The following is a 226,744-nucleotide window of genomic DNA, read 5'->3' as shown; positions in this document are numbered from 1 at the left end:
ACCCGGCGGGCGGCGGCTTCGGGCTCGTTCAGGTCGGCGGCGGTGAGGGGGATGGGGGTTACGCCGTGTCTGACGAGCAACGCGGCCTGCTCGGCCGCCCCGGGCTCCGCGGTGCCGACGACTACCAGCAGAGGTGAGGCGCTGGGACGCGAAGCGGGCGCGTCGGGTGGTGGGTCAGGTGGTGGGTTCGAGGGCGGGCCAGGGAACTGGTCAGGTGGTGGGTCGTCATGTGGGCTGGGCGGCGGGTCGAGGGAGAGGGTGCGGCCGAGGGCTGCGGCCAGGCCGCCGGCGCCGATCAGGTGGGTGGACGGGTCGGCGTCGAGTGCGGCCGCCACGATCGCGTCGAGGTCGCCGTCCGTCTCCGCGTCGCACACCGCCACCCGGCCGCGTGCCTCCGTGATCGCGGTCGTCAGAATCCGGTGCCCGGCCCGGACGATGCTCAACGGCACGAGAACGGACGGCACCGCGCCGAGCGCGTCCGCCACGGTGGCAGGTCCGGTGAGGTCGGCCGCAGATGTACCCGCAGCCGTGGCAGAGGGTGGTTCTGTGACCGGGCAATCGGCCGTGCTGGGGGCGGGTTCCGCGACTGCGCCCTCGACAGTGGCGGGCGCAGACTGCGCGATTGCTCCCGTGGGCGTGATGGGGGCTGGCTGTGCGAATGTGCCCGTGGCGAGCGTAGGGGTTACGCGCCAGGTGCGTGTTTCGCGCAGCAGGACTCCCCGTACGTACGGGACCCCGCCCGTCACCGTGCGCCCGGCGGACGGGAGAGAGGGGGCGAGCACCACCGGGGCGGTGTCGAGGCAGGCCGCGACCGTGGCGGCGATGTTCCCGCGCAGCAGGGAGTCGATCTTGACGAAGACGCGGCGGCGCCCGGCGTGCCTGAGCGCCTCCCGTACCAGGTCGAAGGTCTGGGGGTGGTGCCGGCTGTCGAGGTCGGCCACCAGCACGGGTGCCTGTGCCGGATACGGCGGGCCGGACAGGGCGATGAGCGCGGAGCCGGCGTGGGACATGAGCACGGCCGCCGTCTCGGCCGCCCCCGACAGATCGTCGGCCAGGGCGAGCACGGACGCCGAGCCCACGCTCATGTCTCCCCCGGCCACCGAATTGCGCGAATCACGCGTTGAGCATTGCACAGAGTACGCAGCTATGCCACAGTTGCCGGCAAGCGGTGCCCGTTCTCGCGTGGCGTGTCCCCGGTGCGAGGTTTAGGTAGGTGGGGCTCGATAGCATGCGGGGATACAAGTCAGGCGACGTCCATCCGGCGGCGAAAGGACACGCTCGATGAATCCCGAGCCCGTGCTCGGAACCATGACCTTCGGCGACACCGTGGACGCGGACGCGGCCGGGAAGATGCTCGACCTGGCCCTCGACGCCGGGGTCACCGGGGTCGACACGGCCAACGGCTATGCGGGCGGCGCCGCCGAGGAGGTCCTCGGCAAGCTGCTGCGCGGCCGTCGCGACCAGGTCGTGCTGGCGACCAAGGCGGGCATGCCCCATCCGGACGCCGGCGGATACACGCCGCTGTCGCCACGCGGGCTGCGGAACGCGCTGACGGCCAGCCTGCGGCGGCTCCGCGTGGATCACGTCGACCTGTTCTACCTGCACCAGCCCGACCGGGCCACGCCGCTGGAGGAGACCCTGGCCACGGTCGCCGACCTGAAGCGGGAAGGCAAGATCGGCGAGCTGGGCGTGTCCAACTACGCCGCCTGGCAGATCGCCGGGATCGATCCCCCGCCCGTGGTGGCCCAGCAGCTCTACAACCTGGTGGCCAGGCGGATCGAGGACGAGTACGCCGAGTTCGCCATGACCAGCGGGCTGCGCACCATGGTCTACAACCCGCTGGGTGGCGGCCTGCTGACCGGCCGGCACCGCTTCGACCGCATGCCGGAGAGCGGCCGGTTCGGCGACTCCCGGCTGGCCGGGATGTACCGGGAGCGCTACTGGGACGCGCGGCTCTTCGAGGCGGTCGAAACGCTCGACGACATCGCCAGGCGGGCCGGGATGCCGCTCGCCGAGCTGTCCCTGCGCTGGCTGGCGGGCCGGCCCGTGGTGAACGCGGTCCTGCTCGGCGCCTCCGGCCCCGACCAGTTGCGGGCCAACCTGGAGGCGCTGGCGGCCGGGCCGCTGCCGTCCGACGTGGCCGCCGCCTGTGACGTGGTGGGCGCGTCGCTCCACGGCCCGATGCCCGCCTACAACCGTTGAGCTGTACGCACGAGGCCCGCCTGCAACCGTTCACCGGTACGCCCGGCGCGAGCGGGCAGCCGTTGAGCCGTACTCACCTCGTTCCCGTACTCGCCGTAGAGGAGATCGATTTCGTATGAGCGCAGCCGAGTTCGCCAGGAAGATCCGTAATCGGGAACAGTGCGTCGGCTACTGGGTGGTTCTCGACGCGCCCGTCGCCACCGAGCGCCTGGCCCGGCTGGGGTACGACTACGTGACGCTGGACGGCCAGCACGGGCTCATCGGCCACGCGGGGCTGCTGAGCAACCTCATGGCCATCGACGCGGGCGGGCGTTCTGTCGGCATTGTCCGGGTGGAGTCCGGAGATCCCGCCGTGATCGGCCGGGCACTCGACTACGGGGCGGGCGGCGTGATCGTGCCGCTGGTCGACACGGCCGAGGACGCCGCCGGTGCCGTCTCCGCGGCCCGCTACCCCGCCGGCGGTCGTCGCTCGTACGGGCCCATGCGCTCCTCGTTGCGCATCGGGCCCACGCCGGCGGAGGCGGATGAGACCGTGGTGGTATTGGCGATGATCGAGACGGCCGGCGGGCTGGAGAACATCGACGAGATCTGCGCCACGCCGGGCCTCGACGGCGTGTACGTCGGCCCTTCCGACCTGTGCCTCGCCGTGGGCGGGCGCTTCCCCAACGACCCGGCGGTGGCCGACGCCTTCGAGGCGGCGCTGGAGCGAATCCGTACGGCCGCCGCGGCGGCGGGCATCGCGGCCGGCATCCACAACCCAGGCGGGGAGCAGGCCGCCCGGCGGCTGGCGGAGGGCTTCACATTCGCGACTGTGGCCTCCGACCTCGTTCATCTGGAGCAGGCCGCGGCGGCACATCTGAAGGCCGCGAAGGGCGGCTGATCCTCCGGGGCTGCCAGGCCCGGCGCCCCCACCTCGCCGCCACGCTCGCAGGCCGGCATTGCGCCGGGATTGCGACTGCATGCCCCTGCCTGGGGAGGTATATCGCCTTGTGCGAACTTTGGTAGCTCTGCGTGTATATACCGTTTCAGCCCGGGTAGCGCCGATGCATTGGCTCCTCAGAGGAGGAAACTATGGACATCGACATAGGCCAAGGCATATCGGATGCCTGGCGGCAGATAGCCACGTTCGTTCCGCGGCTGATCGCGTTCCTGGTGATTCTCATCATCGGGTGGATCGTGGCCAAAGCCCTGGAGAAGCTCGTCGACAAGGTACTTGAGCGAGTCGGCTTCGACCGGGCGGTGGAGCGCAGCGGCGTGCGGCGGTGGCTGGAACGCAGCAAGTACGACGCCAGCAGCCTGCTCGCCAAGATCGTCTTCTACGCGATCCTGCTGATCACGCTGCAGATAGCCTTCAACGTGTTCGGCCCCAACCCGGTCTCGACGCTGCTGGCCGGTGTGGTGGCCTGGCTGCCGCAGGCGATCGTGGCCATCGTGATCATCGTGGTGGCCGGGGCGGTGGCCAAGGCCGTCAGGGACATCCTGTCCGGCGCGCTCGGCGGCCTGTCCTACGGCCGTTTCCTGGCGACCGTGGCCGCGGTGTTCATCTGGGCGCTCGGCATCATCGCGGCGCTCAACCAGATCGGCGTTGCCACGGCGGTCACGACCCCGGTCCTGATCACGGTGCTCGCCACCATCGGGGCGATCGCGGCGATCGGCGTCGGGGGCGGGCTCGTCCGGCCCATGCAGCAGCGCTGGGAGCGCTGGCTGAGCCGCATCGAGCAGGAGGCCCCGCAGGCCAGGGCGCACGCGGAAGCGTACCAGCGAGGGCGTGAGGACGCCCGGTCGATGACGGAGGAGACGGCGCCGATCAGGTCGGCGCAGGGCGGCGGAGCCCACCGCTCCGACATGCCTCCCGGCTGACCGCCGGCTCGAAACGGCGGCGCCGCACCGTGTCAGGCCGGGGCGGCGCCGTCCAGGAGGTCCAGTTCGCGGGTGAGCCAGCACACCGCCGTCAGCCGCAGCAACGGCGCGTCCGGCTCGCCGGTGAAGGCCCAGCCCCGGTGCCGCAGCTCGTCGAGGAAGCCGAGCAGATAGTCGCCCAGCGTCTCGCGATCGAGCGGGATCGCGTCGCGCAGCACCGCCGCGTGCTGGTCGACCGCCGCGACCATGCCGGGGTGCTCGACCATCATGGCGAGTTGCGCGTCGCCCAGGGTGTTCATGAGCCAGCGCAGGGGCGAAGCCGCCCATCCGTCCTCAAAGACCACCCCAACACTGTAAAGCATTTCCCAAGGTCAGAGGCCATCACGGCAGCCCGACGTAGTTCTCCGCCAGCGTCGTGGCCGCCGCCTCCGAGGAGGTCACGTAGTCCAGGTACGACAGCTGCAGCCGCCGCGCGTACGGGTCGTCCTCCTCGAACGTGTGCAGCAGCGTCGTCATCCACCACGAGAAGTGCTGGGCCCGCCACACCCTCTTCAGGCACGCCTGCGAGTAGCCCTGGAGCAGCTCGTCGGAGCCGCCGGAGAAGTACGCGTCCAGCGCCTCGGTGAGCACCCTGACGTCGGCCACGGCCAGGTTGAGCCCCTTCGCGCCGGTCGGCGGCACGATGTGGGCGGCGTCCCCGGCCAGGTAGAGCCGCCCGTACTGCATCGGCTCGGCCACGAACGCCCGCATCGGCGTGATGCCCCGCTCCATGATCTCGCCGGTGGTCAGCTCGAAGCCGGGCACGGTCTCCAGCCGGGCCTTGAGCTCGGCCCAGATGCGCTCGTCCGGCCACTCCCCCAGCTCGGCATCGGCGGGAACTTGCAGGTAGAAGCGGCTGACCGAGGGCGAGCGCATGCTGTGCAGGGCGAAGCCGCGCTCGTTCCTGGCGTAGATGAGCTCGTCCGACGAGGGCGCGACGCGGGCCAGGATGCCGAGCCAGGCGAACGGATATTCCCGCTCGAAGACGCTCAGAACGCCCTCGGGGATGGACGGCCTGGACACCCCGTGGAAGCCGTCGCAGCCGGCGATCACGTCACAGTCGAGCCGCTCGCCGCCGAAGGTCAGGTACGGCTCCGACTCCAGCGCGTGCACGGCCACGTCCTCGACCTCGAACCGCACGTCGCCGCCCGCCGCGAGCCTGGCCGCGATGAGGTCCTTGACCACCTCCTGCTGCCCGTACACGGTGATGGCCCGGCCCGGCACGAGCTTGTCGAACGCGATGCGGTGGCCCTGGCCCCCGTACCTGAGCTCGATGCCGTGGTGCGGCAGCCCCTCGCGCAGCATACGCTCGCCGACGCCCGCCTCCACCAGTGTGTCGACCGTGCCCTGCTCCAGCACGCCGGCGCGGACGCGGCGCTCGACGTAGTCCCGGCTGCGCTTCTCCAGCACCACGGAGGAGATGCCGCGCAGGTGGAGCAAGTGGGACAGAAGCAGACCAGCGGGGCCAGCCCCGATAATCCCAACCTGAGTTCGCATGAGGGAAGCATCCTGCCTAAGGCGGCGTATCGCCGAGAGGCTGCTTCCACTGAGTGGAAGAATAGCGCTCATGTCAGGCGGATCCCGCGAACCGGGACGGACAGTGACGTCCAAGGTGCTGGCCATTCTGGGCGCGTTCGACGCCGCGCATCCGCAGCTCACGCTCACCGAGCTGGCCGCGCGCAGCGGACTGCCGCTGAGCACGGCGCACCGGCTGGTGGGCGAGCTGGAGGTGTGGCAGGCGCTCGGCCGCACCCCCGACGGGCGGCTGCGGGTGGGGCAGCGGCTGTGGGAGCTGGGCCGGCTCGCGCCCAACCGGCTGCAGGAGCTGGCGCATCCGTGGCTGCAGGAGCTGTTCGGCTCGACGGGTGAGAACGTGCACCTCGCGGTCAGGGACGGCGTCGAGGTGCTGTTCGTGGACAAGGTGTACGGCAGGCGGGCGGTGCCGATCGTGTCGCGGATCGGGGGCCGGCTGCCGATGCATCCGACCGGGGTGGGCAAGGCGCTGCTGGCGTACGAGCCGGACTGGTTCGTCACGTCCTACCTGGCCCGCGCGCTCGAACGCCCGACACCCCGCACGATCACCGAGCCGGGTCGGCTGGCCAGGGAGCTGGCGGCGGTGCGGGCGCAGGGGTACGCGCTGACGCACGAGGAGATGACCCTGGGCTCGTGCTCGGCGGCGGCGCCGGTCCTGGTGGACGGGCGGCCGGTGGCGGCGCTGGGCATCGTGCTCTCCTCGCGGCGGGCCCGCGAGCTGCCCCGGCTGGTCGAGCCGCTGCGCGCCGCCGCCACCGGGATCGCCCGCGCCTACGGGTGATCGCGCAGGACCAGAGGCCGGGATGCGCTTCGCTGACATTTCTGGATTGTGGCGGGTAGGGGTCCCGACATGCGGATTCTGGTCACGGGAGCCACCGGCACGCTGGGCGGCGCACTGGTGCCCGCCCTGCTCAAGGCGGGTCACGAGGTGCGGGCGCTGAGCCGGGCCAAGCGGGAGGACCGCGGGAACGTCGAGTGGATGTGGGGCGACCTCATCTCCGGCAAGGGCGTCGAGGAGGCCGTACGGGACGTGGACGCGATCGCGCACCTGGCCACCAGCGGCCGCAAGGGGCGCGGCGCGGTGGACGTGCCGGGCACCAGGACCCTGCTCCTGCTGGCCAGGGAGGCCGGGCGGCCGCACGTGCTGTTGACCTCCATGGTCGGGGCCGACCGGGCCGCCCACGGCCACCTGCGTCACAAGCTGGAGGCCGAGCGCCTGGTCACGGAGTGCGGCCTGGACTGGACGATCCTCCGCCTCACCCCGTTCCACCAGTGGCTGCACCAACGGCTGCGCGGCTTCGCGTCGCTGCCCGCGCTGCCCGTGGACCGCTCGCTGCCCTGGCAGCCGGTGCACACGGGCGAGGTCGCCGCGCGCGCCGCCGCGCTGCTCAGCGCCGGGCCCGAGGGCAGGGAGATCGAGTTCGGCGGCCCCGAGGTGATCGACACCGAGACGCTGGTCAAGACCTGGCTGCGGGCGCAGGGCCTGCGCCGGCCGTGCGTGCCCGTCCGCTATCCGGGCCGCCTGTACGCGGCCCAGCGCGCGGGCCTGCTGCTCACCGACGCCCTGCCCCAAGGTGTGATCACCTGGCACGACTACCTGCTGCCGCCCGAGCCGATCCTCTCGGACGACTTCGCCTCCGAGCACACCGCCTCGCCCACCAGCCCGGCCACGCAGCCGGAGCAGGATCCTGACCTGCGCGTATACGGAGGCGACGAGGGGTATGAACGCCCGACACGAAGCTAGCCAGGCACCCGGTTTCATTACACTTCGCCGACTTGTAGGCCCCTGAGCTGTTACTAGACAATGTGTTCGGTGATGAAAGGCATCCCGCTGACCAAGGACTTCGCCAACGGCGGCGTCTCCTTCTGGTATCGGCAGATCGGCCTGCCCACGCGGCGGCCGGCGCTGCCGGGGCCGCGTGACTACGACGTCGCCATCGTGGGCGGCGGCTACACCGGCCTGTGGACCGCGTACTACCTGAAGCGGGCCGAGCCCGGCCTGCGGATCGCGATCCTGGAGAAGGAGTTCGCCGGGTTCGGGGCGTCGGGCCGCAACGGCGGGTGGCTGTCGGCCGAGTTCGCCGGGTCACGCAAGCGGCATGCCAGGGCGCGCGGGCGGCAGGCCATGATCGACCTGCAGCACGCCATGTTCCGGTCTGTCGACGAGGTCATCGAGGTGGCCCGCGCGGAGGGCATCGACGCCGACGTGCACAAGGGCGGGCTGATCCACGTCGCGACCAACCCGGCCCAGCGGCGGCGGCTGCGGGCCGGCGTCGCCGACCTGCGCGCGTGGGGATACGGCGCGGACGACGTGCGGCTGATGGAACGTGACGAGCAGCGCGAACGGCTGCAGGTGGCGGGGGCGCTGGAGGCGTCGTACTCGCCGCACTGCGCCCGCATCCAGCCGGCCAAGCTCGCCGTCGGGCTGGCCGGCGTGGTGGAGGGGCTGGGGGTGGACATCCTCGAGGACACCACGGTCACCGAGATCCTGCCCAGGGACGCCGCTCGCGGCGGGAAGGCCGCCGCGGTCACCACGCGCGGCGTCGTCACGGCCGGCTACGTCATCCGCGCGACCGAGGGCTTCACCGCGAGCCTGACCGGCCAGCACCGCCAGTGGCTGCCGATGAACAGCTCCATGATCGTCACCGAGCCGCTGCCGCCGGACGTCTGGAAGCACATCGGCTGGCACGGCAGCGAGCTGCTGGAGGACGAGGCGCACGCCTACGTCTACGCGCAGCGCACAGCCGACGACCGGATCGCGATCGGCGGGCGGGGAGTGCCGTACCGGTACGGCTCGCGTACCGACGACCGGGGGGCCACCCAGGCGCAGACGGTCGCGCTGCTCTGGCGGATGCTGGTCAAGCTCTTCCCCGCCGCCGCCGACGCGCGGATCGAGCACGCCTGGTGCGGCGTGCTCGGGGTGCCGCGCGACTGGTGCTCGACGGTGCACCTGGATCACGCGGCCGGCCTCGGCTGGGCGGGCGGGTACGTGGGCAGCGGCGTCACCACGGCGAACCTGGCCGGCCGCACGCTGCGCGACCTGGTGCTGCGCCGCGACACCGCGCTGACGGGCCTGCCCTGGGTGGGGCGTCAGGTGCGGCAGTGGGAGCCCGAGCCGCTGCGGTGGACCGGAGTGCAGCTCATCTACACCCTGTTCAGGGCCGCCGACCGGCACGAGAACGAACGCGGCACGACCACCTCCGCCTACGCCCACCTGGCCAACCTGATCTCCGGCCGCTGAACGCCCCGCTCACGCCCCGGACCGGCGTGCGTTCAGCTCGCCGGGCCGCCGCCCTGCCACGGGTCGTAGTCGACCTCCAGCGCCTCCTGCTCAGGCCGCTCCTCCTCGGGCACGTGCTGGAGGTTGACCCGGATCCGGTACCACACGCTGCTGCGCCCGCGCATCCCGTCGACCAGCACGTCGGCGGGCTCCAGCCGGGCCGCGGCCTTGGGGTGGCGGGCCTTCCACCGCTCGAACCCGGCCATCGCCTCGTCCTTGTGCTCGGCCTTGGCGATCTCGATCACCGGCATCGTCTGCTGCCTGCGCCCGCTGCCCTTGGGCGGCTTGGGCGCAGGCCCGAGCTCCTCGGCCAGGGCGAGCAGCCCGTCGAGCGAGCCGGGATGCAGGTCGAGGTCCTCCCAGGGGTCGCCGAGCTCGGCCAGCCGCTCGGGCACGGTCTCGATGGTGAACGCCTCGGGCCGGCACCCCGGCACCTCGTCCCAGGTCAGCGGGGTGGACACGCGGGCGTCAGGCACCGCGCGCACCGAGTAGGCGGAGGCCACCGTGCGGTCGTAGGCGTTCTGGTTGAAGTCGACGAACACGCCGTGGCGCTCCTCCTTCCACCAGCGGCTGGTGGCCAGGCCGGGGGCGCGCCGCTCGACCTCGCGGGCCACCGTCTCGGCGGCCTTGCGCACCTTCGTGAACGGCCAGCGCCGCTCGATCCGGGCGTAGACGTGGAACCCGCGCGATCCGGACGTCTTGGGCCAGGCGACCAGCCCGTGATCGGCCAGCACCTCGCGCGCCACCTGCGCCGTGGCCAGCACGTCGGCCCACCCGACGCCGGGCACGGGATCGAGGTCGATGCGCAGCTCGTCGGGCCTGGACAGGTCGTCGGAGCGTACCGGATGGGGGTTGAGGTCGACGCAGCCCAGGTTGACCACCCACAGGAGCTGCGCCAGGTCGGTGCAGACGACCTCTTCCGCGCTGAGCCCCGACCGATATTTGAGCTCGGCCACCTCGATCCAGTCGGGCCGCTTGGCCGGCGCCCGCTTCTGGAAGAACGCCTCCTGCTCGATGCCGTGCACGAACCGCTTGAGCACCATGGGCCGGCCGTGGACGCCGCGCAACGCCGCCTCGCCCACGCTCCGGTAGAACCGGAGCAGGTCGAGCTTGGTGTGGCCGGTTTGCGGGAAGACCACCTTGCCGGGGCTGGTGATGGGGACCTCGCGCCCGGCGACCTCGATGATGTCAGGCATACGGTCACGATACGCGCGGCCACCGACAATCTTGGGAAGCCGTACGCCGAGGTCAGGGGTTCAGGAAGGAGCCGTGCCTGCCCGCGCCCGCCGCGAAGCGGGCGGCACCCTCGGAGGCGTCGGGCAGCGACACCAGCCCGTGCCGCAGCTCGTTCCGCATCGCCTCCGCCTCCGCCATCCCGTCCTGCTCCAGCGCCGACATGCGGTCGCCGCGCAGGCACGCCTGCGGGAACGCGGCGATCCGCGCGGCCAGCTCCTCGGCGTGGGCGCGGGCGGTGCCGGTAGGCACGAGCCGGTTGGCCAGCCCCCACGCGTAGGCTTCCGGCCCCTCGACGGGCCGTCCCGTGAGGATCATGTCCATGGCGCGGGAGGAGCCGATGAGCTGCGGCAGCCGTACGGTGCCGCCGTCGATCAGCGGCACTCCCCACCTGCGGCAGAACACCCCGAACACGGCATCTTCCTCGGCCACCCGCAGGTCGCACCACAGGGCCAGCTCCAGCCCGCCGGCCACGGCGTGCCCGGCGACGGCGGCGATGACCGGCTTGCTCAGCCGCATCCTGGTCGGGCCCATCGGCCCGTCGCCCTCCTCGCCGACGTGGTTGTCGAGCGCCTTGAGGTCGGCGCCGGCGCAGAACGTGCCGCCCTCGCCCCACAGCACCGCCACGTCGGCGTCGGAGTCCTCGAAGTCCCTGAACGCCCCGGTCAGGGCGTCGGCGGTCTTGCGATCGACGGCGTTGCGCGCCTCCGGCCTGCTGAGCACCACCGTGGTGACGGGGCCGCGGCGTTCCACGCGTACGGTCATGAGATCCTCCTCGGGGAACCTGCCGAGCGTACGCTTTCACCTTGTCCACGGCCAGTGACGCCGCCTCAGAGGCTGACCGCACCTCCCAGCAGCTCGTCGAACGGGTCCTCCGCCGGGCGGTCGATCCCGCGCAGCGGGCCCTGGTCGGCCAGGTGGGCCTCGGCGTACAGGCGGGCCACCAAAGACTTGCGCCCGTCGTCGAGCCCCCACGTGGCCTGGTCCTCCAGCAGCGCGGCGGCGTAGACGTCGGCCATGAACTGCGCCAGCGGATAGAGCCGCTCCTCCGCCACCGCGTGCTCCAGCGCGGACCACGCCTCGATCGCCTTGGTCAGGTCGTCCACGCGCCCGCGCACCAGGTCGGAGGTGGCCAGCGCGCGCAGGTGGTCGAGGAAGGGCAGGTGGGCGCGTTCCTTGAGCATGGCGCGGCGCACGTCGAGGCAGAGGATGTTGTCGCCACCCTCCCAGATCGGGTTGACCTGGGCGTCGCGCAGCAGCCGGGCCACCGGCCACTGCTCGATGTAGCCGTTGCCCCCGTGCACCTCGATCGCGTCGCTGGCCGCGGTCACGCCGAGCCGGGCGGTGCGCAGCTTGATCAAGGCGGGGGCCAGGCGCAGCCGGGGCCCGACGTGGCCGTCGAACACCAGCGCCTGCGCCGCCTCGACCTCGACGATCAGCTCACCCAGGCGGCGGCGCATGAGCGGCTGTTCGATCAGCGGCCTGCCGAACGCCTCGCGTGAGCGGGCGTAGCAGATCGCCTCGACCAGCGCGCGCCTGGCCACGCCGACGCCCATCATGGCCACGCCGAGCCGGGAGGCGTTGGTGAGCTTCATCATGGTGCCGAGGCCCGAGCCCTCGCCGGAGCCGGTTCCTGCCAGCAGGAACGCCTCCGCCCGCTCGAACTCCACCTCAGCGGAGGCGACCGATCTGGTGCCGAGCTTGTCCTTCAGCCGGCGGATGCGCACGCCGTTGCGGCTGCCGTCGCGCCGCTCCCACAGGACGAGGAACGGCGCCACGGCCCCGCCCGGCATCCTGGCCAGCACCACGAACGCCGAGCCGTTGGCGTTGGAGGCGAACCACTTGAACCCGGACAACAGCCACGCGTCGCCCGCGGGCACCGCCTCGGTCTCCAGCGCGGCCAGGTCGGACCCGCCGCTGCGCTCGGTGAACATCTGAGCGGCCTCGCCGGAGTAGTAGCCGTTGGCGAAGATCTCCCGTACCCGATCGCGTACGTCCTCGGGCGCGTGCTTCTCGGCGAGGGAGACCACCATGTCCCCGCCCGTGCCGAGCGCGCAGCCCATGCCGATGTCGGCCTGATCGAGCAGGTACGTCCACGCGGCGCCGAGCGCGGCCGGATCGGCCCCGTGTGTCCTGGCCTCTTCGGCGAAGGAGGGCGAAGTGAAGTTCGCGCCCATCAGGGCCTGCCGGGCGGTGTGGAACGACGGCGGCATGACGACCTGACTGACGTCTCTGCCCCACTTGTCGTACTTCTCCAGCCGCGGCGGGTTCCTGTCGGTCTCCTCGGCGCACTCGGCGACGAGCCCGCCCGTCAGCTCGCCCAGCGCGTCGAGGTGCGGCTCGGCCCAGGCGAGCCCGTCGCCCAGGTGGCGGCGCATGAGCAGGCGCAGGGTGGGGTCGCAGCGCCACCAGTTGCGACCGGCCGCGCCCTGGTAACGCTCGGTGGCGTAGCGGTCGCTGCGCTCGCCGCGGTCGAAAGCTTCGATGAGATACCGGCCCATACCGCGAGTGTTACATATACTCGACACGCGATGGAAGAGCGTAATACCACACTGAGCGCGCGTTCCGCGGTGCTGAGCGCGCTGCTCGGCAGTCACCCGCCCCGGCTGCCGGCCCGCCACCTGGTGCGCATCGGCGCGCTGTTCGGCATCGCCGAGGGCACGGTCAGGGTGGCGTTGTCACGCATGCTGGCCGCGGGCGACCTGCTCCAGTCCGACGGCCAGTACACGCTGTCGCAGCGGCTGGTCGAGCGTCAGGCCAGGCAGGACGAGAGCCGCGACCCGCATCCGAAGCCGTGGGACGGCACGTGGGAGGTGGCCGTGGTCACCGCGGAGCGGCGGGCTCCGGCCGAGCGGGCCGCGTTCCGGCACGCGATGCTCGCGCTACGCCTGGCCGAGCTGCGCGAGGGAACCTGGATGCGCCCGGCGAACCTGGCGCGGGCCTGGCCGGAGATCGTCACGGCGCAGTGCACGCTGATCGACGGCCGCCCGCACGACGACCCCACGCCCCTGCTGTGGGACCTGGACGGCTGGGCGAGCGAGGCGCGCCGGCTGGAACGCGCACTCGGCCGGGCCGAGGGGCTGGCCGTGGGGTTCCTCGTCTCGGCCGCGGTGCTGCGTCACCTGCTGGCCGACCCGCTCCTGCCGCGCGAACTGCTGCCGGACGGCTGGCCCGGGGCCGAGCTGCGGGCGGTCTACGACGACTTCGACCGCCGTTACCGCGAGGTCCTGCGCCACCACCTCGACGGCTGAGAGCCTTCAGAGGCTGACGCCGAAGATCGTGCGCTTGTTCCTGAACTCGGTGACGCTCCACAACTTGCCCTCCTGCACGGCCAGGTCTTCCGGACCGATCGGGAACGGCCTGGTGCGCAGGGTCTGGCCCTCGTAGACGAGCAGTTTGCCGTTGGTGGTGGCGTTGGCCGCCTGGCTCAGGTACCACTTTCCGCCCCGCGACGTGGCTCCCTGGATCTTGGGATGTCCCATGACGAAGGCGTCGACCGGCGCGCCGCCCGCCAGGTCGAGGTCCCAGCGCCCCACCCAGCCGCCGGGGTCGTTCTCCCGGTATTCGCCGCTGATGAGGCGCGGGGTGGCGCCGCTGCGGTCGATGGAGACGAACGAGAAGCGCGGCCCGGCCTGCGCGACCTTCCAGAAGTCGGTCTGGGATATGACGTAGCGGTAGCCGAAGGCGTGCAGCTTGCCTCCGTGCCTGCCGACGCGCTGGGGGTCGCCCAGGTCGTTCTGGACGGTACGCAGGTCGAGCACGTTGTTCAGGTCGAAGACGCGCAGGCCGCGTACGGTGTCGGCGACGTAGAGCAGGTCGCCGTGGCAGGCGATGCCGCCCGCGTGGATGTCGATCGGCCCGTACGCCCCGTCCGGCTTGGCCTGCACCAGCAGCGCGTGCCGGTACTTGAGCGTGCGCGGGCTGACGAACGACAGCCTGATGCCGCGTTCGCCGGCCTCCGGCTTGAAGTACCAGCTCACCAGGAACGACGGCACCCCCATCCCGCCGGAGTCGTCGCTGCCGGTCAGGCCCTGGGGGTACCAGTCGGCGGTCTGCTGGTCGCCGTCGTCGAAGGAGTACCACTCGGCCGGCCTGGGGTTCATCGAACCCATCGTCGCGCTCGCGCCCTTGCGTCTCATCGCCCGGTTGGCCGCCGCGAGCACCGCTTCGACGGAGGTGCTCCCGATGTCGCTCGCCAGCTTGGCCGCCCCATCCGCCAGGTCGCCTGTCGCCCGATTCAGCACAAAAGCTGACTTATCGGTAGGAACCATGCCCGATGCCGCCATATCTTCCTCACCTTTTTCCGTCTCTTGACCAGTCTGACGGAAAAAGGGCGACCAAGGTTTACGATCACTTCCACAAATGCACAGGAGTACCTGTCAGAGCCAGCTCCCGATAGCGCCGCACGAGCCGCCCGCGGTCGCCGCCGAACCGTTCCAGCGTCTCCCGCTGCCAGACCGACCCGGTCCGCCGCGTCCGGGTGCGCTGCGCGATCACGCCCAGCGCCCGGTCCGCGTCGCCCGGCGTCACCCCGGCTCCGAGCAGCCCTTCCCGCGCCTCGGGCAGCAGCGACAGCACCAGCTCCCCCGCGTCGAACTCGCCCTCCCTGCCGGGCCAGGCCAGCTTGGCGTCCAGTCCGTGCATGGCCGCGCGATAGAAGTTCTGGTACGCCTGCGCGAACTGGTAGCCGGTCAGGTCCCGCTCCGCCTGCGACAACGTCAGCCCCAGCAGGAAGGCCGTGTTCGCCGCCATGTCCGCGCACGAGGGCCCCGCGGGCAGCGCCCGCATCTCGATCCGCAGGTGGCCGCTGTCGGCGGGGTCGTAGACGGGGCGGTTCCACTGCCAGATCGTGCCCTGGTGCAGCCGGAGCTCCGGCACCTCGTGCGGCAGCGCGTCCTCGGTGAGGTCGGGCAGGATCGGGTCGTAGTCCTTCACATAGCGTTCGAACAACTCGTGGGCGCCCTCGTACACCCAGTCGGAGCCGAACGTCACCCGCCCGTCCCTGCGCTCGCGCCGCTGCACGTCACGGTCGTCGGCGGCCTCCTCCATCAGCGCGATCCGCGTCTCCTCCCACAACGTCCTGCCCAGGAAGAACGGCGAGTTGCCGCACGCCGCCAGCACCGGCCCGATGGCCAGCTGCGCGGCGTTGAACATCCGGGCGAAACGCTCAGGAGGCGTGCGTACGTGCACCTGCCACGAGGTGTTGGCGCTTTCGAGGATCACGTCCTCGACCGACAGCTCCAGATCCTCGATCTTGACCAGGAACGGCTCCAGCCGCAGCCGCCTGACACCCCTGCTCATGGCCCGGTAGCGGTTCTGGTCGCTCATCGCGCCCCGCGTGAAGTCCTCGGTGTCGAGCGTGGGCAGGATGCCGATGGGCACCGCTCCCCCGCCCGCCACCGCCGCGTCCACCTTGGCGATCGTCTCCTGCACCTCGCCGCTCAGCGTCTCGAAGGGCCTGCCCGCCAGGGGTATGGGAGTCAGGTTCACCTCGATGTTGAAGCGGCCCAGCTCCAGCACGACGCGGGGGTCACCGAGGGCCTCGCGCACCTGGCTGTTGCGCGGCAGGGGCCGGCCCTCCTCGTCGACCAGGAACAGTTCGAGCTCGGCGCCGATCGTGGTCGGCCCCTGGCCGAAACCCGGGGTGTCGAGCAGTTCGCGCAGCACCCCGAGCTGCTCGTGGATGCGGTCCGCGAAGCGGGCGTACTCCGCCTCGGTAAAACGCTCCTTATCCAGATCTCTTCCCATCACCCCCCTCTGTCCTTTTTCCCGTTCATGACACATCACCAGGCGATCACGCCGTCCTCGTACATGTAGGTCCCGGTGGGTCCGTCCGTGTCGAGGGTCGCGAACCGTACGACGACCTCCGCGCCCTGCTCCGGCGTGAGCACGCCCGTGTTCTCGTTCAGGTCGGTGGCGCAGAAGCCGGGGGACACGGCGTTCACCTTGATCGGGGTGTCCTCCAGCTCCTTGGCGTAGCAGACGGTGATCATGTTGAGCGCGGTCTTCGAGGAGTTGTAGGGCAGATGGTTGAACGAACGGAAGGGGGTGGCCGGGTCCACCGCGACGGCCAGCGAGCCGAGCTCGCTCGACAGGTTCACGATCCGGCCGGACGCGGACCGGCGCAGCAGCGGCAGCATGGCGTTGGTCACGGTGACGACGCCGAACACGTTCGTCTCGTAGACCTCCTTGACCTGCGCGGTCGTGAGGGCGCTGGGCTGGAGCGCGGTCATCCCGCCGGTGATGCCGGCGTTGTTGACCAGGATGTCGAGCCGGCCGTACTCGGCCTCGACCCACTTCGCGGCGGCGGTCACGCTCGCCTCGTCGGTCACGTCGAGCTGGACGAACGGCAGCCCGAGCCGCCCGGCCGCGGCCCGTCCACGTTCCTCGTCGCGCGCCGCCACGACGGCGGTGACGCCCTGCCCGGCCAGCAGCCGCGCGGTCTCGTATCCGATTCCCTTGTTGGCACCCGTGATGAGGGCGATTTTCGTCATGTCTCCACGTTCGCCCAGGTCAGGGCAGTATGAGGAGAGACCTGGGGAGGCTGGTATCAACGGTGCCACCCTCGCCGCCGTCCCATCGCGGAGGATGGAGCCATGAACCGCGACGAACTGGCCGAATTCCTGCGCGCCCGGCGTGCCCGCGTCACTCCCACCGACGTGGGGCTGCCGTGCGGGGACCGCCGCCGCACGCCCGGCCTGCGCCGGCAGGAGGTCGCGCAGCTCGCGGGCATGTCGATCGACTACTACATCCGCCTGGAGCAGGCCAGGGGCCCGCACCCCTCGCGGCAGGTGCTCGGCGCGCTGGCCAGGGCGCTGCTGCTGAGCCAGGACGAGCGCACGCACCTGTTCCACCTGGCGGGCCAGCCGCTCGAGCCCGCGCGCATCAGGGACGACGTGCCGGCGAGCGTGCTGCACCTGATCACGTTCCTGGAGGAGGTGCCCGCGTACGTCGTGAACGCCCGCGGCGACATCCGCGCCTGGAACCCCGTGGCCGGCGCCCTCATGGGCGGACTGAACGCCCTGCCGCCCGAGCAGCTCAACGTGATCCGCTGGGTCTTCCTGTCCCCCCAGATCGCCGAGCACCTCAGCGACGAGGAGAAGGGCCGCTTCGCCCGCGCCTCGGTCGCCGACCTGCGCGTCTCCGCCGGCCGCTACCCCGGCGACCGCGAGCTCCAGGCGCTCGTGGCCGAGATGCACGCGCTCAGCCCTGAGTTCGCCGAGCTGTGGGCCCAGCACGACGTGGAGATCCGCCGCGAACAGCGCAAGCAGATCATCCATCCGGCGGTCGGCGTCATCGACACGATCTGCCAGGTCATGCTCGTGCCCGACCGCGACGACCTGCGTCTCATCCTCTACACCACCGAACCCGGCTCGCCGTCGCACCGGGCCTTGCGCGAGCTGCGGCAATTGACTCTAAGCTCATGAGATGCGAGCGGTTGCCTTTGACATCTTCGGTGGAGAGCTCGACGTGCGCGAGCTGCCCGATCCTTCCCCGTCCCCGCACGGGGCGGTGATCAGGGTCGAGGCGACCGGCCTGTGCCGGTCCGACTGGCACGGCTGGCAGGGCCACGACTCCGACATCAAGGTCCTGCCGCACGTTCCCGGGCACGAGCTGGCCGGTGTGGTCGAGGCGGTCGGCTCCGACGTGCGCGGCTGGCTGCCGGGGGCGCGCGTGACCGTACCGTTCATCTGCGCCTGCGGCACCTGCCCCTCCTGCGCCACCGGCGAGCAGCAGGTCTGCGAGCGGCAGACGCAGCCCGGCTTCACCCACTGGGGCTCCTTCGCCGACTACGTCGCCATCGACCACGCCGACGTCAACCTGATCGCCGTCCCCGAGGACATGGCGTACGCCACCGCCGCCGGGCTCGGCTGCCGCTTCGCCACCGCCTTCCGCGCCGTGGCGCAGGTGGGCGAGGTGCGTCCCGGCGAATGGGTGGCCGTGCACGGGTGCGGCGGCGTGGGCCTGTCGGCCGTCATGATCGCCACGGCGGCAGGCGCGCGGGTGGTCGCGGTCGACATCAGCACCGACGCGCTGCACCTGGCCGAGCTGGCCGGCGCCACCCACTTCGTCAACGGCTCGGCCGGAGACGCCGCCGCCCAGGTCAGAGAGCTGACCAGGGGTGGGGCCCACGTGTCGATCGACGCGCTGGGCAGTCCGCAGACCTGCGCGGCCTCCGTCGAGAGCCTGCGCCGCCGGGGGCGTCACGTCCAGGTCGGGCTGCTGCCGGGCGGTGCGACGCCGGTGCCGATGGAACGGGTGATCGGCCACGAGCTGCGGCTGCTGGGCAGCCATGGCATGGCCGCGCACGCGTACCCGCCCATGCTGGAGATGATCAGGGCCGGGATCCTCCACCCCGACCAGCTCATCACCCGCACGATCGGGCTCGCCGACGCCGGCAAGGCGCTCGCCTCGATCGGCTCGGTGCCGGGCGTCACGATGATCACTCCTCGGAGCGCACCCGGAGCGTCCTGACCACCAGCGCCAGCGCGGTGTGATGGGCCACGAGCAGCACCAGCTCGATCCGGCCCGCCTCGTCGTAGCGGTCGCACAGCGCCGCCCACGTCGCGTCGGTCAGGTCGCCGGCGTAGTGCAGGTCGTCGGCCACCTGGAGGACGAGCTGGTCCTCGACCGACCACAGGGCGTCGGGCCTGCGTACCAGCTCGATCTCCAGGGCCGACAGGCCCTTTTCCCTGGCCCGCCGGGAGTGGCGGTTCCACTCGTACTCGCTGCCGGAGTGGTGAGCCGTGCGCAGGGTGGCCAGCTCGCGGTCGCGGTCGGGCAGCGTGCCGTCCTGGAGCGCGGCGTCGAAACGCCGCCAGGGTTCGTACAGGAGCGGGTGCCTGGCCAGGGTGGCGAACACGTTGTACGGGCTGGACTTCGTGAAGTCGTCCCGTTCCCCGGGGGGAAGGGGCCGTACGCGAGGCTTCATGGTCGCCAGCATCTCCCGAGCGGACGCCCCCGGCCAGCCGCCGGATTCATCCTCATAAAGTGTGCACCATGGACTACACGCGACTTGGTGACACAGGTTTGAAGGTCTCGCGGATCTGCCTCGGCATGATGAGCTACGGCGACCCCGCGAAACAGGACTGGGCGCTGCCTCGGCAGGACGCCGAGCCCCTCGTCCGCAGGGCGGCCGAGGCCGGCGTGACGTTCTTCGACACCGCCGACGTCTACAGCGCGGGCGCGAGCGAGGTCGTGACCGGCGAGATGCTGCGCGAGGTCTTCCCGCGCCGCGAGGACTACGTGCTGGCCACCAAGGTGTACTTCCCGATGGGCCGCGGCGCCAACGACCGCGGGCTGTCGCGCAAGCACATCCACGCCGCCATCGACGCCTCGCTCAAGCGGCTCGGCACCGACTACGTGGACCTCTACCAGATCCACCGCTGGGACGACGAGACGCCCATCGAGGAGACCATGGAAGCGCTGCACGACGTGGTCAGGGCCGGCAAGGCCCGCTACCTGGGCGCTTCGAGCATGTGGGGCTGGCAGTTCGCCAAGGCGCAGCACGTGGCGCAGGTCAACGGCTGGACCAGGTTCGTCTCGATGCAGCCGCACTACAACCTGCTCTACCGCGAGGAGGAGCGCGAGATGCTGCCGCTCTGCGCCGACCAGGGCGTGGGCGTGATCCCGTGGAGCCCGCTGGCGCGCGGCGTGCTGGCCAGGGCGGGCTCCCCCGCCGCGACGACCAGGACGGGGTCCGACGGGCGCATCGACTACCTGTACGACCCGGAGAACGATCAGCAGATCGTCGACCGCGTCGCCAAGGTGGCCGCAGACCGGGCGCTGCCCGCCGCACAGATCGCGCTGGCCTGGGTGCTGCACCGGCCCGGCATCACGGCGCCGATCGTGGGGGCGACGAAGGAACGGCACGTGGACGACGCGGTGGCGGCCGTTTCGGTGTCGCTGTCGCAGGAGGAGATCTCCTTCCTGGAGGCGCCGTACCGGGCGCGCGAGGTGCGCTTCTGACCCGGGCCCGTCAGGGACTATTTGTCGGACCGGGCCCCTAAGGTATGGGTCATGCGGGCAAATGAGGAGGCGGCGGCGGCGCTGCAGGAATACGCGGAGCTGTTCGCGCTCTGCGGCGGCGACGCCTTCCGGGTGCGGAGCTATCAGAAGGCGGCCAAGGCGATCGCCGGGTTCCCCGACGACATCTCGGTCGTCGACGTGCGCGGCGTGCCCGGCGTGGGCGAGGCGATCGCCAAGAAGATGGAGGAGTTCCTGCAGCGCGGGAGCTTCCGCCAGCTCGACGACCTGCGCGGCCGCGTGCCCGACGGCGTGCGGCGGCTGACCAGGGTGCCCTCGCTCGGCCCCAAGACGGCGATCATGCTGTTCGAGGACTACGGCATCGACTCGACCGCGGCGCTGAGCGAGGCGATCACCTCCGGCCGCCTCGACGGGGTCAAGGGCCTCGGCCCGAAGACCCTGGCCAACCTGCTCAAGGGCATCGAGCAGCTGGAGCAGTCGGGCCGCCGGGTCCACATCGGCGTCGCCATGTCCCTGGCCGAGCAGGTGATGGGGTCGCTGAAGGCCGAGCGCATCGCCTACGCGGGCTCGCTGCGGCGGATGAAGGACACGATCGGCGACATCGACATCCTCGCCGTGGCGCCCGAGTCCATCATGGACGACTTCCGCGCCCAGCCCTACGTCGCCGAGGTCATCGCCTCCGGCGACAAGAAGACCTCGATCCGCACCACGTCCGGCATGCAGGTCGACCTGCGCGTGGTGCCCGCCGGTTCGTGGGGCGCGGCGATGCAGTACTTCACCGGCTCCAAGGAGCACAACGTCGCCATCAGGGAGATGGCGGTCAAGAAGGGCTGGAAGCTGTCCGAGTACGGGCTCTTCGAGGGCGACCGGGTGATCGCCGCCGAGTCCGAGGAGGACATCTACGAGGCGCTCGGCATGCGGTTCGTGCCGCCGCCGATGCGCGAGGACGGCGGCGAGGTCAAGGCGGCGCTGGCCGGCGAGCTGCCCGTGCTGGTCGAGCTGGGCGACCTCAAGGGCGACCTGCACACCCACACCGACCTGACCGACGGCATCGCCTCGCTGGAGGACATGGTCTCGGCCGGCGCCGCCCGCGGCTACTCCTACTACGCGGTCACCGACCACGCTCCCGACCTGGCCATGCAGCGGATGACCCTGGACAAGGCGCTGGAGCAGCGGGCCAGGGTGGCCGAGCTGCAGGCCCGCTATCCCGGCATGCGGCTGCTGCACGGCAGCGAGCTCAACATCGCCCCCGACGGCTCGGTCGACTGGCCGGGCGAGATCCTGCGGGAGTTCGACGTCTGCGTGGCCTCGGTCCACTCCCACTTCGGCATGCCGCGCGACGAGATGACCCGCCGCTTCATCGCCGCCTGCGAGAATCCGTACGTCGACATCATCGGCCACCCCACGACCCGCAAGATCGGCAAGCGCGAGCCGGTGGACGCCGACTGGGAGGCCGTCTTCCGCGCCGCCGCCAGGACCGGCACCGCCATGGAGATCGACTCCTACCCCGACCGCTCCGACCTGCCCGCCGACCTGGTGCGGCTGGCCAAGCACCATGGGGTGAAGTTCTCGATCGACAGCGACTCGCACGCGATCCCGCACCTGGCCAACCAGCGCTTCGGGGTGGGGATCGCGCAGCGGGCCTGGCTGACCACGGACGATGTGATCAACACCTGGCCGCTGGAGCGGTTGCTGGCCTTCCTCGGCCGCTGACGTACCGGCCTCTCCACCGCCGGCCGAACATCGCCGTCCGAAGGCGCTGCGGCGCCGCACGTCGCCCTTGCCCGGCCGCCATGTCTTCACGCGGCCGTTGACGTTGCGCCCCAAATACCGTTAATCTCCATAACGTTATGAAATTTAACGATAAGGCGTTCGGCGGAGACAGGGGCGAGGGTCCTCCTGAGGAGCTGGCGCGCTCGACCGGTTTCCTGCTGTCGTGGGTCGCCGCCAGAGCCGGTGAACAGTACGAGGAGGTGCTGGCCGAGATAGGGCTCAAGGCGCTTCACCTCGGTGTGCTGACGCAGCTCCAGAGCGGCCCGCTGGTCCAGTCGCGACTCAGTGAGCGGCTGAGTGTGTTCAAACCCGTGATGGTGACGCTGGTCAACGAACTGGAGGCCATGGGCCTGGCAGAGCGGCGTCCCCACCCGCGCGATCGGCGTGCCGTGGAGGTACACCTTCTGCCGGCGGGCGTGCGGAAGATCCGCGACGCCGAACAGGTCAGCGAACGCATCTCGGGCGAATTCTTCGGCCCGCTGACGCCTGAGGAACGGCAGACCCTGCACGCCCTGCTCGCCAAGCTGGCCGGTGGCGCGGCCACCGACAGCCGGAAGGAACCCTGATGAACGCTTCGACCGACGCCCGCACCCACGAGCCAGGCGCGGATCGCACGCGTTTCTGGCCGGTCGGGCTGCTCTTCGTCCTCGTTCCCGTGCTCATCGGGCAGATCCCCGGCGCACTCGCCTTCACGCTCAACCCCGAGGTCGCCACCGATCTCGGGATGACCCAGGTCCCCGTGCCCGCGTGGGTCTTCATAGTGGTCTGGCTCGTGATCAAAGCCGGCATGGGGATCGCGGCCTGGCAGCTCTGGCGCCGGGCACCACGCGGAAGCGACGTCACCGTACCCCTGACCGTGCTGATCGCCGGCTATCTGCAGACCAACCTCTTCTGGCTGGCCGACAGCCTGCGCTCCATCGCCGTCACCGACGCGACCGGCCTCCTGCTCGCCGCAGCCACCGTGGTGGTGTTCTTCCGCTACTCGGCCTCTGCGGCTCGCTGGCTGCTGCCCTGGCTGATCTGGATGCCGATCACGCTGGCCATCAAGATAGCGGCAATCGCCGGCCTCTTCTCCGCATAACGGGCCCCGGAGTCCTTGTTCGCCGAAGCCGTGGCGGCGCTGCAGGCACCGTGCTCGCCGGGGGCGATGGAGGCGAGGGCGAGGGCGGCTCCGACGGCGACGTGCCGTGCGGCCGACGCCGTCACGGGAGGCGGCGTTTGTGCAGGCCCGTGAGTCGCACCAAGACCGCGAGCCCGTCCGCACTCCCCGGCCAATGGCGCTCCACCACCGCCGGCCCCGCCTTCCGTACGACCGACCGCAGCACGGCGGCGACCACGATGGCGTCGTCGGCGTACCCGAGGACGGGGATGAAGTCGGGGATCAGGTCAATCGGAAAGGCGAGGTAGGCCAGCAGCAGCCACAGCCGGACCCGTACACCCCGAGGAAGGGACCGGTCTGCGGCCAGCCGCCGGACGAGTCGCAACATGTCGGGCAGAAGCCGCAGCGACTCCCGCAACAGACCGCCACGGGGCCGCACGACGACGAGCGCGACCACCAGCACCGCCCATGTCGCGAGCACCGCGACCGCCGCACCGATCACCAGGTCCCACCACCACGTCCCGGTCACGTTCCTCCTCGTCCGGCACACCCATCCGCCACCCATCCGGCCTGGTCCGACACATCATCCGCCCTCGCCCGGCAACCCCGCGTCCTGGTCCCCCGTCCAACCTCGTCCGGCAACCTGCGTCCCAACCTCGCAGAGACGGCCCTCGTCCGACAGCCCCGCCCGATGGGCCCGCCCGACGGGCACGTCCGACGGGCACGTCCGACGGGCACGTCCCACAGCCCCGACCGACGGGCACGTCCGACCGGCACGTCCGACGGCGGCCTGACGTCGCGCAGGACCCCGTCGAGCAGGACCCTGTCGAGCAGAGCCCTGGAAGCAGGACCCCAGAAGCAGGCACAGCCGCCCTCTCAACCGTCAGCATGACAACCCGTGGGCTGATGCGCCCGGCCTCACCATACGAAAAAGTGTTCCCACCACCCACCCTCACCCAAGGAGATCCCGAGCAAGATGCACCGGCCCCTACGGATGAAGTCGCGCAAGCTGTGGGCGCGGCTGCTCGCGATTCTGGCAGCGCTGCTCGTGGCCGCCGTCGCCGGGGTGGCCCTGGCCTTCCCGTCCCTGGCTTCGACGTTCTGCCCCGGCTGCTACGGCCTGACGGAGCTGAAGGAGTCCGTCTACACCGAAGACGGCCTGTCCGGCGCGCAGCAGGCGCAGGTGAGACAGACGGTCCAGCAGGCCCGCCGCCTCGTCGCCGACTTCTACGGCACCCGGCGCAGCTCCCCCACCGTGCTCGCCTGCCTGACCGAGAGCTGCTACAAGCGCATCGGCGGCGGCGGGGAGCGCGGCATAGCGGTGCTCAACCGATCGGTACTGCTCTCCCCCAAAGGCATCGACCCGGTGATCGCCGCGCACGAGATGTCCCACGTCGAGCTGCACACCCGTCTAACGTCCGGAGCCGAAGTCCCGCAGTGGTTCGACGAGGGCCTCGCGGTGGTGGTCGCCGACGACCCCCGCTACCTCGCCCCGAAGCCAGCCTCAGAAACGGCCCTGAAGACAGCCCCGGAGACGGCTCCGCAGACGGCTCCGCAGACGACCTCCGACCGCTGCTTGGTGTCACCGTCGGCTCCGCTCCCTCAAACACTCGACGAGTGGCTGAACGCCGCGTCCAAGGACGTGATGACGTATGCGAAATCCGCCTGCCAGGTGAGCCGCTGGCTAGCAGCCAACAACGGCCGCACCGGCCTCCTCACACTGATCGACGACCTCAACGCCGGCCACCCGTTCCCGTTATCCGCCAACCCGGCCTGACTCGGGTGACCGTGACCGGGTGAGTTCGAACCCGCAGCGCCGCGTTGACTCGGGCCCGCAGCACCGGGTTGCCTCACACCGGGAACCACCGGGTTAGCTCCCGGAGCCACGGGGATGCCTCAGCCCCGGAGCCACCGGGTTGCCTCGGGCCCAGAGCCGCCGGATTTGGCTCGGGGCCAGGAGCCACCGCATTGCCTCAGACCAGGAGTCGCTGGGTTGGCCCGGGCCCGGAGCCGGGTAGAGGCTGCGGGACGGCTCGGACGGCTACTGGAACGTTCCCGTACAGCTGAGACAGGTTTCGGCAATGGGGTCGCCAGCACACAGGGTGAGGAGATTAAATGGTTTCCAGGTAGGAAATAGGTATAACGAGGTGATGCTCTCATGAAGCAAGCCACGGCGGCGATCATCAAACCGCTGCCCGACCACCTGTTCAGGGTCCACGGCAACAGCGCGGAGATGCGCTGGGAGTCGATGGCGGGGCTGGGGTACCACACCCCGAACGACCGGTTCTTCGTGCGCAATCACACCTTCACCCCGCTCATCGACGCCACCACCTGGCGGCTGAACATCCACGGGGCCGGCGTGCGCCGTCCGCGCGCGTTCAGCTACGAAGAACTGCGGGCGTTGCCGTCCCGTACGTACGACGTGGCGATCGAGTGTGCGGGCAACGGGCGGCGCTTCTACCGGACCCAGCAGCACGACGGAGCACCCGGCACCCAGTGGGGGCTCGGCGCGATCGGGGTCGCCCGGTGGCGGGGCGTCCCGCTGCGCCACCTCCTCGACGAGGTGGGCGTGCTGCCCGGCGCGGTCGACGTGCTGCCCACCGGGCTCGACGCGCCGTTCGAGGACCACGGCCACGTACGCAGGCCGCTCCCCCTCGACAAGGCCATGGACGACGTGCTCGTCGCCTATGAGATGAACGGCGAACCGCTGCCGCCCGATCATGGATTTCCGGTGCGACTGGTGGTGCCGGGATGGGTGGGAATAGCGTCGATAAAATGGCTCGGCGACATAGAAGTTTCAACAACAGAGCTCTTCACGCCATGGAACACGGTCTTTTACCCGGACGTCACCACCCAGCCGGCGAAGAGCGCATTCGAGCTCGAATGGAATGCGCGCCTGCCCATCGGGAGCCCACGCGTCCTGCGCGGCCGCTCCTGGTCGGGACGCGGCCGGATCGTACGCGTGGAGGTCAGCCTCGACGGCGGACTGACCTGGCGTCAGGCGGAGCACCACGGACAACACCTGGTCAGCGCATGGCTCCCGTGGCACGTCGAATGGGCTCCGCAGCGTACGGGCACGCGACTGCTCATGGCGCGCGCCACCGACGAGACCGGCGCCACCCAGCCCCTCACCATCCCGCGCCATCCGTTCGGCTACCACTTCGACGCCGTCGTCCAACATCCCATTCATGTCGTCAATGGATAGAAAATTGTCACCCATCCGGGCTGAGCTGGCGATTCACGAAAGGCCGGTTCGGCGCACCTGAATTCATCTGAAAGACTCGCGCAGAAACCTTCCGGAAATCCCCTTGTGTGAGGCTGCCCACATCAAGGGAAAAGGAGAGCCGATGCGCCAGCTGACCGCACTCGACGCCCAGTTCCTCAATGTCGAGACGACCACGACCGCCGCGCACGTGGCCGGTCTCGCGCTGCTCGACTCGGCTGACGGCTCGGTCAACAGAGCCGCCCTGGCGGAGCTGCTGCTGGACCGCCTCCACCTCTCCCCCGCGCTCAGCCTGCGCCTGGTGGAGGTGCCCCTGGGGCTCGACCACCCGTACTGGGCGGCCGATCCCGACTTCGACCTCGCCAACCACCTGTTCGAAACCAGGCTGCCCGAGCCCGGAGACGACTGGCAGCTCGCCGAGACCGTGGCCGAACTCCACGCCCGCCGGCTCGATCGTGCGCATCCGCTGTGGGAGATGCACCTGATCACCGGCCTGACGGACGGCAAGGTAGCCGTCTACACGAAGGTGCACCACGCCGCCATCGACGGCGTCTCCGGCGCCGAGACCCTCGCCACTCTCCTCGACCTGACCCCCGACGGCCACCTCACCCGCCGACATCTCCCCACGACGACAACGACCCCACGGCCCCAGCACCCCGCCCATCCTCGGACTCAACACCCCGCCAACTCTCAAACCCTGCCCTCCCCGCAGCCCCCCAGCGACCTCTCTCCCGCGGACCGGCGCACCGACACCCACCCCTCAGGCCACTCCGCTCCACCCGCCGGCGCCCGTCCCACCAGCTCCGAGTCGCCGGCCGGCGCGGAGCCCGCAGTCCTCGCGGGCCCATCCTCCGAGGTGGGCACTACGGGCGGCGGGTCGATGGGTGGTTCTCCGTCACCCGAGGACGGCCCGCCGGGGATGATCAGAATGCTGGCCGGAGCCGCCGTCCGTGGCGTGACCCATCCCGTACGCGCCCTCCAGTCGGCTGTCAGGGCGGCGGAAGATCTGGACGCCATCCCTGTGGCCGCGGGTCTCCCCGGCGCGAAGCTGATCGCCAAGGCCGCGCGGGTGGTCGCCGGTGACGGGCATCACCGTCCCGGCCTGCCCAGCCTCGCGGTCCCGCGGACCCCGTTCAACGGCCCCATCAGCGCCCGCCGCCGCCTCTCCTTCGGCTCGCTGTCGCTCAAGGACGTCAAGAACGTCGCCAAGGCCAACGGCGTGAGCGTCAACGACGTCGTCATGGCTCTGTGCACGTCGGCCCTGCGCTCGTGGTTGCGCGAGCGGGACGCGCTGCCCGAGACGCCGCTGATCGTGGCCGTGCCGGTGGCGGTACGGAGGGCCGAGGCGAAAGACCTGGTCGGCAACCAGATCTCCACCATGGTGACGCCCCTGCCCACGAACGTCGCCGACGCCAAAGAGCGGCTGCAGGCCGTCGGAAACACCATGGGCCAGGCCAAGCGACGGTTCGCACGGGCCCCGGCCACCTGGCTGAGCGAGCTGTGCTCGGTGCTGCCCGCCCCGGTCACCAGCCTGGCCACGCCGGCGATCTTCCGGCTGGCGGGGATGGCCTTCCCGCCGATCAACCTCATCATCAGCAACGTCCCCGGCCCGCAGTTCCCGCTCTATCTGTGCGGGGGCAGAGTTCTGTCCTACTACCCGCTGTCGGTGCTCACCGACATGAGCGGCGGCCTCAACATCACCTGCTTCTCGTACGACGGCATGCTCGACTTCGGCATCGTGGCCTGCCCCGAGCGCGTGAACGACGTGTGGAGCCTGCTGACGCACCTGCGTACGGCGCTCGATGAGCTGCTGGACGAGCGGGTGAACGATGAGTTCCGCGACGGCGCCGAGGTCGCGCTGGTGACCGGTCAGCCGGCCTAGGTTTCCCGCGGGTGAAGGCAGTATGGCGGCGAACCCGGCGTCTCGGATCACGGGTGACCACCCCGGCCACCCCCACCACCGCCGTCACCTCCCACCTGACAGCCTTGCCATGGAGCCTCCCCGCTGACGCCTCCTGCTCACAGCGACCGTCTCGCTCGGGTTCGCGCTCCCAAGCTGAACGACCCCGCCCTGTTCCGGCCAGAGCCCGTCCTGGGCAATGAGGCCGAGGCCGGGATGTCACCAGGAGCGGGATCTCGGGCGAAGGGAGAATGTCAGGCGGAGTTCCAAGCCAGGCCGAGTTCCCGGGCCTCGACGGGCTTCCACGCCTCGCCGAACTCCCGGGCCGAGGTGCCGGCCTGAGAGGGTCAGTGTTCTGGGCCGGCTACCTGGTCGGCTACGCGGCCGATGCGGGCGAGGCGGGCCAGGGCGGGGCGGGAGAGAACCTCGCCGATGTCGTGCAGGGCGATGATCAGCTCCTCGACCCCGTCAAGCGGCATGTCCGGCTCTCTGCTCAGCAGGATCCCCCGGTAGTCCTCGCGGGAGACGGAGCCGCCGGGCAGTTCGATCCCGACGTCCTCGGCGCGGAACAGCACCTGGACCGAGGTGTCGAGGACCAGGGCGAGGGCGGTCAGCTCGGCCGCCGTGAAGGCGCGCTGGCCGCGCTCGGCCTGGTGCACGGCCTGGCGGCTCCACGGCCTGTCCAGGTAGCGGCCCAGCGCCTCGCCCAGCTCGGTCAGCGACATCCGGCGTTCCGCCCGCAGCCGCGCGAGCTGCCGCCCGATCGCCTCTTCTACCCGCATCCCCTCGTCCCCTCGTCCCCTCGCGCCTGCCTGTCATTCTGCACGATGACACCGACAGCCAGTCATTGACGGAAGGGTGCTCGCGACAGTACTGTAAATCTACAGAGTTCCCCGTCAATGTAGTCAATGACGCGACTGATGGTGAGGCGAGACATGCAGGACATCGTCATCGAGGTGGTCGGACCGGTCGGCGACTGCGCCGTGCTCAAGATCGCCGGCGAGGTCGACGTGTTCACCGCTCCCAAGCTGCGCGAGCAGGTGGTGGACCTGGCGGCCAAGGGCGTCGTGCATCTCGTCGCCGATCTCAGCGCGGTGGAGTTCCTCGACTCGACCGGCCTCGGGGTCCTCGTCGGCGGTCTCAAGCGGCTGCGTACGCACGAGGGGTCGCTGGCGCTCGTCATGACCACGGACCGCATCTCGCGCATCTTCAAGATCACCGGGCTCACGGCGGTGTTCGCCTCCCACGGCTCCGTGCAGGAGGCGATCGCGGCCGACGCGCACTGGACGCGGGTCACCGAGCGCGAGGCGGGCAGCGTCGACGAGTGGTGCCGTCAGCACGACCTCGTCGCCGCCTGACCTCCACGTCCGGCGGCCCGGCTTGTCAGTCGACGCTGGTGCCGTCGCCGCAACGTGCCCTCAATGGCGGGCGATGGATGACGGGCTGCCGGGCACGGCGAGTTGCCCGGCAGGGCGCGCTGCTGGGCAGGGCGGGTGGCGGGTCAGGGGCGGGAGGCCTCGTCCAGGAGGGTGAGTTCTTCTTCGCTCAGCGTCAGCTCCGCCGCCGCCAGCAAAGGCCGCAGCTGCTCCACGTTGCGCGCGCTCGCGATCGGTGCCGTGATCGTCGGCTGGGCGGCGAGCCAGGCCAGGGCCACCGAGGCCGGTGCGTCCCCGCGTTCCCCTGCGAGCCGGACGAGAGCCTCCAGCGCCCTGGGCCCGTGCGAGGTCTCCAGGTGGCGGGCCGCCGCATCCGCCCGTGGGCTGTCCACGTTCGCCCCGGGCGTGTACTTGCCGGTCAGGAAGCCGCGGGCCAGCCCCGAGTACGGTGTGCTGGCCAGACCCTCCGTGACCACGACCTCGCGCAGCTCGCCCTCGTAGGCGCGGTCGACCAGGTTGTACGGCTGCTGCAACGCCACATACCGGGCCAGCCCCTCCTCGCCGGAGATCTTGAGGGCTTCGGCCAGGCGCGGCGCGTCGTAGTTGGAGGCGCCCACCTGGCGCACCTTGCCCTCGCGGATCAGCGTGTCGAACGTGGACAGCGTCTCCACCAGCGGCGTGTCCCGGTCGTCCACGTGTGCCCAGTAGAGGTCGATGTAGTCGGTACGCAGCCGCCGCAGCGAGCCCTCGACCGCCGTCCTGATCGTGGCCGGCGCCAGCCCCTTGTGCCCCTCCAGCATGCCGACCTTGGTGGCCAGCACGATGGAGTCGCGGTTACGACGCTCGGCCAGCCACTCGCCGATGATCGTCTCCGAGGTGGACTCCCCCGTCGCCCAGTACGGGTAGGCGTCCGCCGTGTCGAGGAAGTTGCCGCCACCTTCGACGTAGGCGTCGAGGACGGCGAACGAGGTCTCCTTGTCGGCGGTCCAGCCGAAGACATTGGTGCCGAGCGATATCGGGAAAACGGACAGGCCGGTAGTGCCCAGTGATCTCATCCCGCTATTATCCGCGCACCCTGGTTGGGAGGCTCGATGCGGCCCCGCTTACGTGGATGCCTGGTCGGCGCGGTGGTCGCGGGCGGGCTGTTCCTGGTCGTGACCGGCGGTCTGTTCCTGGCGGGCGTGGTGACGATCCTGCCGGGGGTTCACGAGGAACCCCGCCCGTCCGCGAACGAGACCGGGACCGGTGCAGAGGGCCCGGCGGAGAGGTCCGCGGAGAGCCCGGCGGAGGTCGTGGCGGAGCGGCGGCTCGACGAGCGCAGGATGGAGCTGACGATCAGGTCGGACGCCCTCGGCGCCACCACGGGCGTACGCCTGCTGCTCCCGCGCGGCTGGGAGTCGCGTACCGGCTGGCCGGTGCTGTGGCTGCTGCACGGCGGGCTGGACGACCACACGTCCTGGACCGAGCGGACCGACGTCGAGGCGCTGACCCGCGACACGGGCGTGCTCGTCGTGATGCCGGACGGCGGCCGGTGCGGCAGCTACTCCGACTGGTGGAACGGCGGTGCGGGCGGCCCGCCGCGCTGGAGGTCGTACCACCTCGACGAGCTGCTGCCGCTGCTGGAGTCCCGCTACCGGGCGGGCGGCCGGCGCGCCGTCGCGGGCTATTCGATGGGCGGTCAGGGCGCCATGCTGTACGCGGCCGAGGGCCGGTTCGAGGCGGCGGCCTCGTTCAGCGGCGCGCTGCACATCCTGGCGCCGGGCGTCCCGCAGGCCGTGATGGCGGGAACCACGATCGGCTGCTTCGGCACGGACTGGAAGCGCGTCTGGGGCGACCCGAAGGCGCAGCGGGACGTCTGGCGCGCGCACAACCCCTACGACCTGGCCGGGCGGTTGAAGGGCGTCGAGTTGTACGTGTCCGCCGGGCAGGGCGACATAGTCGAGGACCTGGCGAACCGGGCGGCCAGGTTGTTCGCCGGGCGGCTGGAGGAGCTGGACATCCCGGTACACACCCACTTCTACCAGGGCGGGCACCGGCACGTGTACTGGCAGCGGGAGCTGCACCGGGTCTATCCGCGGCTCATGAACGCGATCGGGGCAAAACCTGCATGACTCGACCGTCATGACTCGACCGGCAGGACTCGACCGGGGTCAGCCGGCCCGATGGACCGATGTCGGCCGATCCGGCGGACCGACGTCAGTTGACGCGACGGACCCGCGCGTCAGTTGACCCGGTGGACCAGGGAGTCGCACAGGGCGCGGAGCTCGCCGGCGTCCGGCAGGTGTTCGTCGATGACGCCGAGCGCGCTGTCCACGTACCGATCGGCCAGCGCCTGGGCCTTCTCCCGGCCGCCGGCCTCCTCCACGAGGTGGGCGGCGTGCCGTACGGACTCCTCGTCCGTCGCCCCGGCCGCCAGCAGGGCGGACAGTTCGCGGGCGGCGGAACCCCCGTCGGCCAGCGCCGCCAGCACGGGAAGCGTCTTCTTGTCGCGCTGCAGATCGCTGTAGATGGGTTTGCCCGTCACGCGCGGATCGCCCCAGATGCCGAGCATGTCGTCCACGATCTGGAAGGCCACCCCGAGGTCGCGGCCCATCGCCCACATGGCGTCGGCCAGTTCCGGCGCCCCGCCCAGAGCCACGCCGGCCGCCGCGGCGGCGCCCAGGAGACCGCCGGTCTTGCCCGCGGCCATCTCGGCGTACTCGTCGATGCCGACCTCGCCCGGCCCCTTCCACGGGCGGCTCTCGAAGGCCATGTCGGCGCTCTGCCCCTGGACCAGCTCGATCAGGGCGGCCGACAGGTACGGCATCGCCTCCGGCCGCCCGGCCAGCTGGCTGACCGCCAGCGCCAGCAGCGCGTCACCGGTCAGCAGCGCGGGGCCCACGCCGTACGCCTTCCACAGAGCGGCGCGGTGCCTGCGCAGCTCGTCGCGGTCGATGATGTCGTCGTGAGCCAGGGAGAACGCGTGCACCAGCTCCACCGCCACCGCGCCGGGCAGCGCGGACTCGGCGGGCGCCCCGACGGCCTCGGCGCTCAGCAGGGCGATGGCGGGCCGCACACCCTTGCCGCCGTCGCCACCGCTCCCTCCGGATTCATCGACCCCGCCGCGCGGGCCGCCGTCGGTGTCGGACCGGCCCAGAGCGAACGCGGCCATGCGCTCCCCCCAGGGGTCGAGCACCGATACGGCGTCCCTGAGGGCGGGGTCGAGGAGGCCGCGACAGCGGGCCATCGTGGCCCCGCGCAACGGATGGCTGAGATTCAACTGGCGCTCCTACCCCGGGTACGATCTTGAATCTACATGCACAAGCATGTGATACTCCACCAGACGGTTGACTTTTGTCAGGAGATGTCCGTGATGTGAGACGGGCACCGTAAGCGATGGAGGGATCACAAGTGGCGTTCGGGGCTCGTGCGACCAGAGTGCCCGCGAAGGCGCCCGCTGAGCCGGCCACAGCCACTCGAGCCGCACCGCGACCCGCCCTTCCCCCCATCTAGTTCAGACGCCGCCTCTCACCCATCAGACACGCAGGCATCACGGACGCCGACGCCCGCCGGCTCTCGTGTGCCATCGCATCCGGATCGGGGATCGCTGTCATGCCGCACGCCAAGGCAACCCGCACCAACACACCTCACATCGTTCCCTCCCACCACGCCATTCCCAGGCTCGTGAGCGACCCGGTCACCGAGCTGGCCAGGATGGGCACCGACGCCGCTGGGCGGGTCGTCCGGCTTCACCTCGGGCCGTTCCGCCCGTACCTCATCTCGCACCCCGACCATGTCCAGCAGGTGCTCAAGACGGACTGGACCAACTTCGTCCGCGCGGGCGTCTTCTGGCGGCCGCTGCAGCGCCTGATCGGGCACAGCATCCTCGGCGAGGGCGAGAGCTGGGCGTCGGCGCGGAAGATCCTCCAGCCGCTGTTCACCGCCCGCTACACCGCCTCGCTGGCCGAGGACATGGCCGACACCATCGCCGCGCGCATCTCCGAGCTCGACGACTACTCGCGGGCGGGCCGGCCGATCGACCTTGAGCACCAGATGACCTCGATCGTCAACGACACCGTGATCAAGGTGCTGTTCGGCGGCCGGATCTCCCGTGACACCGCCGAACGGCTGGCGCCCGAGTTCGCCACCTGCGCGACCTCGATCGGCTTCCGCATGCTGCTCCCCTTCGCCCCGTACTCGATCAGGGTGCCCGGCGACCGCGCCTTCCTGCGGTCGGCGAAGAAGATCGACGAGATCGTCTACCCCCTCATCGAGCAGGCGCGGCACGAGAAAACCAGGAGCAAGGAGGTCGTCTCGGCGCTGCTCGCGGCCCGGCTGGAGAAGGAGGGCGAGGCCGACCTGCGGCAGGTGCGCGACGACCTGGTGAACATCTACGGCGCCGCCTCCGAGACCACGGCCATGTCGCTCATCTGGCTGTGGCAGGTGCTGCACGACCATCCCGGCGTGCGGGAGCGGCTGCAGGAGGAGGTCGACCGGGTGGTGGGCGACGATCCGGTACGTCCTTCGCACATCACCTCGATGCCCTACCTGCGCATGGTCCTCCAGGAGCTGCTGCGGGTCTATCCGAACGCCTGGGTCGTCCCCCGCCAGACGGTGGCGGACACGGAGATCGGCGGCGTGCCGATCAAGGCGGGGTCCCAGGTGCTGATCAGCCCGTACACGACCCACCGGCTGGAGGAGTTCTGGCCCCGGCCGCTGGAGTTCGACCCCGAGCGCTGGGCCGACGAGAAGACCGCGCTCTCGCACCGGTACGCGTTCGTCCCCTTCGGGGTGGGCCCGCACGTCTGCCTCGGCCAGCACCTGTTCTACATCGAGGCCTCCCTGGTGATCGCCAACGTGATGAGCAGGTTCCGGCCGGTCGTGGCCAATCCGCAGCAGCTGAAGCCCGTACCAGGGGGAGCCACTTTGAGACCCAAGCAGAAGCTGTTCCTCCAGCTGCACCCGGCCGAGCGGACGCGTGCGGCGTGAGCGTCGGCGAGGCGGCGGACATCACCGCGGGTACGGACATCGCCGCGGAAGCGGGCGAACTGGTCACGAGCCTCATGCTGCGGCCGTGGGGGCAGGTCTCGACCTCCGTGTACGAGACCGGCCGGCTCGTGTCGCTGGCCCCCTGGCTGACCGGGCATCGGGAACGCACCGACTACCTGATCCGCACGCAGCGCCAGGACGGCGCCTGGGGCGCGCCCGACGGGTACGGCGTGGTGCCGACCCTGAGCGCCACCGAGGGCCTCCTGGCGGCACTGACGCGCGCGGACCCGGACACCGATCGCGCGAGCCTGGCCGGCGCGGTGGAGCGCGGCCTGCGCGTGCTCACCACCTGGCTGAGCGGCCCGCTCGACCTGCCCGACATGCCGGCGATCGAGCACATCGTCCCCTCCCTGATCGCCCGCATCAACCAGCGCGTCGAGGACTTACCCGGTCAGGCGCCGATCCCGCTGCCCGCGGCCATGAGCTACGACGCGCTCCACGTCGTCAGGTCGCGGGTCAGGTCCGGCAAGGAGGTGCCGGAGAAGCTGCTGCACGCCCTGGAGATCGCCTCCGACGCCGCCGCGGGGGCGCCCGGCATCCGGCCCACCCCGATCGGCAGCGTCGGCGCCTCACCCGCGGCGACCGCCGCCTGGCTCGGAGAGCACGGGGAGCGCGACGCGCACGACCCGGCCCGCGGGCACCTGGAGGCGGTGGTCCGGCTGTACGGGGGCCCCGTGCCCGTGGGGCTGCCCATCACCGTGTTCGAGCGCGGCTGGGTACTGAGCTGGCTGCTGCGGGCGGGGGTGGAGATCGAGGTGCCGCCGGAGATGGTGGCCGACATCAGGACCGCGATCGGCCCGGCCGGCACGCCCGCGGGCCCTGGACTGCCCGCCGACGCCGACACGACGTCCGTGGCGCTGTACGCGCTGGCGCTGCTGGACGCGCCGTACGAACCGGACAGCCTGTGGGGGTTCCGGGCCGGCATCCACTTCTCCACCTGGCCCGGCGAGCAGGGCGTCTCGGTCAGTGTGAACGCGCACATCCTGGACGCCTTCGGCGAGTACGTCCGCCGCGTGCCCGCCGCCGCGCCGCGCTACGAGGCGGCCATCGGCGAGCTGGCCGGGTGGATCCGCGAGCGCCAGCAGCCGGACGGGAGCTGGACGGACCGGTGGCACGCGTCCCCGTACTACGCGACCGTGAGCTGCGCGCTGGCGCTCGACGCCTTCGGCGGGGAGTCCGCGCGGGACGCGGTGCGCGCGGCGGCCGAGTGGACGCTGCGGACCCAGCGGCAGGACGGCTCGTGGGGCCGATGGGAGGGCACCGCGGAGGAGACCGCGTACGCGATCCAGATCCTGCTGCTGACCAGCGGGCACGCCGACCCGCGGCGGCTGGAGGCGGCGGACCGCGGTCACGCGCACCTGTCGGGCCGGGCCGGCGAGCACCCGCCGCTCTGGCACGACAAGGACCTGTACGTGCCCACCGCCGTGGCCCGCGCCGCCGTGATCGCGTCGTCGCACCTCGTCCGGCGGGCACGGGCACAGGCGGTTCAGCCGCGATGAGCGTCCGCGTCGGCGGCGAGGTCCTGGACGGTGTACGCGTGCGTGTCCCTGGCCATGTACCAGCCGCCGCTGAAGAACACGCACCTGCGCTGCCCGTCGGCGACCCACGCCAGATCGGCGGGCAGGCCGGCCAGCGCCCGCGTGAAGTCCGCGTTGAGCTCGCGGATGTGCGCCGACACCTGCTCGACGGCCGCCTCGGTACGCAGGCCCGCGCGTTCGAGGATGAGGACCGCGTTCGGCTTGCCCTCGCTCCGCTCGCGCTCGAACGTCCTGACGTCGTTGGCCAGCCGCAGGCAGGCGGCCCCGAGCTCGGTGACCTGCCCGACGGTCTCCCAGGCGGCGGCGTCGGCGGGGCCCGGGCCGCAGATCCCGAGCGCCGCCAGCCACCACGTGTGGTAGAGGAACGTGACGGTGGCGTTGGGCAGGTAGTCCGCGTAGGCGGGCCACGGCTCGCCGCCCGTCGCCCAGACGCTCTCCTGCGCCATGGCGGCGCCGGTGAGCTCCAGCTGCTCCGCCAGGAGCGGCGCGTACGCGGCGGCGGCGCCGTACCCGTGGAAGCGGTCGCACCACGTCTGCCAGGCGTGCAGGGCCTGCTCCATGGGCGTGGTGCCCGGCCCCGTCTCGATCCGCTCGCCGACCAGGACGGAGGACAGCCGCCGGAACAGCGCCACGACGTCCTGGTCAGTCCACCTGCCCATGACGCTGCCCATGACGCTGCCCGTGACGTTGTCGGTGATGTCGTCGACGCCGAACAGGATCGTGCTCAGGGCCCCGAGGTCGGCGATCTGCTCGCGCCGCGCCCCCGGGAACGTGGCCGCGGCCGACAGGCAGCTGAAGGCCAGCCGGCTTCCGGCGCTGTCTCCGTCGGCGAAAAGGGCGGTATAGGGACTCAGCAGACGGGCCACATCAGGGGCGGAGTCGAGTGCGGCTCGCAGGATGCCGCCGCGGTCCTCCGGTGGCACGCCCGCCAGTTGATGTGACTGTTGAAGGAGCTGGTCAGCGAGGTCATTGTGGATGCGGAAATAAACGGAGGCAGGCTCGGTCACTTGCCGAGAATATCGTTTCTGACCCATTTTGGGGTGAATTTGACTAAATTGTGTCAATAGCCCGGCAAGTGTGATTACCGTTGCTTGAGAGACGCTTTGCCGGTGCGCTAGAGTCCCTTGATCGATATGATGTCCAGCGTCCCCGCACGTCAGGTGGCTGGCGTTCAACATGTGACTTTCACCGGGTGGATATAATGCGCTTCCGCAAGACGCGGCTGCGGACCAAGATCACGGCCATGCTGCTCTCCCTGGCAGCCTTGTGGGTCTTCGCCGCGTGGGTCACCCTCCGTGAGGGCGTCAACCTCCTCTGGGTCTCCCAACTCGACAGCGCTGTGTCGGCCCCGAGCGACCCTTTGCTGTTCGCGCTGCAAAAAGAGCGTCGTATTTCGATGGTGAGACTGAGCGAGAAGACCGCCCAATCTCGCAAAGAACTGGAAACGCAGCGTAAGCAGACCGACCGCTTCCACGCGGCTTTCCGTGAGTCGGCGAGCTCCGGCGTGGTGGATCTGGCTCTCGACGACCAGGGCGACGAGCGGCTCGCCGAGATGCTGACGCGGCTGGAGTCCCTCAAGGAGGTCCGCAAGGGCATCGACGCGGGCCGGTTCGACCAGACGCGCACGTCGGACGCGTACGCCGACGTCATCGACCCCATCTACGGCCTCTACGGCTCGCTGGCGACGCTCGACGACAAGGAGCTCGCCGGAGACGTCCGCTCGCTGCTCGCCCTGAGCCGCGCCAGAGAGCTCCTCACCAGAGAAGACGCGCTGCTGGCCGGCGCGCTCGCCGACGGGCGGCTGACCCCCGACACCCTGGCCGGCTTCTCCCAGATGGTGGGCTCCTGGCGGATCACCGCCGAACAGGCCGCGACCGACCTGCCCGACTTCGACCGGGCCGCCTACGACAAGCTGATCAAGGGGCAGTCGGCCGTCCGGCTGCAGACCCTGGAGAACAGGGTCATGGCCTACGACCAGAGCTCCCTGAGCCTGCCGTTCACCGCCGCGGAGTGGAAGTCGGCCACCGAGCGCTTCCTGACCGACTTCAACACCATGGTCCTCGACGCCGGTGACCGCGTGGTCGAGCGGACGGTGCCGGTCGCCGTCAACGTGATCGTCCGGCTGGTCCTGGCCGGCGGCCTCGGCCTCCTCGCGGTCATCGCCTCGATCATGCTGTCCATCACCACGGCCCGGTCCCTGTTCGCCCAGCTGCAGAAGCTGCGCGACGCCGCCCACGAGCTTTCCGACGACCGCCTGCCCGGCATCGTCGAGCGCATCGGCCAGGGCGAGGAGGTCGACGTCGCCAAGGAGGCGCCCGCGCTCGACTTCGGTGACGACGAGATCGGCCAGGTGGGCCAGGCGTTCAACACCGTCCAGCGCACCGCCATCGGCGTCGCCGCCGAGCAGGCCGAGCTGCGCCGCAGCATCCGCGACATCCTGCTCAGCCTGGCCCGCAGGACGCAGGGCCTGGTGCACCGCCAGCTGACCGTCCTCGACGTGATGGAGCGCCGCGAGACCGACCCCGAGGAGCTCAAGGAGCTCTTCCGGCTCGACCACCTCGCCATCCGGATGCGGCGCAACGCGGAAAACCTCATCGTCCTGTCCGGCTCCGCGCCCGCCCGGACATGGCGGCGCTCGGTCCCCATGGTCGACGTGGTCCGCGGCGCGCTGGCCGAGGTCGAGGACTACACGCGGGTCTCGCTCATGCCGATGGGCGACGTGGTGCTCGTCGGCCGGGCCGTCGGTGACGTGATCCACCTGCTCGCCGAGCTGATCGAGAACGCCGTGTCGTTCTCGCCCCCTTACACGAACGTGCAGGTCAGCGGGCAGCTCGTGGCCAACGGGTACGTGATCGAGATCGAGGACCGCGGCCTCGGCATGAAGCCCGAGGACCTGGAGGCGGCCAACGAGCGCATCGCGGACCCGCCGGAGTTCCGCATCACCGGCACCGCCCGGCTCGGCCTCTACGTGGTCAGCCAGCTCGCCAGGCGGCACGAGATCCAGGTCGTGCTGAAGGCGTCCCCGTACGGTGGCACGACGGTCGTCGTCCTGCTGCCGCAGGAGCTCGTCCAGCTCGACCCCACGCCCGAGCCGCACGACGGCGAAGGACGTGACCGGCTGCCGCGCAGGCAGCCGGCGGTGGCGGCGGCGACCCGGCCGGCCTCGGCCGAGAACGTGCGCACGCTCAAGCCCGGCCGCCCCACGGCCGTCCCGCGTCCCTCGGCCACTCCTGAGAACGGACCGGGGAGCAGGCCCGCGACCAGGCCGGAGCCCCGGCCGGTGTCGCGTCCCACCCCCGTGGCCGACCCGAAGCCGGCCGCTGAGCCGGCCCCAGAGCCCAAGAGCGCCCCGGCGCCCACCCCAGAAACAGCGACAGAGAAGCCGGCCGACCCGGAGCAGCAACCTGTGGCCGAGTTCACCCCATCGGGGCTACCGTTGCGCGTGCCCCAGGCCAACCTGGCGCCAGCGCTGCGTGACGACACGCCCACGCAGCCCGACCTCGAGGAGGACGATGACGAGCGCTCGCCGGAGGAGATCCGCGCGATGATGGGATCTCTGCAGTCAGGCACCCGTCTGGGCCGCACCCGCGCGGCCGAGATGATGGACGAGCAGCCCGGAGGTGAAGCATGACCCCGTCTACGGGAACCGACCTCAACTGGCTGCTCGACGACCTGGTCGGCCGGATCAAGGAGACCGAGCACGCCATCGTGCTGTCGTCGGACGGACTGCTCATGGCCTCCTCCGCGGGCCTGCAACGGACCGACGGCGAGCACCTGTCCGCCGTGGCCTCAGGGCTGCAGAGCCTGGCCAAGGGAGTCTCCGAGCACATCTCCGGCGGCGAGGTGCGGCAGACGGTCGTCGAGTGGAAGAACCAGTTCCTCATCGTGACCACAGCGGGCGAGCGGGCCTGCCTGGCCGTGCTGTGCGCGCAGAACGCCGACATCGGGCTGGTCGCGTACGAGATGGCGATGCTGGTGGCCCGCGTGGGCCAATACCTGACCTCGGGGGCCCGCAACGCCGAGGCCATCGCCAGGAGCGACCGGTGAGAGGCGCCGGCGAGCCCACGGACGAGCACTGGGTGGATCCAGAGATCATCCGGCCCTATGTCGTCACGCGCGGCCGTACCCAGCCTGCCCACGGCAGGTTCGACCTGATCTCCATGGCGCTGGCGGTGGGCCCTCCACCCGGGCCGGACGCGGGGCTCGATCCCGAGCACCTGCGGATCATCCAGCTCTGCCGCGAGCCCAAGTCCGTCGCCGAGATAGCCGCCTACCTGGACCTGCCGGCGGGCACGATCCGGGTGCTGCTCGGCGACCTGTTCGACCGTGAACTCGTCTCCGCGCAGGAACCACGATCCGAGGTGGACATGCACGACATGAAGATGTACAGGGCGGTGCTCGATGGTCTTCGCTCGCTCTGAGCGTCCGCGCCTGCCGACGGCGATCAAGATCCTGGTCGCGGGTGGGTTCGGCGCGGGCAAGACGACCATGGTGGGCGCCGTCTCCGAGACCCGGCCGCTGCGCACCGAGGAGGTGCTGACCGACCGCGGCATCGGCGTGGACGACCTCACGTCCGTCGAGGCCAAGCGGACCACCACCGTGGCGATGGACTTCGGCCGCATCACGCTGGGCAGCGACTACGTCCTGTACCTGTTCGGCACGCCAGGGCAGGAGCGGTTCTGGTTCGTGTGGGACGAGCTGGCCGAGGGCTCCCTGGGCGCGGTCATCCTGGCCGACACCCGGCGGCTGGCCGACTGCTTCCCGTCGGTCGACTACTTCGAGCGGCGCGGGACGCCGTTCGTGGTGGCGGTCAACTGCTTCGAGGGGGCGCCGACGTTCGAGCTGGACGAGGTACGCCTGGCGCTGCAGCTCAGCCCGTCCGTTCCGATCATCATGTGTGACGCGAGGAAGCGTGAGTCGAGTCGTGAGGTGCTGATCGCGCTGGTCAAGCACTCGGCCCGGCTGCGCGCCGAGCCGGTTGGCAGCTGATCTCCCGGGCCTGGGAGCGCTCGGAAGAGCGTTCCCAGGCTTTTTCGTTCGACCGGGGTGTCGGCCTGTAGGCCCGGGGTCGGGCTCAGGCGACGACGGCGAGCAGGGTCGTCATCGCGGCCGTGAGCTCGGGGTCGCCGCTCGACGTGGAACGCTCGCGCGCCTCCCCCACGGTGATGCCCCTGCTCGCCAGCCGCCAGAACACGTCCTGGTCCATCGAGACCCGCGCGGCCGGCTCGCCCGCGTCCTCCGCCATGCGCCAGCGGCCGTCGCGCCGTACCGTGCTCCACCGTCCACCGGCCGGCCCCAGCACCTCCAGCTCGGCCGCCGTCCCCTCGGGCCGCTCGATCGTGCGCAGGGTGTGCGGCAGGGCGCGGGCGAAGAGGTACGGCACCGGAGCCATGAGCTCCGGCTGGGTGGCTCCCGGCATGGACACGGCGTCGCGGATCTGCTGCTGGTGCACCCAGAACTCGGTGTACTCGCGCCCGATGTCGAGCCACGTGGGGCTGTCGACGTCGGTGGCGGCCCAGGACACGTTCAGGCCGGCCGGTGACTCCAGGTCGTGCGCCGCCCAGACGGCGTCGAGCTGGGGCCCGAGATGCTCCAGCAGCTCGATCAGCAGTCTCGGGCTGAGCTGGCGGGTGGCCGCGACGAACTCCCCGTTCGTCCGCGCGAGGTAGGCGGGCAGCGTCTCGTCGTCGGCGAAGACGGCGCCCGCGTAGCCGTCGCGGCTGCCCGACAGGCGCCGCAGGTAGTCGTTGAGCACGTGTCCGGCGATGTCGTGCACGTCCCAGCCCGGACAGATCGTCTCCTTCGACCAGTCCCCCGGGCCGAGGGCGCGCAGCAGGCCGAGCAGGGCCTGCCGTTCGCGCGGGAACAAGGGGCGGACGTCGATGACGGGACCGAAGATCGTCATTTTCGTGGTTCTCCCGGGTGGCGGTGCTCAGTAGCGCACGGTGATGCGGCCGGCTGCGGGGGCGACGGTGACGGTGCCGCCGTACGGGACGACCAGTTGCGGGTCCGTGTGCCCGACGTCCACGTTGAAGACCAGTGGAATGTCCGGGTTGTACTCGGTGAACGCCCTCAGCACGGCTTCCCGCTGGGCGGCGATGTACTCGGCCTTGCCCTCCGGCGTCAGCCGCTTGTCCATCGACCACGCCTTGGGCCGGCCGACGACGGCGGCGCCGAAGTGCTGGAGCAGGCCGCGCTCGCCCATGGCCATGACCACGCGGTAGACGTAATTCGCGTCGGGCAGCTCCTCCGAGGTCTCCAGGAACAGCACGCAGCCGTCGTACGTGGCGGGCGGCCTGATGTGGGTGCCGACGCGCAGGTTCCAGTCGACGATCTCCAGGCAGCCACCCCAGGAAGGGCCGGTCACCTCACGTTCCGGGCCGTGCCACTGCCAGCCGTCGCCGGGGAACAGCTCGGGCTCGCTCAGCAGCGTCTCCAGGTCGCCCCAGTCGCGGTCGACGTCGCTGTGGCCCGTCGCGGGACGCAGCTCGTACTCGTCGTGCGTGAACAGCGCGGCCCGCAGGGCCTCTTCGGTCTGCGCGTGCATCGCGCCGCCGCGGCCGAACGCGGTCATGATCGCGCCGCCGTAGTAGGAGACGATGCCGAGGTTCCACAGGTAGTTGCACAGGTTGGTGTTGTCGCTGAGGCCGAAGAACGGCTTCGGGTTCGCGCGCAGGACGTCGGGGTCGAGGTGACGCAGCACCTTGATCTGGTCTTCGCCGCCGATGGAGGTCAGCACGGCCTTGATCGACGGATCGGCGAAGGCCGCGTTGACGTCGGCGGCGCGCGCGGCCGGGGAGGCGCCGAGCACACGGGTGGTCGGGTATTCGACCGGGATGAGCCCGAAGCCCTTCTCCAGGCGGGACAGGCCCAGCTCGTACGGGGCGGGGAAGATGGCGGGCAGCCCGGCGGCCGGGGACAGGATCGCGACTCTGTCACCGGGCGCCGGTTTGTCGGGGTAGGCCAGCATGCGGAGCAAGTTACCCGAGCCCCTTGACCCGGGCCACGGCTTTTCCGTCCGGGGGCTGTCAGGGCGGCGCCGCTGCCGGAGGGGCGTTGATAGCGGGGGCGGCGTCAGGCGCCGTCCCGGCGGTGTCGATGTTGGACGGGCGGGCTCAGCCGCCGTTCGCGGACGACAGGTTGGCGTTGATGTGGGCGATCCGCCCCAGCCCGTCGAAGTCCACGACCGCCGACAGGCCGGGCCCGGAGAGCGTGGCCTGGTCGCCGTCGAACCTCACACCGAGGCCCCGGTGCTTGGCGTAGCTGTACACCACCCGCCGGTGGTCCGACAGGCGCAGGCCGGCGAGCGCCTGCTGCATGACCCGCATGACGCGGACCGACTCGATCACAGGCAGGTGGAAGTCGGGGTGCTCCACCAGGAAGGCCGCGCGCGTGCCGCCGCCCGCGTCACCGTTGTAGGAGGTCCAGAGGCCGGTCACCGCCTTGGCCGCCTCGGTCATCAGCCCGGCGACGATATGCGGCTCCGTGGGCGAGCCCGGCAGCGCACTGAACGGGACCTCCGCCGAGGCCAGCTCCTGGATGCCGTGCTGGAGCCCGAAGTCGCGCAATTTCGCGGCCGTCGCCGCGACCTCGGGCGGGAAACCGGACGGGTTCGCCCACGCCCACAACCACGAGCCCGGGCCGGGGGCGGCGCTGCCGAGCAGGTGGAAGGCGGTGCACGTGCGAGGCCGCACCCCGGTGAACTCGAAACGCTGCGCCTGGAGGTCCACGTGCCAGCTGTGCTCGGCCAGGACTTCTTCCAGATGCAGCTGGTGTTCCAAGGAGATCAGGGCGGCGTCGTCGAGAAGGTCGGTGAAAGTCAGCGAATTCTGCACCCCCGGGAGACTATTAGGTCGCACCCGAATCCAGTGCAGTCTTTCCCGAAATATCCGAATAAAGCAGGGACCGAGCGACCCCTGACGCCCTGCTCGGACCGACGCGAGACGTCGTGGTGGCGAGGGCCAAAGAAATGCGATACACGCTGGTGGCAAGGGCATGCGGGGGCAGTGTGAGCTGAGGGGAGCGATGACGGAACGGCGTGACGTGGGCGAGGGTGCGGGTGCGGGGAGCTCGGCGGGTGGGGGCGAGCGGAAGGCGGCGCATCGGGCCGGGGATACGGCGCTGGTGGTGACGGTGCCGGAGGCGGAGGCGCTGGTGGGGCGGTGGCGGGAGCGCGAGGACGGCATCCCGGCACACGTGACCGTGCTGGTGCCGTTCCTGCACACGAGCCGGATCGACGACAACGTGCGAACCGAGCTGCGGGCGCTGTTCCGGCTGCATCCGGCCGTGGACGTCGGCTTCCGGCGGGTCGGGCGCTTTCCCGAGGTGGTCTACCTGGCGCCGGAGCCCGCCGAGCCGTTCGTCCGGCTGACGGAGGCGGTCGTGGCGCGCTGGCCGGAGACGCCTCCGTACGGCGGGGCGTACGACACGATCATCCCGCACCTGACCCTGGGGCGCGCCGGCGTGGTGGAGGAGTCGGCCCTGGACGGGGAGCTGCCGCTGACGTCCCGGGCGCGGGCCGTGACACTGCTGGTGTGCGTGGACGGTGAGCGCTGGACGGAGAGCGAGGTGTTCCCGCTCGCCTGACGCCCCATCCCCGGTTCACTCTGGTCCGGTTCGGTCGGCGCTCGGAGTGCGGGCGTTCAGGTACGCGTGCAGTTCGGCGGCGCCGTGCAGCATCGCGCGGCCGCGGGCCGACAGCCGCTCGTGCCAGTCGTTCAGTGCGCTCTCCAGGGGCGCGAGACCGCCGGCCGCCCGGACCTGGGCGAGCAGCAGGGCGATCTGCTCCAGCGGGTAGCCGCCTCTCCTGAGCTGGTGCGCGAGCTGCGCGTCCCGTACGTCGGCGGCCGAGTAGACGCGATACCCCGTCTGCGGATCGCGGCGCGGCGTGACCAGCCCGGCCCGTTCCCACTTGCGCAGGGTCGCGGGCCGGATGCCGAGCCGGACGGCCAGCGGGCCGATGAACGTGCCGGCGACCGGTGACGGGTCCGGCGGTTCCAGGGCGCGCAGGGCCTGTTCGACGGCCCGGAGGGTACGGCGGTCGTCGAGCAGCTGGGCGTGGCTCTCGTCGATCAGCCGCAACGCCTCCTCCTCCGCGTCCCGGTGCACGGCGCACATGATCGACGTGGCGGTCCGGTGGCCATGGGCGGGCACCAGGGCGAGGAACGCGCCCAGAGCCCGGGAGTGCAGGCGGGTGTAGGTGCGGTAGCCGTACTCGGTGCGGGCGGCGGGCGGCAGGATGCCCGCGTCCTCGTAGTTGCGGACCGCCTGGGTCGACAGGCCGTGCTCACGCGCCAGATCCACCGGCCGGAGTCGCGCACCGGGCATCGAGCGCCTTTCCGTGTTGACGGGTTGCTCAGATTACCCGGTCCCCGGTCGCGGAACGGCCGGCGTCTCCTGCCCCGCGGGCGATCCCGCACACGCGAGAGGGCCCGGCCGGGAAGTCCGGCCGGACCCTCATCGGGCAGGCGCCCCAGGGGCAGGGGGGGTACGGGCGCCCTGTTGGTCAAGCCCTGCTGTGGTTGCCGAGCAGGGTCAGTGCTTCGACGCCTTCTCCGCGCCGACGCCGGTGAGCGAGCGGACCTCGATCTCGGCGTACTTGGCCGCGTTGTACTCCTTGCTGAGCACGGTGCCGATGTAGCCGCACAGGAAGCCCAGCGGGATGGAGACGATGCCGGGGTTGCTCAGCGGGAAGATGACGAAGTCGGCCGTCTTGAACAGCGCCGTCGGACCGCCGGACACCACGGGCGAGAAGATCACCAGCGCCAGCGCGGAGACCAGGCCGCCGTAGATGGCCGCGACCGCGCCGGCCGTGTTGAACCTCTTCCAGAACAGGCTGTAGAGGATCGCCGGCAGGTTGCCCGAGGCCGCCACCGCGAACGCCAGCGCCACCAGGAACGCCACGTTCTGGCCCTGGGCGAGGATGCCCAGGCCGATCGCGACCGCGCCGATGACGAAGGCGGAGATGCGGGCCACCACGACCTCCTGGCGCTCGCTGGCCTGGCCGCGCTTGAAGACGTGCGCGTACAGGTCGTGCGAGAAGCTGGAGGAGGAGGCCAGCGTGAGCCCGGCGACCACGGCCAGGATCGTGGCGAAGGCCACGGCTCCGATCAGCGCCAGCAGGATCGTGCCGCCGAACGAGCCGAAGATCTCCTCGCCGATCCGTTGCGCCAGCATCGGCGCCGCGGTGTTGCCCGCCGCGTCTCCCTCGGCGATCGCCGTCTTGCCGACCAGGGCCGCCGCGCCGAAGCCGAGGACCAGGGTCAGGAGGTAGAAGACGCCGATGATGCCGATGCCCCACAGAACCGACTTGCGGGCGTCCTTCGCGGTGGGAACGGTGTAGAAGCGGATCAGGATGTGCGGCAGACCCGCCGTGCCCAGCACCAGGGCCAGGCCCAGGCTGATCAGGTCGATCTTGCCCGCCAGGCCCTGCGCCTCGGTGCCGTACTTCTGGCCCGGGCTGAGGAACGCCTCGGGGTTGGCCTTGGGGCCGCTGACCGTGGCCGCCTGGCCGAGCAGGGCCGACAGGTTGAAGCCGAACTTGCCCAGCACCAGCAGCGTCACCAGGGCGGCGCCGCTCATGAGCAGCACGGCCTTGACGATCTGGACCCAGGTGGTGCCCTTCATGCCGCCGAAGACCACGTACACGATCATCAGGGCGCCGACGCCGACGATCGTCCACGCCTTGCCGGCCGGGCTGTCGATGCCGAGCAGCAAACCGACCAGCGCGCCCGCGCCCACCATCTGCGCCAGCAGGTAGAAGATGCTGACCACGATCGTGGACACGCCGGCCGCGGTGCGGACCGGGCGCGGGCTCATCCTGAAGGCCAGCACGTCGGCCATGGTGAACTTGCCGGAGTTCCGCATCAGCTCGGCCACCAGCAGCAGCGCCACCAGCCAGGCGACCAGGAACCCGATGGAGTACAGGAACCCGTCGTAGCCGGACAGCGCGATGATGCCCGCGATGCCGAGGAAGGACGCGGCCGACATGTAGTCGCCGCCGATCGCCAGGCCGTTCTGCACGCCGCTGAACGACCGGCCGCCGGCGTAGTAGTCGGCGGCGGTCTTGGTCTGACGGCTCGCCCAGAAGGTGATCGCCAGGGTGGCGGCCACGAAGGTGAGGAAGAGGATCATCCCCAGGGTCGTCGAGGTCACTGGGTCTCCTCCTCCACCTCATGGCGCAGCTTGTCGGCGATCGGGTCGAGCACCTTCTCCGCGTGCCTGGCGTACGCCCACGCGATGAGGAACGTGGAGAGGAACTGCAGCAGCCCGAAGACGAGCCCCACGTTGATCTCACCGATCAGCTCGATGGCCATGAACCCGCGCGCCCAGCCGGACAGCACCACGTAGAGCAGGTACCAGACGAGGAACGCCACGGTCATGGGGAAAGTCCAGCGGCGGAAGCGCCGTTTCAGTTCCTGGAACTCACTTCTCTCCTGCATTTGCTCATAGACCGATGCGTCATGTTCTTGTGTCGTCACGAGACCTCCACTGTGATGCGGATCACGCCCAACGTAAGAGCGCAACCTACCTGTCGTGGAGATCCCAAGGAGGGTTGTTCGCCGAGCCGCTGCGGGCGGGCGATTAGTTGGGGATGGCCTGCGGTGAAAGGTCCGTCTAGCGCGATGAGCGGTCGGCTATCCCAATCACCCCTTTACGGCTCCAGCCGTCAGTCCCTCGACGATGTAGCGCCGGATCGCGGCGAACAACACCAGCGTGGGCACCACCGACACGACCGTGGCCGCGGCCATCGAGCCCCAGTCGATGTCGTACTGGGTGATGAAGGAGTTCATCGCCACCGGGATCGTCTTGGCGTCCTCGCTGTCGATGAACGTGATCGCCAGGAACAGCTCGTTCCAGCACTGCACGAACGCGAAGATGAACGTGGCCGCGATCCCCGGCAGCATCACCGGGATGACCACCCGCACCATGGCCACCAGCCGGGAGGCGCCGTCCACCTGCGCGGCCTCCTCCAGCGCCACCGGCACCCGCTCGTAGAAGCCGCGCATGATGATCGTGGCGAACGGCACCAGCATGGCCACGTACACCAGCATCAGCCCCGACAGGCGGTTGAGCAGGTCGAGGTCGGACATCAGCAGGTAGAGCGGCCCGAGCGCGATGAACAGCGGGATCATCTGGGTGACCAGGAACGCCAGCATCAGCATGCCGCGCCCGGGGAAGGCGAAGCGGGCCAGCGTGTAGCCGCCCAGCACGCCGATCGCGGTCACCGCCGCGGCGGCGGCGAGCGAGACGAGCAGGGAGTTGAGCAGGTACGCGCCGAAGTCGGCGAACGAGAACAACTCGGCGTAGTGCTCGAAGGTCGGGTTCGCCGGCCAGTACCGCAGCGGCACCGAGAAGATCTCCGGCTTGGGCTTCAGCGAGGTGACGACGATCCAGTACAGCGGGAACAGGGTGATCAGCAGCCAGGCGCCGAGCACGACGACCTTGGCCGTGAGCGCGAGCCGCCTCATCGGGCCTTCTCGAATCTCGTGGCGTTCAGGTAGAAGACGCTGAAGGCCAGCAGCAGGCCCAGGATGAGCAGGCCGACCGCGCCCGCCCGGCCGTAGTCGCCGCCGATGACCTGCTGGATGAGGAACGTGGTGATGATGTCGGTGCTGCCGGCCGGGCCGCCGCCGGTCATGGAGTAGATCAGGTCGGGGAAGTTGAGGATCCAGATGATCCGCAGCAGCACGATCAGCGCCAGGGTGGGCCTGATGTGCGGCAGCGTGACGTGCCAGAACTGGCGCAGCCGGGAAGCCCCGTCGACGGAGGCCGCCTCGTAGAGCTCCTTGGGCACCGACTGCAGCGCGGCCATGATCATGATGGCGAAGAACGTGACGCCGTACCAGATGTTGGCCACGATCACCGAGGTCATCGCCCAGCCCGGCGTGGCCAGGAAGCCGATGCGCCCGTCGATGAGCCCCGTCTTGAGCAGCAGGTCGTTGATCACGCCGAACTGGCCGTTGAACATCCACCGCCACAGCAGCCCGATCAGGAACCCCGACATCGCCCAGGGGAAGAAGACCCACGCCTGGTAGAGCCCCCGGCCCCGGAAGTGGCGCCGCAGCAGCAGCGCCAGCCCGAAGCCGAGGAAGAACTGGAAGAACAGCGACACGGCGACCCACGTGCCGGTGTTGCGCAGCGCCGTCCAGAACCGCTCCTCCCCCAGGACGGCCCGGAAGTTCTCCAGGCCGACGAAGGGCGTCGAGGTCAGGTCGAACAGGTTGTAGCGCTGGAACGCGATCACCGCGCCGCGGATCATCGGGTAGTACGTGAACAGCACCACGAACACCACGCCAGGCAGCAGGCACAGCGCGATGAACCGGGCCCTGCGGACGGTGAAGGCGCGGTTCACGACACCTTCTTGGCCTGGTCCGCCCAGAAGGCGTCCCACGCCTTCAGCACCTCGGCCGTGCTCTTCTTGCCGGTGATCAGGGCCTGGACGTCACGGTCGGAGTCGACCAGGAACTGGCTCCAGCCGGGGTAGTCGACCGGCCTGATCGTGATCACCTGCTTGGGGTCCTGCTGGGCCTCCAGGTACGCCTTCCACGCGCCCTGCGAGAACTGCGGGTCGCTCTGGGCCTGCTTGGAGATCGGGATGAGCGAGTTGCCCTTGGCGAAGGCGATGCTCTGCTTGGCCTCCGACAGGAACTGCACCAGCTTGACCGCCTCCTTCGGGTGCTTGGTGAAGGAGGTCGCGCCCCAGCCGGCGTAGCCGACGGGCTGGTAGGCGTACCCGCTCGGGCCCTTGGGGATGGGGGCGGTGGACCAGGCCGTGACGCCGCTCTCCTCGACCGTCTTGATCACTTCCGGGTCCTGGATGAGCATGCCGGTGACGCCCGAGGTGAAGCCCTGGACCATCTCCGGGTAGCCCCAGGAGACGGAGTCGGGGGGCGACGCCTCCTTGAAGATCTTCACGTAGAGGTCGAGGGCCTGGGCGGCCTCCGGGGTCGAGAAGATCGTCCGCTTGTCCTTCAGATAGAAGGATTTTTCGGGATCCAGGGCTTCGCCGTTGTACGCGCTGATCATCATCACCGCGTAGTCGGCCCCGCCCTTGCCGCCTCTGAACGAGTAGCCGAAGCGGTCGCCCGAGGTCATCTGCTTGCCCGCCTCGTACAGCTCCTGCCAGGTGGCCGGGGGCTTGGTCATGCCGTAGTCGGTCCGGTAGAACAGGGTCCGCTGGTAGAACCCGTACGGGATCAGGTAGGGCTTGCCGCCGACCTCGACCGCCTTCTTCTGGGCCAGCTCGGTCAGGTCCGACCAGCCGGCCCAGTCCGTGGTGGGCAGCTCGGCCAGCCAGCCGTTGTTGGAGAAGGACTTGGCCGTGTGGTCGCGCACTTCCAGCACGTCCAGGTCCTTCTTCGTCTGCAGGATCTGGGTGATCTTCTGGTCGGCGCTGTCGAGGGGCGGGGAGACGAGTTCGACGGTGACGCCGGGGTTGGCCTTCTCGAAGTCGGCGATCAGGGACCTGATGAGCTTCGTACGTTCCGGGCTGGTCAGGCTCTCGATCATCCGCAGCCGTATCTCGCCCGAGGACGACGAGCCGAAGCCGCCGCATCCGGCGGACACCAGCGTCACGGCGACCACGGCCGCCAGGAGGAGGGGGTTTCTCACGACGAGCCTCCCGCGATGGTTCTAGACAGCGCTGTCAGTCACGCGCTGTGAGCCAACCTAGGCGACCAGCCCCTCAAGCGCCAGACCAAGGTCCTTGATCAAAGTGTCCGCGGGCTCCAGGCCGACCGAGAGCCGCACCAGACCGACGGGGATGCCCATCGTGGCCCGCACGCTCTCCTCGGTGGTCAGCGCGGGTGCGTTCACCAGGCTCTCGAACCCACCCCACGACACCCCGATCCTGAAATGTCGCAATTTATCGAGAAAAGCTGAGACCTTCTCCCGCGACTCCGTGTCGAGCTCCACGCTGAACAGGCTGGAGAACCCCGACATCTGCCGCAGCGCGATCGCGTGCCCCGGATGCGACGGCAGCCCCGGATGGTTCACCGCCCGCACCCCCGGATGATCGTTCAGGAAGGCCGCCACCGCCAGGCCGCGCTCCTGGTGCGCCGCCATCCGGACCGGCAGCGTGCGCAGGCCCTTGATCACCTTGGCCGCGTCGTGCGGCGACATGGCGGCCCCGTAGAGCTGGTACTCGGTCAGCGCCAGCGGCCTGACCAGCCGGGCGGAGCCCACGACGACCCCGCCCACCAGGTCGCTGTGCCCGCCGATGTACTTCGACAGCGAGTGCACGACGAGGTCCACCCCCATCGTCAGCGGCTTCTGGAACAGCGGCGTGGACCAGGTGTTGTCCATCACCGTCACCAGCCCGTGCTCCCGCGCCCACGCGGTGATCCCGGCGATGTCCACGACCTGGTAGGCCATGTAGGAAGGGGACTCGAAGTAGAGTAGGCGGGTGCTCCCCCTGATTGCGCTGTCACATTGCGCGAGGTCCTCTACATGCGTGTGCGTGACCCCGAACTTCTCCAGATAGCGCAGGAACTGGGTGGTGGGTCCATAGACCGCGCCCAGCACCAGCACGTGGTCGCCGGCCGACACGAGGGAGGAGATCGTCGCCGAGATGGCGCCCATGCCCGAGCCGAAACACTTCGCCCGCTCTCCCCGCTCGAGCGCCGCGAGCTTACGCTGGGCGAGGTCGACCGTCGGGTTGGTCCCCCGCCAGTAGACGTAGCGCTCGTCCTCGTTCTTGATCGCCTCGCCGAGTTCCTCCGCGGTCTCGAACGTGAACACCGAGTTCTCGTACACCGGCGGGTTGACCGCGCCCAGCACCCACGGCTCGTCCTCGCCCAACCGGCTACAGATCCAATCGTCATCCATGGGGGCAGACTATGACAGCTCGCACGCCTAAGCCGACGATGGCCGACGTGGCCAGGCACGCGGGCGTGAGTCTCAAGACCGTCTCCCGGGTGGTCAACCAGGAGCCGCACGTCAGGACGTCCCTGCAGCAGCGGGTGCAGGCGGCGATCAGCGCGCTCGGCTACCGCCGCAACGAGGCCGCCGCCCGGCTGGCCAGGGGCGCGACCATGCTGACGCTGGGGCTGGTCATGGAGAACATCTCCAACGAGTTCTACTCCCGCCTGGCCGCCGCCGTCGAGGCCGCCTCCGCCGAGCACGAGGCGCTGGTCGTGTTCGGCTCGTACGAGGAGAGCTCCGCCAAGGAGCGCATGCTCATCGAGTCCATGTACGCGCGGGGCGTCGACTCCCTCATCATCGTCCCCTCGGCGGCCGACCACGGCTGGCTGGCCGAGCACGCCGGCCTCACCACCGTGTTCGTGGACCGGGTGCCGTCCGGGCTGCAGGCGGCCGACGTGGTCCTGCTCGACGACGTGTGGGGCGGCCGGGCCGCCACCGAGCACCTGCTGGCCCACGGGCACCGCCGCATCGCGCTGATCTCCGACGACGACGGGCTGAGCTCGGTGCACGACCGGGCCATCGGCTACCGTACGGCGCTGGCCGGGGCCGGGGTGGCGGCCGACGACGAGCTCGTGGTGTGCGGGGTGTTCGAGCCCGCGCGGGTCGCCCACGAGGTCACCAGGCTGCTCGGCCTGCCCGAGCCGCCGACCGCGTTCTTCGCCACCAACAACCGGGCCGCGATCGGGATCCTGCAAGCCCTGCGGGAGCGGCCCGAGCGGCCGGCGTACGTGGGGTTCGACGACTTCGCCCTCGCCGACGTGTTCAACCCCGGCGTCACCGTGGTCCGCTACGACGTCGCCCGGCTGGCCCGCAGCGCGGTCGACCTCCTGCTCAACCCGTCGCGGGTGGCGCGGCGGGTGAAGGTGCCGGTCGAGCTCGTGGCGCGCGGCTCGGGAGAAATCCCGGCCTGATTCCAAGACGAGGTCAGGTCTCTGCATGCCCTCGTCTGAATCGTCCCCTGGGCGGGTAGCCACCCGGCTGTACGACTTCGGGGCCGGCTCAAGGAGAAGAGCGATGTCCGAGAGCGACGATGCCGAGACCTCGTGGGAGGCCGCCGATCCGGACGTCTACCTGGACGTGCCCATGGTCAAGGTCGAGGAGCTCGTCCTGGACGTGCAGGACCTGCGGGCCAAGGTGTCGCTGCAGGCCGAGGTGCTGGATCTGCTCAGGCTGAACGTGGGCGCGGACGTGGTGCTGGGGAGCGTCAACCTGACGATCAAGGGCGTGGAGGCGCAGGCGGTGCTGCAGGTGCGGCTGGACAACGTCGCGCGCATCATCGACCGGGTGCTGACCACGATCGACGACAACCCGCAGATCCTTGAGCACGTGACGCGCGAGCTCGGGTCCGCCGTCCACGACCTCGGGGCCGGGGCGGGGCACGCGGTGCGCGACGTGGGCGTGGGCGCCGGCCACGCGGTCCGCGACCTCGGGGCCGGCACCGGGGGCGCCGTACGGGACGTGGGGGCGGGCGCGGGCGCGGCGGTCCGTGACGTCGGGGCCGGGGCCGGGGAGGTCGTACGAGACGTGGGCACGGGCGCCGGTGGCGCGGTGCGGGACGTCGGGGCAGAGGCCGGAGAGGTCGTACGGAACGTCGCGCCCGGAGCCGGAGAGGCGGTGCGAGACGTCGGGACCGGGGCCAGGGAGGTCGCGCGGGACGTCGGCCCCGGAGCCGGAGAGGTCGTGCGGGATGCGGCGGTGGGGGCCGGGCCTGTCGTCGAGAAGCCCGGCGGCACGAGGCCGGAGGAGGGGACGGCGGCGGGGACGGCTGCGGGGCACGAGGTGGAGGCGATGAGCGCGCCCGAGCTGGCCGCCGCCCTGGCCCGCAGGACCTTCAGGGCCGGCCGCGACTGGCTCGACCACCTCACCGGCGGCCCGGGACACGCGGCCAAGCGTCATCCCAGGCGTAAGTGAGGACCCGCCGTGCCGGTGCCTGAGCGCCCGGCCGTGCCGGACGTCGAGATCAGGGCCTCGGTGAGGGCACGTGAGCTCCGCTTCCGTGCACGCCCCGAGGTGAGCACGCACGCGGAGACGGAGCCGGCCGGGGAGCACGCCTCGGGCAGCGACCGCACGAACCTGCCCGCCCAGGTGGCGGCCGGCGTGACTTATCACGACATCCAGCTCGACTTCCGCATCGCCGCCCGCCTGACCGCCCCACCGCCCGGCTCTGGCCTCCCGCCCGAGCCCCGGCCCGATTCGCCGTCACGGCCCGCACCGGAACCCCGGCCACCAGCCCAGCCGGCGCCCAAGCCTCGGCCCCGATCCCCCACCCGGCCCGCACCTGGACCCGGGCCCCAGCCTCCGGCTGAACGCTAGACCGGGGTGCCCGGGCCGGGATGAGTGGTGCGGCCGGTTTCGTAGGCGTCGTGGAGGACCGTGGCCAGTTCGTCGGCCAGTTCCGCGCTGGCCGCGACCACACCGCTCCAGCGCCTGGTCAGGTCGGTGTCCAGGACGATCGGGCGGCCGAACACCTCCCTGACCGCCCCGCCGCCCGCCTCGGCCAGCACCACGGAGGCGGCGATGTCCACCAGCCGGTGCGTGTCCGTGGCGGCGTCGGCGAACGCGTCCGTCGCCCCCTGAGCGACCAGGGCGCCCTCCAGGCAGCTCGTGGACAGGATCCGTACGCGCCCCGCCCGGCGCGCCACCTCCCACCACGCCGACGCCGCCCCCGGGTCGGCGGGATGGGGGCGCAGCAGGGAGACGGCCGCACCGGGCAGGGACGTGCGGCCGGTGGTGCGCAGCGGGGACGGCGTGCCCGCCTTCGCCCACCAGCTCCGCCCGGTGTCCAGCCACACGGTCAGCCCCTCGATGAACGCGTCGTCCACGGCCACGGCGGCCGAGAACGCGGACAGGGGCACGCCGGCGGCGGCGTTGTTGGAGCCGTCCACGGGGTCCATGACCAGGGTCAGCGCCGAGCCGTTGTCGACCCAGCCGGTCTCCTCGGTCAGCACGTTGACCGGATGGCGCGACAGCGCGGCCAGGATGGCGTTCTCCACCAGCAGGTCGATGCGCATGGTGGGCGTGCCGTCGGCGCCCTCCGCCACGACCTCGGCCAGGGTGGCGCGGTCGTGCTCGGCGGTGGCGTCGGCGTACGCCTCCAGCGCCGCCACCGCGGCCGCGGCCAGCGCGGGATGAGCCTGCACGGGCACCCCGGCCACCCACCCACGCCCCTGCGGCACCGAGGAGCCGATCCGCCGCCGCCCGGAGGAGCCATGATCTCGTGGCTCCAGGGTGGGTGCGGGATCGTCGGGTCGTTCGGGTCCGTCCGTCGCCGGCATCGCCGTCCTCCCTCTCCGGGAAAGCCGCTCCCCAGGAATCCGTCACGTGAAGTCCCGTCACATGGAGGCGGCCCCGCCCTCGTCATACCCCCGCAGTCAGCAGAGTCTCACTCACCGTTGTGGCCATCCGTACGGCCGGGTCTCGTGATCGGGGCGGCGGGACGTCACCCGGCGATCTAAAGTCGGACCGTGGCTCTTCTCCCCCCGGCGCTGACCCAGATCCTCCGCAACAGGCCCGAGCTCGCCGAGGTGCCCTCCGTAGAATTGCTCGAACGGCTGCTGGAGCGGCCCGAGCTGGCCATCCCCGTCCTGCTCGACCTCGACGCCGACTGCCACGTCGTCAGCCAGGCCGTCCAGGCGGCGGGCGGCGCGGCCACCCGCGAGACGCTGGCCGCCCGGTTGCACGACCCTCTCGGCCGGCTCGGCGAGGTGCTGGACACGCTGGCGGGGCACGGCCTGATGACGCTCGACGGCGGCCCCAGCGGCGGCCCCGGCAGCGGCCCCGGCAGCGGCACTGTGCGCTCGCGTCACCCCGCCGGCCTCTGGCAGCATCCGTTCGGGCTGGGCCGGCCGCTGCGGGAGTTCGGGAAGACGGTCACGGCCGAGACGCTGAAGACGATCGTCAGGACGTTCGGCGGGCAGCCGGCGGGGCGTAAGGCCGACCTGGTGCGTCAGGCCGAGGAGCTGCTGGCCGACGGCACGGCGGTGCGCGCCCGCGCGGCCCGGCTGCCGGCGCAGGCGCGTGCCTTGCTGGAGTCCATGGCCGCAGGGCCTCCCGTGCTGGCCGGCACGCAGTTCGGTTACGGTCCCGTCCCCCGTTCGCAGCCCGTCGAGCGCCTGGTGCAGGCCGGGTTCGTGATCCGCGACGGCTGGGAGTACGAGCTGCCCAGGGAGATCGCGCTGGCCCTGCGCGGCGACGGCTGGAAGCCGGCGCTGACCGGGCAGCCCCACGTGCCGGCCGGCCCTGTCCCCCCGAGCGACGGCGTGGACACGGCGCTGACCGCGATCGAGCGGGCGCGGGCCCTGGCGGAGCTGGCCGCCACGGAGTCCGTGGCCGAGCTGAAGGCGGGCGGCGTGGGCGTGCGCGAGGTCAGGCGGGTGGCCAAGGCGCTCGGCCTGCCGGAACCGGAGGCGGTGCTCTGGCTGGATGTCGCCTTCGAGGCCGACCTGATCGGCTCGGAGCAGGGCGAGCGGCTGATCGCCACCACGTTCCTGGACGACTGGCTGGAGCGTCCTGCGGGCCGGAGGTGGCGGGTGCTGGCCGAGAGCTGGCTGCGGCTGCCGCAGGCGCCCACGCACCGCGTCGTGGGGTGCTGCGAGGAGCACATGACGCCGCTGCCGCCGCCGTACGGGTTCGCCTGCGAGGCGGGCCGGATCCGGCGCGCGGTGCTCCAGACGCTGCGTACGCTGCCTCCTGGCATGGGCGCGGACGCGGACAGGATGCGCGAGGCGGTGGCCTGGCGCACGCGGGCGATGGCGGAGGTGCCGGAGGCGGCCGGCACGTTCGTCGCCGCGGCCCTGCGCGAGGCCGAGTGGCTCGGCATCGTGTCCGGCGGGGCACTCACGACGCTCGGACGGGCCCTGCTCGACTCCCGTGGAGCGCACCCGGCATCCGGACACACCCTGGCCGACCCCGGCGGGACGCACACGACACCCGGACACACCCCGCCCGGCTCCGGCGACGTGGACGCGCTCTTCCCCGCCCCGGTCACGACCGTGACCCTGCAGAACGACCTGACCGCCGTCGTCACCGGCGCCCCCTCCCCCGAGCTGGCCGCCTTCCTCGACCTGGCCGCCGACCTCGAATCGCGCGACCGGGCGAGCGTGTGGCGCTTCTCGGAGTCGAGCGTGCGCAGGGCGCTCGACCAGGGCACGGACGCCGAGACGCTGCTGTCAGGGCTGGCCCGTTTCGCCGCCAAGGCGATCCCGCAGCCGCTGAGCTACCTGATCACCGACACGGCCCGCAGGCACGGCACCGTCAAGGTCGGCGCGGCCCCGTCCGTCGTGATCGCCGACGACCCCGCTGTCATCACCGAGTTGTGCGCCGCGAAGGCGCTGCGCAAGGCGGGCCTGCGGCGGATCGCGCCGACGGTCGCGCTCGGCACGCTGCCTCCCGGCGAGACGCTGCGGCTGCTGCGGCAGGCCGGTCACGCCCCGGTCGGCATAGCCGCCGACGGGACGATCCAGGCCGAACGCCCCGAGCGTCGGCGCCTGCCCGTTGAGCCGGACCCCGGCGAGGCAGGCTTCGACGCCGAGGCCGCCGCCCTGCTCATGCTCGGAAGTCCCGACCGGCCCGCGCCCGGCTCGGCCGAGCAGGCGCTCCAGGACGCGGCCGTGACCGACGAGCCGATCGTGATCGTCTGGAAGCGGGGCGAGCACTACATGGACGACCTGGAGTTCGGGCCGGGCACGGTCATCGGCTACTGCCACGACTGCGACGAAGTCCACCGGATGGAGCGGGCCAAGATCAAGAAGGCGTACCTCCTGCAGAGCTAGGACGAGCGGGGCCGCCAGTCGCCGCGGTCGAGGTCGAGGTTCTCCGGGGTGTGCAGCCTGACCATGGTCCTGGCCGTGCCGGGCGGCACCCGGTGCGGGGTCAGGAACGACACGGCCACCATCACCGCGAACGCGATCGGCACGGTCCACGCCGCCGGCTGCGCGAGCAGGGCGCCGGCCAGGCCGGACGCCGGGCCGCCGATGATGGTCGCGAGGACCGCCGCGCAGGCCAGCCCGCCACCGACGAAGAGCCCGGCCAGAGCCCCTGTCGTGGTCAGGCGGCGCCACCAGATGCCGAGGACGAGCAGCGGGCAGAACGACGAGGCCGCCACGGCGAAGGCCAGCCCCACCACGTCCGCCACCGGCAGCGCCCGCGCCCACAGCGCCAGGGCCAGCGGCACCGCCACCGCCATCAGGGTGGCGATCCTGAACGAGCGCACCCCACCCTTGAGCAGGTCCTGGGCGATCACGCCTGCCACGGACACGGTGAGCCCCGAGGACGTGGACAGGAACGCGGCGAACGCCCCCGCGGTGACCAGGGCGGTGAGCAGGTCGCCGAGGGTGCCGCCGATCATGCGGGCGGGCAGCGTGAGCACCACCGTGTCGGTACGGACGAGGTCGGGGGCGTACATGCGGCCCAGCCAGCCGTACACGGCGGGCAGCAGGTAGAACGCGCCGAGCAGCGAGAGCACGACCAGCGTCGTACGGCGCGCGGCCCGGCCGTCGGGGTTGGTGTAGAAGCGGACGAGCACGTGCGGCAGCCCCATGGTGCCCAGGAACGTGGCCAGGATCAGCGAGTACGTCGAGTAGAGCCCGTACTCCCTCACCCCGCCCAGCGGCATCTGCCAGGTGAGCGCGTCCGCGGCGCTCACGGCGGGCGCGCCGTCGGCCCGCCAGGCCAGCAGCAGGAAGACCAGCGGCACGGCCAGCGCGGTCAGCTTCAGCCAGTACTGGAACGCCTGCACGAACGTGATCGAGCGCATGCCGCCCGACAGCACGTTCACCGCCACGACGACGGCGACGAGCAGCCCGCCGACCCACACGGGCGCGCCGGTGATCGTGCGCAGCACGAGCCCGGCGCTCTGGAACTGCGGCATCAGGTAGAGCCCGCCGATGAGTACGACGAGCACGCTGGCCGTGCGGCGCACGGTCATCGACTCCAGCCTGGCCTCGGCGAAGTCGGGCAGCGTGTACGCCCCCGAGCGCCGCAGCGGCGCCGACACCAGCACCAGCAGCACCAGGTAGCCGCCGGTCCAGCCGACGGGCAGCCACAGCATGTCCACGCCGAAGGACAGGATGAGCCCGGCGATGCCCAGGAACGAGGCCGCCGACAGGTACTCGCCGCCGATGGCCGAGGCGTTCCAGAGCGGGCTGACCGTGCGCGAGGCGACGTAGAAGTCGGAGGTGGTGCGGGAGAACCTGATGCCGAACGCGCCGATGAGCACGGCCGCCAGCATGACCACGAGCACCGCCGCCAGGCTCATCGGCGTTCGACCAGCTCGGCGAAGTGCCGCTCGTTGCGTTCGGCCTGGCGGACGTAGAGCCAGGCGCCGATGACGAAGGCGGGGTAGAGCAGCCCGCCCAGCACCGCCCACGGGAGCGGCACGCCGAGCAGGTGCACCTCGCGCAGGTCGGGCAGGAGCAGGAACAGCAGCGGCAGGCCGCCGATCACGCAGGCCAGCACCGTGCAGACGAACAGGGCCAGCCGGAACTGGGTGCGCAGCAGCGAGTGCATGTAGACCTCGCCCAGCCGGGTCTGCTCGTCGATCTCGCGCAGGGCCGGATAGCGGGGCCGGCGGGCGGCGGCCGTCCTGGGGCTGGTGACGGTGACGCGGCGGGGCACGTCGGCACGGCGGCGCGGTACCTGGCTCATTCCTGCCTGCCCTTCCTGGCCCGCCGCACCAGCAGGTCGCGCAGCTCCCGGGTGTGCCGCCGGCTGACCGGCAGCTCGGTCTCGCCCACGCGCACGGTGCACCTGCCCGAGTCGATGTGCAGCTCCTCGATGTGTTTGACGGCCACCAGGTGGCTGCGGTGCACCCGGATGAAGCCCGCGGAGGCCCACCGTTCCTCCAGCGTGGCCAGCGGGATGCGGACGAGGTGGCTGCCCGCGGCGGTGTGCAGCCGCGCGTAGTCGCCGTGCGCCTCCACGTAGATGACGTCGGCGCTGGAGACGAATCGCGTCACCCCGCCCAGTTCGACCGGGATCGTGTCGCTCTCGCCGCCTTCGACGGGCACGTCGGCCGAGACCGCCACCCGCCTGATCGCCTCGGCCAGCCGCTCCGGCCGTACGGGCTTGAGCAGGTAGTCCTCGGCCTTGATCTCGAAGGCGTCCACCGCGTGCTCCTCGTACGCGGTCACGAACACCACGCGGGGCGGGTTGGCGAACTGCGACAGCAGCCGGCCGAGCACGACGCCGTCCAGGCCGCGCATCCTGATGTCGAGGAACACGGCGTCGATCGGCCGCCCGTCCGCGATGGCGCGGTCGAGCAGCCGTAGCGCCGCGGCGCCGTCCCTGGCCGTGGCCACCTCGCCGATGCGGGGATCGGCGCGCAGGAGGTACGACAGGTCTTCGAGGGCCGGCAGTTCATCATCAACCGCCAGTACCCGGAGTTGTGCCATAGACAGTGACTAAACCGACAACAAAGATCGAGGTCAACGGGCAGAGACGCCTGGGTGATATTTCGGCAACCTGATGTTGACCTTGGTGCCCGCACCGCCGGCCGTTTCGACGACCAGACCGTACTCGTCGCCGTACACCTGACGCAGCCGCTCGTCCACGTTCGCCAGCCCGACGCCGCCCGCCGGAGCGATGTCACCTGCGAGAATGCGGCGCAGCCGCTCAGGGTCCATGCCGAGCCCGTCGTCCTCGACGCTGATGCGGCACTCCGCGCCCGCGTCCTCGGCGATGATCGTGATCCGGCCGACACCGTTCTTGCTCTCAAGCCCGTGCCGGACGGCGTTCTCGACCAGCGGCTGCAGGCACAGGAACGGCACCGCCACCGGCAGCACCTCCGGCGCGATGCGCAGCGTCACCTGCAACTGGTCGCCGAACCTGGCCCGCTCCAGGATCAGGTAGCGGTCGATCGAGCGCAGCTCCTCGGCCAGGGTGGTGAACTCGCCATGCCTGCGGAAGGAGTAGCGGGTGAAGTCGGCGAACTCCAGCAGCAGCTCCCTGGCCCGCTCGGGGTCGGTGCGGACGAAGGAGGCGATCGTGGTGAGGGAGTTGTAGATGAAGTGCGGGGAGATCTGCGCGCGCAGCGCCCGCACCTCGGCCTCCATCAGTAAAGTGCGCGAGCGGTCGAGCTCGGCCAGCTCCAGCTGTGAGTCCACCCAGCCGGCGACCTCCTGCGCGGCCCTGACGAGCCCGGCCGAGGTGTTCTGCCCGTAGGCGGCCAGCGCGCCGACCACGCGGTCGTCGGTGGTCAGGGGCACGACCACGGCGTGCCTGATGGGGCATTCGAGCAGGTCGCAGTCGATGGTCAGGACCTGGGTGCGGCCGTCCTTGAGGGTGGCCGCCGCGTGCTCGAACGCCTGCTCGGCGTGGTGGTCGTCGCCGGCGCCGTCGTAGACGAGCAGGCGTTCGCCGTCGGTGACGGCCACGGCGGCCGAGCCGAGCAGGGCGCGCAGGTGACGCGAGGCGCGCTCGGCGCCGTCCGCGGTCAGGCCGGCCCGCAGCGGCGGCCCGGCCATCGAGGCGGTGTGCAGGGTCTCGAACGTGGCCCGCTCCGCCGGGCTGGTGCCCAGCTCCCTGCGGCCCCGCATGACCCGCCACAGCACGATCGACGGCACGCCGACGAGCACCGCCACGACGACCACGTCGACCAGGTATTCCACGCCGCCTGAGCCTAGCTCAGAGAGCTTGCTCGATGAGGGCGGCGTAGGACTCGGCCTCCTCGGCGGAGTCGTACTTGGTGCGCGGCCAGAAGAAGCCGCGCAGGCCGTCCTTCTTCTGCCGGGGCACCACGTGCACGTGCAGGTGGGCCACGCTCTGGCTGACCCGGTTGTTCATGGCGACGAACGTGCCGCCGGCCTTCAGCCCCTCCTCGACGGCGCGGGCCATGGCCTGGACGCGCTCGAAGAACGGGCCCACCTCGCGCAGGTCGGTGAGCGTCTCGACGTGTACGCGCGGCACGACCAGCACATGGCCCTTGAAGACCGGCCGGACGTCGAGGAAGGAGACGGCCACCTCGTCGGAGCTCACCACGTGGGCGGGCCGCTCACCGGCGATGATCTCGCAGAACAGGTCGCCGCTCACCGGCCGGCTCCCCGGGTGGGGTGGTCCCTGAAGGCGGTCCAGCTCGTCACGTTGGGCTCCGACCAGCGCTCGGGCGCGTGCAGGAAGTGCTCGCCGACGCGTTCGCGCAGCCGCTCGGGCACCTCGGCCACCTTGGCGCCCCTGCAGTGGTAGACGAGCCCGCCGCCGCGCCGCCCCATCGCCATCCACGGCAGCCACGGCGAGACCCGGCACCAGGAGAACACGCACGGGACGTCCGGCACGCCGGACTCCAGGTCCGCGGCCGAGACGAAGAACTGGAACAGCTCCAGCGCCCGGTAGGTGTCACTGGCCGAGTTGTCCGGATAGTCGGCGACCTTGAGCGGCGAGGGGTAGGCCAGGCGCACATCCACGTTGTAGACGATCTGGCCGCCGAGCCGCGTCTCCGGCACCGGGGAGGCGCCGAGCCGCTGGTTGACCGGGTCGTTGAAGACGTGGCGCACCTCGACCGTGCGGCCGGTGAACGGGTTGTCCCAGGTGTCGAGCACCTGCCTGCTCGCCGGATCGAGGTAGAGCGCGGCCTCCCTGGTCAGGAGCTGCCGGCCGGTGCCGGTCTCGACCGCCCTGGCCACGTTGAGCCCCTCGAACCCGAACAGGTGGTGCGGCCCGTCGTCGTCCTGGTAGCCGTAGACGTCGCCGGTCCAGTACGAGATCACCTCCGCGCCGTCGGACGAGGCGCGGACCCGGATGAAGTCCATGATCTGGAGACTAGCCGACCACTTAGCGACACCGCGTTGCTATGTTGGGGACATGGTTGGGGACATTGACGTTCGCCGCCTTACTCATCCCGCTCGGCCGGATGGGCGACGTACGCGGCAGGCGTAAGACGTTCGCGCTCGGGCCGGCGGTGTTCCTGGTGGCGAGCCTGCTGGCCGCGGCGGCGGGCGACGCCGCGCTGCTGATCGGCCATGACCGACCGCCTGCCGGACCAGTCGCAGCTCGCCAGGGCCGTACGCGAGAGCGCCGGGGCGGCCGTCGCCTCCATCAGGGACCCCGCGCGGCACGCCGCGGCCGTGGCCGCCGCCGCCGAGGCCACCCGCCGGGTCACCGTCGTCACGGGGCTCGTGCTGTTCCTGGGGGTCGGGGCGACGCTGCTGCTGCCCGATACTGGAGGCAGGCGACCCGAGGAGGAGTGAGGCGGTGCCGAGGATCAGCGCGGCCACGGTGGCCGACCACCGTGCCGGCCGGCACGCGGCCCTGCTGGCGGCCGCGCTGGAGATCCTGGTCGCCGAGGGCCCGGCCGGGCTGACCCCGGCCGCCGTCGGGGCCCGCGTGGGGCTGGCCCGCTCCAGCGTCTACCGCTACTTCTCCTCCACCGCCGGCATCCTGGCCCAGCTCGTCGAGGACGCCGTCCCGCGCTGGCGGGCTCGGCTGGAGGGCGTCACGTCGGTGCCGGGCGGCCTGCGGGAGCGGGTGCGCGAGTTCGGGGTCGTGACGCTGTCGTTCGTGGCGAGCCCCGACTACGCGGTGCTGCGCGCGGTGGTCTCGGCCGAGCTGCCGCCCGCCTGCCGGGTCCGGCTCGAGCTGCACGAGACGATGATCGCCCCGCTCCGCGACGTCCTGGCCGAGGCCGGCCACGAGCATCCCGACCTGGTGGCCCACCTGGGGTGGAGCATCCTGGGCGAGGGGCGGCGGCGGCTCGCGGCGGGCGCGGATCCCGAGGTGGTCAGGGAGACGACGCTCGACGTGCTGTGCCGCGCGATGGCGGTCTGAGAGCTCTCCCGCTCCTGATCCGGGGCCGGTACGTCACGACTCGGGCCACCCGTCGCGACATCGGGACCTGGACCTGCGCCGGGGCCTCGACCTGGGCCTGGAGCGCTCATTCCGCCACGGTAACGGCGAAGATCGCCTCGCCCGACTGCCTCTTGCCGTCCTCCGTGGACGGTGTCCTGGCCTGGCCGCACCGCCAGCAGTCGAACAGCCGCACCTCGGTCGTGCCCGGCCGCTTGCCGTTGAAGACGAAGTAGCTGGTGCCGCCCGAGCCCGGGGCGTCGCCCTCGCTCTCGCGTTCCTTGCTGATGAACGAGGCCACCTTCGCGTCCGGCACCTCCGCCAGCTCCCAGCTGTCGCCCACCGACGGGTTGTCGGGAACGGCCAGCGAGAACCGCTGCCCCGGGCGCACCCGCACCTGCACGGTCGCGCCCTTCGAGCCCTTGATCACCTTGCCGTAGTCGTTCACCGCCGACCCGGCGCCGCACGCCGTCAGCGGCGCCACCAGGGCCAGGAGCAGGGCCGGCAGGACGGCAGCCGTCGCACGCATCACCCGGGCAGGCTATCGGCCTCAGGCGGCCCGCGCGGCACCGCGTCCGGCGAGCCGCCCACAGGGAGCATCGGCGGCCTGCTTGCCGCGCCTACTGACGGCGCTCACTTATGGGGCCTACTTATGGGACCGCCGCCTCATCATGCGCCGCGCCACGAACGCGACCACCACGCCCGCCAGCGCGACGAGCACCACCGGCCGCTTCCTCGCCCCGGCCGCCACGTCCTTGACCTGGTCGGGCGTGCTCGTCCTGACCTTCTCCGCCACGTCCGCGGCCTTGTCCTTGGCCAGTTCCGCGGCGTGTCCCGCCTTGTCCTTGGCCAGTTCCGCGGCGTGTCCCGCCTTGTCCTTGGCCAGCTCCGCCGCGTGGCCGGCCCGGTCCTTGGCCAGTTCGGCGGCGTGCCCGGCGCGGTCCTTGGCGACCTCCGCCACGTGCCCCGCCCGGCCCTTCACGTCCGTCTTGGCCGCCAGCGCACTGACGGTCTCGCCCAGCTCCCGCCGGGTCTTCTCGATATCTCTGCGCACGTCGTCCTCATCCTTCTGCTCGTCGTTTTGCCGGCGGGCCCCGCCCGCGGGCTCCTGTTCGGTCCGATGGCTCCCGGCGGCCTCGGACCGTTCGTCCGGGACGGGGGGCTCGGGCACGAACGTCTCGTGTTCCTGCCGGGCCTCCTCGGCCCGGTGCGCGTTCTCCGCCGCGCCCGGCCTGGTCGGGGGTACGTTGATCGACTCGCGCTCGGTCGGCGTGCCCACGGTCGCTCTGCGGGAGCCGACGTCGCCGGCGTGCTGCTCGCTGTATCCGGGGTCCGTCTCGCTCATCGCCGTACCCTCTCCTTGACCATGTCGAAGTCGGCCTTGACGCTCGCGATGGTCTCTTGGGGCACCGGCGGCCCGGCCTGCTTGACCTCGTTCTTGCCGATGAGCCCGAGAAGGGCGGCGGCGACGAACAGCACGGCCGCCACGATGGCGGCGGCCACCCAGCCGGGCAGCACCAGAGCGAGGAGCATGACGACGGCGGCCACGAGGGTCGCACCGCCGAAGAACGCGGCCACACCGGCCGCACCGAACAGGCCCGCGCCGAACCCGGCGCGCTTGCCCTTCTCCGCCAGCTCCAGTCTGGCCAGGCGGAGCTCGTCCTTCACGAGCCGGGAGACCTGCTCGGAAAGGTCGTTGACCAGCTTGTGGGTGTCGTTCACGTCGTTCGCCTCCTCCGCTGAGGAAGGCGACTACCCAGACGGCCGGCCTTTTATCACGCGCCCGTCAGCGCTTGGCGGCCCTGATCAGGAACTTGAAGACCGACGCCACGGGGTCCTTCTCGGTCTCGCACCAGTTGCCGGGCTGCTTCGGCCTGCTGAACGGGGACGGGAGCTCGCACGAGGGAGCCTGCGGCTTCGGCCGCTCACACCACGATCCCGGAGTATTCATACCTCTATGGTACGACTTCGGCTGCCGCCGAGCCGGGCTTCGCCACCGCTTTGTCCGCCTGTCTCGCTCAGCCGCGCCTGACCTGGCAGATCAGATGGGTCAGGGCCGCCACCCGGCGGTAGGGGTCGGTCCTGCCCGCTTTCTCCTCGGCCGCCAGCAGGTCGTAGAGGTCGTCCGGTACGGGTTCGTCCTTGGGTACGGCGTCGCTGAACACGCGTACGCCGTACCACTGCCGCACCTCCAGCCCCTGGGCCCCCAGTCGCTCCGTCAGCTCGTCGAGCCGGTCGGCCCTCGCGTCCACGCCGAGCCGGTTGCGATAGCCGGTGCCCTCGAACGCCCGCAGTGCCCCCGCCCAGTCGCGCATCAGGCCCGGCCGCATGGCCAGGGCGTCGCCGTTGCGCACCAGCAGCGACAGCAAGCCGCCGGGGGCGAGCTGGCGGGCCAGGGCGGCGATGAGGGGGTCGGGGTCGTCGAAGTACATCAGCACGCCGTGGCAGAGGACCGCGTCGAAGCCGCCCGGCTCGAACAGCTCGCCCAGCCGCTCGGCCTCGGCGTGCACGGTCCTGACCCGCATGCCCGGCTGGATCCCGGCTTCCAGCAGGCCGAGCAGCTCACGCGACGCGTCGAGCGCGGTGACGTGGTGGCCTCTGGCGGCCATCCTGAGCGCCTGCGTGCCCTGGCCGGAGCCGACGTCGAGGACGCGGCAGGGGGTGGCGGGGAGGTGCTCGGCGAGCTGCCGGGTGACGAGATCCTGGCGGACGACGTCCCGCAGCGTTCCCAGCCCCTCGCGCCACCTGTCCTCGGCCCCCGAGAATCTCATGACCGGATCTTACGGGGGACGATCTCCGCGTCTTCGTGGCGGCCCCCGATCTTCCGCTGGTGGCGGTAGCCTGCCCGGGTGCTGATACACGGGGTGTGGACGACGGACGGCCTCGCCTTCTGGGCGGAGACCACCGACCCCACGACCCCGGAGCGCGGGGGCAGCGGAGGCGCCCGCGACTCCGGCGGCGCAGTCTCGTCGCGGCGGACCGGTGCGGTGCGGCCGCATCCGTTCGCCGCGCCGTCGGCGGACGTCGCCGCCGCGCTCGGCCTGGACGACGCCCCGTCCCGGACGCTGGAGCTGCTGCTGCCCGGCTCGGCCAAGGAGCCGCTGCCGTCGCCGGAGACCGGGCGGCTGACGGAGGTGTCGCGGCCGAGACTGCGGCTGTGGCGGGTGCCTGCCGTGGTCCCCGCCGTCCCCGACGCACTCGACGCGCCGGCCGCCCACAGCGGCACCGCGACAATGCGCCACTGGTCCGCCGTCGCCGCCTTCGCCCGCGACCTGGTACGCCGGGGCCGCGTCCTCCCCCGCCTGATCCGCCCCGATCAGACGGAGAGCACCCCGCCCGGAAACACCCCGGCCGGAAACGATCCCGACGGCATGGGGATGTGGGCCGTCGCGCCCGACGACGCCAGAGCCGGATGGCGGCCGGTGCTCACCGGGGCCGACGCCGCCTACTTCCGCGAGCTGGCCCTGGCCATGCCGCCCGCCTGCCGTACCTCCGCGACCGAACGCCCCTCCGCCGAGGTGCTCGGACAGGCCCTGGAGACGTTCGCCGACGCCGTGGCACGCGCGGCGCTGACCGCTCCGCTGATCGCCAGAAAGCCCAGGACGACCCGGGAACGCTGGCTGGCCGCGCTCGCCGGCGACGCCCCCGCCTGCCCCGACGACCCCGAGCTGCACGACGAGCTGGAACGCTGGCACGACTCGGTCGTGGCCGCCGAAGGCGCGACGCGCGTGTGTTTCCGGCTGCTGGAGCCGGAAGACACCGACGACTGGCAGGTCGAGCTGGCGTTGCAGGCCACCGACGACCCCAGCCTGTACGTCCCTGCCGCCGCACTCTGGGACGGCGTGACAGGACTGCCCGGCAGGCCCGAACGCGACCTGCTGACCGGGCTCGGCCGCGCCGTCAGGCTCTATCCCGAGCTCGACCGCGCCCTGCGCGTCCCCGAGCCGAGCGTGCTGGAGCTGGACACGGCGGGCGCGTTCGGCTTCCTGCGCTCGGCCGCGCCACTGCTGCAGGCGGCCGGGTTCGGGGTGCAGCTGCCGCGCTGGGCCGGCCGCACCCGGCTGGGGCTGAAGCTGACCACCAGGACCAAGACGCAGTCGGCCGCCGCCGGCCAGGGCTTCGGCATGGCGGAGCTGCTGGACTTCCGTGTCGACCTGGCGGTGGGCGAGGAGACGATCAGCGAGGAGGAGCTGGCCGAGCTGGCCCGGCTCAAGGTGCCGCTGGTCAGAGTGCGCGGCCAGTGGGTGGAGCTGGACGACAGGCAGCTCAAGGCGGCGTTGCGGGCCGTCGAGGGCGGCCGTACGGGCGAGGCGAGCGCCGCCGACCTGCTGCGCGAGATCGTCCAGAGCGATGACGAGCTGCCGCTGCTGGCGGTGGACGCCGACGGCGCGCTCGGCGACCTGCTGTCCGGGCAGGCCGAGCGGCGGCTGACCCCGCTGGCCACGCCGCCAGGCCTGGACGCCACGCTGCGGCCGTACCAGGAGCGGGGGCTGGCCTGGCTGAGCTTCCTGTCCGGGCTGGGCCTCGGCGGGGTGCTCGCCGACGACATGGGCCTGGGCAAGACGATCACCACGCTGGCGCTGCTCGTGCACGAGCAGCGCCAGCGTGGTCCCGGCGCGCCGACGCTGCTGGTGTGCCCGATGTCGCTGGTGGGCAACTGGCAGCGAGAGGCGGCCAGGTTCGCGCCGGACCTGCGGGTGTACGTGCACCACGGCAGCGGCAGGGACGCGGCCGAGATCAAGGACGCCGACCTGGTGATCACCACGTACGGCACCGCCCAGCGCGACCTGGAGACGCTCAAGGAGCACACCTGGCGCAGGGTCGTGTGCGACGAGGCCCAGGCGATCAAGAACAGCGGCACGCTGCAGGCCAGGGCGGTGCGCGCGATCCCCGCGGAGAGCAGGCTCGCGCTGACCGGCACCCCGGTGGAGAACCACCTGGCCGAGCTCTGGTCGATCATGGAGTTCGCGAATCCGGGGCTGCTGGGGCCGCGCTCGCGGTTCAGGACCCGCTTCCAGGAGCCGATCGAGGCCCGTCAGGACGAGCAGGCGGCCAGGGCGCTGAAGCAGGCGACCGGCCCGTTCATCCTGCGCCGCCTCAAGACAGACAAGTCCATCATCTCCGACCTGCCGGAGAAGCTGGAGGTCAAGGAGTGGTGCCCGCTCACCACCGAGCAGGCCACGCTCTACCAGGCCGTCGTGGACGACATGCTGGCCAGGATCAACGACAGCGAGGGCATCGAGCGGCGCGGCCTGGTGCTGTCGGCCATGGCCCGGCTCAAGCAGGTCTGCAACCATCCCGCCCACCTGCTCAAGGACGGCTCCAGGCTGGCGGGCAGGTCGGGCAAGCTGGCCCGCCTGGAGCAACTGGCCGAGGAGATCCTGGCCGAGGGCGAGAAGGCGCTGCTGTTCACCCAGTACGCGGAGTTCGGCACGCTGCTCCAGCCCTACCTCGCCCAGCGGCTGGAGCGGCCGGTCCTGTGGCTGCACGGCGGCCTGCCGAAGAAGACCCGCGACCGCCTGGTGGACCGCTTCCAGCACGACGACGAGCCGACGCTGTTCGTGCTCTCGCTCAAGGCGGCCGGCGTCGGGCTCAACCTGACGGCCGCGAACCACGTCATCCACGTGGACCGCTGGTGGAACCCGGCCGTCGAGGACCAGGCGACCGACCGCGCGTTCCGGATCGGCCAGCGCAAGAACGTCCAGGTGCGCAAGCTCATCTGCGCCGGCACCCTGGAGGAGCGCGTGGACGAGATGATCGAACGGAAGAAGGCGCTGGCCGAGCGGGTCGTCGGCACCGGCGAGGAGTGGCTGACGGACCTGTCGACCGAGGAACTGCGCGAGGTGTTCGCGCTGACGGCCGAAGGGGTGAGCTGATGTCCGGCTGGTACGACGGCGGCGGCCCGATCAAGGTCGAGCACGGTCTCAAGGCCCGCACGCGCCGCGGCAGCATCGGCTCCACCTGGTGGTCGCGCCGGTTCATCGACATCCTGGAGCGCATCTGCGACAAGGGCCGCCTCACGCGCGGCCGTGCCTACGCCCGCCAGGGCCAGGTCTTGTCGATCGACCTGTCCGCCGGCAAGGTCAGGGCCGCCGTGCAGGGGTCGCGGCGGCAGCCGTACAAGGTCGTGGTGCGGATCGAGGCGTACGACGAGCGACGCTGGACGGCCGTCGAGGAGTCGATCGCGGCGCAGGCCGTCTACCGGGCCAAGCTGCTGGCGGGCGAGATGCCGCCGGAGATCGAGGAGTTGTTCGCGGCAATGGGGCTCGACCTGTTCCCGCGCGACCTCGACATGGACTGCTCGTGCCCCGACTGGGGTTTCCCGTGCAAGCACCTGTCGGCGGTGCTCTACCTGCTGGCGGAGTCGTTCGACGACGACCCGTTCCTGGTGCTGGCCTGGCGCGGCCGGACCCGCGAGCAGTTGCTCGGCTCACTGGCCGACGAACCGGCGACCGCCGGGCTGTCCGTGACGGACGTGCCGTTCGCCGACCGCCTGGCCGACTTCTACGCCCCCGGAGCCACGGCCCACCGCCCGGAACGCCGCCCCACACCGGCCGCCCCCGACCTGCTGCTGCGCGTCTTCCCACCGCCCGGCGACCTCACCCGCCCGCTCACGCAGGCCTACCAAGGCTTCGCCGACGCCTGACGCCGAGCCGGCGCCCGAGACGGAGCCGATCGCCTGAGACCGGCCTTCAGGCGATCAGCGGTCGTCGAAGCTGGCGGGGACCATGACGCGGACGCCGTTCGGGACCACGCGGAGCCGGATCGGGGTGCGCAGCCGGACCTCGCCGTCCACGTCGGCGGCCATCGGCGGGTCGGTCTCCAGGAGCATCTCCCGGCCCGTCACGAACGGCCCGCCCGCGAGGCTGCGCCAGCGGCCGGTGGTCGCCCTGATCAGGGTCTCGCCGAGCAGGCGCAGCTTCTTGCCCGAGCCCAGCTGGTAGGCGACCAGCATGCCGTTGTCGATGCTGATGTCCCTGGCCACCTGCCAGCCGCCGTGGAAGCGGCCGTTGGCGATGTTGAGCTGGTGGGTGAGCAGCTCGTGGCGCTCGCCCTCGACCGTGATGTAGGCGCGGAACGGCGTGTGGCCGGGCAGGATCGTCAGCGCCGTGAGCGGGTAGGCGGGGCGGCCCACGATGCGCTTGAGCCACGGCTTGACCTTGCCCGCCACCTCGACGGAGACGCCGAAGCTGGCCAGGTTGGCGAACGGCCGGTCGTCGGCCATGCCGAGGTCGATGTCGGCCACCTTGCCCTCGGCGAACACCTTGATCGCGCCGGCCAGGTCGAGCGGCAGGCCGAGGCTGCGGGCGAAGTTGTTGGTGGTGCCGAGCGGCAGCACGCCGAGCGCGACGTCGCGGTGGGCGACGTGGCGTACGGCGGAGGACAGGGTGCCGTCGCCGCCGCCGACGATGAGCAGGTCGGGGTCGGTGGCGAGGGCGGTGTCGAGCAGGTCGCGCAGGCGCTTGGGGTTGTAGACCGACAGCTCCACCAGCGGCTCGAAGCCGAGGTTGTGGATCTGCTCGATCACCTCGAAGTAGTGGCGGCGCCCGCGCCGCGAGCGAGTGTTCACCACCACCGCCACCCGGCGATCGCGCTGGATCGCCTGGGTGTGCTCGTCTTTGGTGCGCAATTCGCTCATGGTCATCAATGTTAGGGCCGCCGGGCCTGCCCGGCGGCCCCTTGATTCACTTCTTCGGCGGGACCACGTGGACGATCGCGCCGAGGTTGCCCGGCAGCGGGCTCACCAGTTTGAACTGCACGCCCAGCGCCTTGCCCTCGTCACCGGGGTTGCCGGTGCCGAGGGTCGAGCCGGCGGCCACCTGGCCGTACAGCTCCGTGGCGGGGGTGCCGTCCTGGTGCACCACACGGGTGGAGTAGCGCTGGTCGCCCTTGGAGGGCACGACCACCGAGGCGTCGACGTCCCGGTAGAACAGGCCGGTGCCGATCTGCTCGATGCCCGGGTACCAGGTCTTGGCGTCGGTGAAGGTGGAGACGCCCTTCTGTGCGGGGAAGTCCGTGCAGTAGGCGCTGTACGGCTCGTCCGCCGCCTCCAGGCACTCCTTGAACGGGTACGTCTTGCCGAACCCGAACGCGGCGTTCGAGGTCTGGACGCGCCCTTGCAGGTTCTTGTTGAGCGTCGGGTCCTTCGTGGCCGCGGCGCCGGTGCGGCGGAGCGGCTCGTAGTGGGAGTCGACGACCAGCAGGCTGCCCTTGGGGCCGATGCTCGGCGACTGGGTGACGGTCGATCCGACGTTGTTGTTGACGAACGTCGAGTCGCGGTACCACACCAGCAGGCCGGGCGCGTTGTACTTCACCTTCTGCACCTTCCACGCCCCCTCGCGGAGGTAGTCGGTGTCGTAGGTGTACTGCAGGCCCTTGTCGAAGCCGTCGAAGTTGCGCCACTCGGCGAGGTAGAAGCGGGAGATCTCGCGCTCGCCGTTGTTGCGGGTCCAGCCGGCTCCGCTGGTGTTGGTGAACGTGCCGCCGACGGGCTTCCAGCCGGTGTCGCCCTCGACGTCGTCGCTCCAGACGGAGGTGCCGCCGTTGGTGAGCTCGAAGTCGTCGGCGTGCCAGCCGCGCTCCTGGAAGGCGGCGTCGGAGTTGAACGTCAGCCGCAGCTTGACGCTCTGCCCGGCGAACGGCGTGAGGTTCACGTAGTCGTGCCGCCAGCCGCCGCTGTCACCGGTGAGGCCGTACTTCTTGTCGCCGAACGTCTTGAGGTTCTTGTTCGGGTCCGGGTAGTCGTCGGCCGTGCTGACCTCGTTGCCGGCCTCGTCGAAGACCTTCTGCTGGGTCCACGTCTCGCCGCCGTCGGTGGAGACCTCGACGAAGCCGAAGTCCCAGTCCTGCTCGATGACGTAGTTGTTCCACATCCAGAACTTCACGTCGGTCCCGGCGGGGACGGGCACGTCGCGGGTCAGGGTGAGGTTCGCCCAGTCCTGGTCGAGGCCGCTCCACCAGGCGTTGGAGCCGCTGTGCACGTCGATCATCTTCAGCGGCGTGGAGGCCAGGTTGACCCGGACGCCGTCCTGGGTGAGCTTGGGCGTGCGCGAGGACTGGCCGACCGTGACGAGCTTGGCGGCGTCACCCGGGTTGAACGTCTTCGGGTTGGCCCAGCCGAGCACCCACTTGTCCCACAGGCCCATGTGCGTCGGCATCGACTGGAAGATCGGGCCGGAGTGGGAGCCGCTGGACATGAGGTCCCAGAAGTCCACGGCGGAGCTGGCCGCGCCCGAGGTGTCGTACAGGTCGGGCAGGCCGAGGTCGTGGCCGTACTCGTGGGCGAAGACGCCGACGCCGGAGTCCTCCGGCTGCACGATGTAGTTCGAGATCTTCTTGTCGGTGCCGGGGATCTTGTAGCCGCCCGCGACCGCGCTGGAGTGCGCCCAGATCGCGTACGTGCCCTGGGCGCCGCCGTCGGAGGACTTGTCCTTGCCGGCGTGCACGAGCACCAGGTGGTCGATGACGCCGTCGGGCTCGGTGAAGTTGCCGTCGCCGTCGGCGTCGGAGATGTCCTCGACGTCGTAGTCGGCCCACGGGAAGTCGGGCTGCGCGGCGGCCAGGGCCTCGACCGTGTCGATCGGCAACTGCTGGGCGCCGAGCGGGTTGTCCGGGTGGCCGGACATGTCCTGCGGCGCGCCGCCACAGGCCGCGGCGCCGTAGTACGCCTCGGAGTGGGGCACCTTGATCCAGCCGACCGCGGAGCCGGTGACGGAGTAGGCCCCCTTCGACATCTCCTCGTACATCTTCTTCATGGTCTGGCCGGAGATGTCGATGCCGCGCTTGCCGTCGCGCGGGTCCTTCAGGTCCGGGCGCACGCGCTCGGTGATGCCCTTGTCCGTGTAGAGCATCTTGTTGAAGTGCGCGGTGCTGAAGTCCTTGACCCAGAAGGAGTTGTTGTCCTTCTGTGGCAGCGTCGCCGGGTCGGGGATGTTGTTGTGCAGCGGGCCGTTGAGCAGCGTGCCGGCCGGCTCGACGGCGCAGTCGTTCGGCGCGCTGTTGACCGTGCGCAGCCGGTTGAAGCCGGAGAAGTCGTCGTTGGCCTGGTCGTTGAACTCGACGAGCACGGTGAGGAGCTTGGCCGTGCGGGTCTGCTTGGAGTTCTTGAAGATCCATTCAGCGGGGTTGCGGCCGGACTTGACGGCCTGCTGCTCGCGCGCGGCGAGAATGCGACCGGCCGCCGGGTTTCCGCTGCTGAACTTGCGGTCGAACTTCTGCGCCGGGCTGAGCGAACGGGCCCGCTGGTCGGCGACCGCGGGGTCCTTTACTTCCTTCTCCACCTGCGGAGGCGCGTAATTGATGTAGAAGTCGGAGGCCGTGGGCTCATAGACCGCGACGGAGCTCGCCTGCGCGGCGGGCACGGACAACGCGGCGCCGAGCAGGGCCACCGCGGGAAGTGTTGCTAACAGGCGCTTTGTGCTGGGCACCAGGAACCCTCTCTGCCCGGGATCGCCGGGCGCATGGCCATAGGGTGTGCAATGCCGGACGTTAGAGGGTGCGTCAACGAGTCGTAAAGTACGTTGTTGAAACGTGATCAAACTACGACATTTCCACCATCAATACGGCGGCGACCACCCCGCCCGCGACGGCTCCTCCGTAACAGAGCAGCGCGATCAGCGGGTCGAACCTGGCGATGCCGAAGAGCTCCTCGCTGGTGTGCCGGATGCGGTGCGCGGCGTGGAAGAGACACAGCACGACGACCACGACCAGCCCCACCCGGACCAGCACGCCGTCCAGCAGCGCCCGCAGGTGCTCGGGCGTGGGCCAGGCCACGATCCCGAGCGGCATGAGCACCCCGAACAGCAGCACCAGCACGGGCAGCAGCAGCGCCGCCACCACTCCCCCGCCGCTGAACAGCAGCCACAGGTACGGCTCCGGCGTGCGCCTGGCCGAGCTTCCTCCACGCCTGGCCGGACCCCTCTCGCGCCTCACCGGAACCCCCTCAGGACGAAGAACGCGATGATCGCCGACACCGCCAGCCACAACGAGTGGTTGCCGCCCTGGATCAGCCACGCGGGCAGCCGGTAGCCGTCCAGCCGCACCACGGTGGCCTTGGGCGCGAGGTTGAGGAACGTGATCGCGTGGAAGCAGGTCGCGGCCAGCGCCAGCACGTTGATCGCGATCATCCACGGCCGGGCGGCCAGCGCCGCGAACTCCGGCAGGCTCCCGCCCAGCACCGCGTCCACGAGCAGCAGCAGGAAGACGACCGCCCAGGCCACGAAGACACTGGTCAGCTCGCGCAGCACGAAGACGGTGTAGGCGCGGCTGCGGGCGAACCAGAAGGCGTCCCGCCGCGGCCGGTAGTCGCCGGGGGCGACGCCGGTCTTCATCGCCGGCTCCACGGCAGCACCGAGCGCAGGGCCGCGGTCAGCTTGTAACGCTGGATGGCCTCGGCCGGATCCACGTGCTTGGGGCAGACGCTGGTGCACTCGCCGACGAACGTGCAGCCCCACACCGAGTCCTCCAGGTTGAGCACGTCGAACCGGTCGCCCATGTCCCGCGAGTCCAGGTTGTAACGCTGGGCCAGCGCCATCGCCGCCGGGCCGAGGAAGTCGGGGTCGAGCACGTAGACGGGGCAGGCCGAGTAACACAGCAGGCAGTTGATGCACATGCTGTACTGCTTGTACGCCTCCAACTGCTCGGGCGTCTGGGCGTACTCGGCCGTCAGCGGCGGCTCCTCCCCCTCCCTGATCAGCCAGGGCCGCACGGACGACAGCTTGGCCAGGAAGTCGTCGATGTCCACGACCAGGTCCCTGATCACGGGGAAGCCCTTGAGCGGCTCGATCCTGACCGGCCCCTCGCCGTACTCGGTCAGGAAGGTGCCGCAGGTCAGCCGGGGTTCGCCGTTGACGTTCATGCCGCACGAGCCGCACACGCCCATCCGGCACGACCACCGGTAGGACAGGCTGCCGTCGAGCCGGTCCTTGATGTAGTTGAGCCCGTCGAGCACCGCCCAGTCGGCCATGAGCGGCACCTCGTAGTCCTGGAACACCGGCTCGGCGTCCTCGCCAGGCCGGTAGCGGGAGACCTCCATGCGGATCGTGCGCGTGCTCGCCCGCCGTACCGCCTCGGTGGTGTCAGTCACGGCCGTAGACCCTTTCTCCCGGAGGCCAGCGGGTGATCGTCACGGGCAGCAGCCCGACGGACGGGGCGCCGTCGGGCGCGCGGTGCACGAGCGAGTGGGCCAGGTACGTCTCGTCGTCCCTGGCGGTGAAGTCGGTGCGCTGGTGCGCGCCGCGCGACTCCTGCCTGTTCAGCGCGCAGGCCACCACGGTCTGCGCGATCTCCAGCATGGCGTGCAGCTCCTGAAGGCTGATCAGCTCGGTGTTGAAGGCGGTGCTGGTGTCGTCGACGCGCGCTTCTTGGGCGCGCTCACGCAGGTCCGCGAGCGTGTCGGCGGCCTTGGCCAGCACGTCTCCCGCGCGGTAGATGCCGGCGGCTCCCTCCAGCGTGTGCTGCATCCGTTCGCGCAGGTCGGCGATCCGCTCACCGTGGCTGCTGCCCCCGCGCACGCGTTCCAACCGCCGCCGCTCGTCCTCTCCCTGGGTGCGTACGGCCGCCACCTCCGCCGCGCCGGCGTGCGACCTGGCGAACGCGGCGGCCGCGATCCCGGCCCTGCGGCCGAAGACGAGGATCTCCGGCAGCGAGTTGGAGCCGAGCCGGTTGGCGCCGTTGATGCTCACGCACGCCGTCTCCCCGGCCGCGAACAGGCCGGCGATCGGAGTGGCGCCGTCGATGTCGGTGTGGACGCCGCCCATCATGTAGTGCGCGACGGGCCGCACGGGGATGAGGTCGGTGGCCGGGTCGAGGTTCTGGTAGCTGCGGCACAGCTCGCGCACGAACGGGATCCGGGCGTCGATCTTCGACTCGCCGAGGTGGCGCAGGTCGAGGTAGACGACGGGCCCGTACGGGGTGTCCACCGTGCGGCCCTTCTCCTGCTCGTGCACGAACGCCTGCGACAGCCGGTCGCGCGGCCCGAGCTCCATGCTGCGCAGCTTCGGCGTGGGCGTGGGGCTGCCGAGGTCGTAGTCCTGGAGGTAGCGGTAGCCGTCCTTGTTAATCAGCCAGCCGCCCTCCGCCCTGGCCGCCTCGGTGATGAGGATGCCGGTGAAGGGCAGACCGGTGGGGTGGTACTGGACGAACTCCATGTCCTTCAGCGGCGCGCCCTCGCGGTAGGCCAGGGCCATGCCGTCGCCCGTCTTGATGGCGGCGTTCGTGGTGAAGGGGAAGATCCTGCCGCAGCCGCCGGTGGCCAGGACGACCGTTCTGGCGGGGATGGTCTCGATGCGGCCGGTCCTGATCTCGACGGCCACGACGCCGTGCACCCGGCCGTCGTCGACGACGAGCTTGGTGACGTACCACTCGTCGTACCTGATGATGTCCTGATATTTCAGGGTGGTCTGGAAGAGCGTGTGCAGGAGGTGGAAGCCGGTCTTGTCGGCGGCGTACCAGGTGCGCATCTTCTTCATCCCGCCGAACGGGCGCACCGCGACCCGGCCGTCGCTCTCCCGGCTCCACGGGCAGCCCCAGTGCTCCAGCTGGATCAGCTCCTTGGGCGCCTCCGACACGAACGCCTCCACCGCGTCCTGGTCGCAGAGCCAGTCGCCGCCCGAGATCGTGTCGTAGCAGTGCTCGTCGAGCGTGTCGCCGGCGCCGATCACGGCGGCGGCGCCGCCCTCGGCGGAGACGGTGTGGCTGCGCATCGGATAGACCTTCGACACGACCGCCACCCTGAGCGAGGGGTCGGTCTCGGCGACCGCGATCGCCGCCCGCAGCCCCGCTCCGCCTCCCCCGACGATGAGCACATCGATCATTGGGGTCACACTCCGTGGTCCGGTTGGATCGGGTCCTTCACCCGCTTGCCGTCGTGGCGGATGGCGGACAGGTGGATGCTGCCGTCGTGGTACTCGTGGCGGATCCTGCGGCAGCCGCAGTCGAAGAGCTGATCCCGGATGACCAGGCCGTAACCGTCGTCGTCGAGAAGACGTTCACCGCCCGACTTCTTCCCGCAGGGGGCCGTCTCGGGGTCGAAGGGAGTCTTCGTGCCGGTCATCGCCGATCTCCTTAGATGGGCGAAACATGGGGGGTCAGCCTGGCTCGTCCTGACGCGGCGGCACCTCAGGGGCACCGACCGTGCTCTCCTGGCCGCTTGCTGGGGTCTCGTCCGGCTCGTGCGGGTAGTGCAGGTCGAACGCGGGCCGCTCGGAGCGGATGCTCGGCATGCTGGTGAAGTTGTGGCGCGGCGGCGGGCAGCTCGTGGCCCATTCCAGGGACCCGCCGTAGCCCCACGGGTCGTCGAGCGTGACCTTGGGCGCGTGCCTGGCGGTCTTCCAGACGTTGTAGAGGAACGGCAGCGTCGAGGCGCCCAGCAGGAACGCCCCGACCGAGGAGATCTGGTTGAGCGCCGTGAACCCGTCGGCCGGGCTGTAGTCGGCGTACCGCCTGGGCATCCCGGCCTGGCCGAGCCAGTGCTGGATGAGGAACGTGGTGTGGAAGCCGAGGAACAGCGTCCAGAAGTGCACCTTGCCCAGCCGGTCGTCCAGCATCCGGCCGGTCATCTTCGGCCACCAGAAGTAGAACCCGGCGAACATGGCGAACACCACCGTGCCGAAGACCACGTAGTGGAAGTGGGCGACGACGAAATAGCTGTCGGTGATGTGGAAGTCGAGCGGCGGCGAGGCCAGGATGACCCCGGTCAGCCCGCCGAGCAGGAACGTCACCAGGAAGCCCACCGCGAACAACATGGGCGACTCGAAGCTCAGATGGCCCCGCCACATCGTGCCGATCCAGTTGAAGAACTTCACGCCCGTCGGCACCGCGATGAGGAACGTCATGAACGAGAAGAACGGCAGCAGCACCTGCCCGGTCGGGAACATGTGGTGCGCCCAGACGGTCATCGACAGCCCGGCGATGGAGATGGTGGCGCCGATCAGGCTCATGTAGCCGAAGATCGGCTTGCGGCTGAACACCGGGATGACCTCGGTGACGATGCCGAAGAACGGCAGCGCGATGATGTAGACCTCGGGGTGGCCGAAGAACCAGAACAGGTGCTGCCAGAGCAGCGGCCCGCCGTTCTCGGCCAGGAAGACCTGTGTGCCGAGCTTGCGGTCCGACTCCAGCACCAGCAGCGCCGCCGCCAGCACGGGGAAGGCCATGAGCACGAGCATGCTGGTCAGCAGCACGTTCCAGGTGAAGATCGGCATCCGGAACATGGTCATGCCGGGCGCGCGCATGCCGATGATCGTGGTGATGAAGTTGACCGCGCCGAGGATCGTGCCGAGGCCCGACAGGGCCAGCCCCATGATCCACAGGTCCGCGCCGACCTGCGGCGAGTACACGACGTCCGACAGCGGCGTGTACGCGAACCAGCCGAAGTCGGCCGCCCCGCCCGGCGTGAGGAACCCGGCCACCACCATGAGCCCGCCGAACAGGAACAGCCAGTAGGCGACCGCGTTGAGCCGGGGGAAGGCCACGTCGGGCGCGCCGATCTGCAGCGGCATGACCACGTTGGCGAACCCGGCGAACAGCGGCGTGGCGAACAGCAGCAGCATCACCGTGCCGTGGATGGTGAACAGCTGGTTGTACTGCTGCTGGCTGACGAGCTGCATGCCGGGCGCGGCCAGCTCGGCCCTGATGACCATGGCCATGACGCCCGCCAGGAGGAAGAACCCGAACGAGGTGATCAGGTAGAGGTACCCGATGACCTTGTGGTCGGTCGTCGACATCCAGGAGGCGATGACGGTCCCGGTGCGGCGGCGCCTGACCTGCTCGATCGAGGTCTCGCGAACAGTCGTCACGGGTGCTCCCTCCGACGTGGAGTTGTGCCTGCCCCGATCTACCCATTCCACGTCAACGATCGCCGCTCGGGAAGGCGTTCTTTGACATTCGCCACCGAAAGCTTTGGTGATCTCCCCCGGCGGGGCCCGCCGGGGGTGTCCAGATGGCGGATATCGAGCGGTCCACCTGGCGGCGTCTTCTATCCTTCGATAGCCGAAGCCGAACCGAGGAGATGATCGTGACCGCTCAGCGTGACTACGCCGACCTCGTCCAGCGGGGGCTCTCGCTCGACCTGACCCGGGGCAAGCCGTCGCCGCGCCAGCTCGATCTCTCCAACGCCATGCTCACACTGCCGACGTCCTACCGGGCGGCCGACGGCAGCGACGGCCGCAACTACGGCAACCTCCAGGGGCTGGCCGAGCTGCGCGAGCTGTTCGCACCGCTGATCCAGGTGCCGGCCGGTCAGCTCGTCGTCGGGGGCAACGCCAGCCTGGCCCTGATGCACGACACGATCGTGCACGCGCTGCTGAGCCCGGTGCCCGGGGCCGCGCGCCGGTGGATCGAGGAGCCGGAGATCACGTTCCTGTGCCCTGTGCCCGGCTATGACCGGCATTTCACCATCTGTGAGCGGCTGGGCATCAAGATGGTCAGCGTCCCGATGACCGCCGACGGCCCCGACATGGACGTCGTCGAGCGCCTGGTCGCCGCCGACGCGAGCGTCAAGGGCATGTGGTGCGTGCCGAAGTACAGCAACCCGACCGGCGTCACCTACAGCGACGAGACCGTGCGCCGGCTGGCCGCCATGACCACCGCCGCCCCCGACTTCCGCCTCTTCTGGGACAACGCCTACGCCGTCCACCACCTCACCGACACCCCCGACGAGCTGGCCGACCTGCTCGCCCTCAGCGCTGAGCACGGCCACCCCGACCGCGTGTTCGTCTACGCCTCGACCTCGAAGGTGACGCTGGCCGGCGCGGGCGTGTCGTTCTTCGGCTCCTCGCCCGAGAACGTGAAGTGGTTCCTGCACAACACCTCGAAGCAGTCCATCGGCCCCGACAAGATCAACCAGCTCCGTCACGTGGAGTTCCTGCGTGACGGCGCCGGCGTGGCCGCGCACATGCGGCGGCACGCCGAGCTGGTCGGGCCGAAGTTCGAGCTGGTGGACAAGGTGCTGAGCGAGCGGCTCGGCGGCCTGGCCACCTGGACCAGCCCCAGGGGCGGCTACTTCGTCAGCCTGGAGGTGCCGCACGCCGCCGAGGTGGTGGCCAAGGCCAAGGCGGCCGGGATCGCGCTGACGCCCGCGGGCGCCACGCACCCGTACGGGAAGGACCCCGACGACCGCACGATCAGGATCGCGCCGACCTTCCCCGAGCTGGACGAGCTGGAGCAGGCCATCGAGGGGCTGGCGACCTGCGTGCGACTGGTCGCCGACGAGCGGGGCTGAGCCCGCCCTCCGTCATCGGGAGGCGCCGCCGTTCCTGAAGCCGAAGATGTACTCGCGCGTCTCGCTCGGATGGAACGGGACGCCGACACCCGGCTCGAAGGCGACGTTGTCGCGGGGGCAGTAATAGAGGCGTTCCCAGACGGCCAGGGCCTTCTCCCTGGCCGGCGCCTCCTGCGTGTCGCGCTTGCGGGCGCCGTACGAGCCGAGCACGTTCAGCAGCCCGAGCCCCCAGAACAGGCCCGTCAGGCAGAACGGCGCCAGCAGCACCTCGCCCCAGCGCGGGTCCTGACCCATCGCGATCACCAGCGACACGACCAGATGAACCAGGGCCGCCACCAGCAGCAGCACGTAGCCCTGGTTCCTGGCCCACGGCGTGTAGTGGCGGGCGGGGAACGACAGCCAGACCGCGAGCTGCGTGCGGCTCATGACGTGTTTCGACGCGCCGAGCGAGGCCGCCGTCGGCAGATCGGCGATCTCACGCGTCCCCGGTAACCTGACCCGCCCGATCCTGTACGTGGTACCGGCGGCGACCGCCCCGGGAACCGCAACGACCTGGCCGGTCTCCGAGCACACCGGGCACCTGACTTCCACCCGGGCAGTCTGGCCTTAAGGAACGCACTGCGCAAACCGTCCGTCACACCGTGCGGGCGGGCGGCGCCGGCCGCCGCTTCCTCGCACCGGGAGTGCGCCTAGGGTGCATAGTGTGAGACCGATCGATGCCCTGGTGAACTCCCTGCCCGAAGCCCGCGTCATCACCGACCCCGACGTGATCGACTCCTACGCCCGTGACCGCACGTTCCTGGAGCCGGGCAAGCCGCTCGGCGTGGTGCTCGCCGCCTCGCGCGACGACGTGGTGACCACCCTGCGCTGGGCCACCGAGCACCGGGTACCGGTGGTGCCCAGGGGCGGGGGCACCGGACTGGCCGGCGCCTCGGTCGCCGGCGACGGCTCCATCGTGCTGTCGCTGGCCAGGATGACGGCGATCAGGGAGCTGTCACCGGCCGACGAGATCGCCGTCGTCGAGCCCGGCGTCATCACCGCCGACCTCGACCGGGCCGCCAGGGAGCACGGGCTCATGTACGCGCCCGACCCGTCCTCGTACGAGATCTCCACCATCGGCGGCAACCTGGCCACCAACGCGGGCGGGCTGCGCTGCGTGAAGTACGGCGTGACCAGGGACTCGGCGCTCGGCCTTGAGGTCGTGCTGGCCGACGGCCGGATCATGAACACCGGCCGGCGCACGATGAAGGGCGTCACCGGCTACGACCTGACCGGCCTGTTCGTCGGCTCGGAAGGCACGCTCGGCGTGATCACCGCCGCCACGGTGCGGCTGCGCCGCGCGCCGGCCGCGCCGCCCGCGACGTTCGCCGCCGAGTTCGGCTCGCTGCGCGACGCGGGCGCGGCCGTCTCGGCGATCATGGCGGCCGGCTGCCAGCCGTCGCTCATGGAACTGCTCGACCGGGCCACGCTGGAGGCCATCGACGAGTGGCGCAACATCGGCCTCGAACCCGGCACGCAGGCCATGCTGATCGGCCAGTCCGACGCCGCCGACAGCCAGGCCATGGCCGCGCGCATGGAGGAGATCTGCACCTCGAACGGGGCCTCGTTCGTGGCCGTGTCCTCCAGTCCGGAGGAGGCCGACGAGCTGATCGGGCTGCGCCGGCTGGCGTACGGGGCCAAGGAGCGGCAGGGCGCGTGCCTGGTCGAGGACGTGTGCGTGCCCCGGTCGGCGCTGCCCGACATGATCACCGCGATCGAGGCGGCGGCGGTCAGGCACGGAGTGCGGATCGCCACGGTGGCGCACGCGGGCGACGGCAACGTGCATCCGGTCTTCATCTTCGAGCACGGGTCCGTGGAGCCGCCGCCCGAAGTGTGGGCCGCGGCGGACGAGGTGTTCAAGCGGGCGCTGGAGTTCGGCGGCACGCTCACCGGGGAGCACGGGGTGGGGCTGCTGAAGCGGCGGTGGCTGGGGCTGGAGTCCGGGCCGGTGGCGGAGGAGGTGCAGCGGGGCATCAAAGCCGTCTTCGACCCGCTCGGCATCCTCAACCCCGGCAAGGCGATCTGACGTCCGGTGCAAATCGATCTTGCCTTGACCAAGCCGTGACTTCGGTCACTGATGTGTACTCGACCTGCGACGAAACGCTGACTTTGCTCGTCAAAACATGAATCTTCTGACAGGTCCGGCAGACGCCCCGTCTGTCGCGCTGGTAGCGTTTTGCCTCATCTATTGGGTGGTAATGGGGGTCCGACGTGAATCAGTTCCAGCCGTTGGCGGCGGACGACCCGCGGCGGCTGGGGGCGTTCGACATCGTCGCCCGGCTCGGCGAGGGCGGCCAGGGCGTTGTCTATCTCGGCAAGAGCGACTCCGGTGAGCAGGTCGCGGTCAAGCTGCTGCACCACGCCCTGGTGGCCGATACCGATGCCAGGACGCGGTTCCTGCGCGAGGTTGCGGTGGCCCAGCGGGTGGCCAGGTTCTGCACCGCTCCAGTGCTGCACGCCGACCTCGACGGGAGCCGGCCGTACATCGTGAGCGAGTTCGTCCCGGGGCCGTCGCTCCGGGAGCTCGTGATCAACGAGGGGCCGCGGCGGGGCGCGGCGCTCGAACGCCTGGCGATCAGTACGGCCACCGCGCTCGCGGCCATCCACCGTGCCGGGATCCTGCACCGCGACTTCAAGCCCGCCAACGTCCTCATGGGGCCCGAGGGTCCCGTCGTGATCGACTTCGGCATCGCCCGCGCCCTCGACTCCCCCGGCGCGACCGCCACCGGCATGGCCATGGGGACGCCCTCGTACCTGGCGCCCGAGCAGCTCAGCGGGGCGGCGGTGTCCGAGGCGGCCGACGTGTTCGCGTGGGGCGTCACGATGGTGTTCGCCGCGACGGGCAAGCCCGCGTTCGGCGCCGACTCCATCCCCGTCGTGATGAACCGGATCCTCAATGAGGAGCCGGAGCTGGAGCAGATGGAGGGCGGGGTCCTCGGGGACCTGGTGGCTGCCTGCCTGTCGAAGGACCCGTCCCAGCGGCCCAGCGCCGACGAGCTGATCGTGCACCTGACCGGCCAGCCGGCCCCGAACGCGGCCGTCGAGCCGGTCACGGGCCGGCAGAAGACGGCCGGCGCCGCCGCGGCGGGTGCCGCCGCGAGTGGCGCGGGTGGCGCCGGCGGCCAGGGGGCTGCCGGTGGCGCGGCGGGATCCGCGCAGGACAACTACCCCGGTCCCTGGCATCAGCCGACCGGCCCCGTCGCGGTGGGCGGGCCGCTCCAGACGGGCCCGCAGTCCGTGGCGCCGCCGCAGACGGGCGACTACGGCCACGCGGCCGCCGCCGCTCAGGGCGGCCCTGCCGGCCACGCGCCCCAGGCCGGGCCTCAGGCGGGCGCGCCGCACGGCGGCCCTGGCGGCCCTCTGGCCGGCGGGCAGCAGGGCGGTCCTGGCGGTCCCCTTGCCAGTACGCCGCTGGCCGGACCGCATGGTGCGGCTCAGAGCGGGCCACAGCCGGGCATGGCGCAGGGCGCGCAGGCCGGTGGGGCTCAGGGTGCGCAGGCGGGCATGGGGCAGGGTGGTCAGGCCGGTGGGGCGTTCGGGGCGCATCAGCCCGGCGCGTTCCCGCCCGGTGCTCCCCAGCCGCCGCACCGTCCCGGTCAGGTCGGGGCCGGCATGCAGGCGTCCGGGATGCCGCACGGCCCCGGCGCTGTCGGCGGCCCCTTCCCCGGCGGTCACGGCGGCGCGGGCCATCCCGGTGGACCCGGTGGCAACGGCCCCGGTGCCGGTGGAATCGGCGCCGGTCATGGTGCGGGCGGACCTGGTGCCGGTGGCCCTGGAGTCGGTGGACCCGGTGTCGGTGGGCCCGGTTCCGGTGGGCCTGGGCAGTCCGGTGACGGGGTGCCGGCGAAGCAGCGCCGTACGCTGACCCTCGCCCTCTCCGGCGCCGCCGCGGCCGCGTTGCTCGTCGTGGCCGGCGCGGTCGTCGTGCAGGCGAACAGCGGCAAGGAGGTCCCGGTCGTCGCCGTGGGCAACACCTCCACCGAGCCCGACGGCGGCTCCGGCGCGGGCCAGCCGGGCGAGCCGCCCGAGTCCGTGCAGCAGACCCTGCCGCCGGAGATCCCGACGGACACCACGCCTCCCGTTCCCACCCTGGAGATCGAGGAGAAGAAGACGCGGAAGCCCACCAGGGAGCCCGTCGCCCAGGTGCCCAACCCGGCCACGCAGGCGCCCCGGCCGCAGACCACCACGAGCCGGCCGCAGCCTTCTCCGAGCAAGACGAAGAAGAAGAGCACGAACATGGTCGAGCCGGATCCCGATCCGTCGACCCGGCCGTTCGACGAATCCGCGAAGGCCACCAACCAGCCGGCCAAGCCGTCGCAGCCGCCGCTGAAGCCCAACACGGCCACGCCGGTCGGGGTGTGCGGCGCCGGATACAAGGTGATCAGCTCGCACAAGCTGGGCGAGGGCGCCACGACGTACCTGCTCTACCACGCCGGCGCGGGCAAGAACTGCGTGGTCACCATCTCGCGCATGATCATCCCGGCCAAGGTGAACATGAACGCGATCCTCCAGGTCAAGGGCGGCTCCAGCGCGAGCAACCCGGGCAAGTTCACCTCGTACGCCGGTCCCATCCGCCTGCCCGCCAAGAAGAAGTGCGTCATCTGGGGCGGCACGTGGCACAAGACCTCGTGGAAGTCCGGCTGGAGCCACTGCACCTGATCCAACGCTCCCGGCTCACGAGCCGTCGCCCGGCAACGGGCGGCGGCTCGCTCTGTGCCCGGGGCACCAGGCTGCGCTAGCGTGCTCAGCACATGATCGTCGGCTCTGCCGGAGGAGTGCGCGTGATCAGGAGCAGACTCGACACGGAGAGCGAGGACTACCGGCTGCGCCGCGAGGCGATGCTGGCCAAACTGGCCGAGCTCGACGCCGAGCAGTCCAAGGCGGTGGCCGGCGGCGGCCAGAAGTACGTCGAGCGCCATCGCGCCCGCGGCAAGCTGCTGGCCAGGGAGCGGATCGAGCTGCTGATCGACCCCGACTCCCCCTTCCTGGAGCTGTCGCCGCTGGCGGCATGGGGCAGCGAGTTCCCCGTCGGGGCGAGCGTGGTGTCCGGGATCGGGGTGATCGAGGACGTCGAGTGCGTCATCACCGCGAACGATCCCACGGTCCGCGGCGGCGCCTCCAACCCGTGGACGCTGAAGAAGTCGTTGCGCGCGGCGGAGATCGCGCTGCGCAACCGGCTCCCGTACGTCAATCTCGTCGAGAGCGGCGGCGCGGACCTGCCCACGCAGAAGGAGATCTTCATCCCCGGCGGCCAGATCTTCCGCGACCTGACCCGGCTGTCGGCGGCCGGAGTGCCGACGGTCGCGCTGGTCTTCGGCAACTCCACGGCCGGCGGGGCCTACGTGCCCGGGATGAGCGATCACGTGGTGATGGTGCGGGAGCGGGCCAAGGTCTTCCTCGGCGGGCCGCCGCTGGTCAAGATGGCGACCGGCGAGGAGTCCGACGACGAGTCGCTCGGCGGCGCGGAGATGCACGCCAGGATCAGCGGGCTGGCCGACCACCTGGCCGTGGACGAGTTCGACGCTCTGCGGATCGGGCGGCGGATCATCGCCTCGCTCGGCTGGCGCAAGCGGGGCTTCGTGCCCTACGGGCCGGTGCGGGAGCCGGTGTACGCGGCCGACGAGCTGCTCGGGATCGTGCCTGAGGATCTCAAGGTGCCGTTCGACCCGCGCGAGGTGATCGCCAGGGTGGCCGACGGGAGCGAGTTCGACGAGTTCAAGCCGCTGTACGGCGCCTCGCTGGTGACCGGGTGGGCGCGGATCCACGGTTATCCGGTGGGCGTGCTGGCCAACGCGCGCGGCGTGCTGTTCAGCGAGGAGTCGCAGAAGGCCGCGCAGTTCATCCAGCTCGCGAACCAGTCGCGCACGCCGCTGCTCTTCCTGCAGAACACGACCGGCTACATGGTCGGCAAGGACTACGAGCAGGGCGGCATCATCAAGCACGGCGCGATGATGATCAACGCGGTGTCCAACTCGACCGTGCCGCATCTGACGGTCGTGATGGGCGCCTCGTACGGAGCGGGGAACTACGGCATGTGCGGGCGTGCCTACGATCCCCGCTTCCTGTTCAGCTGGCCCAGCGCCAAATCGGCGGTGATGGGGCCGGCGCAGCTGGCCGGGGTGATGTCCATCGTGGGACGGGCTTCGGCGCTGGCGAAGGGCCAGGTCTACGACGAGGAGGCGGACGCCGCGATGCGGGCGATGGTGGAGGAACGGATCGAGGCCGAGTCACTGGCCTTCTTCCTGTCGGGACGCCTGTACGACGACGGGGTGATCGACCCGCGCGACACGCGTACCGTGCTGGGCCTGTGCCTGTCGGCGATCAACAGCGCGCCGGAGCCGGAGCCGGCCGGGTTCGGGGTGTTCCGCCCGTGATCAACCGTGTGCTCGTCGCGAACCGGGGCGAGATCGCCCGCCGGATCTTCCGTACCTGCCGGGAGCTCGGCGTCTCCACGGTCGCGCTCTTCTCCGACCCCGACGCGGACGCGCCTCACGTGGCCGAGGCGGACCTGTCGGTACGCCTGCCCGGCGCGCACCCCGCGGACACTTATCTGGACGCAGCGGCGATCCTGGCGGCCTGCGCGGCCACCGGAGCGGACGCGGTGCACCCCGGTTACGGCTTTCTGTCGGAGAACGCCGATTTCGCCCGTGCGGTGATCGGGGCCGGGCTGGTGTGGATCGGCCCGCCGCCCGAGGCCATCGCCGCCATGGGGGTCAAGATCGGGGCCAAGCGGCTGATGGCGGAGGCCGGGGTGCCCGTGCTGCCCTCGTACGACCTGTCCGGCCCCGCCTCCGTGCCCGCGGAGTTCCCGCTGCTGGTGAAGGCGTCCGCAGGCGGGGGCGGACGCGGGATGCGCGTCGTGCGCGAGGCGGGCGAGCTGGCGCGGGAGGTGGAGTCGGCGCGGCGGGAGGCGGCGTCCGCCTTCGGCGACGGCACGGTCTTCGCCGAGCCGCTGCTGGAGCGGGCCCGGCACGTCGAGGTCCAGGTGCTGGCCGACCGGCACGGGACCGTGTGGGCGCTGGGCGAGCGCGAGTGCAGCGTGCAGCGGCGGCACCAGAAGGTGATCGAGGAGTGCCCCGCGCCCGGCATCTCCCCTGGCACACGGGAGCTGCTGCACGACGTCGCCGTCCGCGCCGCCCGCGAGATCGGCTACGTGGGCGCGGGGACGGTGGAGTTCCTGGTCGACGGCGAACGGGTGGCGTTCTTGGAGATGAACACCCGGCTCCAGGTCGAGCATCCGGTGACCGAGCTGGTGCACGGGGTCGATCTCGTCCGGCTGCAGCTTGAGGTGGCCGAGGGGGCGGCGCTGCCGGCCGGGCCGCCGGAGCCGTCCGGATGGGCGGTCGAGGCGCGACTGTACGCCGAGGACGCCGGTTACGTGCCGCAGTCGGGGGTGTTGCGGCGGTTCGAGATCACCGGGGATGTTCGGGTGGATTCCGGGGTGGAGTCCGGGTCCGTGGTGTCGCCCTACTACGACGCGATGCTGGCCAAGGTGGTCGCGCACGGGGCCACGCGGGCGCAGGCGGTGCGGAAGCTGGTGACGGCGCTGCGTGGGGCGCGGCTGCACGGCCTCACCACTAATCGGGATTTACTGGTAAATATCCTGACAAATCGGGAGTTCTTGGCCGGTGACACGCACACCGGCTTCCTCGCCCCCGGCGGTCCCATCCACCCCGGGCCGGCGCCCAGTGACGCTTCCAGCGCCGCTCCCGGCACCGGAAGCGATCCTGGCGCCGGCGCCGGGGGCGATCCTGGCGCCGACACCGTGGCCGACTCTGGTGCCAGTGCCAGCGCCAGTGCCAGTGCCGGCGCTGGCGCCGGTGCCGGCGCCGACTCGGGTGCCGGTGCCGAGACCGCCTCCACCGACGTGGCCGGTGAGCTGGCGCTGCTGGCGGCCGCCCTGGCCGTCGCCGCCGGCAACCGCCGCAGAGCCAGGGTGCTCGGCGGGCTCCCCGGCGGCTGGCGCAACGTCCGCTCCCAGCCCCGCCGCACCCGCTTCGCGGAGATCGAGGACGACGTCGTCTACGACCCGCTCCCCGAGGGCGTCACGGTCGTCCGGGCGGATCCGTACAAGGTGGTGCTGGAGCGCGACGGCGTCCGGCGCGCCTTCGACGTGGCGCAGTACCCCGACGGGAAGGTCTGCGTCGACCACGCCGGCGGCCACGCCGAGCTGACCCCGCTCCCCCGCCTGCCCGAGCCCGCCGACCAGGTCGCCCCCGGCTCACTCCTGGCTCCCATGCCGGGTAGCGTGCTGCGGGTCGAGGTCGGGCCGGGCGACCGGGTGGCCAAGGGCCAGGAGGTCCTCGTCCTTGAGGCGATGAAGATGGAGCATCGGATCGCGGCGCCGGCCGACGGCGTGGTGGCCGCCGTACACGTGGAGAAGGGCCGCCAGGTCGACGCGGGAGCGGTGCTGGCGGTCATCGAGGAGGGGGACTCATGACGGACCTGGTGCACAAGGAGCTGACGGGGGGCGTCGCGACGATCACGCTGGACTCGCCGCCCAACCGCAACGCGCTGTCCTCGCGCCTGCTCGCCCAGCTGTCCGACCGGCTGAGCTGGGCACTGGCCGAGCCGGAGGTCAGGGTGATCGTGCTGACCGCCACCGGCAAGGTGTTCTGCTCGGGGGCCGACCTCAAGGAGCAGCGCGCGGCGGACGGGCGGTCTGACGCGCCGGTGACGGCGTCGTTCCCCGAGGTCCTCGAACTGATCTGGGACAGCCCCAAGCCGGTCGTCTGCCGGCTCAACGGCACCGCGCGGGCGGGGGGCCTCGGGCTGGTGGCCGCCTGCGACTTCGCCGTGGCGCCGCTGACGGCGTCGTTCGCGTTCACCGAGGTACGGCTCGGGGTCGCGCCGGCCATGATCGCCGTGCCCGTGCTCAGGAGGCTGAACGCCCGGGCGGCGGCCGAGTACTTCCTGACCGGCGAGGTGTTCGACGCGGCGCGGGCGGTGGAGATCGGGCTGCTGTCGCGCGCCGTCCCCGAGGACGAGCTGGACGCGGCCGTCGCCCACTACACCGGGATGCTGATCAAGGGCGGCCCCGAGGCGCTGGCGATCACCAAGCGGCTGGTCAGGGAGGTGCCCGCGCTGTCGTTCCGCGACGGGCTGAGCCGGATGACCGAGTTGTCGGCCGAGCGCTTCACCTCGGAGGAGGGCCAGGAGGGCATCGCCGCGTTCATGGACAAGAGGGCCCCCAAGTGGGTCCCGCCGCGGGCGTGACCATGCTGCGCATCGCGAACTGCAGCGGCTTCTACGGCGACCGCCTCTCCGCGGCCAGGGAGATGGTCGAGGGCGGGCCGATCGACGTGCTGACCGGCGACTGGCTGGCCGAGCTGACGATGCTCATCCTGGCCGGCAACCGGCTCAAGGGCCGTCCGGGCTACGCGCCGACGTTCCTGCGCCAGCTGGAAGACGTCCTCGGCACCTGTCTCGACCGGGGCATCAAGATCGTGACGAACGCGGGCGGGCTCGACCCGGCGGGCTGCGCGCGGGCCGTGCACGAGCTGGCCGGACGCCTCGGCCTGTCCCTCTCCGTGGCGCACGTGACAGGCGACGACCTCACCGGCCGGCCGCTCGACCTGGTCAACGCCGACACCGGCGAGCGCCTTGAGGCCACCCCGCTGACCGCCAACGCCTACCTCGGCGGCCGGCCGATCGCCGCCGCGCTGTCCGCGGGGGCGGACGTGGTGGTGACGGGCCGGGTGACGGACGCGGCGCTGGTGACGGGTCCCGGCATCTGGCGGTACGGGTGGGGTCCCGGCGACCTCGACCCGCTGGCCGGGTCCGTGGTGGCGGGGCACGTCATCGAGTGCGGCTGCCAGGCCACGGGCGGCAACTACGCGTTCTTCCAGGACGTACCCGACCTCGCGCACTGCGGCTTCCCGCTGGCCGAGCTGCGGCCCGACGGCTCCAGCGTGATCACCAAGCATCCCGGCACGGGCGGGCTGGTCTCGGTCGGCACGGTCACGGCACAGCTGGTGTACGAGCTGGGCGGCCCCCGCTACCTCGGCCCTGATGTGACGGCCAGGTTCGACACGATCACGCTCTCGGACGACGGGCCCGACCGGGTGCTGATCTCCGGCGTCCGCGGCGAGCCGCCGCCCGGCACGCTCAAGGTGGCCGTCAACTACCTCGGCGGTTACCGCAACACGATGACGCTCGTGCTGACGGGCCTGGATCTGCCGGACAAGGCGCGGGTGGCGGAGGAGGCCCTGTGGGCGCGGATCCCGCGGGAGTCGTTCGACGAGGTGGACGTGACGCTGACGGACTCGGGGCTGCTGCGGATCACGGTGATGTCCGCCGACGAGCGCACGGCGGGCCGGGCTTTCTCCTCGGCCGTGGTGGAGACGGGGCTGGCCAGCTATCCGGGCTTCTACGGGCTGACGCCGCCGGGGAACGCGTCGGCGTACGGGGTGTACTGGCCGGTCCTGGTGCCGGCGTCGGAGGTGCGGGCGCGGGTGTTCGTGGACGGGGAGGAACTGCCCTACCCGCCGCCGGACGCGCCGGAGCCTTCGGCCCCGCCGATCGCCTCCGCCACGCCCGCTGTGCCCGCAGCCCCGGCCACGCCCGCCGACACGGCCGCACCCGCCACACCTGCCGGCCCGGCCACGCTGGTCGCGCCGGTCGATCACCCGGCGACCGTGCGGATCCCGCTGGGCCGGATCGCCGGTGCCCGGTCAGGGGACAAGGGCGGCAACGCCAACCTGGGCGTCTGGGCCGACACACCGGAGCGTTACGCCTGGCTGGCGGGTCACCTGACGGTCGATCGGCTCAAGGAACTGCTCCCCGATCTGGCGCCGTACCGGATCGACTGCCATCCGCTGCCCAACGTCAACGCGCTCAACTTCGTCGTCCACGGGCTGCTCGGCCGCGGCGTAGCGGCCAGCCCGCGGATGGACCCGCAGGCGAAGGCCCTGGGCGAGGAGCTGCGCGCCTGCCCCACGGACGTTCCCGTCACCCTGGTGTGAGCGGGGCGCCGGCCGGAATCCGGGTTGACCGTGCGTGCGACGCTCTCTAGGGTCGAGGCGCAGAACATCGTTCTGGTGAGAAGGGCGGTCCATGACCTCCACCCACATCGACGTCGCCACCGTGGACTTCGACGCGCTCGGCGCGTGGATGGACGCCCAGGGGCTCCCCGGCGGCCCGATCACGGGCGCGGCGCCGGTCCTGGGCGGCACGCAGAACGTCATGATCCGCTTCGAGCGCGGCGGCCGCCCGTACATCCTGCGCCGGCCGCCCGTGCACGCCCGCCGCAAGAGCAACGAGGTCCTGCGCCGTGAGTCGCGGGTGCTGGCGGCACTGCGCGGCACGCAGGTGCCAGCGCCCCGGCTGGTGGCCGCGCAGACCGAGCGGGAGCCGGTGTTCTACCTGATGGAGCCGGTGGACGGGTTCAACCCCTCGACCGGGCTGCCCGAGCCGCACGCGTCGGACCCCGCGATCAGGCACCGCATGGGGCTGGAGGCCGCGGCGGCGCTGGCCGAGCTGGGGCGGGTGGATCCGGAGGTACTGCCGGGGTTCGGCCGGCCCGAGGGCTTTCTCGAACGGCAGGTCCCGCGCTGGCTCAAGGAGCTCGACTCGTACGGCGAGCTCGACGGCTATCCGGGGCCCGACATCCCCGGCCTGCGCGAGACGGCCGACTGGCTCACCCGGCACCTGCCCCGCACGTTCACGCCGGGCGTCATGCACGGCGACTACCACTTCGCGAACCTCATGTTCGCCTGCGACGGCCCCCGCGTGGCCGCGATCGTGGACTGGGAGATGTGCACGATCGGCGACCCGCTGCTCGACCTGGGCTGGCTGGTGGCCACCTGGCCCAGCAACAACGGCCACGTGCCCGGCCTGCCGGGGCCGCGGGAGATCATCGCTTACTACTCGGCGCTGTCGGAGCGGGACCTGTCGGCCGTCGGCTGGTACGCGGTGATGGCCTGCTTCAAGCTCGGCATCGTGCTGGAGGGCACCCACGCGCGGGCGTTCGCCGGCAAGGCGCCGAAGGACATCGGCGACCTGTTGCACGCGACGACGCTGGGGTTGTTCGAGCGGGCCGGGCAGTTCATGGCCGGCGCCCTCGACTGAACCGGACTTCAACCAGCAAAGCGCCCATTTCTTCCCTTTACCCGACGTTGCCAACTCGGACTTATGTCGTGATTTCCGGAAAAACGATCACACCTCATCTTTGGGGACGTACAATTGCGCGCAATTGCACCTTTCATCGGGGAAGGATCGTCATGCGCATGCGGTTCCTCGGCTCCACTTCGGAGGCGGGCGCCTGTCCCACCCTGTACGAGACCGACCGCGGCACCATCGTCGTCCAAGGTCTGCAAGTCACCGACGCGGAGGCGCTCGCCGATCTCCGCGACGTCCTCGACGGCGAGGCCGCGGTAGAGGTCCCCCGCGAGCTCCTCACCGAGATCGCCCGCCGCGTCCTGCCCGAGTACGCGGCAAACGCTTTCCCGACCAGCGAAAGAACACCCACGGCAACCGGTTGATCACAATTGCGGCAGGCCCTGGCATGATCGACGCAAGCGGGACTAGCCTCTTGCGGCGTGACGTCCTTTCAGCAGGCGCGCATCGACCTCGGCAGTCAGCTACGTCAGCTGCGCGAGGCCGCCCATCTGTCGGGCAAGGAGCTGGCGGAGCGGCTGCGCTGGCAGCCCTCCAAGGTCAGCAGGCTGGAAAACGCCAGGCAGACGGCGACCGAGGATGACGTGGTCGTGTGGGCGCAGGCGGTCGGCGCCTCGCCCGACACGACGGACGGCCTGCTCAGGCAGTCGATCGCGCTGCTGGAGCGGCACGACGACTGGAAGCAGCGCCACCGCAGCGGCCTGGCCGCGCTCCAGGAGGACGTCCGCGACCTCGAATCGCGCACCAAGCTCTTCCGCGTCTTCGAGCCCGGCATCATCGTGGGCCTGCTGCAGACCTCCGAATACGCCCGCCACGTCTTCCAGAAGGTCAAGCGCCTCTACAGCGCGGCCGACCAGATCGACGCGGCCGTGCGGGTGCGCATGCAGCGCCAGGAGATCCTGTACGACCGCACGCGCACGTTCAGGTTCGTGGTGAGCGAGGCCGCGCTGCGCACCGCGCTCGCGCCACCCGAGGTCATGCGCGGCCAGCTCGACCGCCTGCTCGCGGTCAGCACACTGCCGAACGTGGAGTTCGGCGTGATCCCCTTCGGCACCGAGCTGCCGGCCAACCCGGTCAACGGGTTCTGGATCTACAACGAGGCCATGGTCGCCGTCGCCACCATGACGAAGGACCTGATCCTGCGCGACCCCGACGACATCGCCTTCTACGTCCGGGCCTTCGACGATTACGCGAAGGTGGCGGAGTTCGAGGAATCGGGGCGGGAGGTCATCATGGCGATTCTTCACGAATATCGGAAACAAAGTCCACATTAACCGCAGCAATTGCTTGCCTCCCACCACAAGATCGTGCAATTCTGTCGCGAGACGTTGCGGAGGTGACGCATGATGCTCGATACCGCGCTCTGCCTCGAGCGGTTCGCCTGGCACGCCGGTCGGCACGCCGACCTGGCCGTCCAGAGCCTCGCGTTGGCCAGCGACCCGGCGTACGTGTCGGTCCGCAACCGTTTCTCGGCCACCCTCGCCGAGACCGTGACCTGCTCCGACGAGGGAGCGTTCATCACCTCGTGGGGTTATCGCCTGGGCACGGCGGCGGACGTCGAGTCCGCCGCCGCCCGCCTCGCCTTCCTCCTGGCCGCTCTCCCCGCCTGAGACCGTCGCTCTGGCGCCGGGTCAGCAGCCGGCTTTGTAGAGCACCTTCTGCACCTCGGGCTGGTCCACGTTCTGCGCCGTCACGATCGTGGCGTCGGTCGGGATCGACGGCGTGACCTGCTGTCCCTTGACCGCCGCGACCGCCTGCTCGACCCCCTTCGCCCCGATCTCACCGGGCAGCTGAGCGATCAGCGCCTGGACGACACCGTCCTTGAGCTGCTTGACCTGGGCCGGCCCCGCGTCGAAGCCCACCATCTTGACCTCACCCAGCTTGCCCGCCTGCTGCAGGGCCGACCCGGCGCCGGTGGCCGAGTTGAGGTTGGCCGCGAAGATGCCCGCCAGGTCGGTGTCCTTGGCCAGGGCCGCGTTCACGATCCTGGACGCCTCGCCGACGTCGTTGTGCGAGTACTGCACCCCGAGGTAGCCGACCCCCGCGTGGTTCGCCTTGATCTCGTCCTCGAACCCCTTGATCCGCGCGTCCACGGTGCTCACCCCGGGATCGGTCGAGATCACCAGCACCTTCCCCTTGCCACCGATCTGCTCCGACAGCGCCTTCGCCGCCGCCGCGCCGCCCTTGAGGTTGTCCGTGCTGATCCGCGAGAGCCCGATGCTCTGGTCCTCGACCACCGTGTCCACCAGGATGATCTTGATGTCCTGCTGTTTGGCCTGGGTCAGCGGCGCGATCATCGCCTTGACGTCGGTCGGCGCAATCAGCAGGGCGTCGGGCTTGCCCGCGACGACCGAGTTCACGATCGGAGTCTGCAGCGTGGGATCGAACTTCTGCGGCCCCTGCACGTCCAGCGCCACCCCGAGCTCCTGGGCCTTGGCCCGCGCGCCGCACGCCATGGTCTCGTAGAACTCCTCCCCCGCCAGGCCCTGCACGAGCGTCACCCTGACCTGGTCGGTGCCACCACCGCCCCCGCCGCCGCCACACGCGGTGATCAACATCAGCGTCCCGAGTACGGCCATCGCCTTGCGCATGGTGGTGCCTCCTGTCGCCTTGCTACTGATCGCGGGCCCTGCGCCTCCACTGGTCCACGTACACGGCGGCGACGAGCACGGCGCCCACCACCACCTGCTGCCAGAACGGCCGCACGCCGAGGATCTGGAACCCGTTCTGGAGCACGACGGGGATGAAAACCCCGATGACCGTCCCCGCCACCGTGCCGACGCCGCCGAACAGCGACGTGCCGCCGATCACCACGGCGGCGATGGACTGGAGGTTGTCGGTGGAGTGCGCGGACACGCCGGTGATGCCGTACTTGGCCAGCGACAGGTAGCCCGCCAGCCCGGCCAGCAGCCCCGCCAGCCCGTACACCTTGATCAGATGCCCGCGCACGGCCACGCCGCCGCGCCGGGCCGCCTCGGCGTTCGAGCCGATCGCGTACGTGTGCCGCCCGAAGCGCGTGAAGGCGAGCGCCAGCCCCGCGACGGCGGTGATGGCGGCGCACACCCACACGATCAACGGCACCCCGAGCCAGCGCGCGAGGCCCAGCCCCAGGTTCAGCTCGGTCGGCGCGCGCAGGTCCACCCCGCCCGTCAGCAGCAGCGCCCCGCCCAGCGACATGCCCAGCGTCCCCAGGGTGACGATCAGCGCGGGGATGCGTCCAAGCGCCACGAGGACGCCGTTCAGCACGCCCCACCCCAGCCCGGTGACCACCCCGGCCACCGCTCCGAGCGTCAGCGACCCCGTCCCCTCAATGACCTTGGCCGCCACCACGGCGGAGAAGACCAGCACGCCGCCCACCGACAGGTCGATCCCCGCCGTGACGATCACGAACGTCATCCCGGTGGCCAGCAGCAGCAGGATGGCCGCGTCGCTGACCAGGTTGAGCAGGTTGAACGACGTGGGGAAGGAGCCGGGGGCCAGCACGGAGAAGGCCACGAGCAGCCCGGCCAGCACCAGCCCGATCCACACGATCTGCAGCCGGCCCAGCTCACGCACCGCCTTCATGCCCGCCCCTCCCGCCGCTCGTCCGCCGCCTCCGCGGCCCCGCCCTGTGCGGACGTCTCGTCCCGCCCGTTCTGCTCGTCCTGTTCCATGGCGCCGGTCATGGCGCCGACGAGTTCCTCCATCGACGCCCGGCCGGTCTCGAAGGCGGCCACCCGCCGCCCCAGCCGCAACACCTCGACCCGGTCGGACACCGCCATCACGTCCTGCATGTTGTGGCTGATCAGCACGACGGACACGCCCGCGTCCCGGACGCTCCTGATCAGGTCGAGCACCCGCCGCGTCTGCAGCACGCCCAGCGCCGCGGTGGGCTCGTCCATGAACACCACCCGCCGCGCCCACGTCGCGGCCCTGGCCACGGCCACCCCCTGCCGCTGCCCACCGGACAGCGCCGACACCGGCGCGCTCATCGAGGCCAGCCGCACCCCGAGCCGTTCGCACGCCTCCAGGGTCTCCCGCCGCATCCGGGCGTTGTCCAGCACGCCGAGCAGCCCGAGCAGCCCCGGCCGGAGCCGTTCCCTGCCGAGGAAGAAGTTGGCGGCGGGGCTGAGGTCGGCGCACAGCGCGAGGTCCTGGTAGACGGTCTCGATCCCGGCCGCCCTGGCCTCCTCCACGGTCCCGAAGGCGACGCTCTCGCCATCGAGCGCGATCGTCCCGCCGTCGGGCCGCTCGGCCCCGGACAGGATCTTCGCCAGCGTGGACTTGCCGGCCCCGTTGTCGCCGATGAGCGCGACGACCTCGCCCCGATGCAGGCTGAAGTCCGCTCCCCGCAACGCCTCGACCTGCCCGTAGCTCTTCACGATCCCGCGGGCGTCGATCAGCGGTACGGCCATATGACCATCAAGAAACGCATTGACATCGTTGTCAACCCCCATCCGCGCCCGAAAGGGCACGCCCGGGGCTCAGAGCGGGGTGCCCGGCTCCGCGCGGCGATCCGGGCTTCCCGGCAGGTCCACGGTCGCGATCGCCCCGCCACCGGGCGCGTTGGCCAGGCGTACCTCGCCCCCGGCCTCGCCGACGGCCTGGGCCACGATCGCCAGCCCCAGCCCCGACCCCGGCAGCCCGCGGGCCGACGGGGAGCGCCAGAACCGCTCGAAGACGTGCGGAAGCTCCTCCTCCGGCAGCCCTGGCCCGTGGTCGTGGACGGTCAGGCGCCCGTCGCTCAGCCTCACCTCGACCTGGCCGCCGGGGCTGAACTTGGCGGCGTTGTCGATGAGGTTGAGCACGGCGCGTTCGAGCGAGGAGGCGCTGCCCACGACGTACCAGGGCTGGAGGTCGGTGGCGACCTCGGCCCCGCGCAGCCTGGCGCGTTCCACGGCGGCGGTGACGACCTCGTGCAGCCCCAGCTCGACGTGCGGCTCGTGGTCGCTGTCGCCCCTGGCGAGCTGGAGCAGGTCGGCCACGAGCGTGGACAGCTCGGCGAACTGCGCCTTGACGTTGATCAGCAGGCGCTCCTTGGCGCCTGGATCGAGGCTGCGGCCGGTCTGCTCGCTGCGCAGCAGCAGGTCGATGTTGGTGCGCAGGGTCGTGAGCGGGGTGCGCAGCTCGTGGCCGGCGTCGGCGACCAGCTGTTTCTGGCGATCCCTCGATCCGGCCAGGGCGGCGGTCATGGCGTTGAACGAGGAGGACAGGCGGGCGATCTCGTCGGTGCCCGTGACGGGGATGCGGGTGCCGAGGTCCTCGGTCTGCGCGATGTGCTCGACCGCCCGGGTCAGGTCGCCGACCGGGCGCAGCGCGGCACGGGAGATCGCGAGCCCGGCCCAGGCCGCGCCGAGCACGCCCAGCGCGGTGATGCCGCCGAGCGTGAGGGCGGCGATGCGTTTCGTCCGCTCGATGTGCCCGTACGGTCTGGCCTCCATGACGGCGACGCCGGGTTTGAAGTGCACCGTCACCACCCGGACCCGCTTGCCGTCGCGCGTCTCGCCGTAGCGGTAGACGGGCTCGCACGGCTCGAAGGCCTCTTTGTCCTGCTCGTAGTCGGCCAGGATGGGCGAGGGGCCGACCGAGCAGGTGGTGCCGTCCTTGAAGAGCAGCGTGGCCAACCCGTCGGCGAACGGGCCCGGCGTGCCGTCGGACGAGCAGTGCTCCATGAGCCACTTCTTGTCGCCCTGGTCCACCGACGCTTTGATGGTCATGTCGAGGTTGCCGCGCAGCCGGTCCGCCAGGATGACGTACGACAGCGCCGCGCACATCGCGATGGCCACCGCCACGGCCACCGTGACCAGGAGCGTCAGGCGGGTGCGCAGGCTGCCGCGGGTGGCCAGGCCGGCCACCCGCGCGCGCAGGCGGCCGGTTCTCACGCCGTGGCCCGCAGCACGTACCCCACCCCGCGCACGGTGTGGATCACCCGCGGCTCGCCGCCGGCCTCGGTCTTGCGCCGCAGGTACATCACGTAGACGTCGAGGGAGTTGGAAGTCGGCTCGAAGTCGAAGCCCCACACCTCGCTGAGGATCTGGTCGCGGGTCAGCACCTGGCGCGGATGGGCCAGGAACAGCTCCATCAGCAGGTATTCGGTCCTGGTCAGGTCGAGCCTGCGCTCGCCGCGGGTGACCTCCCTGGTCGACGGGTCCATCCGCAGGTCGCCGTAGGAGAGCGAGTCACCCTCGGGGGTGCCCGCGCTGAGCGCGCCCCGCCGCAGCAGGGCGCGCACCCGGGCCAGCAGCTCGTCCAGCTCGAACGGCTTGACGAGGTAGTCGTCGGCGCCCGCGTCGAGCCCCGACACCCGGTCGCCGACCGCGTCGCGAGCGGTGAGCATGAGCACGGGGATGTGGTTGCCGGACGCGCGCAGCCTGCGGCACGCGGTCAGCCCGTCGAGCCGGGGCATCATGACGTCGAGCAGCACCGCGTCGAAGGAGTCCGTGGCGACGGCGTCGAGCGCCTCCTGCCCGTCGACGGCGGTGACGACCTTGTAGCCCTCGAACTCCAGGCTCGACTGCAGGGCCTCGCGCAAGGCGGGCTCGTCGTCCACTACCAGCAACCGTGCGGGCTCGTTCATATAAGAAAAACTAAGGGGTCATCATGAGAACGCGATGAAGGATCTCACACCGGCTTCATGAGGAGTCGATGAGGGATTCGCCGACAGGTCACCACGTGACGGGCATCGCCGTGAGACCGAAGATGGCTCCATCGTACTTGGCGGGCAGCTCCTCGTCGGCCATCGTGACCCGCAGCCCCGGCACGCGCTCGAACAACGTGCGCAGGGCGATCTCCAGCTCGGCCCGCGCCAGGTTCTGGCCCAGGCACTGGTGCACGCCGTAGCCGAAGGCCACGTGGTGGTTGGCGCCGCGCCCGGGGTCGAACGCGTCGGGCCGCTCGAACGCCCGCTCGTCCCTGTTGGCGCTGGCGCCGAGCACGTAGATGCCCTCGCCCTTCTTCACCTGCTGCCCGCCGATCACCTGGTCCTCGGTGCTGACCCGGTCGAACGCCACCCAGTCCACGATCGACAGGTAACGCAGCAGTTCGTCAACCGCCGCGGGCCAGCCCGACGGGTCGGCGCGCAGCACGGCGAGCTGTTCCGGATGGCGCAGCAGGGTGAGCGCGGACAGCGGGATCATGTTCGCGGTGGTCTCGTGACCGGCGACGAGCAGCAGGAAGGCCACGCCCACGAGCTCGTCATGGGTGAGCGCGCCGCCGGCGATCAGCCGCCCGAACAGGTCGTCTCCCGGCTGCTCGGCCATGGAGGTGATCAGCGTGTCGAGGTAGTCGCGGATGTCCATCGCCGCGGCCATGCGGGCCTGCGGATCGTCGATGGAGGAGACCATCTTTCTGGTCCGCGACTGGAAGAGCTCGCGGTCGGCGTACGGGACCCCGAGCAACTGGCAGATGACGAGGGACGGCAGCGCCAGCCCGTACGCCTCCACCAGGTCGGCCTCGGGGCCCTTGGCGAGCAGGTCGTCGATGAGCTCGTCCGCGATCCGCTGGATGCCGGGCCGCAGCTCCCTCATCCGCCTGACGGTGAACTCGGGGATGAGCAGGCGCCGGAACCTGCTGTGCTCGGGCGGGTCGAGGTCGATGAAGTGGCCGGCGGTGAACTTCTCCCGCGCCGCCCGCTCCTCCGGCGTCGTCTGCTCGTCCTCGGGCGGGGCGCTGGGATGGCCGGGGGTGGCCGGGTTGGTGCTGATGCCGGGGCCGGCCAGGACCTGCTTGGCCTCGGCATGCCGGGTGACGAGCCACACGTCGGCGCCGAAGAGCGTGCCCTTGACGAGGGGAGCCTGCTCGCGCATCCGCTCGTACTCGGGCGGGGGCGCGAACGGGCACGTGCGCTGGACAGGGAAGGGCTGAGCCATAGTCTGCTCCCTACAAGCCGGACCGCATTGCTTACTTACGCGAAAGTAAGCAATGTTGGGCCGGTCGTCAAGTGAGGGAGTGGCATGGCCGGGCGGCGGACGGACACACGAGAGCGAATCCAGCAGGTCGCGCTGGAGCTGTTCGCCGAGCACGGATACGAGAAGACCACGCTGCAGGAGGTGGCCGAGCGGCTGGACATCACCAGACCGGCGCTCTACTACCACTTCCGGACGAAGGAGGCGATCCTCGCCAGCGTGGTGGACCGGCTCGGGGAGTCCATCGAGGAACTGGTGACCTGGGCCAAGCAGCAGCCGGCGACGGCCGAGGCCCGGCTGGAGATCCTGCGGCGCATCGCCGGGCTGCTGGAGGACCAGTGGCGTCCGCTGTTCAGGTTCGCGCAGGTGAACCAGGGGATCATGCGGCAGAGCGCGGCCGGCGAGCGGCTGCAGGCCGGGGTGCTGAGCATGCTGTCACTGCTGGCCACGCCGGACGCCGGCCCGGTCAAGCAGTTCGAGGCCAGGCTGGCGGTCTTCGCGGTGATCATCGGGAACGTGCCGTCGCTCTTCGACCTGGGGCTGGAGGAGTCCGAACGCACGGCGGTGGCGCTGGAGGTGGCCACCAAGCTCATCACGGACGACTGAGAGCCTGCCGGCAGAGGGGTTGATCGCCGACCCGACGGCGACATCGCTGACCCGACGGCGAAGACGCGGGACAGCCGTGACGACGTGCGGGGCACGGCGTCAGACCCACGACGACGTGCGGAGAAGGGGTCAGACCACGTCGAACTCGTTTCCCTCCGGATCCGTCATCGCCACCGCGTAGTGATCGACCCCGGGCTGCGACAGCACCCGCACGACGGACGCCCCCGCCTGGACCAGCCGTTCGACCTCGGCGTCCACCCGCGCCTTCCTGGTCTCCAGGGGCACGTCCTCCCGCCTGCCGCCCACCTGCACGTCCAGGTGAAACCGGTTCTTGACCACCTTGGCCTCGGGCACCTGCTGAAACCAGATCCTCGGCCCGTGCCCCTCGGGATCGACGATGCTGTCGCTGCAGTCGCCCTCGCCCAGCTCGTCTTCCGGCACGCCGAGACTGCGCCAGTAGTCCCGCCAGGTCGCGAACGCGCCGGGCGGGGGCTCCACCGCGTAACGCAGCGCGCCGGCCCAGAACCGGGCCATCCGCTCCGGCTCCGTACAGTCGATGACCAGCTGATAAGAGATCACGGCGACCATCCTGCCGGACCCGTCCGACAATTACCGCTCACGGTCGGGACGGGTCCTGGGCCGCAGGCGCTCCGGCTCGATCGAGGCGGAGGCCCGGGCCGGTTCATAAGCCCTTGCCAGCAGCCGGCAGGCACCAAGACCGGCGAAAGGGCGTTCTTCAGCGTCTCAGCAGGGCCATCGCGGCGTTGTGGCCGCCGATCCCGCTCACCGCGCCGCCCCTGCGGGCGCCGGCGCCGCACATGAGGATCCGCTCGTGCTCGGTCTCCACGCCCCAGCCGCCCTCCTCCGCGTACGGCCAGCTCAGGTCGGTGTGGAAGATGTGGCCGCCGGGCAGGCCCGCGTCGCGTTCGAGGTCGACGGGCGACTTGGCCTCGACGCAGAGGGAGCCGTCGGGGGCGCGGAGCAGGCAGTCCTCGATGGGCTCGGCCAGGACCGTGTTGATGGAGGCGAAGGTGGCGTCCAGAGCCATCTTCCGCGCCTTTTCCGGATTTTTCCGGAAAAGGCGGGCGGGCATGTGCAGGCCGAACAACGTCATCGTCTCCGCGCGGCCCCGCAGCTCAGGACCGAGGATCGACGGGTCCGTCAGCGAATGGCAGTAGACCTCGGCCGGCGGCAGCTCAGGGATCTCGCCGCGCGCCGCCTGCGCGTACGCGGTGTCGAGCTGGCCACGTCCCTCGTTGATGTGGAACGTACCGCTGAAGGCCGCCCGCGGGTCCACCGAGGGGTCCTTGAGCCTGGGCAGCCGCGTGAGCACCATGTTGACCTTGAGCTGCGCGCCCTCCGGCACCGTCACGGGGCGGCCCAGCACCCTATCGAGCACGGCGGGCGGCAGGTTGACCAGCACGTGGCCGCCGTTCACCGTGTGCTCGCCGTCCTCGGCCACGTACGTGACCTCGCCCGTCGGCGCGATGCCGACGATCTCGGCGCCGGTCCTGATCTCGGCGCCCGCCCGCCTGGCCGCCGCCTCCAGCGCGCCGGAGACCGCGCCCATGCCGCCGACGGGGACGTTCCACTCGCCGGTGCCGTCGCCGATCACGTGGTAGAGGAAGCACCGGTTGGCCAGCAGATCGGTGTCGGGGTCGGCGAACGTGCCGATCAGCGCGTCGGTGAGCACGACCCCGCGCACGGTGTCGTCACCGAACCGCTCGTCCACCGTCCGGCCGATCGGCTGGGCGAACAGGTCACGCCACGCCTCGGCGCCGACCAGGCGCTCGATCTCGGCCTGGGGGCGCAGGGGTTCGAGCAGGGTGGGGGCCAGGGCCCGCGCCACCTCGCCGACCATGCCGTAGAAACGCCGCCACGCCTCGTGGTCGGCCTCGCCGCCGGTGACGTCCCTGAACGAGGCCGCCGTACGCAGGTCGTCCTCGTTGTCCACGAGCAGGCCGCGCTCGCCTCGCGGCGTGTAGGAGGCGTAACGGCGGCGGCGCAGCTCCAGGTCGAGCCCCAGGTCGCGGACTATGCCCGAGGGCAGGAGGCTGACCAGGTAGGAGTAACGCGACAGGAGCACGTCGACCCCGGAGAAGGCGCGCGTGGAGATCGCCAGCCCGCCCACGTGGCCGTAGCGCTCCAGCACCAGCACCCTGCGCCCGGCCTTGGCGAGATAGGCGGCCGCGACCAGCCCATTGTGCCCGCCGCCTGCGATGACCACGTCGAACCTACTCACCACCGCACCATACGACCCAAACCACACCATTCGTCAACGCCACGACCGACGTCACCGGCCCCCACCCCTGTCCGACGTCAAGAGCCGACGTCGGACAGGGGTGATGAGGCAGGGGTGATGAGGCCGGAATCAGAGGGCCCGAGCCACGGAATCGGGGTCACGGGGTGGGGGCCAGTCGGGGCCGGCGTCACGGAGTCGGCGTCGAGGTAAGTCGGCCGGTGCCACGGGCGCCTGGTGTCACCGGCGGCCCGGCATCACGGGTGGGCGGCATCACCGGCCTGCGGCGTCAGGGGCGGGCCTGGTCGGGGCGGGGGCGCGCGGCGTCAGAGGCGACCGATGTCAGGGGCGGCTGGCTATTGACAGGAGGGTAGCGGCTGGGCCGGTCAGTGCTCGGCCGCGTCGCCATACCGCGCGCAGGCTTCTGACCAGGTTGATGCCCGCCAGCGGCACCTCCACCAGCCGCCCGGTGTCCACGTCGGTCTCCACCGCATACCGGCTCAGCACCGCCGGCGCCGCCCCCGCCTGGGCCGCGCCCTTGACCGCCGAGTTCGATCCCAGTTCCAGCCGCGGGCTGGCGCGGTGCAGGCCGCCGAAGGCGACGTCCAGCGTCTCCCGGGTGCCCGAGCCTGGCTCACGTACCACGAGGGGCGTGGCGGCCAGCTCAGGACCTCTCAGCGCCGTACGGCGGCGCGCCCACGGATGCCCCGGCGCCACCACGACCACCAGCCGGTCGGTCCCCACGACCCTCTCACCCAGCCCGTCCGGCACGCTGGGCCCCTCCACGAACCCCAGTTCCACCTCCCCGGCCAGCACCCGCGCCGCCACGTCGGCGGAGTTGACCACGTCGAGACCCACCTGCACGTCGGGCTCCCGGTTCTGCAGCTCGCCGAGCCAGCGCGGCACCAGGTACTCGGCCACCGTCATGCTGGCGGCCACCCGCAGATGGGCGGCCTCGCCGTGGCGCACGGCCTGGACGGCCCGCATGAGCTCCTGCGCGGCGGCGAGCACCTGCGCGGCCCACCCGGCCACCATCTTGCCCTCGGCGGTGAGCGCGGAGCCGCGCGGCGTACGCTCGATCAGCGGCAGGCCGAGGCGGCGTTCGAGCTGCGCGACGCGCTTGCTGGCGGACGGCTGCGCGATCCCCGCCGCCCTGGCGGCGCGCCCGAGGCTGCCCAGCTCGCCGACGTCAACGAGGAGCTTCAGCGAGTCGAGATCGGGCAGCGCACTCATAGCCACAGGCTATGACCTCCCAGGCAAGGCGTGGCTACCGGCCGCTTCCGCCGCTCAGAAGACTGAGATCATGCCCGCCACCGCGCAGGAGCCCACCGCGCAGGAGCCCACCGCGCAGGAGCCCACCGCTCAGGAACCCATCGCGCAGGAGCCCACCGCCCGACCCACCCAGCAATCCGCCCGGAGAACCAGGTGGGCGACCGCCTGGGCACCCGTCCGCACAGCGATCCGCATCACGACCTGGGCATCCGTCCGGGAAAACGCCCGGCTCCTGTGGCCCGGTCTTCTCGTGGCGGTCGTCGCGACGGCGCTATCGATGATCGTCAACCGGTACGTCCCCGCGCTCAGCCCCGCCGTCATCGCCGTCCTCGCGGGCGCCCTCATGGCCAACCTGACGGGCATCGGCACGCGGTTCCGGCCCGGGCTCGCGTTCGTCTCCAGGCGGGTGCTGCGCGTCGCGATCGCCCTGCTCGGCCTGCAGATCGCCCTTCCCGACGTGCTCGGGCTCGGCTGGCGGACGCTGGCGATCGTGACGGTCGCGACGGGGCTCACGTTCGTCACGACCCAGCTCATTGGGCGCGCGCTCGGCGTGAGCCCCGGCACGTCGCTGCTCATCGCGACGGGGGTGTCCATCTGTGGCGCCGCCGCGATCGCCGCCATGCGGGAGAGCGCCGGCCTGGCCGACGACGACGAGGCCGCGGCGAGCGCGCTCGGGGTCGTGGTCCTGTACGGGACCGCGGCCATCCCCCTCGTACCCCTCCTGGGCTCGCTCCTGGGCCTGTCGGCGGCGCAGCTCGGCGTGTGGACGGGCGCCGCCGTGCACGAGGTGGCGCAGGTGGCCGCGATCGGCGCCGCCTCAGGAGTGCTGGCCGGCGCGGTGACGGTCAAACTGGGGCGCGTGGTGCTGCTGGCCCCGATCGTGGCCCTGACGTCCTACCTGCGGCGCGGGACACACGACCGGCGGCTCGGGGCGCACGACCAGCGGCTCGGCGGGGCGAACGAGCGGAAGGCCGGGGCGAGGCCGCCGATCGTGCCGCTGTTCGTGGCCGCGTTCCTCGCGATGGTGCTGCTCCGCGGCACCGGGCTGGTGCCCGAGGCGATCACGGCGGCCGTTCCCGCACTGACGAACGTGCTCATGGCCGCCGCCCTGTTCGGTCTCGGCACCGGCATCGACCTGCGGAAACTGGCCAGGGGAGGCCGGGCGGCGCTGCTCGGCGGGTTCGCCACGGCGATCATCGCGGCCACGTCCCTGGCGGGGGTCGCGGTTCTCGTGTGATCCTCAGGTGGACGGCCGGGCCGGGTGCCCGTACGCTGCTCGGTTCGGAACAAATCCCGTGAAAACGGCCGTTCCTCCTATGTCAGGGCCAAGGACCACACAAGGAGCACGAAACTCACCATGCGCAGCACCACCGACTCCCTTCTGCGGCCGTCCGACGAGGTCGCCGAGGCCCTGGCAAGCGGCGCGCCGGTCGTGGCCCTGGAGTCCACGATCATCTCCCACGGGCTGCCGCAGCCGCGCAACCTGGAGGTGGCGCGGGAAATGGAGGGTGTCGTACGCGCGGCGGGCGCCGTGCCGGCCACGATCGCCGTGCTCGACGGCGTGCCCCGCATCGGCCTGAACGAGGTCGAGCTTGAGCGCATCGCGACCGAGTCGGGGCTGCGCAAGCTGGGCCAGCGCGACCTGCCCGTGGCGGCGGCGCTGAAGGCCAGCGGCGCCACCACCGTGTCGGCCACGTCCTTCCTGGCCGCCCGCGCCGGCATCCGCGTCTTCGCCACCGGCGGGCTCGGCGGCGTGCACCGCGGCTGGGTCGAGGACCAGGACGAGTCCGCTGATCTCGGTACACTTGCCGCCACCCGCATCACCGTCGTCTGCGCCGGGGTCAAGTCGATCCTCGACGTGCCGGCCACGCTGCAGCGGCTGGAGACGCGGGGCGTGAGCGTGGTGGGCTTCCGTACCGGCTACTTCCCCGGCTTCTACCTGCACTCCTCCGGCCAGCCGATCGAGTGGCGGATCGAGTCGCCCGGCGACGCGGCGGCCATCATGCGCGGCCAGGACGCGCTCGGCGGCGCGGACAGCGCCCTCATCGTGGCCAACCCGGTCCCCGAGGATCAGCAGCTCGACCCCGAGCTGCACGACCGCGTGCTCGGCGAGGCGCTGGCCGCCGCCGAGCGTGAGGGCGTCAAGGGACAGGCGATCACCCCGTTCCTGCTCGGCTACCTGGTGGACGGCACCGGCGGCGCGTCGTTGGAGGCCAACCTGGCCGCCGTACGCGGAAACACCGCCCTGGCCGCCCAGATCGCCCTGTCCTGGGCCAGATCGTGACGGACGGCGCCCTGCTCGTCATCGGCGACGTGGTCACCGACGTCGTGGCCAGGCACGGCGCACCCGTCACGGCGGGCACCGACACGGCGGCCGACATCGTGCTGCGTCCCGGCGGCTCGGGCGCGAACACCGCCGCCTGGGCCGCCTCTTTGGGCGCCGAGGTCCACCTGCTGGCCAGGCTCGGCTACGACAGCAGCGAGTGGCACGCCACCGAGCTCATCAAGACGGGCGTCACCCCGCACTTCGCCGTGGACCCGGCGCACCCCACGGCGGTGGTGATCGCGATGGTGGACAAGAGCGGCGAACGCTCGATGCTCACCAACCGCGGCGCCGCCGGCCTGATCTCCGAGGCCGACTGGGATCCGTCCCTGCTCGACGGCGTCGCCATGCTGCACCTGTCCGGATACGTGCTGTTCGCCGAGGCCGGGCTGCGCCTGGCCAGGCGGGCGATGGCGGACGCGGCGGCGGCGGGCGTGGCGATCAGCGTCGATCCGGCCTCCACGGGCCCGCTGCGCGACTTCGGCGTCGAACGTTTCATCCGCGAGACGGCACCGGCCGGGCTGGTCATCCCCAATCTCGACGAGGCCCTTTTGCTCAGTGGGGCGGCGACGGCCACGCGGGCGGCCGTACTCTTGAGTGAGACATACGGCACAGCGGTCGTGAAGCTCGGCGCCGGCGGAGCACTGGCGGCCGTCGACGGAGAGGTGGTGGCGACCGCGGAAGGTGTGTCCGCCGAGGTCGTGGACTCGACGGGGGCGGGTGACGCCTTCGCCGCCGGGTTCCTCGCCGCCACTCTGCTCGGCTCCGCCGAACAGGCCGCGCTGGAGGCCGGCTGCCGTGCCGGTGCCGCATGTGTGGCCCAGGTGGGGGGCCGTCCACGGTACGGTTTGGATCTGAACCGTCTTTACCCTATTCACACTGATTGATAGCTTGCCGCGTAGGCTTGCACCATTAGCCACATGCGTTACGGGCAGCACACGCGGCTCACTGGGGAGGATAAGGTCCGCCGATGGAAGTCGAGTCATCGATCTGCCTGAGCGACCTCATCCCTGCGCTGCGTTGGAGCCGCCCTCAGCAGGTGGCCGAGGCGTTGGGCGATCCGCGCCTGCCGGCGGGGTGGTGGTCCTCCCTGCCGCTGTCGAAGGCGCTCGGCACCGCCGGGCTCGACTGGATCTGCGAGCGCCTGGCCAAGCTGGCCGCCGCCCGCTGGGATCACCTGCCGCTGGCCGACCTGCTGCCCGCGCTGACCGTTCACCACATCGACCCCGCGCTGCCCGGGTGGTCCGAGGCCACCCGCACCGCCGTCACCGGTCTCGGCGGCTGGCAGCGGCTGCGCCGCCTGTCGCCCAGTGACCTGGGCACCCCGTCGGCCACGCCCGAGGTCGTGATCGGCTCGGTCCTGCGCGAGATCCTGGGCCGCATCCCCGCCCATCGCGAGATTCCGGTCGCCGCGGGCCATCCCGAGGTCACCCGGCCGCTGCAGCGTGACCAGATGCCCGTCACCTCTCGTGGCACGGGCACCTTTCCCGCGGTCGGGCCCGACGGCACGCCGCAGCCGCGCAGCGCCTTCACCCCGTCCGAGGCCAACCCGAGCGGCCCTCAGCCGACCGGCCCGTTCGCCGGGCAGGGGCAGGGGCAGGGCGACCTCCGCCGGCCCGCGCCCGGCCAGAGCGGCGCCTTCCCCGTGCCGTCGGCGGCCGACAGCGGCCCCCGCTCCACCGGGTCCTTCCCCGCGGTGCCGTCTTCTGAGGGCAACTCCCGCCAGCAGGGCGTCTTCCCAGCGCCGACCTCCACCGACAGCCCGACCGGGTCCTTCTCCGCCGCCGAGGGCACCTCGCCTCAGACGGGCTCGTTCCCCGCCGCACCCGGCCAGGGCGACGACCGGCGCCAGTCCGGCGCCTTCCCCGCGCCGCCGTCCTCGGAGGGCAACCAGCGTCAGACGGGCTCCTTCCCGGCCGTGCCCTCCTCGGAGAGCAGTCCGCGCCAGAGCCTCTTCCCCGCGCCGCCCTCTTCCGCGGGCAACCAGCGCCACACCGGTTCCTTCCCTGCCGTGCCCGGCCGGGACAAGGACCGGCGCCACACCGGCTCGTTCCCCGCCGTGCCGTCTTCAGAGGGCAAACCGCCTCAGACGGGCTCTTTCCCCGCTGTACCCTCCTCGGAAGGCAACGCCCGCCAGAGCGGCGCCTTCCCGGGGCCGTCGTCCTCCGACAACCCTTCGCGCTCGACCGGCTCGTTCTCCGCGCAGCCTCAGACGGGCTCGTTCTCGGCGCAGCCGCAGAGCGGCGCGAGCCCGCGTCAGGGGTTCGCGGGCGAGGGCGGCCTGCCGCAGCGCCCCGCGCCCGGCCAGTCCGAACGCCTTCCGCAGCGCCCCGCGGGCCCGCAGGCCGGCCGCCCTGACACCGGCGGCCCCGCGGCCCCGTCCGCCGCCGGCCCGGCCGGCAACGGCCCGCACCCGGGCAGCGGCGGCCCGCACACCGGCTCGATCCCGCCCGTTCCCGGCACCGGAGTCCCCGCCGCTGGGACTTCTGGAGCCCCCGGAACACCTGGCGCGGCGGCCCCTGGGAACGCGGGCGCGGGAACGGCCGGAGCCGCCAACCCCGCCGCCGGCCTCTCCGGGGCGGGAAACCCCGTCGCCGGGCTCCCCCCGGCCGGCACCCCCGGAGCCGGAATCCCCGGAGCGAGCGCCCGCGCGGCCTCGGGAACCCCTGCGGCCCCCGCGGGCACTCCCGCCGCCGCCCCTTCCGCTCCGCCGGCCTCCACCCCCTCCTACTCGGCTCCCAGCCCGGTCCCCTCCGACACCGACCACGCGATGGTCCGCGTCGTGGACAACCTGTTCCGCAGTCTGGACAAGCTGGAGCTGGCGGTGGCCGTGCACCGGCTGTTCGCCGAGGACCCGGTCAGTCTCCGTACGCTCGCCCACAAGATGCTCGTCGAGCGGGACGCGCTCTCGCAGGCCCAGCGCACCGCCGAGGAGCGCGTCCTGCACTGGCTGCGTTCCTCCGAGTCCGCCCCGGTCACCGGCCACATGTTCCGCCTGACCGAGTGGCTGGGCGCGGCGGCCACCGAGGATCAGCTCATCGGCGCCGACCCGGCGCACCCGGTGACGGTCCCGTCGCTGCGCACGCCGCTCTGGCGCGTCCTGGTGACGCTCATGCCGGACCGCCGCTTCCAGGACGGCTGGCTCGTGGTGGGCGACCTGCACGGGCTGCAGAGCCGTACGAGGCAGCTCCTGGCGGCCAGCCCGCCCGACACCGACCTCGTGGAGCTCATGGGCGAACTGGGCATCCGCGCCCATTCCGCCAAGGCATGGCTCGACGCGCTGCCCCCGGAGACCGGCCCCGACCCGGTGGCCGCCGCCTCGTCCCCGGCCCAGCCGCTGCCCCGGCGTACCCCTGGAGCCAACGGCCACCACCACCGGGGCGGCCAGCCCATCCCGTCGGCGACGACCGCCGGAGCCATCGACCCCTCCGCCGCGCTGGCCACCCTGTCGGCGCTCTCGGGCGGCCGCTCCCCCATGCTCCCCGGCCTGGCGGGCGCCCCCGCCACCCCGCCGCCGCCACTGCCGGGACCGTCCTCCGACCCGCGCCGCTGGCAGCGCATCGAGGTCACCCCCGAACACCTCAGGGGCGGCCCGGTGCCGGTGCCGGAGGGGTACGCGGCCCAGCTGGGCATGCGTCCCGGCACCCTGCTGTCGGTGACGGGCCCCGGCGACAACGCCATCGTCCTGGTCTGGCAGGGCCACCAGCCGGTCTTCGACTCCCTGCAGCCGGTCCTCATGCGCCTGAACGCCCGCCCGGGCGACCAGGTCTACGTCACCGTGGACGGCTACCGCCTCGAAGCCCAGCTGACCGGCTGACCCCACCGGCTCGCCACGTCTCAACGGCGGGCCCCGGCCTCCACCGCGGACGTCGCAAGAGTCAGGCCCGCCACCGAGCCGCTCACCCAAGCCCGCGCGCTACGGCCTCTGACGAGGAATACCTGTCAGACGCCGGCGGTGTCAGGAAGGCGTCAGGCAGAAGGGGTGGCCGGCCGGATCCAGGAGCACCCGCCATCGTCCGTCGCCGGGCTGGTGGTCCGGTTTGGCCGCGCCGAGCTCCAAGGCCAGCGCTTCCACCGCATCGAGGTCGTCAGCCCGGAAATCCAGGTGGAGCTGTTGCGGCACGTCCTGACCCGGCCACTGCGGAGCCCGGTATCCGGCAACCCGCTGGAACCCCAGGTCACAGCCGGAGCCGTCCGTCAGAGCGACGAACTCGTCCGAACTGAAGAGTTCGCGCATCCCGGTGAGCGCACTGTAGAAGCCCGCCAGCGCCCGCGGGTCCGCACAGTCGAGAGTCACCTCGCGCAGCACAGCGCCTGGCACCATTCGCTCCTTCGCGTCCGCGCGTCCGTCTCCGTGAGCCGCCGAACGCGACCACCGGCCCCAGCCACACCGTACTCGCCACCTCCACCGTCGCAGTAGCGATTTATCCCCGCCTCAGCGCAACGACACCGGCGCCTTCGACACACTCCTAGTCCTGGTCGAACAGGCGGAGGCGGTGGGCGGTGGCGGCGGCTTCGCCTCGGGTGGCCACGCCCAGTTTGGCCAGGATGTTGGACACGTGCACGCTCACCGTCTTCACCGAGATGAACAGCGCCTCGGCGATCTCCCGGTTGCTGCGCCCGCTGGTCACCTCCCGCAGCACCTCCAGCTCCCGCGCCGTCAGCCCGAGCGGCTGACCGTCGTTGCCGTCGTCGGAGCCGCCGAGCCTGGCTCGCCGGCCGAAGACGTCGAGCTGTTCGAGCAGCGGCGTGGCGCCGAGCTCGCGGGCCAGCTCTCGCGCCCGGGTCAGCCGGGCGGCCGCCTCCTGCCGGTCGCCGGCCGACAGCGCCGCCTGCGCCGCCCCGACCAGGCACTGCGCCTCCGGGTACGGCTCCCGCAGCTCGGCCCAGGCCCGCACCGCCTGGTCCCACGCCTTGAACTGCCAGGAGGCCGCGTCGCTCACGTAGGCGGACGTCGGCTCGGGCCCGGTCAGGGCGGTGAACGTGAGCCGGTGGGCCTGCTGGGACTCCCCCATGGTGTCGAGCCGCAGGGCGATCGACCGGATCTCCGGCAGCAACGACAGCGCCTGCCGCGCGAGCGCCCCCAGCCCCGCGCCGGGCGCGGCGCCCATCAGGACCTCGGTGAGCTGCTTGGACGGCACCACGGCCCAGATGAGCCGCGCGACGGTCACCAGCACCGGCCACGAGTAGCGCGGGCTGCTCATCAGGTCGCGCTCCTCCAGCGCCCTGGCCGCCACCTCCACCGCCTGCTCCGGCTGCCCCCGCGCCGACAGCAGCTGCACCTCCCTGCGCAGGTGCGGCAGCGTCACCTGATCGCGGAAGGTTCCCCGCGACACGATCTGCCGTGAGGAGGCCATCAGGGCCTCGGCCCGGTCGAGCTGCCCCCGCGCGAGCGCGATGTCGGTGGCCAGCCCCTGCAGACTGGCCCGGTAGGGCGGGGGCGGCACGAGGTCGAGCGCGTGTTCGAGCACCTGCAGCGCCTCGTCCCAGCGCCCGAGCGACAGCAGCGGCTCGGCCAGGTTGATCGACAGGAACGTGCCGGACGTGCGGGCCAGCCCGTAGTGGGCGGCGTCGTCGATCCCGCGCCGGGCGACCTGGGCGGCCCGCTCGTGCCAGCCCGCGCCCTCGAAGGCGTCGGACTCGGAGACCGCGCAGCGCAGCAGCGCGTTGTAGGCCCCGTCGCGCTGGGCGATGCGGCGTGCCTCGGCGAACGTCTCGACCTGCAGCTCCATCTCGGAGTAGCACGCCTTGCCCCAGTTGAGGCTGATCATCGCGTGCGCCTCGACGTTGGCGTCGCCGATCTCGTGGCCCAGCTCGATCGCGCGCTGGGCCGTGTCGAGCCGTTCCTGGAGGTCTTCCGGGCCGGTGAGCATGCGCGCGAACGTCTCCAGCACCTGGCCACGGAGCCTGAGCTCGTCGTCCGGCACGAGGGCGGCGGCCTTGCGCAGGTCGTCGAGGAAGCCGGGACGGCCGAGATCCCAGCGGGTCAGGCCGCGCTGGCGCAGCACCATGGCCGTCCGCACCGGGTCGGCGTCGTGGTCGAGCTCGTCGAGGGCGGCACTGCCCAGAGCGATGCCGCGTTCGTACTCGCCGGCCAGGTGGGCGACCGTGGCCGTCTGCCTGAGCACGTCGATCCGGTCGGTGCCGATGCGCTCGGCCGCGTCGGGCACCAGGTCCCACAGCTCCAGCACTCTGGACAACATGCGCAGCTGCACGTCGTAGGCGGTGGAGGTGCGGGCCGCGTCAGCCGCGCGCCAGGCGCTGACCAGCGCCCAGGCGTAGTCGTCGGACTGCCGGGTGTGGTGGGCCAGCTCGATCGCGCCGCGCGGGGCGGGCAGGATCGACAGGTCGCGCTCCAGGGCCTCGGCGTAGCGGGTGTGCAGGCGGATGTGCTCGCCGGGCAGCAGGTCGTCGTCGAGCGCTTCGCGGATGAGCGCGTGACGGAAGGAGTAGCCCTCGCCGTCGACCACGAGCACGTTGCCCGCCACCGCGGGGCGCAGGGCGCGCGACAGCCTCTCCTCGTCGAGCCCGGCCACGGCGCTGAGCAGGTCGTGCTCGATGCGCTGACCGCCGACGCTGGCCACCCGCAGCAGCTCCTGCGTCTCCTCGGGCAGCCGCTCGACGCCGGCCAGCAGCAGGTCGCGCAGCGACTCGGGCAGCGCCTCCTGGCCGTCGGCCTCGCTGAGCAGCGCCTCCACGAACAGCGGGTTGCCCTCGCTGCGCGCGTAGATGAGGTCCATGTCGGCGGCGGACGGCTCGCGCTCCAGGATGCCCGCGGCCAGGGCGACGGCCTCCCTGCGGGTGAGCCGGCGCAGCTCGGCCCTGGTCACCCACTCGACCCGGCCCAGCTCGGCGAGCAGCGGCCGCAGCGGGTGGGAGCGGTGCAGCTCGTCGGTGCGGTAGGTCACGACGAGGAGCAGGCGGGCCGCGGTGCGCTGGTAGCGGACGAGGAACGTCAGCAGGTCGCGGGTGGCGCGGTCGGCCCAGTGGGCGTCTTCGACGATCAGCACCACGGGACGGTCTTCCGCGAGCCGCTCCAGCAGCCCGAGCACCTGCTCGAACAGCCTGGCCCTGGCCTCGGCCCCCTCCTCGCCCGGCTCGCCGAACTCGGGCAGCAGCCGGGCCAGCCCGCGCGTGTCGCCGCCGGGCACCAGCGCGGTGACGCCGTCGCGGCCCAGCTCGCGCACGAGCCCGCGCAGCACGGCGGTGAACGGCGCGAACGGCAGGCCCTCCGTGCCCAGCTCCAGGCAGCCGCCGATGAGCACCCTGGCGTCCTCGGCCCTGTGGCCGGTGAACTCCCTGACCAGCCGCGTCTTGCCGACCCCCGCCTCGCCGCCGACGAGCACGGTGGACGACGCGCCCGCGCGGGCCCGGCCCAGGGCGTCACCGAGGGCGGCGAGCTCGCGGGCACGCCCGACGAACAGGGGGCTCACGGCGTGGATGCTCACGCCCTAAGGATGCCATCCGGCCACGACAGAAACCCACGCCGAGCCGGAGCTTCGCGAGGAGCGTACGGAAACGCCCGGCCCGGGCCGTCGCGTCGCTCCCGAACTCAGCGCAGGACCTCAGCCCAGCACGGGACCTCAGCTCACCGCCGGGCCTCGCGCAGGCCGGAGGAAGGTCAGCGCAGCACCTTGCGGAAGAACGTGGCCGACGCCTCGTAGCCCAGCGCGTGGTAGAACTCCGGCGCCCGCCGCGTGGCCATCGCCACGTAGCCGGCCTCCCGTGTGCGGGCCCACCGCTCGAACTCCTCCAGCAGCGTCCGCCCGATCCCCTGCCGCCGCGACCCGGACTGGACCATGGCCTCCTCCACCCAGGCCACCGGCCCGTTGGCGAAGAGCGTCAGGTGCACGAACCCGAGCAGGTAACCGTCGACCCGGCCGTTCACGACGGCCACGAGCAGGAGGGCGTCGTCGTTGGCGAGGAGTTGGGGAAGCGCCGCGTCGAAGGCCTCGCGCTCGGGCCTGAAGGTCAGGCCGAACTCGCGGGCCAGTGCGAACACCTCGTCCGCGTCCGCCTTCTCCGCCTTCCTGATGAGAAGATCGTCAGCCGTCATGACCATCGACCCTAGATCGTGCACCGCCGCCTCCGCAAACACCGTTCACAGGTCACCGAGCCCGAGCTGCCGGGCGATGAGCATGCGCTGCACCTCGCTGGTGCCCTCCCCGATCTCCAGCACCTTCGCGTCGCGGTAGAAACGCGCGACGGGGAACTCGTTCATGAACCCGTAGCCGCCGAACACCTGGGTCGCGTCCCGCGCGTTGTCCATCGCCGCGTTGGACGCGACCAGCTTGGCGATCGCCGCTTCCTTCTTGAACGGCACCCCGGCCAGCATCTTCTCCGCCGCGTGGTAGTAGGCCAAGCGCGCGGTGTGGGCGCGGACCTCCATGTCGGCGATCTTGAACTGGATGGACTGGTAGTGGCCGATCGGATGGCCGAACGCCCGCCGGTCCCGTACGTACGTCAGGCACTCGTCCACGCACCCCTGCGCCAGCCCGACGCTGAGGGCCGCGAGCGCGATGCGGCCCTCGTCGAGCGTCTGCAGGAACTGCGCGTAGCCCCGGCCGCGCTCGCCCAGCAGGTTCTCGGCGGGCACGCGGCAGTCGGTGAAGGCCAGCTCGCGCGTGTCGGAGGCGTTCCAGCCGACCTTGGAGTACTTCTTCGAGACCGTGAACCCGGGCGTGCCGCTGGGCACGAGGATCGTGGAGATCTCGCGTTCGCCGGTGAGCGCGGCCACGCCGACGACGCCGGTGATGTCGGTGCCGGAGTTCGTGATGAAGGCCTTCGTCCCGTTGATCACCCATTCGCCGCCGTCCAAGACGGCGGTGCTGCGCATCCCGCCGGGCACGTCGGACCCGCCACCCGGCTCGGTCAGGCCGAACGCGCCCAGCATCTCCCCCGAGGTCAGCTTCGGCAGCCAGGCCATGCGCTGCTCGTCGGTGCCGAAGCGGTAGATCGGCATCGCGCCGAGCGACACCGCCGCCTCCAGCGTGATCGCCACGCTGGAGTCGACCCTGGCCAGCTCCTCCAGGGCCAGGCAGAGGGCGAAGTAGTCGCCGCCCATCCCGCCGTACTCCTCGGGGATGGGCAGCCCGAACAGCCCCATCGCGCCCATCTGCCGCACGATGTCGTACGGGAACGCCTCGCGCTCGTAGAAGTCCCCGATCACCGGGGCGACCACGTCGCGGGCGAAAGACTCGACGGTCTTGCGCAGCTCTTCGTACTCGTCCTTGAGCATGTCTCAGCCTTTCGACAGCGCCTGTACGACGCGGGAGGGGCTGGGCCGCCCGAGCAGCTCCGCCAGCCAGGCGCTGGTGGACACGAGCTTGCCCAGGTCGAGCCCGGTTTCGATGCCGAGTCCTCGCAACATCCAGACGAGATCCTCGGTGGCGAGGTTGCCGGTGGCGGACTCGGCGTAGGGACAGCCCCCGATGCCGCCCGTGGAGGCGTCGACCGTCGTGACGCCCGCCCTGAGTGCGGCGAGGGTGTTGGCCAGGGCCTGGCCGTAGGTGTCGTGGAAGTGCACGGCGAGGCGATCGGGCCGGCGGAAGGCGTTGATCAGGGCGGTGACGTGGCCCGGCGTGCCGACGCCGATCGTGTCGCCGAGCGACAGCTGGTAGCAGCCGAGCCCGAGCAGCCGTTCGCCGACGGTGACCACCTGGGCGATGGGCGTGGGGCCCTCCCAGGGGTCGCCGAAGCACATCGACACGTACGCGCGCACCTTGATCCCGTTGTCCAGCGCCCTGGCCACGACCGGCTCGAACATCTCGAACTGGCTCTCCAGGCTGCGGTTGAGGTTCTTCGCGGCGAAGGTCTCGGTCGCGCTGGCGAAGACGGCGATCTCGTCCACGCCCAGGTCGAGCGCGCGGTCGAGACCGCGTTCGTTCGGCACGAGCACGGGGTAGCGCACGCCCGGCCTCCGGTGCAGCCGCTCCAGCAGCTCGCCGGCGTCGGCCAGCTGCGGCACCCATCTGGGGTGCACGAAGCTGGTCGCCTCGATCACCTTGTGCCCCGCGTCCGCGAGCCGGTCGATGAACTCGGCCTTGACCTCGACGGGCACGATCGACGACTCGTTCTGCAGCCCGTCGCGCGGGCCGACCTCGTAAACCGTGACCTGGTGCGGCAGGCCCTCTTCCTGGTACGGCATCACGACGCCTCCTCAGCGGTGATCACGGCCAGGACGGCGTCCATGTCCACGGGACGGCCCGCCTGGGCAGTCAGCTCGGAGACGATCCCGTCGCGCGGGGCCGTGACCGTGTGCTCCATCTTCATCGCCTCCACGACGATCAGCGGCTGCCCCTCGCTCACCCGGTCACCGCGCTCGGCCTTGACGAGCAGGACGGTGCCGGGCATGGGGCTCCTGACCACGCCGTCGCCCGCCGTCGCGGCGCCTGGCCGGTCGCCCGGGTCGCCGATGAGGTGCCTGGTCATCTGCCAGGCCGCGCCGTCGCGGCCGAGCCAGAGCGTGTCGGCGCGGCGTACGCACAGGTAGTGCTCGGTGCGGTCGCCGATGGTGACGCTGAGCGTGCCGTCACCCGCGCGTTGCCGGGTGCGGATCCTGGCCGGTCGCGGGCGTCCTTCGTCGTCCATGACCTCGGCGGACTCCTCCGGCAGGCCGCGCACCCTTACCGCGTGCACGCCGTCCCTCGACTCCAGCCGCCACGTCGTCCACGCGGACTCGCCGACGCGCCACCCGTCGGTGACCTCCCACGGGTCATCGCCCTGCGGCAGGGCGTGGAAGACGAGCGCCGCCGCGGCGAGCACGTCCCACGGGACTCCGTCCGCGCCCACCAGCTCGGGCAGCAGCCGCTCGACCAGCCCCGTGTCCAGCTCGCCCGCGCGTACGGCGGGGTGGGCGGCCAGCGCCCGCAGGAACGGGAGGTTGGTGACCACGCCCAGGACGGCCGTGCCCGCCAGCGCCCGGTCGAGTGCGCGCAGTGCCGCGTCGCGGTCGTGGCCCCAGGCGATGACCTTGGACAGCATGGGGTCGTACTCGCTGCCGACCGTCCCGCCCTCGACCAGCCCGGAGTCCACCCGCACGACCGCGCGCCCGCCACCGGCCGCTCCCACCGCCACGGGTCCCGCCACAGATCCCGCCGCAGGTCCCGCCACAGGCCCCGGGCCATCGGCGGGTTCGCGCAGGGCGAGCACGTGCCCGCCCGTCGGCAGGAAGCCGCGCGCAGGGTCCTCGGCGTACACACGCGCCTCGACCGCGTGGCCGTCGAGCCGCACGTCGTCCTGCCCGAACGGCAGCCGTTCGCCTGCCGCCACCCTGAGCTGCAGCTCCACCAGGTCCAGCCCGGTGACCAGCTCGGTGACGGGGTGCTCGACCTGGAGGCGGGTGTTCATCTCCATGAAGTGGTAGGCCCCGGTCGTGCCGTCCACGATGAACTCGACCGTGCCCGCGCCCGCGTAGCCCACCGCGCGCGCCGCCTCCACGGCCGCCGCGCCCATCGCGGCGCGCGTCTCGGGGGTGACGAACGGCGACGGCGCCTCCTCGATGATCTTCTGGTGCCTGCGCTGGAGGCTGCACTCGCGCTCGCCCAGGTGCACGACGCCGCCGTGGGCGTCGGCCATGACCTGGATCTCGATGTGGCGCGGGCGCTCGACGTAGCGCTCGATCAGCAGCGTCCCGTCGCCGAACGCCGCCAGCGCCGTACGCCGGGCCGACTCGATCGCGCCGGGCAGCTCGGCGGCCGAGCGCACCAGCACCATGCCCTTGCCGCCACCGCCGGCGGACGGCTTGATCAGGGCGGGGAAGTCGGTCCACGCCTCCAGCCCCGGCTCGGTCGCGCCCGGCACCACGGGCACCCCGGCGGCCGACACCGTGGCCTTGGCCCGGATCTTGTCGCCCATGGCCTCGATGGCCTCGGCCGGCGGGCCGACGAACACGAGGCCGGCGGCCACGCAGCGGCGGGCGAACTCGGGGTTCTCAGCGAGGAAGCCGTAGCCGGGGTGCACGGCCTGCGCGCCGGCCTCGCGGGCCGCCCCGATAATCGCCTCAATATCCAGATATTTCGGCACCTGGAGGGCTATGTCGGCTTCGCGTACGTGCTTGGCCTCCGCGTCGGACGGGGTGTGCACGGCCACGGACGTGATGCCGAGGGCGCGCAGCGTGCGCGCGATCCGTACGGCGATCTCGCCCCTGTTGGCGATCAGAACACGGTCGAACACCATCGCGTCACATCCGGAAGACGCCGTAACCGGCGGGTTCGAGCGGGGCGTTGGCCGCCGCGGACAGTGCCAGGCCCAGGACGGTACGGGTGTCGAGCGGGTCGATCACCCCGTCGTCCCACAGCCTGGCCGTGGAGTAGTAGGGATTGCCCTGGTGCTCGTACTGGGCCCTGATCGCGTCGGGGTCGGCGTCGCCGACGGTCGTGAGCACGCTCGCGGCCTGCTCGCCGCCCATGACCGAGATGCGGGCGTTCGGCCACATCCACAGGAACCTGGGCGAGTACGCCCGCCCGGCCATCGCGTAGTTCCCCGCCCCGAACGAGCCCCCGATCACCACCGTGAACTTGGGCACCCGCGCGCACGCCACGGCCGTCACCATCTTGGCGCCGTGCTTGGCGATGCCGCCCGCCTCATACGCCTTGCCGACCATGAAGCCGCTGATGTTCTGCAGGAACAGCAAGGGGATCCGGCGCTGGTCGCACAGCTCGATGAAGTGGGCGCCCTTCATGGCCGACTCGCTGAACAGGATGCCGTTGTTGGCCACGACGCCCACCGGGTGGCCGTGCACGTGGGCGAACCCGGTCACGAGGGTCGAACCGTACTCGGCCTTGAACTCCAGGAACCGCGAGCCGTCCACGATCCTGGCGATCACCTCGCGCACATCGTAGGGCTGACGCGTGTCGGCGGGGACGATCCCGTACAGGTCGCGGGGGTCGTGCAGGGGCGGCTCAGGCGCGATCGTGTCCCAGGGGCGGGCGGCGCGCGGGGCGAGCGTGGAGACGATGTCGCGGACGATGGCCAGCGCGTGCGCGTCGTCCTCGGCCAGGTGGTCGGTGACGCCGCTGACGCGCGCGTGCAGGTCGCCGCCGCCCAGCTCCTCCGCCGTGACATCCTCGCCGGTGGCCGCCTTCACCAGCGGCGGGCCGCCCAGGAAGATCGTGCCCTGGCCGCGGACGATGACCGCCTCGTCGCTCATCGCGGGCACGTACGCGCCGCCGGCCGTGCACGAGCCGAGCACGGCGGCGATCTGCGGGATGCCGCGGGCCGACATCGTGGCCTGGTTGTAGAAGATGCGGCCGAAGTGCTCGCGGTCGGGGAACACCTCGTCCTGCCTGGGCAGGAACGCCCCGCCCGAGTCGACGAGATAGACGCAGGGCAGGTGGTTGTGCAGGGCCACCTCCTGCGCGCGCAGGTGCTTCTTGACCGTGATCGGATAGTACGTGCCGCCCTTCACGGTGGCGTCGTTGGCCACGATCACGCACTCGCGGCCCGACACGCGGCCGACGCCGGTGATGATGCCGGCCGCGGGCGCCTGGTCGTCGTAGAGTCCGCCGGCGGCCAGCGGCGACAGCTCCAGGAAGCGCGAGCCCGGGTCGAGCAGGCCGTCCACGCGGTCGCGCGGCAGCAGCTTGCCGCGCTCGACGTGGCGGCGCCGCGACCGCTCCGGCCCGCCGAGCGCGGCGGTCGCGAGCTGTTCGAGCAGCTCGGCGGCCAGCCGCTCGTTGAGCTCGGCATTGCTCTTGTACGCCTCGCTCCCGGGCACGGCGGCCGACCTCAGCACCGGCCAGTCACTGCTCATGAGTCCCCTCTCATGGCACGGATGTTAGTCATCATTAACGTCATCGTCTAGCATATGAGACGTGGCCACCGTCTCCAGCGCTACCTCCGACACTCCTACCCGCGGGCGGCGCAACAGGCGTGCGCAGATCCTGGAGGCGGCCGCCCGGCTGTTCGCGGCGCGCGGCTTCCACGGCGTCTCGATCGAGGACATCGGCGGCGCGGTCGGGGTCTCGGGCCCCGCGCTCTACCGCCACTTCGACGGCAAGGACGCGCTGCTGTCGGAGATGCTGCTCGACATCAGCTCGCGGCTGCGCGAATCGGCGGTCGCGGCCGTCACGGCCTCCGCCGACCCGAGAGACACGCTCGACGCGCTGCTCGACGCGCAGATCAGGTTCGCGATCGAGCAGCCGGCGCTGATCACGGTGCACGACAGGGAGCTGGGCAACGTGCCCGAGCCCGCCCGCCGGCAGATCAGGCGGCTGCAGCGGCTCTACGTCGAGGAGTGGGTGACGGTGCTGGCCGAGCTGCACCCCGCCTGCCCGGCGGCCCGGCTGCGCGCGGCCACGCACGCGGTGTTCGGCCTGCTCAACTCCACCCCGCACAGCGCCGGCGAACTACCGGCCCAGGACATGCGGCCACTCCTGCACACGATGGCCCACGCCGCCATCGCCGCCGCCGTTAAGGCTCGCTAACTTCTTCCGGGTTACTCGGTCGAGGCGAACCGAAGAGGAGTGAGTTTCACATCTTTCTGCGCTTGACCTTGTACGGAGGGTAACTTTCCCGATGTGCCGCGCGGCTCATCCCCTTCTCCCTCCGAGCAAAGGAGCGCATCCCCATGTTGGACCTCGAAGAGAAATACCTTCACCTGGAAGTCCGGGTGAAGGCACTCGAGGAGGCTCAAGCGCGTGGCGCGCTCGGCCGCGGAACAGCCACCGCGGATGACCACGGCCTCGAGCAGATCGACAGGCGGTTCGAGCAGGACGACGAGCCCCTCAGCGAGCTGGACCACAGCGTCTCGCTGCTCGGCGCCGAGATCAACATGCTCAGGACGACCGCCTATGAGATGTCCGACGGCATCGCCAAGATCAACAAGGACAGCCGGCGCCGGGATCTGCGGATCGACAAGATCGAGAAGCGGCTCGACGATCACGACGGGCGGTTCGACTCGATCGAGTCTCTCCTGATCCGCATCGACGCCGAGCTGACCGGCCCGCAGCCCAACTGAGCCGGAGAACGATCGAGGCCCGAGGTGGTGCCCCCGGGCCTCGTTCGTTCAGTGGTGGATGATCAGCGTCGCACGCGGACGTAGTCCCTGCGGCTGTCGTCGCCGTAGGTGTCCTCGTCACCGCCGTACACGAACTTCCAGTGCCCCGACCGCCAGGCCTTGACCCTGGTGTAGAGCCGGCCGGTCTCGCTCGACCAGGTCGACTTCACGTACTGCCACTTCTTCGAGCCGAGCGGCTTGAAGTACAGCCGCACCTTGCCCTCGTAGCCTTCCCAGCTGCCCTCGTCGTCGATCTGCAGCTTGCCCTTGAACTTCAGGTACCGGCCGCGCTTGACCGGCTCCGGGTAGGCGTTGAACTTGATCAGCCGGGTGTCGGCCTTCGCGGGCTCGGGCTCAGGCTCGGGGGCGGGCTCGTTGACCCGCACCCGGTCGGCGTCGCTGATCGAGCCGTTGACGCCGCGCGTGCCGGCGTACTGGGCGCGCCACCAGCCGGAGGTCTGCGCCTGCGCCACGGCCCAGAAGCGGCCGTGCCTGCTGGTCACGTCGCTGGTGACGTACTCCCACCTGCGCGAGCCGTCGGCCTTGAAGAAGACGCTCACGCGCTGGCCGGCCAGGCCGCCGCGGCCGTCGACGCGCAGGGCGCCGGTGAAGGCGAGCCGGTCGCCCTTGTCCACCGGTTCCGGCCGGGCGTCGAAGCCGACGAGGTGGCTGGCGAGGTTGGCGCGCTTGACGTCCACCCGGTCGGACTCGCTGACGGAGCCCTTGGCGGTGCCGGTGGCGGCGAACGAGGCCCGCCACCAGCCGGTGGCCTCGGCCTTGACGCGGGTGCCGAACCAGCCGCCGCGGCCGGTGTTCACCTTGGCGACCTCGCGGTAGTCGTTCGCGCCGCGGGCGCGGAAGGCGATGGAGACGGACTGGCCGTCGTATCCCCTGCCGTTGGCCAGCAGCCGGCCGGCGACCCTGATGTCGTCGCCCTTGTCGACCAGGTCGGGGCTGGCGTCGAAGTCGCCGAACGAGGTGGTCAGGGCCTTGGCCACGACGAACGAGCCGGACTTGACCGCGGGCGGGGTGCCCTGGGCGGTGGCGGTGTAGTTGTACCTGCCGGGGCCGAGGGACTTGGTGCCCGTCCACTTCAGGCCGCCGTTGGCCGGCGCGGACGAGACGCTGACCGTCTCTCCGTTCAGCTTCAGGCCGGCCTCGGTCGCGTCCGTGGTGGTGAAGGTGAACGTGACGTTGACCGGCGAGTCGAAGACGACCGGCGCGGCCGGGCTGACGCCCACGTCGCTGATGGTGGTGGCGGTGGCCGCCGTCGCCGCGGGAGGAGCCATGACGAGCGTCCCTGCTCCGAGCACGACCGCGAGGGCGGCGACACGAATGCGTTGTAACATGCGGGTTCCTTTCTGGAGACCCCATTGGTCCAACGCGGCATTGAGGGTGCCACGTGTGTCATATAAGTAGACGTGCGCTCGGGCGACAGGGTTGAGCATTCTGACAAACCGTAATAATTGCGGGTCAAACGGACCGGTCCACAACATGTCACCGGTGTCCGGCAGACGTCAGCGCCGATCAGGGACATAATCGATGCTGTGGCGCGGGACACAGTTGAGACTCACTTCACCCAGGCGGTTGCGACGCTCAAGGCGGGCCCGGAGCGAGATCCGGGGCTGCCGGTCCGCGAGGGCACGTCCCTGACCGGCGGAGAGGCCAGGACGTTGTTCCTGCGCCAGCTCGACAGCCGGCTGCTCGACATCGCCGCCCGCTGGCTGCGCGAGCAGGACGAGGGCTACTACACGATCGGCTCCGCCGGTCACGAGGGCAACGCGGCCGTGGCCGCCGCCCTGCGGCCCGACGACCCGGCGCTGCTCCACTACCGCTCGGGCGCGTTCTATCTGACCCGCTCCGAGCAGGCCGGGCGACTGCCCGAGCAGGGCATCCGCGACGTGCTGATGGGCCTGACCGCCGCGGCCGACGAGCCCATCTCGGGCGGCCGGCACAAGGTGTTCGGCCACCCCGACCTGGCGGTCATCCCGCAGACCTCGACCATCGCCAGCCATCTGCCGCGGGCCGTGGGCGTGGCGTTCGCCATCGAGCGGGCCAGGGCGCTCGGCGTACGGGCCGCCTGGCCCTCCGACGCCATCGCGGTGTGCAGCTTCGGCGACGCCTCGGTCAACCACGCCAGCGCCCTGTCCGGCTTCAACACCGCCTCCTACGCCACCTTCCAGGGGCAGGCGCTGCCACTGCTGTTCGTGTGCGAGGACAACGGCATCGGCATCAGCGTCCGCACGCCCAAGGGCTGGGTGGAGGCGGCCGCGCGGCGTCCCGGCATCGAATACTTCGCCGCCGACGGCTGCGACCTGGCCGCCGCCTACGACGCCGCCGCCCGCGCCGTCCAGCACGTGCGCGAGCACCGCTCCCCCGCGTTCCTGCACCTGTCCACGGTGCGGCTCATGGGCCACGCCGGGTCCGACGTCGAGTCGGCGTACCGCACCCAGCGCGAGATCAGGGCCGATCTCGAACGCGACCCGCTCCTGCGTACGGCCGCCCTGCTCGTCGAGGCGGGGCTGCAGACGCCGGACGACCTGCTCACCCTGTACGAGTCCGCCCGCGAACACGTGCTGCGGATCGCCCTGGAGACCACCCGCAGCCCGCGGCTCGGCTCGGCCGAGGAGGTCATGGAGCCGATCGCACCACGCAGGCCCGAGCTGATCGCCAAGATCAGCCCGATGGCGGCCTCCGCCGCGGTCAGAGAGAAGGCGTTCGCCGGGGCGCTGCCCGAGAACGACAAGCCGATGACGCTCTCGCAGTCCATCAACCGCACGCTCGCCGACGCACTGGCCGTCTATCCGGAGATGACGGTCTTCGGGGAGGACGTCGCCAAGAAGGGCGGCGTCTACGGCGTGACCAGGGGGCTGCAGAAGCGGTTCGGGGCGGGGCGGGTGTTCGACACGCTGCTCGACGAGCAGGCCGTGCTGGGGCTGGCGCTCGGCCAGGGCGTGTCGCGGCTGCTGCCCGTGCCCGAGATCCAATATCTGGCCTACCTGCACAACGCGCTCGACCAGATCCGCGGCGAGGCGGCCACGCTGTCGTTCTTCTCGCGTCACCAGTACACCAACCCGATGGTGGTGCGGGTGGCCGGCTACTCCTACCAGAAGGGGTTCGGCGGCCACTTCCACAACGACAACGCGGTGGCCGCGCTGCGTGACATCCCCGGGCTGGTCATCGCCTCACCGGCGCGGCCCGACGACGCCTCCGCCATCCTGCGCACCTGCCTGGCGGCGGCCCGTACGTCCGGATCCGTCTGCGTGTTCCTGGAGCCGATCGCGCTCTACCACACGCGTGACCTGTTCGACGCGGGCGACGGCGGCTGGCTGGCGCCCTACGCGCCGCCCGGGCGCTGGCCGGAGACGCACGTGCCGATCGGGCGGGCGCGCTCCTACGGCGACGGGCGCGACCTGACGATCGTCACGTTCGGCAACGGGCTGCGGATGAGCCTGCGCGCCGCGGTGCGACTCACCCAGGAGGGGTACGGCTGCCGCGTCCTCGACCTGCGCTGGCTGTCCCCGCTGCCGGTCGAGGACCTGCTGCGGGCGGCCGAGCTGACCGGCAACGTGCTGATCGCCGACGAGACCCGCCGCTCCGGCGGTGTCTCCGAGGGCATCGTGGCCGAGCTGCTCGACGCCGGCTACACCGGCACGGTCGCCCGGGTCACCTCCTCCGACAGCTTCATCCCGCTCGGCGGCGCCGCCGATCACGTGCTGCTGTCGGAGGACGAGATCGAGCAGGCGGCGCGCAAGCTCCTCGGCTGACGGGGTTGTCACTGGCTCTGCTTGGCCCGTGCGCCTCTGATGCAGTACGGCGCCGACCAGGCCACCGTGGAGTTCTCCGAGATCCGCAACGGCACGCCGACCAGGAAGCAGTAGCCGCGGCCCGGGTCGAGGCCGGCGACCCGGGCCGAGGTGGCGCCCGTGGTCAGCGCGGTGATCGCCTGCTCGCCCTGCTTGACCGGAGAACGCTGGAGGACCACCGGGTAGTCGCGGGCGCCGGCGGGCAGGGTCCAGCGCAGCTCCACCAGCGCTCCCTGGTCAGCCGCCGCCTTCACCTGGCGGGGCGCCAGGGCGGCCACCTGACGCTTGTCGATGGAGGTGTCGGCCTCGGGCTGCTGCTGGGGCTCGGTCGTGGTGGTGGCCTGGGTGTCCTGGGGGCTGGAGGGCGGCTGGAGCGACAGGTAGACCGCCAGCACGGTGCCGCCGGTGACGGCGACCGCCACCGCGCCGCCGATCAGGATGCCGTTCTTGACGCGGGTGGCGCTGGCCGAACCGGGCGGCTTCCGGTGTCCGGTGCTCGGCTGGGCGGTGGGCGGCTGGGCCGGGGCGTAGGGAGCCTGTTGCGCGTGCTGGGCCTGCCCGGGCTGGGCGGAGGCGAACTGTGCGGCTTGGTGGGGATGCGCGGCTTGGTTGGGGTGTACGGCTTGGTTGTGGTGTGCGGGGCCGGACTGCACGGGGCTGGGCTGGGCTTGGCGGGAGGCGGAATACTCCGGACTCCACCGCAGGTCGTCCTGCCGGCCCGGCGCCGTGTATGCCTGTGACGACGCGGCGGCGGCCGTGTTGGGCGTCACCCCGCTCTGGCCGGTGACCTGCGGCGGGAAGGGCGGCAACTGGCTGCCCGTGGCGGGGAAGGCGCCCTGATGGTCGCCGGTGGCGGGAGCTCCCCCTCCCTGCGGCGCATGGTGGCCGGTGGTGGGAACAGCGCCGCCCTGCGGCAGGTGATGGCCCGTAGCCGGCGGGCCACCGCCGGTCTGGGACAAACCGGTGGCAGGTGCGGGGCCGGAGTCCTGGCCGAGCAGGTCGGTGACCGGGAGGCCCAGGTCCGCCTGCACCGCCTGGAGGTGCCTGGCCAGCTCACGCGCGGACCCGTACCGGGACTCGGGCTGCTTGGACATCGCCCGTACGACGGACTCGAACACCGCCCGCGGCACGTCCGGGCGGTTGATCGGCGGCGGCTCGACGCTGAGCACGCGATACATCAGCGGCGCGATCGACGGGTCGGCCGGATTGTGGAAGGCGGGCTGGCCGGCGAGCAGGTGGTAGAGGGTCGAGCCGAGCGAGTAGATGTCGGTCGAGGCCGAGTGGGGCTGGCCGGTGAGCACCTCGGGCGCGGCGTGCAGCGGGGTGAACGCCTGCGAGGTGGCCGAGATCTCCGAGGAGTCGACGACCCTGGCCACGCCGAAGTCGGCGATCGCGAGCTCGCCGTACCGGGAGATGAGGATGTTCTGCGGCTTGATGTCGCCGTGCAGCACTCCGGCCTCGTGTACGGCGGCCAGCGCGCCGGCGAGTTTGACGCCCGCACGCAGCACCTCGGGCACCGGCAGCGGCCCCTCCTTGCGGACCTTGTCGCGCAGGGAGCCGTTCTCGAAGAAGTCCATCGCGATGTACGGCTTGCCCGAGCTCGTCACGCCCGTGTCGAAGACGGTGACCACGTTCGGATGCCCGGTGAGGCGGCCGGTGAGTTGCAGCTCGCGCTGGAACCTGCGCAGCGTGCGCTGGTCGACCCGGTCGACGGACAGCACCTTGAGCGCCACGACGCGGTCGAGGCGCTCCTGGTAGGCGCGGTACACGACGGCGAATCCGCCCTGACCCGCCTGATCGAGTACCCGGTACCCCGGGGCGTCCTCGACTGGCAGCACGTCATCTCCCCCTGTTGCTGTGGAGTTTAGTGCGAAATACAGGGATCAGAGGGGGTTCATGAGGTACGCGCCGAAGGCTACGGACAGCACCGACACCAGCAGGAAGAAGAACACGTAGAACCCGCCGGGCAGGAACGTCAGCCGGGCGAGCTGGTCGGCGTCGGAGTCTCTGGCCTGCCGCCTGCGCCGCTTGTGCTGCAGCTCGATAATCGGCCGGATCCCGCCGAACAGCAGGAACCAGGCCGCCACCATGGCCACGACCTGCTGCACATCGGCCGGCGCGTACATGATCAACGCGAACACCGCGCCGCCGGTCACCAGGAGGATCAGCGCGCCGTACAGGTTGCGGATCAGCAGCAGCATGCAGACCAGGAGCAGCAGCACGCCCCAGATCAGCAGCGTGATGCGCCCCTGCTCGGTCATCCACGCGGCGCCGAGCCCGAGGAACGGCGGCGCGAGGTAGCCCGCGAGCGCGGTCAGCACCATGCCGGGACCGGTGGGCCTGCCCCTGGTGAGGGTCACTCCCGAGGTGTCGGAGTGCAGGCGGATGCCTTCGAGCTTGCGCCTGGTGAGCAGGGCCATCAGGGCGTGGCCGCCCTCGTGGGCGATCGTGATCAGACCCCGTGAGACCTGCCAGGGCATGCGGAAGCCGACGATCAGCAGGGCGGCCAGCGCCGAGACGCCCACCACCCAGGGATCGGGGTCGGGCTGAACCGCGATCAGGTGGGCCCAGAACTTGTCCATCGAGGAGAAACCCTAACCGCTCGGCCTGCTCCCCGGAGCCCGTGAAGGCAGGGATTTCCGGCCGGCATGGACTGATCGGCGGACGAGCCGACGACCTGGCTCCGGCCCGGCTGCCGGTCGCGGGAGCCCGTCGGTAGGGTCGGCACCGTGCCCGAAGAAGCCGTACCCTCAGCCACGCCCGCCGCCGCACCGGAAGAAGGCGTGCCGGCGGAGAGCGCGCCGGCGGAAACCCCCTTCGGCCGGCCCGAGTCCGACGCGCGGGTGCCCGGCTGGTGGGGCGGCCTCGGGCTCCCCGGCCTCATCGACCTCCACGTCCACTTCCTGCCAGAACGCATGGAACGCCGGGTGTGGCACCACTTCGCCCACGGCGGGCCGCTCATGGGGAACGGATGGGACATCGCCTACCGCTGGCCGGTCGAGCGCCGGGTCGAACGACTGCGGGCGATGGGCGTGCGCACGTTCCCCGCCCTCGCGTACGCTCACAAACCCGGCATGGCCTCCGACCTGAACGCCTGGACCCTGGAGTTCGCCCGGCGTACACCCGGCTGTCTCCCGTCGGCGACCTTCTACCCCGAGCCTGGGGTCGAGGAGTACGTGCGGCGGTCGCTGGAGGACGGGGTCAAGATCTTCAAGGTGCATCTGCAGGTGGGCGCGTTCGATCCGCGTGCTCCGGAGCTGGACGGGGTGTGGGGGCTGCTGGCCGAGGCCGGGGTGCCGGTGGTGGTGCACGCGAGCTCCGTACCCGTTCCCGGAGGCTACGTCGGGGCGGAGCCGATCGGCGAGGTGCTGCGCCGGCATCCGGCGCTGCGCGCGGTGATCGCGCACCTCGGGATGCCCGAGTACGACCCGTTCTTCGAGCTGGCCGCGCGCTACGAGCGGGTGGCGCTGGACACGACGATGGCGTTCACCGAGTTCAGCGAGCGGGGCATGCCGTTCCCCGATCGGCTGCGGCCCGCGTTGCTTGATCTGGGCCTGGCGGGGAAGGTGGTGCTCGGCAGCGACTTCCCGACCATTCCGTACCCCTATGTCCATCAGCTCGACGCCCTGGCCCGCCTCGATCTCGGGGATGCCTGGTTGCGAGCTGTGTGCTGGGACAACGGTGCGGCCGTGATTCGATAGAGGGGTGAACGATCGGCACGTGGCGCTCATCAGCGCTTTCTACGACGCTCTGGGGCGCGCGGACTACGCGGCCATGGAGCGCTGCTACCACCCCGAGGTCAGCTTCGGCGATCCCATCTTCCAGGAGGTCGAAGGGCGGGACCGGGTGATGAGAATGTGGCGGCTGCAGCTCGGCGTGCGTAACGGGCTGAAGTCGGAATACCGGGACGTCACCGCCGACGGCCGCAGCGGCGCCGCTCACTGGACCGCCCGCTACACCTTCTCCAGCACCGGACGTGAGGTCGTCAACGAGATCGACGCGCTGTTCAGGTTCGACGACGGCCTGATCGTGCGCCACCACGACGAGTTCGACTTCAAGCGGTGGTCGAAGATGGCACTGGGCCGGCCCCACGGGCTGCTGTTCGGCTGGACGCCGATGTGGCGCAAGACCATCAGAGACCGCGCCACCCAGCAGCTCGACGAGTTCCGTCCGTCATAGTCACGACAGTGGAGGTTTCATGGCCAGGGTGAAGGGGTTCAGGCGCGGCGCGGACGCACGCGAGGAAGCGCCGGAACACTCGATGGACCCGCGAGCCGCAGAAGAGCCTCCCTACCGTCCCACCGTCATCGACAACGCGATCTACCAGAACGGCGAGCGGGTCGACAACCCCGGCTCGCTCGCCGACGCCTTCGAACGCCTCAAGCAGATGCCCGACTCCATGGCCTGGATCGGGCTCTACCGGCCGAAGGAGTGGGAGCTGGTCAAGCTCGGCGAGGAGTTCGAGCTGCACGAGCTGGCGCTCGAAGACGCCATCGTCGGCTCCCAGCGGCCCAAGGCCGACCGCTACGGCGACACCCTCTTCGTCGTCCTGCGCGCCGCCCGTTACCTGGACGAGGCCGAGGAGGTCGCGTTCGGCGAGCTGCACATCTTCATCGGCCCCAACTTCGTCATCACCGTACGCCACGCGGAGGCCCCCGACCTGGTGGCCGTGCGCAAACGCATGGAATCCGACCCCGACCTGCTCCGCCAGGGCCCGCAAGCCGTCCTGTACGCCCTCCTCGACGCCGTCGTCGACGGATACGCGCCGGTGGTGGCCGGGCTGCAGAAGGACATCGAGGAGATCGAGGTCGAGGTCTTCAGCGGCGACCCGTCGGTGTCGCGCCGCGTCTACGAGCTGTCCGGCGAGGTCATCGAGTTCCAGCGGGCCACGGCGCCGCTGATCGGCATGATCAACGGCTTCATGGCGGGGGCGCGGAAATACGGGGTGGCCGAAGAACTGCAGAGCTACCTGCGCGACGTCACCGACCACGCGATCACGGTGACCGAGCGCATCTCGTCGTTCCGGCAGATGCTGCAGAACATCCTGATCGTCAACTCCACCCTGGTGACGCAGGCCCAGAACGCGGAGATGGCCCGCATGACGGAGGCCAGCATCCAGCAGGGCGAGGAGGTCAAGCGCATCTCCGCCTGGGCCGCCATCCTCTTCGCCCCCACCCTGGTCGGGACCATTTACGGGATGAACTTCGACTTCATGCCGGAGACGCATTGGGTGCTCGGCTACCCGTTCGCCATCGTCCTCATGGGCGCCGTCTGCCTGATCCTCCACCGGGTCTTCAAACGCCGCAACTGGCTGTAGATTTACCCCGATCACCCGACATATCCACCATTCCGAAAGCAATAGCCGCCGAAATCACCCCCAAAAAACCCATAACCAGAAACGCCTGCTTGACGAGCGGCTCCCTCCCCCCAGCTCTTCTGCGGAAATCACCTCGATCTCCTGCACTCCGCAGCCGACCTCCGGTTACCATTCCATCGGCTCGGCTTGCCCGTTCCACAGAACGAATGAGATCAGGCGATGATGGCGACGCGGGAACAGATCGACGCCGCCCGGCGGCACATTGAACAATTGCGGGACTATCACGCGAATGACGTGACCGCGCTTATCCGCCTGGTGGACGACGGCGCGCTCAAAGGCGCGTCCGGAGACCGGCTCGCCGCCGATCTGCGCGCCTGGGACCGCGGCTTCAAAGACCGCTTCACGCGCGCCCTCTCGCTCCTGGACTCACTCCGGCCGAGCGACCACGGCGCAGGAGGAGTTCCTCGATGAGCCCCATGGTCGGCATCGATCCCGCGCTGATGACCCGGCTGATCGACGGCATGAAGCGGGTCAGCGGCATGATCCCGGACGTCGACCTCCAGGTGGAGCGGGCCCTGACGTCACTGGGCGTCCCCCTGTGGGGCCCGTCGCCGCTGCGCGACATCAGCCGCCAGATGAGCGACCTGATCCCCTCGCTCCAGGGCCGTCTCGACCTCATCCTCGCCGAACCGGACCGCACCCCCGGCGCGGGCGGCACTCTCTGGGCCAACGAATCGAACTGGCTGTCCAGCTCACCCGCCGAGGGCGCGGCCACCGCCAAGACCATGGCCACGAAGCTGCGCGAACAGGTCACGAGCCATTCCCTCGATCCCCACCTGGTGGCCGAGATCGAACGGCACAAGAACGACCCGTACTTCGCCGTGGCCTTCGCCATGGAGATACCACCGCGCGAGTTGAAGGCGTTGATCAACGCGCTCTACGGCGCCGGCCTCTCCGCATCGGCCCGCCCGCTCCAGCGCGACGTCCAGACCCAGGACAGACTCCTCACCATGCTCAGCACCATCCTGGGCACCGCCTCACGGGGCGCGGGCCGGATGAGACTGCCGGACGGTTACGCCGATCAACTGGTCGACGGGATCGAGAACGGGCAGGACGCGTTCGCGGTGAAAAGGCTGCTCCAGGACGCGGAGTTCGATCACACGTTCCTGCTCACGGTGGTCCGGAAACTTTACGACAAGGACCTGGCCCACCCACCGGACCCGAGCCTCCCGCGAGACCCCTGGGCACTGCCCGGCCCGAGAGACGCCGCCCCCGGCGACCTCAGCCCCATGGGCGCCGCCCTGGTCGCACTCGCCCACCACTCCGCCGTCGCCCAGGACTTCTTCACCGACCCTCAGCGGCGCCCACTGGCGTACCTGATGCGCAAGCACCACTGGGACGGCACCGCCGACGCGGACCTCGCCTGGGCCATCAAGGCGGCCGGCACGGAGTTCCGCGATCACGATCTGCCACCTGGGGGGTCACGCGGCTACAAGTCCGCGTTGATCGCTTCGTGGGCGGTCCACTTCTGGAGCGACCCCAAGGTACAGAAGAACCTCCCGAACACCCGCGGCAACCTCGGCACGATCTTGGCTCAGTACACCGGGGACATTCATCGTGCCACGCGCGCCTTCACGCAAAGGATGCCCGGAGTCGTGACAGGGCCGGACGCCAACAAGAACCTGATCGGCGCTGAACCCTACGGAGCCAAGTTCAACTCCATGAGCCTGAAGCGGGCCATGACATGGGCATTCGAAGACCCGGACGCCTTCAAGACGGTGATCGCCGCGCACGGGCAGTACTCCACCGAAGTCCTGGACGAACTGGGCGCCGAAATCGCACGGAAGGTGACGGCCGATTTTGAATCTTGGCACAAATCACATCCGGACGCCACAAAGCAGCATGTCGCCACCATGCGTCAGAAGCTGCTCGAATCGCGTATGAGCGGCAGCGAAGGTGGCGAGTTCGCCCAAGCAGTGCGAAACCTTAGCATGACAACTTATGCGCTTACTGACGCAGTCAACATCGCCAGCATCGAGGCGGCGAAACGAGACGATGCTCGTTTCGCCATATTCAAAGAGGTAAGCGAGAAAGTGGTCGGCCTGGCGCCAGGTCCGCAGGGAAAGTTCATCGGACTCTTGGCCGACGAAGCCAAGGGGAAGATCTTCGGACAGATCAAGTCCACCAATGAGGGGCGGGCACGCACAGATGCGGACACCGCCCTCGGAGCCGCACAGCACATGTTCACCGACCTCACCATGGCAGCGATGATGCGCCATCGCCTATTCGGGGACGAGGAGGAGCCGCCGGAGACGCACCCTTACTTCCACCAGGATTTCCGCCCCGGCGCAGAGGGTCATTTTCTGGCCGACGGGAAGCTCATTCCCTGGGCGGAGATGAACAACAGCCAACGGGAGGACTACGAGGAATGGCTGACCTTGAATGGCATCGGCCGCGTCTTCAGCCAACCAGACGGCGCCATCGCGGACGGCTTCAACGCCGCGAAGGATCACTATTCCGGGGGGAGCGCATGAGGAAACGGCTCCTTACGATCGCCATCGCGATCCTTCCTGGAATAGGGGCGGCATGTACCGCTTTTCCCGACGTTCCCCCCGATACCCGACCACTAGGAAATGTCACCGCCGCACCACAAGAATGCGGCCTGATCTCAGCGAGCGCCATCAAAATCGCCACAGGCCTCAGCCGCTACAAGGCTTCCAGCACCAGGAAAGATCCGAGCCAGCGTTTCACATCATGCACGATCAGTGACGACGGAACTTCAGCAGGCGAGCGAGGACTTCTGATCGAGCTTCTCGATCCATCAGAGAACGACGCGGAAGACCTCGAGAACACCAGACTGACCACTCAAGCAAAGCAGCTACCCGACGGGGTGGGTCCGGGATTCGCCGGACGACGAAAGAATGCCCAGAACGAAACCATAGCGTTCGTCTACGGATGGACACCCGATTACCAGCGCCTGCTCATCGTCAGCATCCTGCAAGGCACGCAGAACAGAGATTCGCTGGCGGACGCGACCCAATTTTTCCGACAACTCAAACCTGTCCTGCTGGACGATCCCGAGTAAGCGCCATTTCAGGTTCTCACCCAATGTCGAGTGCACGTTCAGCACACCGGATCAGCGAGGTCGTGTGACCCTATAGACCACTCGTGAAAAGCCCGTCCTGCGACTCCGCACGCCTGCTCTTTCGTGTGCGCATGCGGCACGATCACCGTCAGTACGCTCTGTGCCTCTGGTGACAGGACCGTGACGTTCTCCGCGGTGCGTAAGTAGCCGATTGAGATCAGGCCCGGCCGTATCGCCTCTCCCTCCCCGGGGAAATGCAGGAGTGTGACGAGGAAGCCTTCATCGTCGCCCAGTATCACCGCCCCCTCGCTCCGGGACAGGAGCTGGAGGGAGGGGTCGAGGTGGAAGGTGCTGCGTAGGGTGCCGGAGGCGACCGTGTCGTGTATCGCCATCCAATCGGGGCCGTGGTTGATCAGGATGCGGCGGGTTCTGCGGACCCCGTACGCCTCGTCGGCGAGGTCGAAGGACTGGCGGGACGGGGTGATGGAGGAGGAGAGCAGGTGGGTGGGGGTGCCGGGGTCGAAGGTGCCGGTGGTCGGGATGGGGACGTTGTGGGCCTCGGGTGAGCGGGTCCAGGTGACGTAGCCGGTGCGTTCGTAGGAGTGGAAGCCGGTCTCCACCAGGATGCGGCGGCCCTGGGCGGAGTAGGTGATGCCGAGGTGGTCCTCGTGGCCGTGCAGGCGGCGGCCTGGGCCGAATCTGATCGAGTAGTAGGCGGAGTCCGGGTCGTTCCAGGCGGTTCTGCCGAAGACGTAGCCTCCGTCGAACACCCGCACCGTCGGCCCCGAGTGGGGGAAACCGTCCGCACGGGTGTCGGCGGGGCTGTCGCCGATGGGGACGAGGTGGCCGTCGGGCTGGGTGGCGTGCGCCACGTAGGTCTCCAGGGCGCGCCGTCTGGCCAGCAGGCGTTCGGAGGGCTCGGCGCCGCTCTCGCGGATGGCGCGCAGGGCGACGCCGAGGCGGCGGTGGACGTAGAGGCCGTAGCGGGGGGCCTGTTCGTGCAGGACGCCCTGGGCGTCGATGGCGAGTTCGGCGGAGGTGGTCATCCTGCGTATGGCCAGGTCCCGCCAGCGAGCCCGGCCCAGGCGGCAGCCGACGAGGAGCAGGGCGATGTCCTGGTCCAGGCCGTGGTTGTGGCCTTCGCGGTAGAGGGCCGGGTTGGCCAGGACCTGCCCGTGCTCGGCCAGGGAGTCCCACAGGGCGGGTGTGCGTACGTGTTCGCTGAGGCAGACCAGGGCGGGGGCGCGTAGCGCGACGGCGTGTTCGGCCCACGCCCACGGGCTGACGCCGGCGCCGTCCCGGGGGTTGGCGCGCAGCCACTGGGCGGTGATGTCGGCGGCGCGGTCGAGGCAGGCTCGCTCGCCGCTTTGCTCGTACGCGCCTACCAGCCGGCCCATCCAGCGCAGGGCGTGCAGGTTGAGTGCCCAGGAACGGTTGCCGTGCGGGTTCGCGGTCCAGTCGATCTCGCCGGTGCCGAGGTCGACCGGTGGCAGGCCGACGAAGGTCACCTGGCCGCGCATCACCTCCTCCACCTTGATTCCGGGGAACTGGTCGCTCAGGCAGATGGCCTTGCCTGAGGTCGTGCGGGCACGCCAGAACACGTCGCCATGCTCCAAGTGGTGAAATTTCGGGATATGCACGCAGGCCAACCCTGCGCAGGGCCGGCCCCGTGCCGAGGTCGCCTGTGCGGGTCCATCCAGCCCCCTGCCAGGGTCACCCGCCCTCTACCGGGGTCGCCTGTGCCGGTCCATCCGGCCCTGCCGGGGTCACCCGTGCGAGGTCCACGTAGAGGGCTGCTGAGGCGGGTGGAAGGGAGGTCAGGGTAGGTTCGGCGGGCCTTGGTCGGTCCAGCCGGCGGTCAGGATGAGTTCCGAGCGGCCGCCCTGGCCGCTGTCGGCGCTGGACAGCACCTGCGAGGAGGCCGGGTCGATGATCAGCGTGCGCCGGACCCCGGAGGGCAGGGCGTAGGCGAACGCCTGCCCGCCGCGCCCCCGCGGGTCCGTGGCGGCCCCCAGGTAGTGGACCTCGGGCAGGTCGGCCAGGGCCCGGTACGCGGCGGCGCGCACCCCGGGGGCCGAGGGCTTGGTCCACAGCAGGCCGCTGAGCGCGTCGGCGAGCAGCGCGCGTGAGCCGCCGGGCAACATTGCGGCCACGTGGTCGCGCAGCGCGCCCGCCTCCGCGGGCAGGGCCTGGATCTGCTCGTACGTCATCCCGCGCCCGCCCACGCTGAACGGCGACCGGCCGGTGACCCGGCTGACCCGGCCGCGTTCAAAGGTCCACGCCCGGCCCTGCGCGTTCACCCAGAGCTCGGTCTCAGGGCCGCCGTCGCGCTGCTTCCTGACGTGCCAGTACGCGCCGCCAGAGCCACCGGAGCCGCCGGAGCCGCTGGACGTGGCGGAGGCGGCGGAGGCGGCGGCCGTCAGCAGGATCGAGCGGCCGGGGGCCGGCGGCGGGTCGCCGGCGGGGAGCACGGTCAGCAGGATCGCCGTCAGCGCCACAGTGGCGGGGATGGCCAGCCAGGTCAGCCGCCCGCGCCGGCGCCTGGCCGCCACCTTGCGCCACACCCGGTGCCGGGCCCGCGGGTCCTCGCGGGGAGTCCCGTACAGTTCGCGGATCAGCTCATCCATGGACGGCCACCTCCCCGAGCAGAGCCCGCAGTTTCCTTCTGGCCCGGTTCAGCCGGGAGCAGACGGTGCCGTACGGGATGCCGAGCGCCGTGGCGATCTCGTCGTGGCTGAGCCCGGCCAGCGCGACCAGCAGCAGGACGTCGCGGTCGCGCCGGTCCAGCCCGGCCAGGGCGGCGGCCAGTTCCGGCCGCAGGCTCTGGGCGCTGACCCGTACCGCGACCGTCTCCTCATGCCCGGGCGCGTCGGTGTCGGGGGCGCAGCGGGCGAGCGCGCGCAGGGTGCGGGCCTCCAGGCGGCGGTGCTTGCCGACGAGGTTCGTCGCGATGCCGTACAGCCAGGCCCGCACCCCCGCGCGGGACGGGTCGTACTGGGCGCGCTTCCTGAACGCGGTGAGGAAGGTCTCGGCCACGATGTCCTCGGCGTGGTCTGGGCCGACCCGCTGGGCGACGTAGGCGTGGATCTCGCTGAAGTGCGCCTCGAACGCCGCCTCGAACCTCGCCTCGTCCGCCAGTGTGCCCGGCGCACGGGCCGCCCAGGGCATCATGGCCGCGATGCTCTCCCCTGTCATGTGCAACCTTCCGGTGTATCGGTGCTCATGACTAATCACCCGATACGCCGATTCGGCTTCACGCCCCCGTCTCCGCGCTGAGGAAGCGGTGGACGTCGGCGATCTCCGCGTCGAGCGCCCCCTCAGGGAGTTCGCCGAACGGTTCCACGCTCGCGCGCGTGCCCTTCCGCGTCCACACGCCCTCGATCAGGCCGTCCACCAGGACGACGGGCCGTAGGACGCCGCCTCCGGGGAAGACCTTCCGCGCGTGCTCGGCGGCCAGGTTCGGCGTCCTGTCGCGCCAGCCCATCAGGTATTCGTCGAAGGCGGGGGCGAGCCGGAGGAAAGGTTCTGTACGTGGGACAGGCGCGGGGGCCGCGTTCATGGCCCAGGCGGCGCGGGCCTGGCCTAGTGGGAGTCCGGACCAGGCGGCGAGGTCCTCGGGGGCGGCGGGGTGGTGGGCGTGGCGGTAGCGGACGGCCAGCTCCTTCAGGGCTCGTTCGCGGTCGGGCTCGGGCGTGACGGGGGTGCCGAGCCAGTCGGCGGTGTGGACGTACGTGGGTTTGCCCGCGTGCGACGGGCCCAGTACGGCCAGGCCGTGGTGGGCGGCCAGGGCCACCAGGTGCACGACGCCTTGGCCGCGGGCCCGGCCCGCGAGACGTTCCTCCAGGTCGGCCTTGGTGAGCGGGCCCTGGCCCGCGAGGGCGCGGTCGATGAGGGCGAGCAGGTCGTCGCCGGTGACGCCCTCCTCCGCCAGTCGGCGGGTGGCGTTCGTGGCGCTGCTGGTGAGGGCGTGGATCCAGGGGAGGTCGTCGGCGTGCACGAGGTGGAGGGTGCCGCGCGGGCCCCACGTCCTGACGATCTCGCGGGTCTGTACGGCGGCCTCGACGTCGGCCCTGGTGAGGGTGGCGGAGCGGGCGCGGAAGGCGAGCTGGGCGGAGGGCATGTCCTGGGCCTGGACGGCCGTCAGATGGCGGACGATCTCGCCCGCCGTCAGTCCGGGAGGGCGGTGCAGCAGCTGGGCTTCGACGCTTCTCATGGGCTAACGGAGAAGGAGGCGGTCGCGCAGGCGGGTGGTGAAGGGGGTTCGGGCGCGGACGATCCGGCGGATGGCGTCGCTGTGCCGCCAGGCTTCGGTGGCCGCCACGTCGGTGCCGGTTTCGGGGGCGTACCGGACGAAGTTCGAAATTTCGGCCAACGGCCGAAGATGGGGTGAGATGTCGGCAGGTTGGCGGGACAGCACGTCCTCCGCCGTCAGCGCGGGCTCGTCCCGCAGCCCCAGGTCGTCGCACGTCTGCCGCCACGCGCCGAGCACCCGCCGTTCCGGCTCCTGTGCCAGGCGGCGGCCACGCCTGCGCCGCCACGGCACCACGACGATCACCGCCGCATACGCCACCAGCAGCCCGCCCGCCGCCACCGCCGCGATCACCCACACCGGCGGGCCGGAATCGGCCTGCTCGCCGTTCCCCGTGGCCTGCGGTCTGGACTGCCGCGCCCGGTCGCTGCCGCCCTTGGCGAACTCCCCCTCCAGCTCCTCGCTCTCCTCGATCGCCGATGAGACGACCTCGTGGTCGTCCTTGGCCCCGCTGCGTCCCGGCGTCGGATAGAACGGCCGCCAGCCCAGCCCCTCGAACTCGATCTCCGCCCACGCCATGACATGTCCGGACTTAACGTGGTACACCCCGCCGGACGCCTGCCCGGGCCGGAACCCCACGACCACCCGCGACGGCAGCCCCAGAGTCCTGGCCATGAGCGCGAACGTGGCCGCGAACTGCTCCGACGTCCCCCGATGAGTGGTCTGCAGGAAGAACTCCAGCCCCTTGAGCGAGTGCCCGGGAGGCGCGGTGACGTCGTAGCTCGCGCTCGTGCGCAGGTAGCTCTGCAGACGGTACGCCTGCTTGATCGGCGCGTCGGCGCCCTTGACGGCCTGCTGGGCGAGCCGGCGGAACAGCCGTTCCTGGGGGCCGTCGGGGAAGGCGGTCAGGGCGGGATCGCGTACGGGGGTGGCGGCGAGCAGGTCCTCCTTGGACGGCTTGGGCACCCGCGAGGTCACCTGGTAGCCGAATCCCTTGCCCGTCTTCCCCTCGGCGACGAGCAGGGCGCCGCTGCCCGGGTCCACCGCCAGGCCGCGTACGCCGGTGACCTTCTCGGGGCGTTCGGCGGCGGGCAACCAGGTGCCGGGCAGGCCGCCGAAGGTCACCTTCTGGTGGACGACGTCCGCCGCGCCCGTCCACTCACCCTCGGGAACCCGGCCGCCGGTGGGCTGGAAGCGGGCGCCCGAGGTCCAGCGGACGCCGTCGTACCGGTCGAGCACGGCCAGCCGCCAGTTCTGCGGCTTGTCGGCCCTGACGGTGAACAGGTCGCGGTCGGGGATCTGCAGCCACGCCGAGACGCGGTCGAGCGGGCTGACGCTGTCCACGCGGGCCGGCGGCGGCAGCTCGACGTCGTTCCTGGGGTTGTACGGCTGCGCGGCCATCGGCAGCAGCGGGCCCGCGACCAGCGCCAGCGCGGCCAGGGCGGCCGCCGCGGGAAGGCCGGTGAGCAGCCAGACGGGCGAACGGCCGTCGCGCAGGAGGGCGAGGGCGGCGATCAGGACGAAGAGCGCGGCGGCGACCGGGAGGTTGGAGCCCTCGCCGTCCACGCCGAGCAGCAGCGCCACGCCGTAGACGGCGAGGGCGGGCAGGGCGGCGGCGATCCTGGTCCTGGTGCGGGTCAGGATCTCCGCGCCGATGGTGGCGGCGGCCCAGACCAGGGTGTGCACGAGGACCAGCAGCCGGGGTTCCGGCTGGGCGGGCAGGAGGGTGGTGAGCAGCGTGTGCCAGGCGCCGGCCACGTCGGCCAGGACCGTGGGGGTGAGGGCCTGGTAGAGGGGGACGGTGCCGGCCAGCCAGAGCAGCACGTCGAGGGCCAGGGCCAGCCAGAGGGGGCGGCGGTGGGCGAGGGTGGCGACGACGGCGGGGGCCAGGGCGGCGGGGACGACGGCCAGGAGCAGCCCGTCCGACGGGAAGACCCGGTGGAACCCCCATCCGGCCACGGCCGCGATTGCCGCCACGACACCCAGCCCGGCCACCCGCCGCCACACCGGCCCGTCCGCCCCGCGCCCCCGCCGCTCGCCGCCGTCCCGGGTGTCCGCGCGCCGGTCACCGCCGGACGCGGCCCGCCGAGCGCGCCCACGGGACCCGGCACGGTCGTGCCGCGATGACCGCGACCCCGCCGCCCGCTCACCACCGCCCACGCCGCCGGGCGCCGCGCCACCGCCGGGCCCACCGGCCGGTGCCGTCCCGGGTCCGTGCCCGCCCGAGCCGGGCGCGCCCATCGGCGTCGCCTCATGAGCGGGTACGCCGCCCACGGGCCCGTACCCGGGCGCGCCGCCGGGCGGCCGAGCGTACTCGGGTGCAGGGCCAGGCGGCGGACCGTATCCGGGTGCGGGACCGGGCAACGGTGCAGGGCCGGGCGGCGGAACGGGTCCGGGCGGCCGGCCAGGCGGAGGAGGTGGGCTGCCGAGGGTCTGGTCGGTCATCGGGTGCCCCACGCCACCGGCAACTCCTCCAGCGACGAAACACGCACCACCGACACCCCGGGCGGCGCGGCAGGTGCGGGGCCGGAGCCGACGTACACGCAGATGACCCGGTCGAAGCGGCGCCGCACCCCCGCGACCCGCCCCACCTCCACCGGATCCCCTGTCACCAGCACGAGCGATCCCCCACCCCGCGCCGTCCGCAGCGCCTCCGCGACCCCGGAGGAGCCCCCGGGAGAGGCCCCGGAAGGTCCCCCCGAAACACTCGCCTGGACCAGCGCGAGCCGGTCCAGGACCGCCTCCGCGTCCGTCCGGGTGTCGGGCAGGGGCCCGGCGTCGGTGAGAAGGCGTACCGGGAAGCCGGAACGGGCGGCGGCCACCGCGACCGAGGCGGCCGCGTCCACCGCCGGCTCCGTCAGCCCCCGCGTGTCGAGCAGCACCGTCGTGATCGGCAGGCTGGCGTCGATGAGCTGGCGCACCATCAGCGTCCCCGTGCGGGCGCTCGACCGCCAGTGGACGTGGCGCAGGTCGTCGCCCACCACGTACTCGCGCAGGGTGTGGAAGGTGACCGTGCCGCTGGGCGCGTTGTCGCTGGTGGGGCCCTCCAGGTGGTGGGCCTTGCCGGACGGGGGGACGGGCAGGGGGACCGTGCGGGGCCGTACCAGAAGAGTCGCGGGGCGACCGTACGAGCGGACGCGGCGCGTCAGCCCGAACGGGTCGGCGCGCACGAGCGCGAGCGGCCCCACCGGGATCTCCCCGCGCGTGCCGGTCGGCAGCGGGTACGAGACCGTCCGCGTCGCCCCCTTGGGCAGCCTGGGCAGGTCGACGGTGTGCTCGTCGGCCCCGATCCGGTCCTGGGCGCGCAGTCCGGAAAGGCCCCGGCCGCCGAGGTTGGCCACGTTCAGGACGGCGACGGCGGCCTCGCCGCGCGGCACCTTGACCGGCGTGACCTCCCTGTGCACCTCCAGCCGCGGCTTCGGGGCGGTCCAGGCCAGGGCGGCGGCCAGCGCGAGCAGGGCGCCCGTGGCGAGCACGACGGGCTCGGGGTAGCCGAGCGCGAACCCGGCCCCGTACAGGAGGACGGCGCCGGCGAGCGTGCCCCGGCCCAGCGGCGTCAGCACCGCCATGAGCCGCACCCTAGGCCGCCTGCGGCACCGGCATCCCGGCGAGGATCTCGCCGAGCGCGGCGGCGGCGGTGACCTCGCGCAGCTCGGCCTCCGGGGTGAGGATCAGGCGGTGCGCCAGTACGGGGACGGCCAGCGCCTTGACGTCCTCGGGCACGACGAAGTGCCGTCCGGCGGCGGCGGCCTTGACCCTGGCCGCGCGCAGCAGCGCCAGGCTGCCGCGCGGGCTGGCGCCCAGCCGCAGGTGCGGGCTGGTACGGGTGGCGCCGCACAGCGCCACGATGTAGTCGTAGACCGGATCGGCGACGTGGATCCGCGAGGCGAAGTCGATCATCCCGGCGACGTCGGAGGCGCGCGCCACCACCGGCAGCCGCTCGACCTGCGGCCCCGTCGGCATGCCCTTGAGCACCTCGACCTCCGACAGGTGGTCCGGGTAGCCGACGGAGATCTTCATCAGGAACCGGTCGAGCTGGGCCTCGGGCAGCGGGTACGTGCCGTCCATGTCGACCGGGTTCTGCGTGGCCACCACGAGGAAGGGTCTGGGCACCGGATGCGGCTCGGCGTCCACCGTGACCCGCCGCTCCTCCATGACCTCCAGCAGCGCGGCCTGCGTCTTCGGCGAGGCGCGGTTGATCTCGTCGGCGAGCACGATGTTGGCGAAGACGGGCCCGTGGTGGAACTCGAACTTCTGGTGTGCCTGGTTGAAGATGGACACGCCGGTGATGTCGCTGGGCAGCAGGTCGGGCGTGAACTGGATGCGCCGCCACTCCGCGTCCACGCTGGCCGCGACGGAGCGGGCGAGGGTGGTCTTGCCGGTGCCCGGCACGTCCTCGACCAGCAGGTGCCCCTCGGCGAACAGGCAGACCAGAGCCAGCTCGATGGCCTCGTGCTTGCCGCGGATGATGCGTTCGATGTTGCTCGCGAGCAGCTGGAAGCGCTGGGCGAACTGCCCGGCCAGCTGCGCGGGCTGCTGCTGCGCAACCTGCTGGGCCGCCTGCTGCTGCGGCACCTGAGGCTGCTGCTGGTACGGCTGCGCGGTCTGGTCGAACTGGTCCCCGTAGTTCTGGTCCCCGTAGTTGTACTGGTTCAACTGAGTTCCCCTTCTCAGTCGGTGCACTCGAACAGGGGCCCCTCGGGGAAGCCTCCGTCCGGAGTCGCCACCAGGGTGTCGTTCAGGTAGCCGTTGCCGTACTGGCTCTCGATCCGGTTCCAGATGTCGCTGGTCCTGCCGGTGGACGAGTCGGTGTACGAGGCTCCCTTGACCTGGCAGATCACGGTCAGGGTGATGTACTCCTTCTGCGGGATGGTTCCCGCCTTCACGCCGGCCGACGGGGTCGTGCGGATGATCGTGTTGGTGTCCTCGTTGCTGGCGTTCTTGTACTGCTGCTTCGGGTAGGCCAGGTCCACCTCGGTGGTGGCCACGTCGGGGCTCTCTCCCGCCGCGTTCCTGGCCTTGAGCTTGAACGTGTGCTTCTGGTTGTTCTTCAACCCCTCGACGGTGAACGAGGTGCCCTTGATCGCGTCGTTCGTGGCGCCGCCGGTCAGCTCGTACGTGGTGGCGTCGTCGGCGCCCTCGGGGGCGTTCCAGGTGAGCTCCGCGCCGCGATTCCTGGCCTTGGCCGCGAATCCGGTCGGCGAGCCGGGCGCCACGCAGGGCTTGGCCTCCGCGCTCGGCTCGGACTCGACCTCGCCGCCCTGCCAGTGCGCGACCACGGTGAACGTGTACTCGCCTGTGCAGCTCCCGCCGGTGAACTCGAACCGGTACGGCCCGTCGGCGCCCACCGACTGCGGCACCGACCTGCCCTCGCCGGAGGTCTTGAGCGTGTACCGGTCGACCTTGCCGCCCGCGGACGGGCTGAAGGTGACGGTCACCTTGCCCGGCCCCGACCTGGCGGTGACGCCGCCGGGCGGCGCCGGCGCGCTCGGCGTGGGGGTCGAGGACGGGGTCCGCGTCGGCGTCCGCGTCGGCTCGCGGGTCGGCTCGCGGGTCGGCTCACGCGTCGGTTCGCGCGTCGTCGGCGGCACCGGGGCCCTCGTGGTGGTCTCGACGGGATCGGTCTCGGGCGGGGTGTCGGTCCGCGTCGGGTCGGTGCGCGGCGTCTGCTTGGGTTTGGGGGTGCTGGTCGGCCCCGGTACGTCGGAGTCGTCCTTGGCGATGTCGTGCTTGCGGCCTTCCGGGTCGATGACGATGGCCTTGTCGCCGTTCTCGTCGTTCGCCCACAGCAGGCCGTCCTTGACGAAGACGTCCACCGGGCCCGGCTCCTGGGTCACCCTGAGCGTGGAGGGTCGGCCGCCGTCCGCGCTGTCCCAGACGATCAGGGAGCCGCTGGCCTGGTCGGGCACGTACACCTTGGTGCCGAGCACCTGCGGCGTGCCGAGCGCGGCCGGGTCGCCGGTGCTGAACTTGGTGCTGAGCACGGCGTTGGAGGCGGTGTCGATCACCACGAGCAGCCCCGAGTCGCCGGGCGTCAGGATCGGCACCAGCGAGCCCTCGGTGGCGGCGGGGGTGAGCGCGCCGCCCTTGGCGGCCTGGGAGACGCCCTTGGGCAGGGTGATCTCGCCGACGCCTCCGTCGGACCCGATGACGGTGGCGGTGGCGGCGCGGCTGTTGACGACGACGGGCAGGCCGCCGGCGATCGTGACCGACAGCTCCTCGCCGGGCTCTCCGACCTTGACCGGGGCCGCCGCCGTGCCCTCGGCCACGGGTACGACCTCGCCCTTGGCGGTGACCGGCACCCACAGGCGGCCGCCGCCGTCGATGCGGGCCGCGCCGAGCGGGGCGGGCAGGGTGAGCGCGTTGCCGACGGTGTTGAGCGTGGCGGGGTCGAGCTGTTGGATCCGGCCGGCCGCAGGATCGACCGCGTAACCCGTGCCACCGGACACGGCCAGTTGCAGGCCTGCCGCGCCGAAGTCGCGGGTCTGGGCCACGCTGAGCTGGCTCGGCTCGATCCGGCTGACGTAACCGGTCCGGTCGTCCACGAGCAGCACGTCGCCGCCGTCCTGCACCACTCGCAGCTGACGGCCGGCCTTGTCGTTGAGGTAGCCGTCCACCTCGCCCGACAGGCCGTTGACGTGCACGATCTTGCCGCTGGCCTTGGTCCAGAGCCACGCGCCGACGTCGGCCAGCTTGGGGTTGGCGCTCGACACGCCCACGCCCAGCCACGCCGCCACGGCGACCAGGATCGCGGCCAGCGCGGCGGCGACCAGTGCCGTGGCTCGATCGCCTCGGAGCATGCGCACTCGTCACTCACCCCGGTTTGTACGATTACTGAGTGTTTCGCCCCCGTGTTATCGGGCATCACCCTAGCGCCCAGGCGTCCCGTACGCGTACGTACTCGCTGGTATACCTGTGGTTCGGCTGGACTCGGACTGCGCGCGGACTGAGCTCGGATTGGGCTCGGATTGGGCTCGCGGTGCGGGCGTGCCAAGAGTGTCGGTGTGAAGCCGTACCTTAGTGCCCGTGTCCGAACAGCCCCTGACCCTCGACTCCGTCCTCACCGACGAGGCGGTCCTGTCGACCTACCGCCGCATGTTCGCCGCGCTGGCCCGTGACAGCGGGGCGGTGGTCGACGATCCCGCCCTGGTCGACATCGCCGAGACGCTGTTCGCGGCGTTCGCGGAGGCCGGCGAGGAGTGGCTGACCCACGAGCAGATGCGCTTCGCCTGCCGGGCCCATCCCGCCGACCAGTTCGACAACCGGCTGCGCGTGCTCAAGGGGCTCGGCGCGATCCGCGAGGTGTTCCCCAAGCCCAACCAGCTCCGTTACCGCGCCTCGTTCACGAGTGTGGTGGGGCTGATGTTCATCCGGCGGATGATGGACGACGGCGGGCAGTCGGAGATGCACCGGCTGCTCGCGCTCGAAGACCTCAACGTCGCCGATCCGCGCACCACGATGGAGGAGGCCAGGCAGAGCGCGCTCAACCTGGCGCGGGCGTTCCGGCTGTGGGCGCTGGAGCTGATCACGCTCACCACGGGCACCATCGAGGAGCTGCGCGAGCAGGCGCCCAAGCTGTGGGGCACCGAGGAGATCGCGCGCAGGGCGCAGAGCCTGCACGGCACGATCCTGACCCGGTGGCCGGAGCTCGACCGGGTCTGCACCGACCTGCGGGCGGCCATCTACGCCTACAGCGACGCCTCCCGCCGCGCCGCCGGGCGCCTGGCCGACTCGGCGGGCACGACGCGCAACCTGACGCTGCTGCCGACGGAGACGTGGCGCACGTTCGCGCAGACGGCGTCCAGGGAGCGGCTGGCGGCGGTGCTCGACGGGTTCGTCTTCGACGCGCCCGCGCCTTGGCACGATCCGGCCGCCATCGCCCGCGCCGTCGACGAGGCCCCGCGTCCCGCCCCCGCGCAGCCCACTCCCCCGCGTTCCAACCTGCCCGACCCCGGGCCCGAGTCCTCGCTCGACTCCTCGCCGGGCGCGGCGCTCGAACGGTTGACCCAGATGGCCGAGTCACTGCTGGGCGAGGCCGACCGGGTCGCGCTGGCCGACGTGCTCGGCTCCGACTGGCCGTCCGCGCGGCGGGTGCTGGCCGACCTCACCACCGTCGACCTGAGACCCGAGCTGCCCTACCGGCTGGCCTGGGCCGACGGGCTGAGCGTCGATCCTGAGCGTGAGCCCGCGTGGCTCTCCCACGGTTACCTGGAGCGGGTCTCATGAGCGCCGATCGGCGGGCTCACGCCGTCGCCCACGCGCGGGTGCGGTCGGGCGGGCCGGCCCGGCTGGGGGCCGGAGTGGCGGCGGCTCCCGGCATGCTCCGGCTGACCAGGCCCGACTCCACCGGCGAGGCCGTGCCCGTGTGGCCCGACGGGGTGACGCCGTCGCTCCTCGACGAGCACCAGGTGCCGCCCGTCTCCGTGGAGCGGTCCGGGGAGACCAGGCGGGTGCTGGCGGCGGTGCTCAAGTGCTGCTGGCGCGACCAGTCGGTGGATCCGTGGCCGGGCGAGCCCGCCCCCGTGGAGCTGGTGCTCGACACCTACCGCGAGCTGATCGGCCGCACCGACGACCTGATGCGCAACTGGGCGCGCGGCGCGCTGCGGCGGCTGCACGACTCCGCCTGGATCGTCGTCGACGACGGCGTGGTGCTGCTCGGGCCCAGGTGCGCACTGTGGCCGGTGGAGTCGCACGCGCAGCTGCAGGAGCTCGTACGCCGGCTGCCCGAGCCCGAGCGGCCCGAGCTGACCGTGGTCGGCGACGCCGACATCGTGGCCGCGGCCGTCCCGCACCCCGAAGCGCCCGCCGGGGCAGGGGGCCGGGCCGAGGGCGGGGCGGCCGAGTTCGACGACCTGCTCAGCGGCTACGACGAGCGGCGGCGGGCGGAGCTCGTGGCGGCGTTCATGGTGGTCGAGCACGCGGCGGAGCCGGTGCAGGAGGTGCGGTTCGCGGCCCTGCGCGATCCGGCGCTGCGCCACACGCTGGGCGAGATGCTGTCCAGGCGCGGCCGTACGCTGATCCAGCACCGTGAGCGCTGGACCTCCGGCTACGACGACGCCGTCGCCGCCGAGCTGGCCGGCTTCGAGGGAGAGAGCACGCGGCTGGGCGTGAGCGAGCGGGCGGTGCTGACGCTCGTGCTCGTGCACTCCGTGGCCATCCCGCGCGCCGAAGGGCTGCTGCCAGAGGACTCCTGGCTGTCGCCGCACCCGACCCCGGTCGACGAGCTGCGCCGCCACACCCAGCTGCCGATCGGCGAGCTGGAGGCGGCGTTGCGCTCGCTGCGGCACGCCGGGCTGATCGGGCAGGTCAAGGCGGGCGAGGAGGCGGGGGGCTACGTGCCGGGGCCGCAGTTCCACCGGCTCACGCCGGCGGCCAGGCGGCGGTTGCAGGAAGAGCTGATCCTGGCGGCGGGGCCGAACACGCCGCTGGCGGCGGCCGTACTGGCGCGTAGATCGGCGAAGTGACGGCTCTCGCGACTTTGTAGTGGCTTTTGTCGGTTTTCAACTTGGATGGAAGGACAACGGGGGTTTCAGGTGTCGCAGGTGGAGAACGTCGTCGGAGACCGGGTGCTGATCGCCGTGCAGGCGGTCAACATCTCGCGGCTGTCGACCCATCCGGTGCCGACGGTCCCCGGCACGCTCATCGTGGTGGCGGGCGCGGGGCCGAAGGACTCCAACGGGGCGGGCAAGTCGTCGTTCATCGCCTCGATCACGGCGCTGCTGGGTGACGAGCAGTGGCGCTTCGCCTCCGGCGCCAAGGCGGTGTCGGAGCTGCTCTTCAACGCCGAGCTGGCCAGCGGCGCCGGGGCCCGGCAGTGGGCCAGCGCCGACCACGGATACATCGTGGGCGTCTTCGGGCCGCCCGGCATGGAGGGCTTCTGTGACGCGCCCCAGGAGGACGCCTCTCCCCCGAGCTCGGCTTCTTCCGCGGCCGGCAGCGGCTCGGATGCTTCCTCGGACGCGGGCGGCTCGGGCGATGGAGAGCTGTTCGAGGAGGCCGATTCGGGTGACGGAGAGCTGTTCGAGGTGCCCGACACCTCCGGCGGGGCCTTGACCGTCTGGCTGAAGGTCAACCAGGAGGCGCCGCACCTGGAGATCCGCTGGCGGGAGGGGGTGCACCTGGCGGCGTCGCCGTCCGAGGCCGAGCGGGTGGCGCGGGCCGACGAGATCTGGGCGTCACTGCCGAAGTCGGCCGGGCGGCGCGACGTCGTGGCCCGCGACCTGACCAAGGTGCTCTACGGCGACCGGGTCAGGTGCGTGTCGTTCCTGTCCACGTCCGTACGCAGCAAGGTCGCCACCAACCTGCTCTCCCAGCCGCTCAACGAGATCTCGCCCGAGCGCGTCTTCGAGGCCATCGCCGCCCTCACCGGCCTGGACGCCGAGCTGGAGCAGGAGCGTGAGGCCCGCCGCGACGAGCACGCCAAGCGGGTGCGGGCGGCGCAGGCGGCCGAGCGGCTGGCGGAGTTCGAGGCGGAGTCGAAGGCGCTGCTGTCCACGTTCGACCGCAGAGACCAGGCCAGGGTCCGGCTGGCAGACGCGCTGAGGTGCTGGCGCGGGCGGCAGGCACGCCGGCTGGCCGACGCGGCCGGCAAGGACGAGGCGCTGGCCGCCGACCTCGACCGGCACCGCGCGGCGGGTGAGGCGGCCGCCGAGTCGATCGCCATGGTCAAGGCCGAGATCGCCACCCTGCGCGAAGACACCCTCGACCGGCAGGTGTCGCAGGCCCGCAAGGAGCTGGCGGCGATGCAGGCGCGGGCGGCCAAGCTCGAAGCCGACCGCGCCGTGGCGGAAAACTCCGCCGACGAGCTGCGCGGGCTGATCCCGGCCCTGGAGGAGACGCGCCGCTTCGCCGACGGGCGTGATGTGCCGGCGGCCGAGCGGGAGCTGGGCGAGGTACGGCTGCGGCTCAACGAGGCGCTCAAGGCGCTCGGCGTGGCCGACCGTGAGGTGTCCTCGGCCCAGGCCGCGCTCGACGACGCCGAGGGCGGCCCGGCGGCGGCCCAGCTCAACGCGCTGGCGGCGGCCGGCATCGGCGCCACCGGCCTGCTCGACGCCCTCGACGTGGCCGAACAGGCCCGCGACGCCGCCCACACCCCGCAGGGAGCCGGCCTCACCGGTCGTGGCCTCGCCGGTAGTGGTGTGGGCGCCCTCGCAGATGGTGGCGCGGGCGCTGATGCCGGTGCCGGTACCGATGGCGATGCCGGCGGCGGTGCTGGTGCCGATGGCGGGGCCGGTGAGGGGCAGGCGCTCGGGGAGGCGCTCAAGGCGCGTTACGGCAAATCGCAGGGGCAGGCCGGGACCGGAACTGGGACCACGACCATGACCGGGGCGCTGGGCGAGTTGCGTGGCTGGCCCAACGAGCACGCCGTGATCGTGGACGCCGCCCAGCTCGACGCCGCCGCTGCCGCCCTGGCCGCGCTGCCCGGGTCCGTGCTGGTCAGCGCGGCCGGGGTGAGCGTCGTCGGGGCGTTCGACGGGGTCGCGACCGGGCGCGAGGCCCGGATCAAGGCGGCCGAGCAGCGGCTCAACCGGGCCAGAGACGTACAGGAGAGCGCCGCCCAGGCCGTGCACGACGGGGAGGAGTCGGTCGCGCGGGCGCAGCGGCGGCTGGAGGGCGCCAGAGCCGGGGTGCGGCTGGCCGAGCTGGAGGCGAAGCTCGCCGAGCGGCGGGCCAGGCTGGGCGAGCTCAACGCGGCCATCGAGGAGCTGGCGCCGAAGGTGGCCGAGTTCGAACGGCAGGCGGGCTCGCTCGACTTCCGCGCCCGTACCAGGGACATGGAGATCGAGCGGCTGGAGGGCCGCAGGCAGCGGCACGAGGCCGAGCGGGCGCAGGCGCGCGGGCTGGAGGCGAAGGTCGGCGCGGAGCGGGAGGCGCTCAAGCTGGCGGCGCTGGCCGCCGACTGGGGAGGCACGATCGAGACCGCCCGCGAGTGGCTGGCGGCGCTGCCCGAGGAGGAGCGGCCGCGTGCCGCCGAGGAGTGGTGGCGGGTCGCCGAACGCCACCTCGACCAGGCGTTGCGCGACACGTTCCCCGAGGAGGAGGCGGAGATCCCTGAGGAGCTGCGGTTCCTGCTGAGCGAGCGGGAGGGCAGCACGGCACGCGAGCAGGCGACGTTCGCGGGCGTGTGCGGGGCGCTGGCGTCCTATCTGCGGGGGCAGGAGGAGTACGAACGCCACCAGCGCCGCCAGATCGAGGCGCAGGTCGGCTCCCGCCAGCGCGACCTGGCGGCGGCGGCCAGGGGCGCGGAGGAGGCGGCCCAGTCGACCGCCGTGCACCGGGCGGCACTGACGGCGGCGATCAAGGCGCGGCTCACGCGGGTGGCCGAGGAGTTCGACAAGCTCGACACCTCCTACGGCGGCTACGGGGCGACCTTGGAGTTCCCGGTCCCGCCGGCTCCGGCCGATCCCGAGCAGCGCTGGCAGTGGCGGGTGACGCCGAAGTGGCGGCGGGGCGAGGGGCAGGGGTTCGTCCCGTACAACCGGCGGGCCAACACGGCGCTCATGGACGAGAAGGCCGTCAAACTGGTGTGCGCGGCGGCCATCGCCTCGTCCGGGGGCGGCCACCTGTGCCTCGTCCTCGACGAACTGGGCCGCAACCTGGGCAAGGAGCATCGGAGGGAGGCGGTGGCGCTGTTCAGGCGAATCGGCGAGACGTACGGGATCACGGTGATCGGGGCGCTGCAGGACGACATGGAGCCGTACGCGATCGACGCCTGCGGGCAGTACATCAAGTTGCGGCGCTCGTCGGACGCGATGCCGTACAACGAGCCCCCGGTGATCGTCGGCCACGACCACCACGCCGAACGCGTCCGGGCTCTCTCGTCATACGTGGACCGAAGCGCTCCCGCCCTGGCATAGCCACGCGTGTCGCCCCTGCCTCGGGTCACGAAGCGACCGAGGCAGGTCCCGTGCGCGGCGCTGCGGGAGCCCAGCGCTTCGGGACCGAGGCGCTTCAGGTGCCCGGCGCAGCGCTGCAGGGGCGCGGTGCTGCGGGCGTTTACTTGGTTGGGGGGCCGGTGTAGGAGGCGCGGAGGCGGAGGAGGGAGCCGCGGGTGTATTCCTCCATTGCGTGGGCCAGCCAGCCTGCCGCCCTGGCTACCGCGAAGATCGCCTCGCCTGCGCCGCTCACCATGCCGGCTACCGCGGTGAGGACGGCGAGGGCGAAGTCGATGTTGCGGTCCGGGAGGCGGCGGCGGCGCATCTCCGCCAGCAGGGCGTCACCGGCGGCGACGCGCCCATGATCGGGGGCAGCGGTTCTGACCAGGTCGAGCAGCAGAGCGCCGCGGGCGTCGCCGTTCTTGTAGACGCTGTGGCCGAAGCCGGGGATGCGTTCGCCGCGCCGTACCCGGTCGGTGACGGCGCGGGCGGCCAGGTGCGGTTCGGCGATCTCGGCCAGCAGGCGTTCGGCGCCGTACGACGCGCCCCCGTGCAGCGGGCCGCCCAGGACGCCGAGGCCGGTCAGCACCACGGCGTACGGGTCGGCCTTGGCGGAGGCGGCGACCCTGGCGGCGAGTGTGGAGGCGGCCAGTTCGTGGTCGGCTAGCAGGACCAGGGCGCCTTCGAGGGCGGTGAGCAGGGCGGGCGTGGCGGGTGACGGGCACAGGCGCGACCACAGGCGCTCGGCGATCGAGTCGCCGCTGGGCTCGCTGAGCTGGGGCAGCGCGTCCACCAGGCCGGCGATCATGCGGCGGCCGGTGGCGGCGACGGAGGCGGGGTCGAGTTGGTGGCGGAGGGAGTCGGACGCGCCGAGGACCGTGGTGATCACCTGGAGCCGGTCGAGCGGCAGAAGGTCGGCGGGCAGCCCGCCCTGAGCGGCGACGGCCGCCTCCAGCGCCTCGGGCTCACACCGCCACGCCTCGGATGACGGCCCACCTGATGAGACGACCGGGATGCCCGGATCGTCGGTGGAAGTGCCCGAGCCGCCGGTGGCGACGGCCGGGGCCGCCGGGGCCTTCGCGGTGGCTGAGATGTCCGGGACGGCGGTAGAAGCGTGCAGATCGTCCACGGGAGTCGCCCGGGTGGTGGGCCAGACGGTGCGGTCGCCGGTCCAGAGCCATTCCGCGACCGTCTCGAACGGGGCCGTTCCCGCCAGGCCGAGCACGTCGAGGCCACGATAGTAGGGCCGGTCGACCCCGAGTGCCGTGATGGCCGACTCGATGACCAGCTCCGGCTGCTGGTTGCGCGGGCGGCCGCGGCGGGCCAGGCGTTCGACCTCCTCGGCGGAGAAGAGGCTGCGCCGCCCGTCCTCGCCGTGCCGCCGCTGCAGCACACCCCTGCTCACGTACGCGTACAGCGTCGCGGTTTTGACGCCCAGCCGTTCCGACGCCGTGGCCGCGTCGATCCACTCCGCCACCCGACAGCCTCCATAGTTGACGAAAGTCAATATTGATCCATCTTGAACCGGCATGTCAACGTGGGGGCATGCCTAACGTTCACTTCCTCGATGTGACCAACCGGGACGGCGTGCAGACCGCGCGCACCGGGCTGTCGAAGTTCGGCAAGACCATGGTCAACTTCTATCTGGCCAAGCTCGGGGTCGCGCAGTCCGAGATCGGGTTCCCGTTCCTCTTCCACGAGGCGCCTTACGTCAGGGCGCAGGTGGCGCTGGCCGAGGCGGGTGTGTTCGGGGAGCTGCGGTTGTCGGGGTGGTGCCGTGGCGTGCCGCAGGATGTGGAGCAGGCGGCGCCGCTCGGGCTGAAGCACTACAACCTGTCCATCTCGACGTCCGACTACATGATCCAGAACAAGTTCCGCGGCCGGCTGGGCCGGGAGGAGATCATCAGAGAGATGACCGCCGCCGTCCGCGTGGCCAAGGACGCGGGGGCGCTGACGGTCGGGGTGAACGCCGAGGACGGTTCGCGGACCGACGACGGGTTCCTGCTGGAGTTCGCGCTGGCGGCGAAGGAGGCCGGCGCCGACCGCGTACGCTACTGCGACACCATCGGCGGCGACTCACCCGGCCGGATCCGTGAGCGCTTCGCCAGGCTGGCCTCGGGCGCGGCGATGCCGGTCGAGACGCACTGCCACAACGACCTGGGCATGGCGGTGGCCAACTCGGTGTCGGGCGCGCTCGGCGACCTCGACGCCGGGCAGGACGCGTGGATCAACACCTGCGTCAACGGCGTCGGCGAGCGCTCGGGCAACGCCGATCTGCTGTCCACCGTGCTGGCGTTCCGGCACGCGTTCGGCCTCGACGCGAAGATCGGCGATCCGCTGGATCTGTCGTGGGCGCGCCGGTTCGCGTTGTGGGCGAGCTACGCGCTGGGGCAGCCGCTGCCGTACAACCAGGTGGGGGTGGGGCGCAACGCGTTCGCGCACGAGTCGGGCATCCACGCCGACGGCGCGCTGAAGGATCACGGCAACTACGAGCTGTACGACGAGGCGTCGCTGGGCCCCTTCCCCGAGGACCGGCACGCGCGGGCGGGCCGGGTGGTGCTGACCGGCGAGTACGGCGGCAAGGCCGGCTTCCGGCACGTCATGGACGGGCTCGGCGCCGAGGTGGCCGATGAGGACCTGTCGTTCCGTCTGGTTCAGCTCTGTAATGCGATGACGGGGAGGCCGCTCACCGATGACGAACTTCGTCTGATCGCGGCCCACCCGCGCGAGTTGTCCCTGTTGTTCCCCGGCTACTGAGGCCCGGCGGCCGACGCGAATTGCCGCTGCTGTCACTCGGCCCTTGAGCCCTGTCAACGCGAAGTGCCGTGGCCGTTGAGCCCGGTCAGCGCGGGCTCAACGGCTGCCGGTCAGCGCAGGGTGCTGTCGCCGGTTTCGGGCAGGGCGAGCAGGCAGAGCAGGCTCAGCACGGCCATCGCGGCGACGTACCCGCCGACCGCCATCGCCCCCAGCCCGCCCGCCTGCATGCCGGTCGCGACCAGCGGCGGCACCGCGCCGCCGAGCACACCGCCGAGGCTGTAGGCGGTGGAGGCGCCGCTGTAGCGGTATTCGGTCCTGAACAATTCGGGCAGGTACGCGCCCATCGGCCCGAAGACCAGCCCCATGATCGCGAGCGCCCCGGCCAGCGCCAGCCCGACCAGGAACACCGAGCGCGTCTCCATCAGCGGGAACATCACCAGCCCCCACACCACGGCCGCGACCGTGCCCGTGATCAGCGTGCGGCGGCGGCCCACCCGGTCGGACACCACGGCCGAGACGACCGTGCCGGCCGCCATGAACACCACCCCGATCATGGTCAGCGCGAGCATCGTGGTCCTGGGGATCTGCAGCGTGCCGGTGCCGTAAGCGAGGCAGTAGGTGGTGGCGGTGTAGAAGAGCGTGTACGCGATCGTCATGGCGCCGGCGCCGAGCAGCACGCGCCGCCACTGGTGCCGCATGAGGCCGGCGAAGGGCACCTTGGCGATCCGGCGCTCGTCCATGGCCTGCTGGAAGACGGGCGTCTCGGAGATCTTCAGCCGTACGTACAGGCCGACGATCACCAGCAGCAGGCTCGCCACGAACGGCAGCCGCCAGCCCCAGCTGTCGAACTGCCCCTCGCTCAGCGTCTCCCCGAGGATGAGGAACAGCCCGTTCGCCACGATGAACCCGGCCGACGGGCCGAGCTGCGGGAACATCGCGTAGAGCCCGCGCTTGCCCGGCGGCGCGTGCTCGGTGGCCAGCAGCGCCGCGCCGCCCCACTCGCCGCCGAGGCCGATGCCCTGCGTGAAGCGCAGCAGCACCAGTAGCACGGGCGCGAGCACGCCGATCGAGGCGTAGCCGGGCAGCAGCCCGATCACCACCGTCGAGAGTCCCATCACCAGCAGCGACACGACCAGCATGGACTTGCGGCCGATCCGGTCGCCCCAGTGGCCGAACACGGCCGAGCCGAGCGGCCGCGAGATGAACGCCACCGCGAACGTCGAGAACGCCGCGAGGTTGCCCGCCACCTGGTCCATCTCGGGGAAGAAGGCGGTGTTGAGCACCAGGGCCGCGGCGGTGCCGTAAATGTAGAAATCATAGAATTCGATCGCGGTGCCGATCAGGCTGGCGGTCGCGATCCTCGACCGGCTCGGCGCCGACGTCTGGGGGGATGTCGTCATCGTGTCTCACCATGCGGACTAGCGTCTTGTGCAGTGACACGCGAACGCTATCACCTGCGCAATGTTACGTTTCAAGCACTGCTGACTCGGGGAAAGGAACACAGTTTGGCTGTCGAGCTGGTCATCTTCGACTGCGACGGGACACTGGTGGACAGCGAGCCGATCTCCGTACGCGTGGGCACCGCCGCACTGCGGCGCCTGGGCTGGACGATCGACGAGAACGAGTACGCCGAACGCTTCGTCGGCTGCACCAACGAGTACTGGCTTGAGCAGATCGGCCGGACCCCTCCCGGCTGGCGCGAGCAGCTCAACGCCGACTACGTGGCTGCCGTCAAGGCCGAGCTGCGCACGATCGAGGGCATCGAGGAGGCGCTCGACCGGCTCACCATCCCCTGCTGCGTGGCCTCCAACGGCCGCCACGCCACCATTCGCCGCAGCCTCGAACTGACCGGCCTGGCCGCCCGGTTCGCCGGGAACGTGTTCAGCGTCGAGGACGTGACTAGGGGCAAACCGGCGCCCGACCTGTTCCTGCACGCCGCGGCCGTGATGGGGGCCGAGCCCGAGCGGTGCGTGGTGGTGGAGGACAGCCCGTTCGGGGTGGCGGCGGCGATGAGCGCGGGCATGCGCTGCCTGGCCTTCGCCGGCGGCATCACGCCGGTGTCCCGGCTGGAGGGGCTGGGGGCGACCCTCTTCCACGAACCCGCCAAGCTCCCTGACCTGATCGCCGCCCTCGATTGACGCCACGCTCGCACTCAGGGCCCTCGCCCTGTCCGTCCCCGGCCGCCGGTGATCGCGGCCGGGGACACGCCGCTCCGGCGAAGCCGCGACCGTAGGTAAGGGGACGGCCTGTCAGTACGGCCGTGCGGGACGGCCTGTCACATGTCCTTACGGGTGTGGCCGTTCTCGTCGAGGTAGTCGCGCCACGACCGCTTCGGGGTCCAGCCCAGCAGCCTGTGGGCCTTGGCGCAGGAGATGCCCGACGCGTCCGGACGGGCCAGCGCCCGCAGCTCGATCCGGTCACCGTGATACCGCAGCAGCGAGGCCGCGAAGTCGTGCCCGCCCGCGTTGTCCGGCGAGGCGATGTAGAACACCTCGTGCCCGGGCAATTCGGACTCGGCGGCCAGCACGATCGCGTCCGCGAGGTCGTACACGTCGATGTAGCTCCACAGGCCCGCCCCCACCACGGAGGCGTCGCGCACCTGCGGCCCGAGGTTGCGCTCGTAGTTGCCCTCGTGCTGCACCCAGCTCGGCCGCAGCGAGATGCACCTGATGTCCGACCGGCGCACCGCCGCGTCCATGAGCTGCTCGCCGAAGTGCTTGGCCAGCGCGTACGGGTCCTGCGGCCGGATCGGGTGCTCCTCGTCCACCGGCGCGTAGTCGGGCAGGAACGGCCGCTCGGGGAAGAAGAACCCGGGCACGGTCTCGCTGGAGATGTTCACGAACCGCGGCACGCCGAACCGCACCGCCGCCTCGATCATGTTGAACGTGGACATCAGGTTGTTCTGGAACACCACCTGCGCCGGGTTGGAGGTGGGATCCGGGATCGCCGCCGCGTGCACGACCGCCTCGGCCCCGTGCGTCACGGCGAACGCCTGCCCGGCGTCGGTCAGGTCGGCCTGCACGTAGCGGGGGGTGCCCGGGTCGTGGCGTTCCCAGACCGGGCGGGTGAGGTCGGTGGCGGTCACCTCGTGACCCGCCTCGGCCAGGGCCTTGACGGCCGCTCTGCCCACCTTGCCGTGGGCTCCCGTGACGACGACGCGCATGATGACCGCTCCCTTGCTCTCTCGGCCGGTCCAGCGTAGTGCGCGCCCGGCACGAAGGTCATCTCCCCCGAACGGCCTCGTGGCGCGCTCCGCTGGAGCCCCTACGCGACCAGCGCAGGCACCGCCCCGAGAGCAGAGCCCTCAGCGCCATCTCACCCGGCCGCGTCCGAGGTGCGAAGGTCAGCTCAGGCCCACCGCCCGCAGCGTGGAGCCCGTGCGGGTCTTGGTGACCTTGAGTTGGGCGGGGATCCGGGAGCGTAGCTCGGCCACGTGGCTGACGATGCCCACCGCCCGCCCGCCGTCACGCAGCCCGTCGAGGATGTCGAGGACGCTGTCGAGCGTGTCCTCGTCGAGCGTGCCGAACCCCTCGTCCACGAACAGCGTGCCCAGCTCCGCACCGCCCGCCTCGGCCGTGACGACGTCGGCCAGCCCCAGCGCCAGGGCCAGGGAGGTGATGAAGCTCTCGCCGCCGGACAAAGTGGCAGGATCGCGGTCGACGCCGGTCCAGCCGTCGGCCACGCGCAGCCCCAGCCCGCCGCCGGCGCGGGTGCGGGAGCCGGCCGTCTTCCGCAGGTCGTGCCGCAGCAGGTAGCGGCCGCCCGACATGTGGTCGAGCCGCTCGTTCGCGGCGTCCACGACCTGGCGCAGCCGTTCGCCGAGCACGTAGGAGGACAGGCTCATGCTCCACTGGTTGTCGCCGGAGGTGCCGCTGGCCAGGGCCGCCATCCGCTCGGCCAGCCGGTGCCGCTCGGCCGCCGGGCGCCAGTGCTCGATGCGTTCGGACAGCTCGGCGTGCAGTTCCTCCAGCCGTCGCGCCCTGGCCCGCGCCCGGTCGAGTGCGCTCGACAGCCTGGTGTACGCCGCCTCCAGCTCGTCGCGCTCGGCCTCGATCGCGGCCAGGTCCGGCGCGGGCTCGGCCGCCGCCGCCACCAGCTCGGGATCGGCCAGCACGCCGCTCACGGCGGCATGCTCGTCGTCCAGCCGCCGCAGCAGCTCCGCCTTGCCCTCCCGCTCCGCCGGGCTCCGGTACGCGGCCTCCGCCTCCCCCACGTCCCCGAACCCCGCTTCGCGTGCCGCTTCCTCGGCCGCCCGCCGGGCCGCGTCGCGCTCGGCGCGGGCCGCCACCGCCGCCTGCGTGGCCTCCAGCGCCTCGCCCAGCAGCTCGGCCTCGTCGTTGAGCCGGGACAGGCGGGCGGAGAGGGTGGCGTCGCCGCCGCGCGCCGCGTCCAGCCGCGCGCTCAACCGACCGGCGTCGCCGCTCAGCTCCTCGTGCCTGGTACGGCATGCGGCCAGCCGCGCGGCCACCCGGCGCCCGCGTTCCTCCTGCTCCAACCGCTCACGGTTGAGCTTCTCCGCCTCCTGCGCCAGCGCGGCCTCCTGAGCCGCCGACATCTCCAGCCTGCGCAACTCCCGCTCGGCGGCAGCAAGCACCGCGACCCCGTCGGCCGCGTTGTCACCTGACGCGACTGACGCACCGGCCTCGAACGGCGCGGCCCCGGCGTCGCCTTGCCCGCCCGCCGCAGCGGCTGCGGCCCTCGCGACCATGGTGCCGTCTGACACGTCTGTCGCAGCGACGGCGGGTCTTTCCGTCGCAGTGTCGTTCACGCCACCGGCCGAGATCCGCTCGGATCCGGTGTCGCCGCCGGATGCGGTCTCCTGGGGCCGGATGTGTGACGAACCAGCGTTGGGCCAGGCGTTCGGCGGACCAGCGTCCGACCGCGTGTGCAGCGGACCAGCGTCCGCGCGGGTGTTCGGGGAAGCAGCGTTCGCGCCCGCCCCAGGTCCGATGTTCGCCGTGGTCTGGGCGAGTTGGGTCTGGACGCGGATCCGTTCGGCGGTCAGTTGTTTGCGGTGGGCGCGGTGGGCGGCGAGGGCTTCGGCGATCTCTCTGGCCTGGTCGCGGACGCGTTCGCGTTCGGTCTCGATGCGTTCGAGCGTAGCGGCCAGGGCGGGTTCGCGGTCGGCCACCGATCGCAGGCGGTCGAGCTCCTGCGTGGCCTGTTCCACCTGTTCGGCGGCCGTGTCGACGTCGAGGCCGGCGGTGGCCTCGACGGCGTCGGCGTGGCGGGACCCGATGGCGGCGAGGGTGCGCTCGGCCTCCTCCCGGTCGGCGAGAGCCGCCTCGTGGGCGGACTCGGCCTCGTGCTCGTCGTCGGCCGAAGGTGCGCTCTCGGCGGGCGAGGCCGGGTGGGGGTGGTGCTCAGAACCGCAGACCGCGCACGGCCGTCCGTCGGCCAGGTCGCGCGCCAGCTCGGCCGCCATGCCGTCGACGCGGGCCTGCCGCAGGTCGAGCCACCGTTCGCGCAGGGCTTGAGCCTGGTCGACGAGCACCTGATGCCTGGCGGCGGCGGCCTCCAGCTCGCCCGCCAGGGCTTCGCGGCGGTGGATGGCCTCCAGTGCCGCCCTGGCCGCGTCGAGCGCCGCGTTCGCCGCCGGTACGGCCGCCGCCTGCGCCCGTACGTCCGCCAGGGCCGCGTTCGCGTCGGCGAGCCGTTCGGGCAGCTCGGCCTCCGCGGCGGCCACCTCGGCCTCGCGCTGCGCCAGCGTGTCGAGCTCCGCCGCCAGTCTGGACAGCTCACGGTCGATCTCGATCAGATGGGCGGCGGCATCGCGTACGGCACGCGCGGCGGGCACTCTGGCGGCGTCGACCCGGGCCTCGGCGAGTCTGGCCTCCGCCCGTTCGATGAGCTCGGGGAGCCTGGCCAGCCGGGCTGCCACGTCCTCGTCGGCCCTGATCAGACCGGCCAGCTCTTCTTCCACGCGCAGCAGGTCGCGGCGGACCACCGACAGCCTGGCCTCTTCGGTGAGGAGCTCCTGGAGGCGGGCGATCTCGTCCTGCCGCCGCCGTTCCAGCGCCGCCAGCTCGGCCACGGACGGCGAACCCGCCGCCGCCTCAGCAACGTCCGGAGCGTCCGAGAGCGCCGAGGATTGGCCCTGCTGCGCGAGAGACTGGCCCCGGTGTGTGCCGGTATGACCCTGGTAGGAGGGGATCTGATCTGCGGCGGTATGGCCCTGGTAGGTGGGGGTCTGGCTCTGGTGCGCGATGGCTCCGGCGGCGGCGAGCAGGGGGCGGGCTCGGGCGAAGGCGTCGGCGGCCATCGTGCGGGCCTTGGTGGCGGCCTCGGCGCGCTGCCCGGCGACGGTGATGAGCGGGCGCACCCGATCCGCTCTGGCGGCGTCGTCAAGGATGGCTTGCAGGTCGGCGCGTTCGTCGGCGCGCTCGTCGAGGGTACGGCGCAGCGTGAGGGCCTCGGCGTGGCGGCGCTGCCGGTCGGCGAGTGCCGCGGCCTGGTCGAACCGCGTCCGCGCCGCTCGCACCGCGTGCCCGGCGGTGGCGAGCTCGCCATCGGCCCGCCTTACGACGGCTCGCGCGGCATCGTGCAGTGCCCCGGCCCAGCGCAGCGGATCGTCTTCCGGCGTCGGCACCTCTTCCCCGACCGGCTCCCCCTCGGCCTCTCCGGTCGACTCCCCCTCGGTCGCGTCTCGTTCGGTTTTGTCCCCCTTGGGCGTGTCTGGCTCGGCTCTGTCTCTCCCGGTCGTGTCCTTGGCGGCGGAATCGGACAGCGATGGGGAGGTGGGCCAGTCGAAGAGCGGGGTCTCGGACGCCACTTCACCGGGCGCGGGATCGGCCGACGCCGGGCCGGCGGACGTCGTCGCGCCCTCGGCCGCCACCGTGTCCACGGGCGCCGGCGCGGCAAGGGTGCGTGCGGCGAGCAGGGCGGGCAAATCGGCGCCGGCCACTTCCTCCACCCGCTTGACCGCGAAATCCACCTGCTGCCGCAGTTCCTGCGCCTCCCGCCAGGCCAGCTTGCGGTGGTCGGCCAGCCACGACTCGGCCGCCGTGAAGACCTTGACCGTGAACAGCCGTTCGAGCAGCTTCGACCGCTCGTCCCCGTCCGCCCGCAGGAACTTGGCGAAGTCGCCCTGCGGCAGCATCGCCACCTGGCAGAACTGCCCGGCGTTCATGCCCAGCAGCCCGCTCACCAGGTCGCCGGCCTCGTCGAGACGCGTGGTCAGGCCGTGCCAGTCGGCGCCCTGCCACTCCGACAGGACGACCTTGGACTTCTCCTCGGTGAACCCCGTGCCCCGCAGCTTGGGCCGCTGCCAAGCCGGGGAGCGCTGGATGCGCAGTAACCGGCCGCGGAGCGTCACCTCCAGTGTGACCGACGGCCCCACGGTGGGCGGGGCGTGGTCGCAGCGCAGGCTGCGGGCGCTGTTGCGCTGCCCGGGGACCTGGCCGTAGAGGGCGAAGCACAGCGCGTCGAGGATCGTGGTCTTGCCCGCGCCGGTGGGGCCGTGGACGAGGAAGAGGCCCGCCTCGGCCAGGGCGTCGAAGTCGACCGTCTCCGTGCCGGGGAACGACCCGAACGCCGTCAGCGTGAGCCTGTGCGGCCGCATCTACGCCATCGTCTCCTTCACCCTCGACGCCTCGATGGCCTGTCTTAGCAGCACTTCCTCCTCGGGTGCGGCAGGCTCGCCGCGCACCTCCCTGACGAAGTCGAGAGCGACCTCCGCCTCCGGCCGCCCGTTGAGGCGCACGGGCTGGGCGGCGGGCGCGCCGCCGGCCGGGTCGAAGGACAGGGCGAGGGTGTGGGGGAAGCGGGCGCGCAGCCGGTCCATCGCCGATTTCGGGCGTACGGGGTCGGTCAGGACGATCTGCAGCCAGTGATCCTCGTAGGCGGCGTAACGCGGAGCGCTCAGCAGGTCGTCGAGCTCGCCGCGCAGCCGCCCGACCGGCCGGGGCACGGGGGCGGGCACGAACGCGGTCTCCTCCCCCAGCGTGACCAGCCACGACCCCTTGACGTGGCCCACCTCGGAGAAGGAGTAGGCCAGCGGCGAGCCGGAGTAGCGGACGGTCTCCGACATGCGCTGGCGGCCGTGCAGATGGCCGAGCGCCACGTAGTCGACGCCGTCGAACGCGCTCAGCGGCACGTGGGCCACGCCGCCCACGCTGATGTCGCGTTCGCTGTCGCTGGCCTGCCCGCCGGTCACGAAGCAGTGGGACAGCACCACCGAGGCGCGGTGGCGTGGGGCGTCGGCCCTGATGCGCGTCATCGCGTGCGTGATGGCGGCGGTGTGGCTGCGGTCGGGCAGCTCCCAGTCGGCCCTGACCAGCTCGGGCTCCAGGTAGGGGATGCCGTAGAAGGCGACGTCGTCGACCAGCACCGGCTCCCACGACTGGCCTGGCCAGGTGCGCACGTGGACACCCGCGGACTCGAACAGCGCCGAGCCGAACCGCAGCCGCAGCGCCGAGTCGTGGTTGCCGCTGATCAGCACCACCCGCGCGCCGGCCGCGCGCAGCCGGCCGAGCGCCTCGTCGAGCAGGGCCACGGCGTCGACCGGGGGCAGCGCCCTGTCGTAGACGTCGCCGGCGATCGCCACCACGTCGACCCGCTCGGCCCGCACCGTCTCCACCAGGTGGTCGACGAACGCGGCCTGCCCGGAGAGCAGGCTCTCGCGGTGGAAGGAGCGCCCGAGGTGCCAGTCGGAGGTGTGCAGGATCCGCATGTCGCAGGAAGCTAACAGTTCTCACCGACAAATGCGGTCTCTCCTGTCCCACACGCCAGGAGTAGTCTGAAAGATCAGCGGAAACCGACGCAGTTGGGGAGGCCGATGCGCACTGGCCGTGGCACTTTAAGCATGGCCGCCGGCCTGGTGCTGGTGGCTCTCGCTTCGGTCGGATACGTGCTGCCGCCCGCGTTCGACCCGCCACCGCTCAAGACGGACGCGGCCTTCCGGTCCATCCCGGCGCAGCCGACCCACGAGCTGAAGCCCGTCGTGGCCGCCGATCCTATCCGCCGGGAGGCGATCTCGCTGCCGGCGGAGGGCCAGCGTCTCGACGGCACGTTGCGGGTGCCGCTCACTCCTGGCCGGCATCCGGCGATGGTGTTCGTCTCGGGGTCGGGCAACGGCTCGCGGGAGGAGTTCACGCCGCAGGCGGAGTTCCTGGCCAAGGCGGGCGTGGTGACGATCGCGTTCGACAAGCGCACGATCGGCTACAACTTCCGCGACCGCGACTTCGGGCTGCTCGCCGACGACGCGCTGCGGATGGTCGAGTTCCTGCGCACGCGGCCCGAGGTCGATCCGGCCCGCGTGGGCATCTGGGGCGTGTCGGAGGGCGGCTGGGTGGTGCCGATCGCGGCGGCCAAGAGCACCGCGGTGGGCTTCATGGTGCTGGTGTCCTCGCCCAACGTCTCGCCGCTGCGCCAGGTCGCCTGGGCACTGAACGAGCAGCTGCTGCGGCTGCGCGCCCCCATCGGCGCCCGCGACCTGCTGACCAGGGCGATGGGCGGGGTCGGCTTCGACTTCCTGCGCTACGACGCGGTGCCCGCGCTGAGCCAGGTCAAGCAGCCGGTCCTGGCCTTCTACGGCACCACCGACCCGTCGATCCCCTTCGTCGAGTCCACCCAGGCGCTCATCAAGGCGCTCCACATGGCCGGCAACGACGACTACACGATCCGCTTCATGGCCAAGGGCGACCACGCCATGCGGGTCAACGGCGGCGACTTCACCGCCGGCTACCTGGAGACGCTGGCCAACTGGATCAAGGGGCTGCCGGGCACGGCCAGGCCGGCGGTGCACATGGCGGGCGCGACGCCGGTCCAGCGGTTCGAGGCCAGCGACGTGCCGGCGGCCCCGTGGTACGCGGGCGGCACGATGCTCGGGCTGACGATCTGCCTGGCCGCCGTCGGCTACGTGGCGGGCCCGGTCGCGGCCATGCTCGTACGCCTGCGGCACCGCGACCAGACCCCCGTGGAGGCCAACGCCAGGCTGTGGCCGCCGATCAGGCGCCGGCTGAGCCGGATGGCGTGGACCGGGCTGGGCCTGCTGGCCTCGGTGGTGGCGTTCATCACGCTGCTGGTGCTGTTCTCGGTGAACCAGGCGGGCGCCTGGCCCGCCGTGCTGGCGGGCTGGCTGGTCGTCCGACTGCTGGCGGTGCTGATGCTGATCCAGGAGGTCACGGCGGTGGCGGCGTTCGTGTCGGCGCTGCGTGAGGGGCTGCGGCCCGGCCGCTGGCAGCACGTGACGGTCGCGGGCGTGCTGGGCGGCACGGGGCTGCTGCTGGTGGCCGCCGCCTACTACGGGCTGTTCTCGTTCCCCTGGTGAGCCTGGAGCCCCTGGGTGGCTCCCTGGTGGATGTAGGTGTTCATCCAGCGGTCGAGCTCGGCGAAGACCTGCTTGCGGGCCGGCTCGGCCGACAACACCAGGTCGTGCACACCGTCGGGGATGCGTACGCAGGTCACGTGGGGGCCGATCGCGGTGGACCAGCGGGCGATCTGCCGGGGGTCGAGCACGACGTCGGCCGAGCGCGCCTCCGGCACGAAGTCGCGTACGCGCAGGCCGGTGGCGGAGGCGAGGACGAGGACGGGCACGTCCACGGACAGGCCCGCGTGCAGCCGCCGCTGCGCCCGCCGGATGGCGGCCAGCCACATGGCGTGCACCGAGAAGCCGCCCAGCGGCTTGAGCTCCAGGTCGTAGTCCCATTCGCCCTGCTCGCTGCGGTGCAGTGTGCGGCCGTAGACGTTGCTTGAGCCGAGCGGCAGGGCCCTGCGCGTGTACGACAGCGGCGTCTTGAGCAGATCGGCGGCCAGCCGCAGCGGCGTGGAAACGTTGAGGTCGAAGAACGGGCTGTTGAGCGCGAGCCCCTGCACCAGGCCCCGGCCGCGGACCCTGTCGGCCCACAGGGGCGCGATCAGGCCGCCGGTGGAGTGGGCGTTGATCGTCAGCTCGTCGTGGTCGCGCCGGATGACGCGTACGGCCTCGTCGATCTCGGGGAAGTATTCCGTGACGCTCCTGACCAGGCCCCTGGTCTGGTGCGGCAGCAGCGATCGGCCGTATTTGCGCAGGTCGAGGGCGTAGAAGTCGATGCCGCGCTGGACGTAGTGCTCGGCCAGGTGGTCCTGGAAGAAGTAGTCGGTGAACCCATGAAGGTAGAGCACGGCCCGTCGGGAGGGGGTCTCGGCCCTCCTGGACACCAGCGTCGCCACGACCTCGCCCTCGAAGTCGTCGGGCATGGGCAGCACGGTGATCTCGTACATGCTAGACACGATAGGGATCGTCGAGCCATGAGGGGATACCGGGCGGCAGATCCTTGCTCACCTTCATCGGGAAGTCGGCCTGTCTCTTCTCCAGGAACGCCGTCACGCCCTCCGCCGCGTCGGGCGCGCCGCCGAGCTCGGCCATGAGGCGCGAGTCGGCCGCGTGCGCCTCCCAGGGCGAGGCGGCCGACAGGCCCGACCACATCAGCCTGCGGACGGCGGCCACGGAGACGGCCGAGGTGTTCTCGGCGATCTCTCGGGCCAGCGCGTACGCCGCCGGCAGCAGCTCATCGGCCGGATAGACACGCGAGACCAGTCGCCCTTCGAGCGCCTCCGAGGCGGGGAAGACGCGCCCGGTCGCGGCCCACTCCATGGCCTGGGCGATGCCGACGATCCTGGGCAGGAACCAGCTCGAGGCGGCCTCGGTGACGATGCCCCGCCGCGCGAACACGAACCCGAACCGGGCCGTCTCCGAGGCGAGCCGCACGTCCATGGGCAGCGTCATCGTGACGCCGACGCCCACGGCGGGCCCGTTGATCGCGCCGATGACGGGCTTGAGCGAGCGGGCGATCCGCAGCGCGACGGTGCCACCGCCGTCGCGCGGCACGCCGTCGACGGTCTCGCTTTCCACGGTCTCGCGGTCCACCGTCTCACCGCGCGCGCTCTCACCCACCGCGCTCTCCACCGTGCCCTCACCGCCCGCGGCCTCACCCTTCGAGGCCCTGTCGCGGGCCCTGTCGCGGGTCCTGTCGCGGGTCCTGTCGCGTCGGGCGAACGTGCCTCCGCCGCCGCCCAGGTCGGCCCCGGCGCAGAACGCCCGCCCCGCCCCGGTGACCACCACCGCGCGGACGTCGTCGTCGGCGTCGGCCAGGTCGAAGGCTTCGATCAACTCTCCGCGCATCGTAAAGGTGAAGGCGTTCAGCCGCTCGGGACGCTTCAATGTGACGGTGGCGACCTGATCGGTCACTTCGTACGCGATCTCAGAGAAGGCCATGCCCCGAATCTTATTCGGTTACTGATGTTCACCCATCGATAGACAGATATTTCGTATCCGATCGGTAGGCTGCCGCCGCTACGGGAGCCTGAGGCGACCGCGACCGCGTGGTTCACCGCGGGTCGCGGACTTTGCGCCTATGGTGGAATTCGCGGGGAAACGGGGAAGGCGTGCGGCAGGCTGACGAACCGATGAGCGCCGGAGCGGTCCTCGGGTGGCTGGTGCTCTCGGCACTCGCCCCTGGGTCCGCCCATTTGCGCGCCGGCCGGCGCAGGACCGGCCTTGCCCTCATCTCCTGTTACGCCGCCCTGCTGCTGGCGCTGCTCGGCTTCGTCCTGTCCAACGACCTCGGCACCCTGGCCGGCTCGGCGACCCAGGACTCCTGGCTCACCGCCATCATGATCGGCGGGATCGTGCTGGGCCTGGCCTGGTTCGCGCTGATCGTCCACTCGTTCGTCGTGCTGCGGCCCGGCCGGCTGACGCAGTCGGGGCAGATCCTCACCGGCACGGTGGCGGGCCTGCTCGCCATCGTGGTGGTGGTGCCGTTCGGGTACGCCGCCCAGTCCGCCGGCACCTCGCGCCAGACCCTCGACCGGATCTTCACCGCCCCCGAGAACGAAGGCGAGCCGCCCCCTCCCGAACCGAAGCCCGAGGATCCCTGGGCCGGTCGGCAGCGCGTCAACATCCTGCTCCTCGGCGGCGACGCCGACGACAACAGGACCGGTGTGCGCACCGACAGCATGAACCTGGCCAGCGTGGACGTGAGGACCGGCAACACCGTGCTGTTCAGCCTGCCGCGCAACCTGGAGGACGTCCGCTTCCGCCCGGGCACGCCGATGGCCCGCCGCTTCCCCGGCGGCTTCGACCTGCCCAAGGACGCCAACGGCGGCAGCAGCGACCTGCTCAACAGCGTCTGGGAGTACGCCGACGCCCACCCCGAGATCTTCGGCGGCAAGCAGCACCAGGGCCCGAAGGTGCTGATGGACACCATCGGCTACACCCTCGGGGTCGAGGTCGACTGGTACGCCCTGGTCAACATGTGGGGCTTCGCCCGCCTCATCGACGCCATCGGCGGCGTGCGGATCAGCGTCGAGCAGGACGTCGTCTTCGGCAAGTACAACGAGGGCCTGGTCAAGGCGGGCACCCGCAGGCTCAAGGGCGCCGACGCCATGTGGTACGCCCGCTCGCGCACCAACTCCGACGACTACACCCGCATGCGCCGCCAGCGGTGCGTGCTCGGCGCCCTGCTGAACCAGGCCGACCCGGCCACGGTGCTGACCAGGTTCAACCAGATCGCGCTGGCCACCAAGGAGCTGATCAGGACCGACATCCCACGGCCGATGCTGCAGCACCTGGTGCCGCTGGCGCTGAAGGTCAAGGACGCCGAGGTGTCGAGCGTGCAGTTCGTACCGCCGCTGATCAACACCGGCTACCCCGACTGGGACAAGATCCGCGACATCGCGGAGAAGGCGCTGCGCGCGTCGGGCCGCCCGAAGGCGCCCGTGGCGGCGTCCGCCTCCCCCGCGTCCACGCCCGCGTCCACGCCCACGTCCACGCCCACGTCCACGCCGACTGCCACCAGGAGCCCCAAGAAGCCGCAGGCCAAGGACGGCCAGGACCCGGCGCAGGGCCTCACGGAAGGCTGCGGCGGCTCATCCGCGAAGGGCTGACACGCTGGCGGGTCTCCAGCATGCGGGCCAGCTTCGACAGCGACGCGTTGACCACCAGGTAGATCAGCGCGACGACCAGGTACGTCTGGATGAGTAGCCCGTTGTAGGCGGCCAGGACCTTGCCGCTGTAGAGCAGCTCCCCGTAGCTGACCACGAAGCCGAGCGAGGTGTCCTTCAGCAGCCCCACCGACTGGCTGACGATCGACGGCAGCACCCGCCGGGCCGCCTGCGGCAGCACGACCAGGCGCATCGCCTGGAACCTGGTCAGACCGACGGCCAGTCCGGCCTCCGTCTGGCCGCGCTCGATCGACACGATGCCGGCCCGGAAGATCTCCGCGTACGCGGCCGCGTTCGACACCGTCAGCGGCACGGTCAGCTTCCAGAACAGCGGCAGGTCCAGCCCGTACCGGGGCAGCGCGAACAGCACCACGTACACCAGCAGCAGCGCCGGGATCACCCGGACCACCTCGACGTAGGCGGCGGCGGGAGCGCGCACCCACGAACGGTGCGACAGCCGCCCCAGGGCCAGGACCAGGCCGAGCGCCATGGCCAGCGCCGCCGAGACGACCGCCGCCAGGAACGTCGACCACAGCCCGTCCAGCAGGTAGCGCCACATCGGCCACGTCGCGTACGGCTGCCAGCGCTCCGCGTCCAGTTGCCCGTTCGCCGCGAACTGCCGCACGGCCAGCGCCACGAGCGCCACCGCCGCGAGCGCGCCCGCCACGGTCGCCACCTTGATCCGCCGCCGGGCCCGCGGCCCCGGCTCGTCGAACAGCGCGGTGCTCATCGCAGGATCACCAGCCTGCGCTCCAGCCGGCCCGTGACGAACCCGGCTATCGACGCGATCAGGGCGTAGGCCACGCCCGCTCCCACGAAGATCGGAATGGGCTGCGCCTCCACCAGGTTCACCCGGTGCGCCGCCGCCGTCAGGTCCACCACCCCGACCGCCGCCGCCAGCGCCGTGTTCATCGCGGTCGCGATGAAGATGTTGCCGAGCGGCTGCACGACCGTCCGCAGCGCCTGGGGCAGGATCACGTGCCGCAGCGACTGGCCGAACGTCAGCCCGATCGCCCTGGCGGCCTCGCCCTGGCCCTTCGACACCGAGTTCACGCCCGAACGCAGGGCCTCGGCGATGTAGGCGGCCTCGTACACGGCGATGACGATGATCGCCGTCGCCAGCGGCGGCGCCTGCAGCCCGATCTCCGGCAGGCCGAAGAACGCCAGGACCAGCAGCACCAGCAGAGGCAGGTTCTGGAACGTCTCCACGTACGCCGTGCCGAGCGCGCGCAGCACCCCGACCGGGCTCACCCGCAGGGCGCACACCAGGATGCCCAGCACCGCCGCGCCGGCGAACGACGCGGCGGTGAGCTGGACCGTCACGATCAGCCCCTGCCACAGCTCGGGCAGGTGCTCGAAGAGGACCGGCATCAGGACCCCGGCACGGAGCCGATCTGCGGGGGCTGGGGAGCCTCACCGGTCACCACGGTGCCGATGGAGTTCTTCCAGATCCCCTGCCAGACGCCCGCGTCCTGGATCTTCTTCAGCCAGTCGTTGACGAACTTCTTGAACTGGTCGTCGCCGTGCTTGAGGCCGATCCCGTACGGGTCCTCGGTGAAGGGCTTGGTCACGATCTCGATCGACGGGTCCTTCTTCGCGTCCGCGATGAGGATCGTCTCGTCCTGCACGTACGCCACGCCCCGGTCCTGCTTGAGCGCCTGGATGCACTCGGGGTCGCTGCCGAACGTGAGGATCTCCGCCTGCGGCGCCAGCTTCTTGATCGCCGGGATGGCCGGGGTGTTCGCGCCCGCCAGGACCTTCTTGCCGTTCAGGTCCTCCGGCTTGGCGATGCCCGTCGTGCCCTTCTTCACCGCGATCGTCAGACCCGAGGTGTAGTACGGGCCCGCGAACGCCACCTGCTTCGCCCGCTCCTCGGTGATCGTGTACGTCTGGAAGACGACGTCCACGGTGCCGTTGGCCAGCAGCGCCTCCCGGGTCTCCGACGCCGAGTTGACGATCTTCACCTTGGGCTCGCCCAGGATGTAGGTGGCCAGCGCCTTGCCCATCTCCGCGTCGAACCCCTCGACCTCACCCGAGACGGGGTTCTGCTGCGAGAGCAGGGGCGCGTCCAGCGAGCCGCCCACGATGAGCTCGCCGCGCTGCTTGATCTTCTCCATGGTCGAACCGGGCAGGATCTCGGCAGCAGCCGCGACGGGCGCCTTGGCGACCACATCGCTCTGCTGCGGCGACGCTCCTGGCACGGCGGGGCTGCTCGACTCACCGCAGGCCGCCAGGGCTAACAGTGAGACGACGGCGACGGCGACGAATCTCTTCATGAACAGCTCACTTCCTTCGATTTCGAAGATAAGCCGGACCGTAGTGGGATATTTCGTAGCAAGTCAATACGTTGTCGGCGTAAGTCTTGACATGGTAGGTATCTCACATGAACCAGCGGCTGCCCGTGCAAGGGCCACAGGGCGACCTGCTGCGCCTCGTCGCCACCGGCAGGGCCGAGTCACGCGCCGAGCTGGCCCGCTTATCCGGCCTGGCCGCCTCCAGCGTCTCACTGCGCGTCGAGGAACTCATCGACGCCGGCCTCCTCGCCGAAGAGGGCGCCGGCACCTCACGCGGCGGGCGCCGCCCCCGCCGCCTGCGCCTGTCCCCCGGCGCGGGCGTGCTGGCCGTGGCCGACCTCGGCGCGCACCACGTCCGGCTCGGCCTCCTCGACCTCAGCGGTGACCCCCTCGTCATCGAGGAACACCCCTGCGACATCACCGAAGGCCCACGCCGCACCCTCGACCGCATCGCCGACGCCTTCGACGCGCTCCTGACCGAGCACGTGCCCGCCGGCGTCCCCCTGCGCGGCGTCGGCACCGGCGTCCCCGGCCCCGTCGACCCCGCCACGCTGCGCGTCGTCACGCCGTCGCGCATGCCCGGCTGGAACGACTTCCCCGTCGCCGAGCACCTCGCCACCCGCTACGACCTGCCCGTCCTGGTCGAGAACGACGCCAACCTGATGGCCGCGGGCGAGGCCCGATGGTGGCCGGGCACCGAGAACCTCATGGTCGTCAAGGCCGGCACCGGCATCGGCTGCGGCGTCATCGCGGGCGGTCGGCTGCACCGGGGCCGGGGCGCGGCCGGCGACATCAGCCACGTGCGCGTCCGCTCCGACTCCTCGGTCATGTGCGCCTGCGGCCACCCCGACTGCCTGGAGGCGTACGCGAGCGGGGCCGCGCTGATGACCGCGCTCACCGAGGCCGGCATCGCGGTGACCCGCCCGGCCGACATCGTCACGCTGGTCAACGACGCCGTCCCCGAGGCCACCAGCCTGGTGCGCGGCGCGGGCCGGCGCATGGGCGAGGTCCTGACCGTGCTGGTCAACTTCTTCAACCCGGACGTGGTGGCGGTCGGGGGCAGCCTGTCGGCGGCCGAGCCGCTGCTGACCTCGATCAGGGCGGCGGTCTGGGAGCGCTGCCTGCCGCTGGCGACCAGGGATCTGGAGATCGCGCCGGCGCGGGCGGGACGGGACGCCGCTCTTCAAGGGGCCGGCGCGCTGCTCCTGGAGGCCGCCCTTACATTGTAGATTTTTTATACCCATATTTCGGTAGATAGGGGGCGGCAGGCCGTACAGACTGGGGCTCATGACAGGAGAGGACCTGGTGACGGCGGCGACGTGCGGCGAAAGCGAGGAGGTCGGGCGGCTGCTCGCCGCCGGCGTGTCCCCCGACGCGCCCGGCGACGACGGCGGCACCGCGCTCTACCGGGCCGCCGTGCAGGGGTATGCCGCCATCGTGCGGACGCTGCTGGCGGCCGGCGGCGACCCCGGCAAGGAGAGCGGGGCGGAGGACGAGGGCCTGCCGCTGTGCGCCGCCGCGTGCTGGGGGCACCTCGACGCGGTGACCGCGCTGCTCGACCGTGGCGCCGACCCCGCGCCCGCCGGCGGGCACAGCCCCCTCGACGCCGCCCGCGAGCTCGCCGGGCGCGACGCCGAGGCGGAGGTGCGCGCGCGAGCCGGCGCGTACGCCTCGCCGGGGGCGCGGATCGAGGTGCGGCGGGAGCGGTCGGAAGGGGGCGACGTACGGGTGGTGGCGGAGGTACGGGACGAGGCGGGCGAACTGCGCTCGGAACACTTCCTCGGCACCGGCCACGCCGAGATCGTCCACCTGCTGAAATCCCGCCTCCCCGGCCCGCCGGACGGCCATCCGGCTGGTTGAGCCGTCCGACGTCTCACGGGCGACGCGCCGATTTGAGCCGTCCGACGCCTTAGAGGCGGCGCGCCGATCTTGGCGGACGGCTCGCGGGCCTGGTCACGCGACGCGGAGGTCGTCCAGGGCGTTCCTGTCCCAGGCGATGCCCAGGCCGGGCTCGTCGGGTGCGACGGCGTGCCCGTCCTCGATCGGCAGCTCCGTGCGAGTGACGGCGCGCAGCTGCGGGATGTGCTCCACGTACGTGCCCGCCGGCACCGCCGCCACCAGGCTGACGTGCAGCTCCATCAGGAAGTGCGGGCACACGGCCACGTTGAACGCCTCCGCCAGGTGGGCCACCTTGAGCCACGGCGTGATCCCGCCCACCCTGGCCACGTCCGCCTGCACCACCGAGGCCGCGCCGCGCGCCAGGTAGTCGCGGAACTGGCCGACCGAGTACAGCGACTCCCCCACCGCCACGGGGATCGAGGTGGACCTGGCCAGCTCCCGGTGCCCCTGCACGTCGTCGGCCGGCAGCGGCTCCTCGAAGAAGGCCACGTCGTACGGCTCCAGCACGTGCGCCCGCCTCCTGGCCTCCGCGTACGTCATCGACTGGTTCGCGTCGACCATGATGTCCATCCCCGGCCCCACGGCGGCGCGGACGGCGGCCACCCGCTCGGCGTCCTCCTCGGCCCGGGGGCGGCCGATCTTGAGCTTGACGCCGCGCAGGCCCGACTCCTTGGCCGCGAGCGCGCCCCGTACCAGGTCATCGGTGGACAGGTGCAGCCAGCCGCCCTCGGTGTCGTACACGGGGACGGCCCGGCGGAAGCCGCCCGCGAGGCGCCACAGCGGCTCGCCCGCGCGCAGGCAGCGCAGGTCCCACAGAGCGGTGTCCACGGCGGCCAGGGCCAGGGAGGTGATCGCGCCGACCGTGGTGGCGCGGGTGACGGCGAACAGCTCACGCCAGGCCGCCTCCACGTCCCGCGCGTCGCGGCCCTCCAGCAGGGGCAGCAGGTGGTCGCGGAGCATGGACAGCACGGCCCGGCCGCCGGTGCCGATCGTGTAGGAGTAGCCGGTGCCGTCGAGGCCGTCGTCCGTGCGCAGGTCCACGACGATGGTCTCCTGCTTGACGAACGCCTGCACGGCGTCCGTCCTGACGGTCTCCACGGGCAGGTCGACCAGGGCGGCCGAGGCGCTGACGATCTTCGTCATGTCGATGGTCCCATCCGGAGGAAGCGGTCGCGGGCGGCGCCGAGGTGGTCGCGCATCGCCTGCTCGGCCGCCTGGGCGTCGCCCGCCGTGACGGTCTCGGCGATGCGGGCGTGCTCGGCCAGCGTGGGCTCGCCGCTGCGCCTGCCCTCGTACTCGATGCGGAACAGGTGCAGGTGGCAGTGGGTGCGCTGGAGCGACTCGCGCAGCGCGGGGCTGCCGGACAGTTCGGCCACCAGGTCGTGGAAGCGCGCGTCGTGGGCGGCGATGGCGTGGTAGTCCTCGTACCGCGTGCCCTGCGGCGCCTGCGGGACGCTGTCCAATTCGGCGCGCAGGCGGGCGGCGGTGCCGGGGTCGATCCGCTCGGCGGCCCTGGCGGCGGCCCATGGCTCCAGCAGCAGCCTGAGCTGGTAGAGGTCGGCGACCTGGGTGGGGTTGAGCACGGGCGCCACCGAATAGCCGCGCAGCGCCTCCTTGGTCAGCAGGCCCTCCGACTCCAGGGCCGAGAGCACCTCGCGCACCGGCGTCTGGGAGACGTCGAGAAGCCTGGCCACCGCGTAGATGTTGACCCGGGCGCCCGGTTCGAGCTCACCGTTCATGATCAGGCTCTTGACGCGCTCGTAGACGTCCTCGGTGAGGACGCTGCGGCGGGCGGCGCGTACCGGCCCCTTCAGCTCACTGCCTGTCATCTCTCTCCTGCGGCACTCACTTGACGTCAGTGGTGAACTCTAGGCAACATGTCCGAATTATCCAATAGGAAATTGTACTGAGGATTGCCATGGCCACAACCTCCCGGAGCACCGTCCACGGCCGGCTGCGCTGGTACATGATCAGTTACGTCTTCGCCGGGCTCGTCATCAACTATCTGGACCGGGCCAGCCTGGGCGTCGCGCTGCCGTTCATGGGTGAGACGTTCCACCTCAGCAAGACCGAGGAGGGCATGATCCTGGCGGCGTTCTTCTGGTCGTACGACTTCTTCCAGCTCGCCGCCGGCTGGTTCGTCGACCGGTACGGGCCGCGCAGGACGTTCACGTTCGCCGCCGTGTGGTGGTCGCTGTTCACCTCCCTGACGGCCCTCGCCGGCAGCTTCGCCTCGCTCTTCGGGGTGCGGCTGCTGCTCGGCGTCGGGGAGAGCCCGGCCGCCACGACGAGCGCCAAGGTCGTCGGCCGCTGGTTCCCCAAGCACGAACGGGCCCTGGCCACCGGGATCTGGGACTCCGGCTCCCGGGTGGGCGGCGTCATCGCGCTGCCCATCGTGACGACGCTGATCGCCTGGCTGGGCTGGCGGTGGACGTTCGCGATCATCGGCGTGGCAGGGCTGCTGTGGGCGTACGGGTGGTGGCGGGCCTACCGCGACCCGCAGGAGCACCCGAAGATCACTCAGGAGGAGCTGGACTACCTGCGCGAGGGCGGGGCACGGGGCTTCGAGGGCGACGAGGGTGAGGGCGACCAGATCCGATGGCGGGACCTGTTTCGCTATCGCACGATCTGGGCGATGATGCTGGGCTTCTTCTGCCTCAACATGGTCGTCTACTTCTTCCTCACCTTCTTCCCGACCTACCTGGTGGAGGAGCGGCACTTCAGCCTGCTCACGCTGGGCCTCTTCGGCGCGCTGCCCGGCCTGGTGGCGATCGGCGGCGAGTGGCTGGGCGGCTGGCTGGCCGACCGCCGCATCTCGGCCGGCGACTCGGTGACCAAGGTCAGGAAGACGTTCATCGCCGGTGGGTTCCTGGTCTCGACCGTGATCGGGATCGCCGTGTGGGTGCCCGAGGCGTGGATGGCGCTGGCGCTGCTGTCGGTGGCGTACGCGGGCTCGACGTTCGCCGCCGCCAACATCTGGTCGCTGCCGGCCGACGTGGCTCCCGCCGACCGGCACGTGGCCTCGATCGGCGGCATCCAGAACTTCGCCTCGAACTTCGCCGGCATCATCAGCCCCATCATGATCGGCGTCCTGGTGGACCGGACGTCGTCGTTCACCGTGCCGCTGATGGTGATCTCGGCTGTGGCGCTGCTGGGCGCGTTCACGTACGCGGTGATCCTGAAGCGGGTCGAACCCCTCGGTCTCCCCACCACGGAACCCGCCCGATAGCCGCTGTCAGGCGGGGCGGTGGAAGACGGCGCGCCAGCGGTGTCGTTCGCCGCCCCGCAGGTCCTCGATCTTGGCCGCCTTCAGCCCCTCCGCGGCGAAGGCCGTGATCTCGGACGGTGTCAGGGGCCAGGGCGGCGGGAACACCGGCGCGTCCTCGTCTCGTCCCGTCGCGATGACCAGTAACGTGCCCCCCGGCCGGACGAACCCGGCCACCCCCGTGATGGCCCGCCCGTGCAGGGACTCCGGGAGGGACTGCACGGTCATGACCTCGACGACCAGGGCGAAGGCGCGGTGCCACTCCTTCGGCGGATCCAGCAGGTCGGCGACCTGGTAGCGCACCTGGCTGCCGGGGAAGCGCTTGCGGGCGAGCTGGACCGCCGACTCGCTCACGTCGAACGCCTCCGTCTGAAATCCGAGCCCCGCCACGTATTCCGCGTCGTCACCCAGCCCGGCCCCCACGACCAGCGCCCGCCCACGCGAACCCTCGGCCCGCCCACGCGAGTCCTCGGCGCCCACGGCGGGTGCCGCTCTCTCCGGTGACCTGCCGACACCTCCGCCGGGCGCGGCGAACTGCTGGTCGCCCCACTCCGTCAGCAGGTGGTGGGGTGAGCGCGAGTCCCACGGGACGATGGCGTCGCCGGTCGCGGACTCGGCGTAGAGCCGCTCGAACCAGCCGGTCGCGTCACCGGCCGCCAGCGACTCACCGGCCAGCCGGATGGCGTCGGCCTCCGCGTCGTCTCCGGTCATCGGCCCTCCGAGCATGAGCCCCCACGGCTCGCCTGATTCGGTCTTCTTCGAAAGTTCTACCAGGTCAACCCGGTCCCCCGTCGGCCCGAGAAGCACGCGCTGAGCGAACACGTGTTCGTGCGTGTAGCCCCGGCGGCGCAGCGCCACGTCGAACAGGGGCATGAGGGCGCAGACGCCGGGCGTGGGGTGCGCGCACGGGCCCTCTCTGTGCCACCACTCCAGCTCGCCGGCGCGCCCCGCGACCACCAGCTCGACGACGTCCAGGTTCGTGGCGGGCCGGCCGAGGAGCTGGGTGGCGGCTTCGAGCACGGCCGCGCGCTGGATCACCATGGGGGCGGTCCATTCGTGCGCGGGAACCTCGCTCAGCCGGTACGGCCTGGCGAACAGCGACAGGCTCACCCCGCCTGCCACCTGGTAGGCCAGCACCTTGTTCAGCCGGAGTTCGAGCGCGGGCCCCACACTCTCCAGGACGCCGCCGTCCGAGCTGGGCGACCATTCGCCATCGCCCATGATCCGTTCCCCACCACGAGGCTCATCGCCGGGCATAGGAGCGCCCGCATCGCCGCGCCCGTCACCGGTCTCATCGTGGGACTCACCGGACCGGGCGGGATAGCCGCCGCACTCGAGTTCGACCGCGTCGGAGAGGGCGCGGGAGAGTTCTTCGGCTCGCGGCCGGACCCGGGTCATCAGCTCGTCCTCGTGGATCTTCCACCGGAAGCTCTCATAAAGGTCGCTCGCCCACCCCTTGCCCGCGAAGCTCGTCGCGTACCGGGTCAGATGCCACCGGAACGCCTGCCGCGCGACCAGTTCGGCGCGCGTGGCGGCGAAGAGGGCCTTCCAGCCGACGAGGGCGGCGGTCTCGGCCGTGAGGGCGTGACGCACCGGCGCGCAGGCCGCGGCCAGCCACTCCCAGTCGCGATGGGCGCGCACCAGTGTGACCGCCCACTGCTCGTGCCAGGACCACCGCTGGGCACTGATCAGCTCGCGCAGGATGAACGTGCGCAGTTCCTCCGCTCTCATCCCCAGGAGCAGGTAAGTGGCGATCATCAGCTCCACCTGCCCGTCCCCCTTGACGCGGACCCACACGCCTCGATCGGCCGTCAGCCGCACCGTCGGCAGGCCGTCGAGCCCGGCCAGCCGCCCGGCCTCCTCGATCACGGCGCGTAATCGCGGCTGGTCGTCCAGGGGGAGCCGCGGGCAGCTCCACTCATACGTACGCGGCACCCGGGCGGCCAGAAACGCCCACAGCGCGGCGGCCCACACCGCCACGATCATCAGGAGCCCGAAGCCGCCCAGGGCGGCGGCGGGCACGGTGAAGGCGGCTCCGACGGCGCAGATCACGACGATGCCGATGACGATCTTCAGCGGCTCCGGCACCAGCCAGGCCGGATGCCTGGTCAGGAGAATGCGTAAGATCCGTTCCCTGGTCAGCTCCACCGCATCCCCCTCGATATCCCGAAATTTCGGGACAACGGTAGGGGAAAGTGATCACGCCGACGTCACACCCGGAAGGACTCCTTGGCCATCCGGTGCAACCGCGTCTCGTCGATGTCGTGCCCCAGCCCCGGCTGCGTCAACGGCACCGCGATCACCCCGGCGTTGGCACCCACGATCGGCGTGACGATCTGGTTCTGCCGGGGCGGCTGCGTGACGTCGCACGGCAGCGTGCACCCGGGCAGGCTGGCCACCGCCACCGTCGCCGCCCTGGCCAGGCCGGCCCCCTGGCCGCCCGTGCACTGGATGTCCCAGCCGGCCGCCGCCGCGCGGTCGTGCGCCCGGCGTACCTCCGACAGCGAGGGAAAGGCGGACGGCCGCAGCAGCAGGACGCGCGCCGCCCGCAGGGTCAGGTAGTCGTCCAGTTCGGCGGACGAGCCCGCCTCGACCGCGACCGAGGCGGTCACCTGGTCCTGGAGCGAGGCGTGGGAGTAGGTGTCGGCGACCGCGAACGGCCGTTCGATCACCTCAAGGCCGTATGAGTCGAGCGCGAGCAGCTGGTCCAGGTCGGTGTAGGCGTTGCCGCAGTCGACGGCGAGCGTCAGAGCCGGGTACGCCTGCCGCACCGCGCGGATGGGCTCGACGTCCCAGCCGGGCCTGACGTCCACCGTGACGTGCCCGTATCCGGCGCAGACCTGCTGGTTGACCCGGGACACCAGGCTCTCGACGGACGAGTCGGGGGTCAGCCGCACGGTCGCCACGAGCGAGGTGCGGGTGCCGCCGATCGCCTCGGCGAGGGGCACCCCGCGCATCCTGGTCCACAGGTCCCAGCAGGCCATGTCGACGGCCGGTTCGCCGGTCGGCACGGTGTCGGGATGCTCCCAGTCGATCCCGATCAGCTGTGCGGCCAGCGTCTCCTCCAGCTTGGCCCACGTCTTGGCCGGGGGCGAGGTGGCCTCGCCCCACCCGGTCATGCCGCCGTGGTCGGTGAGCTTGACGAGCAGGGTCTCCGACTTCCTGCCGTACGGCAGCAGCAGCCGGAAGACCTCGAGCTCCCGCACTCGCGGCATGAACCCCCCTTTTCTATGACGCGGTCTCCTCCATAGTGCCCGGTGCCGAGGAGTACACGAAACGCGGGGCCAGTACTACGGCCAGGACGGCAAGCGCGACGGCGAAGGCGAGACCGGCCGCGTAGTTCTGGGCGGCGGCGGTGAACAGGGCGCCGCTGATCGCGACGGCCATGACGGTGAACACCGACTCCCCCACGCCCACGGCCGCGGAGTTGTCACCCTCCTCGCCCTTCTTGGACATCTCCAGCACCAGGACCGACACCGTCGGGTGCAGCGCGCCGATGCCGAGCCCGACCAGGGCCATCGCCACGTACGCGACCGCGAGCGGCACCTGCTCGACGAGCACGAGGCTCACCATGGCGATGCCGGCCGCGATCATGGCGGCACCGCCGCGGATGGCCATCAGGTTGCCGATCATGCCGCGGCCCTTGATCCACGAGCCGGTGGACCAGCCGAGCGCCCCGATGGTGAGCACCACGCCGGCGCCGGTGGCGCTCAGGCCGCGCTCGTTCATGAGCATGAGCGGGATGAGCACCTCGGCCGCCGTGTACGAGCCGAAGGCCAGGCCGCGCAGGACCGGCCCCGTCGGCAGACCGCGGGCGCCCCGGAGCGAGCCGGGCAGCAGCAGCTTCGGCAGCGCGATGACCAGCAGCACCACCCCGGCCGCGAGCAGGGGCAGGCCGGCCAGCTTGAGTGCGCTGCCGTACTGGATCAGTGCGGCGGCGACGGCGGTCAGCGTGGCGTAGCCGAGCTTGCGTCCGAGGCCGGAGGCGGGCGTGGCGTCGATGCCGGTGGCAAGCTTGCCCGCGGTGCCGCGCCAGAGCAGCAGCGCGGCGGGGATCACGATGACCGTGACGCCGAGGAAGATCAGCCGCCAGTCGGCGTTCTCCACCACGAAGCCGGCGATGGCGGGGCCGATCATCGAGGGCACCACCCACGCCGCCGAGAACAGGGCGAAGACCCGGGGATGCATCGCCGGCGGGTAGACCCGGGCAACCAGGACGTACAGGGCGACCTGGGTGAATCCCATCCCGATGCCCTGCACGAACCGGCCCGCCACGAACAACTCCATCGTCGGCGCGAGCCCGGCCAGCAGCAGCCCCGCCACGAACGCCGCCACCCCCGCCGCGATCGGCGGGAGCGGCCCCCGCACGTCACTCCATCGTCCGCCCAGCACCGTGGCGATCACGCTGGCGGCCAGCGTGGCGCTGAAGGCCAGGTTGTACAGGTGCATGCCGTCAAGATCGCGCGCCACCACGGGCATCGCCGTGGCCACCGCCATGGCCTCGAACGCCTGCAACATGACCAGGGCGACCAGCCCGACGCTCAGCGCCCGGTATTGAGGGGCCACCACGCTGGGGGCCGCCGCCGTCTTCTCCATCGTCGTCGTCATACCGGAACGCTATGGCCGGGCCCCGGTCCGCACATCGGGCCCGGGGCCTAGGCAATTCGGCCTAAGGCGCCGAACGCGCCCGTCCGGTCGTCAGGGGTCGCGGGGCATGCGGGCCTCGATGCCGTCGAGGATCAGGTCGAGACCGTAGCGGAAGCGCTGCTCGCCGTCGTCGGCGATCAGGTCGTCCACGTGTTTGACCACGTACGGGAACCGCTCCGGCGGGATCGCCCGGTAGTAGCCGGCGATCTGGCCGACGAACGACCGGAAGTACGCCTCGGGATCGTCCATCCCGGCCGCCCGCATCCGCGCGTAGTGCAGGGATGCCTCGTAGGCGTCGCCGACGATGTAGAGGGACAGGCGGTCCATCGCCACCGACGCCTCCCGCGGCGCCATCCCGGCCTCGATCAGCAGGCCGAAGAGGAACTCGCCCGCGCGGATCGAGTTCTCGCCCGTCGGGATGGTCGCCAGGGCGGCCCTGGCCACGTCGGCGTGCGCGCCCAGCACGCGGTGCGCCTCCATGGCGTACGCCCGCAGCTGCTCCTTCCACCGGGCGCGGTCGCGCTCGGGCAGCCTGATCTCGCCGAGCACCCGGTCGTAGATCAGCTCAAGCAGCTCCTCCTTGCCGGCCACGTGCGCGTACAGCGAGGCGGGGCCGGTGTCGAGCTCCTGGGCCACCCGTCTCATGCTGAGCGCGTCGAAACCCTCGGCGTCGAGGATCCGCAGGCCGGTGTCGATGATCAAATCCTGGCTGAGCTGCCGTCTGGGCTGCGGGGGCTTGCGCGACCTGCGCCACGGGGGCGCCGGGACCTCGCCCTCGCCACGTTCCTTCCGATCCACCATGCGATCACTGTACCCCGAACGCCGTACTTGACACGAACAGTGTTCGCCCTTAAAACGGTGTTCGTAACGAACGCCGTTCGTTAAGCACGAACACTGTTTAAGGAGTCCCTCATGACCGTCACCGCCGCAGCGGCGGCCGGCGTCCAGCCCTATCGCCTGCGCTGGGCCGCCCTGTTCGTCATCCTGGCCGCCGAGGTCATGGACCTGCTCGACGCCCTTGTGACCACGATCGCCGCCCCCACGATCCGCAAGGAGCTGGGCGGCTCCGAGAGCCTGGTGCAGTGGCTCGGCGCGGGCTACACCCTGGCCATGGCCGTGGGCCTGATCACCGGTGGCCGGCTCGGCGACCTTTACGGCAGGAAGCGCATGTTCGTGATCGGCGCCTGCGGCTTCACCGCCGCCTCGCTGCTGTGCGGCGTCGCCGGCAGCCCGGAGCTGCTGATCGCGGGACGCGTGGTGCAGGGCCTGTTCGGCGCCGTGATGATCCCGCAGGGGCTGGGGATGATCAAGGAGATGTTCCCGCCGGAGGAGCTGGGCAAGGCTTTCGGCATGTTCGGTCCGGTGATGACCATCTCCTCCGTCGGCGGCCCCGTGCTGGCCGGCTGGCTGGTGGACGCCGACCTCTTCGGCACCGGCTGGCGCATGATCTTCCTGATCAACCTGCCGATCGGCCTGGCCGCCATCGTGGCCGCGCTGCGCTGCCTGCCGGAACATCGCCTGTCCGGCGCCACCAGGCTCGACCTGCCCGGCGTCGCGCTCGTCTCGGCCGCCGCGTTCCTGCTCATCTTCCCGCTCATCCAGGGCCGCGAGTCGGGCTGGCCGGCCTGGACGTTCGTCTCGATGGCCGCCTCCGTCGTGGTCTTCGCCCTCTTCGGCCGGTACGAGTCCCGCCGCGCCAAGGCCGGCCGGGACCCGCTGATCACCCCCAGCCTGTTCCGCAAGCGCTCCTTCAGCAGCGGCCTCGTGGCCGGGCTCGCCTTCTTCTCCGGGATGATGGGCTTCGGCCTGGTCTTCAGCCTCTACACGCAGCTCGGCCTGGGCTTCACCCCGCTCCAGGCGGGCCTGGCCGCCCTTCCCCAGGCGCTCGGCGGCGTGGCCGGCTTCGGCCTGGCGATGTCCGGGCTGCAGGCGAGGCTCGGGCGCGGCCTGATGCAGATCGGCACCCTCGTGATGGCGGCGGGCGCGGCCGTGCTCGCCCTCACCATCCACCTCACCGGGGTCGACGTCTCCGGCTGGCAGCTCTCCCCTGGTCTGGCTCTGGTCGGGATCGGCATGGGGCTGACAATGGCGCCGTTCTTCGACATCGTGCTGGCCGGGGTCGAGCCGCACGAGACCGGCTCCGCCTCCGGGACGCTGACCGGCATCCAGCAGCTGGGCGGCGCGGTGGGCACCGCCGTGCTGGGGACGCTCTTCTTCGACCTGCTGGCCTCCGGGTGGGGGTTCGGCGCCTCCATGCAGGCCACGGTGTGGGTGGAGGTGGGGTTGCTGGCGCTGACGTTCGCGCTGACCTACCTGCTGCCCCGCCACGCCCGGCCGGAATCCGAGCCGCAGCACGCGTGACCGCCCGCGCCGGCTTCGTCCGGCCTGGGTCAGCCCAGGCCGGGCGGCGTCGGAGCGTCAGAGGGTGGTGTGGCGTTCGGCCCACTGGGTGATGTCGCGCCGCTCGATCGCGGCCGCCATCAGGTCGGGGAAGGCGTCGGGCGTGCAGGCGAACGCGGGCACGCCCATCGCGGCCAGCGCGGCGGCGTTCTCGTGGTCGTAGAACGGCGCCCCCTCGTCGGACAGCGCCAGCAGCACGATCACCTGGACGCCGGCCTGCGTCATCGCCGCCACCCTGCGCAGCATCTCCTCCCTGACGCCGCCCTCGTACAGGTCGCTGATCAGGATGAAGATCGAGTTAGCTGGGCGGGTGATGAGGCCCTGCCCGTAGGCGATGGCCCGGTTGATGTCGGTGCCGCCGCCGAGTTGCGTACCGAAGAGCAGCTCCACCGGGTCGTGCAGCCGTTCGGTGAGATCCACCACCGCCGTGTCGAACACGACGAGGGACGTCTTCAGCGCCCGCATCGAGGCCAGCACCGCCCCGAACACGCTCGAATACACCACCGAGGCCGCCATCGACCCGCTCTGGTCGATGCACAGCACCACCTCGCGCTGCACCGACCGCTGCCTGCGGGCGTAGCCGACGAGGCGGGAGGGGACGACGGTGTTCTTCTCCGGCAGGTAGTTCTTGAGGTTCGCCCTGATCGTCCGGTCCCAGTCGATGTCGGCCACCCGCTTGGGGCGGTGGGTCCTGGCCGACCGGTCGAGCGCCCCGCTGACCGCCGCCCTGGTCTTCTGCGCGAGCCTGCGCTCCAGCTCCGTCACCACCTTGCGGACGAGGGTCCTGGCGGATTCGCGGGCCTGGTCGGGCATGACCTTGTTGAGCGCCAGCAGGGTGCCGACCAGGTGGACGTCCGGCTCCACTGCTTCGAGCATCTCGGGTTCGAGGAGGAGCCTGGTGAGGTTGAGCCGTTCGATCGCGTCCTTCTGCATGACCTGAACGACGGTGGAGGGGAAGTAGGTACGGATGTCGCCGAGCCAGCGGGCCACCCGGGGCGCCGACGCGCCGAGCCCGCCCTCCCTGCCTCCCGGTGTGCCGTCGTCCCGGCCGCCCCGGTCGTAGACGGCGGCCAGCGCCGCGTCCATCTGCGCGTCCACGCCGTCCAGCCCGCACCCGGTGCCGTCGGCCGCCCCACCCCCGAGCACCAGCCGCCACCGCCGCAAACGCTCGTCCGCCGCGTTCATCCGCCCGGCCGCCGGATCCACCCGCCCGTCGCCCGCGTTCATCCGCCCGTCCCTTGGATCCACCCGTCCATCCCCCGCGTTCATCCGTTCGTCCTTCCGATGATCGACAGGACGGTCGCGACGGCGGGCGCGGCGCGGTGCTCGTCCAGGTCCTGGTCCCGGTCGGCGTCGTCGCGGCCGGCCGAGCGGAGCCGTTCGCCGATGGATCTGCGTTCCGGCGCGGCGAATCCGCCGAACGTGCGGCGCAGCAGCGGCAGCACGTCGGTGAACTGGTCTCCGGACAGCCCCGTCAGCCAGTCGTCCACCAGGCCGAGCAGACGCGGGTCGTGCACCAGCAGCAGCCCTCCCCCGGACAGGAACCCCTCGACCCACGCCGCCGCCCGCGCTGGAGCCTGGCCCCGGGACATGGCCCTGGACATGCGGTCACCGGCGTCGCCGAGCTCGCCCGAGTCGAGCAGGATCCTGGTGAGACGCCCCTCGATCAGCCCGTGCAGGTCCTGCCGGTCGCTGATGCCCCGCAACGCGACCATCCACCGCCCGCGCGGCGACGCCCCCGGCCCGGCCTCCTCCACCACGTCGGAGTGCGCGGCTCCCGGCGGCGCGTCCCCAGCCGGGACGTCGGTGAGGAGGGCGACGGCCGAGTGGACCGCGTCCACGTGCTTGAGCAGGTCGGCCGCCGCGTCGTCGTCCAGCCCCGTCACCGCCACCGGCAGCCCGACGCAGATGCGTTCCAGCATCGAGCGGACGATCACCGCCAGCCCGTCGGCCGAGGTGCCGCGTACGTCGCCGTACCGGTGGGCGCGCACCATCGCGGGCAGCGCCGCCATCAGGTGGGTGACGTCCGTGTCGAGCGCCGCCTTGGCCGACAGGGCCGCCAGCACGCCGGGCAGCGCCTGCGGCAGGTCCGCCAGCAGGCACTGTTCGACCAGCGACGTCAGGTCGGCCAGCATCGCCGACGGCGCCCCGGCCAGGTCGCGGGCCCGCTGGGCGGCGGCGGTCGGCACGGTGGTGCCCAGGGCGGCGTGCTCGATGAGGGCGAGGTCGTGCTCGGGCCGCCACTGGAGCGTCCACGTCTCCCTGAACGTCCCCTTCCCGCGGGCCTGCCCCGGCGTGCCCCAGCCCACCCCGAGCAGCCGCAGCCCGTGCAGCAGGTGGCTGCGGTCGAGGTCGAGGGGCTTGCGCAGGTCGAGGTCGATCTCGCGGTCGAGCGCCTCCGGCTTGAGCTTCAGCCGCCGCTGCCGCTCGCGCAGGTCGCGCTGGAGCGGCACCATCGGGGTGCCGTCGGAGACGTGGCCGAGCCGGTCGCCGACGACCATGCGCCGCTGGATCAGCTCCACGGCCAGGTCGTCGCCCTCGCACAGCACCGCCCTGGCCGCCTCGGTAACCTCGCCGAGCCCGGCCAGCGGCCGGCCGCGCAGGGCGGCCAGGCTGCCGGCCAGCCGTACGGACTCGATGACGTGCGCGGACGAGACCGCCAGCCCTTCGTCACGCAGCACCGCCGCGGCCGCGGCCAGCCACCGCTCCACGGGCCGGTCGGGGGTTTCGAACAGGTGGTGGTACCAGCCCGGCGAGGTGATCCCCGCGCCGTAGCCGCTCCAGGAGGCGAGCCTGCCGTACGTCCACGGCACCCAGGTCAGCTCGGCCTTCACCTTCGGCAGGCCGCGCAGGACGGCGTTGTCCGCGGTCACGGACGGCAGCGGGCCGGTCAGCGCGGGCACGTGCCAGGCGCCGCAGATCACCGCGATCCGCCCGAAACCCTGCTTGATCGCCGCGCGGAGGGTCTTGCGCATGTACGCCTCGCGCCTGGCCTCCCGCTCGTCCGGCCGGCATCCCTCGCGTACGGCGGCCATGGCCTCAGCGATGACCTGGAACGGCGTGTCACCGCCCCGGTGCTCGACGACATCCTCCCACCAGCGCTCGGGATCGTCGTACCCGGCCGCGGCGGCCAGCGCCCCGATGGGATCACCCCGCATCCCGGGCTGCGGCGCGTCGAGCCCCGCCCCACCGGGTCTCCGGCCGTCGGGCCCCGCCTGGCCGGGCTCCTGACTGCCCGGCTCGTGACCGCCGGGCTCCTGATCGCCGGGTTCGGCATCCGACGGTTCGCCGGCCAGGGAGTGGGCCGCGGGCAGGTCGCAGAAGCGTACGGGGACGCCGGCGGATGTGCCGTACCGGATCGCCTGCCACTCCGGCGAGAACTCCGCGAACGGCCAGAACGCCGCGCGGGCCGGCGCCCCCGGCACGTGGGCGAGCAGCGCGACCGGCGGCTCCAGGCCGGGCGCGTGCGTGACGAGGGCGTCGGCCTCGGGCGGGCCCTCGATGAGGATGGCGTCGGGGCGCAGGCGTTCCAGCTCGCGCCGCACGGCCCGCGCCGAGCCGGGCCCGTGGTGGCGTACGCCCAGGACGGAGACGCTCATGAAGTCTCGCGGCACGCGCGGTAGAAGTCGCGCCAGTCGGAGCGTTCGCGCACCACCGTCTCCAGGTATTCGCGCCACACCACCCGGTCCGACACCGGCTCCTGCACCACCGCGCCGACGATCCCCGCGGCCACGTCGGACGGCCGCAGCACCCCGTCGCCGAAGTGGGCCGCCAGCGCGATACCGCTGGTCAGGACCGAGATGGCCTCGGCCGTGGACAGGGTGCCGCTGGGCGACTTGAGCTTGGTGCGGCCGTCCTCGGTGACGCCGGCGCGCAGCTCCCTGAACACCGTCACCACCCGCCGGATCTCGGCCAGCCCGGTCGTCGTCTCCGGCAGCTCCAGCGAGCGTCCGAGCTGGGCGACGCGGCGGGCGACGATGTCGACCTCCTCCTCGGCGGTGGCGGGGACCGGCAGGACGACGGTGTTGAAGCGGCGGCGCAGCGCGCTGGACAGCTCGTTGACGCCGCGGTCGCGGTCGTTGGCGGTGGCGATGACGTTGAAGCCGCGCTCGGCCTGCACTTCGCGGTTGAGCTCGGGGATCGGCAGCGTCTTCTCCGACAGGACGGTGATCAGGGCGTCCTGTACGTCGGACGGCATGCGGGTGAGCTCCTCGACCCGGGCGATGCGGCCCTCAGCCATGGCGCGCATCACCGGCGACGGGGTCAGCGCCTCCATGGAAGGGCCTTCGGCCAGGAGTCTGGCGTAGTTCCAGCCGTACCGGATGGCCTCCTCGGCGGTGCCGGCGGTGCCCTGCACGAGCAGCGTCGAGTCGCCGCTGACAGCGGCGGCCAGGTGTTCGGACAGCCACGTCTTCGCGGTGCCGGGCACGCCGAGCAGCAGCAGCGCGCGGTCGGTCGCGAGCGTGGCGACGGCCACCTCGACGATGCGCCGCGCGCCCACGTATTTGGGGGTGACGCGGTCGCCGTCGCCCAGGATGTACGTGGTGACGGCCCACGGCGACAGTTTCCAGCCGGGTGGCCTGGGACGGTCGTCGTCCTTGGCCAGGAAGGCCAGCTCCTCGGCGTACTGGTCTTCCGCGTGCGGGCGCAGAACGGTCATAGGGGGAGCTCCTTGTACATGTCAGCGCGGAACCGTAGCAGGGCGGCGACCCGCTGGATGGGCTCCGCGGGTGAGAAGTCCTCGGCCAGCTCGTACAGGGCCGGGTCGATGTGCTCGCCCGCCAGCTTGACCAGCTCGCCGAGGTTCCACGGCTGGGTGGCGGCCACTTTCACGATCTTGCGCAGCACGGCCGTGGCCAGGCCCTCGCCCCAGAGAGACGACACCCCGCCGAGCACCATGATCAGCTGGCTGTCGAGGTCGTGCTGGTGCACGAACCGGGCGGCCAGCTCCTGCTGCTCCTCCGGCGGCAGGGATTCGAGCAGGTCGGCGATCGGGTCCCAGCCGAACATCGCCCGCGCCCACTCGGGGTCGCGCTGCAGCACCGCGGCGCGTACCCAGGCCGCCTTCACCTCGGCGTCCCAGTCGGGGATCCGCATCGCGAGCAGCGCGGAAGGCGGCCGGTCCCACAGCGCCAGGGGGGCGCGGGCGATGATCTGCTGCAGCCACCAGGCGCGCTCGCCGATGCCCCGGGGCGGCTTCGCCCGCACGCCGTCGCGTTCCATCGCCTTGTCGCAGGCCGTGGGCGCCTCGACGGCGATGACCTCACCGCCGCTCTCGCGCCGGATCGTCACGCAGGCGCGCACCCGCTCGGCCATGCGCCGGGACATGCGCGAATCCGGCAGGCGGGTCAGCAGGTTGGCCGCGGCCTGGCGCACCTCTCTGCGCCGGTCGTCGAGCGCCTGCTCAAGGAACGGCTCGTCCTCCATGCTCAGCCCTTCGGCCAGCACCTCCACGAACCCGGCCCGGTCGTCGGGCGTCTCACGCTCCCACGAGCTCTCCAGCAGCCGCCTGGCCCCGGCCGGGTCGGCCGCCCTGAGCGCGCTCAGGTGGGCCCGCCGGTCGGCGGCCCCGCCCAGCTCCCACGTCTCGCCCGTGGGCTCCTCCAGCAGGTAGTCCCAGGCCGGGTTCTGCCCGGCCAGCCACCGGCCGCGCCGGCCCGCGAGCACGCCGAGGTGCACCCTGATCGAGCGGTCGCGCCGGCCGCGGTCGAGCAGCTCGGGCAGCGCGTACGCGGGCACCCTGCGCCCGGTCGCGGCGGCCGCGGCCAGCCACTCGGGCAGCAGTCGTTCGTGCTCGCCGCCCATGATGCGGACGAGCCGTTCGGCCGCGCGCCTGCCGACCGCCTCCCGCTCCTCCTCGGGCGCGCGCTCCAGCCGCCCCGTCTCGCCCGCGCGCCGCCCCGCCCGCCGCCGCGCCACTTCGGCGGCGGCGGCTTCGAGCAGGTCTCCGGGGTACGGCCGGCGGTCGGTGCCCACGAGCGCCGTGGACGTCAGCTCCTCCCAGCCCGTCATGCCAGGATCACCGCTCTTCCCTCGTCGTCCCAGGTGGTCAGGGGTCTCAGGCCCTGCGGTGTCCATTCGACGGCCGCGGTGACCGGCCGCCCGCCGGAGACGGCGATCAGCCGCCAGGGGTCGCGGGAACGGGGATGCCAGGGCAGGCCGCCGAGCTCGGTCCGGCCGGGAACGACTCCGGCCAGGACGAGCGGCCACGACTCGGTCCACGGATCCTCGGCCAGCGCCCGCGCCACTTCGTCCAGCCCCTCTTCCACCGACACCCCCGGCGGCACGACTGCCGCCAGTGTGGGGAGGGAGGGAGTGGTGGCGGGTGCCGGGGTGTCCGGTGGCGGTGGGGGTGTGAGGAGGACGTGGCGGGTGGCGACCAGGGCTCGTAGGGGGGCGGCGCCCGGGTAGTAGGTCAGGTCGGCGTCGATGGTCGTTCCCGTCACCAGGGAGGCGTCGAGCGCCTGGCCCTGGGGGGCGAACGACAGGATGAGGGCGGGGCGGCCGGTGCGGCGGCCCCGCAGCCAGACGCGGCGTGCCGTCAGCCGGTCCTGCTGCTCGTCGCGCCGCCCCAGGACGTCCCAGTGGTCGCGCACGGCGGGCCCGGCCAGCACCTCTTCCCTGGTGACGGGGAACCCGGTGCGGATCAGGACGGTCTCGGCGAGCGGGCCCGGCAGATCGGCCCGTCTGCGGTAGGCGACGGCGAGCAGGTTGATCAGGGCGTATTCCTCCAGCAGCCGCCCCGGCCAGCCCTCCTCGGCCCGCACCCGGGACAGACGGGAGACGATGCCCGCCATGCCGGGGGCCTGGGCGTCGATGAGACGCTTGGCCAGCCCCTCCCAGTCGTGCTCGGCGGCCCCCGCCAGCCCTTGACGCACCTGGTCGGCCAGCCACCGCTCCAGCTCCCCCAGCCCGGCGGCGACCCGCGCATGCCGCACACTCTCGGCCCGCCCAGCCCCACCACCTCCAGCCCTGACCGTGCCCGAAGCCGCCCCACCGGATCCAGGCCCCTCCGCGTCGAGCCGGGACGGGTCAGCGGTGACTGCACCCTCCGCGTCGAGCGGGATGCCGTCGGCGGAGCTGGGCGAGGCTCCCTCGGCGGCACCTCGCGCCGCCCCGGCGGTGGGGTCGGGGTGGGCTTCGGTGCGGGCGGCTTCGAGGCGGGCGGCGGACTTCGCGGCGCGGGTGGCCCTGCCGTCCATCCACTCCGTCACCCACTGCGGTGCCGCCTCCAGCTCCGGGACCCCGTCGGCGGACCAGAGGAGCAGCAGCCCGAGCGCGTGCTTGCACGGAAACTTCCGGCTCGGGCAACTGCACCGGTAGGCGGGCTCGGTGAGGTCGACGCACGCCAGATAGGGCTTGGACCCGCTGCCCCGGCACTCCCCGAACACGACCAGGCCCGTCGTGCCGTGGGACGACCATTCGCCTGGCGCCGACACCCCCTGCGCCGCCTTGCGGGACGGCGCGTCAGGGGCGAGGGCGAGGACCTGATCCCGGCTCCACCGCTGCATCACCTGCCGCAGACTAGCCAGCCCGACCGACATTTAGGAGCCCGTCCAGCAAGACGGCTCCCCCGCTCGCTCCTGGCTCGGCTGCAGCCCGGCCCTGGCCGTCCCGTGGCTCGACCTGCGCCCGTCCGGAACGTCCGCCGTTCCGGAACGTCCGGGCCCGGCGTCCTGGCCCGGAACGTCCAGGCCCGGAACGTCCAGGCCCGGAACGTCCAGGCCCGGAACATCCACCGTCCCGAACCTCCCTAGACTCGTCCCGTGGAGTTGCGGATCTATCCCGACGGCCCTGCCGTCCAGGTGGCCGACGAGGCCGAAGCCCTGACCAGCCCGCTCGACGGACAGCTCGTCCTCGACGGCGACCGGTTCCTGCGCAGGGACGTCACGGGCGCCCCCGTCGCGTTCGTGCCGCGCCCGCCCGTCGCCGAGGCGCTCGACCTGCTGCCCCATCCCGAGGGCGGCTGGTTCCGCGAGACGTGGCGCTCGCCGGTGACGTTCGAGCCCGAGGGGTATGAGGGGGCGCGGGCCAGTGCCACCGCCATCTACTTCCTGCTGCATCCGGGCGAGGAGTCGGTGCCGCACGTGGTCAGGTCGGCCGAGATCTGGCTGTGGCACCGCGGCGGCCCGCTCAGCCTGACGATCGGGGACGACGACGTCCTGCTCGGGCCCGACGTGGAGCACGGGCAGGTGCCGCAGGCGGTCGTGCCCGGCGGGGTGTGGCAGTCGGCGCGGCCGGCGGGCGCGGAGGCGGTGCTGGTGAGCTGCCTGGTCTCCCCCGGCTTCGACTTCGCCGACTTCACCGCCTGACGCCGTCCCGGCGCCCCGGCAGCACCAGCCCAGCAGCACCACCCAAGGAGTGACGTATGGTCCGTAAAGCCGTGATCCCGGTGGCCGGTCTGGGCACCCGCCTGCTGCCCCTGACGAAGGCGCTGCCGAAGGAGATGCTGCCGATCGGCGACAAGCCCGTCATCGAGCACACCATCCGCGAGCTCGTCGACTCCGGCATCGACGAGATCACCATCGTCACGTCGGCCCGCAAGGAGCTGGTGCAGCGGCACTTCGCCCCGGACGACGACCTGGAGCGGCAGCTGCGCGAGGCGGGCAAGGACGACCTGGCCGCCGCGGTGGCCGAGCTGTCGTCGCTGGCGCACATCACGTACCTGTACCAGACGGGCCCGTACGGCAACGGCACCCCTGTGCTGAACGCGGCCCGCGTCATCGGCGACGAGCCGTTCATGGTGCTGTGGGCCGACGACGTGTTCGTGGCGGAGGTGCCGCGCGCCCGGCAGCTCAAGGCGGCCTACGAGGCGACGGGGGCGCCGGTGCTGGCCCTGATGCCGATGGAGGCCGAGGACGCCTCCCGCTACGGCGTGCCGGTCGTCGAGGAGGATCTCGGCGGCGGCCGGCTGCGCGTCTCCGGCCTGGTGGAGAAGCCCCGCCCGGAGGAGGCACCCTCCCGGTACGCGGCCATCGGCGGTTACGTCGTCACCCCCGGCGTCGTCGCCGAGCTGGAGGCGGCCACGCGCCGCTGGCACGAGAACCCCCAGGGCGAGATCTACCTGACCGACGCGCTGCACCGCCACGCCGCCGCGCATCCGGTGTACGGCCAGGTCATCGACGGCACCTGGTACGACACGGGCTCACCGCTCAACTATCTGCGGGCGCAGTTCGCCGCCGCGCTGGCCGATCCGGTGCACGGGCCGGAGCTGCGCAAACTGGCCTTGGAGAGCTAGCGTCTACCGGAGAACTTACGGAGGAGGGCCCCGGTGAGCCGACAAATCGTTTCCATCGTGGGCGGCAAGGACGCCGCCGCAGCGACCACGTACGACTCGACCAACCCCGCCCGCACGAGCGAGGTCGTGGCACGGGTCGGGCTGGCCGACGCGGACACGTTCGCCGCCGCCTGCCGCACCGCCAAGGAGGCGCAGCGCGAGTGGGCCAAGGTGCCCGCGCCGGTGCGCGGCAGGGTGATCGCCTCGATCGGGCGGCTGGTGGAGGCCAATGCCGAGGCGCTGGCGCGGCTGGTGACCGAGGAGATCGGCAAGCCGTACGCGGAGGCTCTCGGCGAGGTCAGGGAGATCGTCGACACGTGTGACTTCTTCCTGGGCGAGGGCCGCAGGCTGTACGGGCAGACGGTGCCGTCCGAGATGCCGGACAAGAACCTGTTCACCTTCCGCAACCCGATCGGCGTGGCGGCGGTGATCACGGCGGGCAACTTCCCGGTGGCGGTCCCGTCGTGGTACCTGGTGCCGGCCCTGCTGTGCGGCAACGCCGTGGTCTGGAAGCCCGCCGAGTACGCCGCCGCCTCCGCGCACGCGATGTTCCGGCTGTTCACGGCGGCGGGCCTGCCCGACGGGGTGCTGAACATCGTCTTCGCCGACGGCGCCGACACCTTCCGCGGCCTTGAGCTGGCCCTTGAGCAGGGCAGCGTGCAGAAGGTGGGCTTCACCGGCTCCAGCGAGGTGGGCAGGAAGGTCGGCGAGCTGACCGGGCGGCACCTGCAGTCCGCCTGTCTGGAGCTGGGCGGCAAGAACCCCATGGTGATCATGCCGGACGCCGACCTCGACCTGGCCGTGGAGGGCGCGCTGTTCTCCGGGTTCGGCACCGCGGGCCAGCGCTGCACGAGTCTCGGCACGGTCATCGTGCACGAGAGCGTGCACGACGCGTTCGTCGAACGGTTCGCGCGGGCCGTACGCGAGGCCGAGATCGGCGACCCGGCGGGCGACGTGCTGGCGGGGCCGCTGCTCGACCAGAAGTTCGCCGACCGCTACGAGGAGTACCTGACCTGGATCCAGCCCCACCACCAGGTCGTCACGGGCCCGACGGGCCGCGTCACCGGCGGCAACCCGCGCGGCGGCTTCGACGGCGCCGGCGGCCTCTACTACCACCCGATCGTGGTGGACGGCGTGCGGCCGGGCGACCGGCTGTTCATGGAGGAGACGTTCGGCCCGATCGTGGGCGTCACCACGTTCGCCACCCTGGACGAGGCTGTCGAGCTGGCCAACCTGCCCGGCTACGGGCTGTCGAGCTCCATCTACACCACCGACCCGAAGCACGCCTTCCGCTTCCGCGAGGGCATCTCGGCCGGCATGGTCAGCGTCAACAACTCCACCTCGGGGGCCGAGGCGCACCTGCCGTTCGGCGGCAACGGCAAGTCGGGCAACGGCAGCCGCCAGTCGGGCATGTGGGTGCTCGACCAGTTCACCCGCTGGCAGGCGATGAACTGGGACCATTCTGGACGCCTGCAGAAGGCGCAGATGGACGTGGCCGAGATCGTCCCCGATCTGGGCTTCCGCCTGGCATGAGAAACGGGGCCCCGGAATCCGGGGCCCCGTCACTCGCAAGCGGTCGGTCAGACCTGGCCGGCCTTCTCCAGGGCCGAGCAGCAGGTGTTCACCAGCAGCCGGGTGACCACGTACGGGTCGATGTTGGCGTTGGGACGGCGGTCCTCGATGTAGCCCTTCTTGTCCACCTCGACCTGCCACGGGATGCGCACCGAGGCGCCGCGGTTGGAGACGCCGTAGGAGTACTTGTTCCACGGGGCGGTCTCGTGGTGGCCGGTGAGGCGGGACTCGATGTCGGCGCCGTACTGGGTGACGTGCTCCATCGGCTTGTCGCCCTCGCCGAGCGCCTCGCAGGCGGTGATGATGGCCTCGTAGCCCTCACGCATGGCCTTGGTGGAGAAGTTGGTGTGCGCGCCGGCGCCGTTCCAGTCGCCGCGGGCGGGCTTGGCGTCGAGGGTGGCCTCCACGCCGTGCTCCTCGGCGGTCCGGTAGAGCAGGTAGCGGGCGACCCACAGGTGGTCGGCGACCTCGATCGGGTCGGCCGGGCCGACCTGGAACTCCCACTGACCCGGCATGACCTCGGCGTTGATGCCGGAGATCTTCAGGCCGGCGGCGAGGCAGCGGTCGAGGTGGAGCTCGACGATCTCACGGCCGAACACGGCCTCGGCGCCCACGCCGCAGTAGTAGTGGCCCTGCGGGGCGGGGAAGCCGCCCTCGGGGAAGCCGAGCGGGCGGCTGCCCTTGAAGAAGGTGTATTCCTGCTCGATGCCGAACCAGGACTCCTGCGCCGCGAACTGCTCGGCGACCGGGCGCAGCAGCGCACGCGTGTTGCTGACGTGCGGCTCGCCGTCGATCTCCTCGACCTCGCACAGGACCAGCTTGTTGTCGCCGCCGCGGATCGGGTCGGGGCAGGTGAACACCGGGCGGAGCACGCGGTCCGACGAGTGGCCCTCGGCCTGGTTGGTGCTGGAGCCGTCGAAGCCCCAGACCGGGGGCTCGGCTCCGTCGGCCAGGATCTTCGTCTTCGAGCGCAGCAGAGCCGTGGGCTCGGTGCCGTCGATCCAGATGTACTCAGCCTTGTAGCTCACAACGGTCCTTTCGGGGTTTCTCTCAGCCACGCCGAGTCTTACGGATGGCCGTTTCCCGCTTTTTGCCCGAATGTGAACGGCGTGTTAATCAGGAACCGCTCCGCACAGTGCCGTCACCCTCGACGGTGAGCACCGCCTGCGGGCCCGCCTTGCCGCAGTCGGGGCCGTTGGGGAACACGCCCCGCGGTGTGACCTCGATCGTACGCTCCAGCACCGGCTCGGTTCCGGCGCCCCGCAGCGTCAGGCGCACCCGCACCGGCCGTTCCGGCAGCCCCTGGACCTCGCCGAACCCGTTCTCGTCCCCCGTGGGCACGGCCGGCGCCGCGCAGGTGTCGCCCGAGCAGGTCTCCTGGCCGGGCCGCGAGGACGGATGGAGCGGGGTCCGTGCCTGCCGGCAGGAGCCGTCCCAGCACACGTCCAATTCCACGGACTCGGCTCTGGCCGCGAGCGGCGCGCGTACGTGCACCGATAACCCGACGCGGGCGCCGATGAGCGTACAGGGCCTGGCGTCCGAGCAGCCTGCGGTGAGCAGGAAGGCGCAGGCGAGGAGGAGGGAGGCGGGGGAGGCTGGTCGCGGCACACCCCTAAGACGCGGGGCGGTCGCGTCCGGTTCGACGGTCGCGCCGGCGGTTGGTTCGACGGACCGTCACCTCCCTCGAAAGGACCGGCGTCCGCGTGGAGCGGGGCGGGGGCGGCGGGACGGGCATGACAGCGGGTGATCCGGGTAACACCTGCCACGACAACCCCGTAAATGTCGCCTTTCCCCACGGCGGCCGGCACCTCTGGAGCCTCATGTGGACGTTTCCGCCGGTGTGTGGTGGCTGACGATCCTGGGGATCGTCGGACTGCTGCTGTTCGACTTCGTCTTCCACGTCCGCAAGGCTCACGTCCCCACGCTGCGCGAGTCCTCGATCTGGTCGGCCCTGTACGTGGGCGTCGCGCTGCTGTTCGGCGCCGGCGTCTGGCTCTTCGGCGGCGCCGATCCCGGTGCCGAGTACTTCGCCGGCTACGTGACGGAGAAGGCGCTGTCGGTCGACAACCTGTTCGTCTTCCTCGTCATCATGGGCAGCTTCAAGGTGCCCCGCGCCGACCAGCAGAAGGCGCTGCTGTTCGGCATCGTCTTCTCGCTCCTCGCCCGCACCGGCTTCATCCTGCTGGGCGCCGCGCTGATCAACACGTTCGCCTGGGTGTTCTACCTGTTCGGCCTGATCCTGCTGATCACGGCGGGCAACCTGCTCAAGCCGGACGGCCACGAGGGCCGCTCCCCCGACAACCTCATGGTCCGGGTCGCGCGCCGGCTCCTGCACACGAGTGACACCTACGACGGCGACCGGCTCTTCACCGTGCAGGACGGCAAGCGGGTCATGACGCCGATGCTGCTGGTCATGATCGCCATCGGCGGGACCGACGTGCTGTTCGCCCTCGACTCGATCCCGGCCATCTTCGGTCTCACCCAGAACGTCTACCTCGTCTTCACCGCGACCGCGTTCTCCCTGCTGGGGCTGCGCCAGCTGTACTTCCTCATCGACGAGCTGCTCGACCGGCTGATCTACCTGGCGTACGGGCTGGCCGCGATCCTGGCCTTCATCGGGGTCAAGCTGATCCTGCACGCGCTGCACGAGAACAACGTGCCGTTCGTCAACGAGGGCCGGCCGGTGCCGGTCGTGGAGATCAGCACGGGGCTGTCCCTGTTGGTGATCATCGGCGTGCTGCTGGTCACGGTGGTGGCCTCGCTGGCCAGTCCGAAGGGGCGCGCGCAGAACACGGTGTCGGGGGTGCGCCGGTACGCGGAGGCGTACCTGGACGTCGAGCACGACCCGGTGGTGCGCGAGGAGCTCTTCGACCGGCTCCTCGCGAAGGAGGAGCAGTTCAGGCAGCTCCCGGAACGGTTCCGCAGGGGGATCCGCGACGAGGACCGGCTGCTGGCCCTGCTGCGCCGCGCCCACGAGGAACACGACCGGGCCTGACCTCGGGCGGCCGTCCACCCGAGGTCAGGCCCCGTGCACGGCCGCCCGCCCGATACGCCCGCTGAACGGCCTGCCACCCGATGTACGGGTGACCGGCCGATGTGCGGCCGACCGGCCGGTTTGTGCCGGGGCGGTCAGCCGCCGCGCCGGTCGGTGCCGTTGCCGTCGTAGCCGAGCAGCCGCATGGCCGTGTCCGGGTCCATCGCCGCGGCCAGCAGCTGGGCCCTGGCGTGGGCCTGGTCCCGTTCCTGCTCGGCCTTCACCTGCGCCGCGCGGACGCCCTTGATCGCCACGAACGCCAGCCCGGCGCCCACGATGACGGCGACGACCACGACGAACAGCAGAAGCAGCAGCCCTGGCGAGGCCACCGAGGGCGCCCCGGCCGAGCCGGCGGCGTTCCCGCCGCTGCCGAGGACGCCTGTCACGGCGAGCGCGGCGATGACGGAGATCACCACGAGGCCGAGCAGGCTGGCGACGACCAGCCAGATCCGGCCGATGCGGCGACGCCGCTGCGGCGACGGCGTGCCCGCCGCGGGCGTCCCCACGACGACCGGCACCGGCGCGGAGGCCCCTGCCGAGACCCCTGTGACAGGGCCGTTGGAGGGGGCGGCGCCCGGCGAGGAGGCGGCCCAGGGCACGAACTCAGGCCGGTCGGCCGGCTCGCGCTGCGCATCCTGACCGACCTGCACGGGCGGCCCCGTGGGCGGCGGCGCCTGGATCCCCGAGGAGCGCCCAGCAGCGGACCCGCCAGAGGTCCTGGCGGAGGACCCGGCCGAAGATCCCGCAGGAGATCCGGCAGAGGGCCCAGCAGGAGATCCGCCGGGAGACCCGGTAAGAGGCCCGGCGGAGGGTCCCGGTGGGGGCAGCACCTGGATGCCGGTGGGCGGGGCCGCGAAGGGCGGTGCGGACACCCCGGTCCCCTGCGCGGCATAGCCGACCGGCACCACCACAGCCGCCTCCTGGTGCCCGGGCAGCGCGCGGTCGATGTGGCTGTGCTCCTTGTGCGCCCTGGCCGCGTCGTGGTGGTACTCCTCCAGCTCCTGGTAGAGCTCGTCGGAGGCGTAGATGGTGCCGTCGATGAGCGGCCCCGGCTCCCTGCGGATGATCGCGACCACGTCGTCGCCGTTGAGGGTCTTGTGCGTCTCCAGCGCGTGCGCCAGGCAGAGCACGTCCCTGCGGTGCTCCTCCAGCAGTTGCTCGGTCCGCTCCAGCAGCCGTACCAGGTTGAACTCGATGCGCTCGCCGAGCACGTCGGGCGCGAGGTCGGGCTGGCGCCTGGCCGGCTCTCTCTCGGTGATGCCGATGCCGCCGCCGGGCCCGCGCTTGCGCATGGCCTTGCCGCCCATGATCTCCAGCTCCTGGAGCGCGGGCAGCGAGGTGACGCCGGAGCCCATGCCCCAGTACGACTCCATCATCGCGGTCAGGTAGGTGGCCGAGTAGAGGTCGCCGGAGACGCCGGAGGAGTTGTCCTCGCCGAAGAACATGCGCTCGCCGGCCAGCGAGGCCAGGGAGACCATGATGTCGGCCTCGTGCTCGGACTTCCACCGGGTGAACTGGTCCTCGGGCTTGATCGAGGCGACCATGCCGAGGTAGTCGGCGCCCTTCTCGATGGTGGCGATGTCGATCTCGAGGTGGAAGCGGGTCACGTACGCGACGACGGCGTGGCAGGCCTCGTGCACGGCCACGGCGTGCCGTTCGCGTTCGATGTACTCGACGTCCTCGGGCGGCCCGAGCTGCTTGAGCCGCTTGGCGCGCAGCACGTCCGACCAGGTGATGACCTCGCGCCCGTCCCTGATGGCCGTGATGAGCGACTCGTTGACCAGGTCCTTGATGGTGGCGCCGGTCGCGTACGGGGTGATCGTGGCGAGTTTGTCGATCTGCTCGGGGCTGAGCTCGTGCCACACCTTGTCGAAATAGCCCTGGTACGTACGCATCCGCCCGGCCTTGGACGGGTAGCCGACCTTGTAGATGCGGTCGATGCGGCCGGGCCGCAGTAGCGCCTCGTCCAGCGCGTCGGGCCGGTTCGTGGCCATCATGACGAGGATGCGGTATTTGGGCGGAGGCTTGGGCCGCATGCCGAGCAGCCGGCGGACGAGGCGGTTGAAGAAGCCGCGCGGCTTCTTGAGCCCTGACAGCTCGGTGAGCAGCGCCTGGAGCGTGCCGGGGTCGCCGCCGCTGTTCATGCCGCCGCCCATGAAGAAGCGGTTGCGCCTGCCCGGATCCTCCTCGGCCCGATTGCCGCCGCCGAAGGCGAGCAGCTGGCGGGTGGCCTCGGACATGTAGTTCGCGCCGTGGCAGCCGTGGACGCCGGACAGGCCGGAGAAGCCGCCGCCCTGTCCCGGCGGGCCCTGCTGGGCCAGGCGGCCACGCTTGCCGAGGGAGTCGGCCTCGTCGAAGAAGACGATCACTCCACCGTACCGGAGGGCCAGTTTGCGCAGTTTCCTGAACAGCGACTTGACCTTGAGGATGCCGATGCCCATGAACATGTTCGTGAACGCGCCCGGGTCCACGAACACGTACGGCTTGCCGGTCTCTCCGGCCACGGCCTCGGCCATGAGGGTCTTGCCGGTTCCCGGCGGCCCCCAGAGCAGCAGGCCGCTGGGGACGTACCCGCCGCGCCGCTCGATCTCGTCCGGCCGCTCCAGGAAGACGATGTTCTCCCTGACGCGCTCGACCACGTGGTCCTGCCCCCACACGTCGTGGAAGCGGGTCTTGATGTCGTCGGGAAAGTACGTCTCGACGCCGCCCCTGGACAGGAACCAGAACAGGCCGACGAACTGGATGATGACGAAGAAGAACAGGAAGACGATCTGCAGGAAGAACGGCAGCGCCTGCCAGATCAGCGCCGGGGCCTGGAGCAGCGCGGCGAACGGGCTGATGTCCAGGACGGCCCCGAGCACCAGGGCGATCAGGGTGATGAAGAAGACGATCTTGAGTGCTCTGGCGAGGCGGAAGCGGGTCCAGTCGTCGAAGCGGCGGTGGGTCCAGCGTTCGAAGCCGCCGAAGACCTTCTGGCTCCAGAAGCGGTGGTAGGCCGACCAGTGCTCGCTGACGAGGAAGTGCACCTGTCTGATGACCTCGGCGCCGAGCAGCCAGAAGATCCACTGGTATTCGATGGCGATCTTCTGCGCGGCGTCGGGGAAGGTCATGATGCCTTCGAAGTCGGCCATCACCTTCCACGTGAGGATCAGATAGGCCAGCACCAGGACGATGAGGAACTTGCTCCGGTCCCAGAACTGCATTTTCTTCCTGGTCACGGATTCGGGATCGGAAGGCCCGCTGCCGGGGGCGCGCAGCCCTTCATGATGAATGGTCGTGGTCAATGGTGCTCCCTCATCCGGGCAGCCGGAGCAGCTTGAACGAACTCGCGATCTTGTCGAACTCGGCGCCGCGCTTCTGGAAGCAGACCGACTGGCAGCCGATGAGCATGACGGAGACCGTGGCGCCCTTCTCGTCGAGGATCGCCGTGTGGTCGAAGGTCTGGACGTCGGCGCCGATCTGGTAGTTGAAGCGCACGTGGACGCCTCTTGCGCCGCCGTCGAGGGTGAGCACCTCGTCGCTGATGGGCTCGAAGCGGTTGAACATCGGCGGCTGGTTCGCCGTCGCGGCCTGCTGCTGGTAGAGCAGGCGCATCTGCTCGGTCACCGGCAGGATGAAGTCGCGCAGCCGGTTGAGGGAGATCGCGTCGCGCTGCTCCTCGGTGAGCTGGTGCACGGCGGCGTAGACGAACGGATCGGTCGAGCCGAGCAGGTGGTTGACCGACGGCCTGGCCGACTGGTCGAAGGCCGTGGACCAGACCCGCTGCGCCCGCAGCGCCGCGGCCTGCGAGCTCGGGTGGTCACCGGACAGGTAAAGTTCGATGGGATAGGCGTCGAGCTGCGTGAACGAGGCGGGCACCTTGAAGTACGTCGTTCCGGCCTTGTCACGGACGTAGGTGAATTCCGGCTGCCCGCACGCGGACAGCGTCAGGACCGCGACCATGAGCGCGATCAAACCCCGTGCTGTTTTCACCAGGGCTTACCTCCGCTTTACGGACCAACGGAGTTGTTGTGCCCGCTTTCAGTCGGTGATGAGCCCGGAAGGCGCTGGAAAGTCTTGACCAAATCTTGCCCGTTCATTGGCTTTACTTGTTACAGATCAAAAGCCCTCCGTACTGGGGCTGCGGCGCTCCGCTACAACGTTCATGCAACCCCCCATTGGTTCATCTCGGGAAGTAGCGAAAGATATGAGAATCCCTTCCGACACCCCCGGAGCGAACAATGACAGAGCCAGCGATGGAGACCATGGACTCCTTCGGCATGAACGCCGAGCGCCAGTTCGCCGACGTGTGGTCACGGACGATCCTGTCGGACAGGGAGCGCCGCCTGCTCCTGCTCGGGCTGCTCGTCGGGCAGGGGCATCACGACCTGATCGACGTGCATCTCGACGTGGCCCTGCGAGCGGGAGAGCTGAGCGAGGGCGAGTTGCGTGAGGTGGTGGTCGTCCTGACGCACTACGCGGGCTGGATCAGGGGCGCGAAGCTGAACGACCAGGTGGAGGAGCTGATCGAGCGCGTCAGGCGGGAACGATCCGGTAAATCGGGCCCTGCAGACTGAGCGCGTAGAGCTCCCCGTCGGGGCCCTCGCCGAACGACGACAGCTGCTCGACCTCGCCGACCTCGGCCGCCTCCCCCAGCTCGTCCATCGGCGCGGCCTTGATCCAGCCGGCGCAGAAGTCGCCGTACAGAAACTGCCCCTGCAGCCAGGGGATCTTCTGACCACGATAGACGTAGCCGGCGATGACCGAGCAGTTGCCGCCTTCGCCCAGCGGGTAGACGATCACCGGCTCGACCAGGTCGCGGGGGTTGGCCCGGCCGCGGAAGGGCCGGTTTCCCTCGCGCAGGTTCCAGCCGTAGTTCTCGCCGCCCTCGGAGCCGGCGGGCTGGTAGTCGACCTCCTCCAGCTCGTTCTGGCCGACGTCGCCGATCCACAGGTCGCCGGTGTCGCGGTCGAAGGTGAAGCGCCAGGGGTTGCGCAGGCCGTAGGCCCAGATCTCGGGCCGCGCGCCCTCCTTGCCGACGAACGGGTTGTCGCGCGGGATCGTGTACGGCCTGCCGCGCGGGTCGATGCGCAGGATCTTGCCGAGCAGCGTGCCGAGCTCCTGGCCGTTGCTCTGCGGGTCGCCCGCGCTGCCCCCGTCGCCGAAGGCGATGTAGAGCAGGCCGTCGGGGCCGAAGGCGAGCTGGCCGCCGTTGTGGTTGGCGTACGGCTGCTCCTGGGTGAGCACGTCGCGCCTGGCGGTGGCCCTGCTGCCGTCGTAGGCCCACTCGGTGATGTGGGTGTTGCCGCGCGCGTCGGTCCAGTCGAGGTAGACCCAGCGGCCGGTGGGGTGGAAGGCGACGCCGAGCAGCCCCTGCTCGTTGCCCGTGCTGACCTCGCGGGACAGGTCGATGACGGTCTCGCCGCCGGTGGTGCGCAGCCGGCCGGTCTGCTCGGCGACGTAGAGCCGGTCGTCGCCCGTGCGCACGGCGAAGGCCACCGGCTGGTCCAGGGTGGCGATCTTGTCGAAGCGCAGCTTGCCGCGCTCAGGCGGCGGCGTGGTCTCGGGGGGCGTCGTCTCGGGTGTCGGCGTCGGGACGGCCGAGGTCGTCGGCGCAGGGCTCGCCTGCGCGCCGGACGGTGCGGCGGACGACCCGGAAGGCGGCCCGGACGCACACGCGGTGAGAGCCATGAGCAGCAGCACGGCCACGACGAGGCGCACGTGTTCATCCTGCCATGCCGGAGAGCGGGGACGTTAAGGTTCAGGCATGCCTACCGCATTGATCACCGGCGCGACCGCCGGCATCGGCGCCGCCTTCGCGCGGCGCCTGGCCGCCGACGCCTATTCGCTCGTCCTCGTGGCCAGGGACGAGCTCCGCCTGGCCCAGGCCGCCGACCAGCTCAAGCTCAGGTACGGCGTGAACGTCGAGGTGCTGCCCGCCGACCTGGCCACCGACGAGGGCCTGGCCAAGGTCGAGTCGCGGCTGCGCGGCGGGGTCGACCTGCTGGTCAACAACGCCGGGTTCGGCAACGCGGGCCACTTTCCGCACGTGCCGGTCGCGGACGAGGTGCGCATGCTCAAGGTGCACTGCGAGGCCGTGCTGAGACTGACGCTGGCGGCGCTGCCCGGCATGAAGGAGCGTGGCAGGGGCGCGATCGTGAACGTGGCCTCCGTGGCGGCGTTCTTCACCCGCGGCACCTACAGCGCGTCGAAGGCGTGGGTGGTGAACTTCAGCGAGTCGGCCGCGAACGAGGTGGCCAATCCGCGCATCCGCATCATGGCGTTGTGTCCTGGTTTCGTGCGCACCGAGTTCCACCAGCGCGCCTCCATGGACTCGTCGAGCATCCCCGGCTTCCTGTGGCTGAAGGCCGACGACGTGGTCCGTGAGGCGATGCGCGATCTGGCCCTGGGCCGGCGGGTGTCGGTTCCCGACCTGCGGTACAAGGCCATCGTGGCGGTGGGGCGGCTGGTGCCGCGCCGGCTGCAGGCCATGGTGTCGCAGCGGATCGGCCGCTGAGCCGCCGTACGTACGCGAAAAAACGGGCCCCCGCCGCGGGAGGGGGTCGCGGTGGGGGCCCGAGCGACCGCGGGCGAGGCCCGCGGCCGGGAATCAGGTGTCAGCGGCGAGGACTCAGCGGTTGGCCTCGTGACCGATGGACAGACCCGAGGTCGGGTCGAAGAAGTGCAGGTTGTGCGTGTCGACGACCAGGTCGATGTTCTGACCGGGGCGCACGTGGCTGCGGGCGTTGACGCGGGCGGTCCACAGGGACTTGTCGCCCGTCAGCGGCAGCGCGGCCTCCTCGTCGTCACCGGTGTCGGCGGCGGCGACGGTGTCCTTGTGCTCGACCGGCGGGGCGTCGATGAGGAACAGCACGTTGATCTCGGAGCCCAGCTCCTCGGTGACCTCCGCCTTGACCGGCAGCGTGGCCCAGCCGTTGGCGTGGTTGCCGGCGGAGGCGGCGTCCTCGAAGTCGGACGGGCGGATGCCGAGGATGATCTTCTTGCCGACGTACTGGTCGAGACCCGGCTTGTCGGAGAAGGTCGACTCGGGGATCGTCAGCTTGATGTCGGCGAACGTCACGGCGGGGCCGCCGTCGCCGCGGACCAGCTCGGCGGTGACGAAGTTCATCGAGGGCGAGCCCATGAAGCCGGCGACGAACAGGTTGACCGGCTTGTCGAACAGGTTCTGCGGGGTGTCGACCTGCTGGAGCAGGCCGTCGCGCAGGACGCAGACGCGGTCGCCGAGGGTCATGGCCTCGACCTGGTCGTGCGTGACGTAGACGGTGGTGACACCGAGGCGCTCGTGCATCTGGTTGAGCGAGGCGCGCATGGAGACGCGGAGCTTGGCGTCCAGGTTGGACAGCGGCTCGTCCATGAGGAAGGCCTGCGGCTCACGGACGATGGCGCGGCCCATGGCGACACGCTGGCGCTGACCACCGGAGAGCGCGGCCGGCTTGCGCTTGAGGTAGGTCTCGAGGCCGAGCATCTTGGCGGCGTCGTTGACGCGCTTCTGGATCTCCGGCTTGGGCATCTTGCGCAGCTTGAGGCCGAAGGCGAGGTTCTCCTCGACCGTCATGTGGGGGTAGAGCGCGTAGTTCTGGAAGACCATCGCGATGTCGCGGTCCTTGGGCGGCAGGTGGTTGACCACCTTCTCGCCGATGGCGATCTCGCCGCCGCTGATGTCCTCCAGACCGGCGATCATCCGCAGCGCGGTCGACTTACCGCAACCGGAGGGACCGACCAGCACCATGAACTCGCCATCCTTGATCTCAAGGTTGAGCCCGTTCACGGCCTTTACGCCACCGGCGTAGATCTTGTCGACGTTCGTCAGAACGATGGATGCCATGACATTCCTTCGCGCTCCAGGGCGGTAGCCCGGATGTTGTTACCGTGTCCCCACCAACGTGGATACGTTTTCAAGCATCTCACCCGAAACGGACATCGGTGTCAAGGGTTACAGCGTGACCAGCCTTTGTCGGCCCTGGCGGCTTCCCGTTTCCGTGGAAGCATGATGGAATCGTTTCCATGGACAGGCGCGCGACGATCAAAGATGTGGCCGAGGCGGCCGGCGTGGGCGTCGCGACCGTGTCCCGCGTGCTGTCGGGCGGCTCTGCCAGCCCCCAGACGCGAGAGCGCGTCCTGGCCGTCGCCGCCCAGCTCGACTACCGGCCCAGCGCGCTCGGCCGCAACCTGCGCCAGCGCCGTACCGGAGGGATGGGCCTGCTCGTCCCCGACCTCACCGACACCTTCCACGCCCAGCTCGCCGAGGGCGTGCTGGCCTGCGCCCGCGCGGCCGGCGAGCCGGTCGTGCTCGGCTCCACGGGCGGCGACCCCGAGCAGGAGTCCGAGCTGATCGGGATGCTGCTGGAGCAGAGCGTCGATCGGCTCATCGCCGTGCCGTCGGGCGACGAGGACACCTGGGCGCCCGCGATCCGCGCGGGCATGACGGTGGTCTTCGCCGACCGCCTGCCCGCCCGCCCCTCGTCCGACGAGGACGACGACCCCGCTTCCAGGGCCGTCAACGACCTCATGCTGCTCGACGGCGTGTCCGCCGGCGCCCGGCCGCGCCCGCTCGACGTGCCGTCCGTGGTGGCCGACGACCGGGCGGGCATCCGTACGGCGGTCCGCTACCTGCGCGGCCTCGGCCACCGGCGCATCGCCTTCCTCGGCGGCCCAGGGCACGACCGGCGGGCGGCGGCGTTCGGGGCCGCCGTGGGCGCGCCCGTGGACGAGGAACTGGTCGTCTTCGCCACCGGCAGCCGCGACTCCGCCTACGCCGCCGCCTCCGGCCTGTTCCAGAGCCGCCCCGACCTGTCTGCGGTCGTCGCCGGGGGCAACGTCCTCGGGGAGGCGGCGGTGCTGGCCGCCAGGGAGCTCGACCTCCGGGTGCCGCGTGACGTGTCGCTCGTCATGTACGACGACGTGCCCTGGGCCGAGCTGTGCTCCCCTCCCCTGACGGTGATCGCCCAGCCGGGGCGCGACATGGGGTATCGGGCGGCCGAGCTGGTGCTGCGCTCGGGGGGGCGCAGGCCGCGCGGGGTGATGCTGCCCACGGAGCTCATCATCAGGGGCAGCTGCGGCCCGCACCGCCCATGAGCCGCCATCGCGCGGCCGTCACCCCCCGGTCGTCATAGCGCAGCCGTCATCCCGCAACCGTCAGCCCGCAGCCACCAGCCACCTTCCCGCAGCCGTCCGTCATCCCGCACCGGAGTAGCGGCGCGGCAGGATCATCACGGGGTTGTCGTCGAGGATCACCTCCGGCGGCCCGAACCGGGCCGCCACCTCCTTGATCTCCGGCTCGTCCAGCATCAGCAGCCGCCCCTCCTCGACGAAGACCTCCCCGTCCACCACCACGGTCGGCCGGTCCACCTGGCAGTCGCAGTGGGCGAAACCGGGCCCCGTGGTGACCGGCACCCCCTCGGTCAGGCCGTCGATGCCGCAGTAGAAGGCCCCCGCGTGCTTCTCGCGCTCGAACTGCGTACCGCCGGCCAGCCGGACCTTCGGGTTCAGCCCGAACAGGCCGTGCCGCATGTAGAAGCCGCCCGGCGCGTACCTGCGCAGCTGCTCGGCGGCGACCCCGCCCTCGATCTTGCGGACCAGGTTGCCTTCCAGCGTGATGCGCAGCGGCTCCTCCGGCACGCCGGTGACGGTGGAGTCCTCGACGACGAGCACGCCCTCGGTCTCGGTCGGCCAGAAGTTGGCGCCGCCGTACGGGAAGGGCCGCCAGTCGCCCGGCCGCAGCGCGCCCGGGTCGGGGTCGAAGGTCAGCCCGGAGAACGTCACGTCCGTCCCGCGCGGTGACGTCACCCGGATCGAGGAGGCACGCGACAACTGGCTCAGCGCCCGCCGCAGCAGCGCGTAGAAGACCTCGGCGGGCAGCCGGCCGCCGGTCAGCAGCGCGCCGGCCGTGGCGGTCATGTGCAGGGACAGGAAGCGGGCGGAGCGGGACTTGATCTGGTCGAAGAAGAGCGGCGCCGTGTGCACCTCGCCCCACCAGGTGCCGCTGATCACGACGTCGGCCTCGCGGAAGGCGGCCGTCTCGATGCCCAGCCACGCCTCCCTGTCCCATCCGCCCGGGGTGAACGGCGGCACCGACAGGATGCGCACGTCCGCGTCGCGCAGGGCCGCGGCGGCGGCGATGGCCTGCACGACGACGGGGTCGACGGTGTGCTCCATCATCAGCAGCACGCGCTCGCCCGGCTCAAGCCGGACGTATTCGCACAGGTTTCGCACGCCGGGCATCAGCTCCACGATCGCGTACGGCGACACGGCTGGTTCCGCGACATAGCTGAACGGCGATCCGGAGTAAGGGTTGGTCGTCATGGCGCGCTCCCTGCGGGACGTGGGTCTCGATGCGGTGCCATCCGCAACCTCGTTTCGATACCCCGCCGGTAAGGTGGCGTACCGCATTCGTACCACTACTGTGCGAAGTAGATGCCTTGACGGGGATACAGTCGGCCATTGTGCTTTTCGGCAGATCGGCGGAGATCGCCGCCATCGACGACGTGATCGCCCGGGCCCGAGGGGGCGCGGGCGGGGCCCTGGTGCTGCGCGGGGAAGCGGGCGTAGGCAAGACGGCCCTGCTCGACCTCGCGGCCTCGCGGTGCGGCGCGATGCGGGTCCTTCGGGCGACCGGCGTAGAACCCGAATCCGACCTGGCCTTCGCCACCCGGCACCAACTGCTGCGCCCGGTGACGCTCCCGGCCGGCGGGCTGTCGGGTGGGGTGCCGGGCGGGCCGGCGGGCGGGCTGATGGACGCGCTGCCGGAGCCGCAGCGGGAGGCGGTGCGCGGGGCACTCGGGCTGACCGGGGCGGCCTCCGGTGACCGGTTCCTGCTGGCGGCCGGGGTGCTGTCGCTACTGGCGGAGGCGGCCGTGCCGGACGGGCTAGTCTGCGTGGTGGACGACTTCCAGTGGGTGGACCGGGCGTCGGCCGACGCACTGCTGTTCGCCGCCAGGCGCCTGGGCACGGAACGGATCGCGATGCTGCTGTCCGTCCGCGGCGACCTGCCGGTCAAAGGCGTGCCGTCACTGAACCTCGGCGGCCTCCCACCCGACGCCGCCACCGCCCTGCTCACCACCGGCGTCACGACCGCAACGACGGGAGCTGATGCCGGCGCCGTGCCCGGTGCCGATGCTGGAGCCGGAGTGGTGCCCGGTACCGGAGCTGGGGTCGGTGCCGGAGACGGGGCCGTGCCCGGAGCCGGGGTCGTGCGGGAGTTGGTGGGGCTGACCGGTGGGAACCCGCTGGCGTTGCGTGAGATCGTGCGGCTGCTGAGCCCTGCCCAGTTGGCCGGTCGCGAACCGCTGCCGGACCCGCTGCCCGGCGGTGCCCAGCTCTTCGGCGAGCAGGTGTCCGCGTTGTCTCCCCGGGCCCGCCAGGTCGCCCTGCTGGCGGCCGTCGAGGGCGATCTGGACCTGGTGCTGCGCGCCGCCGCCACGATGAACGCCTCGCTGGGTGCCCCTGTGGGTGGCTCGGAGGGCGGCTCGGAGGACGGCTCGGAGGACCGTCGAGTTGGCGCAGACCGCAGCGCCGCCCCGACGGGCCCTCCGACCGACGCACCGCGAACCGAGTCGCACGACTACACACCCGCCCTGATCAGGGACTCGACCGATGCGGGGCGGGCTGAGTTGCATGAGTTGGAGGCCGCCGGGCTGGTGCGGGTCTCCGGTGGGGTTGTGCGGTTTCGGCATCCGCTGATCCGTTCGGCCGTGTATGAGGCGGCGGCCCCTGCCGACCGGCGTGCGGCGCACGGGGTGCTGGCCGGGCTGTGTGAGGGGGATCGCCGCGCCTGGCATCTGGCGGCGGCCGTGCTCGGGCAGGACGAAGGGGTCGCCGCAACGCTGGCCGCGACCGCCGCGCAGGCCCGGGAGCGGGGCGGTTACGGCGACGCCGCCAGCGCACTGGCGCGGGCCGCCGAGCTGACCCCCGACCCGGTGATCAGGGCGGCCAGACTGAAGGACGCGGCCGTCGCGGCCTGGCTTGGCGGTCGTCCTGGGCAGGCCGAGTCGCTGCTGGCCGAGGCCCGTGAGCGGGCCGGCTCCGATCCCGTGACGGCGGCCGAGATCGACCAACTGCGCGGCAGGTTCGAGCTGAACTCGGGCAGCGCCGCCGAGGCCGTGCGGATCCTGTCCGGGGGCGAGAGCTTGAGCATGCTGGCCGACGCGATGGAGGCGGCCTCGTACGTCGGCGACACCGAGGCCATGATCCGGTTCGGGAGCCGGGCGGCGGCCCATCCGGAGGGTTTCCTGCGTGACGTGCTCGTGGGCATCGGCCTGATGCTGTCCGGCGACGGGTCCGATGGCGAGTCCGATGGCGGAGCTGGCAGCAGGTCCGGCGAAGGGGCGGGCAGCAAGTTCGGCGGGCGGGCCGAAGGCGGAGGGCGTGGGCTGCTTGTTCGGGCTCTTGGGCGGGTCGGGGAGCTCACGGAGGCGGCCGAGTTTCTGTGGGCCACGGCGGCGGCCAGTCAGCTCGGTGAGGCCGACCTGTCGGCCGAGTTGGCCGGGCGGGCCGGGCGGGTGGCCAGGGTGTCGGGGATGGCGGGGCAGCTGCCGGTCGTGCTGGAGTTCGTGGCCACCGGCGAACGGATCTCCGGGCGGCTGGCGGAGAGTCAGGCCATCTCCGAGGAGGGGCTGGAGCTGGCCCGTGAGGCCGGTTACCGCAACACGGTGGCCGCGCACCTGGCCAACCTGGCGGTGCTGGCGGCGTTGCGTGGCGAGGAGGAGGACTGCGGGCGGCTGGCGCGGGAGGCGCTGGCCATCGCCGTGCCGCACCGGGTGGGGCTGCGCGTGGGCGTGGCCGCGTACGCGCTGGCCATGCTGGAGCTGGGGCTGGGCCGGTTCGCCGCGGCGCACGACCGGTTCACCGCGATGGCGGCGGCGGGTCCCGGAGCCGGGCATCCGGCCGTGGTGTGGCGGTCGGCGCCGGACCGGATCGAGGCCGCCGTTGGGGCGGGCGACACGCGGGCCGCACGGGCGGCGCTGGAGGCGTACGGGCGATGGTCGGCGCACGCCCGCACCGATGAGTCGCGCGCGCTGCTGGCCCGCTGTCACGCCCTGGTCGAGGACGACGACGGCGGGTTCGAGGAGGCGCTGCGGCTGCACGCCAACCCGTTCGAGGCGGCCAGGACCGGGCTGCTGCTGGGCGAGCGGCTGCGCCGGGCGCACCGTCCAGGCGAGGCGCGGCCCCGGCTGCGGGCGGCCATGGAGACATTCGAGGCTGCAGGGGCGCGGCCGTGGGCGCGGCGCGCGCGGGCTGAGCTGCGCGCGGCGGGCGAGAGCGCGGAGCCCACGCCAGGGCCCGCGCCGGGGCCGGGCCCGCTGCTCGACGCGCTGACGCCGCAGGAGCTGCGCATCGCCGGGCTGGTCGCCGACGGCCTATCGAGCAAGGAGATCGCCGCGCGGCTGTTCCTCAGCCCGCGCACGGTCGAGTACCACCTGTACAAGATCTATCCGAAGCTCGGCATCGGCACCCGTACTGAACTCGCGCGGCTGGTAGTTCTACGGAAGGCGGGCACGGCCCGGCAGGACATGCTTTGAGCATGCATATCGACATCTGGAGTGAAGAGTTCGGCGCCGCCACCGACGTGCCGATCCTGCTGGTCATGGGGTCGATGTCCCAGGGGATCCTGTGGCCGGACGAGTTCGTCGGCAGGCTGACGGCGGGCGGTCGCCGGGTGATCCGGTACGACCACCGCGACACCGGCCGGTCCGGCACCGTGGACTTCGCCGCGCACCCGTACACGTGGGAGGACATCAAGGACGATGTGCTGCGGGTGATGGACGCGCACGGACTGGAGAGCGCGCACCTGGTCTGTCATTCGGCGGGCGGGCTGCTCGGGCAGCTGATCGCGGTGGAGCGGCCGGAACGGGTGCGGACGCTCACCGTCATCGGCTCGTCACCGCTCGGCGGCGGCGAGGGCATGGTGATCATGCGGGCGCTGATGGGGCAGCCGCAGCCGGAGGGCAGCCTGCCCGAGCCCGCGCCTGAGTTCACCGGCTTCTACCGCGAGCTGATCGCCGCGCCGCCGCCCCAGGACCGCAGGGAGCGGATCGAGCTCATGATCGCCGAGCAGCGCGTACTGCACGGCACGGCGCTGCCGTTCGACGAGGACGCCGCCCGCCGTCTGCAAGAGCGGATCTTCGACCGGGCCCGCGACCTGGACGCCGTGGCCAACCATCGCCTGGCGGCGGCGGCCAGGCCCGACTTCGAGCCGGTGGGCGTGCTGGGCCGGATCACGGCGCCCACGCTGGTCGTCGAGGGCACCCACGAGCCGGCCAAGCCGGGCCACGGCGCGCTGATCGCGAAGGAGATCCCGGGGGCGCGGCTGCTGATGATCGACGGCATGGGGCACACGCTGCCCCTGGAGGTGCACGAGGAACTGGCCACGGCCGTCCTCGCGCACACCGCCGAGTGACGGCGGCCAGGTAGCACTGCCGGGGTGGCGGCGTCGGGTGGCGCCGCCGGGTTGCCCGCCCGTCAGAGGAGTTTTTCGATGGCCCCCGTGACCGCGGGGTCCTCAGGGGTGGTGCGGGGGCGGAAGCGGGCCACGACCCGGCCGTCGCCGTCCACCAGGAACTTCTCGAAGTTCCACTGGATGTCGCCGGCCTCCCCCTGCTCGTCGGCCGCCTGGGTCAGCTCGGCGTAGAGGGGGTGCCGGCCGGGGCCGTTGACCTCGGCCTTCTCCAGGAGCGGGAAGTCCACGCCGTACGTGGTGGCGCAGAACTGCTCGATCTCCTCCGCCGAGCCGGGCTCCTGGCCGGCGAACTGGTTGCACGGCATGCCGATGACGGTGAAGCCGCGGGGGCCGTACTGCCGCTGGAGCTGCACCAGGCCGCCGTACTGGGGCGTGAGGCCGCACTTCGAGGCCACGTTGACGATGAGGGCGGGCTTGCCGCCCGTCAGTTCCGCCAACGTCGTGGGGGCGTCCGCGAGGGTGCGGAGCGGGATGTCACTGAGGCTCATGATGTGACCCTACAGAACGAGTCAGGACGATAAATGTGACGCAGTCCTCAATCTCGCCACCAATCCCCTGAAAAAGGTATATATCGAGATCTTTACTGACGATCCGCCTTTCCATGGTCAATTCGCTGTAAAGGGAATCAGTCGGGCACTGTGCTGCGGTCCATGAACCCCCTCGAAAGGGAACCCGCATGCCCATGCTCCGCCGTACCGGCGTCCTGGTCCTGACCGCCACCCTGGTGGCGGCGGGCGGCGCCTCGGCCGCACAGGCGCAGAGCTCCCAGACCAGCGGCAAGAACAAGTCCATCGCCCGGCCCCTGGTGGCCGCGCGTGGCTGGAACCTGGCCCAGTTCGGATGCCTGGTGAGCCTCTGGCACAGAGAGAGCGGATGGAACCACCGCGCCGGCAACCGCGCCTCAGGCGCCTACGGCATCCCGCAGGCCCTCCCCGGGCACAAGATGGCCTCGGCCGGCCGCGACTGGCGGACCAACCCCCGCACCCAGATCAGGTGGGGCCTGTCCTACATCAAGGAGCGTTACTCCTCGCCGTGTCGCGCCTGGGCGCACTTCCAATCCCACGGTTGGTACTGACCCAAACCCCAGGTTTGATCGCGTTTTCCGGCAAGGCCCGCCCAGGCAGGCGGCGAACCGGGCAATCCCGCTCCAGCGAGAGGACCTTTTATCCGCAACGATCACACAAACACCTGTCCTTCGCGTGTCCCCATCCGTGAACAGCGGTGACAGCGCGTAATAGGAATCGTGCTAGAGGACACGTCGCGGTGCCCTCCGGGCCGCCCAGCGAGATCGGGCGGAGACAGGAATCCCGGAAGGCCGCGCGGACCCTCCGCGCCCGAGCCACTGGCGCGGACCGGCAGGGCGCCGGCTGACGGCGCCCGTCCGCACGCGACCCGACAGTGAGGATTCACGTGGACAAGCGCGCCCTGAGCGGCACACTCATCTCCGTCACCGCGATCACCGCGTTCGGCACCGCCCTACCGGCCGTGGCCGAGTCGCGGCCACCGATCAGGACCGGGATCTGGACCACGTCGGCGCAGCCGAAAATGGCGGCAGTGCGGCCGTCCAGCCGGAACAAGAAGATCGCTCTCGACCACGTCGTCCAGCGCTCCTGGAACGCCCGGGAGTTCCACTGCCTGGACAACCTGTGGACGCGCGAGAGCGGATGGAATCACAAGGCGCTCAACCGCTCGTCGGGCGCCTACGGCATCCCGCAGGCCCTTCCCGCCGGCAAGATGAGCGGTGCCGGCCGCGACTGGAAGTCGAACCCGGAGACGCAGATCCGGTGGGGCCTGGCCTACATCAAGGGGAGGTACGGCAGGCCTTGCGGCGCCTGGGGGCACTGGAGATCACACAACTGGTACTAGCCCGTTCCGGAGGGCATCCGGAGCGAGCTCACCGGGTGCCCTCCCGACGGCCCGCGTGCGCCTCGATCGCCTTGATCAGCAGTTCGAGCCCGAACTCGAACTCGGCCTCGTGGTCGCACTCGGCCAGCAGCTCCGCCAGCGAGCTCACCTCGGGGAACAGCGTGGGATCGACGCCGTCGGCCGTGATCGTCCTGGTCTGCTCGGGCGCGAACGCGGGCGTCACCCCGACCTCGCGCAGCAGCGATCCGACGATGTAGGCGATGAACATGCGCAACATCCGCACCGCGTCCGCCCCGTCGAACCCGGCACTGCGCAGCGTGGCCAGCGCCCGCTCGACCGGCAGCAGACCGGCGGCGGAGTGGAGCTGGCGGCTGACGACCAGCATGGTCGAGCGCGGATGGTGGTGGGCGATCTGCCGGAAGGCCCGCGCCTGCGTGCGCACCCGGTCGGTCCAGTGGGCGTCGGGGTCGTCGGTGAACTCGATCCGGCTCAGCACCGCCTCGGCCACCCCGTTGAGCAGGGCGTCCTTGTTGGGCACGTGGTTGTAGAGCGACATCACGCCCACGCCGAGCTCGGCCGCGATGCGCCGCATGGAGACCGCGTCGGCGCCCTCGCGCTCGATGAGGTCGATGGCCGCGGCGATGATGCGGGCCCGGTTGAGGGGCTCAGTACGCATAGCTCATTCTACGGAGGGCGCTCGATCTACCGATCTCGGCGATCGCGCCCGGCGCTGGCGTCGATCCGGCAGACTGGGTCTGATGCGGCAGATAGTGACCTACCGCGACGCCGTGGCGCTGCTCGGCGGGCCGAGCGCGATCACGGACGTCCTCGACAAGGCGTCGTCCATGGCCCTGTTCGGGCTGGGCGCGATCGACCTGTTCGACGCGCGGGCGGAGGCCGTGCGGCTCGGCGACGCGTTCATCCGCCGGCTGCGCGACAAGGTCAAGGGCCTGAGCCGGTACGACACGACGCAGCGGCTGGTGGCGGCGCACGCGGTCATCGTGGTCACCGCCTACCTCGACGCGCTGGCCAAGGTGGACGTGCTGCGCCAGCTCACGCCGGATGACCAGCGTAGGATCACCGGTATCGGGGAGGCCGGGCATTCGCTGATCTCGTACCAGGCCCCGCTGCCCACCCCTGCCGTCCCGTTCGAGAAGCTGCTGACAATCGTCGAGGAGACCTACGCAAGCTACACCGTCGAGCTGACCCGTTTTCTGGCTGGACTGGAATGCTGGGACCGCTGGGACGAGACCACCAGGTCCAGGCTCGACCGTGACCTGCCGCCGCGCGCGAGACGCCGCTACGAGGAACTGTTCCACCGGCTCTCGGCCGACTTCCCCGAGGTGGCGTCCTGGGTCGACCGCGTCGATCACCAGGCCACCCGGGCGGAGGTCAGGGAAGTGGCGCGCGGGCTCGACGGGATCAGGCGGCAGCTCGCCGCGATCCCGGCAACGCGCACGCCGTCCGACCGGCTGGCGGCGCTGGTCAGGTCGAACCGGGCCGTGCTCAGCCACCCGTCCGTGTCCTCCAGCAGGACGCTGGCAGGCATGCGGATCCCCCCGCTGGAGCAGGGCTACATCAACCCCGTCTACCGCCTTCTGCCCTGGTCGGCGTTGCGACCGGTCACCGCCGAGGAGGCGTGGGCGCCGCTGCCCCGCCGCCACGACCTGGACTCCTTCCTGGCTAGCCACCTCACCCTGCCGGACGCTACGCGAGCGCCTCTCCTCGTGCTCGGCCAGCCGGGCGCGGGCAAGTCGGTGCTGACCCAGGTACTGGCCGCCCGGCTGCCCGAGAGCGAGTTCCTGCCGCTCCGCGTCGAGCTGCGCGACATCCCCGCCGACGCCGACGTGCTGGCCCAGATCGAGCACGGCATCAGGGCCGCGCTAGACGAGGCGATGTCGTGGCCGGAGTTCGTGCACGCGGGCGGGGGTGCGCTGCCCGTCGTCCTGCTGGACGGCTTCGACGAACTGCTCCAGGCAACCGGCGTGAACCAGAGCGACTATCTGGAGCGGGTGGAGCGTTTCCAGCGGGCCCAAGCCGAGCGGGGCCGGGCGCTGGCGGTCGTCGTCACCTCCAGGACAGCGGTAGCCGACCGGGCGCGGATTCCGCTGTTCACGTCCGTCATCCGGTTGGAGCCATTCGACGACGACCAGATCCGCCAATGGGTCACCACCTGGAACGACGGCAACGACGGTTACTTCCGCGAGCACGACCTTAAGCCGCTGCCCATGGACCGGGTGCTGGCGGTGCGCAACCTCGCCGAGCAGCCGCTCTTGCTGCTCATGCTCGCCCTGTACGACGCCGACGCGAACGCGCTGCGCCTCATGAGCGAGGACCTGCACGAGGCGGAGCTCTACGAACGCCTGCTGCAAGGCTTCGCCGCCCGCGAGATCGGCAAGGCGTGCACGAACCTCACGGAGGAGGAGCTTTCGCGGGCCGTGGAGGACGCGCTGCTGCGCCTGTCGATCACCGCGTTCGCGATGTTCAACCGGGGCCGACAGTGGGTCTCCGAGCCGGACCTGGACGCCGACCTGCGAGCGTTGCTGCCCGATGAGACCTCCCCGGCCCAGGACCACGGCCTGCGCCGCACGTTGACCCCAGCCGAGAGCGTCATCGGCGGCTTCTTTTTCGTGCACACAACCCAGGCGCTCCGCGACGACCAGCGGCTCAAGACCTACGAGTTCCTGCACGCCACGTTCGGCGAGTACCTGATTGCCCGGCTGGTCGTCAGGGAGCTGACCGACATGGCCGAAGAACTGGCGTTCGCCGCGACCCGCCGACGCCCCGCCCGGCCCAACGACGCCTTCGCGCACGCGTTGCTGTCGTTCGCTGCCCTCACCGTCCGGGCCCCCGTCGTCGACTTTCTTGAATACGGCCTGGCCACCGCCGTCCCGCCCGACCGGCGCGCGCTACTCACCCGGCATCTGTGCGGGCTGTTCGCCGGGTCGCTCGTGGAGCGGTCCGGCTCGCCGTACAACGCCTACCAGCCGGTACGGGCGGAGGCGACCGTCCGGTACGCCGCCTACAGCGCCAACCTGCTGTTGCTCGCCGTGCTGTCGGCGGGTGAGTCCGTCACGGGCACAGACCTGTTCGGCACCGCCCAGCCGGAGCAGGCGAACGAGCGGTGGCGCCGGATCTCCCGGCTATGGCACGCGCAGCTCAGCAGGGCGGAGTGGGACTCGCTCACCCGCACGGTCAGGATTCGCCATTTCGTGAACGGCGGGAGCAGGATTATGACCGCCGGGTTCGAGCGGGATCCGGTTATCGACAGCCGCGAGCTGGCCTTCTTCACCTGGCCGGACAGCGAGGGCGAGGCTGAGAGCCCGTACCGGATCCGGTCGAGCAGCTCGGTCTGGATGCGCGAGATCGCCTTCCGCGACGACACCACGCTCGCGCACCTCTTCGTCGCCCTGCTGCCCTACCAGGCGGAGGTCAACGACGAGACCCTCAGCTCCTACCCCCGTAGTCCCGCCGCCGATCTGCTCACCCTCCTGCTGAGCCGCACCCCCGACACCCGCGCCTACCTACGGGCCCTGAACCAGCCGTCGTCGTGGGAGTACATGGCTCGAGTGCTGAAGCAACTGGAGGTGGACGCCCGTCACCTGCCCGGCGCCGACGTGTTGCGGATCCTCAACTCCGCCGGTGTTTGGGGGTGGGACCCCAACCGGCTGGAGAACGTCCTGCGCGTCCTGCGCGACCGGCCGGACACCGACCCGGAGGTGCTGGCGGAGATGGAGGAGCTGCTAGTCCGCTGGGAGGCAAAGGACAAGGCGGGTTTCTGGCCCCTCTCCGATTTTGAGGTCTCCCCCGTGGGCCCTGGCGATGTCGCGGGCGATGGGCAGCCCGAGCCCACTCCCCCCAGTATCACGTGACCTGGTCGTGTCCAGCCGAGTGAACCGCTCGAACACGGTCTCCCGCATGTCCTCAGGAATCCCGGGCCCGTCGTCCGACACCTCCAGCAACGCCTCGTCCCCCCGCCGGCACACCGACACCCGCACCCGCGTGTCCCCGTACCGATCGGCGTTGGACAGCAGGTTGGTGAACAGCCGGGCCAGCCGCAGCCGATTCCCCCGGACGAACACGCACGGTTCGAGGCTCAGCGTGACCGGCAGCCGCCCGGGCCGGCGCCCCACCTCCTCCTCGACCATCCGCCCCAGGTCGATGCGCTCCTGCCGGATGTCGCCGCCGGCGTCCAGCCGCGCCATCAGCAGCAGGTCCTGCACGATGTCGGACAGCCGCCGCGCGTCGTTCAGCGCGGCCCGCCAGTCCTCGGAGGTACGCTCCTCCATCCCCGCCTCCAGCCGCACCATCAGTGCCGTGATCGGCGTGCGCAGCTCGTGGGAGGCGTCGGAGACGAACCGGCGGTGCCTGGCCACGGCGTCCTCCAGCCGGGCGAGCGTGTCGTTGACGGTCGTGGCCAGCTCGGCCACCTCGTCCTCGGTGCCGGGCACCTCGATGCGCCGGCTCAGGTCCTCGGCGCTGATCCGCTCCAGGCCGCTCCTGATCCGCTCGACGGGGGCCAGGACGTGGCCGACCCCGTACCAGGCGCCCCAGCCCATCAGCGCCAGCAGCACGCCGGAGGCGCCGAACAAGAGCGCGGCGATGTAGGACGACTCCAGTTGGAACGGCTCGCGGATCGCGGCGTAGGCCACCACCGACCCGTACGCGGTGGCGCGGTTGCTGGTGCCCACGACCACCAGGCAGCCCTCGGGCAGGCACACCCGGGAGCTGACCCGCGAGTCGCCGCCCTCGGGCCGCTCCAAGGTGAGCGGCGGCCGGCCGGCCAGCCCGGCGCTGGCCGCCACCACCTCGCCCTTCAGGTTGACGACCTGCAGCAGGCCGACGCCCGCCTGCGGCGGGATCGGCCCGGTGAACCTGCGGTCGTCGATGAGCGTGGTGATGCGCCGGCTGGCCTCGTCCGCCTGGTCGACGATTCGGTCCCTGGCCCGCGACGGGTACAGGAGCGAGATCGCCGTCGCCCCGCTCAGCAGCAGGATGCCGAACACGACCACCGTCGCGACCGTCATCCTGCACCTGATGGACCGACAGTGCGTCATGCGTCACACTGTGCCACTTTCATGACAAAACGCAGGTCAAACCCACACCCACCGTCAACCGTGGTAGCGGCGGTGCAGCTCGTGGACCTCCTCCGTCAGCTCGGGCACCGGGCCCTCGACGACGACCCCGGGGGCGATCTCGTTGACCGGCAGCGAGCGGACGGGCGCGGCGGGGACGCCCAGCTCGCGCAGCCAGCCGTCGAGCTGGGCGGAGGAGGCGACGTAGACGATGCGGCCAAGACCGACCCAGGCGTGCGCGGCGGCGCACATCGGGCAGTGCTCGCCCGAGGTGTAGACGGTGGCCTCGGCCCGCTGCTCGGGCGTCAGGTGCTCGGCCGCCCAGCGGGCGAGCGCGAACTCCGGATGCCGGGTGCGGTCTCCGGTCGCCACCCGGTTGTGGTCCTCGGCCAGGGCGGCGCCGTCGCCGGAGACCAGTACCGAGCCGAACGGCTCGTCACCCAGCTCCAGGGCCCGGGTGGCCAGCTCGACGCAGCGGCGCAGGTGCGGCAGCTCGGATTGCTCGATCATGGATTCACCATCTCAAACGTGTGTGCGACCGCCGCACGAGCGGGAAACGGTCCGCCGGAAGTGCACGATCTTTCACGTTTGCGCACGTCACATACGGAAACCCCACCGTGAGGCCACAGAAAATCGGTTGATCCCACGTATTAGCCTAGAAGGGATGCCTCCCGATACGCACAAACCTCGCCGTCCCCTGCTCTCCTCCAACTCACTGTGGCGGATGAAGTCCTACCTCCGCCCCTACGTCACCAGATTGATCGTCATCTGGCTGACGGCGATCGCCGGAATCGCCACCGTCATCTCATTCCCTCTCATCATCGAGAGAGTCATCGACGGGCCCGTGCAACACGGTGACCCCGGCGGGCTGTTCCCCCTCGGGCTGCTCGCGATCGGCGTCGGCGCCCTGGAGGCGCTGCTGATCCTGTTCCGGCGCTACATGCAGGTCCGTCCGGTGCTCGGCCTGGAGACCGCGCTCCGCGACGACCTGTACGAGCACCTGCAGCGCCTGCCCATGGGCTTCCACGGAGACTGGCAGTCAGGGCAGCTGTTATCACGGGCGACCACCGACCTGTCGACGATCCGCCGCTTCCTCGGCTTCGGCATGCTCTTCCTGGTCATGAACGTGCTGCAGGTCGGCGCGGTCACCGTGCTGCTGCTGAACAAGTACTGGCCGCTCGGGCTGTTGGTGCTGGCCTCGGTCGTGCCGATCGTGTGGACCTCGCTGCGCTTCGAGAAGCGCTACATCAGAATCTCCCGCCAGGTCCAGGACCAGCAGGGCGACCTCGCCACGCTCGTCGAGGAGTCCGCGATCGGCATCCGCACGATCAAGGCGTTCGGCCGCCGCCACCACGTCTACGACCAGTACGACGACGCCGCGCTCAAGGTGTACGGCACGTCGATGGACAAGGTGCGCCTGTCGGCCAAGTTCTTCTCCTTCCTGGAGATCATCCCCAACGTCACGCTGGCCCTGGTGGTGCTGCTCGGCGCGCTGGCGGTCGGCCAGGGCGCCCTGACGCTGGGCGCGCTGGTCGCCTTCACCACGCTGATGCTGCAGCTCGTCTGGCCCGTGGCCAGCCTGGGCTACCTGCTGGCCATGGCCCAGGAGGCGATGACCTCCGCCGACCGGCTCATGGAGGTCATGGACACCGTCCCGGCCATCGAGGGCGGCACCGGCACCATCGAGGAGCCGCGCGGCCACCTGCGCTTCGAGGGCGTCGGCTTCCGCTTCGCCGACTCCGAGGAGCCGGTGCTGCGTGACGTCTGGCTGGAGGTGCGGCCGGGCGAGACCGTGGCCATCGTGGGCGCGACCGGGGCGGGCAAGACCACCCTGACCGCGCTGGTGCCGCGCCTGCTCGACCCCACCTCGGGCCGGGTCACGATCGACGGCCACGACGTGCGCGACCTCGACCTGAAGACGCTGCGCTCGGTGGTGGCGACGGCGTTCGAGGAGCCCACGCTGTTCTCGATGAGCGTGCGCGAGAACCTCATGCTCGGCCGGCTCGACGCGACCGAGGAGGAGCTGGCGCAGGCCATCCAGACCGCGCAGGCCATGTTCGTCTACGACCTGCCGTGGGGCCTCGACACCCGGATCGGCGAGCAGGGGCTGTCCCTGTCCGGCGGCCAGCGGCAGCGGCTCGCCCTGGCCAGGGCGGTGCTGAGCAAGCCGCGCGTCCTCGTGCTCGACGACACGCTGTCGGCGCTCGACGCCGAGACCGAGGCCCTGGTGGAGGAGGCGCTGCGGCACGTGCTGCGCGAGGCGACCGGCATCGTCGTCGCCCACCGCGCCTCCACCGTGCTGCTGGCCAACAAGGTCGCGCTGCTGCGTGACGGCACGATCACCCATGTCGGGCAGCACCGCGAGCTGCTGGCCCGGGTGCCCGAGTACCGGGAGCTGCTGGCTCAGGACGCCGACTTCGACGACGCCTCGGAAGGAGCACTGCGATGACCACGACAGCTCCGGAGAAGGGCGGCGACTGGCGCGGCGTCGCCTCCGAGGATCAGGACGAGCTGCCGCAGAAGGTGTCCGTGCTGCTGCGGTCGCGGTCACGGCGGCTGCTCGGCGACCTGCTGCGGCCGTACCGGAAGAAGATCGCGCTGCTCGTCCTGATCATCGTGACCTCCAACGCGGCCGGGCTGTCGATCCCGTTCCTGGTCTCGGTGGGGATCGACGAGGGCATCCCGCCGATCGTGTCCGGCTCGGGCGCCACGGTCCTGGTGACGGTGGTCGGGGTGATCCTGGCCGCCGCGATCATCCAGGCGTTCACCCGGCAGGCGTTCCTCGGGCTGATGGGCTCGATCGGCCAGAACATCCTGCTGGAGCTGCGCCGCAGGGTGTTCGACCACTTCCAGCGGCTGTCGCTGAGCTTCCACGAGGGCTACACCTCCGGCCGGGTCATCTCCCGGCTGACCTCCGACATCGAGGCCATCGCCGAGCTGGTGCAGTCGGGGTTCGACGCGCTGGTCAAGGCGGTGCTCACGCTGGTCGGCACGGCGGTGCTGCTGCTCATCCTGGACGTGCACCTGGGTCTGGTGGCGCTGGTCCCGCTGCCGCTGCTGCTGCTGTTCACCAAGTGGTTCCAGCGGCAGTCGGCCATCGTCTACCGGCGCACCCGCGAGGCGGTCGCCCTGGTGATCGTGCACTTCGTGGAGTCGATGATCGGCATCCGCGCGGTGCAGGCGTTCCGCAGGGAGCCGCGCAACCAGGAGATCTTCAAGCAGCTGAACGACGACTACCGGGCCGCGAACGCGCGCAGCATGTACCTCGGCGCGACGTTCATGACCGGGGTCAGGCTGATCGGCAACATGACGATCGGCGCCGTGCTGCTCTACGGCGGCTACCTGGCTCTGCACGGCGAGGTCAACATCGGCGTGCTGGCCGCGTTCCTGCTGTACCTGCGCCAGTTCTACGAGCCGATGCAGGAGATCAGCCAGTTCTACAACACGCTGCAGTCGGCCGGCGCGGCGCTGGAGAAGCTCTCGGGCGTGCTGGAGGAGGAGCCCTCGGTGCCCGAGCCGCGCGAGCCGGCGTCGCTGCCGCAGGGCAGGGCGCGCGGCAAGGTGCGCTTCGACGGCGTCGAGTTCGCCTACGTCAAGGAGATGCCGATCCTGCCCCGCCTCGACCTGACCATCCCGGCGGGTCAGAGCGTGGCGCTGGTCGGCGCGACGGGCGCGGGCAAGACCACGCTGGCCAAGCTGATCTCCCGCTTCTACGACCCGACCGAGGGCGCCGTGCTGCTCGACGGCGCCGATCTGCGCACGCTCGACGAGCCGACGCTGCGCCAGGCCGTGGTCATGGTGACACAGGAGAACTTCCTGTTCAGCGGTACGGTCGCGGACAACATCAGGTTCGGCCGCCCCGACGCCACCGACCGCCAGATCCGCGAGGCGGCCAAGGCCATCGGCGCCCACGAGTTCATCTCGGGCCTGCCCGACGGCTACGACACCGAGGTGGGCAAGCGCGGCGGCCGCATGTCGGCCGGGCAGCGGCAGCTGGTCGCGTTCGCCAGGGCGTTCCTGGCCGATCCGGCCGTGCTGATCCTCGACGAGGCGACCTCCAGCCTCGACGTGCCGAGCGAGCGGCTGGTGCAGCGGGCGTTGCGGACGATCCTGGCCGACCGGACGGCGCTGATCATCGCGCACCGGCTGTCGACCGTGGAGATCGCGGACCGGGTGCTGGTGATGGAGCACGGGCGGATCGTCGAGGACGGCCCGCCCGACCAGCTCATCGCCGCCTCGGGGCGCTTCGCCGGGCTGCACCGGGCGTGGCTGGAGAGCCTGAGCTAGCGTCGCGGTGAGCGAGCGTGGCCAGATGGCCAGATGGTCGCGGTGATCGGCCGCGCAGGCGTGCCCGTCAGGAGCGGGCACGCCTGCCGGCCGTCGGTACTTACCAGTACAGCGGTTTGCGCACCGGGGTGAGCAGCGGCGTCGCGTCGGGCGCGGGCGGCTCGGCCGGTGGGATCAGCTCCGGATGGCGCGACAGGTAGCCGTCCGGGAACATCGTGACGTCCTGGCACCCGCACTGCGGGCAGTTGACGCCCGCCGACGGCGGCGCGGCGGGAAGGCCACGCCGCAGCCAGATCTCCCCCGTGTTTCCGTGGTCGTTCTCGAAGTGCCTGACGACGTAGTCCTCCTGCCAGACGTGCCAGCAGTGGCGGCACTCGAAAGGCACGCTTCTGTGTACTTCTTCCACGAGGTCACCCCCTGCTTCGAGTGTCCGTCCCCTTCCCGGCTTCCCGCAAGCGGCCTTACCGAACACTGACGAGCGCGAGCGGCCGCACCGGACGCCGAGCCTTACCGGACGCCGAGTCTCACCGGACGCCGAGTCTCACCGGACGCCGAGCCTCACCGGACGCCGAGCCTCACCGGACGCCGAGTCTCACCGGACGCCGAGTCTCACCGGACGCCGAGTCTCACCGGACGCCGACGACGAAGGCGATGGCGCCCGCGACCACGCTCAGCGTGCCGAGCCAGGCGAAGACCGCGTCGAGTCCCGCGTCCAGCGGCCGTCCGGCGTGCAGCGCCGCCTGCACGCGGCGGAAGCGCAGTCTCGTCCTGATCAGCAGCACGCCGCCGCAGAGCGCGGCCAGGGCGAAACCGGCGATCGCGAACGCGGGCAGGGCATGCCGCAGGGCCAGCCCGGTCGCCGCCAGGCCGCCCGTGGACAGGGCCACGGCCGTGCGCACCCAGGCCAGCCGGGTGCGCTCGCTCTGCAGGCCCTCGTCCCAGATCTTCTCGCTGCCGGGCACCGGTCAGCCGGACACGACGATGAGGACCAGGGCGGCCACGGCCACGGCCGCGACGCCGTAGCCGAAGACGGCCGCGAGGGCGGGCGGAGGCAGCGGCGCCCGCTGCCGCAGGGCGCGCTGGATGTTACGCCAGCGGGGGTAGGCCATGCCGGCCGCCAGCGCCGAGAGGGTGACCAGCACGACGGCCAGCGTCGTGCGGATCCACGGGACGAACACGTCGGAAGGCAGCGCCGCCATGGCCACCCCGCCCGCGCTGAGCGCCAGCGCCGTGCTCAGCCAGGTGAGGAAGGTGCGTTCGTTGGCCAAGGTGAAACGCGGGTCGGGTTCCATAGGAGAAACGGTAATTCGTCACCATTTCCCCTAGAGAAGGCGGGATTCTCCCGGACGGCTTCAGGCTCAGGTGCAGGCCTGGGTGATCTTCTCCACGTACGCGGCCCCGTCGGTGCCGACCTTCTGCACGGCGTCGACCGCGTCGTTGGCGTCCTTGACGGTGATGCCGGTCAGCGTGGCGGCCAGGTTGTCGGAGGCTTCCTTGATCGTGGTGTTGGCGGCCTTGTCGGAGACGTCGTTGAGCTTGGTCGCCGCGTCGTCGAGCGCCTTGTCCATGGCCTGCGGGTCGTTGGTCAGCTTGGCGATCTCGGCGCCCAGCTCGGCGACGATCTTGGGTGCCTCCAGGCAGGCCTGGGCCTTGTCGATGGTGCTGTTGACCTCGCTGCAACCGGCGGCGAGGACACACGAGGCGAAGAGGGCCAGGGGCACGAACCGGCTTCTGTAGTGAGGCATGATTCGACCCTACCCAAGGGTATGGCCACGTGCTGTGAACGATCGGCTCAGGATAGCGACCGTAGCCATCCGGTGAGGAGCCGGTTGACCTCGTCCGGGCGCTCCTGCTGCACCCAGTGGCCGCAGCCGTCGAGCAGGTGCGCGCCCGACAGGCCGGGCAGCGTCCTGGGCAGGGCCTCGATGGCGCCGCCCATCCACGACGTGGTGGGGTCGAGCTCCCCGCCGACGAACAGCGCCGGCCGCGTGATCGCCGCGCCGTCCCACGCGGCGAGGTCCTCCCAGTCGCGGTCCAGGTTGCGGTAGCGGTTGAGCGCCCCGGTCAGGCCCGTACGCTCGAACTCGCCCGCGTAGACGTCGAGGTCGGCCTCGGTGAGCCAGGCCGGCCTGACGCCCTCGGGGAAGCGGTCGCGCAGCCGCCCGCCGGGCCGGACGCGCCAGGCGCTGTCGCCCATCGTGTCGCCCGACAGGCTGGCGTAACAGCCGGCCAGCCAGCCGCGCACGTCGGGCTCGATCTCGGCCTCGGCCCGCCCGGGCACCTGGAAGTAGCTGACGTAGAACTCCTCGTCGCCGCCCATCCTGGCGAACCCGTCGGTGGGGCGGCGGGGGCCGCGCGGCGCGTACGGGACGCTGAGCAGGCCGACCGCGCGGAAGAGGTCGGGCCGCAGCAGGGCGGAGTTCGCGGCGATCGGCGAGCCCCAGTCGTGCCCGACGATCACGGCGGAGCGCTCGCCCAGCGCCCGGACGACGGCGGCGTTGTCGGCGACGCAGGCCAGCATCCGGTAGTCCACGACGCGGGCCGGCTTGGACGAGCGGCCGTAGCCGCGCACGTCCACGGCCGCCGCCCGGAACCCGGCCGCGGCGAGCGCGGGGAGCTGGTGGCGCCACGAGTACCACGACTCGGGGAAGCCGTGCACCAGCAGCACCAACGGGCCGCTGCCCTGCTCGGCCACGTGGATCCGGCCTCCCGGCACCTCGACGAGCCGATGCGTGATCTCGGACATCTCCACCTCTCCCTGCCTCAGCGCGTGCACCCAGCACTATGGCGCGCGCCCGGCGGCCCGCGCCAATCACGTTGCCGTTACGGCAAAGAAGTCCGCTGATCCAGGTTGACCTGCGGTCATTCCGGATCCGATATGAGTTCTTTCGCGATATCGCTATTAGACATCGGCCGAGGGCATCTGCTTTGCTCCTGCCCTCCGGATCCCGATCGACGAAAGCAAGGACTACGTATGCGCAACCTCCGCTGCCCCGCCGCCCTGCGGGCGACCGCGCTGACGGTCTCCCTCCTGGCGGGCGCCGCCCTCGCCTCCGCCCCTGCCACTGCGGCGGCGACGGCGCCCGCAGCGCAAGCGGCACCGTCGGGTGAGGCTCAGGTCAAGAAGGAGCTGCGGGCGCTCGAAGCGTCGTTCGACGGCCGCATCGGCGCGTACGCCATCGACACCGCCAGCGGCAGGACCCTGGCCTACCGGTCAGGTGAGCGTTTCCCGCTGCTGTCCACGTTCAAGGCGATGGCCTGCGCGGCGGCGCTGCACCGGGCCCGCACCAGCGAGCCTGGCCTGATGGACAAGGTGGTCAAGTGGACCGCCGCGGACCTCAAGCCCAACTCGCCGACCACGGAGAAGCACGTCAAGGACGGCCTGACGGTCGCCAAGCTGTGCCAGGCGGCCATCACCCTGAGCGACAACACCGCGGGCAACATGGTGCTCAAGCAGATCGGCGGGCCGGCCGGGCTGACGCGGTACTTCCGTACGCTCAAGGACCCGGTCTCGCGCCTCGACCGCTGGGAGACCGAGCTCAACGACTGGGCGCCCAAGGACAGGCGCGACACCACCACGCCCGCCGCCATCGCCCGCGACCTGCGCGCGGTCACCGCCGGCGGCGCGCTGAACCCGAAGGACCGCGAGCGGCTCAACGGCTGGCTGATCGCGACCGAGACCGGCGGCGCCCGCATCCGCGCCGGTCTGCCGAAGACCTGGACGGTCGGCGACAAGACCGGCACGAACACCGAGATCGGCGCCGGCAACGACATCGCCGTCGTCTGGCCCGCCGGCCGCAAGGCCGCCCCGATCATCCTGGCCGTCTACACCAACCGCGAATCCGCCGGCGCCGTCACGAACGACGCGGCCATCGCGCGTGCCGCCACCATCCTGGCCCGCGGTCTCGGCAGGCTCTGATGGGACGACGGGGGACGAAGATCGCACGCCTGGCCGCGGCGGGGGCCGCGGCCGGCGTTCTGGTGGCGGCCATCGTGATCCCGGCCGTGGGGGGCGCCGGGGCCGGGTTCGTGGCGGCGGCCGAGGAGGTGAACCTCGCGCCCGCCGACCTGACCGAGCCGCCGCCGGCCGAGGTGACGATCGTGCGGGACGCCAAGGGCGGCGAGATCGCCCGGTTCTACGAGGAGTACCGCGAGGTCGTCGGCTTCGACGAGATCTCGCCGGTGATGAAGAC

The 226,744-nt window shown here is 71.4% G+C and carries 193 protein-coding genes and 1 pseudogene (2 of these 194 only partly in view); 84 read left to right on the top strand and 110 right to left on the bottom strand.

Annotated features, from left to right (window positions below):
* On the bottom strand, positions 1-1,085 hold the 5' portion of the coding sequence (locus AB0C27_RS18405; protein WP_357845190.1) for a four-carbon acid sugar kinase family protein. It extends 346 nt beyond the left edge of the window; the window shows 1,085 of its 1,431 coding nt (coding positions 1-1,085); it begins with the start codon at positions 1,083-1,085; its stop codon lies off the left edge, out of view.
* Between the two features lie 196 nt (positions 1,086-1,281).
* Between AB0C27_RS18405 and AB0C27_RS18400 the strand changes: the two genes are divergently transcribed.
* The 3 genes from AB0C27_RS18400 (at position 1,282) to AB0C27_RS18390 (ending at position 4,062) form a co-directional block, all read left to right on the top strand.
* On the top strand, positions 1,282-2,202 hold the full coding sequence (locus tag AB0C27_RS18400) for an aldo/keto reductase (RefSeq protein WP_357845187.1): 921 nt from the start codon (positions 1,282-1,284) through the stop codon (positions 2,200-2,202).
* Between the two features lie 115 nt (positions 2,203-2,317).
* On the top strand, positions 2,318-3,082 hold the full coding sequence (locus AB0C27_RS18395) for an aldolase/citrate lyase family protein (protein WP_357845184.1): 765 nt from the start codon (positions 2,318-2,320) through the stop codon (positions 3,080-3,082).
* A 197-nt stretch (positions 3,083-3,279) separates the two neighbouring features.
* Positions 3,280-4,062, top strand: a complete 783-nt coding sequence (locus AB0C27_RS18390; protein ID WP_357845310.1) for a hypothetical protein — start codon at positions 3,280-3,282, stop codon at positions 4,060-4,062.
* A 32-nt stretch (positions 4,063-4,094) separates the two neighbouring features.
* Here AB0C27_RS18390 and AB0C27_RS18385 read toward each other — a convergent pair whose 3' ends face one another.
* Both AB0C27_RS18385 and AB0C27_RS18380 read right to left on the bottom strand, forming a co-directional pair.
* Complete coding sequence (locus AB0C27_RS18385) at positions 4,095-4,406, bottom strand: DUF6401 family natural product biosynthesis protein (protein ID WP_357845181.1); 312 nt, start codon at positions 4,404-4,406, stop codon at positions 4,095-4,097.
* Positions 4,407-4,443: 37 nt separating this feature from the next.
* On the bottom strand, positions 4,444-5,598 hold the full coding sequence (locus AB0C27_RS18380; RefSeq protein WP_357845178.1) for a 4-hydroxybenzoate 3-monooxygenase: 1,155 nt from the start codon (positions 5,596-5,598) through the stop codon (positions 4,444-4,446).
* 70 nt (positions 5,599-5,668) lie between these two features.
* Here AB0C27_RS18380 and AB0C27_RS18375 point away from each other — a divergent pair, with 70 nt between their 5' ends.
* The 3 genes from AB0C27_RS18375 to AB0C27_RS18365 all read left to right on the top strand — a co-directional run bounded on the left by AB0C27_RS18375 (position 5,669) and on the right by AB0C27_RS18365 (position 8,875).
* Positions 5,669-6,415, top strand: coding sequence for an IclR family transcriptional regulator (locus AB0C27_RS18375; protein ID WP_357845175.1), 747 nt, complete (start codon positions 5,669-5,671; stop codon positions 6,413-6,415).
* Between the two features lie 69 nt (positions 6,416-6,484).
* Positions 6,485-7,378, top strand: coding sequence for an NAD(P)H-binding protein (locus tag AB0C27_RS18370; protein WP_357845172.1), 894 nt, complete (start codon positions 6,485-6,487; stop codon positions 7,376-7,378).
* Between the two features lie 72 nt (positions 7,379-7,450).
* The gene (locus AB0C27_RS18365) at positions 7,451-8,875 is read left to right on the top strand and encodes an FAD-binding oxidoreductase (RefSeq protein WP_357845307.1); all 1,425 of its coding nucleotides are present in this window, start codon (positions 7,451-7,453) and stop codon (positions 8,873-8,875) included.
* 32 nt (positions 8,876-8,907) lie between these two features.
* Here AB0C27_RS18365 and ligD read toward each other — a convergent pair whose 3' ends face one another.
* From ligD to AB0C27_RS18350, 3 genes are all read right to left on the bottom strand, one after another.
* Entirely contained in the window at positions 8,908-10,110 is a 1,203-nt protein-coding gene (ligD, locus tag AB0C27_RS18360; protein ID WP_357845169.1) for a non-homologous end-joining DNA ligase, read from the bottom strand.
* Positions 10,111-10,162: 52 nt separating this feature from the next.
* Positions 10,163-10,912 carry a crotonase/enoyl-CoA hydratase family protein gene (locus tag AB0C27_RS18355; RefSeq protein ID WP_357845166.1) on the bottom strand — a complete coding sequence of 250 codons (750 nt, stop codon included), beginning with the start codon at positions 10,910-10,912 and terminating at the stop codon, positions 10,163-10,165.
* Positions 10,913-10,977: 65 nt separating this feature from the next.
* A complete protein-coding gene (locus AB0C27_RS18350; protein WP_357845163.1) occupies positions 10,978-12,648 on the bottom strand; it encodes an acyl-CoA dehydrogenase family protein in 1,671 nt (556 codons plus the stop codon).
* Positions 12,649-12,678: 30 nt separating this feature from the next.
* Between AB0C27_RS18350 and AB0C27_RS18345 the strand changes: the two genes are divergently transcribed.
* Positions 12,679-13,398: a PaaX family transcriptional regulator C-terminal domain-containing protein gene (locus tag AB0C27_RS18345; protein ID WP_357845160.1), complete on the top strand. Its 720-nt coding sequence runs from the start codon at positions 12,679-12,681 to the stop codon at positions 13,396-13,398.
* A 6-nt stretch (positions 13,399-13,404) separates the two neighbouring features.
* Here AB0C27_RS18345 and AB0C27_RS18340 read toward each other — a convergent pair whose 3' ends face one another.
* The 3 genes from AB0C27_RS18340 to AB0C27_RS18330 all read right to left on the bottom strand — a co-directional run bounded on the left by AB0C27_RS18340 (position 13,405) and on the right by AB0C27_RS18330 (position 16,641).
* Positions 13,405-14,391 (bottom strand): hypothetical protein, encoded by a 987-nt coding sequence (locus AB0C27_RS18340; RefSeq protein ID WP_357845158.1) that lies wholly within the window; start codon positions 14,389-14,391, stop codon positions 13,405-13,407.
* 106 nt (positions 14,392-14,497) lie between these two features.
* A complete protein-coding gene (locus AB0C27_RS18335) occupies positions 14,498-15,895 on the bottom strand; it encodes a glutamate--cysteine ligase (RefSeq protein WP_357845155.1) in 1,398 nt (465 codons plus the stop codon).
* Between the two features lie 35 nt (positions 15,896-15,930).
* On the bottom strand, positions 15,931-16,641 hold the full coding sequence (locus AB0C27_RS18330; protein WP_357845151.1) for an SDR family oxidoreductase: 711 nt from the start codon (positions 16,639-16,641) through the stop codon (positions 15,931-15,933).
* Between the two features lie 102 nt (positions 16,642-16,743).
* Here AB0C27_RS18330 and AB0C27_RS18325 point away from each other — a divergent pair, with 102 nt between their 5' ends.
* Both AB0C27_RS18325 and AB0C27_RS18320 read left to right on the top strand, forming a co-directional pair.
* Positions 16,744-17,574 (top strand): helix-turn-helix transcriptional regulator, encoded by an 831-nt coding sequence (locus AB0C27_RS18325; RefSeq protein WP_357845149.1) that lies wholly within the window; start codon positions 16,744-16,746, stop codon positions 17,572-17,574.
* Between the two features lies 1 nt (position 17,575).
* Positions 17,576-18,622: a zinc-dependent alcohol dehydrogenase family protein gene (locus AB0C27_RS18320; RefSeq protein WP_357845146.1), complete on the top strand. Its 1,047-nt coding sequence runs from the start codon at positions 17,576-17,578 to the stop codon at positions 18,620-18,622.
* Here AB0C27_RS18320 and AB0C27_RS18315 read toward each other — a convergent pair.
* On the bottom strand, positions 18,591-19,079 hold the full coding sequence (locus AB0C27_RS18315; RefSeq protein WP_357845144.1) for a carboxymuconolactone decarboxylase family protein: 489 nt from the start codon (positions 19,077-19,079) through the stop codon (positions 18,591-18,593). The two genes, AB0C27_RS18320 and AB0C27_RS18315, sit on opposite strands and share 32 nt — an antisense overlap.
* A 68-nt stretch (positions 19,080-19,147) precedes the next feature.
* Between AB0C27_RS18315 and AB0C27_RS18310 the strand changes: the two genes are divergently transcribed.
* The 4 genes from AB0C27_RS18310 (at position 19,148) to AB0C27_RS18295 (ending at position 22,988) form a co-directional block, all read left to right on the top strand.
* Complete coding sequence (locus AB0C27_RS18310; protein WP_357845141.1) at positions 19,148-20,116, top strand: aldo/keto reductase; 969 nt, start codon at positions 19,148-19,150, stop codon at positions 20,114-20,116.
* Positions 20,117-20,167: 51 nt separating this feature from the next.
* A complete protein-coding gene (gene polX / locus AB0C27_RS18305; RefSeq protein ID WP_357845139.1) occupies positions 20,168-21,847 on the top strand; it encodes a DNA polymerase/3'-5' exonuclease PolX in 1,680 nt (559 codons plus the stop codon).
* A gap of 137 nt (positions 21,848-21,984) precedes the next feature.
* Positions 21,985-22,473 carry a MarR family transcriptional regulator gene (locus AB0C27_RS18300; protein WP_357845136.1) on the top strand — a complete coding sequence of 163 codons (489 nt, stop codon included), beginning with the start codon at positions 21,985-21,987 and terminating at the stop codon, positions 22,471-22,473.
* Positions 22,473-22,988, top strand: a complete 516-nt coding sequence (locus tag AB0C27_RS18295; RefSeq protein ID WP_357845133.1) for a tryptophan-rich sensory protein — start codon at positions 22,473-22,475, stop codon at positions 22,986-22,988. The genes AB0C27_RS18300 and AB0C27_RS18295 overlap by 1 nt, the downstream gene beginning before the upstream one ends.
* A 121-nt stretch (positions 22,989-23,109) precedes the next feature.
* Here AB0C27_RS18295 and AB0C27_RS18290 read toward each other — a convergent pair whose 3' ends face one another.
* Positions 23,110-23,535, bottom strand: coding sequence for a DUF1232 domain-containing protein (locus AB0C27_RS18290; protein WP_357845130.1), 426 nt, complete (start codon positions 23,533-23,535; stop codon positions 23,110-23,112).
* Between the two features lie 447 nt (positions 23,536-23,982).
* Between AB0C27_RS18290 and AB0C27_RS18285 the strand changes: the two genes are divergently transcribed.
* The 3 genes from AB0C27_RS18285 to AB0C27_RS18275 all read left to right on the top strand — a co-directional run bounded on the left by AB0C27_RS18285 (position 23,983) and on the right by AB0C27_RS18275 (position 28,111).
* Complete coding sequence (locus AB0C27_RS18285; RefSeq protein ID WP_357845127.1) at positions 23,983-24,783, top strand: hypothetical protein; 801 nt, start codon at positions 23,983-23,985, stop codon at positions 24,781-24,783.
* Between the two features lie 381 nt (positions 24,784-25,164).
* A complete protein-coding gene (locus AB0C27_RS18280; protein ID WP_357845124.1) occupies positions 25,165-26,211 on the top strand; it encodes a sulfite oxidase in 1,047 nt (348 codons plus the stop codon).
* 142 nt (positions 26,212-26,353) lie between these two features.
* Positions 26,354-28,111: a wax ester/triacylglycerol synthase domain-containing protein gene (locus AB0C27_RS18275; protein WP_357845121.1), complete on the top strand. Its 1,758-nt coding sequence runs from the start codon at positions 26,354-26,356 to the stop codon at positions 28,109-28,111.
* Positions 28,112-28,476: 365 nt separating this feature from the next.
* Here the strand turns inward: AB0C27_RS18275 and AB0C27_RS18270 are convergent, their stop codons facing one another.
* A complete protein-coding gene (locus AB0C27_RS18270; protein ID WP_357845118.1) occupies positions 28,477-28,911 on the bottom strand; it encodes a helix-turn-helix transcriptional regulator in 435 nt (144 codons plus the stop codon).
* Between the two features lie 153 nt (positions 28,912-29,064).
* Here AB0C27_RS18270 and AB0C27_RS18265 point away from each other — a divergent pair.
* A pseudogene (locus tag AB0C27_RS18265) lies at positions 29,065-29,403 on the top strand (STAS domain-containing protein); the annotation flags it as partial.
* Positions 29,404-29,630: 227 nt separating this feature from the next.
* Here AB0C27_RS18265 and AB0C27_RS18260 read toward each other — a convergent pair.
* Positions 29,631-30,560, bottom strand: a complete 930-nt coding sequence (locus tag AB0C27_RS18260) for an aldo/keto reductase (protein ID WP_357845116.1) — start codon at positions 30,558-30,560, stop codon at positions 29,631-29,633.
* 36 nt (positions 30,561-30,596) lie between these two features.
* On the opposite strand from AB0C27_RS18260, the gene AB0C27_RS18255 reads away from it, so the two are divergent.
* Positions 30,597-31,616 carry an alpha/beta hydrolase family protein gene (locus AB0C27_RS18255; RefSeq protein WP_357845113.1) on the top strand — a complete coding sequence of 340 codons (1,020 nt, stop codon included), beginning with the start codon at positions 30,597-30,599 and terminating at the stop codon, positions 31,614-31,616.
* Positions 31,617-31,726: 110 nt separating this feature from the next.
* On the opposite strand, the gene AB0C27_RS18250 is transcribed toward AB0C27_RS18255, so the two are convergent.
* Positions 31,727-32,764 (bottom strand): polyprenyl synthetase family protein, encoded by a 1,038-nt coding sequence (locus AB0C27_RS18250; protein WP_357845110.1) that lies wholly within the window; start codon positions 32,762-32,764, stop codon positions 31,727-31,729.
* A 404-nt stretch (positions 32,765-33,168) separates the two neighbouring features.
* On the opposite strand from AB0C27_RS18250, the gene AB0C27_RS18245 reads away from it, so the two are divergent.
* Both AB0C27_RS18245 and AB0C27_RS18240 read left to right on the top strand, forming a co-directional pair.
* Positions 33,169-34,473 carry a cytochrome P450 gene (locus AB0C27_RS18245; protein WP_357845107.1) on the top strand — a complete coding sequence of 435 codons (1,305 nt, stop codon included), beginning with the start codon at positions 33,169-33,171 and terminating at the stop codon, positions 34,471-34,473.
* A complete protein-coding gene (locus AB0C27_RS18240; protein ID WP_357845104.1) occupies positions 34,470-36,032 on the top strand; it encodes a prenyltransferase/squalene oxidase repeat-containing protein in 1,563 nt (520 codons plus the stop codon). The genes AB0C27_RS18245 and AB0C27_RS18240 overlap by 4 nt, the downstream gene beginning before the upstream one ends.
* Here the strand turns inward: AB0C27_RS18240 and AB0C27_RS18235 are convergent.
* Positions 36,020-36,994: a terpene synthase family protein gene (locus AB0C27_RS18235; protein ID WP_357845101.1), complete on the bottom strand. Its 975-nt coding sequence runs from the start codon at positions 36,992-36,994 to the stop codon at positions 36,020-36,022. The genes AB0C27_RS18240 and AB0C27_RS18235 overlap by 13 nt on opposite strands.
* 278 nt (positions 36,995-37,272) lie before the next feature.
* Here AB0C27_RS18235 and AB0C27_RS18230 point away from each other — a divergent pair, with 278 nt between their 5' ends.
* The 4 genes from AB0C27_RS18230 to AB0C27_RS18215 are packed head-to-tail and all read left to right on the top strand — an operon-like array spanning position 37,273 to position 41,060.
* Positions 37,273-39,702, top strand: coding sequence for a nitrate- and nitrite sensing domain-containing protein (locus AB0C27_RS18230; RefSeq protein ID WP_357845098.1), 2,430 nt, complete (start codon positions 37,273-37,275; stop codon positions 39,700-39,702).
* The gene (locus AB0C27_RS18225; protein ID WP_346108268.1) at positions 39,699-40,118 is read left to right on the top strand and encodes a roadblock/LC7 domain-containing protein; all 420 of its coding nucleotides are present in this window, start codon (positions 39,699-39,701) and stop codon (positions 40,116-40,118) included. The genes AB0C27_RS18230 and AB0C27_RS18225 overlap by 4 nt, the downstream gene beginning before the upstream one ends.
* Positions 40,115-40,492: a DUF742 domain-containing protein gene (locus tag AB0C27_RS18220; protein ID WP_357845094.1), complete on the top strand. Its 378-nt coding sequence runs from the start codon at positions 40,115-40,117 to the stop codon at positions 40,490-40,492. The genes AB0C27_RS18225 and AB0C27_RS18220 overlap by 4 nt, the downstream gene beginning before the upstream one ends.
* Entirely contained in the window at positions 40,473-41,060 is a 588-nt protein-coding gene (locus AB0C27_RS18215) for an ATP/GTP-binding protein (protein WP_357845091.1), read from the top strand. Before AB0C27_RS18220 ends, AB0C27_RS18215 begins: the two co-directional genes overlap by 20 nt.
* 85 nt (positions 41,061-41,145) lie before the next feature.
* On the opposite strand, the gene AB0C27_RS18210 is transcribed toward AB0C27_RS18215, so the two are convergent.
* The 3 genes from AB0C27_RS18210 to AB0C27_RS18200 all read right to left on the bottom strand — a co-directional run bounded on the left by AB0C27_RS18210 (position 41,146) and on the right by AB0C27_RS18200 (position 43,906).
* Entirely contained in the window at positions 41,146-41,976 is an 831-nt protein-coding gene (locus tag AB0C27_RS18210) for a maleylpyruvate isomerase N-terminal domain-containing protein (protein WP_357845088.1), read from the bottom strand.
* 27 nt (positions 41,977-42,003) lie between these two features.
* The gene (locus tag AB0C27_RS18205; RefSeq protein ID WP_357845085.1) at positions 42,004-43,041 is read right to left on the bottom strand and encodes a S66 peptidase family protein; all 1,038 of its coding nucleotides are present in this window, start codon (positions 43,039-43,041) and stop codon (positions 42,004-42,006) included.
* A gap of 145 nt (positions 43,042-43,186) precedes the next feature.
* Positions 43,187-43,906, bottom strand: a complete 720-nt coding sequence (locus AB0C27_RS18200) for a DUF6882 domain-containing protein (RefSeq protein ID WP_357845082.1) — start codon at positions 43,904-43,906, stop codon at positions 43,187-43,189.
* 190 nt (positions 43,907-44,096) lie between these two features.
* Between AB0C27_RS18200 and AB0C27_RS18195 the strand changes: the two genes are divergently transcribed.
* Positions 44,097-44,657: a 2'-5' RNA ligase family protein gene (locus AB0C27_RS18195; protein WP_357845079.1), complete on the top strand. Its 561-nt coding sequence runs from the start codon at positions 44,097-44,099 to the stop codon at positions 44,655-44,657.
* Positions 44,658-44,672: 15 nt separating this feature from the next.
* Here AB0C27_RS18195 and AB0C27_RS18190 read toward each other — a convergent pair whose 3' ends face one another.
* The 7 genes from AB0C27_RS18190 to AB0C27_RS18160 all read right to left on the bottom strand — a co-directional run bounded on the left by AB0C27_RS18190 (position 44,673) and on the right by AB0C27_RS18160 (position 51,899).
* Positions 44,673-45,398, bottom strand: coding sequence for a TioE family transcriptional regulator (locus tag AB0C27_RS18190; protein WP_357845076.1), 726 nt, complete (start codon positions 45,396-45,398; stop codon positions 44,673-44,675).
* A 207-nt stretch (positions 45,399-45,605) separates the two neighbouring features.
* Positions 45,606-47,204, bottom strand: coding sequence for a cation acetate symporter (locus tag AB0C27_RS18185; protein WP_357845304.1), 1,599 nt, complete (start codon positions 47,202-47,204; stop codon positions 45,606-45,608).
* A gap of 17 nt (positions 47,205-47,221) precedes the next feature.
* Positions 47,222-47,512 carry a DUF485 domain-containing protein gene (locus AB0C27_RS18180; protein WP_357845074.1) on the bottom strand — a complete coding sequence of 97 codons (291 nt, stop codon included), beginning with the start codon at positions 47,510-47,512 and terminating at the stop codon, positions 47,222-47,224.
* Between the two features lie 204 nt (positions 47,513-47,716).
* Positions 47,717-48,541 (bottom strand): carbohydrate ABC transporter permease, encoded by an 825-nt coding sequence (locus AB0C27_RS18175; protein ID WP_357845071.1) that lies wholly within the window; start codon positions 48,539-48,541, stop codon positions 47,717-47,719.
* Positions 48,538-49,425 carry a sugar ABC transporter permease gene (locus AB0C27_RS18170; protein WP_357845068.1) on the bottom strand — a complete coding sequence of 296 codons (888 nt, stop codon included), beginning with the start codon at positions 49,423-49,425 and terminating at the stop codon, positions 48,538-48,540. The genes AB0C27_RS18175 and AB0C27_RS18170 overlap by 4 nt, the downstream gene beginning before the upstream one ends.
* Positions 49,422-50,684 (bottom strand): sugar ABC transporter substrate-binding protein, encoded by a 1,263-nt coding sequence (locus AB0C27_RS18165; RefSeq protein WP_357845065.1) that lies wholly within the window; start codon positions 50,682-50,684, stop codon positions 49,422-49,424. Before AB0C27_RS18165 ends, AB0C27_RS18170 begins: the two co-directional genes overlap by 4 nt.
* 57 nt (positions 50,685-50,741) lie before the next feature.
* Complete coding sequence (locus AB0C27_RS18160; RefSeq protein WP_357845062.1) at positions 50,742-51,899, bottom strand: PLP-dependent aspartate aminotransferase family protein; 1,158 nt, start codon at positions 51,897-51,899, stop codon at positions 50,742-50,744.
* Between the two features lie 11 nt (positions 51,900-51,910).
* Between AB0C27_RS18160 and AB0C27_RS18155 the strand changes: the two genes are divergently transcribed.
* The 3 genes from AB0C27_RS18155 to AB0C27_RS18145 all read left to right on the top strand — a co-directional run bounded on the left by AB0C27_RS18155 (position 51,911) and on the right by AB0C27_RS18145 (position 54,308).
* On the top strand, positions 51,911-52,906 hold the full coding sequence (locus tag AB0C27_RS18155) for a LacI family DNA-binding transcriptional regulator (RefSeq protein WP_357845059.1): 996 nt from the start codon (positions 51,911-51,913) through the stop codon (positions 52,904-52,906).
* A gap of 103 nt (positions 52,907-53,009) precedes the next feature.
* On the top strand, positions 53,010-53,906 hold the full coding sequence (locus AB0C27_RS18150) for a hypothetical protein (RefSeq protein ID WP_357845056.1): 897 nt from the start codon (positions 53,010-53,012) through the stop codon (positions 53,904-53,906).
* 9 nt (positions 53,907-53,915) lie between these two features.
* Entirely contained in the window at positions 53,916-54,308 is a 393-nt protein-coding gene (locus AB0C27_RS18145) for a hypothetical protein (RefSeq protein ID WP_357845053.1), read from the top strand.
* Here AB0C27_RS18145 and AB0C27_RS18140 read toward each other — a convergent pair.
* Positions 54,305-55,270 carry an inositol monophosphatase family protein gene (locus AB0C27_RS18140; protein ID WP_357845050.1) on the bottom strand — a complete coding sequence of 322 codons (966 nt, stop codon included), beginning with the start codon at positions 55,268-55,270 and terminating at the stop codon, positions 54,305-54,307. The two genes, AB0C27_RS18145 and AB0C27_RS18140, sit on opposite strands and share 4 nt — an antisense overlap.
* Before the next feature lie 189 nt (positions 55,271-55,459).
* Between AB0C27_RS18140 and AB0C27_RS18135 the strand changes: the two genes are divergently transcribed.
* A complete protein-coding gene (locus AB0C27_RS18135) occupies positions 55,460-57,766 on the top strand; it encodes a helicase-associated domain-containing protein (RefSeq protein WP_357845047.1) in 2,307 nt (768 codons plus the stop codon).
* Here AB0C27_RS18135 and AB0C27_RS18130 read toward each other — a convergent pair.
* From AB0C27_RS18130 to AB0C27_RS18105, 6 genes are read right to left on the bottom strand one after another with little or no spacing between them, the layout of a single operon-like run.
* On the bottom strand, positions 57,763-59,250 hold the full coding sequence (locus AB0C27_RS18130) for a cation acetate symporter (protein WP_357845044.1): 1,488 nt from the start codon (positions 59,248-59,250) through the stop codon (positions 57,763-57,765). The genes AB0C27_RS18135 and AB0C27_RS18130 overlap by 4 nt on opposite strands.
* On the bottom strand, positions 59,247-59,639 hold the full coding sequence (locus AB0C27_RS18125) for a hypothetical protein (RefSeq protein ID WP_357845041.1): 393 nt from the start codon (positions 59,637-59,639) through the stop codon (positions 59,247-59,249). Before AB0C27_RS18125 ends, AB0C27_RS18130 begins: the two co-directional genes overlap by 4 nt.
* Positions 59,636-60,385, bottom strand: a complete 750-nt coding sequence (locus AB0C27_RS18120; RefSeq protein WP_106234564.1) for a LytTR family DNA-binding domain-containing protein — start codon at positions 60,383-60,385, stop codon at positions 59,636-59,638. The genes AB0C27_RS18125 and AB0C27_RS18120 overlap by 4 nt, the downstream gene beginning before the upstream one ends.
* Before the next feature lie 33 nt (positions 60,386-60,418).
* A complete protein-coding gene (locus tag AB0C27_RS18115) occupies positions 60,419-61,600 on the bottom strand; it encodes a histidine kinase (RefSeq protein ID WP_357845037.1) in 1,182 nt (393 codons plus the stop codon).
* 16 nt (positions 61,601-61,616) lie between these two features.
* Positions 61,617-62,021: an HIT family protein gene (locus AB0C27_RS18110; RefSeq protein ID WP_357845034.1), complete on the bottom strand. Its 405-nt coding sequence runs from the start codon at positions 62,019-62,021 to the stop codon at positions 61,617-61,619.
* Positions 62,018-62,737 carry a DUF1838 family protein gene (locus AB0C27_RS18105; RefSeq protein WP_357845031.1) on the bottom strand — a complete coding sequence of 240 codons (720 nt, stop codon included), beginning with the start codon at positions 62,735-62,737 and terminating at the stop codon, positions 62,018-62,020. The genes AB0C27_RS18110 and AB0C27_RS18105 overlap by 4 nt, the downstream gene beginning before the upstream one ends.
* A 210-nt stretch (positions 62,738-62,947) precedes the next feature.
* On the opposite strand from AB0C27_RS18105, the gene AB0C27_RS18100 reads away from it, so the two are divergent.
* Together AB0C27_RS18100 and AB0C27_RS18095 are read left to right on the top strand one after the other, a co-directional pair.
* Positions 62,948-63,175 carry a hypothetical protein gene (locus AB0C27_RS18100; protein ID WP_357845027.1) on the top strand — a complete coding sequence of 76 codons (228 nt, stop codon included), beginning with the start codon at positions 62,948-62,950 and terminating at the stop codon, positions 63,173-63,175.
* Positions 63,176-63,179: 4 nt separating this feature from the next.
* Positions 63,180-63,752, top strand: coding sequence for a TetR/AcrR family transcriptional regulator (locus AB0C27_RS18095; protein WP_357845024.1), 573 nt, complete (start codon positions 63,180-63,182; stop codon positions 63,750-63,752).
* Between the two features lie 106 nt (positions 63,753-63,858).
* Here the strand turns inward: AB0C27_RS18095 and AB0C27_RS18090 are convergent, their stop codons facing one another.
* The 5 genes from AB0C27_RS18090 to AB0C27_RS18070 form a co-directional block, all read right to left on the bottom strand.
* Positions 63,859-64,299 carry a protease inhibitor I42 family protein gene (locus tag AB0C27_RS18090; RefSeq protein WP_357845301.1) on the bottom strand — a complete coding sequence of 147 codons (441 nt, stop codon included), beginning with the start codon at positions 64,297-64,299 and terminating at the stop codon, positions 63,859-63,861.
* Between the two features lie 117 nt (positions 64,300-64,416).
* A complete protein-coding gene (locus AB0C27_RS18085; protein ID WP_357845021.1) occupies positions 64,417-65,115 on the bottom strand; it encodes a DUF3618 domain-containing protein in 699 nt (232 codons plus the stop codon).
* A complete protein-coding gene (locus tag AB0C27_RS18080) occupies positions 65,112-65,492 on the bottom strand; it encodes a phage holin family protein (RefSeq protein WP_357845018.1) in 381 nt (126 codons plus the stop codon). Before AB0C27_RS18080 ends, AB0C27_RS18085 begins: the two co-directional genes overlap by 4 nt.
* Before the next feature lie 64 nt (positions 65,493-65,556).
* Positions 65,557-65,721 (bottom strand): hypothetical protein, encoded by a 165-nt coding sequence (locus AB0C27_RS18075; protein ID WP_357845015.1) that lies wholly within the window; start codon positions 65,719-65,721, stop codon positions 65,557-65,559.
* Positions 65,722-65,788: 67 nt separating this feature from the next.
* Complete coding sequence (locus AB0C27_RS18070; protein ID WP_357845012.1) at positions 65,789-66,541, bottom strand: methyltransferase domain-containing protein; 753 nt, start codon at positions 66,539-66,541, stop codon at positions 65,789-65,791.
* Between the two features lie 78 nt (positions 66,542-66,619).
* Between AB0C27_RS18070 and AB0C27_RS18065 the strand changes: the two genes are divergently transcribed.
* Both AB0C27_RS18065 and AB0C27_RS18060 read left to right on the top strand, forming a co-directional pair.
* Positions 66,620-69,646, top strand: coding sequence for a DEAD/DEAH box helicase (locus tag AB0C27_RS18065; protein ID WP_357845009.1), 3,027 nt, complete (start codon positions 66,620-66,622; stop codon positions 69,644-69,646).
* Positions 69,646-70,416, top strand: coding sequence for an SWIM zinc finger family protein (locus tag AB0C27_RS18060; protein WP_357845006.1), 771 nt, complete (start codon positions 69,646-69,648; stop codon positions 70,414-70,416). Before AB0C27_RS18065 ends, AB0C27_RS18060 begins: the two co-directional genes overlap by 1 nt.
* A gap of 54 nt (positions 70,417-70,470) precedes the next feature.
* Here the strand turns inward: AB0C27_RS18060 and AB0C27_RS18055 are convergent, their stop codons facing one another.
* The 8 genes from AB0C27_RS18055 to ctaD form a co-directional block, all read right to left on the bottom strand.
* Positions 70,471-71,409, bottom strand: coding sequence for a diacylglycerol kinase family protein (locus tag AB0C27_RS18055; protein ID WP_357845003.1), 939 nt, complete (start codon positions 71,407-71,409; stop codon positions 70,471-70,473).
* A gap of 46 nt (positions 71,410-71,455) precedes the next feature.
* A complete protein-coding gene (locus AB0C27_RS18050) occupies positions 71,456-74,158 on the bottom strand; it encodes an immune inhibitor A domain-containing protein (protein WP_357844998.1) in 2,703 nt (900 codons plus the stop codon).
* Between the two features lie 151 nt (positions 74,159-74,309).
* Positions 74,310-74,702 carry a fumarate reductase subunit FrdD gene (gene frdD / locus AB0C27_RS18045; RefSeq protein WP_357844995.1) on the bottom strand — a complete coding sequence of 131 codons (393 nt, stop codon included), beginning with the start codon at positions 74,700-74,702 and terminating at the stop codon, positions 74,310-74,312.
* Positions 74,699-75,100 (bottom strand): hypothetical protein, encoded by a 402-nt coding sequence (locus AB0C27_RS18040; RefSeq protein WP_357844992.1) that lies wholly within the window; start codon positions 75,098-75,100, stop codon positions 74,699-74,701. Before AB0C27_RS18040 ends, frdD begins: the two co-directional genes overlap by 4 nt.
* Positions 75,097-75,855, bottom strand: coding sequence for a succinate dehydrogenase iron-sulfur subunit (gene sdhB / locus AB0C27_RS18035; RefSeq protein WP_357844989.1), 759 nt, complete (start codon positions 75,853-75,855; stop codon positions 75,097-75,099). Before sdhB ends, AB0C27_RS18040 begins: the two co-directional genes overlap by 4 nt.
* Positions 75,848-77,584 (bottom strand): fumarate reductase (quinol) flavoprotein subunit, encoded by a 1,737-nt coding sequence (gene frdA, locus AB0C27_RS18030; RefSeq protein WP_357844986.1) that lies wholly within the window; start codon positions 77,582-77,584, stop codon positions 75,848-75,850. Before frdA ends, sdhB begins: the two co-directional genes overlap by 8 nt.
* A gap of 5 nt (positions 77,585-77,589) precedes the next feature.
* Positions 77,590-77,823, bottom strand: coding sequence for a hypothetical protein (locus AB0C27_RS18025; RefSeq protein ID WP_346111646.1), 234 nt, complete (start codon positions 77,821-77,823; stop codon positions 77,590-77,592).
* A 34-nt stretch (positions 77,824-77,857) separates the two neighbouring features.
* Positions 77,858-79,495 carry a cytochrome c oxidase subunit I gene (gene ctaD, locus AB0C27_RS18020; RefSeq protein WP_357845299.1) on the bottom strand — a complete coding sequence of 546 codons (1,638 nt, stop codon included), beginning with the start codon at positions 79,493-79,495 and terminating at the stop codon, positions 77,858-77,860.
* A 215-nt stretch (positions 79,496-79,710) separates the two neighbouring features.
* On the opposite strand from ctaD, the gene AB0C27_RS18015 reads away from it, so the two are divergent.
* A complete protein-coding gene (locus AB0C27_RS18015) occupies positions 79,711-80,991 on the top strand; it encodes an aminotransferase class I/II-fold pyridoxal phosphate-dependent enzyme (protein WP_357844982.1) in 1,281 nt (426 codons plus the stop codon).
* 12 nt (positions 80,992-81,003) lie between these two features.
* Here AB0C27_RS18015 and AB0C27_RS18010 read toward each other — a convergent pair whose 3' ends face one another.
* Complete coding sequence (locus tag AB0C27_RS18010) at positions 81,004-81,582, bottom strand: hypothetical protein (protein WP_357844979.1); 579 nt, start codon at positions 81,580-81,582, stop codon at positions 81,004-81,006.
* Positions 81,583-81,694: 112 nt separating this feature from the next.
* Here AB0C27_RS18010 and AB0C27_RS18005 point away from each other — a divergent pair, with 112 nt between their 5' ends.
* From AB0C27_RS18005 to AB0C27_RS17960, 10 genes are all read left to right on the top strand, one after another.
* Positions 81,695-83,056, top strand: coding sequence for an FAD-linked oxidase C-terminal domain-containing protein (locus AB0C27_RS18005; RefSeq protein WP_357844976.1), 1,362 nt, complete (start codon positions 81,695-81,697; stop codon positions 83,054-83,056).
* A 185-nt stretch (positions 83,057-83,241) separates the two neighbouring features.
* A complete protein-coding gene (locus AB0C27_RS18000) occupies positions 83,242-85,689 on the top strand; it encodes a protein kinase (RefSeq protein ID WP_357844973.1) in 2,448 nt (815 codons plus the stop codon).
* Between the two features lie 116 nt (positions 85,690-85,805).
* The gene (locus AB0C27_RS17995; RefSeq protein WP_357845296.1) at positions 85,806-87,404 is read left to right on the top strand and encodes a carboxyl transferase domain-containing protein; all 1,599 of its coding nucleotides are present in this window, start codon (positions 85,806-85,808) and stop codon (positions 87,402-87,404) included.
* On the top strand, positions 87,401-89,470 hold the full coding sequence (locus AB0C27_RS17990) for a biotin carboxylase N-terminal domain-containing protein (protein WP_357844970.1): 2,070 nt from the start codon (positions 87,401-87,403) through the stop codon (positions 89,468-89,470). Before AB0C27_RS17995 ends, AB0C27_RS17990 begins: the two co-directional genes overlap by 4 nt.
* Positions 89,467-90,246 carry an enoyl-CoA hydratase-related protein gene (locus AB0C27_RS17985; RefSeq protein ID WP_357844967.1) on the top strand — a complete coding sequence of 260 codons (780 nt, stop codon included), beginning with the start codon at positions 89,467-89,469 and terminating at the stop codon, positions 90,244-90,246. Before AB0C27_RS17990 ends, AB0C27_RS17985 begins: the two co-directional genes overlap by 4 nt.
* A 2-nt stretch (positions 90,247-90,248) precedes the next feature.
* Positions 90,249-91,994, top strand: coding sequence for an acyclic terpene utilization AtuA family protein (locus tag AB0C27_RS17980; RefSeq protein ID WP_357845293.1), 1,746 nt, complete (start codon positions 90,249-90,251; stop codon positions 91,992-91,994).
* 91 nt (positions 91,995-92,085) lie between these two features.
* Complete coding sequence (locus tag AB0C27_RS17975) at positions 92,086-93,099, top strand: phosphotransferase family protein (protein WP_357844964.1); 1,014 nt, start codon at positions 92,086-92,088, stop codon at positions 93,097-93,099.
* A 152-nt stretch (positions 93,100-93,251) separates the two neighbouring features.
* Positions 93,252-93,512 carry a hypothetical protein gene (locus AB0C27_RS17970; protein WP_357844961.1) on the top strand — a complete coding sequence of 87 codons (261 nt, stop codon included), beginning with the start codon at positions 93,252-93,254 and terminating at the stop codon, positions 93,510-93,512.
* 57 nt (positions 93,513-93,569) lie between these two features.
* Entirely contained in the window at positions 93,570-94,421 is an 852-nt protein-coding gene (locus tag AB0C27_RS17965; RefSeq protein ID WP_357844958.1) for a helix-turn-helix transcriptional regulator, read from the top strand.
* Between the two features lie 69 nt (positions 94,422-94,490).
* Positions 94,491-94,757 carry a hypothetical protein gene (locus AB0C27_RS17960; RefSeq protein ID WP_357844955.1) on the top strand — a complete coding sequence of 89 codons (267 nt, stop codon included), beginning with the start codon at positions 94,491-94,493 and terminating at the stop codon, positions 94,755-94,757.
* 21 nt (positions 94,758-94,778) lie between these two features.
* On the opposite strand, the gene AB0C27_RS17955 is transcribed toward AB0C27_RS17960, so the two are convergent.
* The 6 genes from AB0C27_RS17955 to AB0C27_RS17930 all read right to left on the bottom strand — a co-directional run bounded on the left by AB0C27_RS17955 (position 94,779) and on the right by AB0C27_RS17930 (position 100,994).
* Positions 94,779-95,738 (bottom strand): ABC transporter substrate-binding protein, encoded by a 960-nt coding sequence (locus AB0C27_RS17955; protein WP_357844952.1) that lies wholly within the window; start codon positions 95,736-95,738, stop codon positions 94,779-94,781.
* A 22-nt stretch (positions 95,739-95,760) separates the two neighbouring features.
* On the bottom strand, positions 95,761-96,711 hold the full coding sequence (locus AB0C27_RS17950; RefSeq protein ID WP_357844949.1) for an ABC transporter permease: 951 nt from the start codon (positions 96,709-96,711) through the stop codon (positions 95,761-95,763).
* A complete protein-coding gene (locus AB0C27_RS17945) occupies positions 96,708-97,541 on the bottom strand; it encodes an ATP-binding cassette domain-containing protein (protein WP_357844946.1) in 834 nt (277 codons plus the stop codon). The genes AB0C27_RS17950 and AB0C27_RS17945 overlap by 4 nt, the downstream gene beginning before the upstream one ends.
* 69 nt (positions 97,542-97,610) lie before the next feature.
* Entirely contained in the window at positions 97,611-99,008 is a 1,398-nt protein-coding gene (locus AB0C27_RS17940) for a HAMP domain-containing sensor histidine kinase (protein WP_357844943.1), read from the bottom strand.
* Positions 99,005-99,703, bottom strand: a complete 699-nt coding sequence (locus tag AB0C27_RS17935; RefSeq protein WP_346113975.1) for a response regulator transcription factor — start codon at positions 99,701-99,703, stop codon at positions 99,005-99,007. Before AB0C27_RS17935 ends, AB0C27_RS17940 begins: the two co-directional genes overlap by 4 nt.
* Positions 99,704-99,791: 88 nt before the next feature.
* Positions 99,792-100,994: a cytochrome P450 gene (locus tag AB0C27_RS17930; RefSeq protein WP_357844939.1), complete on the bottom strand. Its 1,203-nt coding sequence runs from the start codon at positions 100,992-100,994 to the stop codon at positions 99,792-99,794.
* A gap of 84 nt (positions 100,995-101,078) precedes the next feature.
* Here AB0C27_RS17930 and AB0C27_RS17925 point away from each other — a divergent pair, with 84 nt between their 5' ends.
* Positions 101,079-101,636, top strand: a complete 558-nt coding sequence (locus tag AB0C27_RS17925) for a helix-turn-helix domain-containing protein (protein WP_357844936.1) — start codon at positions 101,079-101,081, stop codon at positions 101,634-101,636.
* A gap of 129 nt (positions 101,637-101,765) precedes the next feature.
* Here the strand turns inward: AB0C27_RS17925 and AB0C27_RS17920 are convergent, their stop codons facing one another.
* The 3 genes from AB0C27_RS17920 to AB0C27_RS17910 all read right to left on the bottom strand — a co-directional run bounded on the left by AB0C27_RS17920 (position 101,766) and on the right by AB0C27_RS17910 (position 105,108).
* Complete coding sequence (locus tag AB0C27_RS17920) at positions 101,766-102,224, bottom strand: VOC family protein (RefSeq protein WP_357844933.1); 459 nt, start codon at positions 102,222-102,224, stop codon at positions 101,766-101,768.
* 148 nt (positions 102,225-102,372) lie between these two features.
* On the bottom strand, positions 102,373-103,878 hold the full coding sequence (locus tag AB0C27_RS17915; RefSeq protein WP_357844931.1) for an NAD(P)/FAD-dependent oxidoreductase: 1,506 nt from the start codon (positions 103,876-103,878) through the stop codon (positions 102,373-102,375).
* 339 nt (positions 103,879-104,217) lie between these two features.
* The gene (locus AB0C27_RS17910; RefSeq protein ID WP_357844928.1) at positions 104,218-105,108 is read right to left on the bottom strand and encodes a LysR substrate-binding domain-containing protein; all 891 of its coding nucleotides are present in this window, start codon (positions 105,106-105,108) and stop codon (positions 104,218-104,220) included.
* Positions 105,109-105,178: 70 nt separating this feature from the next.
* Between AB0C27_RS17910 and AB0C27_RS17905 the strand changes: the two genes are divergently transcribed.
* The 4 genes from AB0C27_RS17905 to AB0C27_RS17890 all read left to right on the top strand — a co-directional run bounded on the left by AB0C27_RS17905 (position 105,179) and on the right by AB0C27_RS17890 (position 111,287).
* Positions 105,179-106,384, top strand: coding sequence for a putative sulfate exporter family transporter (locus AB0C27_RS17905; RefSeq protein ID WP_357844925.1), 1,206 nt, complete (start codon positions 105,179-105,181; stop codon positions 106,382-106,384).
* 120 nt (positions 106,385-106,504) lie between these two features.
* Entirely contained in the window at positions 106,505-107,431 is a 927-nt protein-coding gene (locus AB0C27_RS17900; RefSeq protein ID WP_357844922.1) for a pseudouridine-5'-phosphate glycosidase, read from the top strand.
* The gene (locus AB0C27_RS17895) at positions 107,428-108,357 is read left to right on the top strand and encodes a PfkB family carbohydrate kinase (RefSeq protein ID WP_357844919.1); all 930 of its coding nucleotides are present in this window, start codon (positions 107,428-107,430) and stop codon (positions 108,355-108,357) included. The genes AB0C27_RS17900 and AB0C27_RS17895 overlap by 4 nt, the downstream gene beginning before the upstream one ends.
* 83 nt (positions 108,358-108,440) lie before the next feature.
* On the top strand, positions 108,441-111,287 hold the full coding sequence (locus tag AB0C27_RS17890; protein ID WP_357844916.1) for a hypothetical protein: 2,847 nt from the start codon (positions 108,441-108,443) through the stop codon (positions 111,285-111,287).
* Between the two features lie 141 nt (positions 111,288-111,428).
* Here the strand turns inward: AB0C27_RS17890 and AB0C27_RS17885 are convergent, their stop codons facing one another.
* The 7 genes from AB0C27_RS17885 to AB0C27_RS17855 form a co-directional block, all read right to left on the bottom strand.
* Entirely contained in the window at positions 111,429-111,779 is a 351-nt protein-coding gene (locus AB0C27_RS17885) for a VOC family protein (RefSeq protein ID WP_357844913.1), read from the bottom strand.
* A gap of 160 nt (positions 111,780-111,939) precedes the next feature.
* Positions 111,940-114,918 (bottom strand): AAA family ATPase, encoded by a 2,979-nt coding sequence (locus AB0C27_RS17880; RefSeq protein ID WP_357844910.1) that lies wholly within the window; start codon positions 114,916-114,918, stop codon positions 111,940-111,942.
* Between the two features lie 173 nt (positions 114,919-115,091).
* On the bottom strand, positions 115,092-115,526 hold the full coding sequence (locus AB0C27_RS17875) for a GNAT family N-acetyltransferase (protein ID WP_357844907.1): 435 nt from the start codon (positions 115,524-115,526) through the stop codon (positions 115,092-115,094).
* A gap of 45 nt (positions 115,527-115,571) precedes the next feature.
* A complete protein-coding gene (locus tag AB0C27_RS17870) occupies positions 115,572-116,708 on the bottom strand; it encodes an acyl-CoA dehydrogenase family protein (protein WP_357844904.1) in 1,137 nt (378 codons plus the stop codon).
* A gap of 3 nt (positions 116,709-116,711) precedes the next feature.
* On the bottom strand, positions 116,712-117,617 hold the full coding sequence (locus AB0C27_RS17865) for a hydroxymethylglutaryl-CoA lyase (protein WP_357844901.1): 906 nt from the start codon (positions 117,615-117,617) through the stop codon (positions 116,712-116,714).
* Positions 117,617-119,647, bottom strand: a complete 2,031-nt coding sequence (locus AB0C27_RS17860; protein WP_357844898.1) for a biotin carboxylase N-terminal domain-containing protein — start codon at positions 119,645-119,647, stop codon at positions 117,617-117,619. Before AB0C27_RS17860 ends, AB0C27_RS17865 begins: the two co-directional genes overlap by 1 nt.
* A 4-nt stretch (positions 119,648-119,651) precedes the next feature.
* Positions 119,652-121,223 (bottom strand): carboxyl transferase domain-containing protein, encoded by a 1,572-nt coding sequence (locus AB0C27_RS17855; RefSeq protein WP_357844895.1) that lies wholly within the window; start codon positions 121,221-121,223, stop codon positions 119,652-119,654.
* Between the two features lie 61 nt (positions 121,224-121,284).
* Here AB0C27_RS17855 and AB0C27_RS17850 point away from each other — a divergent pair, with 61 nt between their 5' ends.
* Together AB0C27_RS17850 and AB0C27_RS17845 are read left to right on the top strand one after the other, a co-directional pair.
* Complete coding sequence (locus AB0C27_RS17850; protein ID WP_357844892.1) at positions 121,285-121,896, top strand: TetR/AcrR family transcriptional regulator; 612 nt, start codon at positions 121,285-121,287, stop codon at positions 121,894-121,896.
* Between the two features lie 146 nt (positions 121,897-122,042).
* Positions 122,043-122,429 (top strand): hypothetical protein, encoded by a 387-nt coding sequence (locus AB0C27_RS17845; protein WP_357844889.1) that lies wholly within the window; start codon positions 122,043-122,045, stop codon positions 122,427-122,429.
* A gap of 62 nt (positions 122,430-122,491) precedes the next feature.
* Here AB0C27_RS17845 and AB0C27_RS17840 read toward each other — a convergent pair whose 3' ends face one another.
* Positions 122,492-123,817: a hypothetical protein gene (locus AB0C27_RS17840; protein WP_357844886.1), complete on the bottom strand. Its 1,326-nt coding sequence runs from the start codon at positions 123,815-123,817 to the stop codon at positions 122,492-122,494.
* 198 nt (positions 123,818-124,015) lie between these two features.
* Here AB0C27_RS17840 and AB0C27_RS17835 point away from each other — a divergent pair, with 198 nt between their 5' ends.
* A complete protein-coding gene (locus AB0C27_RS17835) occupies positions 124,016-126,235 on the top strand; it encodes a thiamine pyrophosphate-dependent enzyme (RefSeq protein ID WP_357844883.1) in 2,220 nt (739 codons plus the stop codon).
* Positions 126,236-126,243: 8 nt separating this feature from the next.
* Here the strand turns inward: AB0C27_RS17835 and AB0C27_RS17830 are convergent, their stop codons facing one another.
* Both AB0C27_RS17830 and AB0C27_RS17825 read right to left on the bottom strand, forming a co-directional pair.
* Positions 126,244-128,112, bottom strand: a complete 1,869-nt coding sequence (locus AB0C27_RS17830; RefSeq protein ID WP_357844880.1) for a protein kinase — start codon at positions 128,110-128,112, stop codon at positions 126,244-126,246.
* A 45-nt stretch (positions 128,113-128,157) separates the two neighbouring features.
* On the bottom strand, positions 128,158-128,856 hold the full coding sequence (locus AB0C27_RS17825) for a M50 family metallopeptidase (RefSeq protein ID WP_346113397.1): 699 nt from the start codon (positions 128,854-128,856) through the stop codon (positions 128,158-128,160).
* Positions 128,857-129,003: 147 nt separating this feature from the next.
* On the opposite strand from AB0C27_RS17825, the gene AB0C27_RS17820 reads away from it, so the two are divergent.
* The 6 genes from AB0C27_RS17820 (at position 129,004) to AB0C27_RS17795 (ending at position 134,676) form a co-directional block, all read left to right on the top strand.
* Entirely contained in the window at positions 129,004-129,975 is a 972-nt protein-coding gene (locus tag AB0C27_RS17820; RefSeq protein ID WP_357844877.1) for an amidohydrolase family protein, read from the top strand.
* A 4-nt stretch (positions 129,976-129,979) separates the two neighbouring features.
* Positions 129,980-130,453 (top strand): nuclear transport factor 2 family protein, encoded by a 474-nt coding sequence (locus tag AB0C27_RS17815; RefSeq protein WP_357844874.1) that lies wholly within the window; start codon positions 129,980-129,982, stop codon positions 130,451-130,453.
* 19 nt (positions 130,454-130,472) lie between these two features.
* Positions 130,473-131,591, top strand: coding sequence for a magnesium and cobalt transport protein CorA (locus tag AB0C27_RS17810; RefSeq protein ID WP_357844871.1), 1,119 nt, complete (start codon positions 130,473-130,475; stop codon positions 131,589-131,591).
* A gap of 219 nt (positions 131,592-131,810) precedes the next feature.
* Entirely contained in the window at positions 131,811-132,062 is a 252-nt protein-coding gene (locus tag AB0C27_RS17805; RefSeq protein WP_357844868.1) for a hypothetical protein, read from the top strand.
* Positions 132,059-134,125, top strand: a complete 2,067-nt coding sequence (locus AB0C27_RS17800; protein ID WP_357844865.1) for a hypothetical protein — start codon at positions 132,059-132,061, stop codon at positions 134,123-134,125. The genes AB0C27_RS17805 and AB0C27_RS17800 overlap by 4 nt, the downstream gene beginning before the upstream one ends.
* Complete coding sequence (locus tag AB0C27_RS17795) at positions 134,122-134,676, top strand: hypothetical protein (protein ID WP_357844862.1); 555 nt, start codon at positions 134,122-134,124, stop codon at positions 134,674-134,676. The genes AB0C27_RS17800 and AB0C27_RS17795 overlap by 4 nt, the downstream gene beginning before the upstream one ends.
* 38 nt (positions 134,677-134,714) lie before the next feature.
* Here AB0C27_RS17795 and AB0C27_RS17790 read toward each other — a convergent pair whose 3' ends face one another.
* The 8 genes from AB0C27_RS17790 to AB0C27_RS17755 form a co-directional block, all read right to left on the bottom strand.
* Complete coding sequence (locus AB0C27_RS17790; RefSeq protein WP_357844859.1) at positions 134,715-136,277, bottom strand: heparinase II/III family protein; 1,563 nt, start codon at positions 136,275-136,277, stop codon at positions 134,715-134,717.
* A 216-nt stretch (positions 136,278-136,493) separates the two neighbouring features.
* A complete protein-coding gene (locus AB0C27_RS17785; RefSeq protein ID WP_357844856.1) occupies positions 136,494-137,303 on the bottom strand; it encodes a hypothetical protein in 810 nt (269 codons plus the stop codon).
* Positions 137,296-137,871 (bottom strand): RNA polymerase sigma factor, encoded by a 576-nt coding sequence (locus tag AB0C27_RS17780; RefSeq protein ID WP_357844853.1) that lies wholly within the window; start codon positions 137,869-137,871, stop codon positions 137,296-137,298. Before AB0C27_RS17780 ends, AB0C27_RS17785 begins: the two co-directional genes overlap by 8 nt.
* 58 nt (positions 137,872-137,929) lie before the next feature.
* Positions 137,930-138,889, bottom strand: coding sequence for a winged helix DNA-binding domain-containing protein (locus AB0C27_RS17775; protein WP_357844850.1), 960 nt, complete (start codon positions 138,887-138,889; stop codon positions 137,930-137,932).
* A 3-nt stretch (positions 138,890-138,892) separates the two neighbouring features.
* Positions 138,893-141,199, bottom strand: a complete 2,307-nt coding sequence (locus AB0C27_RS17770; RefSeq protein ID WP_357844847.1) for a DUF3488 and transglutaminase-like domain-containing protein — start codon at positions 141,197-141,199, stop codon at positions 138,893-138,895.
* Between the two features lie 167 nt (positions 141,200-141,366).
* Positions 141,367-142,494: a DUF58 domain-containing protein gene (locus AB0C27_RS17765; RefSeq protein ID WP_357844844.1), complete on the bottom strand. Its 1,128-nt coding sequence runs from the start codon at positions 142,492-142,494 to the stop codon at positions 141,367-141,369.
* Positions 142,495-142,504: 10 nt separating this feature from the next.
* Positions 142,505-143,581, bottom strand: a complete 1,077-nt coding sequence (locus AB0C27_RS17760; RefSeq protein WP_357844841.1) for a MoxR family ATPase — start codon at positions 143,579-143,581, stop codon at positions 142,505-142,507.
* Positions 143,582-143,595: 14 nt separating this feature from the next.
* Positions 143,596-145,725: a fibronectin type III domain-containing protein gene (locus tag AB0C27_RS17755; protein ID WP_357844838.1), complete on the bottom strand. Its 2,130-nt coding sequence runs from the start codon at positions 145,723-145,725 to the stop codon at positions 143,596-143,598.
* Positions 145,726-145,951: 226 nt separating this feature from the next.
* Here AB0C27_RS17755 and AB0C27_RS17750 point away from each other — a divergent pair, with 226 nt between their 5' ends.
* The 3 genes from AB0C27_RS17750 (at position 145,952) to AB0C27_RS17740 (ending at position 151,782) form a co-directional block, all read left to right on the top strand.
* A complete protein-coding gene (locus AB0C27_RS17750; RefSeq protein WP_357844836.1) occupies positions 145,952-147,151 on the top strand; it encodes a hypothetical protein in 1,200 nt (399 codons plus the stop codon).
* Entirely contained in the window at positions 147,148-148,389 is a 1,242-nt protein-coding gene (locus tag AB0C27_RS17745; RefSeq protein WP_357844833.1) for a hypothetical protein, read from the top strand. The genes AB0C27_RS17750 and AB0C27_RS17745 overlap by 4 nt, the downstream gene beginning before the upstream one ends.
* 78 nt (positions 148,390-148,467) lie before the next feature.
* A complete protein-coding gene (locus tag AB0C27_RS17740; protein ID WP_357844831.1) occupies positions 148,468-151,782 on the top strand; it encodes a chromosome partitioning protein ParA in 3,315 nt (1,104 codons plus the stop codon).
* 139 nt (positions 151,783-151,921) lie between these two features.
* Here the strand turns inward: AB0C27_RS17740 and AB0C27_RS17735 are convergent, their stop codons facing one another.
* Positions 151,922-153,277: a citrate synthase gene (locus AB0C27_RS17735; protein ID WP_357844828.1), complete on the bottom strand. Its 1,356-nt coding sequence runs from the start codon at positions 153,275-153,277 to the stop codon at positions 151,922-151,924.
* A 68-nt stretch (positions 153,278-153,345) separates the two neighbouring features.
* Between AB0C27_RS17735 and AB0C27_RS17730 the strand changes: the two genes are divergently transcribed.
* Positions 153,346-154,557, top strand: a complete 1,212-nt coding sequence (locus tag AB0C27_RS17730; protein WP_357844825.1) for a hypothetical protein — start codon at positions 153,346-153,348, stop codon at positions 154,555-154,557.
* 110 nt (positions 154,558-154,667) lie between these two features.
* On the opposite strand, the gene AB0C27_RS17725 is transcribed toward AB0C27_RS17730, so the two are convergent.
* A complete protein-coding gene (locus tag AB0C27_RS17725) occupies positions 154,668-155,957 on the bottom strand; it encodes an MFS transporter (protein ID WP_357844822.1) in 1,290 nt (429 codons plus the stop codon).
* 105 nt (positions 155,958-156,062) lie between these two features.
* Between AB0C27_RS17725 and AB0C27_RS17720 the strand changes: the two genes are divergently transcribed.
* Positions 156,063-156,695 (top strand): HAD family hydrolase, encoded by a 633-nt coding sequence (locus AB0C27_RS17720; protein WP_357844819.1) that lies wholly within the window; start codon positions 156,063-156,065, stop codon positions 156,693-156,695.
* 137 nt (positions 156,696-156,832) lie between these two features.
* On the opposite strand, the gene AB0C27_RS17715 is transcribed toward AB0C27_RS17720, so the two are convergent.
* The 3 genes from AB0C27_RS17715 to AB0C27_RS17705 form a co-directional block, all read right to left on the bottom strand.
* Positions 156,833-157,720 carry an NAD(P)-dependent oxidoreductase gene (locus AB0C27_RS17715; protein WP_357844816.1) on the bottom strand — a complete coding sequence of 296 codons (888 nt, stop codon included), beginning with the start codon at positions 157,718-157,720 and terminating at the stop codon, positions 156,833-156,835.
* 180 nt (positions 157,721-157,900) lie between these two features.
* Positions 157,901-162,118, bottom strand: coding sequence for an AAA family ATPase (locus AB0C27_RS17710; RefSeq protein WP_357844813.1), 4,218 nt, complete (start codon positions 162,116-162,118; stop codon positions 157,901-157,903).
* Positions 162,119-163,228: an exonuclease SbcCD subunit D gene (locus AB0C27_RS17705; protein ID WP_357844810.1), complete on the bottom strand. Its 1,110-nt coding sequence runs from the start codon at positions 163,226-163,228 to the stop codon at positions 162,119-162,121.
* A gap of 105 nt (positions 163,229-163,333) precedes the next feature.
* Here AB0C27_RS17705 and AB0C27_RS17700 point away from each other — a divergent pair, with 105 nt between their 5' ends.
* Positions 163,334-164,827 carry a prolyl oligopeptidase family serine peptidase gene (locus AB0C27_RS17700; RefSeq protein WP_357844807.1) on the top strand — a complete coding sequence of 498 codons (1,494 nt, stop codon included), beginning with the start codon at positions 163,334-163,336 and terminating at the stop codon, positions 164,825-164,827.
* Here AB0C27_RS17700 and AB0C27_RS17695 read toward each other — a convergent pair.
* Together AB0C27_RS17695 and AB0C27_RS17690 are read right to left on the bottom strand one after the other, a co-directional pair.
* A complete protein-coding gene (locus AB0C27_RS17695) occupies positions 164,800-165,759 on the bottom strand; it encodes an alpha/beta hydrolase (RefSeq protein WP_357844804.1) in 960 nt (319 codons plus the stop codon). The two genes, AB0C27_RS17700 and AB0C27_RS17695, sit on opposite strands and share 28 nt — an antisense overlap.
* Position 165,760: 1 nt before the next feature.
* On the bottom strand, positions 165,761-166,753 hold the full coding sequence (locus AB0C27_RS17690; protein ID WP_357844801.1) for an enoyl-CoA hydratase-related protein: 993 nt from the start codon (positions 166,751-166,753) through the stop codon (positions 165,761-165,763).
* Between the two features lie 191 nt (positions 166,754-166,944).
* Here AB0C27_RS17690 and AB0C27_RS17685 point away from each other — a divergent pair, with 191 nt between their 5' ends.
* Entirely contained in the window at positions 166,945-168,423 is a 1,479-nt protein-coding gene (locus AB0C27_RS17685) for an LCP family protein (protein WP_357844798.1), read from the top strand.
* On the opposite strand, the gene AB0C27_RS17680 is transcribed toward AB0C27_RS17685, so the two are convergent.
* The 3 genes from AB0C27_RS17680 to AB0C27_RS17670 are packed head-to-tail and all read right to left on the bottom strand — an operon-like array spanning position 168,386 to position 170,756.
* Positions 168,386-169,210, bottom strand: a complete 825-nt coding sequence (locus tag AB0C27_RS17680) for an amino acid ABC transporter permease (RefSeq protein ID WP_357844797.1) — start codon at positions 169,208-169,210, stop codon at positions 168,386-168,388. The genes AB0C27_RS17685 and AB0C27_RS17680 overlap by 38 nt on opposite strands.
* Positions 169,207-169,851 (bottom strand): amino acid ABC transporter permease, encoded by a 645-nt coding sequence (locus tag AB0C27_RS17675; RefSeq protein ID WP_357844794.1) that lies wholly within the window; start codon positions 169,849-169,851, stop codon positions 169,207-169,209. The genes AB0C27_RS17680 and AB0C27_RS17675 overlap by 4 nt, the downstream gene beginning before the upstream one ends.
* Positions 169,851-170,756: a glutamate ABC transporter substrate-binding protein gene (locus tag AB0C27_RS17670; RefSeq protein WP_357844791.1), complete on the bottom strand. Its 906-nt coding sequence runs from the start codon at positions 170,754-170,756 to the stop codon at positions 169,851-169,853. The genes AB0C27_RS17675 and AB0C27_RS17670 overlap by 1 nt, the downstream gene beginning before the upstream one ends.
* 107 nt (positions 170,757-170,863) lie before the next feature.
* Between AB0C27_RS17670 and AB0C27_RS17665 the strand changes: the two genes are divergently transcribed.
* Both AB0C27_RS17665 and AB0C27_RS17660 read left to right on the top strand, forming a co-directional pair.
* On the top strand, positions 170,864-172,003 hold the full coding sequence (locus AB0C27_RS17665) for an ROK family protein (protein ID WP_357844788.1): 1,140 nt from the start codon (positions 170,864-170,866) through the stop codon (positions 172,001-172,003).
* 58 nt (positions 172,004-172,061) lie between these two features.
* On the top strand, positions 172,062-172,634 hold the full coding sequence (locus AB0C27_RS17660; protein WP_357844785.1) for an ankyrin repeat domain-containing protein: 573 nt from the start codon (positions 172,062-172,064) through the stop codon (positions 172,632-172,634).
* A 93-nt stretch (positions 172,635-172,727) separates the two neighbouring features.
* Here the strand turns inward: AB0C27_RS17660 and AB0C27_RS17655 are convergent, their stop codons facing one another.
* Positions 172,728-173,816, bottom strand: a complete 1,089-nt coding sequence (locus AB0C27_RS17655) for a mandelate racemase/muconate lactonizing enzyme family protein (protein WP_357844782.1) — start codon at positions 173,814-173,816, stop codon at positions 172,728-172,730.
* Positions 173,813-174,502, bottom strand: a complete 690-nt coding sequence (locus AB0C27_RS17650) for a GntR family transcriptional regulator (RefSeq protein WP_357844779.1) — start codon at positions 174,500-174,502, stop codon at positions 173,813-173,815. The genes AB0C27_RS17655 and AB0C27_RS17650 overlap by 4 nt, the downstream gene beginning before the upstream one ends.
* Before the next feature lie 89 nt (positions 174,503-174,591).
* Between AB0C27_RS17650 and AB0C27_RS17645 the strand changes: the two genes are divergently transcribed.
* Positions 174,592-175,902 carry an MFS transporter gene (locus AB0C27_RS17645; protein ID WP_357844776.1) on the top strand — a complete coding sequence of 437 codons (1,311 nt, stop codon included), beginning with the start codon at positions 174,592-174,594 and terminating at the stop codon, positions 175,900-175,902.
* 6 nt (positions 175,903-175,908) lie between these two features.
* Here the strand turns inward: AB0C27_RS17645 and AB0C27_RS17640 are convergent, their stop codons facing one another.
* The 4 genes from AB0C27_RS17640 to AB0C27_RS17625 form a co-directional block, all read right to left on the bottom strand.
* On the bottom strand, positions 175,909-178,086 hold the full coding sequence (locus tag AB0C27_RS17640; protein ID WP_357844773.1) for a class I SAM-dependent methyltransferase: 2,178 nt from the start codon (positions 178,084-178,086) through the stop codon (positions 175,909-175,911).
* A gap of 62 nt (positions 178,087-178,148) precedes the next feature.
* Positions 178,149-179,153: an enolase C-terminal domain-like protein gene (locus AB0C27_RS17635; protein ID WP_357844770.1), complete on the bottom strand. Its 1,005-nt coding sequence runs from the start codon at positions 179,151-179,153 to the stop codon at positions 178,149-178,151.
* A gap of 13 nt (positions 179,154-179,166) precedes the next feature.
* A complete protein-coding gene (locus AB0C27_RS17630) occupies positions 179,167-180,546 on the bottom strand; it encodes an MFS transporter (RefSeq protein ID WP_357844767.1) in 1,380 nt (459 codons plus the stop codon).
* Positions 180,547-180,636: 90 nt separating this feature from the next.
* Positions 180,637-181,386 (bottom strand): TetR/AcrR family transcriptional regulator C-terminal domain-containing protein, encoded by a 750-nt coding sequence (locus AB0C27_RS17625; RefSeq protein ID WP_357844764.1) that lies wholly within the window; start codon positions 181,384-181,386, stop codon positions 180,637-180,639.
* 111 nt (positions 181,387-181,497) lie between these two features.
* Between AB0C27_RS17625 and AB0C27_RS17620 the strand changes: the two genes are divergently transcribed.
* Positions 181,498-182,946, top strand: coding sequence for a DHA2 family efflux MFS transporter permease subunit (locus tag AB0C27_RS17620; protein WP_357844761.1), 1,449 nt, complete (start codon positions 181,498-181,500; stop codon positions 182,944-182,946).
* A 57-nt stretch (positions 182,947-183,003) separates the two neighbouring features.
* Here AB0C27_RS17620 and AB0C27_RS17615 read toward each other — a convergent pair whose 3' ends face one another.
* The 5 genes from AB0C27_RS17615 to AB0C27_RS17595 all read right to left on the bottom strand — a co-directional run bounded on the left by AB0C27_RS17615 (position 183,004) and on the right by AB0C27_RS17595 (position 190,496).
* Positions 183,004-184,170, bottom strand: a complete 1,167-nt coding sequence (locus AB0C27_RS17615; protein ID WP_357845290.1) for a VWA domain-containing protein — start codon at positions 184,168-184,170, stop codon at positions 183,004-183,006.
* An 80-nt stretch (positions 184,171-184,250) separates the two neighbouring features.
* Positions 184,251-186,584 (bottom strand): DUF5682 family protein, encoded by a 2,334-nt coding sequence (locus AB0C27_RS17610; RefSeq protein WP_357844758.1) that lies wholly within the window; start codon positions 186,582-186,584, stop codon positions 184,251-184,253.
* Positions 186,581-187,645: an AAA family ATPase gene (locus AB0C27_RS17605; RefSeq protein ID WP_357844755.1), complete on the bottom strand. Its 1,065-nt coding sequence runs from the start codon at positions 187,643-187,645 to the stop codon at positions 186,581-186,583. Before AB0C27_RS17605 ends, AB0C27_RS17610 begins: the two co-directional genes overlap by 4 nt.
* Complete coding sequence (locus AB0C27_RS17600) at positions 187,642-188,997, bottom strand: DUF5691 domain-containing protein (RefSeq protein ID WP_357844753.1); 1,356 nt, start codon at positions 188,995-188,997, stop codon at positions 187,642-187,644. Before AB0C27_RS17600 ends, AB0C27_RS17605 begins: the two co-directional genes overlap by 4 nt.
* Positions 188,994-190,496 carry an SWIM zinc finger family protein gene (locus tag AB0C27_RS17595; protein WP_357845287.1) on the bottom strand — a complete coding sequence of 501 codons (1,503 nt, stop codon included), beginning with the start codon at positions 190,494-190,496 and terminating at the stop codon, positions 188,994-188,996. The genes AB0C27_RS17600 and AB0C27_RS17595 overlap by 4 nt, the downstream gene beginning before the upstream one ends.
* A gap of 255 nt (positions 190,497-190,751) precedes the next feature.
* Between AB0C27_RS17595 and AB0C27_RS17590 the strand changes: the two genes are divergently transcribed.
* The 3 genes from AB0C27_RS17590 to AB0C27_RS17580 are packed head-to-tail and all read left to right on the top strand — an operon-like array spanning position 190,752 to position 193,795.
* Positions 190,752-191,297, top strand: a complete 546-nt coding sequence (locus AB0C27_RS17590; RefSeq protein ID WP_357844750.1) for a cupin domain-containing protein — start codon at positions 190,752-190,754, stop codon at positions 191,295-191,297.
* Between the two features lie 56 nt (positions 191,298-191,353).
* A complete protein-coding gene (locus AB0C27_RS17585) occupies positions 191,354-192,223 on the top strand; it encodes a UTP--glucose-1-phosphate uridylyltransferase (protein WP_357844747.1) in 870 nt (289 codons plus the stop codon).
* Between the two features lie 33 nt (positions 192,224-192,256).
* Complete coding sequence (locus tag AB0C27_RS17580) at positions 192,257-193,795, top strand: aldehyde dehydrogenase family protein (protein ID WP_357844744.1); 1,539 nt, start codon at positions 192,257-192,259, stop codon at positions 193,793-193,795.
* A gap of 47 nt (positions 193,796-193,842) precedes the next feature.
* Here the strand turns inward: AB0C27_RS17580 and glnII are convergent, their stop codons facing one another.
* Together glnII and AB0C27_RS17570 are read right to left on the bottom strand one after the other, a co-directional pair.
* Positions 193,843-194,862: a glutamine synthetase gene (gene glnII, locus AB0C27_RS17575; protein WP_357844741.1), complete on the bottom strand. Its 1,020-nt coding sequence runs from the start codon at positions 194,860-194,862 to the stop codon at positions 193,843-193,845.
* Between the two features lie 88 nt (positions 194,863-194,950).
* Positions 194,951-195,442, bottom strand: coding sequence for a hypothetical protein (locus AB0C27_RS17570; RefSeq protein ID WP_357844738.1), 492 nt, complete (start codon positions 195,440-195,442; stop codon positions 194,951-194,953).
* A gap of 214 nt (positions 195,443-195,656) precedes the next feature.
* Between AB0C27_RS17570 and AB0C27_RS17565 the strand changes: the two genes are divergently transcribed.
* On the top strand, positions 195,657-196,829 hold the full coding sequence (locus AB0C27_RS17565; RefSeq protein WP_357844735.1) for a TerC family protein: 1,173 nt from the start codon (positions 195,657-195,659) through the stop codon (positions 196,827-196,829).
* A gap of 134 nt (positions 196,830-196,963) precedes the next feature.
* On the opposite strand, the gene AB0C27_RS17560 is transcribed toward AB0C27_RS17565, so the two are convergent.
* Positions 196,964-200,152 (bottom strand): AAA family ATPase, encoded by a 3,189-nt coding sequence (locus AB0C27_RS17560; protein WP_357844732.1) that lies wholly within the window; start codon positions 200,150-200,152, stop codon positions 196,964-196,966.
* Positions 200,153-200,162: 10 nt separating this feature from the next.
* Positions 200,163-200,810 carry a hypothetical protein gene (locus AB0C27_RS17555; RefSeq protein WP_357844730.1) on the bottom strand — a complete coding sequence of 216 codons (648 nt, stop codon included), beginning with the start codon at positions 200,808-200,810 and terminating at the stop codon, positions 200,163-200,165.
* Positions 200,811-201,088: 278 nt separating this feature from the next.
* Here AB0C27_RS17555 and AB0C27_RS17550 point away from each other — a divergent pair, with 278 nt between their 5' ends.
* Entirely contained in the window at positions 201,089-201,424 is a 336-nt protein-coding gene (locus tag AB0C27_RS17550; RefSeq protein WP_357844727.1) for a carboxymuconolactone decarboxylase family protein, read from the top strand.
* Here the strand turns inward: AB0C27_RS17550 and AB0C27_RS17545 are convergent.
* Positions 201,384-202,568: a PQQ-dependent sugar dehydrogenase gene (locus AB0C27_RS17545; RefSeq protein WP_357844724.1), complete on the bottom strand. Its 1,185-nt coding sequence runs from the start codon at positions 202,566-202,568 to the stop codon at positions 201,384-201,386. The genes AB0C27_RS17550 and AB0C27_RS17545 overlap by 41 nt on opposite strands.
* Positions 202,569-202,614: 46 nt before the next feature.
* Here AB0C27_RS17545 and AB0C27_RS17540 point away from each other — a divergent pair, with 46 nt between their 5' ends.
* The gene (locus tag AB0C27_RS17540; RefSeq protein ID WP_357844722.1) at positions 202,615-203,364 is read left to right on the top strand and encodes an SDR family oxidoreductase; all 750 of its coding nucleotides are present in this window, start codon (positions 202,615-202,617) and stop codon (positions 203,362-203,364) included.
* Positions 203,365-203,478: 114 nt separating this feature from the next.
* Here AB0C27_RS17540 and ugpC read toward each other — a convergent pair whose 3' ends face one another.
* Positions 203,479-204,693 (bottom strand): sn-glycerol-3-phosphate ABC transporter ATP-binding protein UgpC, encoded by a 1,215-nt coding sequence (ugpC, locus tag AB0C27_RS17535; RefSeq protein WP_357844719.1) that lies wholly within the window; start codon positions 204,691-204,693, stop codon positions 203,479-203,481.
* A 179-nt stretch (positions 204,694-204,872) separates the two neighbouring features.
* Here ugpC and AB0C27_RS17530 point away from each other — a divergent pair, with 179 nt between their 5' ends.
* On the top strand, positions 204,873-205,943 hold the full coding sequence (locus tag AB0C27_RS17530) for a LacI family DNA-binding transcriptional regulator (protein WP_357844716.1): 1,071 nt from the start codon (positions 204,873-204,875) through the stop codon (positions 205,941-205,943).
* Positions 205,944-206,042: 99 nt separating this feature from the next.
* Here the strand turns inward: AB0C27_RS17530 and AB0C27_RS17525 are convergent, their stop codons facing one another.
* A complete protein-coding gene (locus tag AB0C27_RS17525) occupies positions 206,043-207,170 on the bottom strand; it encodes a hypothetical protein (RefSeq protein ID WP_357844713.1) in 1,128 nt (375 codons plus the stop codon).
* 140 nt (positions 207,171-207,310) lie between these two features.
* On the opposite strand from AB0C27_RS17525, the gene AB0C27_RS17520 reads away from it, so the two are divergent.
* Positions 207,311-210,385: a LuxR family transcriptional regulator gene (locus tag AB0C27_RS17520; protein WP_357844710.1), complete on the top strand. Its 3,075-nt coding sequence runs from the start codon at positions 207,311-207,313 to the stop codon at positions 210,383-210,385.
* A gap of 2 nt (positions 210,386-210,387) precedes the next feature.
* Positions 210,388-211,263 carry an alpha/beta fold hydrolase gene (locus tag AB0C27_RS17515; protein ID WP_357844707.1) on the top strand — a complete coding sequence of 292 codons (876 nt, stop codon included), beginning with the start codon at positions 210,388-210,390 and terminating at the stop codon, positions 211,261-211,263.
* Positions 211,264-211,325: 62 nt separating this feature from the next.
* Here AB0C27_RS17515 and AB0C27_RS17510 read toward each other — a convergent pair whose 3' ends face one another.
* Positions 211,326-211,811, bottom strand: coding sequence for a glutathione peroxidase (locus AB0C27_RS17510; RefSeq protein WP_106234396.1), 486 nt, complete (start codon positions 211,809-211,811; stop codon positions 211,326-211,328).
* A 188-nt stretch (positions 211,812-211,999) separates the two neighbouring features.
* On the opposite strand from AB0C27_RS17510, the gene AB0C27_RS17505 reads away from it, so the two are divergent.
* Positions 212,000-212,398: a transglycosylase SLT domain-containing protein gene (locus tag AB0C27_RS17505; RefSeq protein ID WP_357844704.1), complete on the top strand. Its 399-nt coding sequence runs from the start codon at positions 212,000-212,002 to the stop codon at positions 212,396-212,398.
* A 335-nt stretch (positions 212,399-212,733) separates the two neighbouring features.
* Positions 212,734-213,189 (top strand): lytic transglycosylase domain-containing protein, encoded by a 456-nt coding sequence (locus AB0C27_RS17500; protein ID WP_357844701.1) that lies wholly within the window; start codon positions 212,734-212,736, stop codon positions 213,187-213,189.
* A gap of 28 nt (positions 213,190-213,217) precedes the next feature.
* Here AB0C27_RS17500 and AB0C27_RS17495 read toward each other — a convergent pair whose 3' ends face one another.
* The 3 genes from AB0C27_RS17495 to AB0C27_RS17485 form a co-directional block, all read right to left on the bottom strand.
* Positions 213,218-213,865, bottom strand: a complete 648-nt coding sequence (locus AB0C27_RS17495; protein ID WP_357844698.1) for a TetR/AcrR family transcriptional regulator C-terminal domain-containing protein — start codon at positions 213,863-213,865, stop codon at positions 213,218-213,220.
* 3,067 nt (positions 213,866-216,932) lie between these two features.
* Positions 216,933-218,216, bottom strand: a complete 1,284-nt coding sequence (locus AB0C27_RS17490; protein WP_357844695.1) for an ATP-binding protein — start codon at positions 218,214-218,216, stop codon at positions 216,933-216,935.
* A gap of 84 nt (positions 218,217-218,300) precedes the next feature.
* The gene (locus AB0C27_RS17485; RefSeq protein ID WP_357844692.1) at positions 218,301-218,774 is read right to left on the bottom strand and encodes a nucleoside deaminase; all 474 of its coding nucleotides are present in this window, start codon (positions 218,772-218,774) and stop codon (positions 218,301-218,303) included.
* Between the two features lie 214 nt (positions 218,775-218,988).
* Here AB0C27_RS17485 and AB0C27_RS17480 point away from each other — a divergent pair, with 214 nt between their 5' ends.
* Positions 218,989-220,713, top strand: a complete 1,725-nt coding sequence (locus tag AB0C27_RS17480; protein WP_357844690.1) for an ABC transporter ATP-binding protein — start codon at positions 218,989-218,991, stop codon at positions 220,711-220,713.
* Positions 220,710-222,551 carry an ABC transporter ATP-binding protein gene (locus tag AB0C27_RS17475; RefSeq protein ID WP_357844687.1) on the top strand — a complete coding sequence of 614 codons (1,842 nt, stop codon included), beginning with the start codon at positions 220,710-220,712 and terminating at the stop codon, positions 222,549-222,551. Before AB0C27_RS17480 ends, AB0C27_RS17475 begins: the two co-directional genes overlap by 4 nt.
* A 100-nt stretch (positions 222,552-222,651) precedes the next feature.
* Here AB0C27_RS17475 and AB0C27_RS17470 read toward each other — a convergent pair whose 3' ends face one another.
* The 5 genes from AB0C27_RS17470 to AB0C27_RS17450 all read right to left on the bottom strand — a co-directional run bounded on the left by AB0C27_RS17470 (position 222,652) and on the right by AB0C27_RS17450 (position 225,297).
* Positions 222,652-222,936 (bottom strand): hypothetical protein, encoded by a 285-nt coding sequence (locus AB0C27_RS17470; protein ID WP_357844684.1) that lies wholly within the window; start codon positions 222,934-222,936, stop codon positions 222,652-222,654.
* A 241-nt stretch (positions 222,937-223,177) separates the two neighbouring features.
* A complete protein-coding gene (locus AB0C27_RS17465; protein ID WP_357844681.1) occupies positions 223,178-223,513 on the bottom strand; it encodes a DUF202 domain-containing protein in 336 nt (111 codons plus the stop codon).
* 3 nt (positions 223,514-223,516) lie between these two features.
* Positions 223,517-223,843 (bottom strand): DUF202 domain-containing protein, encoded by a 327-nt coding sequence (locus tag AB0C27_RS17460; protein ID WP_357844678.1) that lies wholly within the window; start codon positions 223,841-223,843, stop codon positions 223,517-223,519.
* Between the two features lie 66 nt (positions 223,844-223,909).
* Positions 223,910-224,296: a hypothetical protein gene (locus AB0C27_RS17455; RefSeq protein WP_357844675.1), complete on the bottom strand. Its 387-nt coding sequence runs from the start codon at positions 224,294-224,296 to the stop codon at positions 223,910-223,912.
* 47 nt (positions 224,297-224,343) lie between these two features.
* Entirely contained in the window at positions 224,344-225,297 is a 954-nt protein-coding gene (locus AB0C27_RS17450; RefSeq protein WP_357844672.1) for an alpha/beta hydrolase, read from the bottom strand.
* A gap of 228 nt (positions 225,298-225,525) precedes the next feature.
* On the opposite strand from AB0C27_RS17450, the gene bla reads away from it, so the two are divergent.
* Both bla and AB0C27_RS17440 read left to right on the top strand, forming a co-directional pair.
* Complete coding sequence (gene bla / locus AB0C27_RS17445) at positions 225,526-226,470, top strand: class A beta-lactamase (RefSeq protein WP_357844669.1); 945 nt, start codon at positions 225,526-225,528, stop codon at positions 226,468-226,470.
* Positions 226,470-226,744, top strand: the start of a protein-coding gene (locus tag AB0C27_RS17440) for a transglycosylase domain-containing protein (RefSeq protein WP_357844666.1). It continues 1,936 nt past the right edge of the window; the window shows 275 of its 2,211 coding nt (coding positions 1-275); its start codon is at positions 226,470-226,472; its stop codon lies beyond the right edge, outside the window. The genes bla and AB0C27_RS17440 overlap by 1 nt, the downstream gene beginning before the upstream one ends.

It is taken from the genome of Nonomuraea sp. NPDC048882 (assembly GCF_040649755.1).
Lineage (GTDB): Bacteria > Actinomycetota > Actinomycetes > Streptosporangiales > Streptosporangiaceae > Nonomuraea > Nonomuraea maheshkhaliensis.
Note: the sequence above shows the minus strand (reverse complement) of the source record. Positions and strands in the feature narration are given on the sequence as shown.

What these genes read in the sequence shown, in the direction of transcription:
- AB0C27_RS18400 (WP_357845187.1), top strand. Translation starts at nt 1,282, where the DNA reads ATGAATCCCGAGCCCGTGCTCGGAACCATGACCTTCGGCGACACCGTG.
- AB0C27_RS18395 (WP_357845184.1), top strand. Translation starts at nt 2,318, where the DNA reads ATGAGCGCAGCCGAGTTCGCCAGGAAGATCCGTAATCGGGAACAGTGC.
- AB0C27_RS18380 (WP_357845178.1), bottom strand. Translation starts at nt 5,598, where the DNA reads ATGCGAACTCAGGTTGGGATTATCGGGGCTGGCCCCGCTGGTCTGCTT.
- AB0C27_RS18375 (WP_357845175.1), top strand. Translation starts at nt 5,669, where the DNA reads ATGTCAGGCGGATCCCGCGAACCGGGACGGACAGTGACGTCCAAGGTG.
- AB0C27_RS18370 (WP_357845172.1), top strand. Translation starts at nt 6,485, where the DNA reads ATGCGGATTCTGGTCACGGGAGCCACCGGCACGCTGGGCGGCGCACTG.
- AB0C27_RS18365 (WP_357845307.1), top strand. Translation starts at nt 7,451, where the DNA reads ATGAAAGGCATCCCGCTGACCAAGGACTTCGCCAACGGCGGCGTCTCC.
- ligD (WP_357845169.1), bottom strand. Translation starts at nt 10,110, where the DNA reads ATGCCTGACATCATCGAGGTCGCCGGGCGCGAGGTCCCCATCACCAGC.
- AB0C27_RS18355 (WP_357845166.1), bottom strand. Translation starts at nt 10,912, where the DNA reads ATGACCGTACGCGTGGAACGCCGCGGCCCCGTCACCACGGTGGTGCTC.
- AB0C27_RS18350 (WP_357845163.1), bottom strand. Translation starts at nt 12,648, where the DNA reads ATGGGCCGGTATCTCATCGAAGCTTTCGACCGCGGCGAGCGCAGCGAC.
- AB0C27_RS18345 (WP_357845160.1), top strand. Translation starts at nt 12,679, where the DNA reads ATGGAAGAGCGTAATACCACACTGAGCGCGCGTTCCGCGGTGCTGAGC.
- AB0C27_RS18335 (WP_357845155.1), bottom strand. Translation starts at nt 15,895, where the DNA reads ATGGGAAGAGATCTGGATAAGGAGCGTTTTACCGAGGCGGAGTACGCC.
- AB0C27_RS18330 (WP_357845151.1), bottom strand. Translation starts at nt 16,641, where the DNA reads ATGACGAAAATCGCCCTCATCACGGGTGCCAACAAGGGAATCGGATAC.
- AB0C27_RS18325 (WP_357845149.1), top strand. Translation starts at nt 16,744, where the DNA reads ATGAACCGCGACGAACTGGCCGAATTCCTGCGCGCCCGGCGTGCCCGC.
- AB0C27_RS18320 (WP_357845146.1), top strand. Translation starts at nt 17,576, where the DNA reads ATGCGAGCGGTTGCCTTTGACATCTTCGGTGGAGAGCTCGACGTGCGC.
- AB0C27_RS18315 (WP_357845144.1), bottom strand. Translation starts at nt 19,079, where the DNA reads ATGAAGCCTCGCGTACGGCCCCTTCCCCCCGGGGAACGGGACGACTTC.
- AB0C27_RS18310 (WP_357845141.1), top strand. Translation starts at nt 19,148, where the DNA reads ATGGACTACACGCGACTTGGTGACACAGGTTTGAAGGTCTCGCGGATC.
- polX (WP_357845139.1), top strand. Translation starts at nt 20,168, where the DNA reads ATGCGGGCAAATGAGGAGGCGGCGGCGGCGCTGCAGGAATACGCGGAG.
- AB0C27_RS18300 (WP_357845136.1), top strand. Translation starts at nt 21,985, where the DNA reads ATGAAATTTAACGATAAGGCGTTCGGCGGAGACAGGGGCGAGGGTCCT.
- AB0C27_RS18295 (WP_357845133.1), top strand. Translation starts at nt 22,473, where the DNA reads ATGAACGCTTCGACCGACGCCCGCACCCACGAGCCAGGCGCGGATCGC.
- AB0C27_RS18285 (WP_357845127.1), top strand. Translation starts at nt 23,983, where the DNA reads ATGCACCGGCCCCTACGGATGAAGTCGCGCAAGCTGTGGGCGCGGCTG.
- AB0C27_RS18280 (WP_357845124.1), top strand. Translation starts at nt 25,165, where the DNA reads ATGAAGCAAGCCACGGCGGCGATCATCAAACCGCTGCCCGACCACCTG.
- AB0C27_RS18275 (WP_357845121.1), top strand. Translation starts at nt 26,354, where the DNA reads ATGCGCCAGCTGACCGCACTCGACGCCCAGTTCCTCAATGTCGAGACG.
- AB0C27_RS18270 (WP_357845118.1), bottom strand. Translation starts at nt 28,911, where the DNA reads ATGCGGGTAGAAGAGGCGATCGGGCGGCAGCTCGCGCGGCTGCGGGCG.
- AB0C27_RS18260 (WP_357845116.1), bottom strand. Translation starts at nt 30,560, where the DNA reads ATGAGATCACTGGGCACTACCGGCCTGTCCGTTTTCCCGATATCGCTC.
- AB0C27_RS18255 (WP_357845113.1), top strand. Translation starts at nt 30,597, where the DNA reads ATGCGGCCCCGCTTACGTGGATGCCTGGTCGGCGCGGTGGTCGCGGGC.
- AB0C27_RS18230 (WP_357845098.1), top strand. Translation starts at nt 37,273, where the DNA reads ATGCGCTTCCGCAAGACGCGGCTGCGGACCAAGATCACGGCCATGCTG.
- AB0C27_RS18225 (WP_346108268.1), top strand. Translation starts at nt 39,699, where the DNA reads ATGACCCCGTCTACGGGAACCGACCTCAACTGGCTGCTCGACGACCTG.
- AB0C27_RS18215 (WP_357845091.1), top strand. Translation starts at nt 40,473, where the DNA reads ATGGTCTTCGCTCGCTCTGAGCGTCCGCGCCTGCCGACGGCGATCAAG.
- AB0C27_RS18210 (WP_357845088.1), bottom strand. Translation starts at nt 41,976, where the DNA reads ATGACGATCTTCGGTCCCGTCATCGACGTCCGCCCCTTGTTCCCGCGC.
- AB0C27_RS18205 (WP_357845085.1), bottom strand. Translation starts at nt 43,041, where the DNA reads ATGCTGGCCTACCCCGACAAACCGGCGCCCGGTGACAGAGTCGCGATC.
- AB0C27_RS18195 (WP_357845079.1), top strand. Translation starts at nt 44,097, where the DNA reads ATGACGGAACGGCGTGACGTGGGCGAGGGTGCGGGTGCGGGGAGCTCG.
- AB0C27_RS18190 (WP_357845076.1), bottom strand. Translation starts at nt 45,398, where the DNA reads ATGCCCGGTGCGCGACTCCGGCCGGTGGATCTGGCGCGTGAGCACGGC.
- AB0C27_RS18185 (WP_357845304.1), bottom strand. Translation starts at nt 47,204, where the DNA reads ATGATCCTCTTCCTCACCTTCGTGGCCGCCACCCTGGCGATCACCTTC.
- AB0C27_RS18180 (WP_357845074.1), bottom strand. Translation starts at nt 47,512, where the DNA reads ATGCAGGAGAGAAGTGAGTTCCAGGAACTGAAACGGCGCTTCCGCCGC.
- AB0C27_RS18175 (WP_357845071.1), bottom strand. Translation starts at nt 48,541, where the DNA reads ATGAGGCGGCTCGCGCTCACGGCCAAGGTCGTCGTGCTCGGCGCCTGG.
- AB0C27_RS18160 (WP_357845062.1), bottom strand. Translation starts at nt 51,899, where the DNA reads ATGGATGACGATTGGATCTGTAGCCGGTTGGGCGAGGACGAGCCGTGG.
- AB0C27_RS18155 (WP_357845059.1), top strand. Translation starts at nt 51,911, where the DNA reads ATGACAGCTCGCACGCCTAAGCCGACGATGGCCGACGTGGCCAGGCAC.
- AB0C27_RS18150 (WP_357845056.1), top strand. Translation starts at nt 53,010, where the DNA reads ATGTCCGAGAGCGACGATGCCGAGACCTCGTGGGAGGCCGCCGATCCG.
- AB0C27_RS18140 (WP_357845050.1), bottom strand. Translation starts at nt 55,270, where the DNA reads ATGCCGGCGACGGACGGACCCGAACGACCCGACGATCCCGCACCCACC.
- AB0C27_RS18130 (WP_357845044.1), bottom strand. Translation starts at nt 59,250, where the DNA reads ATGAGCCTGGCGGCGGTGCTCGTGGTCATGCTGGCGGCCGTGCTCATC.
- AB0C27_RS18125 (WP_357845041.1), bottom strand. Translation starts at nt 59,639, where the DNA reads ATGAGCCAGGTACCGCGCCGCCGTGCCGACGTGCCCCGCCGCGTCACC.
- AB0C27_RS18120 (WP_106234564.1), bottom strand. Translation starts at nt 60,385, where the DNA reads ATGGCACAACTCCGGGTACTGGCGGTTGATGATGAACTGCCGGCCCTC.
- AB0C27_RS18105 (WP_357845031.1), bottom strand. Translation starts at nt 62,737, where the DNA reads ATGGACTTCATCCGGGTCCGCGCCTCGTCCGACGGCGCGGAGGTGATC.
- AB0C27_RS18100 (WP_357845027.1), top strand. Translation starts at nt 62,948, where the DNA reads ATGACCGACCGCCTGCCGGACCAGTCGCAGCTCGCCAGGGCCGTACGC.
- AB0C27_RS18090 (WP_357845301.1), bottom strand. Translation starts at nt 64,299, where the DNA reads ATGCGTGCGACGGCTGCCGTCCTGCCGGCCCTGCTCCTGGCCCTGGTG.
- AB0C27_RS18085 (WP_357845021.1), bottom strand. Translation starts at nt 65,115, where the DNA reads ATGAGCGAGACGGACCCCGGATACAGCGAGCAGCACGCCGGCGACGTC.
- AB0C27_RS18075 (WP_357845015.1), bottom strand. Translation starts at nt 65,721, where the DNA reads ATGAATACTCCGGGATCGTGGTGTGAGCGGCCGAAGCCGCAGGCTCCC.
- AB0C27_RS18070 (WP_357845012.1), bottom strand. Translation starts at nt 66,541, where the DNA reads ATGAGATTCTCGGGGGCCGAGGACAGGTGGCGCGAGGGGCTGGGAACG.
- AB0C27_RS18060 (WP_357845006.1), top strand. Translation starts at nt 69,646, where the DNA reads ATGTCCGGCTGGTACGACGGCGGCGGCCCGATCAAGGTCGAGCACGGT.
- AB0C27_RS18055 (WP_357845003.1), bottom strand. Translation starts at nt 71,409, where the DNA reads ATGAGCGAATTGCGCACCAAAGACGAGCACACCCAGGCGATCCAGCGC.
- AB0C27_RS18040 (WP_357844992.1), bottom strand. Translation starts at nt 75,100, where the DNA reads ATGAAGACCGGCGTCGCCCCCGGCGACTACCGGCCGCGGCGGGACGCC.
- frdA (WP_357844986.1), bottom strand. Translation starts at nt 77,584, where the DNA reads ATGATCGATGTGCTCATCGTCGGGGGAGGCGGAGCGGGGCTGCGGGCG.
- AB0C27_RS18025 (WP_346111646.1), bottom strand. Translation starts at nt 77,823, where the DNA reads ATGACCGGCACGAAGACTCCCTTCGACCCCGAGACGGCCCCCTGCGGG.
- ctaD (WP_357845299.1), bottom strand. Translation starts at nt 79,495, where the DNA reads ATGTCGACGACCGACCACAAGGTCATCGGGTACCTCTACCTGATCACC.
- AB0C27_RS18015 (WP_357844982.1), top strand. Translation starts at nt 79,711, where the DNA reads ATGGCGGATATCGAGCGGTCCACCTGGCGGCGTCTTCTATCCTTCGAT.
- AB0C27_RS17985 (WP_357844967.1), top strand. Translation starts at nt 89,467, where the DNA reads ATGACGGACCTGGTGCACAAGGAGCTGACGGGGGGCGTCGCGACGATC.
- AB0C27_RS17980 (WP_357845293.1), top strand. Translation starts at nt 90,249, where the DNA reads ATGCTGCGCATCGCGAACTGCAGCGGCTTCTACGGCGACCGCCTCTCC.
- AB0C27_RS17975 (WP_357844964.1), top strand. Translation starts at nt 92,086, where the DNA reads ATGACCTCCACCCACATCGACGTCGCCACCGTGGACTTCGACGCGCTC.
- AB0C27_RS17970 (WP_357844961.1), top strand. Translation starts at nt 93,252, where the DNA reads ATGCGCATGCGGTTCCTCGGCTCCACTTCGGAGGCGGGCGCCTGTCCC.
- AB0C27_RS17960 (WP_357844955.1), top strand. Translation starts at nt 94,491, where the DNA reads ATGATGCTCGATACCGCGCTCTGCCTCGAGCGGTTCGCCTGGCACGCC.
- AB0C27_RS17955 (WP_357844952.1), bottom strand. Translation starts at nt 95,738, where the DNA reads ATGCGCAAGGCGATGGCCGTACTCGGGACGCTGATGTTGATCACCGCG.
- AB0C27_RS17950 (WP_357844949.1), bottom strand. Translation starts at nt 96,711, where the DNA reads ATGAAGGCGGTGCGTGAGCTGGGCCGGCTGCAGATCGTGTGGATCGGG.
- AB0C27_RS17945 (WP_357844946.1), bottom strand. Translation starts at nt 97,541, where the DNA reads ATGGCCGTACCGCTGATCGACGCCCGCGGGATCGTGAAGAGCTACGGG.
- AB0C27_RS17935 (WP_346113975.1), bottom strand. Translation starts at nt 99,703, where the DNA reads ATGAACGAGCCCGCACGGTTGCTGGTAGTGGACGACGAGCCCGCCTTG.
- AB0C27_RS17930 (WP_357844939.1), bottom strand. Translation starts at nt 100,994, where the DNA reads ATGGCTCAGCCCTTCCCTGTCCAGCGCACGTGCCCGTTCGCGCCCCCG.
- AB0C27_RS17925 (WP_357844936.1), top strand. Translation starts at nt 101,079, where the DNA reads ATGGCCGGGCGGCGGACGGACACACGAGAGCGAATCCAGCAGGTCGCG.
- AB0C27_RS17920 (WP_357844933.1), bottom strand. Translation starts at nt 102,224, where the DNA reads ATGGTCGCCGTGATCTCTTATCAGCTGGTCATCGACTGTACGGAGCCG.
- AB0C27_RS17910 (WP_357844928.1), bottom strand. Translation starts at nt 105,108, where the DNA reads ATGAGTGCGCTGCCCGATCTCGACTCGCTGAAGCTCCTCGTTGACGTC.
- AB0C27_RS17905 (WP_357844925.1), top strand. Translation starts at nt 105,179, where the DNA reads ATGCCCGCCACCGCGCAGGAGCCCACCGCGCAGGAGCCCACCGCGCAG.
- AB0C27_RS17900 (WP_357844922.1), top strand. Translation starts at nt 106,505, where the DNA reads ATGCGCAGCACCACCGACTCCCTTCTGCGGCCGTCCGACGAGGTCGCC.
- AB0C27_RS17890 (WP_357844916.1), top strand. Translation starts at nt 108,441, where the DNA reads ATGGAAGTCGAGTCATCGATCTGCCTGAGCGACCTCATCCCTGCGCTG.
- AB0C27_RS17875 (WP_357844907.1), bottom strand. Translation starts at nt 115,526, where the DNA reads ATGACGGCTGACGATCTTCTCATCAGGAAGGCGGAGAAGGCGGACGCG.
- AB0C27_RS17870 (WP_357844904.1), bottom strand. Translation starts at nt 116,708, where the DNA reads ATGCTCAAGGACGAGTACGAAGAGCTGCGCAAGACCGTCGAGTCTTTC.
- AB0C27_RS17865 (WP_357844901.1), bottom strand. Translation starts at nt 117,617, where the DNA reads ATGCCGTACCAGGAAGAGGGCCTGCCGCACCAGGTCACGGTTTACGAG.
- AB0C27_RS17860 (WP_357844898.1), bottom strand. Translation starts at nt 119,647, where the DNA reads ATGGTGTTCGACCGTGTTCTGATCGCCAACAGGGGCGAGATCGCCGTA.
- AB0C27_RS17855 (WP_357844895.1), bottom strand. Translation starts at nt 121,223, where the DNA reads ATGAGCAGTGACTGGCCGGTGCTGAGGTCGGCCGCCGTGCCCGGGAGC.
- AB0C27_RS17840 (WP_357844886.1), bottom strand. Translation starts at nt 123,817, where the DNA reads ATGTTACAACGCATTCGTGTCGCCGCCCTCGCGGTCGTGCTCGGAGCA.
- AB0C27_RS17825 (WP_346113397.1), bottom strand. Translation starts at nt 128,856, where the DNA reads ATGGACAAGTTCTGGGCCCACCTGATCGCGGTTCAGCCCGACCCCGAT.
- AB0C27_RS17810 (WP_357844871.1), top strand. Translation starts at nt 130,473, where the DNA reads ATGGCCAGGGTGAAGGGGTTCAGGCGCGGCGCGGACGCACGCGAGGAA.
- AB0C27_RS17805 (WP_357844868.1), top strand. Translation starts at nt 131,811, where the DNA reads ATGATGGCGACGCGGGAACAGATCGACGCCGCCCGGCGGCACATTGAA.
- AB0C27_RS17800 (WP_357844865.1), top strand. Translation starts at nt 132,059, where the DNA reads ATGAGCCCCATGGTCGGCATCGATCCCGCGCTGATGACCCGGCTGATC.
- AB0C27_RS17795 (WP_357844862.1), top strand. Translation starts at nt 134,122, where the DNA reads ATGAGGAAACGGCTCCTTACGATCGCCATCGCGATCCTTCCTGGAATA.
- AB0C27_RS17785 (WP_357844856.1), bottom strand. Translation starts at nt 137,303, where the DNA reads ATGGATGAGCTGATCCGCGAACTGTACGGGACTCCCCGCGAGGACCCG.
- AB0C27_RS17780 (WP_357844853.1), bottom strand. Translation starts at nt 137,871, where the DNA reads ATGACAGGGGAGAGCATCGCGGCCATGATGCCCTGGGCGGCCCGTGCG.
- AB0C27_RS17775 (WP_357844850.1), bottom strand. Translation starts at nt 138,889, where the DNA reads ATGAGAAGCGTCGAAGCCCAGCTGCTGCACCGCCCTCCCGGACTGACG.
- AB0C27_RS17765 (WP_357844844.1), bottom strand. Translation starts at nt 142,494, where the DNA reads ATGGCGGTGCTGACGCCGCTGGGCCGGGGCACGCTCGCCGGCGCCGTC.
- AB0C27_RS17755 (WP_357844838.1), bottom strand. Translation starts at nt 145,725, where the DNA reads ATGCTCCGAGGCGATCGAGCCACGGCACTGGTCGCCGCCGCGCTGGCC.
- AB0C27_RS17745 (WP_357844833.1), top strand. Translation starts at nt 147,148, where the DNA reads ATGAGCGCCGATCGGCGGGCTCACGCCGTCGCCCACGCGCGGGTGCGG.
- AB0C27_RS17730 (WP_357844825.1), top strand. Translation starts at nt 153,346, where the DNA reads ATGCCTAACGTTCACTTCCTCGATGTGACCAACCGGGACGGCGTGCAG.
- AB0C27_RS17725 (WP_357844822.1), bottom strand. Translation starts at nt 155,957, where the DNA reads ATGACGACATCCCCCCAGACGTCGGCGCCGAGCCGGTCGAGGATCGCG.
- AB0C27_RS17715 (WP_357844816.1), bottom strand. Translation starts at nt 157,720, where the DNA reads ATGCGCGTCGTCGTCACGGGAGCCCACGGCAAGGTGGGCAGAGCGGCC.
- AB0C27_RS17710 (WP_357844813.1), bottom strand. Translation starts at nt 162,118, where the DNA reads ATGCGGCCGCACAGGCTCACGCTGACGGCGTTCGGGTCGTTCCCCGGC.
- AB0C27_RS17705 (WP_357844810.1), bottom strand. Translation starts at nt 163,228, where the DNA reads ATGCGGATCCTGCACACCTCCGACTGGCACCTCGGGCGCTCCTTCCAC.
- AB0C27_RS17700 (WP_357844807.1), top strand. Translation starts at nt 163,334, where the DNA reads ATGCGCACTGGCCGTGGCACTTTAAGCATGGCCGCCGGCCTGGTGCTG.
- AB0C27_RS17695 (WP_357844804.1), bottom strand. Translation starts at nt 165,759, where the DNA reads ATGTACGAGATCACCGTGCTGCCCATGCCCGACGACTTCGAGGGCGAG.
- AB0C27_RS17690 (WP_357844801.1), bottom strand. Translation starts at nt 166,753, where the DNA reads ATGGCCTTCTCTGAGATCGCGTACGAAGTGACCGATCAGGTCGCCACC.
- AB0C27_RS17685 (WP_357844798.1), top strand. Translation starts at nt 166,945, where the DNA reads ATGAGCGCCGGAGCGGTCCTCGGGTGGCTGGTGCTCTCGGCACTCGCC.
- AB0C27_RS17680 (WP_357844797.1), bottom strand. Translation starts at nt 169,210, where the DNA reads ATGAGCACCGCGCTGTTCGACGAGCCGGGGCCGCGGGCCCGGCGGCGG.
- AB0C27_RS17675 (WP_357844794.1), bottom strand. Translation starts at nt 169,851, where the DNA reads ATGCCGGTCCTCTTCGAGCACCTGCCCGAGCTGTGGCAGGGGCTGATC.
- AB0C27_RS17670 (WP_357844791.1), bottom strand. Translation starts at nt 170,756, where the DNA reads ATGAAGAGATTCGTCGCCGTCGCCGTCGTCTCACTGTTAGCCCTGGCG.
- AB0C27_RS17665 (WP_357844788.1), top strand. Translation starts at nt 170,864, where the DNA reads ATGAACCAGCGGCTGCCCGTGCAAGGGCCACAGGGCGACCTGCTGCGC.
- AB0C27_RS17660 (WP_357844785.1), top strand. Translation starts at nt 172,062, where the DNA reads ATGACAGGAGAGGACCTGGTGACGGCGGCGACGTGCGGCGAAAGCGAG.
- AB0C27_RS17655 (WP_357844782.1), bottom strand. Translation starts at nt 173,816, where the DNA reads ATGACGAAGATCGTCAGCGCCTCGGCCGCCCTGGTCGACCTGCCCGTG.
- AB0C27_RS17650 (WP_357844779.1), bottom strand. Translation starts at nt 174,502, where the DNA reads ATGACAGGCAGTGAGCTGAAGGGGCCGGTACGCGCCGCCCGCCGCAGC.
- AB0C27_RS17645 (WP_357844776.1), top strand. Translation starts at nt 174,592, where the DNA reads ATGGCCACAACCTCCCGGAGCACCGTCCACGGCCGGCTGCGCTGGTAC.
- AB0C27_RS17635 (WP_357844770.1), bottom strand. Translation starts at nt 179,153, where the DNA reads ATGCCGCGAGTGCGGGAGCTCGAGGTCTTCCGGCTGCTGCTGCCGTAC.
- AB0C27_RS17630 (WP_357844767.1), bottom strand. Translation starts at nt 180,546, where the DNA reads ATGACGACGACGATGGAGAAGACGGCGGCGGCCCCCAGCGTGGTGGCC.
- AB0C27_RS17625 (WP_357844764.1), bottom strand. Translation starts at nt 181,386, where the DNA reads ATGGTGGATCGGAAGGAACGTGGCGAGGGCGAGGTCCCGGCGCCCCCG.
- AB0C27_RS17620 (WP_357844761.1), top strand. Translation starts at nt 181,498, where the DNA reads ATGACCGTCACCGCCGCAGCGGCGGCCGGCGTCCAGCCCTATCGCCTG.
- AB0C27_RS17615 (WP_357845290.1), bottom strand. Translation starts at nt 184,170, where the DNA reads ATGAACGCGGCGGACGAGCGTTTGCGGCGGTGGCGGCTGGTGCTCGGG.
- AB0C27_RS17610 (WP_357844758.1), bottom strand. Translation starts at nt 186,584, where the DNA reads ATGAGCGTCTCCGTCCTGGGCGTACGCCACCACGGGCCCGGCTCGGCG.
- AB0C27_RS17605 (WP_357844755.1), bottom strand. Translation starts at nt 187,645, where the DNA reads ATGACCGTTCTGCGCCCGCACGCGGAAGACCAGTACGCCGAGGAGCTG.
- AB0C27_RS17600 (WP_357844753.1), bottom strand. Translation starts at nt 188,997, where the DNA reads ATGACGGGCTGGGAGGAGCTGACGTCCACGGCGCTCGTGGGCACCGAC.
- AB0C27_RS17595 (WP_357845287.1), bottom strand. Translation starts at nt 190,496, where the DNA reads ATGCAGCGGTGGAGCCGGGATCAGGTCCTCGCCCTCGCCCCTGACGCG.
- AB0C27_RS17585 (WP_357844747.1), top strand. Translation starts at nt 191,354, where the DNA reads ATGGTCCGTAAAGCCGTGATCCCGGTGGCCGGTCTGGGCACCCGCCTG.
- AB0C27_RS17555 (WP_357844730.1), bottom strand. Translation starts at nt 200,810, where the DNA reads ATGGTCGCGGTCCTGACGCTGTCCGCGTGCGGGCAGCCGGAATTCACC.
- AB0C27_RS17550 (WP_357844727.1), top strand. Translation starts at nt 201,089, where the DNA reads ATGACAGAGCCAGCGATGGAGACCATGGACTCCTTCGGCATGAACGCC.
- AB0C27_RS17540 (WP_357844722.1), top strand. Translation starts at nt 202,615, where the DNA reads ATGCCTACCGCATTGATCACCGGCGCGACCGCCGGCATCGGCGCCGCC.
- ugpC (WP_357844719.1), bottom strand. Translation starts at nt 204,693, where the DNA reads ATGGCATCCATCGTTCTGACGAACGTCGACAAGATCTACGCCGGTGGC.
- AB0C27_RS17530 (WP_357844716.1), top strand. Translation starts at nt 204,873, where the DNA reads ATGGACAGGCGCGCGACGATCAAAGATGTGGCCGAGGCGGCCGGCGTG.
- AB0C27_RS17525 (WP_357844713.1), bottom strand. Translation starts at nt 207,170, where the DNA reads ATGACGACCAACCCTTACTCCGGATCGCCGTTCAGCTATGTCGCGGAA.
- AB0C27_RS17515 (WP_357844707.1), top strand. Translation starts at nt 210,388, where the DNA reads ATGCATATCGACATCTGGAGTGAAGAGTTCGGCGCCGCCACCGACGTG.
- AB0C27_RS17510 (WP_106234396.1), bottom strand. Translation starts at nt 211,811, where the DNA reads ATGAGCCTCAGTGACATCCCGCTCCGCACCCTCGCGGACGCCCCCACG.
- AB0C27_RS17505 (WP_357844704.1), top strand. Translation starts at nt 212,000, where the DNA reads ATGCCCATGCTCCGCCGTACCGGCGTCCTGGTCCTGACCGCCACCCTG.
- AB0C27_RS17495 (WP_357844698.1), bottom strand. Translation starts at nt 213,865, where the DNA reads ATGCGTACTGAGCCCCTCAACCGGGCCCGCATCATCGCCGCGGCCATC.
- AB0C27_RS17490 (WP_357844695.1), bottom strand. Translation starts at nt 218,216, where the DNA reads ATGACGGTCGCGACGGTGGTCGTGTTCGGCATCCTGCTGCTGAGCGGG.
- AB0C27_RS17485 (WP_357844692.1), bottom strand. Translation starts at nt 218,774, where the DNA reads ATGATCGAGCAATCCGAGCTGCCGCACCTGCGCCGCTGCGTCGAGCTG.
- AB0C27_RS17480 (WP_357844690.1), top strand. Translation starts at nt 218,989, where the DNA reads ATGAAGTCCTACCTCCGCCCCTACGTCACCAGATTGATCGTCATCTGG.
- AB0C27_RS17475 (WP_357844687.1), top strand. Translation starts at nt 220,710, where the DNA reads ATGACCACGACAGCTCCGGAGAAGGGCGGCGACTGGCGCGGCGTCGCC.
- AB0C27_RS17460 (WP_357844678.1), bottom strand. Translation starts at nt 223,843, where the DNA reads ATGGAACCCGACCCGCGTTTCACCTTGGCCAACGAACGCACCTTCCTC.
- AB0C27_RS17455 (WP_357844675.1), bottom strand. Translation starts at nt 224,296, where the DNA reads ATGCCTCACTACAGAAGCCGGTTCGTGCCCCTGGCCCTCTTCGCCTCG.
- AB0C27_RS17450 (WP_357844672.1), bottom strand. Translation starts at nt 225,297, where the DNA reads ATGTCCGAGATCACGCATCGGCTCGTCGAGGTGCCGGGAGGCCGGATC.
- bla (WP_357844669.1), top strand. Translation starts at nt 225,526, where the DNA reads ATGCGCAACCTCCGCTGCCCCGCCGCCCTGCGGGCGACCGCGCTGACG.